At 57.8% G+C, this 230686-nt stretch carries 198 protein-coding genes, 10 tRNA genes and 1 pseudogene (1 of these 209 only partly in view); 140 read left to right on the forward strand and 69 right to left on the reverse strand.

Annotation, left to right across the window (positions count from 1 at the left end):
- Positions 1-244 precede the first annotated feature (244 nt).
- Positions 245-2260: an excinuclease ABC subunit UvrB gene (gene uvrB / locus BK659_RS14355; RefSeq protein WP_123425713.1), complete on the forward strand. Its 2016-nt coding sequence runs from the start codon at positions 245-247 to the stop codon at positions 2258-2260.
- Between the two features lie 121 nt (positions 2261-2381).
- Here the strand turns inward: uvrB and BK659_RS14360 are convergent, their stop codons facing one another.
- Positions 2382-3932 carry an MDR family MFS transporter gene (locus BK659_RS14360; RefSeq protein ID WP_123425714.1) on the reverse strand — a complete coding sequence of 517 codons (1551 nt, stop codon included), beginning with the start codon at positions 3930-3932 and terminating at the stop codon, positions 2382-2384.
- Positions 3922-4968, reverse strand: a complete 1047-nt coding sequence (locus tag BK659_RS14365; RefSeq protein WP_123425715.1) for an HlyD family secretion protein — start codon at positions 4966-4968, stop codon at positions 3922-3924. Before BK659_RS14365 ends, BK659_RS14360 begins: the two co-directional genes overlap by 11 nt.
- Before the next feature lie 231 nt (positions 4969-5199).
- Between BK659_RS14365 and gltX the strand changes: the two genes are divergently transcribed.
- The 9 genes from gltX (at position 5200) to BK659_RS14410 (ending at position 10569) form a co-directional block, all read left to right on the forward strand.
- Positions 5200-6681, forward strand: a complete 1482-nt coding sequence (gltX, locus tag BK659_RS14370) for a glutamate--tRNA ligase (RefSeq protein WP_123425716.1) — start codon at positions 5200-5202, stop codon at positions 6679-6681.
- 189 nt (positions 6682-6870) lie between these two features.
- Positions 6871-6946: transfer RNA gene (locus tag BK659_RS14375), tRNA-Ala, on the forward strand.
- A gap of 79 nt (positions 6947-7025) precedes the next feature.
- Positions 7026-7101 (forward strand) — tRNA-Glu (locus BK659_RS14380).
- Positions 7102-7154: 53 nt separating this feature from the next.
- Positions 7155-7230, forward strand: a tRNA-Ala gene (locus BK659_RS14385).
- A gap of 79 nt (positions 7231-7309) precedes the next feature.
- A tRNA-Glu gene (locus BK659_RS14390) sits at positions 7310-7385 on the forward strand.
- A 182-nt stretch (positions 7386-7567) separates the two neighbouring features.
- Positions 7568-8107, forward strand: coding sequence for a TetR/AcrR family transcriptional regulator (locus BK659_RS14395; RefSeq protein ID WP_123425717.1), 540 nt, complete (start codon positions 7568-7570; stop codon positions 8105-8107).
- A gap of 29 nt (positions 8108-8136) precedes the next feature.
- Positions 8137-8970, forward strand: a complete 834-nt coding sequence (locus BK659_RS14400) for an alpha/beta fold hydrolase (protein ID WP_123425718.1) — start codon at positions 8137-8139, stop codon at positions 8968-8970.
- 47 nt (positions 8971-9017) lie between these two features.
- Complete coding sequence (locus BK659_RS14405) at positions 9018-9446, forward strand: acyl-CoA thioesterase (RefSeq protein ID WP_123425719.1); 429 nt, start codon at positions 9018-9020, stop codon at positions 9444-9446.
- Between the two features lie 163 nt (positions 9447-9609).
- Positions 9610-10569 carry a tRNA dihydrouridine synthase gene (locus tag BK659_RS14410; protein WP_123425720.1) on the forward strand — a complete coding sequence of 320 codons (960 nt, stop codon included), beginning with the start codon at positions 9610-9612 and terminating at the stop codon, positions 10567-10569.
- Between the two features lie 257 nt (positions 10570-10826).
- Here BK659_RS14410 and BK659_RS14415 read toward each other — a convergent pair whose 3' ends face one another.
- Both BK659_RS14415 and BK659_RS14420 read right to left on the reverse strand, forming a co-directional pair.
- Positions 10827-14117 carry an EAL domain-containing protein gene (locus BK659_RS14415; RefSeq protein WP_123425721.1) on the reverse strand — a complete coding sequence of 1097 codons (3291 nt, stop codon included), beginning with the start codon at positions 14115-14117 and terminating at the stop codon, positions 10827-10829.
- A 69-nt stretch (positions 14118-14186) separates the two neighbouring features.
- Positions 14187-15077, reverse strand: a complete 891-nt coding sequence (locus tag BK659_RS14420) for a LysR family transcriptional regulator (protein WP_123425722.1) — start codon at positions 15075-15077, stop codon at positions 14187-14189.
- A 147-nt stretch (positions 15078-15224) separates the two neighbouring features.
- On the opposite strand from BK659_RS14420, the gene leuC reads away from it, so the two are divergent.
- The 7 genes from leuC (at position 15225) to BK659_RS14460 (ending at position 24686) form a co-directional block, all read left to right on the forward strand.
- On the forward strand, positions 15225-16643 hold the full coding sequence (gene leuC / locus BK659_RS14425; RefSeq protein WP_123425723.1) for a 3-isopropylmalate dehydratase large subunit: 1419 nt from the start codon (positions 15225-15227) through the stop codon (positions 16641-16643).
- An 11-nt stretch (positions 16644-16654) separates the two neighbouring features.
- The gene (gene leuD, locus BK659_RS14430) at positions 16655-17299 is read left to right on the forward strand and encodes a 3-isopropylmalate dehydratase small subunit (RefSeq protein WP_123425724.1); all 645 of its coding nucleotides are present in this window, start codon (positions 16655-16657) and stop codon (positions 17297-17299) included.
- Positions 17300-17452: 153 nt separating this feature from the next.
- Complete coding sequence (locus tag BK659_RS14435) at positions 17453-18220, forward strand: class I SAM-dependent methyltransferase (protein ID WP_123425725.1); 768 nt, start codon at positions 17453-17455, stop codon at positions 18218-18220.
- Positions 18221-18300: 80 nt separating this feature from the next.
- The gene (gene leuB, locus BK659_RS14440) at positions 18301-19383 is read left to right on the forward strand and encodes a 3-isopropylmalate dehydrogenase (RefSeq protein WP_123425726.1); all 1083 of its coding nucleotides are present in this window, start codon (positions 18301-18303) and stop codon (positions 19381-19383) included.
- Positions 19384-19450: 67 nt separating this feature from the next.
- Positions 19451-20563, forward strand: coding sequence for an aspartate-semialdehyde dehydrogenase (asd, locus tag BK659_RS14445; RefSeq protein WP_123425727.1), 1113 nt, complete (start codon positions 19451-19453; stop codon positions 20561-20563).
- A gap of 265 nt (positions 20564-20828) precedes the next feature.
- Complete coding sequence (locus tag BK659_RS14455) at positions 20829-21839, forward strand: aspartate-semialdehyde dehydrogenase (RefSeq protein ID WP_123425729.1); 1011 nt, start codon at positions 20829-20831, stop codon at positions 21837-21839.
- A 207-nt stretch (positions 21840-22046) separates the two neighbouring features.
- Entirely contained in the window at positions 22047-24686 is a 2640-nt protein-coding gene (locus tag BK659_RS14460; RefSeq protein WP_123425730.1) for a motility hub landmark protein FimV, read from the forward strand.
- 132 nt (positions 24687-24818) lie between these two features.
- Here BK659_RS14460 and BK659_RS14465 read toward each other — a convergent pair whose 3' ends face one another.
- Entirely contained in the window at positions 24819-25478 is a 660-nt protein-coding gene (locus BK659_RS14465) for a M24 family metallopeptidase (RefSeq protein WP_123425731.1), read from the reverse strand.
- Between the two features lie 212 nt (positions 25479-25690).
- Here BK659_RS14465 and truA point away from each other — a divergent pair, with 212 nt between their 5' ends.
- The 12 genes from truA (at position 25691) to BK659_RS14525 (ending at position 35051) form a co-directional block, all read left to right on the forward strand.
- Positions 25691-26515: a tRNA pseudouridine(38-40) synthase TruA gene (gene truA / locus BK659_RS14470; RefSeq protein ID WP_123425732.1), complete on the forward strand. Its 825-nt coding sequence runs from the start codon at positions 25691-25693 to the stop codon at positions 26513-26515.
- A 63-nt stretch (positions 26516-26578) separates the two neighbouring features.
- Positions 26579-27205: a phosphoribosylanthranilate isomerase gene (locus tag BK659_RS14475; protein WP_123425733.1), complete on the forward strand. Its 627-nt coding sequence runs from the start codon at positions 26579-26581 to the stop codon at positions 27203-27205.
- Between the two features lie 174 nt (positions 27206-27379).
- A complete protein-coding gene (gene accD, locus BK659_RS14480) occupies positions 27380-28300 on the forward strand; it encodes an acetyl-CoA carboxylase, carboxyltransferase subunit beta (RefSeq protein WP_123425734.1) in 921 nt (306 codons plus the stop codon).
- Positions 28297-29604: a bifunctional tetrahydrofolate synthase/dihydrofolate synthase gene (gene folC, locus BK659_RS14485; RefSeq protein ID WP_123425735.1), complete on the forward strand. Its 1308-nt coding sequence runs from the start codon at positions 28297-28299 to the stop codon at positions 29602-29604. Before accD ends, folC begins: the two co-directional genes overlap by 4 nt.
- A complete protein-coding gene (locus BK659_RS14490) occupies positions 29588-30241 on the forward strand; it encodes an SPOR domain-containing protein (RefSeq protein ID WP_123425736.1) in 654 nt (217 codons plus the stop codon). Before folC ends, BK659_RS14490 begins: the two co-directional genes overlap by 17 nt.
- Positions 30242-30339: 98 nt before the next feature.
- Positions 30340-30900 (forward strand): CvpA family protein, encoded by a 561-nt coding sequence (locus tag BK659_RS14495; protein ID WP_123425737.1) that lies wholly within the window; start codon positions 30340-30342, stop codon positions 30898-30900.
- A 41-nt stretch (positions 30901-30941) separates the two neighbouring features.
- Positions 30942-32447, forward strand: a complete 1506-nt coding sequence (purF, locus tag BK659_RS14500; protein ID WP_123425738.1) for an amidophosphoribosyltransferase — start codon at positions 30942-30944, stop codon at positions 32445-32447.
- Between the two features lie 80 nt (positions 32448-32527).
- The gene (locus BK659_RS14505) at positions 32528-33739 is read left to right on the forward strand and encodes an O-succinylhomoserine sulfhydrylase (RefSeq protein WP_123425739.1); all 1212 of its coding nucleotides are present in this window, start codon (positions 32528-32530) and stop codon (positions 33737-33739) included.
- The gene (locus BK659_RS14510) at positions 33736-34512 is read left to right on the forward strand and encodes an SDR family oxidoreductase (RefSeq protein ID WP_123425740.1); all 777 of its coding nucleotides are present in this window, start codon (positions 33736-33738) and stop codon (positions 34510-34512) included. The genes BK659_RS14505 and BK659_RS14510 overlap by 4 nt, the downstream gene beginning before the upstream one ends.
- A gap of 160 nt (positions 34513-34672) precedes the next feature.
- Positions 34673-34748: transfer RNA gene (locus BK659_RS14515), tRNA-Val, on the forward strand.
- A gap of 54 nt (positions 34749-34802) precedes the next feature.
- A tRNA-Asp gene (locus BK659_RS14520) sits at positions 34803-34879 on the forward strand.
- Positions 34880-34974: 95 nt separating this feature from the next.
- A tRNA-Asp gene (locus tag BK659_RS14525) sits at positions 34975-35051 on the forward strand.
- Positions 35052-35263: 212 nt separating this feature from the next.
- Here the strand turns inward: BK659_RS14525 and BK659_RS14530 are convergent.
- On the reverse strand, positions 35264-36547 hold the full coding sequence (locus BK659_RS14530) for an NAD(P)/FAD-dependent oxidoreductase (RefSeq protein WP_123425741.1): 1284 nt from the start codon (positions 36545-36547) through the stop codon (positions 35264-35266).
- Between the two features lie 183 nt (positions 36548-36730).
- Between BK659_RS14530 and BK659_RS14535 the strand changes: the two genes are divergently transcribed.
- The 5 genes from BK659_RS14535 to BK659_RS27660 all read left to right on the forward strand — a co-directional run bounded on the left by BK659_RS14535 (position 36731) and on the right by BK659_RS27660 (position 40245).
- A tRNA-Val gene (locus BK659_RS14535) sits at positions 36731-36807 on the forward strand.
- Positions 36808-37080: 273 nt separating this feature from the next.
- The gene (locus tag BK659_RS14540; RefSeq protein WP_123425742.1) at positions 37081-37578 is read left to right on the forward strand and encodes a hypothetical protein; all 498 of its coding nucleotides are present in this window, start codon (positions 37081-37083) and stop codon (positions 37576-37578) included.
- Positions 37579-37636: 58 nt separating this feature from the next.
- Positions 37637-38008: a Rap1a/Tai family immunity protein gene (locus BK659_RS14545; protein WP_123425743.1), complete on the forward strand. Its 372-nt coding sequence runs from the start codon at positions 37637-37639 to the stop codon at positions 38006-38008.
- 682 nt (positions 38009-38690) lie between these two features.
- The gene (locus BK659_RS14550) at positions 38691-39515 is read left to right on the forward strand and encodes a hypothetical protein (RefSeq protein ID WP_123425744.1); all 825 of its coding nucleotides are present in this window, start codon (positions 38691-38693) and stop codon (positions 39513-39515) included.
- On the forward strand, positions 39508-40245 hold the full coding sequence (locus BK659_RS27660) for a hypothetical protein (RefSeq protein ID WP_148050438.1): 738 nt from the start codon (positions 39508-39510) through the stop codon (positions 40243-40245). The genes BK659_RS14550 and BK659_RS27660 overlap by 8 nt, the downstream gene beginning before the upstream one ends.
- Positions 40246-40822: 577 nt before the next feature.
- On the opposite strand, the gene BK659_RS14560 is transcribed toward BK659_RS27660, so the two are convergent.
- Positions 40823-41437 carry a recombinase family protein gene (locus tag BK659_RS14560; protein WP_123425746.1) on the reverse strand — a complete coding sequence of 205 codons (615 nt, stop codon included), beginning with the start codon at positions 41435-41437 and terminating at the stop codon, positions 40823-40825.
- A gap of 191 nt (positions 41438-41628) precedes the next feature.
- On the opposite strand from BK659_RS14560, the gene BK659_RS14565 reads away from it, so the two are divergent.
- Positions 41629-42015: a hypothetical protein gene (locus BK659_RS14565; protein ID WP_123425747.1), complete on the forward strand. Its 387-nt coding sequence runs from the start codon at positions 41629-41631 to the stop codon at positions 42013-42015.
- Between the two features lie 291 nt (positions 42016-42306).
- Here BK659_RS14565 and BK659_RS14575 read toward each other — a convergent pair whose 3' ends face one another.
- The gene (locus BK659_RS14575) at positions 42307-42528 is read right to left on the reverse strand and encodes a helix-turn-helix domain-containing protein (protein ID WP_082149858.1); all 222 of its coding nucleotides are present in this window, start codon (positions 42526-42528) and stop codon (positions 42307-42309) included.
- A 113-nt stretch (positions 42529-42641) separates the two neighbouring features.
- On the opposite strand from BK659_RS14575, the gene BK659_RS14580 reads away from it, so the two are divergent.
- Both BK659_RS14580 and BK659_RS14585 read left to right on the forward strand, forming a co-directional pair.
- A complete protein-coding gene (locus BK659_RS14580; RefSeq protein WP_123425749.1) occupies positions 42642-42950 on the forward strand; it encodes a hypothetical protein in 309 nt (102 codons plus the stop codon).
- Between the two features lie 30 nt (positions 42951-42980).
- Positions 42981-43397 (forward strand): hypothetical protein, encoded by a 417-nt coding sequence (locus tag BK659_RS14585; RefSeq protein WP_123425750.1) that lies wholly within the window; start codon positions 42981-42983, stop codon positions 43395-43397.
- A gap of 378 nt (positions 43398-43775) precedes the next feature.
- Here the strand turns inward: BK659_RS14585 and BK659_RS14590 are convergent, their stop codons facing one another.
- Positions 43776-44300 carry a helix-turn-helix domain-containing protein gene (locus tag BK659_RS14590; protein ID WP_185015369.1) on the reverse strand — a complete coding sequence of 175 codons (525 nt, stop codon included), beginning with the start codon at positions 44298-44300 and terminating at the stop codon, positions 43776-43778.
- Positions 44301-44614: 314 nt separating this feature from the next.
- On the opposite strand from BK659_RS14590, the gene BK659_RS14600 reads away from it, so the two are divergent.
- On the forward strand, positions 44615-45532 hold the full coding sequence (locus BK659_RS14600) for a hypothetical protein (protein WP_259740263.1): 918 nt from the start codon (positions 44615-44617) through the stop codon (positions 45530-45532).
- A 289-nt stretch (positions 45533-45821) separates the two neighbouring features.
- Here the strand turns inward: BK659_RS14600 and BK659_RS14605 are convergent, their stop codons facing one another.
- Entirely contained in the window at positions 45822-46778 is a 957-nt protein-coding gene (locus BK659_RS14605) for a tyrosine-type recombinase/integrase (RefSeq protein WP_123425754.1), read from the reverse strand.
- Between the two features lie 51 nt (positions 46779-46829).
- On the opposite strand from BK659_RS14605, the gene BK659_RS14610 reads away from it, so the two are divergent.
- Positions 46830-46900: transfer RNA gene (locus BK659_RS14610), tRNA-Val, on the forward strand.
- Positions 46901-47002: 102 nt separating this feature from the next.
- Here BK659_RS14610 and BK659_RS14615 read toward each other — a convergent pair.
- The 3 genes from BK659_RS14615 to BK659_RS14625 all read right to left on the reverse strand — a co-directional run bounded on the left by BK659_RS14615 (position 47003) and on the right by BK659_RS14625 (position 48358).
- Positions 47003-47218, reverse strand: a complete 216-nt coding sequence (locus tag BK659_RS14615; protein WP_404942533.1) for a tyrosine-type recombinase/integrase — start codon at positions 47216-47218, stop codon at positions 47003-47005.
- A 247-nt stretch (positions 47219-47465) separates the two neighbouring features.
- A complete protein-coding gene (locus BK659_RS14620; protein ID WP_123425756.1) occupies positions 47466-47714 on the reverse strand; it encodes a hypothetical protein in 249 nt (82 codons plus the stop codon).
- 95 nt (positions 47715-47809) lie between these two features.
- Positions 47810-48358 (reverse strand): hypothetical protein, encoded by a 549-nt coding sequence (locus tag BK659_RS14625; RefSeq protein ID WP_123425757.1) that lies wholly within the window; start codon positions 48356-48358, stop codon positions 47810-47812.
- A gap of 767 nt (positions 48359-49125) precedes the next feature.
- On the opposite strand from BK659_RS14625, the gene BK659_RS14635 reads away from it, so the two are divergent.
- A complete protein-coding gene (locus BK659_RS14635) occupies positions 49126-49848 on the forward strand; it encodes a metallophosphoesterase (RefSeq protein ID WP_123426083.1) in 723 nt (240 codons plus the stop codon).
- Between the two features lie 16 nt (positions 49849-49864).
- Here the strand turns inward: BK659_RS14635 and BK659_RS14640 are convergent, their stop codons facing one another.
- Positions 49865-50047, reverse strand: coding sequence for a hypothetical protein (locus tag BK659_RS14640; protein ID WP_123425758.1), 183 nt, complete (start codon positions 50045-50047; stop codon positions 49865-49867).
- A 596-nt stretch (positions 50048-50643) separates the two neighbouring features.
- Here BK659_RS14640 and BK659_RS14645 point away from each other — a divergent pair.
- Positions 50644-51099 carry a DUF2214 family protein gene (locus BK659_RS14645; RefSeq protein WP_123425759.1) on the forward strand — a complete coding sequence of 152 codons (456 nt, stop codon included), beginning with the start codon at positions 50644-50646 and terminating at the stop codon, positions 51097-51099.
- Between the two features lie 252 nt (positions 51100-51351).
- On the opposite strand, the gene csrA is transcribed toward BK659_RS14645, so the two are convergent.
- On the reverse strand, positions 51352-51546 hold the full coding sequence (csrA, locus tag BK659_RS14650; protein ID WP_007920550.1) for a carbon storage regulator CsrA: 195 nt from the start codon (positions 51544-51546) through the stop codon (positions 51352-51354).
- A gap of 248 nt (positions 51547-51794) precedes the next feature.
- On the opposite strand from csrA, the gene BK659_RS14655 reads away from it, so the two are divergent.
- Complete coding sequence (locus tag BK659_RS14655; RefSeq protein WP_123425760.1) at positions 51795-52160, forward strand: SPOR domain-containing protein; 366 nt, start codon at positions 51795-51797, stop codon at positions 52158-52160.
- Positions 52161-52176: 16 nt separating this feature from the next.
- On the opposite strand, the gene BK659_RS14660 is transcribed toward BK659_RS14655, so the two are convergent.
- The 3 genes from BK659_RS14660 to BK659_RS14670 form a co-directional block, all read right to left on the reverse strand.
- Entirely contained in the window at positions 52177-52866 is a 690-nt protein-coding gene (locus BK659_RS14660; RefSeq protein ID WP_123425761.1) for an endonuclease, read from the reverse strand.
- 4 nt (positions 52867-52870) lie between these two features.
- Positions 52871-53152: a DUF1654 domain-containing protein gene (locus BK659_RS14665; protein ID WP_123425762.1), complete on the reverse strand. Its 282-nt coding sequence runs from the start codon at positions 53150-53152 to the stop codon at positions 52871-52873.
- Positions 53153-53347: 195 nt separating this feature from the next.
- The gene (locus tag BK659_RS14670) at positions 53348-54436 is read right to left on the reverse strand and encodes an asparaginase (protein ID WP_123425763.1); all 1089 of its coding nucleotides are present in this window, start codon (positions 54434-54436) and stop codon (positions 53348-53350) included.
- A 347-nt stretch (positions 54437-54783) separates the two neighbouring features.
- On the opposite strand from BK659_RS14670, the gene BK659_RS14675 reads away from it, so the two are divergent.
- From BK659_RS14675 to BK659_RS14710, 8 genes are all read left to right on the forward strand, one after another.
- Positions 54784-55239 (forward strand): hypothetical protein, encoded by a 456-nt coding sequence (locus BK659_RS14675; RefSeq protein WP_123425764.1) that lies wholly within the window; start codon positions 54784-54786, stop codon positions 55237-55239.
- Between the two features lie 234 nt (positions 55240-55473).
- The gene (locus tag BK659_RS14680) at positions 55474-56427 is read left to right on the forward strand and encodes a sugar ABC transporter substrate-binding protein (protein ID WP_123425765.1); all 954 of its coding nucleotides are present in this window, start codon (positions 55474-55476) and stop codon (positions 56425-56427) included.
- Positions 56428-56484: 57 nt separating this feature from the next.
- Positions 56485-58038, forward strand: a complete 1554-nt coding sequence (locus BK659_RS14685; protein WP_123425766.1) for a sugar ABC transporter ATP-binding protein — start codon at positions 56485-56487, stop codon at positions 58036-58038.
- The gene (locus BK659_RS14690; RefSeq protein WP_123425767.1) at positions 58035-59012 is read left to right on the forward strand and encodes an ABC transporter permease; all 978 of its coding nucleotides are present in this window, start codon (positions 58035-58037) and stop codon (positions 59010-59012) included. Before BK659_RS14685 ends, BK659_RS14690 begins: the two co-directional genes overlap by 4 nt.
- Before the next feature lie 3 nt (positions 59013-59015).
- Positions 59016-60035: a LacI family DNA-binding transcriptional regulator gene (locus BK659_RS14695; RefSeq protein ID WP_123425768.1), complete on the forward strand. Its 1020-nt coding sequence runs from the start codon at positions 59016-59018 to the stop codon at positions 60033-60035.
- Between the two features lie 23 nt (positions 60036-60058).
- Entirely contained in the window at positions 60059-60976 is a 918-nt protein-coding gene (gene rbsK / locus BK659_RS14700) for a ribokinase (protein ID WP_123425769.1), read from the forward strand.
- Complete coding sequence (gene rbsD, locus BK659_RS14705; RefSeq protein ID WP_123425770.1) at positions 60973-61377, forward strand: D-ribose pyranase; 405 nt, start codon at positions 60973-60975, stop codon at positions 61375-61377. Before rbsK ends, rbsD begins: the two co-directional genes overlap by 4 nt.
- Positions 61378-61422: 45 nt before the next feature.
- Positions 61423-62451: a nucleoside hydrolase gene (locus BK659_RS14710; protein WP_123425771.1), complete on the forward strand. Its 1029-nt coding sequence runs from the start codon at positions 61423-61425 to the stop codon at positions 62449-62451.
- A gap of 34 nt (positions 62452-62485) precedes the next feature.
- Here BK659_RS14710 and BK659_RS14715 read toward each other — a convergent pair whose 3' ends face one another.
- Complete coding sequence (locus BK659_RS14715) at positions 62486-62698, reverse strand: hypothetical protein (protein WP_123425772.1); 213 nt, start codon at positions 62696-62698, stop codon at positions 62486-62488.
- Positions 62699-62826: 128 nt separating this feature from the next.
- Between BK659_RS14715 and BK659_RS14720 the strand changes: the two genes are divergently transcribed.
- Both BK659_RS14720 and BK659_RS14725 read left to right on the forward strand, forming a co-directional pair.
- Positions 62827-63132: a hypothetical protein gene (locus BK659_RS14720; RefSeq protein ID WP_123426084.1), complete on the forward strand. Its 306-nt coding sequence runs from the start codon at positions 62827-62829 to the stop codon at positions 63130-63132.
- 164 nt (positions 63133-63296) lie between these two features.
- Positions 63297-63611: an I78 family peptidase inhibitor gene (locus BK659_RS14725; RefSeq protein WP_123425773.1), complete on the forward strand. Its 315-nt coding sequence runs from the start codon at positions 63297-63299 to the stop codon at positions 63609-63611.
- Positions 63612-63682: 71 nt separating this feature from the next.
- On the opposite strand, the gene BK659_RS14730 is transcribed toward BK659_RS14725, so the two are convergent.
- On the reverse strand, positions 63683-63895 hold the full coding sequence (locus tag BK659_RS14730; RefSeq protein ID WP_003179963.1) for a cold-shock protein: 213 nt from the start codon (positions 63893-63895) through the stop codon (positions 63683-63685).
- Between the two features lie 293 nt (positions 63896-64188).
- A complete protein-coding gene (locus BK659_RS14735; protein WP_123425774.1) occupies positions 64189-64488 on the reverse strand; it encodes a hypothetical protein in 300 nt (99 codons plus the stop codon).
- 385 nt (positions 64489-64873) lie between these two features.
- On the opposite strand from BK659_RS14735, the gene thrS reads away from it, so the two are divergent.
- The 11 genes from thrS (at position 64874) to BK659_RS14790 (ending at position 80408) form a co-directional block, all read left to right on the forward strand.
- Positions 64874-66796: a threonine--tRNA ligase gene (gene thrS, locus BK659_RS14740; RefSeq protein ID WP_123425775.1), complete on the forward strand. Its 1923-nt coding sequence runs from the start codon at positions 64874-64876 to the stop codon at positions 66794-66796.
- On the forward strand, positions 66796-67347 hold the full coding sequence (gene infC, locus BK659_RS14745) for a translation initiation factor IF-3 (RefSeq protein ID WP_173860028.1): 552 nt from the start codon (positions 66796-66798) through the stop codon (positions 67345-67347). The genes thrS and infC overlap by 1 nt, the downstream gene beginning before the upstream one ends.
- Positions 67348-67407: 60 nt before the next feature.
- Positions 67408-67602, forward strand: coding sequence for a 50S ribosomal protein L35 (gene rpmI, locus BK659_RS14750; protein ID WP_008145659.1), 195 nt, complete (start codon positions 67408-67410; stop codon positions 67600-67602).
- A 27-nt stretch (positions 67603-67629) separates the two neighbouring features.
- Positions 67630-67986, forward strand: a complete 357-nt coding sequence (gene rplT / locus BK659_RS14755; protein ID WP_007905879.1) for a 50S ribosomal protein L20 — start codon at positions 67630-67632, stop codon at positions 67984-67986.
- A 109-nt stretch (positions 67987-68095) separates the two neighbouring features.
- Entirely contained in the window at positions 68096-69112 is a 1017-nt protein-coding gene (gene pheS / locus BK659_RS14760) for a phenylalanine--tRNA ligase subunit alpha (protein ID WP_123425776.1), read from the forward strand.
- A 26-nt stretch (positions 69113-69138) separates the two neighbouring features.
- A complete protein-coding gene (gene pheT / locus BK659_RS14765; RefSeq protein ID WP_123425777.1) occupies positions 69139-71517 on the forward strand; it encodes a phenylalanine--tRNA ligase subunit beta in 2379 nt (792 codons plus the stop codon).
- A gap of 3 nt (positions 71518-71520) precedes the next feature.
- Positions 71521-71823, forward strand: a complete 303-nt coding sequence (gene ihfA / locus BK659_RS14770; protein WP_002553164.1) for an integration host factor subunit alpha — start codon at positions 71521-71523, stop codon at positions 71821-71823.
- A complete protein-coding gene (locus tag BK659_RS14775; RefSeq protein ID WP_003179985.1) occupies positions 71804-72160 on the forward strand; it encodes a MerR family transcriptional regulator in 357 nt (118 codons plus the stop codon). The genes ihfA and BK659_RS14775 overlap by 20 nt, the downstream gene beginning before the upstream one ends.
- 89 nt (positions 72161-72249) lie before the next feature.
- A tRNA-Pro gene (locus tag BK659_RS14780) sits at positions 72250-72326 on the forward strand.
- A 260-nt stretch (positions 72327-72586) separates the two neighbouring features.
- The gene (locus BK659_RS14785; RefSeq protein ID WP_123425778.1) at positions 72587-79216 is read left to right on the forward strand and encodes a DUF3320 domain-containing protein; all 6630 of its coding nucleotides are present in this window, start codon (positions 72587-72589) and stop codon (positions 79214-79216) included.
- Positions 79217-79403: 187 nt separating this feature from the next.
- The gene (locus BK659_RS14790) at positions 79404-80408 is read left to right on the forward strand and encodes a hypothetical protein (RefSeq protein WP_123425779.1); all 1005 of its coding nucleotides are present in this window, start codon (positions 79404-79406) and stop codon (positions 80406-80408) included.
- A gap of 20 nt (positions 80409-80428) precedes the next feature.
- Here BK659_RS14790 and BK659_RS14795 read toward each other — a convergent pair.
- Positions 80429-80599 (reverse strand): annotated as a pseudogene (locus BK659_RS14795) (site-specific integrase); the annotation flags it as partial.
- Between the two features lie 469 nt (positions 80600-81068).
- On the opposite strand from BK659_RS14795, the gene BK659_RS14800 reads away from it, so the two are divergent.
- From BK659_RS14800 to BK659_RS14820, 5 genes are all read left to right on the forward strand, one after another.
- Positions 81069-81890, forward strand: coding sequence for an ABC transporter substrate-binding protein (locus BK659_RS14800; RefSeq protein WP_123425780.1), 822 nt, complete (start codon positions 81069-81071; stop codon positions 81888-81890).
- Positions 81887-82732, forward strand: a complete 846-nt coding sequence (locus BK659_RS14805) for an amino acid ABC transporter permease (protein WP_123425781.1) — start codon at positions 81887-81889, stop codon at positions 82730-82732. The genes BK659_RS14800 and BK659_RS14805 overlap by 4 nt, the downstream gene beginning before the upstream one ends.
- Before the next feature lie 34 nt (positions 82733-82766).
- On the forward strand, positions 82767-84149 hold the full coding sequence (locus BK659_RS14810) for an LLM class flavin-dependent oxidoreductase (protein ID WP_123425782.1): 1383 nt from the start codon (positions 82767-82769) through the stop codon (positions 84147-84149).
- A 301-nt stretch (positions 84150-84450) separates the two neighbouring features.
- Positions 84451-85071, forward strand: coding sequence for a TetR/AcrR family transcriptional regulator (locus BK659_RS14815; protein ID WP_123425783.1), 621 nt, complete (start codon positions 84451-84453; stop codon positions 85069-85071).
- A 196-nt stretch (positions 85072-85267) separates the two neighbouring features.
- Positions 85268-86539 (forward strand): OmpP1/FadL family transporter, encoded by a 1272-nt coding sequence (locus BK659_RS14820; RefSeq protein WP_123425784.1) that lies wholly within the window; start codon positions 85268-85270, stop codon positions 86537-86539.
- Positions 86540-86649: 110 nt separating this feature from the next.
- Here BK659_RS14820 and BK659_RS14825 read toward each other — a convergent pair whose 3' ends face one another.
- Positions 86650-87435 carry an SDR family NAD(P)-dependent oxidoreductase gene (locus tag BK659_RS14825; RefSeq protein WP_123426085.1) on the reverse strand — a complete coding sequence of 262 codons (786 nt, stop codon included), beginning with the start codon at positions 87433-87435 and terminating at the stop codon, positions 86650-86652.
- A gap of 168 nt (positions 87436-87603) precedes the next feature.
- Positions 87604-89064: an efflux transporter outer membrane subunit gene (locus tag BK659_RS14830; RefSeq protein ID WP_123425785.1), complete on the reverse strand. Its 1461-nt coding sequence runs from the start codon at positions 89062-89064 to the stop codon at positions 87604-87606.
- Positions 89065-89282: 218 nt separating this feature from the next.
- On the opposite strand from BK659_RS14830, the gene BK659_RS14835 reads away from it, so the two are divergent.
- The 7 genes from BK659_RS14835 to BK659_RS14865 all read left to right on the forward strand — a co-directional run bounded on the left by BK659_RS14835 (position 89283) and on the right by BK659_RS14865 (position 99319).
- Entirely contained in the window at positions 89283-90392 is a 1110-nt protein-coding gene (locus tag BK659_RS14835) for an efflux RND transporter periplasmic adaptor subunit (protein ID WP_123425786.1), read from the forward strand.
- Positions 90389-93538: an efflux RND transporter permease subunit gene (locus BK659_RS14840; protein ID WP_123425787.1), complete on the forward strand. Its 3150-nt coding sequence runs from the start codon at positions 90389-90391 to the stop codon at positions 93536-93538. Before BK659_RS14835 ends, BK659_RS14840 begins: the two co-directional genes overlap by 4 nt.
- Before the next feature lie 46 nt (positions 93539-93584).
- On the forward strand, positions 93585-94883 hold the full coding sequence (gene fabF / locus BK659_RS14845) for a beta-ketoacyl-ACP synthase II (RefSeq protein ID WP_123425788.1): 1299 nt from the start codon (positions 93585-93587) through the stop codon (positions 94881-94883).
- Between the two features lie 155 nt (positions 94884-95038).
- Positions 95039-95890 (forward strand): SDR family oxidoreductase, encoded by an 852-nt coding sequence (locus tag BK659_RS14850; protein WP_123425789.1) that lies wholly within the window; start codon positions 95039-95041, stop codon positions 95888-95890.
- A 441-nt stretch (positions 95891-96331) separates the two neighbouring features.
- A complete protein-coding gene (fae, locus tag BK659_RS14855; protein ID WP_123425790.1) occupies positions 96332-96844 on the forward strand; it encodes a formaldehyde-activating enzyme in 513 nt (170 codons plus the stop codon).
- A gap of 10 nt (positions 96845-96854) precedes the next feature.
- Positions 96855-97889 carry an aldo/keto reductase gene (locus BK659_RS14860; protein ID WP_123425791.1) on the forward strand — a complete coding sequence of 345 codons (1035 nt, stop codon included), beginning with the start codon at positions 96855-96857 and terminating at the stop codon, positions 97887-97889.
- Positions 97886-99319: an NAD-dependent succinate-semialdehyde dehydrogenase gene (locus BK659_RS14865; protein ID WP_123425792.1), complete on the forward strand. Its 1434-nt coding sequence runs from the start codon at positions 97886-97888 to the stop codon at positions 99317-99319. The genes BK659_RS14860 and BK659_RS14865 overlap by 4 nt, the downstream gene beginning before the upstream one ends.
- 53 nt (positions 99320-99372) lie before the next feature.
- Here BK659_RS14865 and BK659_RS14870 read toward each other — a convergent pair whose 3' ends face one another.
- From BK659_RS14870 to BK659_RS14900, 6 genes are all read right to left on the reverse strand, one after another.
- Positions 99373-100248 (reverse strand): LysR substrate-binding domain-containing protein, encoded by an 876-nt coding sequence (locus tag BK659_RS14870; protein WP_123425793.1) that lies wholly within the window; start codon positions 100246-100248, stop codon positions 99373-99375.
- 245 nt (positions 100249-100493) lie between these two features.
- Entirely contained in the window at positions 100494-101600 is a 1107-nt protein-coding gene (locus tag BK659_RS14875) for a hypothetical protein (RefSeq protein ID WP_404942534.1), read from the reverse strand.
- 161 nt (positions 101601-101761) lie between these two features.
- Positions 101762-103420, reverse strand: coding sequence for a dipeptide ABC transporter ATP-binding protein (locus tag BK659_RS14880; protein ID WP_123425795.1), 1659 nt, complete (start codon positions 103418-103420; stop codon positions 101762-101764).
- Between the two features lie 2 nt (positions 103421-103422).
- On the reverse strand, positions 103423-104259 hold the full coding sequence (locus BK659_RS14885; protein ID WP_123425796.1) for an ABC transporter permease: 837 nt from the start codon (positions 104257-104259) through the stop codon (positions 103423-103425).
- Positions 104256-105209 (reverse strand): ABC transporter permease, encoded by a 954-nt coding sequence (locus BK659_RS14890; protein WP_123425797.1) that lies wholly within the window; start codon positions 105207-105209, stop codon positions 104256-104258. The genes BK659_RS14885 and BK659_RS14890 overlap by 4 nt, the downstream gene beginning before the upstream one ends.
- 75 nt (positions 105210-105284) lie before the next feature.
- Positions 105285-106928, reverse strand: a complete 1644-nt coding sequence (locus BK659_RS14900) for an ABC transporter substrate-binding protein (RefSeq protein WP_123425798.1) — start codon at positions 106926-106928, stop codon at positions 105285-105287.
- A gap of 370 nt (positions 106929-107298) precedes the next feature.
- Between BK659_RS14900 and BK659_RS14910 the strand changes: the two genes are divergently transcribed.
- From BK659_RS14910 to BK659_RS14935, 5 genes are all read left to right on the forward strand, one after another.
- Positions 107299-108231, forward strand: a complete 933-nt coding sequence (locus BK659_RS14910; RefSeq protein ID WP_123425799.1) for a LysR substrate-binding domain-containing protein — start codon at positions 107299-107301, stop codon at positions 108229-108231.
- Between the two features lie 234 nt (positions 108232-108465).
- The gene (gene aldA / locus BK659_RS14920; protein ID WP_123425800.1) at positions 108466-109890 is read left to right on the forward strand and encodes an aldehyde dehydrogenase; all 1425 of its coding nucleotides are present in this window, start codon (positions 108466-108468) and stop codon (positions 109888-109890) included.
- Positions 109891-110047: 157 nt separating this feature from the next.
- Positions 110048-111370, forward strand: a complete 1323-nt coding sequence (locus BK659_RS14925) for an MFS transporter (protein ID WP_123425801.1) — start codon at positions 110048-110050, stop codon at positions 111368-111370.
- Between the two features lie 13 nt (positions 111371-111383).
- Entirely contained in the window at positions 111384-112601 is a 1218-nt protein-coding gene (locus BK659_RS14930) for a mandelate racemase/muconate lactonizing enzyme family protein (protein WP_123425802.1), read from the forward strand.
- Positions 112602-112762: 161 nt separating this feature from the next.
- On the forward strand, positions 112763-114370 hold the full coding sequence (locus tag BK659_RS14935) for a GMC family oxidoreductase (RefSeq protein WP_123425803.1): 1608 nt from the start codon (positions 112763-112765) through the stop codon (positions 114368-114370).
- 187 nt (positions 114371-114557) lie between these two features.
- On the opposite strand, the gene BK659_RS14940 is transcribed toward BK659_RS14935, so the two are convergent.
- Positions 114558-115043: an Lrp/AsnC family transcriptional regulator gene (locus BK659_RS14940; protein ID WP_019691061.1), complete on the reverse strand. Its 486-nt coding sequence runs from the start codon at positions 115041-115043 to the stop codon at positions 114558-114560.
- A 229-nt stretch (positions 115044-115272) separates the two neighbouring features.
- Here BK659_RS14940 and BK659_RS14945 point away from each other — a divergent pair, with 229 nt between their 5' ends.
- The 8 genes from BK659_RS14945 (at position 115273) to BK659_RS14980 (ending at position 121379) form a co-directional block, all read left to right on the forward strand.
- Positions 115273-115650, forward strand: coding sequence for a Dabb family protein (locus BK659_RS14945; RefSeq protein WP_123425804.1), 378 nt, complete (start codon positions 115273-115275; stop codon positions 115648-115650).
- 17 nt (positions 115651-115667) lie between these two features.
- Positions 115668-116090 carry a DUF2000 domain-containing protein gene (locus BK659_RS14950; protein ID WP_123425805.1) on the forward strand — a complete coding sequence of 141 codons (423 nt, stop codon included), beginning with the start codon at positions 115668-115670 and terminating at the stop codon, positions 116088-116090.
- A 13-nt stretch (positions 116091-116103) separates the two neighbouring features.
- Positions 116104-117504 (forward strand): phenylacetate--CoA ligase family protein, encoded by a 1401-nt coding sequence (locus BK659_RS14955; protein WP_123425806.1) that lies wholly within the window; start codon positions 116104-116106, stop codon positions 117502-117504.
- Positions 117505-117515: 11 nt separating this feature from the next.
- The gene (locus BK659_RS14960; RefSeq protein WP_259740264.1) at positions 117516-118472 is read left to right on the forward strand and encodes a branched-chain amino acid transaminase; all 957 of its coding nucleotides are present in this window, start codon (positions 117516-117518) and stop codon (positions 118470-118472) included.
- 21 nt (positions 118473-118493) lie between these two features.
- Positions 118494-119114: a bacilysin biosynthesis protein BacA gene (locus BK659_RS14965; protein WP_123425808.1), complete on the forward strand. Its 621-nt coding sequence runs from the start codon at positions 118494-118496 to the stop codon at positions 119112-119114.
- 74 nt (positions 119115-119188) lie between these two features.
- Positions 119189-119758 carry a carboxymuconolactone decarboxylase family protein gene (locus BK659_RS14970; RefSeq protein WP_123425809.1) on the forward strand — a complete coding sequence of 190 codons (570 nt, stop codon included), beginning with the start codon at positions 119189-119191 and terminating at the stop codon, positions 119756-119758.
- A 3-nt stretch (positions 119759-119761) separates the two neighbouring features.
- Positions 119762-120715, forward strand: a complete 954-nt coding sequence (locus tag BK659_RS14975) for an ornithine cyclodeaminase family protein (protein WP_123425810.1) — start codon at positions 119762-119764, stop codon at positions 120713-120715.
- 43 nt (positions 120716-120758) lie between these two features.
- Positions 120759-121379, forward strand: coding sequence for a LysE family translocator (locus BK659_RS14980; protein ID WP_054596689.1), 621 nt, complete (start codon positions 120759-120761; stop codon positions 121377-121379).
- A 30-nt stretch (positions 121380-121409) separates the two neighbouring features.
- On the opposite strand, the gene BK659_RS14985 is transcribed toward BK659_RS14980, so the two are convergent.
- The 5 genes from BK659_RS14985 to BK659_RS15005 form a co-directional block, all read right to left on the reverse strand.
- Positions 121410-121742: a DUF2388 domain-containing protein gene (locus BK659_RS14985; protein ID WP_123425811.1), complete on the reverse strand. Its 333-nt coding sequence runs from the start codon at positions 121740-121742 to the stop codon at positions 121410-121412.
- Positions 121743-121859: 117 nt separating this feature from the next.
- Positions 121860-122489, reverse strand: coding sequence for a Vgb family protein (locus BK659_RS14990; RefSeq protein WP_123425812.1), 630 nt, complete (start codon positions 122487-122489; stop codon positions 121860-121862).
- 35 nt (positions 122490-122524) lie between these two features.
- Positions 122525-123745, reverse strand: coding sequence for a helix-turn-helix domain-containing protein (locus tag BK659_RS14995; protein ID WP_123425813.1), 1221 nt, complete (start codon positions 123743-123745; stop codon positions 122525-122527).
- Between the two features lie 128 nt (positions 123746-123873).
- Entirely contained in the window at positions 123874-124380 is a 507-nt protein-coding gene (gene rfaH / locus BK659_RS15000) for a transcription/translation regulatory transformer protein RfaH (protein ID WP_123425814.1), read from the reverse strand.
- A complete protein-coding gene (locus tag BK659_RS15005) occupies positions 124377-124808 on the reverse strand; it encodes a phosphohexomutase domain-containing protein (protein ID WP_123425815.1) in 432 nt (143 codons plus the stop codon). Before BK659_RS15005 ends, rfaH begins: the two co-directional genes overlap by 4 nt.
- A gap of 632 nt (positions 124809-125440) precedes the next feature.
- Between BK659_RS15005 and BK659_RS15010 the strand changes: the two genes are divergently transcribed.
- The 18 genes from BK659_RS15010 (at position 125441) to BK659_RS15095 (ending at position 144570) form a co-directional block, all read left to right on the forward strand.
- On the forward strand, positions 125441-125815 hold the full coding sequence (locus tag BK659_RS15010) for an arsenate reductase/protein-tyrosine-phosphatase family protein (RefSeq protein ID WP_475847826.1): 375 nt from the start codon (positions 125441-125443) through the stop codon (positions 125813-125815).
- A 45-nt stretch (positions 125816-125860) separates the two neighbouring features.
- Positions 125861-128089, forward strand: a complete 2229-nt coding sequence (locus tag BK659_RS15015; protein WP_123425817.1) for a polysaccharide biosynthesis tyrosine autokinase — start codon at positions 125861-125863, stop codon at positions 128087-128089.
- 202 nt (positions 128090-128291) lie between these two features.
- Positions 128292-129581, forward strand: coding sequence for an oligosaccharide flippase family protein (locus BK659_RS15020; protein ID WP_123425818.1), 1290 nt, complete (start codon positions 128292-128294; stop codon positions 129579-129581).
- A 60-nt stretch (positions 129582-129641) separates the two neighbouring features.
- Complete coding sequence (locus tag BK659_RS15025; RefSeq protein WP_123426086.1) at positions 129642-130625, forward strand: nitroreductase family protein; 984 nt, start codon at positions 129642-129644, stop codon at positions 130623-130625.
- Between the two features lie 33 nt (positions 130626-130658).
- Positions 130659-131792: a polysaccharide pyruvyl transferase family protein gene (locus BK659_RS15030; protein WP_123425819.1), complete on the forward strand. Its 1134-nt coding sequence runs from the start codon at positions 130659-130661 to the stop codon at positions 131790-131792.
- Positions 131792-133075, forward strand: a complete 1284-nt coding sequence (locus BK659_RS15035) for an O-antigen ligase family protein (protein WP_259740265.1) — start codon at positions 131792-131794, stop codon at positions 133073-133075. The genes BK659_RS15030 and BK659_RS15035 overlap by 1 nt, the downstream gene beginning before the upstream one ends.
- A 2-nt stretch (positions 133076-133077) precedes the next feature.
- A complete protein-coding gene (locus BK659_RS15040; protein ID WP_123425821.1) occupies positions 133078-134172 on the forward strand; it encodes a glycosyltransferase family 4 protein in 1095 nt (364 codons plus the stop codon).
- Entirely contained in the window at positions 134162-135277 is a 1116-nt protein-coding gene (locus BK659_RS15045) for a DUF1972 domain-containing protein (protein ID WP_185015371.1), read from the forward strand. Before BK659_RS15040 ends, BK659_RS15045 begins: the two co-directional genes overlap by 11 nt.
- Before the next feature lie 10 nt (positions 135278-135287).
- Entirely contained in the window at positions 135288-136358 is a 1071-nt protein-coding gene (gene rfbB / locus BK659_RS15050) for a dTDP-glucose 4,6-dehydratase (RefSeq protein WP_123425822.1), read from the forward strand.
- Between the two features lie 52 nt (positions 136359-136410).
- Entirely contained in the window at positions 136411-137289 is an 879-nt protein-coding gene (gene rfbA, locus BK659_RS15055; RefSeq protein ID WP_123425823.1) for a glucose-1-phosphate thymidylyltransferase RfbA, read from the forward strand.
- The gene (gene rfbC, locus BK659_RS15060; protein ID WP_123425824.1) at positions 137286-137825 is read left to right on the forward strand and encodes a dTDP-4-dehydrorhamnose 3,5-epimerase; all 540 of its coding nucleotides are present in this window, start codon (positions 137286-137288) and stop codon (positions 137823-137825) included. The genes rfbA and rfbC overlap by 4 nt, the downstream gene beginning before the upstream one ends.
- A 2-nt stretch (positions 137826-137827) precedes the next feature.
- Positions 137828-138721: a dTDP-4-dehydrorhamnose reductase gene (rfbD, locus tag BK659_RS15065; RefSeq protein ID WP_123425825.1), complete on the forward strand. Its 894-nt coding sequence runs from the start codon at positions 137828-137830 to the stop codon at positions 138719-138721.
- Between the two features lie 456 nt (positions 138722-139177).
- The gene (locus BK659_RS15070; protein WP_123425826.1) at positions 139178-139489 is read left to right on the forward strand and encodes a hypothetical protein; all 312 of its coding nucleotides are present in this window, start codon (positions 139178-139180) and stop codon (positions 139487-139489) included.
- A gap of 87 nt (positions 139490-139576) precedes the next feature.
- Positions 139577-140689 carry a polysaccharide biosynthesis/export family protein gene (locus tag BK659_RS15075; protein ID WP_185015372.1) on the forward strand — a complete coding sequence of 371 codons (1113 nt, stop codon included), beginning with the start codon at positions 139577-139579 and terminating at the stop codon, positions 140687-140689.
- Positions 140690-140703: 14 nt separating this feature from the next.
- Positions 140704-141363 carry a YjbF family lipoprotein gene (locus BK659_RS15080; RefSeq protein WP_311196695.1) on the forward strand — a complete coding sequence of 220 codons (660 nt, stop codon included), beginning with the start codon at positions 140704-140706 and terminating at the stop codon, positions 141361-141363.
- Positions 141360-142127, forward strand: coding sequence for a capsule biosynthesis GfcC family protein (locus BK659_RS15085; protein WP_123425828.1), 768 nt, complete (start codon positions 141360-141362; stop codon positions 142125-142127). The genes BK659_RS15080 and BK659_RS15085 overlap by 4 nt, the downstream gene beginning before the upstream one ends.
- The gene (locus BK659_RS15090; protein WP_123425829.1) at positions 142124-144214 is read left to right on the forward strand and encodes a YjbH domain-containing protein; all 2091 of its coding nucleotides are present in this window, start codon (positions 142124-142126) and stop codon (positions 144212-144214) included. Before BK659_RS15085 ends, BK659_RS15090 begins: the two co-directional genes overlap by 4 nt.
- Entirely contained in the window at positions 144211-144570 is a 360-nt protein-coding gene (locus tag BK659_RS15095; RefSeq protein WP_123425830.1) for a VanZ family protein, read from the forward strand. The genes BK659_RS15090 and BK659_RS15095 overlap by 4 nt, the downstream gene beginning before the upstream one ends.
- Before the next feature lie 60 nt (positions 144571-144630).
- Here the strand turns inward: BK659_RS15095 and BK659_RS15100 are convergent, their stop codons facing one another.
- The 6 genes from BK659_RS15100 to BK659_RS15125 all read right to left on the reverse strand — a co-directional run bounded on the left by BK659_RS15100 (position 144631) and on the right by BK659_RS15125 (position 150861).
- Positions 144631-146373: a hypothetical protein gene (locus tag BK659_RS15100; RefSeq protein WP_259740266.1), complete on the reverse strand. Its 1743-nt coding sequence runs from the start codon at positions 146371-146373 to the stop codon at positions 144631-144633.
- Positions 146374-146402: 29 nt separating this feature from the next.
- Positions 146403-146609 (reverse strand): twin-arginine translocation signal domain-containing protein, encoded by a 207-nt coding sequence (locus BK659_RS15105; protein ID WP_123425831.1) that lies wholly within the window; start codon positions 146607-146609, stop codon positions 146403-146405.
- 138 nt (positions 146610-146747) lie between these two features.
- A complete protein-coding gene (locus tag BK659_RS15110; RefSeq protein ID WP_123425832.1) occupies positions 146748-148142 on the reverse strand; it encodes an undecaprenyl-phosphate glucose phosphotransferase in 1395 nt (464 codons plus the stop codon).
- 514 nt (positions 148143-148656) lie between these two features.
- On the reverse strand, positions 148657-149325 hold the full coding sequence (locus BK659_RS15115) for a winged helix-turn-helix domain-containing protein (protein ID WP_123426090.1): 669 nt from the start codon (positions 149323-149325) through the stop codon (positions 148657-148659).
- A gap of 39 nt (positions 149326-149364) precedes the next feature.
- Complete coding sequence (locus tag BK659_RS15120) at positions 149365-150120, reverse strand: EAL domain-containing protein (RefSeq protein ID WP_123425833.1); 756 nt, start codon at positions 150118-150120, stop codon at positions 149365-149367.
- A 3-nt stretch (positions 150121-150123) separates the two neighbouring features.
- A complete protein-coding gene (locus BK659_RS15125) occupies positions 150124-150861 on the reverse strand; it encodes a winged helix-turn-helix domain-containing protein (RefSeq protein WP_123425834.1) in 738 nt (245 codons plus the stop codon).
- Between the two features lie 1134 nt (positions 150862-151995).
- On the opposite strand from BK659_RS15125, the gene BK659_RS15130 reads away from it, so the two are divergent.
- Complete coding sequence (locus BK659_RS15130; protein ID WP_148050439.1) at positions 151996-153126, forward strand: 2,5-dihydroxypyridine 5,6-dioxygenase NicX family protein; 1131 nt, start codon at positions 151996-151998, stop codon at positions 153124-153126.
- 73 nt (positions 153127-153199) lie between these two features.
- On the opposite strand, the gene BK659_RS15135 is transcribed toward BK659_RS15130, so the two are convergent.
- Positions 153200-153379, reverse strand: coding sequence for a PA1571 family protein (locus BK659_RS15135; protein WP_123425836.1), 180 nt, complete (start codon positions 153377-153379; stop codon positions 153200-153202).
- Between the two features lie 259 nt (positions 153380-153638).
- Between BK659_RS15135 and BK659_RS15140 the strand changes: the two genes are divergently transcribed.
- Positions 153639-155432, forward strand: a complete 1794-nt coding sequence (locus BK659_RS15140; RefSeq protein WP_185015376.1) for an ABC transporter transmembrane domain-containing protein — start codon at positions 153639-153641, stop codon at positions 155430-155432.
- Positions 155433-155544: 112 nt separating this feature from the next.
- Here the strand turns inward: BK659_RS15140 and BK659_RS15145 are convergent, their stop codons facing one another.
- Positions 155545-157473, reverse strand: coding sequence for a transglycosylase SLT domain-containing protein (locus tag BK659_RS15145; protein ID WP_123425837.1), 1929 nt, complete (start codon positions 157471-157473; stop codon positions 155545-155547).
- Positions 157474-157686: 213 nt separating this feature from the next.
- Here BK659_RS15145 and BK659_RS15155 point away from each other — a divergent pair, with 213 nt between their 5' ends.
- Entirely contained in the window at positions 157687-159603 is a 1917-nt protein-coding gene (locus tag BK659_RS15155; protein ID WP_123425839.1) for an ATP-binding cassette domain-containing protein, read from the forward strand.
- A 195-nt stretch (positions 159604-159798) separates the two neighbouring features.
- Here the strand turns inward: BK659_RS15155 and BK659_RS15160 are convergent, their stop codons facing one another.
- Entirely contained in the window at positions 159799-160236 is a 438-nt protein-coding gene (locus BK659_RS15160; protein WP_123425840.1) for a universal stress protein, read from the reverse strand.
- A gap of 104 nt (positions 160237-160340) precedes the next feature.
- On the opposite strand from BK659_RS15160, the gene BK659_RS15165 reads away from it, so the two are divergent.
- From BK659_RS15165 to BK659_RS15200, 7 genes are all read left to right on the forward strand, one after another.
- Positions 160341-160778: a hypothetical protein gene (locus BK659_RS15165; protein ID WP_123425841.1), complete on the forward strand. Its 438-nt coding sequence runs from the start codon at positions 160341-160343 to the stop codon at positions 160776-160778.
- 630 nt (positions 160779-161408) lie between these two features.
- Positions 161409-163556, forward strand: a complete 2148-nt coding sequence (gene fadB / locus BK659_RS15175; protein WP_123425843.1) for a fatty acid oxidation complex subunit alpha FadB — start codon at positions 161409-161411, stop codon at positions 163554-163556.
- Positions 163557-163586: 30 nt separating this feature from the next.
- A complete protein-coding gene (gene fadA / locus BK659_RS15180) occupies positions 163587-164762 on the forward strand; it encodes an acetyl-CoA C-acyltransferase FadA (RefSeq protein WP_024618393.1) in 1176 nt (391 codons plus the stop codon).
- A gap of 99 nt (positions 164763-164861) precedes the next feature.
- Positions 164862-165098, forward strand: coding sequence for a DUF1653 domain-containing protein (locus BK659_RS15185; RefSeq protein WP_019692748.1), 237 nt, complete (start codon positions 164862-164864; stop codon positions 165096-165098).
- 114 nt (positions 165099-165212) lie between these two features.
- Complete coding sequence (gene topA / locus BK659_RS15190; protein WP_123425844.1) at positions 165213-167834, forward strand: type I DNA topoisomerase; 2622 nt, start codon at positions 165213-165215, stop codon at positions 167832-167834.
- A gap of 142 nt (positions 167835-167976) precedes the next feature.
- A complete protein-coding gene (locus tag BK659_RS15195) occupies positions 167977-168498 on the forward strand; it encodes a DUF6586 family protein (protein WP_123425845.1) in 522 nt (173 codons plus the stop codon).
- Positions 168499-168649: 151 nt separating this feature from the next.
- Positions 168650-168883 carry a hypothetical protein gene (locus BK659_RS15200; RefSeq protein WP_123426092.1) on the forward strand — a complete coding sequence of 78 codons (234 nt, stop codon included), beginning with the start codon at positions 168650-168652 and terminating at the stop codon, positions 168881-168883.
- 106 nt (positions 168884-168989) lie between these two features.
- Here the strand turns inward: BK659_RS15200 and sulA are convergent, their stop codons facing one another.
- Complete coding sequence (sulA, locus tag BK659_RS15205; RefSeq protein ID WP_123425846.1) at positions 168990-169463, reverse strand: SOS-induced cell division inhibitor SulA; 474 nt, start codon at positions 169461-169463, stop codon at positions 168990-168992.
- A gap of 10 nt (positions 169464-169473) precedes the next feature.
- On the reverse strand, positions 169474-170082 hold the full coding sequence (gene lexA / locus BK659_RS15210; protein ID WP_019692743.1) for a transcriptional repressor LexA: 609 nt from the start codon (positions 170080-170082) through the stop codon (positions 169474-169476).
- 252 nt (positions 170083-170334) lie between these two features.
- Here lexA and BK659_RS15215 point away from each other — a divergent pair, with 252 nt between their 5' ends.
- From BK659_RS15215 to BK659_RS15225, 4 genes are read left to right on the forward strand one after another with little or no spacing between them, the layout of a single operon-like run.
- Positions 170335-171042, forward strand: coding sequence for a TetR/AcrR family transcriptional regulator (locus BK659_RS15215; protein WP_123425847.1), 708 nt, complete (start codon positions 170335-170337; stop codon positions 171040-171042).
- A gap of 48 nt (positions 171043-171090) precedes the next feature.
- The gene (locus BK659_RS27760; RefSeq protein ID WP_185015377.1) at positions 171091-171243 is read left to right on the forward strand and encodes a hypothetical protein; all 153 of its coding nucleotides are present in this window, start codon (positions 171091-171093) and stop codon (positions 171241-171243) included.
- Positions 171240-172250, forward strand: coding sequence for a beta-N-acetylhexosaminidase (gene nagZ, locus BK659_RS15220; RefSeq protein WP_123425848.1), 1011 nt, complete (start codon positions 171240-171242; stop codon positions 172248-172250). Before BK659_RS27760 ends, nagZ begins: the two co-directional genes overlap by 4 nt.
- Before the next feature lie 12 nt (positions 172251-172262).
- Complete coding sequence (locus BK659_RS15225; protein WP_123425849.1) at positions 172263-173000, forward strand: S-methyl-5'-thioinosine phosphorylase; 738 nt, start codon at positions 172263-172265, stop codon at positions 172998-173000.
- 137 nt (positions 173001-173137) lie between these two features.
- Here BK659_RS15225 and BK659_RS15230 read toward each other — a convergent pair whose 3' ends face one another.
- Genes BK659_RS15230 through mfd form a run of 3 tightly spaced genes read right to left on the reverse strand, consistent with a single transcriptional unit; the run spans position 173138 to position 179866 of the window.
- A complete protein-coding gene (locus BK659_RS15230; protein ID WP_123425850.1) occupies positions 173138-175828 on the reverse strand; it encodes a DEAD/DEAH box helicase in 2691 nt (896 codons plus the stop codon).
- An 11-nt stretch (positions 175829-175839) separates the two neighbouring features.
- Positions 175840-176406, reverse strand: coding sequence for a CsiV family protein (locus BK659_RS15235; RefSeq protein ID WP_123425851.1), 567 nt, complete (start codon positions 176404-176406; stop codon positions 175840-175842).
- A 10-nt stretch (positions 176407-176416) separates the two neighbouring features.
- Entirely contained in the window at positions 176417-179866 is a 3450-nt protein-coding gene (mfd, locus tag BK659_RS15240) for a transcription-repair coupling factor (RefSeq protein ID WP_123426093.1), read from the reverse strand.
- Positions 179867-180034: 168 nt separating this feature from the next.
- On the opposite strand from mfd, the gene BK659_RS15245 reads away from it, so the two are divergent.
- From BK659_RS15245 to BK659_RS15270, 6 genes are all read left to right on the forward strand, one after another.
- Positions 180035-181498: a glyceraldehyde-3-phosphate dehydrogenase gene (locus BK659_RS15245; protein WP_123425852.1), complete on the forward strand. Its 1464-nt coding sequence runs from the start codon at positions 180035-180037 to the stop codon at positions 181496-181498.
- A 169-nt stretch (positions 181499-181667) separates the two neighbouring features.
- A complete protein-coding gene (gene ampC / locus BK659_RS15250; protein WP_123425853.1) occupies positions 181668-182834 on the forward strand; it encodes a class C beta-lactamase in 1167 nt (388 codons plus the stop codon).
- 772 nt (positions 182835-183606) lie between these two features.
- Positions 183607-184818, forward strand: a complete 1212-nt coding sequence (locus BK659_RS15255) for an HlyD family secretion protein (RefSeq protein ID WP_123425854.1) — start codon at positions 183607-183609, stop codon at positions 184816-184818.
- Positions 184815-186080, forward strand: a complete 1266-nt coding sequence (locus tag BK659_RS15260) for a hypothetical protein (protein ID WP_123425855.1) — start codon at positions 184815-184817, stop codon at positions 186078-186080. Before BK659_RS15255 ends, BK659_RS15260 begins: the two co-directional genes overlap by 4 nt.
- A 1-nt stretch (position 186081) precedes the next feature.
- Positions 186082-188232, forward strand: coding sequence for a glycosyltransferase family 2 protein (locus tag BK659_RS15265; protein ID WP_123425856.1), 2151 nt, complete (start codon positions 186082-186084; stop codon positions 188230-188232).
- 9 nt (positions 188233-188241) lie between these two features.
- Positions 188242-189681: an efflux transporter outer membrane subunit gene (locus BK659_RS15270; RefSeq protein ID WP_123425857.1), complete on the forward strand. Its 1440-nt coding sequence runs from the start codon at positions 188242-188244 to the stop codon at positions 189679-189681.
- A 124-nt stretch (positions 189682-189805) separates the two neighbouring features.
- Here the strand turns inward: BK659_RS15270 and tcuC are convergent, their stop codons facing one another.
- A complete protein-coding gene (tcuC, locus tag BK659_RS15275; RefSeq protein WP_123425858.1) occupies positions 189806-191107 on the reverse strand; it encodes an MFS transporter in 1302 nt (433 codons plus the stop codon).
- Between the two features lie 408 nt (positions 191108-191515).
- On the opposite strand from tcuC, the gene BK659_RS15280 reads away from it, so the two are divergent.
- The gene (locus BK659_RS15280; RefSeq protein ID WP_259740272.1) at positions 191516-192595 is read left to right on the forward strand and encodes an FAD:protein FMN transferase; all 1080 of its coding nucleotides are present in this window, start codon (positions 191516-191518) and stop codon (positions 192593-192595) included.
- A 110-nt stretch (positions 192596-192705) separates the two neighbouring features.
- Positions 192706-194100, forward strand: a complete 1395-nt coding sequence (gene sthA, locus BK659_RS15285; protein ID WP_123425859.1) for a Si-specific NAD(P)(+) transhydrogenase — start codon at positions 192706-192708, stop codon at positions 194098-194100.
- A gap of 42 nt (positions 194101-194142) precedes the next feature.
- Here sthA and BK659_RS15290 read toward each other — a convergent pair whose 3' ends face one another.
- Together BK659_RS15290 and BK659_RS15295 are read right to left on the reverse strand one after the other, a co-directional pair.
- Entirely contained in the window at positions 194143-194865 is a 723-nt protein-coding gene (locus tag BK659_RS15290) for a glycerophosphodiester phosphodiesterase (RefSeq protein WP_123425860.1), read from the reverse strand.
- A 13-nt stretch (positions 194866-194878) separates the two neighbouring features.
- Positions 194879-195463 (reverse strand): PilZ domain-containing protein, encoded by a 585-nt coding sequence (locus BK659_RS15295; protein ID WP_123425861.1) that lies wholly within the window; start codon positions 195461-195463, stop codon positions 194879-194881.
- A gap of 94 nt (positions 195464-195557) precedes the next feature.
- Between BK659_RS15295 and BK659_RS15300 the strand changes: the two genes are divergently transcribed.
- The 3 genes from BK659_RS15300 (at position 195558) to BK659_RS15310 (ending at position 198810) form a co-directional block, all read left to right on the forward strand.
- Positions 195558-196808 carry a lipoprotein-releasing ABC transporter permease subunit gene (locus BK659_RS15300; protein ID WP_123425862.1) on the forward strand — a complete coding sequence of 417 codons (1251 nt, stop codon included), beginning with the start codon at positions 195558-195560 and terminating at the stop codon, positions 196806-196808.
- Between the two features lie 7 nt (positions 196809-196815).
- Positions 196816-197499, forward strand: coding sequence for a lipoprotein-releasing ABC transporter ATP-binding protein LolD (lolD, locus tag BK659_RS15305; protein ID WP_167368529.1), 684 nt, complete (start codon positions 196816-196818; stop codon positions 197497-197499).
- Between the two features lie 66 nt (positions 197500-197565).
- The gene (locus BK659_RS15310) at positions 197566-198810 is read left to right on the forward strand and encodes a lipoprotein-releasing ABC transporter permease subunit (protein WP_123425863.1); all 1245 of its coding nucleotides are present in this window, start codon (positions 197566-197568) and stop codon (positions 198808-198810) included.
- A gap of 62 nt (positions 198811-198872) precedes the next feature.
- On the opposite strand, the gene xthA is transcribed toward BK659_RS15310, so the two are convergent.
- Positions 198873-199685 carry an exodeoxyribonuclease III gene (gene xthA, locus BK659_RS15315; protein ID WP_123425864.1) on the reverse strand — a complete coding sequence of 271 codons (813 nt, stop codon included), beginning with the start codon at positions 199683-199685 and terminating at the stop codon, positions 198873-198875.
- Between the two features lie 324 nt (positions 199686-200009).
- Here xthA and BK659_RS15320 point away from each other — a divergent pair, with 324 nt between their 5' ends.
- The 7 genes from BK659_RS15320 to BK659_RS15350 all read left to right on the forward strand — a co-directional run bounded on the left by BK659_RS15320 (position 200010) and on the right by BK659_RS15350 (position 211126).
- Positions 200010-200660, forward strand: coding sequence for a GNAT family N-acetyltransferase (locus tag BK659_RS15320; RefSeq protein WP_123425865.1), 651 nt, complete (start codon positions 200010-200012; stop codon positions 200658-200660).
- Positions 200661-200725: 65 nt separating this feature from the next.
- Positions 200726-202453: an autotransporter assembly complex protein TamA gene (locus BK659_RS15325; protein ID WP_123425866.1), complete on the forward strand. Its 1728-nt coding sequence runs from the start codon at positions 200726-200728 to the stop codon at positions 202451-202453.
- Positions 202450-206121 (forward strand): translocation/assembly module TamB domain-containing protein, encoded by a 3672-nt coding sequence (locus tag BK659_RS15330; RefSeq protein WP_123425867.1) that lies wholly within the window; start codon positions 202450-202452, stop codon positions 206119-206121. The genes BK659_RS15325 and BK659_RS15330 overlap by 4 nt, the downstream gene beginning before the upstream one ends.
- A 247-nt stretch (positions 206122-206368) precedes the next feature.
- Entirely contained in the window at positions 206369-206842 is a 474-nt protein-coding gene (locus BK659_RS15335) for a MarR family winged helix-turn-helix transcriptional regulator (RefSeq protein WP_123425868.1), read from the forward strand.
- The gene (locus tag BK659_RS15340) at positions 206839-208314 is read left to right on the forward strand and encodes an efflux transporter outer membrane subunit (RefSeq protein WP_123425869.1); all 1476 of its coding nucleotides are present in this window, start codon (positions 206839-206841) and stop codon (positions 208312-208314) included. Before BK659_RS15335 ends, BK659_RS15340 begins: the two co-directional genes overlap by 4 nt.
- Positions 208315-208329: 15 nt before the next feature.
- On the forward strand, positions 208330-209532 hold the full coding sequence (locus BK659_RS15345; protein WP_123425870.1) for an HlyD/EmrA/EmrK family protein: 1203 nt from the start codon (positions 208330-208332) through the stop codon (positions 209530-209532).
- A gap of 64 nt (positions 209533-209596) precedes the next feature.
- Entirely contained in the window at positions 209597-211126 is a 1530-nt protein-coding gene (locus BK659_RS15350) for a DHA2 family efflux MFS transporter permease subunit (protein ID WP_123425871.1), read from the forward strand.
- A 127-nt stretch (positions 211127-211253) separates the two neighbouring features.
- On the opposite strand, the gene lpxH is transcribed toward BK659_RS15350, so the two are convergent.
- Positions 211254-212006 (reverse strand): UDP-2,3-diacylglucosamine diphosphatase, encoded by a 753-nt coding sequence (lpxH, locus tag BK659_RS15360; protein WP_123425872.1) that lies wholly within the window; start codon positions 212004-212006, stop codon positions 211254-211256.
- Positions 212003-212506: a peptidylprolyl isomerase gene (locus tag BK659_RS15365; RefSeq protein ID WP_123425873.1), complete on the reverse strand. Its 504-nt coding sequence runs from the start codon at positions 212504-212506 to the stop codon at positions 212003-212005. Before BK659_RS15365 ends, lpxH begins: the two co-directional genes overlap by 4 nt.
- Before the next feature lie 262 nt (positions 212507-212768).
- On the opposite strand from BK659_RS15365, the gene BK659_RS15370 reads away from it, so the two are divergent.
- Together BK659_RS15370 and cysS are read left to right on the forward strand one after the other, a co-directional pair.
- Positions 212769-214466 carry a glutamine--tRNA ligase/YqeY domain fusion protein gene (locus BK659_RS15370; protein ID WP_123425874.1) on the forward strand — a complete coding sequence of 566 codons (1698 nt, stop codon included), beginning with the start codon at positions 212769-212771 and terminating at the stop codon, positions 214464-214466.
- Between the two features lie 20 nt (positions 214467-214486).
- Positions 214487-215869 (forward strand): cysteine--tRNA ligase, encoded by a 1383-nt coding sequence (gene cysS, locus BK659_RS15375; RefSeq protein ID WP_123425875.1) that lies wholly within the window; start codon positions 214487-214489, stop codon positions 215867-215869.
- Between the two features lie 277 nt (positions 215870-216146).
- Here cysS and nuoN read toward each other — a convergent pair whose 3' ends face one another.
- The 13 genes from nuoN to BK659_RS15440 all read right to left on the reverse strand — a co-directional run.
- Complete coding sequence (nuoN, locus tag BK659_RS15380) at positions 216147-217610, reverse strand: NADH-quinone oxidoreductase subunit NuoN (protein ID WP_123425876.1); 1464 nt, start codon at positions 217608-217610, stop codon at positions 216147-216149.
- A gap of 7 nt (positions 217611-217617) precedes the next feature.
- On the reverse strand, positions 217618-219150 hold the full coding sequence (nuoM, locus tag BK659_RS15385; protein WP_123425877.1) for an NADH-quinone oxidoreductase subunit M: 1533 nt from the start codon (positions 219148-219150) through the stop codon (positions 217618-217620).
- A gap of 39 nt (positions 219151-219189) precedes the next feature.
- Complete coding sequence (nuoL, locus tag BK659_RS15390; RefSeq protein WP_123425878.1) at positions 219190-221043, reverse strand: NADH-quinone oxidoreductase subunit L; 1854 nt, start codon at positions 221041-221043, stop codon at positions 219190-219192.
- Entirely contained in the window at positions 221040-221348 is a 309-nt protein-coding gene (gene nuoK, locus BK659_RS15395) for an NADH-quinone oxidoreductase subunit NuoK (RefSeq protein ID WP_007905077.1), read from the reverse strand. Before nuoK ends, nuoL begins: the two co-directional genes overlap by 4 nt.
- Before the next feature lie 4 nt (positions 221349-221352).
- Positions 221353-221853 (reverse strand): NADH-quinone oxidoreductase subunit J, encoded by a 501-nt coding sequence (gene nuoJ, locus BK659_RS15400; protein WP_123425879.1) that lies wholly within the window; start codon positions 221851-221853, stop codon positions 221353-221355.
- A gap of 9 nt (positions 221854-221862) precedes the next feature.
- Complete coding sequence (gene nuoI, locus BK659_RS15405) at positions 221863-222408, reverse strand: NADH-quinone oxidoreductase subunit NuoI (protein ID WP_218192018.1); 546 nt, start codon at positions 222406-222408, stop codon at positions 221863-221865.
- A 12-nt stretch (positions 222409-222420) separates the two neighbouring features.
- Positions 222421-223428 (reverse strand): NADH-quinone oxidoreductase subunit NuoH, encoded by a 1008-nt coding sequence (nuoH, locus tag BK659_RS15410; RefSeq protein ID WP_123425880.1) that lies wholly within the window; start codon positions 223426-223428, stop codon positions 222421-222423.
- Positions 223425-226139, reverse strand: a complete 2715-nt coding sequence (gene nuoG / locus BK659_RS15415; protein WP_123425881.1) for an NADH-quinone oxidoreductase subunit NuoG — start codon at positions 226137-226139, stop codon at positions 223425-223427. The genes nuoH and nuoG overlap by 4 nt, the downstream gene beginning before the upstream one ends.
- Positions 226140-226276: 137 nt before the next feature.
- On the reverse strand, positions 226277-227635 hold the full coding sequence (gene nuoF / locus BK659_RS15420; protein WP_123425882.1) for an NADH-quinone oxidoreductase subunit NuoF: 1359 nt from the start codon (positions 227633-227635) through the stop codon (positions 226277-226279).
- Entirely contained in the window at positions 227632-228129 is a 498-nt protein-coding gene (gene nuoE / locus BK659_RS15425; protein WP_007970445.1) for an NADH-quinone oxidoreductase subunit NuoE, read from the reverse strand. Before nuoE ends, nuoF begins: the two co-directional genes overlap by 4 nt.
- Positions 228130-228131: 2 nt before the next feature.
- Positions 228132-229916: an NADH-quinone oxidoreductase subunit C/D gene (gene nuoC / locus BK659_RS15430; protein ID WP_123426094.1), complete on the reverse strand. Its 1785-nt coding sequence runs from the start codon at positions 229914-229916 to the stop codon at positions 228132-228134.
- A gap of 73 nt (positions 229917-229989) precedes the next feature.
- A complete protein-coding gene (locus BK659_RS15435; RefSeq protein ID WP_008014893.1) occupies positions 229990-230664 on the reverse strand; it encodes a NuoB/complex I 20 kDa subunit family protein in 675 nt (224 codons plus the stop codon).
- Positions 230665-230674: 10 nt separating this feature from the next.
- Positions 230675-230686: the 3' portion of an NADH-quinone oxidoreductase subunit A gene (locus BK659_RS15440; RefSeq protein WP_095079282.1), read on the reverse strand. 402 nt of this gene lie beyond the right edge of the window; only the last 12 of its 414 coding nucleotides appear in the window; the start codon falls outside the window, past its right edge; it ends in the stop codon at positions 230675-230677.

Consider the following 230686-nt stretch of genomic DNA (forward strand, 5'->3'; position numbering starts at 1 on the left):
GCCAACACCGGGCGCGGCGACAGGCGTTTCCGCTTTTCGGGCAGGTTTTTTCGGATTATTTTTCGGCCGTTCGCCTTATTGTCACGTCAATGGCATAGGGGCATGTAGGACGTTTGCCTTGAAACTAGAGGTATTCGGCACCACATCAACGGTTATCATGATTTTTCCCGGCGGCATTCGTCGTGAGCGGTCTTCATCGTTCGTGCCCGGTCAGCTCGCGCAGGAATGAACCAAGAGGTACGTTATGTCTGAATTCCAGCTAGTGACCCGCTTCGAGCCCGCCGGCGATCAGCCGGAAGCCATCCGTTTGATGGTCGAGGGCATCGAGGCCGGGCTGGCGCACCAGACGTTGCTCGGTGTGACCGGTTCGGGCAAGACCTTCAGCATCGCCAACGTGATCGCCCAGGTGCAGCGGCCGACCCTGGTGCTGGCGCCGAACAAGACCCTGGCCGCGCAGTTATATGGCGAGTTCAAGGCGTTCTTCCCGAACAACGCGGTGGAGTACTTCGTTTCCTACTACGACTACTACCAGCCCGAAGCCTACGTGCCGTCGTCCGACACGTTCATTGAGAAAGACGCCTCGATCAACGATCACATCGAGCAGATGCGTCTGTCGGCGACCAAAGCCTTGCTGGAGCGCAAGGATGCGATCATCGTCACCACGGTGTCGTGCATCTACGGTCTGGGCAGCCCGGAAACCTATCTGAAAATGGTGCTGCACGTCGATCGTGGCGACAAGCTCGATCAGCGTGCCTTGCTGCGCCGTTTGGCCGACCTGCAATACACCCGCAATGACATGGATTTCGCCCGCGCGACCTTCCGCGTGCGTGGCGATGTGATTGATATCCACCCGGCGGAATCCGATTTCGAAGCGATCCGTATTGAGCTCTTCGATGATGAAGTGGAGAGGATCTCTGCCTTCGATCCGTTGACCGGCGAAGTGATTCGCCAGCTGCCGCGTTTCACCTTCTATCCGAAAAGCCACTATGTAACACCGCGAGAAACCCTGCTGGGAGCCATCGAAGGGATCAAGGTCGAGCTGCAGGAGCGCCTGGAATACCTGCGCTCCAACAACAAACTGGTGGAAGCCCAGCGTCTCGAACAACGCACCCGTTTTGACCTGGAAATGATTCTTGAGCTGGGCTACTGCAATGGCATTGAAAACTACTCGCGCTACCTGTCGGGCCGTGAATCTGGCGAGCCGCCGCCCACCTTGTTCGACTATCTGCCTGCCGATGCCTTGCTGGTAATCGATGAATCCCACGTCAGCGTGCCGCAGGTCGGCGCGATGTATAAGGGCGACCGTTCGCGTAAAGAGACATTGGTCGAATACGGTTTCCGGCTGCCCTCGGCACTGGACAACCGGCCGATGCGTTTTGACGAGTGGGAAAGCATCAGTCCGCAAACGATTTTCGTCTCGGCGACCCCGGGCAACTACGAGGCGGAACACGCCGGTCGAGTGATCGAGCAACTGGTGCGGCCGACCGGTCTGGTCGATCCGCAAATCGAGATTCGTCCGGCGCTGACTCAGGTCGACGACTTGCTTTCGGAAATCACCAAGCGGGTTGCGCTGGAGGAACGGGTGCTGGTCACTACGTTGACCAAGCGCATGTCCGAAGACTTGACCGACTACCTTGCCGACCACGGTGTGCGGGTGCGTTATCTGCACTCGGACATTGATACCGTGGAGCGGGTCGAGATTATCCGCGATTTGCGTCTGGGCACCTTCGATGTGTTGGTGGGGATCAACCTGCTGCGTGAAGGTCTGGACATGCCGGAAGTGTCGCTGGTGGCGATTCTCGATGCGGACAAGGAGGGCTTCCTGCGCTCCGAACGCTCGCTGATTCAGACCATCGGCCGCGCGGCGCGTAACCTCAACGGTCGGGCGATTCTGTATGCCGACCGGATCACCGGCTCTATGGAGCGGGCGATTGGCGAGACCGAGCGGCGTCGCGACAAACAGATCGCGTTCAACCTGGCCAACGGCATTACTCCAAAAGGGGTGTTCAAGGACGTCGCCGATATCATGGAAGGCGCCGTCGTGCCGGGCTCGCGCAGCAAGAAGCGCAAAGGGATGGCCAAGGCTGCCGAGGAAAGTGCCCGGTACGAAAACGAACTGCGCTCGCCGAGCGAAATCGCCAAGCGCATTCGTCAGCTGGAAGAGAAAATGTACCAGCTCGCCCGCGATCTGGAGTTCGAAGCCGCCGCGCAGACACGCGACGAAATCACCAAGATGCGCGAGCGGTTGTTGACCGTCTGAGATTTGTAGTGATTGTCAGGCCGCCATCGCGAGCAAGCTCGCTCCCACAGTTGATCGCGTTGTCCGGGCGTGCGCGGTCCAATGTGGGAGCGAGCTTGCTCGCGATAAGGGCGCTGCGGTCTTAATGCGCTTCTCCAGCCTTCAATCCAGGCGGCAACGCCTTGGTCAGTAAGATCGCCAGCATGCTCACCCCCAGCGCAATCCCGACAAAGTGAAACGCATCGTTGTAAGCCATGATCAAGGCTTGCTGATGGGCAATCTCGCTGAGTTTTCCCAGGGCTGCCATTTCACTGCCGAATCGATCGGTCATGCTCGCCATGCGCTCAGCCACCTGCGGGTTGCTCGGCACGATCGACTCACGCAAATAATCGAAGTAGGTCTTGGTTCGTGCATCCAGCAACGTGGCGAGCAGGGCGATACCAATCGCGCCGCCGAGGTTACGCAGAATATTGAACAGGCTCGAAGCGGAGCCTGCATCCTGCGGCAGGATGTAGGCGGTGGCGATCAGCGAAATGGTCACCATGATCAGCGGTTGACCCAGCGCCCGGACGAGCTGGATCTGATTGAACTGCGGTCCGGCGAAATCCGGGTTGAGCGCGCCCGAAAGAATGCTCGCCAAGCCAAACAGGCCAAACCCGAGCGTGCACAGCCACTTCGGCGAAACGAATTTCATCAGTTTCGGCACCAGCGGAATCAGGAACAGCTGCGGCACGCCCATCCACATGATCACTTCACCGATCTGCAAGGCGTTGTAGTTCTGGATCTGCGCCAGATACAGCGGCAGCAGATAAATCGAGCCGTACAACCCCACACCCATGCCCAGGCTGGAAATACTCGATAAGCCAAAGTTGCGGTTGCGCAGAATGCCGAGGTTGATCAGCGGATTGGGCTTGGACACTTGCACGATCACAAAGGTGATCAGGCTCAGCAGGGCGATGCACCCCAGCGTCACGATCAGGTTCGACTCCAGCCAGTCCTTGCGATGGCCTTCCTCAAGAAACACCTGCAAGCACCCCAGGCCAACCCCCAGCGTGAGAATGCCCATGTAGTCGGTGCTTTTGAGCAATTCCCAGTGGGCTTCTTTTTTCTCAAGGCCATACATGAGGCCGGCGATCATGATCAGCCCCGGCGGGATGTTGATGTAGAAGATGTACTTCCAGCCCCAGTTTTCCGTCAGCCAGCCGCCGAGGGTCGGACCGATGGAGGGTGCGAAGGTCGCGGTCATGGCGAACATCGCCATGCCTTTGGCGCGATGGTGTTCGGGCAGTTTGATCAGCGTCAGGGTGAACGCCAGCGGGATCAGCGCACCGCCAGTGAAACCCTGCAAGGCGCGGAACACGATCATGCTCTCCAGGCTCCAGGCCATCGAGCAGAGCAGGGAGGCGGCGAGAAACCCCAGTGAAACCCAGACCGCCAGCCGTCGTGCCGAAAGCAGCTGCACCAGCCACGCGGTGAGCGGGATCATGATGATTTCCGCCACCAGGTACGAGGTGGAAATCCACGAGCCTTCTTCCAGTGTCGCTGACAGCGCGCCTTGAATGTCCTTGAGCGAGGCGTTGGTGATCTGGATGTCAAGCACCGCCATGAAGGCGCCGAGCATCACGCTCATCACCGCAATCCAGTCCCGCCGGGTCGGTTCGCCGACCGGGCGGATCAGTTGATCACCGGCCATCGACAGGGTCTTTGATGTTTACTTTGACGGTGACCGACATGCCTGGGCGGATCTTGCCGTGCAGCGGATTGTCAGCAGCAAAAGTCAGTTTCACCGGAATCCGTTGTACGACTTTGGTGAAGTTGCCGGTGGCATTGTCCGGTGGCAGCAGGCTGAACTGCGCGCCCGAGGCGGCGAACAGGCTGTCGACCCGGGCTTCGATCGGCGTGTCGCTGTAGGCATCGAAGGTCAGCTCGGCTTTCTGGCCGGGCTGCATGTGGCCAATCTGGGTTTCCTTGAAGTTGGCTTGAATCCAGATGTCCTGATCCGGGACGATCGACAGCAGGTAAGCACCGGCCTGCACGTATTGGCCATTGCGGGCGGCACGCTGGCCGATCAGGCCGCTGATCGGTGCGTGAATCTCGCTGCGGGTCAGGTTCAACCGGGCCTGCGCCAGATCGGTTTTGGCGTTGGCGATTTGCGCATCGAGGCGCTTGATCTCGGCCGTCAAGGCGTTGACCTGCTGGCGCTGGCCTTGGGCATCAGCCTGGGCCTTGGCCACTTGCGAGCGGGCGATGTGGGTATCGGCGGAGAGGGTGGTCACCCGTTCTTCCGAGACATAACCCGGTTTACGCAGGGTTTGCGCGCGGGACAGATCGATTTGCGAGCGGCCGAGGGTGGCTTGGCTGGCAGCGACCTGAGCTTCGCTGGCGGCAATCAGGCTGGCTTGTTGGGTCAGTTTGCTCTGTGCTTGCAGGCGCTCGGCTTCGCGAGTGGCGAGGGTCGCGTTAGCGCGGTCGACGGCGAGATGAAAGTCATCGCCTTCAAGTCGGATCAGCAACTGGCCTTTTTCGACGTGCTGGTTGTCCTGCACCAGTACTTCTTCAATGCGCGCGCCCAACTGGCTGGAGACACGGGTGATTTCACCCTGGACATAAGCGTTGTCGGTGCTTTCATAAAACCGTCCCTTGAAGAACCATTGAGCAAAGAAGCCCCCGGCAATCAGCAGGACGATCAGCAGGAAAATAAACAGGCGACGCTTGAGTTGGGCAGGCATGGGCAGACTGTAGTCGAGAAAGTGTAAGGAGATTTATCAGTACTCGAATCTGTCATATAGCCGATAAGCGGTAAATGCCACTTATTGATAATCAGCCATTGAACGGTGCCGGAGCCTTTTGTAGCCCCGACGTTGGCTTAAATGCCCTGCTCACTGGAGCCGGGCGGGTAACGCCTGTTACCATTCGCCCTTTGTTTCATCTCCGCTTTTTATATTCTTTCGAGACATGCCATGACCACCGTCCGCACTCGCATCGCGCCATCGCCTACCGGCGATCCCCATGTCGGCACCGCTTACATCGCTTTGTTCAACTACTGCTTTGCCAAGCAGCATGGCGGTGAGTTCATCCTGCGGATTGAAGACACCGACCAATTGCGTTCGACCCGCGAGTCCGAACAGCAGATTTTCGATGCCTTGCGCTGGTTGGGCATCAACTGGAGCGAAGGCCCGGATGTGGGCGGCCCGCACGGTCCGTATCGCCAGAGCGAACGCGGCGACATCTACCAGAAGTACTGCCAGCAATTGGTCGATCTGGGCCACGCCTTCCCGTGCTTCTGCACGAGCGAAGAACTGGACCAGATGCGCGCCGAACAAATGGCTCGCGGCGAAACCCCGCGTTACGACGGCCGTGCGCTGTTGCTCTCCAAGGAAGAAGTCGCGCGCCGTCTGGCCGCTGGCGAGCCACACGTCATCCGTATGAAAGTGCCGACCGAAGGCGTCTGCGTGGTGCCGGACATGCTCCGTGGCGACGTCGAGATCCCGTGGGATCGCATGGACATGCAAGTCCTGATGAAGACCGACGGCCTGCCGACGTACTTCCTCGCCAACGTGGTCGACGACCACTTGATGGGCATCACCCACGTATTGCGCGGTGAAGAGTGGCTGCCATCGGCACCGAAGCTGATCCTGCTTTACGAGTACTTTGGCTGGGAGCAACCAGAGCTGTGCTACATGCCGCTGCTGCGTAACCCGGACAAGAGCAAGCTGTCCAAGCGCAAGAACCCGACCTCGGTAACGTTCTACGAGCGCATGGGCTTCATGCCGGAAGCGATGCTCAACTACCTGGGACGCATGGGCTGGTCGATGCCGGACGAGCGCGAGAAGTTCTCGCTGCAGGAAATGGTCGACAACTTTGACCTGAAGCGTGTTTCCCTCGGCGGGCCGATTTTCGACATCGAGAAGCTGTCGTGGCTCAACGGCCAATGGCTGCGTGATCTGCCGGTGGAAGAGTTCGCCAGCCGCGTGCAGACCTGGGCACTGAACCCCGAGTACATGATGAAGATCGCGCCACATGTGCAAGGTCGGGTTGAAACCTTCAGCCAGATCGCACCGTTGGCCGGGTTCTTCTTCGCCGGTGGCGTGACCCCGGATGCCAAGCTGTTCGAGTCCAAGAAGCTCTCGGGCGATCAGGTTCGCCAGTTGATGCAGTTGATCCTGTGGAAGCTCGAAAGCCTGCGTCAGTGGGAGAAGGACAGCATCACTGCGACCATTCAGGCCGTGGTCGAATCCCTGGAGTTGAAGCTGCGTGACGCCATGCCGCTGATGTTCGCCGCCATCACCGGTCAGGCCAGTTCGGTCTCGGTGCTGGATGCGATGGAAATCCTCGGCCCGGACCTGACGCGTTTCCGTCTGCGCCAGGCCATCGACTTGCTCGGTGGCGTGTCGAAGAAAGAAAACAAAGAGTGGGAAAAACTCCTGGGCGCTATCGCCTGAGGTGTTTGACCCCGCGTAGGAGCTGCCGAAGGCTGCGATCTTTTGATCTTGCTCTTCGGCGCCACCCCCATTTTTCGGGGGGAGGGCGGTAAGTGATTGTTATGGCGGCAAAAAACTTTGGAAATTGTTAAAAATAAGTTTGACAGCTTTCCGAAGCGCCATTAAGATTCGCCCCGTCCTCAGCGATGAGGGGCTATAGCTCAGCTGGGAGAGCGCTTGCATGGCATGCAAGAGGTCGACGGTTCGATCCCGTCTAGCTCCACCAATTTACACTTCAAGGCCTGGCCACACCGGTCTTGAAGCGATCAACACTCAGCGTTGATCAGTTGTATAGAAGGGTTTGCGTCCCCTTCGTCTAGTGGCCTAGGACACCGCCCTTTCACGGCGGTAACAGGGGTTCGAGTCCCCTAGGGGACGCCAGTTTTACAGAAGTGATGTTGCAAAACATCGCTCCGCCGCGAGGCGAAAAATCCGGGGCTATAGCTCAGCTGGGAGAGCGCTTGCATGGCATGCAAGAGGTCGACGGTTCGATCCCGTCTAGCTCCACCAATTTTACAGTTCAAGGTCTGGCCACACCGGCCTTGAATCGATCAGTACTCAGCACTGATCAGTGTATAGAAGGGTTTGTGTCCCCTTCGTCTAGTGGCCTAGGACACCGCCCTTTCACGGCGGTAACAGGGGTTCGAGTCCCCTAGGGGACGCCACGATTACCCGCTCTGCGGGATTTATAAGGGTCATTCAATTATTGAATGGCCCTTTTGTTTGTCTGGCGTTTGACCAATCCCCGCATTCTCCCAAAACTGTTCTTCTGACCAACGGTCACATCAACGACTTGCGTAAAATTATTATGAGAATAATATTTTAATCGTAATATTCGGAGGCAACGATGAACGACAAAAAAGCTCAAACCCGTGAACGCATTCTCCAGGCCGCCAGCTCCGCGCTGATTCAGCGCGGCCCGGCAGAGCCCAGCGTGGGTGAAGTGATGGGCGCTGCCGGCCTGACCGTCGGCGGCTTCTACGCACACTTCGAAAGCAAGGACGCGATGATGCTGGAGGCCTTCACGCAATTGCTCGGCCAGCGTCGGGCGATGATTGCCGACATGGACGCCGATCTGACTGGCGAGGAGCGCCGGGCGTTGGTCGCTGCGTTTTACCTGTCGCGCAAACACCGTGATTCCACCGAGCACGCCTGTCCGATTCCGGCGTCGGTAGGGGAGTTGGGGCGTCTGCCGGACGATTTTCGTCTGGCCTTGAATGAACACGTCGAGCTGATGGTCGCGCAATTGGCCGCCAGCCCGGAAGACATCGACAAAGCGCTGGCTGACCTGGCGCTGATGGTCGGTGGTTTGGCCCTGGCGCGGGCGCTGGGTGCCGGTGAGTTGTCCGATCGATTACTGCGTGCCGCCAAGTCGGCGGTGCTATGACCTGAAGCACAAGCCTTTGGAGATGAGCGATGAGCACGTTAAGTTGGATTCGTGGCGTTAATGGCACCTTGGGCTGGGTTGCACCACAGTTGGTGGCGAGCAAGATGCGTTCGGCGTTCATGACGCCGCGCGAGCTGCCACCGCGTGATTGGGAAATGCCGCTGCTGGCGAACTCCGAGCGGATTACCTTGCGCTTCGGTCTTTCAGCGTTGCGCTGGGGGCAGGGCCCGACGGTGCTGTTGATGCACGGCTGGGAAGGTCGGCCGACGCAATTCGCCAGCTTGATCACGGCGCTGGTGGATGCCGGCTACACCGTGGTCGCGCTGGATGGTCCGGCGCACGGTCGTTCTCCTGGTCGCGAGGCCAACGTCGTGCTGTTTGCGCGTGCCATGCTCGAAGCGGCGGCGGAGCTGCCACCCTTGCAAGCGGTCATCGGTCACTCCATGGGCGGCGCCAGTGCGATGCTTGCCGTTCAATTGGGGCTGCGCACTGAAACCCTGGTCAGCATCGCCGCCCCGGCGCGGATTCTCGCTGTGCTGCGCGGCTTTGCCCGTCACGTCCGCATGCCGCCCAAGGCGCGCTCGGCGTTTATCCGCAAGGTCGAGCAGGATGTGGGCATCCAGGCGTCACGGCTCGATGTCGCGCATTACCAACTGGATATGCCAGGGCTGATCGTGCATGCCGAGGACGACTGCTTTGTCTCGGTCAAGGAGTCGCAGCTGATTCACGACGCCTGGTTCGACAGCCGCCTGTTGCGCCTGGCAGAGGGTGGTCATCAGCGAGTGCTGGCGGATCCGCGACTGATCGAAGGCGTGCTGTCGCTGCTGTCCGGTCGTAGCTTGCAGGCGCGCCAATCTGCCTGATCATCCGTTACACTGCCCCGGTCGAATAATCTGACCGGGAGTGGGGCATGGGCTGGGATCGGGCAACGCCGTTTATCATTGATCTGCAGGTGGCCGCCGAGGACATCGATGGTCTGGGGCACGCCAATAACGCGGTGTACGTCACCTGGCTTGAGCGTTGCGCGTGGCGCCATTCGCAGCGTCTCGGGCTGGACCTGACCGAATATCGGCGGCTGGACCGGGCGATGGCCGTGGTGCGTCACGAAATCGATTACCTGGCCGCCGCCTATGAGGACGATGAGTTGCAGTTGGCGACCTGGATCGTCGACTGGGATCAGCGCCTGAAGATGACCCGGCATTTCCAGCTGAAACGCCCGAGCGACAACGCCACGCTGCTGCGGGCGCAAACCACGTTTGTCTGCATCGAGCTGTCCAGCGGCAAGCCCAAGCGCATGCCGGCGGAATTCATCGAAGGCTACGGCCCGGCATTAGCTTAATGTGGGAGCGAGCTTGCTCGCGATGAACGATAACGCGGTGTACTTGATAAACCGCGCCGCCTGAATCGCGAGCAAGCTCGCTCCCACACTCGATCAGCGATGTTCTGCAGATTCCTTGTGTAAATCCAGTAAACTGCCGCACGTTTTTCGTTGAGTGTTTTCCATGCAAATTGCTTTGGCGCCCATGGAGGGGTTGGTCGACAACATCCTGCGGGACGTGTTGACCCGTGTCGGCGGTATTGATTGGTGCGTGACCGAGTTCATTCGGATCAACGATCAGCTGCTGACGCCCGCCTATTTCCACAAGTTCGGCCCTGAACTGCTGAACGGCGCCAAGACCGCTGCCGGCGTGCCGTTGCGCGTGCAGCTGTTGGGTTCCGACCCGGTGTGCCTGGCGGAAAACGCGGCGCTGGCCTGTGAGCTGGGCTCGGAGGTGATCGATCTGAATTTCGGGTGCCCGGCCAAGACCGTGAACAAATCACGCGGCGGTGCGGTGCTGCTCAAAGAGCCGGAGCTGCTCAACGAAATCGTCGAACACGTGCGTCGCGCAGTGCCAGCGCACATTCCGGTGACCGCCAAAATGCGTCTGGGCTTCGACAGCCCCGACGGCGCGTTGGTGTGCGCCACCGCGTTGGCCGAAGGCGGTGCCGCGCACATCGTCGTGCATGCACGCACCAAGACCGACGGCTACAAGCCGCCGGCGCATTGGGAGTGGATCCCGCGGGTGCAGGAAGTGGTCAAGGTTCCGGTGTTTGCCAATGGCGATATCTGGAGCGTTGAAGACTGGCGCCGTTGCCGCGAAATCAGTGGCGTGGAAGACATCATGCTCGGTCGCGGTCTGGTCTCGCGCCCTGACCTGGCGCGACAAATCGCTGCCGCACGGGCGGGTGAGGAAGTGGTCGAGATGACCTGGGCTGAGTTGCTGCCCCTGCTTCAGGACTTCTGGCTGCAAGCCAAGGCACAGATGACACCACGCCAGTCGCCGGGTCGCTTGAAGCAGTGGCTGGCGATGCTGACCCGCAATTATCCCGAAGCGGTGGAGCTGTTCACGGTCCTGCGTCGTGAAACCGAACTGAATCAGGTGTCGCGTTTGCTGGGTGTTCAGGTCACTGAAGCGGCCTGAAAATGAACAAGGACGCCACTGGCTAATGCCAGTCAGTTAAGCCAGTACGCAATCCGTAGCAGCTGCCGAAGGCTGCGTTCGGGTGCGTAGCACCCGTAAATCCTGCTTGCACGATTAACCTGAAAGACCGCGTGGCGTGATTTTACGACCGCTTCGCGGCCGGACGCAGGCTTCGCCAGCTGCTACGGGTCATGCGTTGCGCCCGGAATCTCTTAACTGACTGACATTAGCGCCACTGGCGCCCTTTTTTGTACCCGTCATTTCAGCAGTTTGAGGAAAGCCTCCAGCGGCAGTGGCTGACTGTGCAGGTAGCCTTGATACAAATGGCAGCCCAGGCCCTGCAAGAACTCAAGCTGTTCGGGGGTTTCGACGCCTTCGGCAATCACTGTCAATTCAAGGCTGCGGGCCATGGCGACAATGGCGCGGATGATTTCCGCGTCGTTCGGATCGCTGGTCGCATCGCGGATAAAGGACTGGTCGATCTTCAGCGTGTCCACCGGCAGGCGCTTGAGGTAAGTCAGCGAGGAATAGCCGGTGCCAAAATCGTCCATGGCGAAGCTGACACCAAGTTTCTTCAGGCGGCGCATCTTGCTGATGGTGTCGTCGAGGTTCTGGATCACGATGCCTTCGGTGATCTCCAGCTTGAGCAGCGAATACGGTAACCCGTGGTTGTTCAGGCTGTGTTCAATCCGCTCGACGAAGTCGTTCTGGCGGAATTGCCGTGGGCTGATGTTCACGCAGAGACTGAAGTTCTGCGGGTCGATCAGGCCTCTATCGATCAGTTGCCTGAAGGCCTGGCAGGCTTCATCGAGGACCCAGGTGCCGACTTCCAGAATCAGTCCGCTGTCCTCCAGCACCTTGATGAATTCGCTGGGCGATTGCGCGCCCAGCTGCGGGTGATGCCAGCGTAGCAGGGCTTCGGCGCCAATGATGCGATCGTCTTGCGCGTCCACCTGAGACTGGTACTGCACGTTGAATTCGCCTCGCGAAAGGGCCAGACGCAGATCGGTTTCCATCCGCAGGCGTTCGCTGGCAGCCTTTTGCATAGTGTTGTGGAACATCTGCGTGGTATTGCGCCCCGAGTCCTTGGCCCGGTATAGCGCGATGTCGGCGCGCTTGAGCAGGTCGGTCGGGGTTGAGCCGTGATCGGGAATCAAGGCTATGCCGATGCTTGGTGTGACTTGCAGGCGTTGACCGTCGAGGAACATCGGCTCGGACAGCAGCTCGCGCAAGGTGTCGGCCAGCTCGCGAACCTGTTCGCTGACCTCGCTGCGCGTACCTTCCAGACCGCTCAACAGCACCACGAACTCATCGCCACCCAGCCGCGCCACGGTGTCTTCCATGCGCACGCTGGCTTCGAGTCGTGCGGTGATGATTTTCAGCACCGTGTCGCCCACCGGGTGACCCAGCGAGTCGTTGATGTGCTTGAAGTGGTCGAGATCGAGGAACAGCAGGGCGCCGCGCAGGTTGTGGCGTTTAAGCAGGGCGATCTGCTGGCTCAGGCGATCCATCAGCAGGGCGCGGTTGGGCAGGTTGGTCAGCGGGTCGTGGTAGGCCAGGTGACGGATCTGCGCTTCGGCGTTTCTCAGCAGGCTGACGTCCCGGGCGGTCAGCAGCAGGCAGGCGGTTTCGTTCAGGGTGATGGGCTCGATCGACACCTCGACGGTGAGAATCTCGCCGCGCTTGTTACGTCCAAGCATTTCCTGGTGATGCACCCGGCCTTTGATCTTCAATTCGGCCAGCAGCGCCGAGCGTTGTTTTTCTTCGGCCCAGATACCGACCTGATACACGGTTTTGCCAATCACCTCATCGGCACGGTAGCCGGTCAAACGGCAGAAACCGTCGTTGACCTCCAGGTAACGTCCGCTGTCGCGCTCGGTGATGGTGATGGCGTCGGGGCTGGAGTGAAACGCCTTGGCGAATTTTTCTTCGCTGGCCTTGAGCGCTGCCTCGGAACGTTGCTGCTGGGTGATGTCGCGCAGGGTGGTAACGATGCATGGCTCGTTGCCGACGCTGATCTGGCGGCTGGAAATCACGCAGGTCAAGGATTGCCCGTCCTTGTGGTGAACGATGATTGCGACGTTGTTCAGCGCTTGTTCGCGAATCACCTGTTCGATGCGCTGCTGACGCTTCACCGAAGCGTCCCAGAGGCCAATCTCGTCGGCACTGCGGTCGATGACGTCGCTGGCACTCCAGCCGAAGGTCTGAGTGAAGGCGGAGTTGATCTCGATGAACTGGCCGGTGTCCTGACGCGTCACGCAGATCGGGTCCGGGCTGACCTGGAACAGGCTGGCGAATTTTTCTTCGGAGGTGATCAGGCGTTGCTCGCGCTCCACCTGGTCGGTGATGTCGAGCAGGGTGCCGGCCATGCGCAGTGGCGCGCCGGACTGATCGCGATAGAGCCGTGCACGGCTTTCCAGGTAGCGCGAACTGCCGTCGGGCAATTGCACACGGTAGGTCAGCTGATAATTGCCGGCCGGGCCTTCGCGCAAGCTGCGGTAGGCGTCGCGCATGCTGCCGCGCTCATCGTCGGGCACACCTTCGAAAAACGCATCGAAAGGTTCGTGAAAGGGCACCGGGTCAAGGCCATGCAACTGCGCGGCGCGGGCCGAGCCATAGAGCATGCCGCTGGGAATGTGCCAGTCCCAGGTGCCGAGTTGCGCCGAATCCAGGGCCAGGTCCAGGCGCTCTTGACTGTCCTTGAGCGCTTGCTCGGCGAGTTTGCGTTCGCTGGTGTCCAGGAACGTGCTGAGCAGGTAGGCCTGCCCCTCGAGTTCAACCTTTTGCGCGCTGAGAATGCCGTCGTGGATCTGGCCATTGCTGGCGCGAAACTGCACCTCCATGCTGACCAGTTCGCCCTTGGCCTTGGTTGCCTTGACCAGTTTGGCGCGTTGTTCCGGGTGCACCCAAAGGCCCAGTTCCAGCGTCGTGCGGCCGATCACGCTGTGCACGGGCCAGCCGAACAGGCTTTCGAAGTATTGATTGGCTTCGCTGATCAGGCCGTCTTCCTGGCGGGTCAGCAGTACCATGTTCGGGCATAGGTGAAATAGTGTTGCGAAACGTTTCTCCGAGCTGCTCAGGGCCTGTTCGCGCTGGCGTTGATGGGTGATCTCGCGGATCACCCCGATCATTCGTGGCCGACCTTGTTTGTCCGGTATCAGGCTGCCGTTGATCTCCAGCCAGTGCAGACTGCCGTCGGGCCAGCGGATTCGGTGATGCATCGCCTGTTCCAGCGGCGCGCCGGCCACCACGGCGTGAAAGGCCCGCAGCGCTTTCGCGCGATCCTCGACCGGCAACAAATCCAGGTATTCCAGATCGGCCGGCAGCGGCTGCCTTGGGTCAAACCCGAACAGGGCTTGAGTCCCCCGTGACCAACTGATCAGCCCGCGTTCAATATCCCAGTACCAGGCGCCCAGGCGTGCGCCGTTCAGAGCGGCGAGCAATTGTGGTGCGCTTTCCCAGCTCTGCTCCGAGGTACGCGGGTCGAGCGCCTTAATGCGCGGCATTGGGGGCGTGCGTGAGCGAGTGCGGTCAGCAGATTTGGGCATTGGCAACAGGCCTTGGGCTGAATTGGGTGTTTGGCGCAGGGATTTTCAACCTTAAAGGATTAGCACAAGTTAGCCGTGAGTCCCTGGCAAATCGATTTGTGCGTCCAGCAAGGCCATGAAAGCCCGTGCAGCATTCGACAGCGTCCGTTCGGTGTGCACGATATAGCCTAGCTGGCGAGTGAGCTGTATGCCCGGTAAAGGAATGCGCGCCACCTGATCATCGAGCATGGTGCGCGGCAATACGCTCCAGGCCAGACCGATGGAAACCATCATCTTTATAGTTTCCAGATAGTTAGTGCTCATCGCGATGTTTGGCGTCAGCCCCTGGGCTTCGAAAAGTCGTTGCACGATATGGTGGGTAAAGGTGTTGCCGCCGGGAAAAACCGCCGGATGGCGGGCAATATCGGCCAGGCTGACCGCGCCGTTGCTGATCAGCGAGTGTTCCGGAGCCGCCACGAAGTCCAGCGGGTCGTCCCATACTGGCGTGGCCTTCACCAGTGTGTGGGGTTCGGGTGCCAGGGTGATGACCGCCAGTTCGGCGCGACCGTGAAGAATTTCCTCGTAGGCGACTTCCGAATCGAGGAACTGAATATCCAGCGCGACCTCGGGATAGCGTCGGGTGAACGCCCGCAGCAAGGGCGGCAGGCGGTGCAGGCCGATGTGATGACTGGTCGCCAGCGTCAGACGGCCGCTCACTTCGCCGGTCAGGTTGGTCAGCGCCCGGCGCGTGTCATCCAGCACGTTAAGAATCTGATAGGCCCGCGGCAGCAGGGCGCGTCCGGCCTCGGTCAGGCCGACTTCCCGACCCAGTCGATCAAACAGCCGCACCTTGAGCTGCTGCTCCAGCCCGGCGATGCGTTTGCTGATGGCTGGCTGGGTCAGGTGCAGCCGTTCGCCCGCGCCGGAGAAGCTGCCGGTCTCGGCGATGGCGATAAAAGCATTGAGGTTGGCCAGGTCCATGGTCGTATTCCAGTTGGTTATCCAAAGCATAAAAAATATGAATTTGAGTTATTTAATGTAACCCCATAGGATCGACCTCACAAGCCAAGGGGTTATTGAAGCGTCCTTAACCCAGGGCATAGAAACAAGCTGATGAGGAAACGTCTGATGGCCGGCAAAACGCTCTACGACAAGCTCTGGGATTCGCATTTGGTCAAACAGCGCGACGATGGTTCGGCGCTGATCTACATCGATCGTCACATCATTCACGAGGTGACCTCGCCGCAAGCCTTCGAAGGACTGCGTCTGGCCGGGCGCAAGCCGTGGCGCATCGATGCCAACATCGCAACCCCGGACCACAACGTACCGACGACTCCTGAGCGCAAGGGCGGCATTGCTGCCATCGCTGACGAAGTCTCGCGTTTGCAGGTTCAGACCCTCGATGACAACTGTGACGAATATGGCATCGTCGAATTCAAGATGAATGACGTGCGTCAAGGCATCGTCCACGTCATCGGCCCGGAGCAGGGCGCAACCTTGCCGGGCATGACCGTGGTCTGCGGTGACTCCCACACCTCGACCCACGGCGCTTTCGGCGCGTTGGCTCACGGTATCGGCACTTCCGAGGTCGAGCACGTGCTTGCCACTCAGTGCCTGGTCGCCAAGAAAATGAAGAACATGCTGGTTTCCGTCGAAGGCACCTTGCCGTTCGGCGTGACTGCCAAAGACATCGTTCTGGCTGTCATCGGCAAGATCGGCACCGCCGGCGGTAACGGCCACGCGATCGAATTTGCCGGTAGCGCGATTCGTGAGTTGTCGGTCGAAGGCCGCATGACCATCTGCAACATGTCCATCGAAGCCGGTGCGCGAGTTGGTCTGGTTGCCGCTGACGAAAAGACTGTTGCCTACGTCAAGGGTCGTCCGTTCGCACCGAAAGGCGCGGAGTGGGACTTGGCTGTCGAAGCCTGGAAAGACCTGGTGTCCGATGCGGATGCCAAGTTCGACACCATCGTTGAACTCGATGCTGCGCAGATCAAACCGCAAGTCAGCTGGGGTACTTCCCCGGAAATGGTCCTCGCGGTCGATCAGAACGTGCCGGATCCGGCTAAAGAAATGGACCTGGTCAAACGCGATTCCATCGTCCGTGCCTTGAAATACATGGGGTTGACTGCCAATCAGGCGATCACCGACATTCAGCTGGACCGCGTGTTCATTGGCTCCTGCACCAACTCGCGAATCGAAGATTTGCGCGCTGCGGCAGTGATCGCCAAGGGCCGTAAAGTGGCTTCGACTATCAAGCAAGCCATTGTGGTGCCGGGTTCGGGTCTGGTGAAGGCGCAAGCCGAAGCTGAAGGGCTGGACAAGATTTTCCTCGAGGCCGGTTTCGAATGGCGCGAGCCAGGCTGCTCGATGTGCCTGGCGATGAACCCGGACCGTTTGGAGTCTGGTGAACATTGCGCATCGACCTCCAACCGTAACTTCGAAGGTCGTCAGGGCGCCGGTGGCCGTACGCATCTGGTGAGCCCGGCGATGGCCGCCGCCGCCGCTGTCAACGGTCGTTTCGTCGACGTCCGTGAATTGATCTAAAGGAGCGCAGCATGAAAGCTTTTACCCAGCACACTGGTCTTGTCGCGCCTTTGGATCGTGCCAACGTCGACACCGACCAAATCATTCCCAAGCAGTTCTTGAAGTCGATCAAGCGCACCGGTTTCGGTCCGAACCTGTTCGATGAATGGCGTTACCTGGATGTCGGGCAACCGTATCAGGACAACTCCAAGCGTCCATTGAACAAGGACTTCGTGCTCAACGCCGAGCGTTATCAAGGTGCCAGCGTGTTGCTCGCCCGGGAAAACTTCGGCTGCGGTTCGAGCCGCGAGCACGCGCCGTGGGCTCTGGAAGAGTACGGCTTCCGCAGCATTATCGCGCCGAGCTATGCCGACATCTTCTTCAACAACAGCTTCAAGAACGGCTTGCTGCCGATCATCCTGAGCGACGCTGAAGTCGACGAGTTGTTTGCGCAGGTGGAAGCCAATCCGGGTTACCAGTTGCAGGTCGACTTGCAGGCCCAGACCGTGACCCGTCCTGACGGCAAGGTCCTGAGCTTTGAAATCGATGCTTTCCGCAAACACTGCCTGCTCAACGGTCTGGACGATATCGGCCTGACCTTGCAGGACGCTGATGCGATTGCCACGTTCGAAGCCAAGCACCGCGCCAGCCAGCCATGGTTGTTTCGCGACGCGTGATTGATCCGGCATTTCGGTAGGTAGTATTGGCCTCATCGCGAGCAAGCTCGCTCCCACAGGGTTTGTGAACACCTCAATTCCAGTGTGGGAGCGAGCTTGCTCGCGATGACGGCAGCCCAGACAACACAAGACTCACCCCCTAAGGAAGTCGCCATGACCAGCACTGCCCAGCACAGCGAAGTGGTACAAAAGCAATTCGGTGAACAGGCTGCGGCCTACTTGAGCAGCGCAGTACACGCCCAAGGCACCGAATTCGCACTGCTACAGGCCGAACTCGCAGGTCGCGGTGATGCGCGGGTGCTGGACCTGGGCTGCGGCGCCGGTCATGTGAGTTTTCATGTGGCGTCCTTGGTGAAAGAAGTAGTGGCCTACGACCTGTCGCAGCAGATGCTCGACGTGGTGGCTGGCGCTGCGGTTGATCGCGGTCTGAGCAACGTGACCACCGTACTCGGCGCGGCGGAACGCCTGCCATTCGCCGATGGCGAGTTCGATTTCGTGTTCAGCCGTTATTCGGCGCACCATTGGAGCGATCTCGGGCAGGCATTGCGCGAAGTGCGCCGGGTACTCAAGCCGGGCGGGGTGGCAGCGTTCATTGACGTCTTGTCGCCGGGCAGTCCGTTGTTCGACACTTACCTGCAAAGCGTTGAAGTCCTGCGCGACACCAGCCACGTGCGTGATTATTCCGCCGGCGAGTGGTTGCGTCAGGTCAGCGAGGCGGGGTTGCATACCCGCAGCACCACGCGCCAACGGCTGCGTCTGGAGTACAACTCCTGGGTCGAGCGCATGCGCACACCGCAAGCGTTGCGCGTGGCGATCCGCGAGTTGCAGCAGGCAATGGGCAACGAAGTGCGCGAGTATTTCGAGATAGAGGCCGATGGTTCATTCAGTACCGATGTACTGGTGCTGATGGCTGAACGCTAAGCTCTGAACAATAGCCGCCGAGCGATAGAATTTTTCCGGGCGTGCCTAAAGGGCGCGCCGACTGATGACATGAGGAACGCATGAGCAAGCAGATTCTGATTCTCCCAGGTGACGGTATTGGTCCGGAAATCATGACCGAAGCGGTCAAGGTGCTGGAACTGGCCAACGACAGGTTCGCGCTGGATTTCGAGCTGAGCTTTGATGTAATCGGCGGCGCCGCCATCGACAAGCACGGCGTGCCGTTGGCCGACGAAACCCTGGCCCGCGCTCGCGCTGCCGATGCAGTGCTGCTGGGTGCGGTGGGCGGCCCGAAATGGGACACCATCGAACGTGACATTCGTCCAGAGCGCGGCTTGTTGAAGATTCGTGCGCAACTGGGCCTGTTCGGCAACCTGCGTCCGGCGATCCTGTACCCGCAACTGGCTGAAGCTTCGAGCCTGAAAGCGGAAATCGTCGCGGGTCTGGACATCCTGATCGTCCGTGAACTGACCGGCGGTATCTACTTCGGCGCGCCACGCGGCGTGCGCGAACTGGAAAATGGCGAGCGTCAGGCGTACGACACCCTGCCATACAGCGAAAGCGAAATCCGCCGTATCGCCCGCGTCGGTTTCGACATGGCGCGTGTACGTGGCAAGAAGCTCTGTTCGGTCGACAAGGCCAACGTTCTGGCTTCCAGCCAACTGTGGCGCGAAATCGTCGAGCAAGTGGCCAAGGATTACCCGGATGTCGAGCTGAGCCACATGTACGTCGACAACGCCGCCATGCAACTGGTGCGTGCACCGAAGCAGTTCGACGTGATCGTCACCGACAACCTGTTCGGCGATATCCTGTCCGACGAAGCTTCGATGCTCACCGGCTCCATCGGCATGTTGCCGTCGGCCTCGCTGGATGCCAACAATAAAGGCATGTACGAGCCGTGCCACGGTTCGGCGCCGGACATTGCAGGTAAAGGCATCGCCAACCCGTTGGCGACGATTCTGTCGGTGTCGATGATGCTGCGTTACAGCTTCAATCAGGTTGTGGCTGCTGACGCCATCGAAAAAGCCGTGAGCCTGGTATTGGATCAAGGGCTGCGCACAGGTGATATCTGGTCGCCGGGTTGCGCGAAAGTAGGTACGCAGGAAATGGGCGACGCAGTAGTCGCAGCGCTGCGGAATCTGTAATCTCTCTGGCCCCGCTTGTCGCTGATGCCGGCAAGCGAGCCCACTTTTTGTAAAAGGTGTAGTTGCGATGAAACGTGTAGGTCTGATCGGTTGGCGCGGTATGGTCGGTTCCGTGCTCATGCAGCGGATGCTGGAAGAGCAGGATTTCGATCTTATTGAGCCGGTGTTTTTCACCACTTCCAATGTGGGTGGCCAAGGCCCGTCCGTGGGTAAGGATATTGCTCCGCTCAAGGACGCTTACAGCATTGAAGAGCTGAAAACCCTCGACGTGATTCTGACCTGCCAGGGTGGCGACTACACCAGCGAAGTCTTCCCGAAACTGCGCGAAGCCGGCTGGCAGGGTTACTGGATCGACGCCGCTTCCAGCCTGCGCATGCAGGATGACGCGGTTATCGTTCTGGACCCGGTAAACCGCAAGGTCATCGACCAGCAGCTCGACGCGGGCACCAAGAACTACATCGGCGGCAACTGCACCGTCAGCCTGATGCTGATGGGCCTGGGCGGTCTGTTCGAAGCCGGTCTGGTGGAGTGGATGAGCGCCATGACCTATCAGGCGGCCTCCGGTGCCGGCGCGCAGAACATGCGTGAACTGATCAAGCAGATGGGCGCGACTCACGCCGCTGTCGCTGATCAACTGGCTGATCCGGCCAGTGCGATCCTCGACATCGACCGTCGTGTTGCCGAAGCCATGCGCAGCGATGCTTACCCGACCGAAAACTTCGGTGTGCCATTGGCCGGTAGCCTGATCCCGTGGATCGACAAGGAACTGCCGAACGGTCAGAGCCGTGAAGAGTGGAAGGCCCAGGCCGAGACCAACAAGATCCTCGGTCGCTTCAAGAGCCCGATTCCGGTGGACGGTATCTGCGTGCGCATCGGCGCCATGCGCTGCCACAGCCAGGCGCTGACCATCAAGCTGAACAAAGACGTGCCGATCGCCGATATCGAAGGGCTGATCAGCCAGCACAACCCGTGGGTCAAACTGGTGCCGAACCAGCGCGAGATCAGCATGCAGGAGCTGAGCCCGACCAAGGTTACCGGCACCCTGAACGTACCGGTTGGCCGTCTGCGCAAGCTGAACATGGGCTCGCAGTTCGTCGGCGCTTTCACCGTCGGCGACCAGCTGCTGTGGGGCGCAGCCGAACCGCTGCGTCGCATGCTGCGGATTCTGCTGGAGCGTTGATTCGCTGATGTAATGAAACAACCCGCATCTCGAAAGAGCTGCGGGTTTTTTTATGATTTTTTGTCTGGAGGGCTTTGGTGTCTGTTGGTCTGCCATCGCGAGCAAGCTCGCTCCCACATTGACCGTGTGAACACTGGAGATCAAATGTGGGAGCGAGCCTGCTCGCGATGGCGTCGGCTCGGACACCACATATACCCAGCAGAATTGCCTGTGCACCCACCACCCGGTAAAGTGCCGCTCCCCCCGTTTCGCCTGAGGTAGAACCATGAGCCAGTCCTTTGATATCGCCGTCGTCGGCGCCACCGGTACTGTCGGCGAAACCCTCGTCCAGATTCTTGAAGAGCGCGACTTTCCGGTTGCCAACCTGCACCTGCTGGCCAGCAGTGAGTCGGCGGGGCATTCGGTGCCGTTTCGCGGCAAGAACGTGCGGGTGCGGGAAGTCGACGAATTTGATTTCAGCAAGGTCCAACTGGTGTTCTTCGCCGCCGGCCCTGCGGTCACCCTGAGCTTTGCGCCGCGTGCTACGGCCGCCGGTTGCGCACTGATCGATTTGTCTGGCGCCTTACCGGCGGAACAAGCACCGCAGGTGGTGCCGGAAGCCAACAGCCAAGTGCTGGCCGGTTTGAAAAAGCCTTTTCAGGTGAGCAGCCCAAGTGCATCGGCTACCACCCTGGCCGTGGTGCTGGCGCCGCTGCGCGATTTGCTCGACTTGCAGCGAGTGACCGTCACCGCCAGCCTGGCGGTTTCCGCCCAAGGCCGCGAAGCGGTCACCGAGCTGGCCCGGCAAACGGCTGAACTGCTGAATGTTCGCCCGCTGGAGCCGCGTTTCTTTGATCGGCAAATGGCCTTCAACCTGCTGGCACAAGTCGGCACGCCGGACGCTCAGGGCCATACACTGCTGGAAAAACGTCTGGTTCGAGAGCTGCGCGAGGTCATGGCACAGCCTTTATTAAAGATTTCTGTCACTTGCATTCAAGCCCCGGTGTTTTTCGGCGATAGCTTTAGCGTGACCTTGCAGTCAGCCAGGGCTGTCGACCTGGCGGCAGTGAATGCTGCGCTTGAGGCGGCACCTGGTGTCGAGCTGGTCGAGGCGGGTGACTACCCGACGCCGGTTGGCGATGCGGTAGGGCAGGACGCGGTCTACGTTGGTCGGGTTCGCAGCGGAGTCGACGACCCGGCGGAACTTAATCTGTGGCTGACGTCAGATAACGTACGCAAAGGCGCGGCACTCAATGCGGTGCAAGTGGCTGAGCTGTTGATAAAAGACCTTGTGTAAAAGATACTTGGCAACAATTTTCAGAATGATTCCAGTCGAGCGATATGCTTGGCCCGAATGCTGGAGGCGAGCCACCATCAAGGGCTTCCAAGGGCATAAGTGAAAGACGCGCGCGCAGGGACTCTTCGAGACTGCGCGCAATGCCTTACGGCAGCGGTTATCAACACCTTCTCGCTTGCCGAGGAATGTTCAACAAAGGATGAGGCTATGGTTCAAGTTCGCAAACTGGTGTTAGCAATAGCGGCCGCCTCGGCGCTGTCCTCCGGTATGGCGCATGCCCTCGGGCTTGGGGAACTGACCCTGAAGTCGACCCTGAACCAGCCCCTGGTGGCAGAGATCGAGCTGCTTGACGTCAAGGACCTCACCGCTGCCGAAGTGGTGCCGAGCCTGGCTTCGGCCGACGACTTCGCCAAGGCCGGGGTTGACCGTCAGGCGTTCCTCAATGACCTGACGTTCACGCCAGTGCTCAATGCCAGTGGTAAAAGCATCCTGCGGGTGACTTCAAGTCAGCCACTTTCCGAGCCCATGGTGAAATTCCTGGTTCAGGTGATGTGGCCAAACGGTCGACTGCTGCGCGATTACAGCGTGCTGCTCGATCCGTCCAAATTCTCGCCGCAAACCGCTGACGCTGCCGCGCACCCCGCGCCGTCTCAAGCGCCAGCAGTCAACGCACCGGTGACTGGTGCGAGCAAGCCTGCGCAACACATCACCACGCCGCGCGACACCTTGTGGGAAATCGCCGCGAAGGCGCGCAATGGCGGCTCGATCCAGCAAACCATGCTGGCGATTCAGGCACTGAACCCGGACGCCTTTATCGATGGCAACATCAATCGGCTGAAAACCGGTCAGGTCCTGCGCCTGCCGGATGCCACGCAAAGCACCAGCCTGGCACAGCCTAAAGCCATTGCCGAAGTCGCCGCGCAGAACACTGCCTGGCGTCAGGGCCGTCGCTCGGTTCACCGGGCGCAGGCGCAACAGCTTGATGCAACCAAGCGCGGGCATGATGTTGTCGCGCCGCAAGGTGCCGCCAAGGACAGCCTGACTCTGGTTTCGGCCGAGTCCGGCAAGAAAGGTGGCAAGGGCAAAGCGGGTGATAGCAAAGCCATCAGCAACAAGCTGGCGGTGACCCAGGAAGGCCTCGATACGACCCGTCGCGACAATGCCGAGCTGAAAAGCCGCATGACGGACTTGCAGAGTCAGCTGGACAAACTCCAGCGCTTGATCGAGCTGAAGAATAATCAACTGGCCAAGCTGGAGGCGGAAGGCTCGGCAGGTGCTGGTGCTCAACCTTCGGCAGCGATGTCGGCCGATCTGGTCGCCCAGCCTGCTGCGGCGCCAACCCCGGAGGCGCCCGCGTCTCCTGCGGTAACGCCAGGGGCAACGCCGGCCGCAGTGCCTGCCGAGGCGCCGATTCAGGCAACCCCGGCGGCGAGTGACGAGCAAAAGTACAACGAACTGCTGACCAATCCGGTGCTTCTGGGGCTGGTGGGTGGTGGTGCTGTCGTGCTGTTGTTGCTTCTGCTGTTGCTGGCGCGTCGTCGCAAGGCCCAGCAGGAAGCCGAGAAGCACGTGCGCATGGCCAAGGCATTGGCTGAAGAGTCGGACTTGACTGAAGAGCTCGATCTGCCGGAAAGCAGCTTTGAAGGTCTTGAGGTTCCGCCGCCAGTCGTCAAGCTTGCAACGCCTCCAGCTCCAGCTCCAGCTCCAGTCGTGGCGCCGGTGGTGGTGACGCCACCGATTGCTGCGCCGTTGGTAGCGCCTGCGGCCGAGCGCTCGGACGATGTCCTGGCGCAAGCTCAGTCGCACATCAACGCCGGGCGTCTGAATCAGGCGGCCAGTCTGCTCGAAGACGGCATCAAGCAAGAGCCGCAACGTAGCGACCTGCGCTTGAAACTGATGGAAGTCTACGGCCAGCAGGGCGATCGCAGTGCGTTCGTGGCGCAAGAGCGTCAGCTGGTTGCCAATGGCAAAAATCATGCTGACGTTGAACAGCTGAAAAGCCGCTTTCCGGCGATGGTTGCTGTTGCAGCGGTTGGCGGTATTGCCGCCGCAGCGGTTGCCGCCGAGCTGGATGCGCAATACGTCAAGGACCTGCTGCACGATGAGCCTCAGGCGCCCGCTCCGGCACCTGAAGCCGCACCAGTCCCGGCACCTGCCGAGGATGACTTCGACAGCGCCTTCGACCTGAGCCTGGACGATCTGGAAGCTGCATCGCCCGCGGTAGTCGCTCCAGAGCCGGCGCTGGAGCTGGACGCGTTCCCGCTTGACGACGATCTGAGTTTCGAATCCGTTCTGCAACAGCAGACTGAAGCCAAGGACAGTCTGGATGACTTGTCGGATTTCGACCTGGATCTGGGTGGCGATGTGCCGGATTCGACCCTGGCTGATGACGAGTTCCTGCTCAACCTCGACGACGATCTGAAAGATCTGCCAGCGGCCGAGTCGCCTGCGGTCACAGAGGCGGCGCTTGACGATCTGGAGTTGCCGGCTGATTTCGACTTGTCCCTGGCGGATGAGCTCGATGCTCAAGCCAAGCCTGAGTCGGACGACTTCATGTCCGAGCTGGATGATGTCAATGCTGAGCTGGATCGTTTGTCCGGTAGCCTGGAACACCCGGCTATCGCCGAGCCAAGCTTCACCGCTGAAGATGCGGCGATCGGGATGGATGAGCCTGAGTTTGACTTCCTCGCGGGCACTGACGAGGTCGCGACCAAGCTGGACCTGGCGCAGGCTTACATCGACATGGGTGACAACGAAGGCGCGCGGGATATCCTCGATGAGGTGATCAGCGAGGGGAATGACGGTCAGAAGAGCGAAGCCAAGGAAATGCTCGCGCGTATGGCCTGATTGACCGGTAACGCATAACAAAAACGGCAGCCCATTGAGGCTGCCGTTTTTGTTTTCACAGTGAGGTGATGGCGTTTGTTGGATTGCCATCGCGAGCAGGCTCGCTCCCACATTGGATTTTCATTGGGGCTATCAGGCCAGCAAATCCTCATAAAACGCGCCGAATGGCCGGGTAGGGTGGGCTATCTGGATTTCCAGAATCCACAGCCCTACATTCGGACAGGCTTCGAAATTGCCCAGGTCGCCGGCGCGATAGATCGCGTGGGGGAAGTCGCTGACCCTGTGGCCCTTGATATCCAGGTTTAACACCCAGCCCATGGCGGACGCTTGTTCCTCGGCGTAGCGATACAGCTCCGGGCCGGCGACCCGATGGGTTCGCCAATAGTCCTGGACCTGGTCGAACAGGGTTTTTGCGGCCGCTGCACAGGCGATCATTTCCGGGTCGTTGCCGGTGGTGAAGGTGGCACCGGAGTCGCCCTCGTGGCGATCCCACACGACCCCGAGGTCGATGAAGAAAATATCGTTTTCGCCCAGCACCGGATCGCCGCTCGAGGGCTGCTTGAAAGTTTTCAAGGTGTTCTCGCCGAAGCGGATCTTGGTCGGGTGCCAGATGCGGTCCATGCCCAGTTCGGTCAGTACTTCAAGCCCCATCAGCAGGGCTTCGGACTCCAGCATGCCGGGTTTGATCCGGCGGACCATTTCATCGATGGCTTCCCAGGTCTTGCGTTTGGCGTGGAGCATTCCCTCCAGGCTGTAGGCCAATCCAACGGCTTCCTTTTGTATGGCGCTCATTTATCAGTTCTCGTCAGGTGTCCGGTCTTCGTTATGTATTTGTCTATATAGCGAAACTGCGGTGGCTCGTGCAAATGACAATTCGTCTGCCGGGGCGCGAACAAAAAACACCGTGAACATGGCGTCCCGCCCCGGCGGCCTTATAATGCCCGCCTTTGAGTACATCAGCAGGCTGTCACTCCTTGGCAAATATAGATAACCCGGCCGCCGAAATGGCGGCCGACGGCTTTTTCCGGATCGCGTTGGGCGTTGAATACAAAGGCTCGCGCTATCGCGGCTGGCAGCGTCAGGCGTCCGGTGTGGCCACCGTGCAGCAAACCCTTGAAACGGCTCTGTCGAAAGTCGCGGATTCGCCGGTGTCCTTGCACTGTGCGGGTCGCACCGACGCTGGCGTGCACGCCTGTGGTCAGGTGGTGCATTTCGATACTCAAGTCGACCGCTCGTTGAAGGCCTGGGTCATGGGCGCCAATATCAACTTGCCCCACGACATCAGTGTCAGCTGGGCCAAGGTCATGCCGGCGGATTTTCATGCGCGTTTCAAGGCGATTGCCCGTCGTTACCGTTATGTAATCTACAACGATCAGATCCGCCCGGCGCACCTCAACGAAGAGGTCACCTGGAATCACCGACCGCTGGATGTCCAGCGCATGGCCGAGGCGGCGCAGTATCTGGTCGGCACCCACGATTTCAGCGCCTTCCGCGCCGGTCAGTGTCAGGCCAAGTCGCCGATCAAGGAAATCCATCACCTGCGGGTTACCCTGCACGGCAAGATGATCGTGCTGGATATTCGCGCCAGCGCGTTCCTGCACCACATGGTGCGCAATATCGCCGGCGTGCTGATGACCATCGGTGCTGGCGAGCGTCCGGTGGAATGGGCTCGGGAAGTGCTGGAAAGCCGGATTCGCCGTACCGGCGGCGTCACGGCCCATCCATTCGGGTTGTACCTGGTGCAGGTCGAGTATCGCGATGAGTTCCCGTTGCCCGAGCGTTACATCGGTCCGCACTTCCTGACCGGCTTCTCGGAACTTGACGGCTGACGCCCTCGAATGCATTTGCTACCATCCGGGACTTCCCCGGATTTGCCCTGAGGTTCAAACGACATGTCAGCCGTTCGCAGCAAAATTTGTGGGATTACCCGCATTGAAGATGCGTTGGCAGCCGTCGATGCCGGGGCGGACGCGATTGGTTTTGTGTTCTATGCCAAAAGCCCGCGGGCGGTGACGGTGCAGCAGGCTCGGGCGATCATCGCCGCGTTGCCGCCATTCGTGACCACGGTGGGTTTGTTCGTCAACGCCAGCCGTTGCGAGCTCGGTGAGATTCTCGACGCGGTGCCGCTGGATCTGTTGCAGTTTCATGGCGACGAAACCCCGGCCGATTGCGAGGGTTACCATCGGCCGTATATCAAGGCGTTGCGGGTCAAGGCGGGCGACGACATCGCTGCCAGCTGCGATGCCTACGCTAAAGCCAGCGGCATTTTGCTCGATACCTATGTCGAAGGTGTTCCCGGCGGAACCGGCGAGGCTTTTGACTGGTCATTGATACCGCAAGGATTGAGCAAACCGATCATCCTCGCCGGTGGGCTGTCGCCGGCCAATGTGGCCGAGGCCATTGCCCGGGTTCACCCCTACGCGGTGGACGTCAGTGGTGGGGTAGAGCAGAGCAAGGGCATCAAGGATCACGCGAAGATTCGCGCATTTATCAAGGCTGTACGCAGTAGCTCGATGTGACGGCTGGCAGACTGCCGCCGTCCACAGGCATGGCTGAGGGTTTTTGGGTTGTACGAAGGTCAGTCTTGCTGACCCGGCAATCCAGATCATTGCCGCACACATGAATTTAGCTCAAGGGCATACGCGGGGCTGCGAACCAAAGCGTTCGGGCCGCCGGTACTGGAGAAAGAAAGCATGAGCAACTGGTTAGTAGACAAACTGATCCCTTCGATCATGCGTTCCGAGGTGAAGAAAAGCTCGGTGCCTGAAGGTCTGTGGCACAAGTGCCCGTCCTGCGAGGCGGTGCTGTATCGTCCGGAGCTGGAAAAGACCCTGGATGTTTGCCCCAAGTGCAACCACCACATGCGCATCGGCGCACGTGCGCGGATCGACATCTTCCTTGACGCCGAAGGCCGTGCCGAGCTGGGCGCTGACCTGGAGCCGGTTGACCGTCTGAAATTCCGTGACGGCAAGAAGTACAAGGATCGCCTGACCGCTGCGCAGAAGCAGACCGGTGAAAAAGACGCGCTGATCTCCATGAGCGGTACCCTGCTGGGCATGCCGGTTGTGGTTTCTGCCTTCGAATTCTCCTTCATGGGCGGTTCGATGGGTGCGATCGTCGGCGAGCGCTTCGTGCGTGCGGCCAACTACGCGCTGGAAAATCGTTGCCCGATGATCTGCTTCGCCGCTTCCGGCGGTGCGCGGATGCAGGAAGCGCTGATCTCGCTGATGCAAATGGCCAAGACCTCGGCGGTACTGGCGCGTCTGCGCGAAGAAGGTATTCCGTTCATCTCCGTGCTGACCGACCCGGTCTACGGCGGTGTTTCCGCCAGTCTGGCGATGCTCGGCGACGTCATCGTCGGCGAACCAAAAGCCTTGATCGGCTTCGCCGGTCCGCGTGTTATCGAGCAGACCGTGCGTGAAAAACTGCCGGAAGGCTTCCAGCGCAGCGAGTTTCTGCTGGAGCACGGCGCCATCGACATGATCATTGCGCGCCAGGAACTGCGTCCACGCCTGGGTAACCTGCTGGCGCAACTGATGGGGCTGCCGACGCCTGAGTTCGTGGCTGCGCCAGTCGAGGCCGTCGTGGTTCCGCCGGTGCCTGCAAACCTATGACCGAACGTACCCTTGGCGACTGGCTCGCCTACCTTGAGCAGTTGCATCCGTCAGCCATCGACATGGGGCTTGCGCGCTCGCAAGAGGTAGCGTCCCGGATGGGATTGGGCAAGCCGGCGCCTCGGGTGATCACGGTCACCGGCACCAACGGCAAGGGCTCTACCTGTGCGTTCGTGGCTTCATTGCTGCGGGCGCAAGGGCTCACGGTCGGTGTCTACAATTCTCCGCATCTGCTGCGTTACAACGAGCGGGTGCAGGTCAACGGCGTCGAAGCCACTGATGCGCAGCTGTGCGAAGCCTTTGCTGCAGTTGATGCCGGGCGCGGTGAAATCTCCCTGACGTATTTCGAGGTGGGCACACTGGCAGCGTTCTGGCTGTTTCAGCGTGCAGGTCTGGATGCGGTGGTGCTGGAAGTCGGCCTCGGCGGGCGTCTGGATACCGTCAATCTGGTGGATGCTGACGTCGCGCTGGTCACCAGTATTGGCGTTGACCACGCTGATTACCTCGGCAATACCCGCGAATCCGTCGCTTTCGAAAAAGCCGGCATCTTCCGTCAGGGCGCGCCTGCGCTCTGTGGTGATCTCAATCCGCCTCAACCCCTGCTGGATAAAGTGCGCGAGCTCAATTGCCCGTTCTTCCTGCGCGGTCGTGATTTTGATTTGGGCGTCACCGAGCAGAACTGGCAGTGGCGGGGCGTCGATCCCCAAGGGCGTGCGATAGAGCTGCACGACTTGCCGTTGCTCGACCTGCCAATGGAAAACGCCGCGCTGGCGTTGCAAGCCTATGCGCTGCTGGGTTTGCCATGGCAGGCCGAGCAAATCGTCGCTGCGTTGAAAGCAACATCAGTGGTCGGGCGTCTGGATCGCCGCCAGTTCAACTGGCACGGCAAGCGTCTGAACCTGATGCTGGATGTGGGGCATAACCCGCATGCGGCCGAGTACCTGGCTCAGCGACTGGCTCGCCGGCCAGTGGCGGGTCGACGTTTGGCGGTATTTGGTTTGTTGGCTGACAAGGATCTCGATGGAGTTGTCGGCGAATTGAGTGGTAGTGTCCAGCATTGGGCTGTCGCCCCGCTCGATTCTGCGCGCGCACGTCCGGTTGCGGACTTGCAGGTTGCGTTGCAGAACCTTGGGGCGTCGGTAACATCCTATGCAAGTGTCGCGGATGCCCTGGAAGGGCAGTGCGCGCTGGCGACGGCGGAAGATGAAATTCTGCTGTTCGGATCATTTTATTGTGTTGCCGAGGCCCTCGAATGGTTGGCTCGGCGCTCCACGGAGGAAGCTGCACATGGCTTTGCTGGATAACGCGTACAAGCAGCGGATGGTTGGAGCTCTGGTTCTGGTGGCATTGGCGGTGATTTTCTTGCCGATGCTGTTTTCCCGACAGGATGAGCAGCGTCAGGTGGTGGTTCAGGCCCCGACTGCACCTCAGGCCCCGGCAATGCCGCAAGTACAGATCGAGCCCGTGGTGGTTCCGGAGCCGCAAGCACTGCCGCAGGAACCGGTTCCAACCGATGAAGAGATTGCTGCGGAGCAGGCGCCGTCGAAACCGGCTGCCCCTGGCGCGCCTATCGCGCCGGCCCCGGTTGTCGCCAAGCCGGTAACGCCGCCTGCGCCAAAACCGGCAGCTGCTCCGGCGCAACCGATCGCTGCAGCGCCGAGCAAGCCTGACACCAGCCAGAGTCGTGTCGATGCCAATGGCCTGTCGGTCAGTTGGTCGGTGCAATTGGCCAGCCTGTCGAGCCGTGAAAGCGCCGAAAGCTTGCAGAAAACCCTGCGTAGCCAGGGTTACAACGCCTATATCCGTTCTGCCGATGGCAAGAATCGGGTGTTTGTCGGGCCGTTGATCGAGCGTGCAGAAGCTGATCGCCTGCGTGACCTGCTGGGTCGTCAGCAGAACCTCAAAGGCTTTGTCGTTCGCTTCCAGCCTGAGCGCGGCTGACGCTAACTGACTGATTTCAAATGCACTTGCAATCGCAGCTTACCGACAGCCATGGGCTCTGCTAAAATGCGCCGCCTTATCCGTCTGTAGGCTGCACTGTGCCATTTACCTGGGTTGATTGGGCGATCGTTGCAATCGTCGCCATCTCCGCTTTGATCAGTCTGAGCCGCGGCTTCGTCAAGGAAGCCTTATCGCTGCTGACCTGGATCATCGCAGGAGCTGTTGCCTGGATGTTCGGTGGCTCACTGTCCGAGTACCTCGCCGGATACATCGAAACACCGTCGGCTCGCGTGATCGCGGGCTGTGCCATCATGTTTGTCGCCACCTTAATGGTGGGCGCAATGATCAATTACCTTATCAGCGAACTGGTTCGCGTCACCGGCCTGTCCGGGACCGATCGTTTTCTCGGCATGGCCTTCGGCGCGGCGCGTGGCGCGCTGCTGGTGGTCACCGCCGTCGGGCTCTTGAGTCTGGGCCCGGTACAGCAGGATAAGTGGTGGCAGGAGTCAAGGCTCGTGCCACAATTTCTATTGGTTGCAGACTGGTCCAAAAACCTCATATTAGGGTGGAGCAGTCAGTGGCTGGCCAGCGGTATCAGCGTACCCGCTGACATACCGTTCAAGGAGCATCTCTTGCCGACGGCCAAAACGCCGCAGTGAGAAGTGTTCAGTTCAGTTTCATTAAGTAGGGGTTGCGTCGCATGTGTGGCATCGTCGGTATCGTCGGTAAGTCGAACGTCAATCAGGCGCTGTATGACGCGCTAACCGTCCTCCAGCACCGCGGCCAGGACGCTGCCGGTATCGTGACCAGCCATGATGGCCGGTTATTCCTGCGCAAGGACAACGGCCTGGTTCGTGACGTGTTTCATCAGCGTCACATGCAGCGCCTGGTCGGTCACATGGGTATTGGCCATGTGCGTTATCCGACGGCAGGCAGCTCGACTTCGGCCGAAGCTCAACCGTTTTACGTCAACTCGCCGTATGGCATCACCCTGGCGCATAACGGTAACCTGACCAACGTTGAACAGCTGGCCAAGGAGATTTACGAATCTGACCTGCGCCACGTCAACACCAACTCCGATTCGGAAGTGCTGCTCAACGTGTTTGCTCACGAACTGGCCCAGCGCGGCAAGTTGCAGCCAACCGAAGAAGACGTGTTTGCGGCCGTCACCGACGTGCACAACCGTTGCGTGGGTGGTTACGCGGTCGTTGCGATGGTGACCGGTTATGGCATCGTCGGTTTCCGTGACCCGCACGGCATCCGCCCGATCGTCTTCGGTCAGCGTCACACCGACGAAGGCGTCGAGTACATGATCGCCTCCGAAAGCGTTTCCCTGGACGTGCTCGGTTTCACCCTGATTCGCGACCTGGCACCGGGTGAAGCGGTCTACATCACTGAAGACGGCAAGCTGCACACCCGTCAGTGCGCGACCAACCCATCGCTGACTCCGTGCATCTTCGAACACGTCTACCTGGCGCGTCCGGATTCGATCATCGACGGTGTTTCGGTCTACAAGGCTCGCCTGCGCATGGGTGAGAAGCTGGCCGAGAAGATCCTGCGCGAGCGTCCAGAGCACGACATCGACGTGGTCATCCCGATTCCGGACACCAGCCGTACAGCGGCGCTGGAGCTGGCGAACCACTTGGGCGTGAAGTTCCGCGAAGGCTTCGTGAAGAACCGCTACATCGGCCGGACCTTCATCATGCCGGGCCAGGCTGCACGGAAAAAATCCGTACGCCAGAAGCTCAACGCCATCGAGCTGGAATTTCGCGGCAAAAACGTGATGCTGGTGGACGACTCCATCGTTCGCGGTACCACCTGCAAGCAGATCATCCAGATGGCTCGCGAAGCCGGCGCCAAAAACGTCTACTTCTGCTCGGCAGCTCCGGCTGTGCGTTACCCGAACGTCTACGGCATCGACATGCCGAGCGCTCATGAGCTGATCGCGCACAATCGTTCGACCCAGGACGTGGCTGATCTGATCGGCGCTGACTGGCTGATCTATCAGGACCTGCCTGACTTGATCGAAGCGGTCGGTGGCGGCAAGATCAAGATCGAGAACTTCGACTGCGCGGTGTTTGACGGCAAGTACGTCACCGGCGACGTCGACGAGGCTTACCTGAACAAGATCGAGCAGGCGCGCAACGATGCCTCCAAGGTCAAGACGCAGGCAGTCAGTGCGATCATCGATCTGTACAACAACTGAGTTTCTACCGGCCCTGAGGGGCCGGTTTTGTATCCATCAAAGAATTTGTATCTATCAAGAACGGGGCAAGGAGTGACAGCATGAGTCAGGATTGGGATGCCGGTCGGCTGGACAGCGACCTCGATGGCGTAGCGTTCGATACCCTGGCCGTACGCGCCGGTCAGCACCGCACGCCGGAAGGCGAGCACGGTGATCCGATGTTCTTCACTTCGAGCTACGTATTCCGTACCGCTGCCGATGCGGCGGCGCGCTTTGCTGGCGAAGTGCCGGGCAACGTTTACTCGCGCTACACCAACCCGACCGTTCGCGCGTTCGAAGAGCGCATTGCCGCTCTCGAAGGGGCTGAGCAGGCAGTGGCAACGGCCACCGGCATGGCGGCGATTCTTGCGGTGGTGATGAGCCTGTGCAGTGCTGGCGATCATGTGCTGGTGTCGCGCAGCGTGTTCGGTTCGACCATCAGCCTGTTCGAAAAGTACTTCAAGCGTTTTGGCATCGAAGTCGATTACGTGCCCCTGGCGGAGCTGTCTGGCTGGGATGCGGCGATCAAGGCCAACACTAAATTACTGTTCGTCGAGTCGCCGTCCAACCCTTTGGCCGAGCTGGTGGACATCGCTGCGTTGTCGAAAATCGCTCACGCCAAAGGCGCGATGCTGGTGGTCGACAACTGCTTCTGCACGCCTGCCTTGCAGCAGCCGCTGAAGCTCGGTGCGGACGTGGTCGTGCATTCGGCTACCAAGTTCATCGACGGCCAGGGCCGTTGCATGGGCGGTGTAGTGGCCGGTCGCAGCGAGCAGATGAAAGAAATCGTTGGCTTCCTGCGCACTGCCGGGCCGACCTTGAGCCCGTTCAACGCCTGGATTTTCCTCAAGGGCCTGGAAACGTTGAGCCTGCGGATGAAGGCGCACTGCGCCAACGCCCAGCAGTTGGCCGAGTGGCTGGAGCAGCAGGACGGCATTGAGAAAGTCCATTACGCCGGCCTCAAGAGTCATCCGCAGCATGAGCTGGCTCAGCATCAGCAGAAGGGTTTCGGTGCGGTCGTAAGTTTCGAGGTCAAGGGTGGTAAAGACGGCGCCTGGCGCTTTATCGATGCCACGCGTTTGATTTCGATCACCGCCAACCTCGGTGACAGCAAGACCACCATTACCCATCCGAGCACCACCTCTCACGGTCGCCTGGCGCCGCAAGAGCGTGAGGCAGCCGGAATCCGTGACAGCTTGATCCGCATTGCGGTCGGCCTGGAAGATGTGGCTGACCTGCAAGCGGATCTGGCGCGCGGGCTGGCTGCCTTGTGATCGAGTTGTCCACGCCTGCGAGTAGCGCTAATGGCCGGGTTGCACTGGTCACCGGTGCTGCGCGCGGCATAGGCCTGGGGATTGCTGCCTGGCTGATCAGCGAAGGCTGGCAGGTGGTGCTGACCGATCTTGATCGGGTGCGCGGCTCGAAGGTTGCCAAGGTGCTGGGTGAAAACGCCTGGTTTATCGCCATGGACGTGGCCGATGAGCGGCAAGTGGCTCAGGGCGTTGCCGAGGTGCTTGGGCAATTCGGTCGTATCGATGCGCTGGTGTGCAATGCGGCAATTGCCGATCCGCACAACATCACCCTGGAAAGTCTCGATCTGACTTACTGGAATCGTGTGTTGGCGGTGAACCTCAGCGGGCCCATGCTGCTGGCCAAGCACTGCGCGCCTTATTTGCGTGCTCACAGCGGCGCTATCGTCAATCTGGCCTCGACCCGGGCCGCGCAGTCGGAGCCGGATACCGAGGCTTACGCGGCGAGCAAGGGCGGTTTGCTGGCATTGACTCATGCTTTGGCCATCAGTCTCGGGCCGGAGATTCGGGTCAATGCGGTCAGCCCTGGCTGGATCGATACGCGTGATCCAGCGGCGCGGCGTGCCGAACCGCTGAGCGATGCAGATCATGCTCAGCATCCGGCGGGCAGGGTAGGGACGGTCGAGGATGTGGCGGCAATGGTGGCCTGGCTGCTGTCGAAGAATGCCGGCTTTGTCACGGGCCAGGAATTTGTGGTCGACGGCGGCATGACCAAGAAAATGATTTATAGCGATTAACCGAGGTGCCGGAGCCGCGGTGGATACGGCTTGAGGTTGGGGGTGTCGCTGATTGGCGCCCCGGAAGATGACATGAATTTGTCTTTTTCAGAAAAACTTCAAGCAGGCTATTGACTTAGCTTCGGTATCTGCGTAAATTTCGCGGCCTCAGAGATGCAAAGGGTGATTAGCTCAGCTGGGAGAGCGTCTGCCTTACAAGCAGAATGTCGGCGGTTCGATCCCGTCATCACCCACCACTTTGAGAGTCTTGCGAAAGCAGGAAGGAAGCTGTAAAAAGCCTCCACCGACGCGCAGCGGTAGTTCAGTCGGTTAGAATACCGGCCTGTCACGCCGGGGGTCGCGGGTTCGAGTCCCGTCCGCTGCGCCATATTTTCCAGATCGGGTTTTCCCGGTTTGAGATTGAAAAGCTTACAAGCTCTTCAGTCCGACAAAGGTTCACACAGACGCAAGTCTGAGCGATACGCAGCGGTAGTTCAGTCGGTTAGAATACCGGCCTGTCACGCCGGGGGTCGCGGGTTCGAGTCCCGTCCGCTGCGCCATATCTGCCTCAAGGCCCACTGAACGCCTTGAAGCTACGAAGAAAGCCACTGGCTACTTCGAGTCGATAGCAAAGACCCTGGTCGAAAGACCGGGGTTTTTTGTTTGTGGAATTTGGAATCCGAATTTTTGCTCCCGCCATTTCAAGGTGATGCCCAGTTTTAGCTCTACAAAAAAACCGCCTGTTCGGGCGGTTTTTTGTGAGCGCGATAAATCAGAAATCGAACTTGTCTCGCAGGCCGTAATACCAGGCGCCTAGCGCGGCGAATGGCGTACGCAGCAGTTGGCCGCCCGGGAAAGGGTAGTGCGGCAGGTCGGCAAAGGCATCAAAGCGCTCTGCCTGGCCGCGCAAGGCTTCGGCCAGGACTTTGCCTGCCAGGTGCGTGTAAGTCACGCCATGGCCGCTACAGCCCTGGGAATAATAGATGTTGTCGCCCAGGCGTCCGACCTGCGGCAAGCGCGACAAGGTCAGCAGGAAGTTGCCAGTCCAGGCGTAATCGATCTTCACATCCTTGAGCTGTGGGAAGGCCTTGAGCATCTTCGGTCGAATGATTGCTTCGATGTTTGCCGGATCCCGGGCGCCGTATACTACGCCGCCACCGAAGATCAGGCGCTTGTCGCCAGAAAGGCGATAGTAGTCGAGCAAATAATTGCAGTCCTCGACGCAGTAATCCTGCGGCAACAGGCTCTTCGCCAGTTCATCGCTCAAGGGTTCGGTGGTGATCACCTGAGTGCCGCACGGCATCGATTTGGCAGCCAGCTCCGGAACCAGATTGCCCAGGTAGGCGTTGCCGGCGACGATGATGAATTTGGCCCTGACCTTGCCTTGCGGCGTGTGTACTACCGGATTGGCGCCGCGCTCGATGCGTACGGCCGGCGACTGCTCATAAAGGGTCCCGCCCAGCGACTCGACAGCCGCAGCTTCGCCCAGGGCGAGGTTGAGCGGGTGGATATGGCCGCCACTCATGTCGAGCATGCCGCCCACGTATTGATCACAGGCGACGACTTCGCGAATGCGGCGCTTGTCCAGGAGTTCCAGCTGAGTGTGGCCGTAGCGCTCCCACAGACGCTTCTGCGACTCCAGATGGCCCATCTGCTTGCTGGTGATGGCTGCAAACACACCGCCATCCTTCAAGTCGCACTGGATCTGGTATCTGGCCACGCGGTCGCGAATGATCTTGCCGCCTTCGAACGCCATTTGCCCGAGCATTTGTGCTTGCCTGGGGCCAACGCTGCGTTCGATCACGTCGATATCGCGGCTATAACTGTTAACGATCTGACCACCATTGCGACCCGAGGCGCCGAAGCCGACTTTGGCAGCTTCCAGGACAGTCACCCGAAACCCGTTCTCCAGCAGAAACAATGCGCTGGACAGGCCGGTATAGCCCGCACCAATTACGCAGACATCAGTCTCTACGTCATCCTGTAACGACGGACGCGATGGAGCAGCGTTAGCCGACGCGGCGTAATAGGAATCCGGATAAGGGGTGTTCGCCATCCTGCAGCCTCTGTTTAATATATTTTACGAGTGCTCCGATCCTACCTGAGTTAAAAATCGACTGCCAGACACCGGAATATCTTCTTTGCAGTACCAAAATTAAATATTTTGCATATTCATAGGGTTAGGTGAAAAAAAGGTGTTGACACCCCTCCGGAATTCCGTAGAATGCCGCCTCACAGCAGGCACGTAGCTCAGTTGGTTAGAGCACCACCTTGACATGGTGGGGGTCGTTGGTTCGAGTCCAATCGCGCCTACCAAACAAAATCCGCTCTGCTGGGCGGTCTAGAAGGGTCAACCGAAAGGTTGGCCCTTTTTTGTGCTTCGGATTTCATGCAGAACGTTCACAAAATATAGGGTTCGTTCACACTGGGCAATGTGAACGCCGATAAGGGCTCTTACTTGAGTGGTTCCGTTGTCAGATGAGGGCGGGGCGAGGACGCGACTGCGAAGTCCAGGTCGAAAGTGGGAGGGTAATGGCCAAGTGCCCATGGAGCCGCTAAGCTCTGCCGATCATCTCTAAGGGTATCGACATGAAAGCAGGGATAGCAGCAGCCATTGCACTTTTTGGTATCACCATTTCATCGGCAGCTCTTGCCGATTGGAATACAACCACACAAGACGACATTTTCTCTGGCGGCAAGAAAGCGATGCTTCTCGGCTTCGTAAGCCCTGCCCAATCGGTCGCATTCGACTGCGATTCGGAGAGTCTGTCCCTCGCGCTCTTACAGAAAGAAAAATGGCCAGAGGGACGGAACAGTTCAGCTTGGAAACTTCTCATCAAGGTAGACAAGGGCGAAATCCATCGCTTCACAGCGGAGAGCGCCAAACGCAATAACGATTACGCTCAGTACGTTACTTTCGAGAAAGATGAAATCTTGAAGGTCTTAGCTGACCTTCGTGAAGCGAAGTCGGTGGTTCAACTTGGACTCCAGTCGGATGAGTTCGACTCTAAGTGGTCTGGAACCGTATCCGTAGGCGGGTCTACACGAGAAACGGACAAATTCATACAGGCATGCAAGTTGAAGTGAGTGGGCAAGTGCTGCTGTGCGATCCTCGGCAGCTTGTCAGAATATCTAGAGAATGATCATGAAGGCATGGATTGGAGCGGTTGCACTGGCTGGAATGGCTAGCGGTAATGCCATGGCCGTAGACGGAAACCAATTACTCGGATGGTGCAAGGCAGCTCTAAGGACGACGGATGGGATGGATAAAGGAACTCCAACCTTTGGCACAGGTTACTGCATGGCTACCGTCAGTTCAGTCATGGATATCGTGTATGGCATAGGTGATGAGTTACCTCAGAAATACAGGGCGTGCCCGCCATCAGTTGGCATCTCCTATGCTCAAGGCATCAGAATCGTCGTCAAGTATCTCGAAGACAACCCGAAGACTCTGCAACTCGAAAGCACCGTATTAACCATGGCGGCACTCCGGGCGGCATATCCCTGCACCAAGTGACCAAGGCCGCTTTCCACAGAATCTCCCAGTCGCCCCAATTTTTATTGGGGCTTTTAGGAAGACAAGGGGCGTTCTGAAATCGCTCGGCGTGGCCTAGGTGCTAAGAACGGCGCGAGTAGGCCAAACGGCAACTCGACCAATATGAAAATAAGTTGGGAGGCTTCGAGGTTCTGTTGGTCTTGTAACGAGATGATGAATACGGGGATGAGGCAGGTTGCAGCCGCGGCGGTGAAATTGTGTACCGGGGTGTGGCTGGTGGGGTTGCCACCTATCTCTAAGTCATTGATTTTTCAAAGATTTCTCAGTAAATAATCTCGAAGTGTGACAGCGTTTTGGTACACCTAAGTGGTGCACGGTGCGTCAGATAATACCTCCCTCATTTTTCATCGCCAACAACGCCGTTCAGTGCTTCGCCATGTTTTTTTTGCTTCTAGTGTCGGCTCCAGTCTGGGTATGAAGCATTAAGTGGTTGGTATGCCAATGTGCTCGGGCCTCGCTACGGCCCGAAATTAGGTGCGAAATTAGGTGCGAAATTAGGTGCGAAATCTTAGTCTCTCGGGTATAAAAAGAGTAATGGCTATGAGCTATCCCAATCTAGTTTGACGGCATCTGTTGGAGATGAAAGCTTTATGGGTTGGGGAATTAATATTTTGGGGATGCAGTTTCCCCGCTAAGGAGCTTTATGCCAATCAATTTGGACATCGTTATCGATACAGCGGAATATGAAGTAGATATGAAGTCTGGCTTAGATACGATGCAAGGAATCTCTGACGCCACACGAATTATTGGTGAAACACTGTTGCTCGGAAAGGTTCCTGAGAGAATCACTGCAAAGAGTAGTGTGAGAACTACATTGAAGAAAACATTCAAGGGGTCGTACGGGCTGACGTTTAGGCTGGATGTGTTAGATGAAGAGCCTAGAAAAGAATTAAAGAGAATAGGAAACTCTACATTTACAGAGCTTATGGCTTATTTTATGAAGGAGGCACTTTATATTGAAACGCCAGACCCTTCGGAAAAGGCCCAAAAAATCTTAGATAAGCTAGATGATCATGCAGAAAATTTGATTAAACAGCTACGGCTTTCCGTAATGAAGAATGTTCATGAGGTTGCAGTAAAGTTTGATTATGATATTTCGGTTCAGTATAGGAAGAGTTTTGAAGAAAGAATTACTCTTGCGAAGTTTACGAAAGATACCGTTCATGCCGTTCAAGCTACCAAAACTGATGAAAGACTCGTTCTTATGGCAAGTATAAGGCGCTTTAATACAAATACTGGGAACGGAAGGCTTCAGCTAGAAGGGGAGGATGATACGGTTGCATTCGGGTTTCGAGTCAACTATAGGGATGTTGACTTTGCGATGAAGAAGAAATTCTCTAAAAACTTAGACAAAAATAACGGAGTCGAAGTAGAGAGGTGGGAGTACTTAGAGCTTATTGCAAATCCTATTCGCTTGTTGGATAAGCGCGTAGTCAAATACCTAGTGGTTGGTTTTGTAGATGTTTAATCGCTACGTAATTATATCCGCAGCACTGGCTTTTCTAGTGCTGTTTTCGTATTTTGCACAATTCTATTTGAATCTTCACTATGTTATTTCAACTGATCCAGAAAGATGGAATCAGCTTGGAGGCTATATAGGGGGTACATTAAGTCCTTTACTAAGTTTTGTATCAATCGTCTTGCTCATACGGTCTCTATCTCTTCAGATAGAAGCAAATAAAGAATTGAAATTGGAAGTGGAAGCTGGAAGGAAGACGGAAAGGCTTCGCTCGTTCGAAATGCAGCTTTTCAATATGCTGGACTCACAAAAAACATATTTCGACTCCTTTCGAATTGACGTAAATGTACATGGAGTAATGGTGAGGTTGTCAGGAGGGGAGGCTGTTATAAAAATTGAAGATGATGTTGAAGAGCTTCGAAATTCTGAATCTGAAACTGTGTCCGTGATTGACTACCTAGAGAGAGTTGATTCAACTGATCAAATATATGGTCTCACTCGAATTTTCTATAATATGGTGAGGATCGTTGAAGAGAAGTTGAGTGACTCAAATGGTTTTTCGGAGGAGGACAGAAGGTCTCACTACTTAACCGTAATTAACTTCACTGATTTTTCATTGTTGCGACTGATAATGCTTAGTGCTCAGTTTATGGAGTACCCGTCAACTAGCTACTTGAAATCTAATAGTGGGTTTATTATGGTTTTGGATAGCGTTGGCCTTCGGTACGATTTGTATTGATTTATTTAAGCTGTCGTGCACGGAAGTTGTCTCGTTATTAGAGCTGTTAGGTAAAGAACACGCGACCAAACAAAAAGGCATTAACGGCCCCGAAGCTTTCGGTGGTTAAGGGGGCGTGTTTGCACACGCTTCATTCTTCGTCGATCGGCAATTCGACTTGAAGGTTTGAATTTGTTGAGTAGATCGCTAATTGTTGTTTCCTGTGGCCATTTCTATCCCCCGCGCCGCGAGCTTCGTGCGCTTGCTGACCGGCTTTAGTTTTTAGCTGGGAAAATAATGTCTGGGAGAGGAGGGTTTGCTAGAGCTATCAAGTGGCGAGCAGCGGCCTCGGTTAGATCGCTCCAAAGGGAACCAAAAATAAGTCAGACACCCTACGCGCGGCTTGCCTGCTATGAAGCTGCTGGAGAGGTGAATGGTGCTGTGTGTTGGTTTGTGTCAATGAAAAACGGCTGGAAGCCTTGACATACGTTAGCTAGAGGCGAATCCATTCCAGTAGAATGTCTACTACTATCGGGGAATCAACTTTCCTCAAGCTTGGGCTTGGGCCAGGTTTAACTAGTGACTAACCGCGCCTGAATCAATCTGCTTTCGCGACACGCTGAACAGTGGACGTAGCACAGCCAACGGTCTTGGCGGTCTTACGCAATGACATACCAGAGTCGAGACAAGCCTTGATCCGGTCGTGCAAAGCTTCATCGGTCTTGCGGCCTGTGTAGACACCATTCGCCTGAGCTTTCTCGATTCCATCCTTCTGACGGCGGCGACGGTCTTCATAGTCCTTGCGGGCTACCGCTGCCAGCATGTCCAGCAACATGTCATTGATGGCGGTGAGCATACGCCCCGTGAAGTCATCACCCTTTCGGGCTGGCTGCATCGACTGGTGAGAGGTCGGCAGGTCGAGTGCTACGACCAATACGCCCTTGGCTTTGAGTTCTGCACGTAGCTTCTGCCAATCAGCCTCATTCAAGCGTGACAGGCGGTCTACCTGTTCAATCAGGAGGAGGTCCCCCGCTTCGCAGTCACCCAAGAGGCGGAACAGCTCAGGACGTTGCAGCGTGCTACCACTCTCATTCTCGACATACCACGAAGCCACACGCTGACCGCTCTCAGCGGCGAATGCCTTCAACTGATCTTTTGCACGGTTAGCGTCTTGTTCAGTGGTGGATGCACGAAGGTAGCCGCGAATGTACATTTCAAAGTCTCTCTGAACCGTTTTGGATGTACCGATTATAAGTGTACTCGTTAGGGTGGTTGAAGCAGTTTATTCGGTACAGTTGGAATAGGCGACGGACGGTACTCGCTGGGGTATACCCAATTGAATACGGATAGTTTCTGAGTACCTGAACCGTTTACCATGAACGTTCGTCAATCAGGGAGCTGACCATGAGCAAGATTCATTCGCTGACCATAAACGTTGAAGGGAAATCTGCTGAACACCTGAAGAAGCTGCTCGAACTTGCGCTTTTCGAGCTTCAAGAACTCCAGCAACAGTCAGGGCGAAAACGCGATGGCGATTCTCTGCCCCTGCAAATGAGCGGAGACATGGGTAGCTACACGCTGGAATACAAGTTGGGTTCACACGCACTCGTTGCTGCACAAGCAGACCTGATCGCACAGGGCTATCGAAAAACTGACGTTACCGAGTGGAGGACTGACAACTACAGCGTGTTTGAGCATGACGACAAGCCTCCCGTACGACTTTACTTGGAATCAGTCAGAGTCGAAGAGCACGACGTTGAAGAACACGAAAAGAACAACTTTTCCTTTTAACGACGCCATTTCTCAGGTCTTCGATTTTCTTGGTCGTGACTATCGTCGGAGCTTGAGAATTCCAGCGGTGATGGCTGATGCGTTCGCATCAAGGGTCTGCAATGCGGTGACGGCGCTCTCATGACTATCGGTAGCCCCACTCGCTTTAGCCCACAGGGACAATTCTTCAATTGCAGCAGCGATGGCGTGCTGGTTGTGCAACAGGAGGGTCAGCACGTCCGCTGTGGCTATGTGGGCGCCTGTATTGCCTGTCACAGCTCCCATTTTCCTTGAGTTTGCGTTTGTAGGCCGCTAGAGCCCTTGTAGGAGCTCTGACAGCGTCATTCCCAGCCCATCAGCAAGCACCTTGGCCGCGTCTAGGCTGGGGTTGGCTGTGCCCGTCTCAATTCGTGACATGTACGTCCGTACGAACCCACACCTATCAGCGAAAGCCTCCTGACTGAAGCCCTGACTGGTGCGTAGCTCTCGGATTCGTTGGCCGAAGCCCTTTCTCAAGTTCTGGTTTGGTTGCATCTCCGCATGATGGTCGGATGCACTCCAATCGTGAACACACCAACTGGTGACACACCAAATGATACATTGGTATCCTCGTCGCTTGACTAGCGAGCACCTGACAGGGATGACCCATGAACGAAAAACTGTTTGTACTCACCAACCAGAAGAAGACAACGAACCACATCCTGCACGTGATTATGACGGTGCTGACTGGAGGTCTTTGGTTGATCGTGTGGGGCATAACCATGCGGAGCAATGACGCCCACAACAAAAGAATCGATAAGCAAATCAATCAGATTATGCTGTACAAAACGCAAGGGCTGAGTGATACCGATACGTACAAGCAGATCAAGAAAGACGAACTGGACTACGATGTACTTCAAGGCCGAGTGATATTCGTAATCATGGTTGTCGTGTTCCTCTACTTCTACCTCCGGTAGGCCATCAACTTCAAGAAGACACATAGCTCAATGAACAAGCAAATTCTTGCAGCAACCCTACTTGCACTCAGCTCCTCCAGCCTTGCAGGGGGGCTATCCGAAGAAGAAAACGACATATCGAAATGCGTTGGCTTCCTTGCCTCACAAAAGTACATAAACGCAAAGATGATGGATAGTTCTAGCGATATCGCTGGAGTCAAGATGAAAGCAGTTGCTGCGAAGAACAAGTATCCATCAACCACGCTGAGGGTAATGACAGACACCTCAAGCAATACCGCCAGCATAATAGTCAACTACTTCGCGACAGCCGTTAAGAGCAATGACAAAGAGAAAATCAATGACATTTATCGGCGAGGCATTGCCACCTGCAAGAAGTCGGGACTAACCATAAACCAAGTAAACGACAAATTCACTGTTACAGTGGACGATATAGATGATGCACTATAACCAACACCAAATAGAACATTCACATCTCATCCGGTAGTGGCCTAACCCAAGCGGAGCTTGGAAGATTACTACCTCTTGGCTCCGCCAGTGTTTTCGCACCGAAAGCATGAGCTTTCAACAACTCTCCGCACATGTGAATCGACCTATGACCTACCGGTCAAGCAACACAACAAAACACTACAATCAAATCAAGCTCTTGCCTTTGGTCTTGACTCTATTTGTAGGTGCAAGGTTCTTGTTAATCGTTTTTGCTATTCGTTCTTGTTAAATATCGTTCTTACTACAAGCTCATCCTGACCTACCCCACGAGGTTCAGTGTGAACTACCGCAGGTGTCAGAATGAGCCATGACAGGTATCAGGGCGAACTACGGCAGGTGTCAACCTGAGCTTCGGACTTCCCACTGCGGCTCATCATCCGAATAGACTTGTACGCTCGGATGGAAGCTCACCGGTTCAGGAGGCACAACCACTGGCTTGGTGTATGTCACCGCCACAGGGAATATGATTGGTGCATATTCTGAACGCTCTTCCTGCACCAATGGCAGTGGCGAAGGCGTAACCTTTCCAGCAGGCGCCAGCACCAGCTCTTGAATAATGGTGTAACTGTTCGAGTGGGCACAGCCATGCATTCGACGCTGAGTCTTTTTCATGTAGCCGTGCTTGTTCAAGAGACCGATGAATCGCTTCACCGTGCTGACACTACAACCAGTGTACTTGGCGATTTCATCTTGGTTATCAAACCAGTCTTTGTGTTGGGCGGTGAAGAAGTCATATCGGTCTTTCATCCACACCCAAAGAATTTTGTCTTGTCCACTGAGTGCCAGGTGCTCGCCAGTTGTTAAGCTAACCCACTGCGTGGCAGCCATAAGGGGGCGTGGCATTTTGCAGAATGATTCGGTCATGCGATTGTTCTCCTTGTTCAAGTTCATTTCAGTAGGCAAGCCCTCGGGTTGTGCCAGGTGGTTATTCGACGCCCACAAAAAAGCCCCATCTAAAACGCTGCATGAACAGTGTTCGCGTGAGGCTTTTCGAGTTGTCGGTCTGTCCGTCGAGACAGGCGAGCATAATGCCCTTTTACACGGTCTGTGTCAAGGTTTGGTTGACGCCGACCTACTTTTATGAGTCGATAGGGTGGCAGGGTGGCTTCTTGCTACTATTTCGGTAGCGTTTACACGTAGCTTTGGACGATCAATATCCCGCTCAAGCAAAGGAATGTATGTCACAGGTCTCGATCCCCCATGTTGCCTTTCTACTCCTTGATCCTCAGCCAACAGCTGTGGCGCCAGCACTCCTCGTTGACGCTCCTAGGGTTCTCCCGGAGCTTTATCTCGACGATGAACACCACGGGCTGATCTACTGCCCTGAATGCGGTGTCAAGTGCGGTAGACGTCCTCGCAAGACTCCAAAACGAAAAGATGGGGTCCCTGCGTTCTACTTCCATATGCCCGGATTCGAAACGGTCGAATGCCCCCACAGGAAGAAAGCCAGTGCAGGAGGAGGGGACGGAGATAGCGGCAAAGAGAAGAGAGCTATCAACCTCGTCACATTCGCAGGTTGGAAGACCTTGGCGGAAAATGAAGAGGATGACGACGAAGACGATCAGGACCAAAACCCGCGTAAGAGGAAAGAGGTGCAGGGCGGTTCATCGGTGAATGGTCGTGGGTTTGAAAACTTTTTCGATGCCGATGGGAATTTGCTCAACCCGGGGCACTTTCATACTGTAGGTAGGTTGGTGCGATTAGCTCAGATAAACCTTGATATTGCTATTCAGTTTGAAGGTGAAGATGCTATCAGGTTGCGTGATCTTATAGTATCTATCGAGAAGGCTCAGCGTAATATAAGTCAGTACTTAGGGAAAAGTTTCCTATTTTTCGGTCAGCCTACCTCCATCATAAAAGGTAGGTTTAATCGAGTCTTCTTTAATTTCCAATCACCCCAGCATGAGCTCAGCGGTCATTGTGAGTTGGATATCTTCGAAAGTCGGGGCTGGCAAACTTTTGAGCGAGATCGTTATTATCTCTTCTATGGTCGTGTCGAGGGTAATGAAACTCATTCTATTGTTAAGGTGCTGGAGTCGGGTCAGATAGATCGAGTCCCATCCACAGCCCGTGACCTATTCAATGGTCTGCGTTAATGCGTCCGGATATAGAAGCTTTATCGGTTTTCTCGGATTGGAAACTTTTGTTGGGCTATAAGTAACAAATGAAAGTAATGCAGCTCAAAAACTTTTATTTGTGTAGAGGAACGCCCCTTGCTTAGCCCAGACGGTCAGTTCACCTCGTAAACACTGGGCGGAATGGAGGTGGGTGATTGGAGCATGACGAATTCAGTGCAGGTTATGCTTGGGTTTATCGATGGTTTTTGACGAGTTTTCGAGGCCGCCACCCCTTCAGTTAATCGAGGCTGGCAGCCCATTCGGTTGGTCAATCAATAAGGTGCAGCACATCTCTGACGTTCAAGTGAGAGTAACGCGCTACGGATCGAGTATCTCTGTGTCCTGAGACGATCATGATCTGGGCGTTGTTGAATCCTTTCTTCGCCACATTGGTGATTCTGGTGTGCCTGAGCTGGTGCAACCTGACGCTGCTATCAAGTCCAGCCTTTACGCGTGCCAGACGCACAGCCTGAGAGACGGCGTGGGGTGTGACAGTGAAGATCAAGCCATATGGATGGCGTTCTACGGTGGCCCAGAGTTCGGCGAGCTGAAGAATTTCAACAGCACGATGGGTGAGGGGGACAGACCTCGTTCCGTTCTTCCCGTCGATCACGTCGGCAATACGCTCATTGAGGTGCAGGCAGTCTTTCGTCAGCTTCAGGATTTCAGAGCGCCTCATCGCTGTTTCATAAGCAAGCTCAACAATGAGCTTCATGGTGGGAGATAACTTCGCCAGCAGTCGCTCAAGCTCGCTTGCACGGATTACCTTGTCAGAAGACCGGTCAGGCTTTGGGAGTGCGATATCGCTTATAGGGTTGTGAATGTCGATCAGCAAGCCGCGTTTTGCGAATCGGTAGAACCGCGACATGAATGCGAGCTGCGTCCTGCACGTGGATGGCTTCACCTTCTTCAGTCGCATGATCTTGAAGTCATTGATCATCTGCGGCGTGATTTCGTGAATAGGCTGAGTGAAGTGCCTGCCTAGATGTTCCACGATCTTCAGTGCATGGTCGTAGCTGCCTTTTCCCTTGAGCATCGTTTCGCAGTAAGTCATGCCCAGCGTATAAATGGTGTGGTGCTTGCGATCCATCGTCACGGCTTCGAGCTGGTTCGCCCATGACTCTGCTTCAGCTTTGCTGCTGAAGGTTTTCGACTGGGGAGGTTTGCCCTTTATCCGTACCTGAGCGTTCCAGTTGCCGGACGGAAGTAAGCGGAAATTGGCCATTTTTAACGCCTCATAATGTGAATGGGCGTTCTGTGAAACCCTTGAGCACCAAGGCTTGCAGCTTGCTCAAGCAGACCTTGACATGGTGGGGGTCGTTGGTTCGAGTCCAATCGCGCCTACCAAACAAAATCCGCTCTGCTGGGCGGTCTAGAAGGGGTTCACCGAAAGGTGAGCCCCTTTTTGTTTGGGCTTTGGAAATACCTTGGAAAAACGAACCACCGCGTTCAGATTCTCAGGTCTGCATTGACCGCCTGGTATTCGATAGATTTTTCGCCGTGCCCCTCCTGATAGTGTTTCGTCTTCTTCACGTCCGCATGCCCCATCAAGCCCTGGATATACTCCTGCTCGAAACCTTGCTGTTCGTAAAGCCAGGCACCGAGTGCGCGGATCTCGTGGAAGGTTGGTCGCTCGCCGGCCGCCACGTTTTCGCTTATCTGCACTTTGTGGCGCGGACTTTGGACTGCCTGGTATGACAGGGTACCGCAGACCAAACTGTGGCTACGCGAGCGCGAATGGGAGCTTGAGTTCGAAGCCTTTCAGCGCGTTGACAGCTGGTGGGAGTGCGCGTTGTCGGAGTGGTAATTCGCGACAACGCGCGACCCGAAACAGGCGAGTCAACACTGGCTCATCACTGGCAGGTCATATTGACCAAGGACTCGCAGTGCGGGCGCATTTACGCTTCTGGGTTTAAGCCTTTCCAGTAATGCCTGTAATCAGGTTGTCGACGTAGCTGTCATACAACCCTTTGTCGATGTTGGCGTAGGAGCGGGATTTCAGTTCAGACAAGTCAGCAGCAATCACGTTTGCTATGGCTGGATTCCCCTCGGAAACTCTTCGCCCCAGTGTGGAGATGGCATTCGTGTTGAAGATGATCAGGGTTTTCACGACAGTTTCAAGATCGCTCAAGCGCTGATCGGCTGTACGGGTATCACTCATTTTCACTTTCCTTGCGTTATTCGCGCCGAAATTGGCGCAATCCCAGTCCTTGGGCTTGCAGGCAAAGGACTGGGGAAATCCTTTAAGGGGAAATACTATGCAGACTTTGGCCCGAGGACACTGGTCAGGAAGTCTAGAGCCTTTGCGGCTTGGCTTTTCACATCCGCCTCATGAGCAGAGCGGGACTCATGCCACACATCAACCGACCAGCCTGTCAGGTTCTCTTCTTTCAGGTGGATCCTGTGGATTTCAATGGCGAACGGACGCGCCTGATCTGGGAATGTGTCGCTATCCGCCACAAAACCGAGAATCTCACCGGCAACCATGAGTTGGGCGCCGTAATCCTGGAACGCACGACGATCTCGGTAGATAAAGCCAACGCCAAAGACTGAACAGAAGACGCCATCTACGCCTTCTATTTGTGATGCGCAGCTGAAGGTCTCGAATCTCAGACCGGAGTTGTTGATAGCGGTAACCAAGGCTTTCAGCTTGGGGTCTCGCTGTAGTTCGGGTATTTCCTCAATGCGGCCAGGCTCCTTGCTCAGCCATATCATTGGGTGGATATCGTCTTCCGGTTCGGCCCGATAAGGGAGATTTCGTAAGTCTGTGCATATCCTGAGATCGATCGCTGCCCACTTGCCCATTTATGTCTCCAGGTTCATCCATGTGGAGGCTGGAGGCTACTATCCGAGGGCGGCAGGGTGTTACTGGCGATTCGTACAGGCGAATGCGTCGGTGATAAGGTCTCGCCATATCTCAATGAAGGAACGACATGAAATTGTTCGTAGGAACTTTGGCCTTGGCGCTCAGAAGATCGAAATTGATCAGAGGTAGACTGCTCCTGTAGCAGGATCGGCTGAGAGCCGCGGCACCCCAAGATTCCGGAGGTGACGAACGACAGGCACGGACCGGCTGGCATTGCCGTCGGCGAGCCTTTGGTCGCGGCCAGGACCAAGCTCGTCAAACAAGGATGGAAGCCGACGCGAATGCATGCCACCGATGGATATGAATACAGTGGAGCGGAGCTGGAGCTGACTGCACGCAAGTTCTTTGAGGTCGACTCATGCTCCTGGGACAGCTCGCGTTGCATCTTGTTCTACGCGAAGAACGGCGCTTGTCTGCGCATCGACACTATCGGGGAGCAACTGAAGACATGACTGTCACGCGATGGGCCGATGAGTGCCCTGACGCGCCTCCAAAGCCAAGCAGGGGTGTGTCCCGTCCTGAATAAGGCTTTTACATCTTCATGTCGACATTTACCCTCGCAAATGGCTGAGTTCGAAGCCTTCAAGGGGGTAGCATAAGAGCTGCAAGCGAGGCAATTCACCGACCGCGATTTGATCCGCGCACTGGCCGAAACCCAAGTGCACTGGATTGAAAGGGCCTTATGAAGGTGTCGGGGGGTGGCAGCATGACCCAGGTTCAGCGTTTCACAATCAACACCGTTGGCCGTGACTTTGCCGTGGGTGATATTCACGGCCATTTCACCAAGCTTCAGGTTGCGCTTGATGCTGTCGGCTTCAGCCCCGCAACCGATCGCCTGTTCAGTGTTGGCGATTTGGTTGATCGCGGCCCCGAATCTACTGATGTCGACGCGTGGCTGGCCAAGCCGTGGTTCTTTGCCGTGCAGGGCAATCATGAGCAGATGGCGATCGATGCCCATCGGTTCAGCCATAAAGGCCAGGCCAGTTACATGCACATAATCAACGGTGGCGCCTGGTTGTACGGTCGGCCCACCGCCGAGCAGGCCTTCTATGTCGATCTGTTCGCCGAACTGCCTATCGCTATTGAGGTGATGACGCCAATGGGGCTGGTGGGGATCGTGCATGCCGATTGCCCGTTCGATGATTGGGCGCAAATGACTAGGGCCCTTGAGCTCGAGCAAAGCGCGATGCAGCGTAGTGTCCAAACGATCTGCCAGTGGTCGCGTACGCGCATTACCAACGAAAACGACACTGGCGTCAGTGGTATCAGGGCGGTGATCGTCGGCCATACGGTGGTCTATCAGCCGGCGGTGCTGGGCAACGTCTACCACATCGACACTGGCGGCGGGATGGGCGGGCACTTCACGCTGATTGATCTGGCCACTCTCGAGTGTTTCCCGCCGATCGATCAAAATCTGTTCAGCAGGTGAGTGAATGACGGGTAGATCAGGAGTTTGTGTACTCGAGATACAGCCTTTCGAGAGCCTCTTGGTACTTGTCTCCCGTTAAAGACTTTTTCAGGGTTTCCACGGCTTCGAGTGCTGAAGCTGCAGCCAGGACCTCGTTATCTCCCCGGCTTGCGGCGCGCAGTCTTGCTGCTGCAATGATCGCATCTTCAGTCGTTTGCATGGTGTTGCCCTCGAAGGACTCAGTCTCACTGATGCCGGCAATCCACCACTAATTCTACCCCCGAGATATGCCGTGACAACCAGACCGCCTGACTGGGAGGCAATCGAGCGTGCCTGCCGACCGGGATTGCCATCACGCTGAAGATGGCTTTTGCTTGCGTATGCGACAATTCACCCGTCCACCAAGTCATGGAGCGTTCTCAATCAGGCCAGTCAAATGCAGGCTGAAACGAGGCTCGAACATCGCCTGATGATTCCTGGCTAATCACTCGTATCGGGTCGCAATCCGGCGGAACTGCTTCAGCTTCAGGAGGAGGAATCCAGCAAATCACGGACGAAAAAAAACCCGTATCTGAACGGGCTTTTTATCGATAGGGGCGCTGATCCTTCAGCTCGTTGGAGTGTGCTCCGTGGCTCAAACCCAATCAACCAAATGGCGACGAAACGCCAGAAAAAAAGCAGTTGTGTGCCGGATTGATCGCGGCTAGCCGAAGGCGAGAGGGGCGGGGTGGTTGCTTGGCTTGTGAGCGAAGCCAGACGTTTTGGGCTACTACTGACAGGCCGATATTTTTTTCGTCTTGAATGGGGAGCAAATCGATGCTGGTTCACTGGTTTCTTGCCGCGGTCCATCTCTTGGCCTATGGCCTGGCACTTTGGGGAGTGCTTACGCGTGGTATGGCGTTCCGTCGGGTTGCCCTGGATGGCGCGGGGGCTCGTAGTGTCTTGCTGGCAGATAACTTTTGGGGAATCTCTGCGGCGATTCTTCTGATTACCGGTGGGATTCGTGCCTTTGGCGGGTACGAAAAGGGTTCGGACTATTACCTGCATCAGCCACTGTTCCATCTGAAAATGACCTTGTTCGTCATCATCCTGTTGCTCGAGATTGCGCCGATGGTGGCCTTGATCAAATGGCGGATCGCTTTGAGTCGAGGTACGCCGATTGATGTCGGGAGGTCCAGGCTCTTTGCGCGCATCAGTCATATCGAGGCGCTGTTGATTATCTTGATGGTTGTGGCGGCGACAGGCATGGCGCGAGGCGTGACGTTCGGATAGTTGGCTATCGTTGCGCAATGGACTGGAGCGTCCACGCCGATTGTGAGGTTTTCGCCGGGCTGAATCCGAATTGTCTGACAGCAAGGCTCATGGTGATGTCGTTAATATCGGCTTCACCTTTTCAGCGACAGTCTGAGGCCGATTGGGCGTGCGTGGTTGCCATGGAGAAAGGAGTGCGGAGCGGTAGTGCGCAGAATCTTTAGCCAGCCGTTGCTGTAAGAGAAAGGGCTGGCTACTGATTGCTGGCGGGGTTCAGGGGGTTTCGCGCTTGTCCGGCGCAGTAAGACCGGCCTGAATACGCTGGTAGATTTCTTCTCGATGCACCGCAACGTCTTTCGGGGCATTGATGCCGATTCTGACCTGCTGGCCGCTAACGCCCAGAATGGTGATTGTAATGTCATCACCGATGTTTATGCTTTCACCGACTTTGCGGGTGAGTATCAGCATGATCTTCTCCTTGATAGCTTTGTAGGGCACCTGACTCAAACAATGCAGATGTCGGTAGTACCTATAGATTAGTGCGAAGTGTCACGGTTTGGGTGCCTCTTTCTGACGCGCAGACGCTGCATTAATTCCCAAGGTGCGACTATACAGAGGCGAGAAACATCATTCTCGTTGTTTTGACGCCTGTTTACTGGGTCGTGAGGCATTTTTGGGTGATAAAATCCTGGCTTTGGCATTCCGAGGGAAAAGTTGTGCGCAAAATGGCGTTGGTGGTCGCGGTATTGGTATTGACGGGATGTGGCCAGGAACAGACCGGGGAGTCGAAAAAACCTCAGGTGCCGGTTGTCTCTGCATCCGCAGCGGCGGCTGCGCCACAATGGGATGTTCTGGTTCAGGGCGAGACCGTGCAGGCGATCAGTGATCTCACCGGCTGGCTGATCGAGCACAGTTTTGTTTCCTACGTGGTAACGCAAGACGGCAAACAGCGTGTGCTGGTCGGGCCGTTCAACTCAAAAGCCGAAGCCGAGGCAAGGCAGGTCGAGCTGATCGCAGCCCTGGCCAAGGCGAAGAAGATGAATATCGAATCAATGGTCGTTGAGCACAGCGCGGCTCAATAACTGATTCTGGTGCCTGTTATCCGCAGGCCTTCATGTCGACGGGGCCGACGAACTCATTGCCGCGCCCCATCACGCACGCCACGCTCTGATTGCGTTGGCGCTCCCAGCTTTGCACCGGGTAAGTCTTGTTCCAGGCTTCGAAGAGTTGCCGATCCTGCCTGGACAGACGCAACCCGTATTGCTTGCTCATGTAGAAATAGGTGCGAGCGATCATTCCGCGAATAGATGGACGAGGCATGACCTTCTTTGCCTTGAAGTCGACTTGGGTCAGGCACGAACCGTATTGACCGGATTGCACGGGAAGCCAGCCGAAACTGAAGTTGCTGCGGTCCCCGTTCACCTCGCCGATGCTTGGCACGAGGTTGTGCAGATCGGCCTCGGCGCGTTGATAGGTCGGGTCGTGACGTGTGCAGTTCTGGCGACCACCCTGTTGCCAGCACTGGCGTTGGTGACCGATTTGCCATGCGGGAACGATGTGCTCCCATTCGATACGTGCAGCGCGGTTGGCGTTTTTTCGTGGTACGTAACCGCAGGCCTTTAGATCGACCCGGTTGCCTGTGTATTTGCAGCCGCAATAGAACTCGGTGGACTGTGGGGCGTAGAGTTTCCAGGCGGCTTTTTTCGCCTCATTGAAGGTCCGTGGCGCATCCGCCTGAGCCGCGGCGGCAACGAGGAGCAACAGCAAAACAATACAACGAACAATCATTGACTCAGTCTTCCTTCGGCACAACCCAGAAAATCTGCACGCCGCCATCGTCGCGGTAAGCGAGGGTGACGTTGTCGTTCTCGGCGATTTCCTCAAGCAAGCGTTCCCATTCATCTACCGGCTCGTCAGGGAGGCGAAAGATCAAGGCTGCCTTGGCTTTTTGGGCGGTCGGGGAGTTGATGATTTTTTGAACGCGCAAACCGAGTCGTTCATAAGAGCCTGGAGGGTTGGTCGCTGCTGAAGAGGTCGTGGCCACTGAGTAATCCTTATTAAGCTGTACGTGCATACAGTATTTAACTGTGGGCAATTTCGCAACTGCTTAAAACTCAAGAAGATCGTCTGACAGCGAGTTTTTCCGTTTGGTGTAAACCGGTTGGAAATTCTTCCGAAGAAATGGCGGGGGGCGGGAGGGCAGGTCACTCGCCCAAGCGGGCGAGTGGGTGTGGCAAGCGTCCGACCGGATCAGGCCGGACGCAATCAATCAGTATTCCCAGAACATCCGTTGCAGTTCTTTGCTGTCCGAAGTCTTGGTCAGTGCAACCATCGTCAGGATGCGAGCTTTCTGCGGGTTCAGGTCATGCGCAACGACCCAGTCATACTTGTCGTCAGGCTGTTCGGCGTTGCGCAGGACAAAGCCGCCAGCATTGACGTGAGACGAGCGAATGATCTGCACGCCATCCTTGCGCAGTGCTTGCAAGGTTGGAACGACGCGCGAAGACACCGAGCCATTGCCGGTGCCGGCATGGATGATGGCTTTGGCGCCAGATTGAGCCAGGGCCTTGTAAGCAGTGCCGTCGACATTGCCATAGGAATAGGCGATTTCGACGTCAGGCAGGCTCTTGATGGTTTTGATGTCGAATTCCGAATCCATGGTGTGACGCTTGGCTGGCAAGCGGAACCAATAGGATTTGCCTTCGACCACCATGCCCAATGGGCCCCAGGCGCTTTTGAACGCTTCGGTCTTGATGTTGATCATTTTGCTGACATCACGACCCGACTGAATCTCGTCGTTCATGGTTACCAGCACACCTTTGCCACGGGCGTCTTTGCTGCTCGCTACGGCAACGGCGTTGTACAGGTTGAGCATGCCATCAGCCGACATCGCGGTGCCTGGGCGCATCGAGCCAACAACGATGATCGGCTTGTCGGTTTTTTCCACCAGGTTCAGGAAGTAGGCGGTCTCTTCCAGGGTATCGGTGCCGTGAGTGATAACGATGCCATCGACGTCTTTGCTGTCGGCCAATTCGGCTACGCGGCGCCCCAGTTGCAGCAGGTTTTCGTTGGTGATGCTCTCGGAGGCGATTTGCATCACTTGCTCGCCGCGAACGTTGGCCAATTGGCTCAGTTCAGGGACGCCGGCGATCAATTGCTCGATCCCGACTTTTGCAGCCTGGTACGTAGCGCTGTTGGCTGAACTGGCGCCAGCACCGGCAATCGTGCCGCCGGTAGCGAGGATTACCACGTTTGCCAGTTTCTGTTTGGCTTCGACTTCTTTTGCTTGCAGTGCTGTCGGGAGGAGCAGCAGGAGGGCCAAAGCGCCCGGAATAAAGGTATTGAAGGCAGATTTCATTGTTTTCTCTCTAATAGTGATGACGGTGCTGATGCAGGTTCATCTAGAAACACCCCAAGCAGATCTGTATGCCGGGGTACCCAGTAAGAGCAGGATCTGTACCAGTCATACTTTGGATTGAAAATTCTTTTAACATTATGATTTATATCAACTTATTGCTTATTGGCGATTGAGCTCGAGGCTTCCGTCGTCCGGTTTTCCGAATATGTGCCAGGTGAGTGTTCGGATGCCCGAAAACTCCTACAGAAATAGTCGTGAATTCCCGCATTTTTGACAGGGAATTAGCGCTAAAGAAAACCGGCCAAAGGTCGATGACCCTTCAAGGATCATTTTTTTAAGGAGTTCACATGTCCATTGTTGTCGGTTTTCCAAACGCTGGCGGCATCACCATCGGCGGCAAGTCGCTCGCTACCGTCAACGCATTGAGCGACGCCACGGCAGACGCCGCGACGCAACTGGTGGGTAGCAAGGAGGGTGACAGCAAGCAAGTCAGGACGGGTCCGGTAGGGCAAAGCCAGGGCACGGAGACCAAAGAGGATGACGGTGGGAGCGTCAGCATCACGGTGAAATTACTGCTCCAACGCATGAAGGAACTGCAAGAGCAACTGCGTCAGCAACAACAGCAACTGGCAGCGGCCCAGGCCGCGTCATATCCGACGCCGGAAGCCAAGACCACCGCGGTCATGGCGATTCAGGGGCAGATCGCTAACACCAACGGTGCGCTAATGGAGGTGACCGCCAACCTGGTCAAGGAACTGGCCAAGGGTGCCAATAGCGGATCGATGGTCAACACGACGGCGTGATGCGCATTGCCGGCTTTTGCCAACCGTCCCACAAAACGGCTTTTTCTGACCGTTGACAAATGTCAGCAGGGTTCGCATAGTTCGGTCTACGCAAACGTTTGCGCGGCCCTGTCGACGGTTTGACTCCGTTGGCACGGCGATCCTCGTTCCCGCGAATCTGAGCGCTGGTGAACGGATTTGAAGCGTATGCAGTGCAAGCGTTGCTCACAATAATCATAAGATCGGAGTGAACTCATGAAGCTGCCATTCGCTGGACGTCTTCTCGCTGTCGCTATGCTGGCTGCCGCATCCGCTGCTTTGCCCCTCTCTTCGGCCTTCGCCGACACTGAAAAACCTAAAGTCGCGCTGGTCATGAAGTCCCTGGCCAACGAATTCTTCCTGACCATGGAAGATGGCGCCAAGGCTTACCAGAAAGAACATCCCGGCGATTTCGAGCTGATCTCCAACGGGATCAAGGACGAAACCGACACCGCCAATCAGATCCGCATTGTCGAGCAGATGATCGTCTCCAAGGTCAATGCGCTGGTGATCGCCCCCGCTGATTCGAAAGCGATGGTGCCGGTGATCAAGAAAGCCGTCGACGCGGGTATCACCGTCATCAACATTGATAACCAGCTCGACCCGGCAGTACTCAAAAGCAAAAACCTCAGTGTGCCCTTCGTAGGTCCGGACAACCGCAAAGGCGCGCGTCTGGTCGGCGAGTACCTCGCCAGGCAACTGAAGGCCGGTGACGAAGTCGGCATCATCGAAGGCGTTTCCACCACCTCCAACGCCCAGGCACGCACCGCTGGCTTCAAGGATGCGATGGAAGCGGCGCAGGTCAAGGTCGTGTCCCTGCAATCCGGCGACTGGGAAATCAACAAGGGCAACCAGGTTGCCTCGTCGATGCTGAGCGAATACCCGCAAATCAAGGCGCTGCTGGCGGGTAACGACAGCATGGCCGTCGGTGCCGTTTCTGCGGTGCGCGCAGCAGGCAAGGCGGGCAAGGTGCAAGTGGTCGGTTACGACAACATCAATGCCATCAAGCCGATGCTCAAGGACGGCCGCGTATTGGCGACTGCCGATCAGTTTGCCGCCAAACAAGCAGTGTTCGGCATTGAAACCGCGCTGAAAATGCTCAAGGGTGAAAAGGTCGACAGCGGCACCAACGGCGTAATCGAAACTCCGGTTGAGCTGGTTACCAAATAGTCATTCTGGCGACACAACGGCGCCTGCTCGCAAGGGCGAGCGCATGGAGAGCTTTTTATGTCAGTTTGTGCCCCGAACGCAGTCCTTTCGGTCAGCGGTATCGGCAAGACGTACGCGCAACCGGTGTTGACCGGCATTGACCTGACGCTGATGCGTGGTGAAGTGCTGGCGTTGACCGGCGAGAACGGTGCAGGCAAAAGTACGCTGTCGAAAATCATTGGCGGGCTGGTCGCTCCGACCACCGGCCAGATGCAGTTCCAGGGGCGCGATTACCGTCCCGGCAGCCGAACCCAGGCTGAAGAGCTGGGCATTCGCATGGTCATGCAAGAACTCAATCTGCTGCCGACCTTGTCCGTCGCCGAAAACCTGTTTCTCGATAATCTGCCCAGCAATGGCGGATGGATCAGCCGCAAGCAACTGCGCAAAGCGGCAATCGCGGCAATGGCTCAGGTCGGGCTCGATGCGATCGATCCGGACACGCTGGTCGGTGAGTTGGGGATCGGTCATCAGCAAATGGTCGAGATCGCTCGCAACCTGATCGGCGACTGCCATGTACTGATACTCGATGAGCCGACCGCGATGCTGACGGCTCGTGAGGTCGAGATGCTCTTTGAGCAAATCACCCGTCTGCAAGCCCGCGGCGTGGCGATCATTTACATTTCCCATCGTCTGGAAGAACTGGCGAGGGTTGCTCAGCGGATTGCCGTGTTGCGTGACGGCAATCTGGTCTGCGTCGAACCCATGGCCAACTATAACAGCGAGCAACTGGTCAATCTGATGGTTGGCCGCGAGTTGGGTGAGCACATCGACCTCGGCCCACGGCAAATCGGTGCTCCGGCCCTGACCGTCAAAGGGCTGAGCCGTTCGGACAAGGTTCGTGATGTGTCTTTCGAGGTGCGCAGCGGCGAAATTTTCGGGATTTCCGGATTGATCGGGGCAGGGCGCACAGAACTGCTGCGCCTGATCTTCGGCGCCGATGCGGCAGACAGTGGCACGGTCGCTCTCGGTTCTCCGGCGCAAGTGGTGAGCATCCGTTCGCCCGCCGATGCGGTCGGTCACGGGATTGCCCTGATCACCGAAGATCGCAAAGGCGAAGGCCTGCTGCTGACTCAGTCGATCAGCGCCAATATTGCCCTGGGCAATATGCCGGTGATCTCCAGTGGCGGCTTCGTCAATCCGGGTGACGAGATGGCGCTGGCGCAACGTCAGATCGACGCTATGCGCATTCGCAGCTCCAGCCCTGCGCAACTGGTTTCAGAATTGTCGGGCGGCAATCAGCAGAAGGTCGTGATCGGTCGCTGGCTTGAGCGCGAGTGTTCGGTGCTGTTGTTCGATGAGCCGACTCGCGGCATCGATGTCGGTGCCAAGTTTGATATTTACGCATTGCTCGGCGAGCTGACGCGTCAGGGCAAGGCGCTGGTGGTGGTGTCCAGTGATCTGCGCGAATTGATGTTGATCTGCGACCGCATCGGCGTGTTGTCTGCCGGTCGTTTGATCGACACCTTCGAGCGCGACAGCTGGACTCAGGATGATTTGCTTGCCGCCGCTTTTGCCGGCTACCAAAAACGTGATGCGTTGCTCAATGAAGCAGCGCCTAGGGATCTCCCATGACAACCGCACTGTCTGCTGGCAAACGTAGTGGCAATTTTTACGGCCTCGGTACCTATCTGGGCCTGGCCGGTGCCTTGCTGGCGATGATTATGCTGTTCTCGGTCTTGAGCAGCCATTTCCTCTCTTACGAAACCTTCAGCACGCTGGCCAACCAGATCCCGGACTTGATGGTGCTGGCGGTCGGCATGACGTTTGTGTTGATCATCGGCGGCATCGACCTCTCGGTAGGCTCGGTGTTGGCCTTGGCGGCGTCGACCGTCAGTGTGGCGATACTCGGCTGGGGCTGGAGTGTCTTGTCGGCGGCGCTGTTGGGTATGGCCGCTGCCGCATTGGCCGGGACCATCACCGGTTCGATCACCGTGGCCTGGCGCATTCCGTCGTTCATCGTTTCGCTGGGTGTGCTGGAAATGGCTCGCGGCGTTGCCTATCAGATGACCGGCTCGCGCACGGCCTACATTGGTGATGCCTTTGCCTGGCTGTCCAATCCGATTGCCTTTGGTATTTCGCCGTCGTTCATCATTGCGTTGCTGGTCATCTTCATCGCTCAGGCGGTGTTGACCCGCACCGTGTTCGGTCGCTACCTGATCGGCATCGGCACCAACGAAGAAGCCGTGCGTCTGGCGGGTATCAACCCAAAACCCTACAAGATTCTGGTGTTCAGTCTGATGGGGTTGCTGGCAGGTGTGGCCGCGCTGTTCCAGATCTCGCGTCTGGAAGCGGCGGACCCGAATGCCGGTTCCGGCCTGGAGCTGCAAGTCATCGCTGCCGTGGTGATCGGTGGCACCAGCCTGATGGGTGGTCGCGGCTCGGTCATCAGCACGTTCTTTGGTGTTTTGATTATTTCTGTACTGGCTGCCGGGCTGGCACAGATCGGTGCGACCGAGCCAACCAAGCGCATCATCACCGGTGCGGTGATCGTAGTCGCGGTGGTGCTGGATACCTACCGTAGCCAACGTGCAAGTCGACGGAGCTGAATCATGGCAACGATCAAGGATGTGGCAGCGCTCGCGGGGATTTCCTACACCACGGTTTCCCATGTGGTGAACAAGACCCGGCCGGTCAGTGAAGAGGTTCGGTTGAAGGTCGAGGCCGCGATCAAAAGCCTGGACTACGTGCCCAGCGCCGTCGCGCGCTCGCTGAAAGCGAAGACCACTGCGACCATCGGCCTGCTGGTACCCAACAGTCTCAACCCGTACTTCGCGGAGTTGGCCCGTGGCATCGAGGATTACTGTGAGCGTAATGGCTATTGCGTGATCCTCTGCAACTCCGACGACAACCCGGACAAGCAGCGCAGTTACCTGCGCGTGCTGCTGGAAAAACGCATCGACGGGCTGATTGTCGCGTCCGCAGGTGGTGATAGCGGGCTGGCACAAGGGCTGGCCGGCGTGCGTACGCCGATGGTGATCGTCGACCGTGGGTTGGAGGGGCTTGATGCGGACCTGGTGCGCATCGATCACGAATACGGTGCTTATCTTGCGACCCGGCATTTGCTCGAGCTGGGCCATCGTGACATCGCCACTATCGGCGGGCCGGCGCATACCAGTGTGGCGCAGATGCGTCTGGCAGGTTATTGCCGCGCCTTGAAAGAGGCGGGCGTCGAAGTGCCGAGAGAGCGGATGCTCGAAAGCGACTTCACCAGCACCGGCGGTTACAACGCAGCCGCAATCTTGCTGGAAAAGAACCCGCCCAGCGCGATCTTTGCCGGTAACGACATGATCGGTATCGGCGTACTGCGGGCGGCTGCCGAGCGCAATATCCGGGTGCCGAGCGAGCTGTCGGTCATTGGTTTCGACGATATTCAGATGAGCCGTTATGTCTATCCGGCGCTGACCACCGTAGGCCAGTCGATCCTGCAGCTTGGCGAAATGGCTGCGGAGGTACTGTTGCGGCGGATCGCGATACCTGAACTGGCTATCGATCAACGAATCGTGACGCCCAGTATTGTCATGCGAGAGTCGACCGCGCCGCTGGCCGGCGTATTCGACCAATACCGCTGAAGCGAATTGATGAGTAGTGATGTATGCCGGCAAAAGTAGTGGTTGTAGGCAGTCTGAACATGGACCTGGTGACCCGCGCCCAGCGGCTGCCGCGTGCTGGAGAAACGCTGCATGGCAAGTCGTTTGCCACCGTGTCGGGCGGCAAGGGCGCTAATCAGGCGGTCGCGTCTGCCCGGCTCGGTGCGCAGGTGTCGATGATCGGCTGCGTGGGTAACGATGCTTATGGCGGGCAATTGCGCGCTGCGCTGCTCGCAGAACAGATCGATTGCCGGGCGCTGACATCGGTCGAGGGTTCCAGCGGCGTGGCACTGATCGTGGTCGATGACAGCAGCCAGAATGCGATTGTCATCGTTGCGGGCGCCAACAGTCTGCTGACACCTGGCGTGGTTGCCGGGTTCGATGCGGTGCTTGCGGCAGCCGACGTGATCATTTGTCAGCTTGAAGTGCCGATGCAGACTGTCGGCTATGTCCTCAAGCGCGGTCGTGAGCTAGGCAAAACGGTGATCCTCAATCCGGCGCCGGCTACCGGTCCATTGCCAGCCGATTGGTATTCGTCAATCGATTACCTGATCCCCAATGAAGGCGAAGCGTCGGCCCTGAGCGGTTTGCCGGTGGACTCACTGGAGAGCGCCGAACTGGCCGCGAACCAATTGATCGCTGCGGGTGCCGGCAAGGTCATCATCACATTGGGGGCCCAGGGTTCATTGTTCGCCAATGGGCAAAGTGTTGAGCATTTTCCGGCGCCCAAGGTCAAGGCCGTCGACACCACGGCGGCCGGTGACACCTTTGTCGGCGGGTTTGCAGCGGCGTTGGCCTCTGGCAAAAGCGAAGCCTGGGCCATTCGTTTTGGTCAGGTTGCGGCAGCCTTGTCGGTGACGCGGGCCGGTGCGCAACCCTCGATTCCTTCCTTGTCAGACGTACAGGCTTTTAAAGCACCATGAAAAAAACACCTTTGCTCAATATCGCGTTGTCGCGGCTGATTGCTTCTCTGGGTCATGGCGACATGCTGGTGATTGGCGATGCCGGTCTGCCCGTGCCGCCCAGGGTTGAGTTGATCGACCTGGCGTTGACCCAAGGCATTCCGGACTTTGTCAGTACCTTGAACGTCGTGCTCAGTGAAATGCAGGTGGAAAGCCATGTGCTGGCCGAAGAAATCCTGCTCAAGCAGCCGCCGGCGCTGCAGGCGATCGACGAGCTGACGGCCAAGGCTGCGATGGGCCAGCGGCGGTTGCTGAGTCATGACGAGTTCAAGCTTCTTAGCCGACAGGCGCGGGCGATTGTTCGTACGGGCGAATGTCAGCCGTACTGCAATATCGTGCTGGTCGCCGGCGTAACGTTCTAATCCGCTATATCCCGATTTGATTTATCCACGCACAAGGAGTGCGCCATGCACCGCTATGCTCAAAGACTGCATCACCTGATCCGGAGTCTGCTGCTTTTGTCCTTGCTCACCGCTACAGGCGCCCACGCGGCGGAAAAGATTGAGCTGATCATCGACACCGATCCGGGTGCCGACGACGTGGTGGCGCTGTTGTTTGCCCTGGCGTCGCCCGAAGAACTGAACATCCGCGCACTCACCACCGTTGCCGGTAACGTGCGGCTGGACAAAACCTCGCGTAACGCGCGCTTGGCCCGCGAGTGGGCAGGGCGTGAAGAGGTGCCGGTCTATGCGGGGGCACCGAAACCGCTGATGCGCACGCCGATCTATGCCGAGAATATTCACGGCAAGGAAGGCCTGTCGGGTGTCACTGTGCATGAGCCGAAGAAAGGGTTGGCCAAAGGTGATGCGGTCAGTTACCTGGTCGAGACCTTGCGCGCGGCTAAACCTCACAGCATCACCATTGCGATGCTCGGGCCGCAGACCAACCTGGCGTTGGCGCTGATTCAGGATCCGGAAATCACCCAGGGCATCAAGGAAGTGGTGATCATGGGGGGCGCGCACTTCAACGGCGGCAACATCACCCCGGTCGCTGAATTCAACCTGTTCGCCGATCCGCAGGCAGCTGAAGTTGTCCTCAAGAGCGGCGTCAAGCTGACCTATCTGCCGCTGGACGTCACCCACAAGATTCTGACCAGTGACGCCCGCCTGAAGCAGATTGCCGCGCTGAACAACAACGCCAGCAAACTGGTGGGCGATATTCTCAACGAATACGTCAAAGGCGACATGGAACACTACGGTATTCCTGGTGGGCCGGTGCATGACGCCACGGTGATCGCTTACCTGCTCAAGCCTGAACTGTTTACCGGTCGTGCGGTGAATGTGGTCGTCGACAGTCGCGAAGGGCCGACCTTTGGCCAGACCATCGTTGACTGGTACGACGGTCTGAAAGCCCCGAAAAATGCATTCTGGGTCGCGAACGGCGATGCTCAGGGCTTCTTCGATTTGCTGACGACGCGTCTCGCTCGTCTCAAGTAAGCCATACCCCCGCAGGTGCCAGTCTGCGGGGGTTTTACTCCCTTTCCGTGTGGGGTGCGCCCATGTCGTCGATGGGGTACTTCTCGAATACCTGCTCGATGAACTGTTGAGCAGCTTTCGTGCCCAGGTCCTTGACCAGCAGGTCTATGCCAATAATCGCCAACTCTTCCGGGCTGCTGGGGCTGTAAGAACTGTGGCCCTGGGGCCAGCTGACTTTGATATCGGCGTCGATGGTCACGGTGGTCATGATGGTCTCGCGAGGTCGGGAAGTCTGTGTGTTGAGTTAACCACCTTGCGCAGCTTTTGGCACTCTGACTTAGGCATGAACGGAGCGCTATGCGACACTTGGGCTTCGTAGATTTCAAGGAAAGTGCTGTGCAGATCGATTTGAATACCCCGGACGGCTTGACGCTTGAGGCTGTGCGCCAGTTGCTGGCGTCTGCCAGCGACGATACGCACACCCAGTTGCGGGTTACCAAGTCAGGTATTGCCTATATTTCGTCGGGTGTCGTCGGCGGAACGGATATCGACGGGCTGCTGTTTCGCCTTGAGACGTGGGCCAAGGGCTCCGGGTATGTAGGCCTGGTTGCCGCCAGCGATGAGGTCTGGGTCATGCAGATATTCAACGCGTTGAAGCAGAACTGGCCGAAACCACCCTTCGATTACATCGACATCTACTGAGCTTGTTCATATTCAGTCACGATTGCGCGCTGAACAGCGCGTGATAGCTCAGGCAGACTTGCGCGCTTGACGGTTTTGAAGGCAGGGTGATGGCAGCGACCTTGAAACCAAACGCCAAAATGGCTGTCGCACACATTCAGCTCAACTATAGAAAAGGAGGCGTCATGCCTTGGAAGCTCGCGTCATTGGGTACTTTGCTGGCCGCTGTCATGTTGACGGGTTGCAGCAGTACCTCCGAGTCGGCAAAAGACCCTGTGGTAGCCGAGGCTGGCCACGGCCGCTGTGAGGCAAAGGCTGCCGAATTCGCCATTGGCAAGAAGGCTTCGCCAGAGCTGTTGGAACAGGCCCGCACGCGCTCCGGATCGCAGACTGCACGAGTCCTCAGGCCAAACGACATGATCACTCTGGAATACCGTTCAGATCGCTTGAACCTCAATACCGACGCCAACCTGGTAATTACCCGCGTTAACTGCGGCTGATTGCATCGGGCTTTTGTTGCGGCCATAAAAAACCCCGTCACATGGACGGGGTTTTTTAGTGCGCCTGGAAATTACTCTGGGCGAACTTGAGCAGCTTGCATACCCTTTTGGCCTTTCTCAGCCACGAAGGAAACGGTTTGGCCTTCTTTCAGGCTTTTGAAACCGTCGCTTTCGATAGCTTTGAAGTGTACGAACAGGTCGTCACCGCCACCTTGAGGAGTGATGAAGCCGAAGCCTTTTTCATCGTTGAACCATTTAACGGTGCCGGTTTGGCGATTAGACATGGTGTATCTCCAAGAAACATATATTTTCAGTAGTACTGTGCTGCTCAGGCCAACTGGGCACACCGGGGTATCATAGTCGAAATGTTCGATTTGGGAGCCCCCCGGACGTGTTGTTTGCCTTCATATCGTGCGTTCTTTGTCGCGGATTATGGCTGGAAGCCCCGGTTTCAGGGGGGTGTAGCCAAATAAGCATCCTGTAAAAAAAGCTGTAAAAGCTGTGTATTTTGTCTGAAATAATGGTTTTTCAGCTGTTCTCTGCTCGCCAGGACCGGTGTTTTTAGCCCCGCAGCGGCTTATTTCTTGACTCTGCATTCCTGAATGGCGTCCAGCGCCTTGGTTCGCAGCTCGGCACTCGGCTGTTTCGTCTTGCTCATCAGCTCGGTGATCTCTGCGGTCGTGAACTTCTCGTTCAGCTTGTCTGCGCCACAGGCGCAATGCATTTCGGCGGTTTTCTGGTCGACGCTCTGACTGGCGGCGGAAACGCAATCCTTCATATAGCTTTCGCGAACCCCGGCAGGCCAGGCAGCTTGCGCGCTCAGCGGGAGCAGCATTACCAGTGGGGAGGCGAGGGCGATAAGGCGGATAAGACGCATGACTGGAACTCCTTGGGGTCAATAATGTGTGGCGATTCTCAGCCTATTTGAGGTGGGTCGTACATCTCAAGTTCACTTTTTGATGCAAAAGCCCTGAATTCGGCGGTGCGCAAACAAGGTCGCGGCGATGACCGTTCATCTGTGCTAGGATCCAGCGCTTGGGTATTTTCAGGCTCTGGACGATCTGTTCTCCAGTGGCGGCAAGTACCCGAATAACCCTGATTTGATCTCCAGTCACTCTGGTTCGGTTTCCGGTTGGCCGCAAGGCTCCTGCCGCTGTAAGGCAGGCGTTCATTATTGAATGGCCTGGACTGAATCGCGTACTGGCTGCTCATCCCAACCCACGTGACCTTTGGTAGGGGTCACCACTAGGAGAGGAGGCGCCATGCCCACTATTACTCTTCCCGACGGCAGTCAACGTTCTTTCGATCATCCGGTTTCCGTAGCCGAGGTCGCTGCATCCATTGGTGCCGGTCTGGCCAAGGCCACCGTGGCCGGCAAGGTCAACGGCAAACTGGTTGACGCCAGCGATGTCATCGGCAGCGATGCAACCCTGCAAATCATCACGCCAAAGGATGAAGAGGGGCTGGAGATCATTCGCCACTCTTGCGCCCACCTGATTGGCCACGCGGTCAAGCAGCTGTACCCGACGGCGAAAATGGTGATCGGTCCGGTCATCGATGAAGGCTTCTATTACGACATCGCCTACGAGCGTCCTTTCACTCCGGACGACCTGGCGGCTATCGAACAGCGTATGCACCTGCTGATCGAAAAAGATTACGACGTCATCAAAAAAGTCACTCCGCGCGCCGAAGTGATCGACGTATTCACCAGCCGTGGCGAAGACTACAAGCTGCGCCTGGTCGAAGACATGCCGAACGAGCAGGCCATGGGCCTGTACTATCACGAAGAATACGTCGACATGTGCCGCGGTCCGCACGTGCCGAACACCCGCTTCCTGAAGTCTTTCAAACTGACCAAGCTGTCGGGCGCCTACTGGCGTGGCGATGCCAAAAACGAGCAATTGCAGCGTGTTTACGGCACAGCCTGGGCTGACAAGAAGCAACTGGCCGCTTACATCCAGCGTATCGAAGAAGCTGAAAAGCGCGACCATCGCAAGATCGGCAAGCGTCTCGGCCTGTTCCATACCCAGGAAGAAGCGCCGGGCATGGTGTTCTGGCATCCGAACGGCTGGACCCTGTACCAGGTGCTCGAGCAGTACATGCGCCAGGTTCAGCGTGAAAACGGCTATCTGGAGATCAAGACTCCGCAAGTCGTCGACCGTAGCCTGTGGGAGAAATCCGGGCACTGGGCCAACTACGCCGAGAACATGTTCACCACGCAGTCGGAAAGCCGCGACTACGCCATCAAGCCAATGAACTGCCCTTGCCACGTGCAAGTGTTCAATCAAGGCTTGAAAAGCTACCGTGAACTGCCGATGCGTCTGGCCGAGTTCGGTGCCTGCCACCGTAACGAGCCGTCCGGTGCGTTGCACGGCATCATGCGCGTGCGTGCGTTCACCCAGGACGATGCTCACATCTTCTGTACTGAAGAGCAGATGCAGGCCGAATCCGCCGCGTTCATCAAGCTGACCATGGATGTCTACGCCGATTTCGGCTTTACCGACGTCGAAATGAAGCTGTCCACTCGTCCGGAAAAACGTGTCGGCTCCGATGAGTTGTGGGATCGCGCAGAATCCGCGCTGGCCGCAGCCCTTGATAGTGCGGGCCTGCCGTACGATTTGCAGCCGGGCGAGGGTGCTTTCTACGGTCCGAAAATCGAGTTCTCGCTAAAAGATTGCCTCGGTCGTGTCTGGCAATGTGGTACCTTGCAGCTCGATTTTAACCTGCCGATCCGTCTGGGAGCCGAATACGTCTCCGAAGACAACAGTCGCAAGCACCCGGTAATGTTGCACCGGGCGATCCTTGGATCCTTCGAGCGTTTCGTCGGGATTCTGATCGAGCATTACGAGGGCGCGTTCCCTGCGTGGCTGGCTCCGACTCAGGCAGTGATCATGAATATCACTGATAAACAGGCAGATTTTGCCGCTGAAGTTGAAAAAACTCTCAATCAAAGCGGTTTTCGTGCCAAGTCTGACTTGAGAAATGAAAAGATCGGCTTTAAAATCCGCGAGCATACTTTGCTCAAGGTTCCCTATCTCTTGGTTATTGGAGATCGGGAAGTCGAGATGCAGACTGTCGCTGTGCGTACTCGTGAAGGTGCTGACCTGGGCTCGATGCCCGTCGCCCAGTTCGCTGAGTTCCTCGCGCAAGCGGTTTCCCGGCGTGGTCGCCCAGATTCGGAGTAATTATTATTAAGCGTGAAATGAGACAAGATAAACGAGCTGCACCGAAAGCCCCGATCAACGAGAATATCTCGGCACGCGAGGTTCGGTTAATTGGCGCTGACGGCGAGCAGATTGGCATCGTCTCGATTGATGAAGCGCTTCGTATTGCTGAAGAAGCCAAACTGGATCTGGTGGAAATTTCCGCCGACGCAATCCCACCGGTTTGCCGTGTGATGGATTACGGCAAATCGATCTTCGAAAAGAAGAAGCAGATTGCTGCAGCGAAAAAGAACCAGAAGCAGATTCAGGTTAAAGAAATCAAGTTTCGTCCAGGGACGGAGGAAGGGGATTACCAGGTAAAACTGCGCAACCTGGTACGTTTCCTGAGTGATGGGGACAGGGCCAAGGTATCCTTGCGATTCCGCGGCCGTGAGATGGCCCACCAGGAGCTGGGGATGGAACTCCTCAAGCGAGTTGAAGGTGACTTGCTCGAGTACGGTTCGGTCGAACAGCATCCTAAGATGGAAGGACGCCAGCTGATCATGGTCATCGCCCCGAAAAAGAAGAAGTAATCAACAGGGCACGGCAGGCCTTCTGATTATGTTTATCAACTGAATGCGGAGTATCCGAACATGCCAAAAATGAAAACTAAAAGTGGTGCTGCTAAGCGGTTTCTGAAAACTGCTAACGGTATCAAGCACAAGCACGCTTTCAAGAGCCACATCCTGACTAAAATGTCGACCAAGCGTAAGCGTCAACTGCGCGGTAGCAGCTTGCTGGCACCGTGTGACGTGGCAAAAGTCGAGCGCATGCTGCGCCTTCGTTAATTTAGTCAAGAATAGAGGAAGTAACTCATGGCTCGTGTAAAGCGTGGCGTCATTGCCCGTAAACGTCACAAAAAAATTCTGAAACTTGCTAAAGGCTACTACGGCGCTCGCTCGCGCGTATTCCGTGTTGCCAAGCAAGCGGTAATCAAGGCAGGCCAATACGCCTACCGTGACCGTCGTCAGAAAAAACGTCAGTTCCGCGCTCTGTGGATCGCTCGTATCAACGCTGGTGCTCGTATCAACGGTCTGTCCTACAGCCGTTTCATCGCCGGCCTGAAAAAAGCGTCCATCGAGATCGACCGTAAGGTTCTGGCTGATCTGGCAGTGAACGAAAAAGCGGCGTTTGCTGCGATTGTCGAGAAAGCTAAAGCCACCTTGGCTTAAGTACCCCCGACAGTCACCCGGGTTCACCTCTGTGGGCCCAGGTGTTAAACGTCATAAATAGGGGAAGAGCCTTCAAGCTCTTCCCCTATTTTGTATCTGGAGTCTGTACATGGAAAACCTGGATGCGCTGGTCTCTCAAGCACTAGAGGCTGTGCAAAGCGCTGAAGATATCAATGCCCTGGAGCAAATCCGGGTTCACTACCTTGGCAAAAAGGGTGAATTGACTCAGGTGATGAAGACCCTGGGGAATTTGCCGGCAGAGGAGCGCCCGCAGGTCGGTGCTCTGATCAACGTTGCCAAGGAGCGTGTCACAGAGGTTCTCAATGCGCGCAGGGCGTTGTTTGAAGAGGCTGATCTAGCCGCCAAACTGTCCGCCGAGTCCATTGACGTGACCCTGCCTGGCCGCGGTCAGACCTCCGGTGGTCTGCATCCGGTTACCCGCACTCTGGAACGTATCGAACAGTTCTTCACCCACATCGGCTACGGCATCGCCGAAGGCCCTGAGGTCGAAGACGACTACCACAACTTTGAAGCGCTCAACATCCCAGGCCATCACCCGGCCCGGTCGATGCATGACACCTTCTATTTCAATGCCAACATGTTGTTGCGCACCCATACCTCGCCGGTACAGGTCCGCACCATGGAATCGAAACAACCGCCGATCCGCATCGTCTGCCCAGGCCGTGTGTACCGTAGCGACTCCGATATCACCCACTCGCCGATGTTCCACCAGGTCGAAGGCCTGCTGGTTGATCGCGACATCAATTTCGCCGACCTGAAAGGCACCATCGAAGAATTCCTGCGCGTGTTTTTCGAAAAAGAACTGGCCGTGCGTTTCCGCCCTTCGTACTTCCCGTTCACCGAACCATCCGCCGAAGTCGACATGGAATGCGTGATGTGCAGCGGTAAAGGCTGCCGTGTCTGTAAGCAGACTGGCTGGCTGGAAGTCATGGGCTGCGGCATGGTTCACCCGAACGTGCTGCGTATGTCCGGGATCGATCCGGAAGAGTTCTCGGGCTTTGCCTTCGGCATGGGCGTTGAGCGTCTGGCCATGCTGCGTTACGGCGTGAACGACTTGCGTCTGTTCTTCGACAACGACTTGCGGTTCCTCGCGCAATTTCGCTAGTCGTAACGAATTCTTAGGAGAGCAGGATGAAATTCAGTGAACAATGGCTGCGCGGCTGGGTAAGCCCGCAGGTAAGTCGCGACGAGCTGGTTGCTCGTCTGTCGATGGCCGGTCTTGAGGTCGATAGCGTTACGCCGGCCGCCGGTGAATTCAGTGGCGTGGTCGTGGGCGAGGTGCTGAGCACCGAGCAGCACCCGGACGCCGACAAGCTGCGCGTTTGCCAGGTCAGCAACGGCTCGGAGACCTTCCAGGTAGTTTGCGGTGCGCCAAACGTGCGCCCGGGTCTGAAGATTCCGTTTGCCATGATCGGTGCCGAGCTGCCAGGCGACTTCAAGATCAAGAAGGCCAAGCTGCGCGGCGTTGAATCCAACGGCATGCTGTGCTCGCAAGCCGAACTGCAAATCGGTGAAGGCAACGACGGCTTGATGGAATTGTCGGCTGATGCGCCGGTCGGTCAGGACATTCGTGAATACCTGAGCCTGGACGACGCCAGCATCGAGGTCGACCTGACCCCGAACCGTGGCGACTGCCTGTCCCTGGCCGGTCTGGCCCGTGAAGTCGGTGCGCTCTACGCTGCCGAAGTCACCCGCCCGGTCGTTGCGATCGTGCCAGCCGCACACGATGAAGTGCGTTCGGTTGAGGTTCTGGCACCCGCCGCTTGCCCGCGTTACCTGGGTCGCGTGATCCGTAACGTCGATCTGTCCAAGCCTACGCCGCTGTGGATGGTCGAGCGTCTGCGTCGCGCTGACGTGCGCAGCATCGACGCTGCTGTCGACATCACCAACTACGTGATGCTGGAACTGGGTCAACCGCTGCACGCTTTCGATCTCGCCGAAATCAATGGCGGCATCCGCGTGCGTATGGCCGAAGAAGGCGAGAAGCTGGTTCTGCTCGATGGTCAGGAAGTCAGCCTGCGTAGCGATACGCTGGTGATTGCCGACCACTCCCGTGCCTTGGCGATTGCCGGCGTGATGGGGGGCGAGCACAGCGGTGTATCCGCAACCACTCGTGATGTATTCCTGGAAAGCGCGTTCTTTGACCAGATCGCCGTTGCTGGCAAGGCGCGTTCTTACGGTCTGCACACCGACGCCTCGCACCGCTACGAGCGTGGAGTGGACTGGCAACTGGCCCGTGAAGCCATGGAACGCGCCACTGGCCTGTTGCTGGAAATCACCGGCGGCGAAGCGGGCCCGATCATCGAAACCGTCAGCGAGCAGCACCTGCCGTCGATTGCTCCGGTCACTCTGCGTGCTCAGCGCATCACCCAGATGTTGGGCATGGAAATGGATTCGGTCGAAGTCGAGCGACTGCTCAGTGCTTTGGGTCTGAAGATTTCCGCGGACGGGGCAGGGCAGTGGCGCGTAGAAGTGCCAAGCCATCGCTTCGATATCAGCCTGGAAGTCGACCTGATTGAAGAGCTGGCTCGTCTGTACGGTTACAACCGTCTGCCGGTTCGCTACCCGCAAGCCCGTCTGGCGCCGCAAGCCAAGGCTGAAGCGCGTAGCGATCTGCCTGAGCTGCGCCGCCTGCTGGTGGCTCGTGGTTATCAGGAAGCGATCACTTACAGCTTCATCGATCCGAAGCAGTTCGAGTTGTTCAGCCCAGGCGTCGAGCCTTTGTTGCTGGCCAACCCGATTTCGAACGACATGGCCGCCATGCGCTCGTCCCTGTGGCCGGGTCTGGTCAAGGCGCTTCAGCACAACCTGAACCGTCAACAGGATCGCGTCCGCCTGTTCGAAAGCGGCCTGCGCTTTGTCGGTCAGCTGGAAGGCCTGAAGCAAGAGCCGATGCTGGCCGGTGTGGTCTGCGGCGGCCGTCTGCCGGAAGGCTGGGCCCAAGGTCGCGATACCGTGGACTTCTTCGACGTCAAAGCCGACGTGGAAGCAGTACTGGGCTTTGCTGGTGCACTGGATTCGTTCACATTTGTACCAGGCAGCCACCCTGCGTTGCACCCGGGTCAAACCGCGCGCATCGAGCGTGAGGGGCGTGTAGTCGGTTACATTGGTGCTATCCACCCTGAATTGTCGAAAACCCTCGGTCTCGACCGTCCGGTCTTCGTTTTCGAGCTGGTTCTGGCCGAAGTGGCATTGGGCAAAATGCCAAAATTCAGCGAGTTGTCGCGCTTTCCTGAAGTGCGTCGTGACCTTGCGCTGCTGGCAGACAAAGACGTTGCAGCCAGTGCCGTACTGGACGTAATCCGTGAAAATGCAGGCGAATGGCTGACGGACCTCAGGCTATTTGACGTGTATCAGGGTAAAGGTATTGATCCGCATAGAAAAAGCCTTGCAGTTGGCTTGACCTGGCAGCATCCATCGCGCACTCTTAATGACGATGAGGTGAATACCACGACGCAAAACATCCTCACCTCGCTCGAACAAAGGTTGAACGCCACGTTAAGGAAGTGACGTATGGGGGCTTTGACGAAAGCTGAGATGGCGGAACGTCTGTATGAAGAGCTGGGCCTGAATAAGCGGGAGGCCAAGGAATTGGTCGAACTGTTTTTCGAAGAAATCAGGCACGCTCTTGAAGACAACGAACAGGTGAAGTTGTCCGGTTTCGGCAACTTCGACCTTCGGGACAAACGCCAGCGGCCTGGCCGCAATCCGAAAACGGGAGAAGAAATCCCGATCACGGCTCGCCGTGTGGTCACCTTTCGTCCAGGGCAGAAGTTGAAGGCCCGAGTTGAGGCTTATGCTGGAACCAAGTCATAACGACGAGCTCCCCGTCATCCCAGGCAAACGCTACTTCACCATCGGTGAAGTCAGCGAGCTTTGTGCGGTAAAACCGCACGTGCTGCGCTACTGGGAGCAGGAGTTTCCTCAACTCAACCCCGTCAAGCGCCGCGGAAACCGCCGGTACTATCAGCGCCAGGATGTGCTGATGATCCGGCAGATCCGCGCGTTGCTGTACGACCAGGGGTTCACCATCGGCGGAGCGCGCCTGCGCCTTTCCGGCGATGAAGCCAAAGACGACACCACCCAATACAAGCAAATGATCCGCCAGATGATCGCCGAACTCGAAGATGTTCTGGTGGTACTCAAGAAATAAATTCCTGCTTTTAAATACTTCCAGTTTTCAAAAGCTTGCGATATATTCTTGAGCGTTCCTCGAGATGAGGAACAGGTTTCACGCCTAGTCGGGGCGTAGCGCAGTCCGGTAGCGCACTAGCATGGGGTGCTAGGGGTCGAGTGTTCGAATCACTCCGTCCCGACCATATAATTCAAGGGGTTGCGAGATTTTATCTCGCGACCCCTTTTTATTTTTGGTCGTTTTTACCCCTACAAATTGGCTTGATAACCGAGTTGCTCTGGTCTCAGTAGGCTGACATTCGATGAGGGATGAGAAATCAGCGACGACCAAAGGCACATTACGGCTCTCACTATAAGAGATATCATCCCGCCATCAGCTCAAGAGGGTCCCCCTGGCCGGCCAATTCCGGCACTCCCTTGGGCATAACGACAAGGATCGTTGCGCATGGACGACATCGTTCAGCCCCTCACGCCCCAAGAAGAAGTTCAGCCTAAAGAATTAAAAATCCTTGCCACTTTGGTGGCGAAGCTGAACCTTGCGGATTTCCAGAACGCAATCCCGGTTATTCGCGAGCTTCGTATCTCGAACGAGACGAATGATCGCTTCGTCAATGCCACTCTTACCCTTACCTCGGCTCCCGAGGTATTTAAGTCCAAAATATGGCGGATCGACGAGATCGCTGCGGACAGCTTCCGGGTCATACCCGGGCTTGATCTTGTCTTGGACGGTCCGTTGCTGAGTCGCCTGACAGAAGCTGAGATGTCGACTTTCACCTTCGCCCTTGAAGTCGATGACAAGGAAGCGGATAGCGGTCGCAAGGACGTTGCTCGGTTCGAGCAGGTCGTAGACCTTTTGCCCAGAAATCAGTGGGGGGGGCTGCGACACATACCAGATATGACTGCAGCATTTGTTCAGCCGAATGATGCGGCGGTTGAGCGGTTGTTGAAACAGGCGGCTGAGTTGCTTCGTCTTAGCGATAAGCCATCCGCACTAGATGGATATGAGGGTGGCCCCAAAAGAGCTTGGCAGTTGGCGTCGGCAGTGTGGGGTGCAGTGGCGCGCATGAAGCTCGACTACGCGTTGCCGCCGGCAAGCTTCGAACAATCCGGACAGAAGATTCGTAGCCCCAGTCAGATTGCAGACTCCGGGTTGGCTACCTGTCTCGACCTGACTCTGCTTTTCTGCGCGGCATTGGAGCAGATCGGTCTTAACCCGGTGATCGTATTCACCCATGGCCATGCTTTTGCTGGTTTGTGGCTTAAGCCCGAAGAGTTTACGACTGCCCTGGTGGATGATGTCACTGCAGTACGTAAGCGGGTGAAGCTTCAGGAACTCGTGCTGTTCGAGACCACCCTCATTACCCACAACTCAATACCGCCATTCTCTTATGCGGTAGAGATGGGCACGAAACAGGTAGCCGAAGACGCTGAAAGTGTTTTCGAGATGCTGCTGGATATCCGTCGTGCCCGTCTGCAACGTATCAAGCCACTAGCCAGCTCGGAGGCTCAGATCGCACGTGTTGCCGTTGCTGAATCTGATGAGAGCCCATCGCTTCTGGTTGAGGAGGCGATCGGCATTGCCGATGACAACATTGAGGTGCAGGTTGAGGATCTGTCGAAGCTAGACCCAGCAGATCGCCTCGGCCGTTGGCAGCGTAAGCTTCTGGATCTGTCGCTTCGAAATAACTTGCTCAATTTCAAAATGGGTAAGCGAGCGCTGAAGCTTGAGTCTCCTGATCCAGGTGCGCTCGAGGACATTCTTGCAGGTGGACAGGCGCTGAAGCTGCTGACCAGGCCTGACCTGATGGATGGTGCAGATCCGCGGGAGCGAGCACTCTTTGAGCAGCGCGAGCGAGAAGATGTTCGTCGTCGTCATGCTGAAGATGCTCTCAAGCGTAGGGAAGTATTCGTTGCGCTGACATCCACCGAAATGGACGGCCGGCTTACCGAGTTGTATCGAAGCGCGCGTACTGCCTTGCAAGAGGGTGGCTCTAACACTCTATTCCTGGCCATCGGTTTCCTTAGCTGGACCCGTGAGGATAGGGCCGGGCAGAAGTATAAAGCGCCGCTGGTACTTGTTCCGGTCACTTTGGAGCGTAAGAGCGCTCGCTCCGGATTTACCATAGTGCTGCACGACGATGAGCCTCGTTTTAACCCGACGTTGATCGAGATGCTGCGTCAAGATTTTGAGCTAAGCCTGGGCTCACTGGAGCAGGAGCTGCCACGGGACGACTCTGGTCTGGATATCGCGGGCATTTGGAACAAAGTTGGTCATGCGATCAAGGATATCGCTGGTTGGGAGCTGAGCGAGGATGTAGTGCTTTCGATGTTCTCGTTTGCTAAGTATCTCATGTGGAAGGATCTTGCCGAGAATGCAGAGCACCTTCGCCAGAGTCCTGTAGTCCAGCACCTTCTGGACACACCACGCGATTCTTTCATCTCAGATATCCCGTTTCCGGAGGCCGAGTCGCTGGATCGTGATTACGGCCCAACTGATGTGTTCTGCCCACTGCCAGCTGATTCGTCTCAGCTTGCGGCTGTGATGGCCGCAGCCAAGGGCAAAGACTTCGTTCTCATCGGCCCACCTGGTACGGGTAAAAGCCAAACGATTTCCAACATGATCGCCCAGTCGATCGCTCAAGGGCGCCGGGTGCTGTTCGTGTCCGAGAAAATTGCTGCCCTGGATGTCGTATACCGGCGCTTGCGTGAAATCGGTCTGGGTGAGTTCTGCCTTGAACTTCACTCCAGCAAAGCTCGAAAAACGGATGTCCTTGCTCAGTTGCAATCGGCTTGGGAAGCGAAAGGGCAGGTAGACGCTGCCGCATGGGAGGTGGAAGCGCAGCGGCTCGCTTCCCTGCGTGACAGCCTCAATATTTATGTCGAGCGTCTGCATCGCCGGCACCGCAACGGCTACACCATCTACGATGCCATCGGGACGGTGACATCAGGTGTTGATGAGGCAGTGGCTCCACTTGGTTGGCCATCTCCGGACACGCATGATCAGAAGGCCGTGCTTGAGCTTCGAGAGCTGGGCGACCGCCTTGAAGTGAACGCCCAGGCTGTGGGTTACAGTCAGTTGGCAGGCAACCCTTTGTCCGCGGTAGGCCAAGCAGAGTGGTCGCCTCATTGGCAGCAGCAATTCGTGCAGGCTGCTCGTGACGTGCTTCCCTCTGTGATTGAGGTCCAGCGAGCTGCTGATCGCTTTGTTGAGCTGTCTGGGCTTCCTGTTACGGAGTACACCCCAACAGCGCTTGAGGGTCTATCGATCCTTTCTCGAGCACTTCCTTCTGCCGCTGGGCAGGATTGGCGTTTCGCACTGCGACCCGATGCTCGCTCGATTTCTCAGCGTCTGAGTGACGGTTGTACTTGGGTCGATGAGCACCGGGATACTAACTCCAGGCTCTCAGCTCTCTGGTCCTCTCGTATTATTGCTGAAGCTAAACAAGGCATTGATCTGCTGCAGCAACGTCGCGCTATTTTCGTTGATCTAGGCCCGGCCTGGCCACAAAGTGTCACTGACGTTATTGGGCAAGCTGTCACATTGCTGGGTCAGATAGACGACCTCAAGCACCAGCTAACGGCGTCCTACGGTGATGCCATTGAAGTACTTGATACCGAGCTCCTGCTGCGCGAGTGGAAAGACGCGGAGGAGTCTTTCTGGCCTAAGTCTTGGTTCGGAAAACGCCGAATCGCTGGGCTATTGGCTCCGACACAGACGTCAACAGGTGAAGTCGACAATGGCAAGGATCTCGCTACTTGGGTAGAGATTCGATCGGTGTGTCGAGCAATCGATGAGCTGGAGCCAGGTCACGAGTGTGTTGCTGTTTGGCAAGGTGCCAAATCCGAAGCAACGCATCTTGCGACAGCGATCAAGCTGCAAGAGGCCATTAGGCTTCAGAAAAATAATTCTGCCTGGATCGATGACGGCTTGCAGTTGGTTGAGCAGGGCCAGCTTGGTGATGAGTTGAAGGAGGAACTCTGCCGGCTGCGTGCGCTGACTCGTCTCGATGCTGGGTTAGATGAGCTGGTTGATCTCAGCTCAGCAACTAGCTCTCTCTGGAGCGGTTTGATCACTGATATTGACGTGCTGACCGCAGCACTGCGCTTCCAGGCTGAACGACGTGACATCGAAGAACGTGGTCGGCTTGTTGACGACCATCCTCATGTAGAGGAAGGGCGTTGTGGCTCGTCGTTCAAAGCTGATTTTGATCTGCTCAAGAAAAGAGCAGCAGTTGAACGAGAGTTGGTGGATCTGGCTGATCTGCGAGAAATCGTTCCTGTCTGGAATGACTTGAAAACGAAAGTTGACGTCGCACGTAGGGCGGTAGCGTTCCAGGGGGAGATGGCTACCGCGGTGGCGAAGCTAGCACTCAATCCTGAGCAGGTCGCGGCCTACAAAGCACCGCTTCAAACTTTGCTGGGTGATGGTAACGCACTGCTTGAGCCGGAGGCTGCTATAGCCATTGCCGGCGTTACCCTTCGCGAAAAGCTTGAGCTGCTCCAGGAGCGAGCAGCGCACCTGACTGCCGTCGGTCATTTCACCGAGATGGGTGTCATCGAAATTGCCCACTTGGCACTAAGTGATATCAAGAAAAACTGCGAAACGGTCGTCTCGTCTGAATCGCGCCTCAAGGCATGGTGCGCTTGGCGGAAGGTTCGCGATGAGGCCTACGCTGTCGGCCTGGCTCCGATTGTTCAAGCGATGGAAACAGGGGCCATCACCTCTGGAAAAGTCCGTCGTGTATTGGAAGTAAATTATGCCCGCTGGTGGCTGAACACGACGGTGGACAACGAGGAGGTGATCCGGACGTTCGTCAGCGTGGAGCATGAACAACGCATTCGTGATTTCCGGGCTTTGGATGACAAGTTCACCGAGTTGACCAAGGACTGGCTCCGAGCTCGGCTGTGTTCCGACCTACCAAGCCAAGACAGCGTAAGTCGCTCTTCAGAATGGGGAGTCCTGCGCCATGAGATGGGCAAGAAGACGAAGCACATTCCATTGCGGGAGCTGATGAGTCGTGCGTCAGAAGCGCTAACCAAGCTGACTCCATGCTTGCTCATGAGCCCTCTCTCCATTGCTCAGTATCTGCCGCCGGCCTCAACACCGTTCGATCTCGTTATCTTCGATGAGGCATCTCAAATACCTGTCTGGGATGCCATCGGCGCCATGGCTCGAGGGAAGCGGGTGGTGATGGTTGGCGACCCTAAACAGCTTCCTCCAACGTCGTTCTTTAACCGAGCTGAGTCGACCGCTGAAGATGAGGATATAGAGGCTGATCTCGAGAGTATTCTGGACGAGTGCATCAGTGCCAACCTGCCGATGCGTAACCTGAACTGGCACTACCGTAGCCGTCATGAGAGTTTGATTGCTTTTTCTAACCAGCGTTACTACCAGTCGAAGCTGGTGACCTTCCCATCACCGTTTACATCCGACAAAGCAGTACGGCTGTGCCCTGTCCCAGGTGTATATGACAAGGGTGGGGCGCGAACCAACTTAATTGAAGCAAGATGTTTAGTTGCTGATTTGGTTGCTCGCCTACAGTCTCCAGCCTTCCGCGAAAGCAGGCGAACCGTGGGGGTCGTAACGTTTAACGGTGAGCAGCAGAAGCTCATCATGGACATGTTGGATGAGGCTTGCCGTAAAGACCCAGCACTCGACTCGTATTTCGCTGAGTCCGAACTGGAGCCTGTGTTCGTCAAGAACCTTGAGAGTGTTCAAGGCGATGAGCGAGACATCATCTATTTCTCGACGACCTACGGGAAAGACGCCGCTGGTGTACTGTCCATGAACTTCGGTCCGATGAACCGCCCTGGTGGTGAACGTCGACTGAACGTGGCAATAACCCGTGCTCGCCAGGAGCTTGTGGTGTTCTCGACCTTGCGACCGGAGCACATTGATTTGGCTCGTACGCAATCGATTGGGGTGCGAGATCTCAAACACTTCTTGGAGTTTGCAGAGCGTGGCCCACGGGCTCTCGCAGAGGCTGACTTTGGTAGCGTGGGTGGTTTCGACAGCCCATTCGAAGAAGCGGTTGCAGCGGCCTTGGCTAAAAAGGGATGGCAGATATTTACCCAGATTGGCGTTTCCTCCTTTCGAATAGACCTTGGGGTTGTTCACCCTGATGCTCCTGGGCGGTACCTTGCCGGGATTGAATGCGACGGTGCTACCTATCACCGCAGTGCGACCGCTCGCGATCGTGACAAGCTCCGTGAATTTGTACTGCGGGGACTTGGCTGGGAGATTGTTAGGATATGGTCGACGGACTGGTGGGTTGATGCAGTTGGAACTGCCGAGAAGGTACATCTACGTCTGAGCGAGATCCTTGCTGAGTCCCGAGCCAAGCAGGCTGTCATCGATGCAGCTCAAGAGGCAGATCGACTGAAAATCGATTCGGCTATGGCTGAGGTCATTGAAGTATTGGATCAGGTGGCTGTGGTCGCCGCTGTGGATGGTGCCGCCGAAGCCAATGATCCCTCAGGCGCTTTGCCTGAGTTGAAGTACGCCAAGGCGGTATCTATCACTCCAGTTGAGGATGTTCCAGCTTTTGTTCGTCCCCTTGAACATTTGGTTTATAAGGAAGCCGATCCTCGTCAAGCGGTAGGGTTGGTCGACCCAGATCAGTTCTTTGAGCCGAGTTACACAGAAACATTGGAGCAGATGATTGCTCATGTGGTAGCGGAAGAGGGGCCTGTTCTGGACACAGCGCTCGCAAGGCGCATTGCCCGGGCTCATGGCTGGGTGCGAACAGGCTCACGGATACGTGATCGCGTTGACCAAATTGCCCGGGCACGATTCCGTTCACATGAAGAGGAGCAGACAGGAGTCTTCTTCTGGCCTGCTCATATCGAGTCGGACACCAGTGTCGTCTTCCGTAAGCCCGGCGACGAAGATTCCACGAGGGGGCTTTCTGAAATCTGCCTGCCAGAACTGCGTGCTTTGGTTGATGAGATGGTGCAGCAGGGCCACGAAGGTGAGTCCTTGATATACGCGGTTGCGAAGGAAGCTGGTGTAAGTAAGCTTGCTCATGCGGGACGTCAGCGAATTGAGAAGGCCATACGTCAAACGGGGGAGTAGCAAGAAGCAAGGGGTGCCGTGAAGGTACCCCTTATTTGTTGATAATTAGCCTTGCCCTCGCTTTGTGATGCGTGGAGTACAAATGCGCTCCTTCTGGGTTACCTGGTATTTCCAGGTTCTCAGGTGATTCAGGCAAAGCTACGAGCTATGCTAATGTGCCATCACATGAACGGTATGGAGAGTCGTGATGGGTTGGAAAGGGACTGTACGTTCGCTGCAAGCGTCTGCGCGGCGATCAGAGCGCAACGCTCATCGCCGGCAGCGTGAGCTTGAAAAGCGACAGAAAGAGTTCGCGAAAATGGAAGCGCTGGAGCAGGCAGCGCATGAAGTCGAGGTGTACGAAAATCACATCGATATCCTCCTTTCGATGCACAAGGAATGTGCCGAGCCTGTGAAATGGAAGCGGCTTCTCTCCAATCCAGAACCGAGACAGCCACTCAAGAGCGGTACTCTTGAGCAAGAAGCTACGCATGTGGCCGCTACATATCACCCCAATTTCTGGGCTCGGCTCTTCAAGCTAGGGGCTCGTCAACGCCTAGCCCTGATAGGCAAGATTGGCGCTGCACAGGCGGAAGACGAAAGGCAATATCAGGCTCAGTTTGATGAATGGAAAACTGCCCATACCGAGTGGGCAGAGGAGAGGGACATTGCGATCCGTATCCTTGATGGTGACCGTCAGGCCAAGCTAGATGCCATCGAAGCTTTCGAGTCGTTTGCAGAAATCTCACACCTCGGCTCAGCGATTCAGATGATTGTTCATGAAGGTGGTGTCCTAGAAGCCAAGGTCGCTATCCATGGCTCCGAAGTGATTCCGACCGAAATCAAATCTCTACTCAAAAGCGGCAAGCTGTCGACCAAAGCTATGCCTGCTGGGCGGTTCAACGAGCTTCACCAGGACTACGTATGCAGCTGCGCTCTGCGAGTAGGTCGAGAGTTGTTGGCAATCCTGCTGGATGACTTGGTCATCGTCACCGCTCTGGACAATGTGCTCAATAGCTCGACAGGTCATATGGAGGAGCAGCCAATTCTGAGTGTTGCGTTCTCTAGGCCAACTGTTGACGGACTTAACCTCGAAACCATAGACCCGTCTGATGCGATGAAGAATTTCGTCCACAACATGAGTTTCAAGAAGGGCACCGGATTCTCGGCCGTTGCTGCCCTTGATGCTCAGCGCTTCGCCGTAACCGTATAACCGAACGGTAAGTAGGGGTAACAGGAGTACTCTTTTTTCTGGTCGCCCCACCGATAACGGTAGAAAAAGCTGACCGACACACCGCCCTTGCAGACTGAAATTTGACCGGCCAGATTGCCATCCTCCCTGAGGATCTGGCCGGCATCGTTGGCGGTCAGCGACTGGAGTTCTTTGATGGTGATTTTAGCCATAAAATAGGTTTCCCCTACTTTTCCCCCCACAAAAACGGCGGCTCTTGATGGACGTTCCTGGACTCTCGTAGAACCGAACACCGCTGGAGCTCAAGTAAATACACGCTTGGAAAAATCCAGAGTAAAACTTTCGAAGCTTTCAAGAAGTATGAAAAAGAAGATGGGGTGCTAGGGGGCGAATGTTCGAATCACTCTGTCCCGACCATATTATTCAAAGGGGTCGCGAGATTTTATCTCGCGACCCCTTTTTATTTTATAACGTTTTTACCCCTACAAAACGACTGGCTCTCGGTGGAATCCTCACCTCTTTCGGAGGGGATGGACCTCGTTGACGGCTCGTAAGTAGCGTCTGAATCGCTAGATCCAATATAGCTTGAATGCAGTCTTATATTCCATAAATGTAGTACAAACTATTTTTATAGTGCGTTTTAATCTATTCAGTATTTTGAATCGATTGGAGCACTTGTCTGTGAAAACTAAGGCGCTTTTACCTTTTGGCTTGGCATTATTGGCTACATGCTCGACGGCGTTCGCGGGCTCCACTCTGGATCGCGTAACCAGCAGCGGGGAGCTGACCGGCGTCCTGATGGAAAGCTATCCACCATTCTCCTTTCTCAATGAACAGAACCAACTGGACGGGTTTGACGTCGATGTCGCCAAGGCCGTTGCGCAACGGCTAGGGGTGAAACTGAAGCTGCAAACACCGTCTTGGGATGTCATCGCTGCCGGACGCTGGAACGGACGATATGACATCTGCGTCTGCTCGATGAGCCCGAGCAAGGCACGGGCCGAAGTGTTCGACTTCCCGGTCGAGTATTACCAGTCACCGGCCGTGATCGTGGTGAATGCCAAAGACAAGAACATTGTCACGGGAAAGGATCTGTCAGGTAAAAAAGTCGGTGTGATCAGTGCGTCGACCTATGAAGCCTATTTGAACAAAGAGCTGGTGATTGAAGGTGCCGAGGACAAGCCATTGAGTTATCCATTCGAAAGCGTCCAGATCGCGCCATACGACAACGAAACGGTAGCCTTCCAGGATCTGGCTTTGGGCACGGGCGTGCGCCTGGATGCCATGGTCACCAACCTCATCACTGCTCGCGAACGCATCGCTCAGGATCCTCGCTTTAAAATTGCTGGCGACACACTGTATGCAGAGCCCAACGTGGTAGCGATCGAAAAGGGCGACCCTCAATGGAATGACAAAGTCACTGAGGTCATCACTCAACTCAAGGCTGACGGCACGTTGAGCAAGATTTCGCAAAAGTGGATCGGTGCCGACATCAGCCAATGACAGCCCTCAATCCACACCCTGCAAAGGCGACTGTTGCACCCGAGCCCGTACCGCACCGTTTTAGCCAGCTATTCGGTTTTCGTACTCGCCTGTATTTGACCTGGGCGGCGCTGTTCGGCTTGTGCGTCATGTTTTTCATGAGCTTCGATCTGAAGTTCTCGATCATTCTGGAGAAGTTGCCCAATCTGGTCGGTCTGCATTTGGGGCCAAACGGTTTCTTGCAAGGCGCCGCACTGACGCTGTTTTTGTGCTTCTGTTCGATCTGGTTTTCGTTGCTCCTTGGTTTCGTGACGGCGCTTGCGCGCCTGTCTCGCAGTGCAGTGGCTTTCGGCATTGCCAGTTTCTATGCGTCTTTTTTTCGCGGTACTCCGCTGCTGATTCAAATTCTGCTGATCTATCTGGGTCTACCGCAGTTGGGTGTTGTTCCTGGCGCAATCAGTGCGGGGATCATTGCGCTCTCGCTCAATTATGGTGCCTACCTCAGCGAGATTTTTCGTGCTGGCATCATGGCTGTAGCACCCGGACAGCGCGAAGCGGCGATGGCTCTGGGGCTGAGGCCGGCGGCGACGTTCCTGCACATCGTCCTGCCGCAAGCCATGCGCACGATCATTCCCCCGACAACCAGTCAGTTCATTTCAATGCTCAAGGACTCCTCGTTGATATCGGTGATGGGCGTCTGGGAAGTGATGTTCCTGGCGCAGTCGTACGGTCGCTCGTCCTACCGCTACATCGAAATGCTCACCACCGCAGCCGTTATCTATTGGCTCCTGTCCATTGGGCTGGAGTTGATTCAGAACCGTCTTGAACGCCACTACGGCAAAGGTTTCAAGCATCAGCGCTGACCCGCGCGTTTAATGACTTTTTACAGGTACTACGATGTCCGATCCAAAACCTCTGTTGTTTGCGTTATACGAGCAAGCCAGTGTTGGCTGTGGCGGCGCGCCGAGCCTCTGGACGCATCCGGCTGACGAGCGACTGACCTTCAACTCGCTGGGCTACTGGTCCAACCTGGCACGCATCGCCGACCAGGCTCATCTCGACATGCTGTTTTTTGGTGATGTGCTGGGCTTCTACGATGTGTTTGGTGGCAATGCCGATGCGGCCATGAAGTGGGCGGTGGAAGCACCGGCCAACGATCCGTTGATGATCATCCCGGCATTAGCTGCCGTGACGGAAAACCTGGCCTTCGGCGTCACTGTCACCACCAGTTACGAGCATCCTTTCACCCATGCCCGGCGCTTCAGCACGCTGGATCACCTGACCAATGGCCGGGTCGGCTGGAACATCGTCACTTCCTATCTGACCAGTGCCGCTCGCAACTTCGGCCTGGAGCAGATGATCAAGCACGATGATCGCTATGAACGCGCAGATGAATTTCTCGATGTGGTTTACAAGCTCTGGGAAGGCAGCTGGGCAAACGATGCCGTGGTGGCTGACAAGTCTCGTCAGATCTATGCCAAGGGCGATCGCGTGCGACCAATCAACCATGTTGGCGAGCACTACCGGGTGGCCGGGCCGCATTTGACTTCTCCATCACCACAACGCACACCCTTGCTGATTCAGGCCGGTTGGTCAGGCCGTGGTCGAGAGTTTGCGGCCAAGCACGCCGAACTGATTTTCATCGCCAAATCCAACCCGCTGGAGATTCGCCAGGGCTTGGAAGATATATGGGCGCAGGCCAGGGCACGGGGGCGTCAGGCGGAGGATGTTAAATCTCTGACGGTCCTGCGCATCGTTACGGCCAGGACCGAGATCGAAGCCCAACGCAAATATGACGAACTGCAAAGCAACTATCACTTGCAGGCGCAACTGGTGAGTTATGCCGGTGATACCGGTATCGACATCAGCCGCTACGCGGACAGCGATGCGTTATCCACTCACACCGAAGGCATGACTTCCTATGTGATGCGGCCTGATGGCAGTGGCAAGCCCTTGACTGCTGGCGATGTCAAACAGCGCTTTGCCAACGTCACTCGGGGCAGTGATCTGATTCTGGTGGGAACGCCGCAACAAGTGGCCGATCGGATCGAGGAGCACGCCCGAATTTCCGGCACCAGTGGCTACATGCTCAACCCGCTGATCAGCCCAGGCAGCCTCGAAGACTTTGTTGAGCTGGTCATTCCTGAACTGCAAAAGCGTGGCTTGTATCGTACTGAACCACAGAGCGGTACTTTCCGTTCGCGGTTACGGAACGATGGCGCTAACCATTTACCGGACTCTGCCTACGGCGCCTCGTTCCGCTTCGATGAAGGTTTTTAGGATGGAGGTGCCTGTACAGGTGCTGTGCAGCGGTCAGTAACTGGTCTTTGCAGATGCCGTCTGTGAAACCCTGCCCTTATAGACTGGGCTGAGCTTCGTCATCAGCACGAGGCAAAGGGGATAAAGCTGTCTAGCGTTAGCGACAATGAGCTGTTGGAACGCTAATGCGCCATGTTGGACTACTCAAAACGTCAGCTCGTTTCAAATCAGATCAACTGTGGTTTCCAAACGTTAGATTTGTGACTATATATTTGTTTGGTCACAATTTGTAAGTCCTCGATAGGGTGAGTAAGCTATTCCCATGAATCAGCCATCAATATCTTCGCCCAGCCCCCGTGGCCCAGCCGATCACGACATTCGAGACCAGATTGTCGCGGCGGCCAACGAACACTTCAGTCAATACGGCTACGGCAAAACCACGGTTTCCGACCTGGCCAAGGCCATCGGGTTTTCCAAGGCCTACATCTACAAATTTTTTGATTCCAAGCAGGCGATCGGTGAAGCAATCTGCGCAAATTGTCTGGCAGAAATCGTCGCGGCTGTGGAGCAGGCTATCAATGTAGAAGACCTGTCGCCGACGGAGCGCTTTCGACGTTTGGTCAAAACGGTGATCGCCACAGGTGTGAATCTGTTTTTTAACGACCGAAAACTCTATGATATTGCAGCGTTCGCGGCGTCGGAAAGCTGGCCCAGTTCGCAGGCTTATGACGCACAGATCAAACGCTTCGTGTTGCAAATCGTGCGAGAGGGGCGAGAGATTGGCGAATTTGAACGCAAGACTCCGCTGGACGAGACAGTAGAAGCGATACATCTCGCGCTGCGGCCATTCGTCAACCCTTTGCTGCTGCAGTACAACCTCGATTTCGTCGAGGAGGCGCCCACGCTTACCTCCAATCTCATCTTGCGTAGCCTCATGCCTTGACCTTTGGCTAAAGGTTTATCGCATACGGCGGTACGCGTCAGATCCCAAACGGCTTTTCACTTTGCCCTTCTTCCATCCGTCGAAGGGCATTTTATTTATCTGTTGTGTGACCATTGACTGATATGGTCATATGAATAAATATGGTGGTCCATCGCTTCTAATGCTTCATCTCAGTGATACCCATAGAGTCCAAACAATGAAAAAAATAGTGCTCAAGTCCCCATTTGGCCTTGCTGTCGTGCTCGCATCCTCAAACGTTTTTGCAAGCGGCTTCGCTCTCAATGAACAAAGCATCAGTGGGATGGGGGCCGGGTTTGCCGGTCGTTCTTCCGCCGCTGAAGATGCGAGTACGGTCTTCGGTAACCCTGCGGGCATGTTTCGCTTGAAAAGAGAACAGGTCAGCGTGGGGGCGGCGACTCTTTTCGCCAAGTCCGACATAAGCCACACCCGCAGTACATTCGGCGGCCAGGAAGACGGCGACATGGTGCCAACCACCACCGTGCCTATGGGTTACTACGTCAAACCGATCGATGAGCATTGGGCGTTCGGTGTAGGTTTTTATGTGCCTTTCGGTCTGATGACTGACTATGGCAGCGGTTTCGCCGGGCGTTACTACGCCAACAAAAGCGAAGTCACGACCCTTACGTTCCAGCCCACTGTCAGCTATGCCTTCAACGACAAAGTTTCGATCGGGCTCGGTCCGACCATCAACCGTATCGGTGGTGAAATTTCCGGTATGGTGCCCAATCCGCTTAGCCCTGGTCGCAATGACGGAAAACTCAAAAGCACGGGTGACGACACTGCCCTCGGTTTTAACGCCGGTATCTTGGTGCAGGCTACAGACCGAACCCGTTTGGGCATGACCTACCATTCCAAAGTCAGTTATCAATTGGATGCCAAAACCAAGGTCACTGACGGCATCTTTAGCGTGTTGGGGGTCAGCGGCCGCAGTTATGACGCTTCGCTGGATGTGGATACCCCGGAGTCAGTGGATTTCTCGGTGACTCATCAGCTTAATAACGACTGGACCTTATACGTGGGGAGCACCTGGACTCGCTGGAGTCGCTTCAAAGCGTTAACCATCGAGAACACAGGTTTACCCCCTGCGTTGAGCGGTGCGCTGGGCACCATTACCGAAGAACAGAATTGGCACGATACGTGGGCTCATGCTATCGGTGCGGCATATCAACTGAACAACCAATGGGTACTTCGCGCAGGCTTTTCGGTCGATCAGTCACCGACCAATAACACCAATCGTGGACCGCGCATTCCTACGGGCGACCGGAAGGTTGTCAGCTTCGGTGCTGGCTGGACGCCGGCGGATAATGTCACGATCGATGTTGCTTACTCTTACCTGTGGGAAGAGAGCGTGCAGGTCAACGACACCTCGCCGACCAGAGGTGCATACAGTGCCAAATACAAGAACAGTGCGAGCGGGCTCGGTACGTCTGTTAGTTACCGCTTCTAATTGAGTGCTGTTACACGATAAATGTCCTGTCGGGAGCACGCGTTGCCTCCCGACCTTTAAGAACACATCTCGGGCCTTTCCCCTGAGGTAAAAGGCCTCTTTGTCGCCCCTCAGACTCCCATCACCTGTGCCATAAGGCTCTGATGAAACCGACGAGGCGTGGCCCAAGTCAAGACAGTAATGGCCTTGTTGCCAAAACCCGGCACCACACTCATACGTCCGGCTTGCAGTGCACGGATTCCTGCACGCACGACGGGTTGAGGCTGCATCATTACCCTCTTTAAGGCCGGTGTGATCCGTTGTTTGGCGCTTTCTGCAAATCCGGTATCTGACATCCCAGGGCAAAGTGCGGTAACGACGACGCCGTCATTTTTCAGTTCACGATGAAGCGCATCAGAGAAGCGAAGAACATAGGCTTTCGCGGCAGAGTAAACGGCGAAATTCTTCACGCCCTGGAAGGACAGCAAGCTTGCGACCATCAGGATGTGCCCACGTTTGCGGGCTCGCATGTCGGCCGCGAAAAGGCGTGTCAGGGCTGTCAGGCTGGCAATATCCAGATCAATCATGGTCAGTGAGTGGTCCAGAGGCTGATCCAGGAAAGGCCCCTGCAATCCATGACCCGCATTGTTGATGAGCACATCGATCACTATATTGCGTTCGCTGAGTCGCTCATGCAGTTCGATGATCGCCGGGATCGAGGAAAGGTCTACTTGTTCGACGATCACATCAACACCGAAACGTTCGCGCAACTGCGCCGATAGCGCTTCGAGCTTACTCAGCCTTCTTGCTACCAGGACTAGCGATTTTCCCTGCGCTGCGTATTGCCGGGCAAACTCCTCGCCAAATCCGCTTGATGCGCCTGTGATGAGCACCCAGGAATTCTCGTTCGATTTCATTTCGCTGTTCTCCGGTTGGTTTCTATTGAGCAATTGGCTGCTGACCGCATAGCAACAGAACGGCCTGAGACCAATGGTCGTCAGTCGGTGAGCGAAGCCCGCTCTCGGGTTGGGTAATAGCTGAAAGAGGAGGGGGGCGTGCATTAAGTGCCGCGTCATCTGGTTAAGTCATCGGGTCGCTACAGGCTGGGCTTCAGGAGGTTGCCAGCCACCACCAAGCGCTTTGAATGCCGCGACCGCCGCCCGTGCCGATTCCGTTCGTGCTTGCGCTCGGGCATCGGAAGCCTGCAGCATCGTCTCGTCGGCATGAAGGACATCGATCAGGCTGGCCGTACCTTTCTGATAGGCAATGAACGACGATTGGCGAGCTTGCGTCAGAGACGCCTCTCCCTCGGTGAGGGTGGTTGCTTGAGCTTCCCGATTTACCAGTGAGGAGAACGCGTTCTCGACATCCTCGGTGGCGCGCAGCACAGACTGACGGTAAGCGGCCAGGGTTTCGGCTTCCTGTCCCTTGGCCTGGTCGATTTGGGCGTTTATGCGACCGAAATCGAAGAGTCTCCAGCGTAGCCCCAATACGCCCGCCGACTGGCTGGCACCGCCGGTAAAAAGGTTGCCTGCGGATACAGCCGTGGCACTGCCCAGCAATGCGCTAAGGGAGAATTTCGGGTAGTACTCAGCAATCGCCTCCCCGATGCGTGCGTTTGAGGCTGCGAGATGGCGCTCAGCAACAATGAGATCTGGCCTGCGGCGCAGCAGATCGGCCGGCGTTCCCGTGGCCTTTATCTGCGGCGCTAGAGGAATGTTCCCCATATTTGCCAATTGCGTGCGGTGAGTGCCTGGCGGCGTGCCGAGCATGACATCCAGTGCATTCATGGCAGCATCCAGGCCGGTCTGCAGGGCCGGTACTGTCGCTTGGACCTGCGATAGTGCCCCCTCAGTCTGACGAACCTGATAGTTGGCGGCGAGGCCCTTGCTGTAGAGCAATTGGACTTTCTCTAGTAGCTCCTGCTGCGTTTTGACTTGTCGGTTCGCAATGTCCAACCGGGTCTGCAATCCACGGATGGTGATGTAGATATCAGCGGTCTGCGCGGCGATGGCCAGTCGTGTGGCAGCGACACCCGCCTCGCAAGCCTGGTACTCGGCCAGTGCAGCCTCGCGTCCGCGTCGCAGTCCGCCAAAGACGTCCACCTCCCAGCTAGCATCGAGGTTGACCTCGTAGGAACTTCCGTACCGATCATAGCCAGGCGTTGAGTTCAACACCTGGCCGAGTGGGGTCTCGATTGACTGGTAGGAGCGCGCGGCTTGGCCGCTGATGTTTCCCGAGGGTAATAAAGCGGCATTTGCGGCGCCTAGTCCTGCCCGTGCCTGTGTGACTCGCGCCGACGCCTGTGCCAGGTCGAGGTTCTGCTCAAGCGCCTTGGAGATGAAGTCGGTTAGTACTGGATCACCAAAGCCTTCCCACCACGCTACAAGGCTGGTCGGCTTCGCTCCAGGTCGCTGTTCGACAGAAGGCTGACCCAAGTAATGATCCGAAAGCGGAGCGTCGGGACGATGGTAGTTCGGACCGACCGCGCAACCTGCAAATAAGCCGGCAATGACCAAAAGAGCAATTGGACGGAGGGGAGGCATTGAGATTCCTTCAATCGAGGATATTTGTGACCATATTACTCAATAGTCACATCCTGTCAATTGAGGTGATTTGAGCGGATTTTTGGTTTTATCCTTTGGTGGTGGCGGTTCCTGTGTTGAGCTTGAGAAGCTGGATGTTGCATGGATGGTGACTATTGACACAAGTGGTCACTAGGCTGAGAATCTGGTGCTCGTCCTATTTTTAAGTAAGGGAACCTATGCGCCGGCTTCGACCTTTCCCCATTGCCGTTTGCTTGTTGCCTCTCGTCCTGACGGCATGTGGCGACTCATCCAACGTTGACGATCCGCGCACGCACGCTCCTCTGGTAAGGCCTGGAACGGTTCAGGGTTCCTCCGACACCTCACGTTCTTTCACGGGCGTGGTGGCTGCCCGTGTGCAGGGCGACCTGGGCTTTCGGGTGTCAGGCAAGATACTTGAGCGCTTGGTCGACACCGGTCAGACCGTTAAACGTGGTCAGCCACTCATGCGCCTCGACCCAATCGACCTGGGGTTGCAGGCGCGAGCACAGCAAGAGTCGGTCATAGCCGCTCGGGCCCGAGCCAAGCAGACAGCAGATGACGAGGCGCGATACCGCGACCTGGTCGCCGCAGGTGCTATTTCCGCATCGGCCTATGACCAGATCAAAGCCGCAGCGGATACCGCAAAGGCGCAGCTTAGCGCCGCTGAAGCGCAGGCTGACGTTGCCCGTAACGCTTCTGGTTATGCGGTGCTGCTCGCGGATTCCGACGGCGTGGTGGTGGAGACGCTCGCCGAGCCCGGACAAGTTGTCAGCCCGGGACAGCCCGTGGTTCGACTGGCGCGGGCAGGACAGCGCGAAGCCATCGTGCACCTGCCCGAGACGTTGCGCCCCGCAGCAGGATCCACTGCGCAGGCGACGCTTTATGGCAATACCACGGATGTTGTTACAGCGAAGCTGAGGCTGCTGTCTGACTCGGCCGACCGCATGACACGCACCTTCGAAGCGCGGTATGTGCTTGAGGGCGCGCTGGCCAATGCACCGATAGGCTCGACCGTCACGCTTCGGATCGCTGAAGGCGTCACGCAAGGGCAGGGGCTGCAAGTACCGATCGCTTCCGTTTATGACCCAGGCCAAGGCACTGGCGTGTGGGTCATCACCGGTATACCGGCGAAGGTGGCCTGGCGACCTGTACAAGTCCTGGGTTTGAGCGACGACACAGTGCGAGTCGCGGGCGACCTCAAAGTCGGCGAGCAGATCGTAGCGTTAGGCGCACATCTGTTGCGCGAAGGTGAAGAGGTGAGATTGCCTCAACAGGATGACGAAAAAGTTGCCGGGGGGCGTCCATGAGCGAGGGTCGCTTCAATCTTTCCGCGATCGCCGTTCGTGAGCGATCTATTACGGTGTTTCTGATCTTCCTGATTGCCGTTGCAGGCACCCTGGCGTTCTTCCAGCTGGGGCGTGCGGAAGATCCTCCGTTTACGGTCAAGCAGTTGACGGTCATTACCGCGTGGCCGGGCGCCACGGCGCAGGAGATGCAGGATCAGGTAGCAGAGCCACTTGAAAAACGCCTGCAAGAATTGAAATGGTACGACCGCACGGAAACCTATACGCGGCCCGGTCTCGCTTTCACCATGGTGTCGTTGTTGGACCGAACGCCACCCTCACAGGTGCAGGAAGAGTTTTATCAGGCGCGTAAAAAGCTCGACGACGAAGCCACCAAGCTACCGGCGGGTGTGATCGGGCCATTGGTCAACGACGAGTATTCGGACGTGACGTTTGCGCTGTTCGCCTTGAAAGCCAAAGGCGAGCCGCAGCGACTGTTGGTGCGTGATGCTGAGTCGTTGCGCCAACAACTGTTGCATGTGCCGGGCGTGAAGAAGGTCAACATCATCGGTGAGCAAGCCGAGCGCATTTTTGTGTCCTTCTCCCATGACCGACTGGCCACCTTGGGCGTTTCTCCCCAGGACATCTTCGCCGCGCTGAATAGCCAGAACGTGCTCACACCCGCCGGTTCCATCGAAACCAACGGGCCGCAGGTTTTCCTGCGGGTGGATGGTGCTTTCGATAAATTGGAGAAAATTCGTGACACGCCCCTGGCGATTCAGGGGCGCACGTTGAAGCTCTCGGACGTGGCGACGGTTGAACGAGGCTACGAAGACCCTGCCACCTTCCTGGTGCGCAATAACGGCGAAGAGGCCTTGTTGCTGGGGGTCATAATGCGCGAGGGCTGGAATGGCCTGGACCTGGGCAAGGCGCTGGACGCCGAGACGACGAAGATAAATGAAGGCATGCCGCTGGGCATGACGCTGACCAAGGTCACTGATCAAGCCGTGAACATTGACTCGGCCGTTGGCGAGTTCATGGTCAAATTTTTTGTCGCGCTGCTTGTGGTGATGCTTGTTTGCTTTCTCAGCATGGGCTGGCGGGTAGGCCTCGTGGTCGCCGCGGCGGTACCGTTGACGCTGGCGATAGTGTTTGTGGTGATGGCGGCCACCGGAAAGAACTTTGACCGTATTACCCTCGGCTCGTTGATTCTGGCGCTGGGACTGCTGGTGGACGACGCGATCATTGCTATCGAAATGATGGTGGTGAAAATGGAAGAGGGCTACGACCGAATCAAAGCCTCCGCGTATGCCTGGAGTCATACGGCCGCGCCAATGCTCTCCGGTACACTGGTAACGGCGATTGGCTTCATGCCCAACGGTTTCGCCCAGTCCACTGCCGGCGAGTACACCAGCAACATGTTCTGGATCGTCGGCATTGCTCTGATCGCTTCCTGGGTCGTCGCGGTGGCTTTCACCCCTTACCTGGGAGTGAAGTTGTTGCCAGACATCAAGAAGGTCGAGGGTGGGCATGCGGCTATCTACAACACCCCCCGTTACAACCGCTTCCGCCGGGTTCTGACACGCGTCATCGCCCGCAAATGGCTGGTGGCTGGCACGGTTATCACGCTGTTTTTCGTGGCAGTTCTGGGCATGAGCCTGGTGAAGAAGCAGTTCTTCCCGACCTCGGACCGTCCCGAGGTGATGGTCGAGGTGCAAATGCCCTACGGAACCTCCATCGAGCAGACCAGTGCCACTGCTGCAAAGGTCGAGGCCTGGCTGCAACAGCAGGAAGAGGCAAAAATCGTCACGGCCTATATTGGGCAGGGCGCGCCGCGTTTCTTCCTGGCGATGGCGCCAGAACTGCCCGATCCATCGTTCGCCAAAATCGTGGTGCTGACGGACAGTCAGGAGGCACGAGAAACCCTCAAGTTCCGTCTTCGCGAAGCGGTCGCTGCAGGCCTCGCCCCAGAGGCCCGAGTCAGGGCATCTCAAATTGTGTTTGGTCCGTATTCGCCATTCCCGGTGGCCTACCGGGTGATGGGGCCTGACCCGACGAAGCTTCGCGAGATCGCGGGTCGTGTACAAGATGTCATGCAAGCCAGCCCGATGATGAGGACGGTCAACAGCGACTGGGGCCCTCTGACGCCGACGCTGCATTTCAACTTGGATCAGGATCGCTTGCAGGCGGTTGGACTGACATCCAGTGCAGTCGCCCAGCAGTTGCAATTCCTGCTGGCCGGAGTGCCGATCACGGCGGTTCGTGAAGACATTCGTTCAGTGCAGGTGGTTGGTCGCGCCGCGGGGAATATCCGGCTCGATCCCGCTCGGATTGAAGGCTTCACATTGGTCGGCGCGGCGGGTCAGCGTATCCCTCTGTCCCAGGTCGGAGAGGTGGATGTGCGTATGGAGGATCCGATCCTCAGGCGCCGTGACCGCACGCCGACTATCACCGTGCGCGGCGACATTGCCGAAGGCTTGCAGCCACCGGACGTCTCGAACGTGATCATGAAGGAGCTGCAGCCGATCGTAGACAAGCTGCCTGGCGGGTACCGGATTGAGCAGGCGGGTGCGATCGAGGAATCGGGGAAGGCCGGTAAAGCGATTTTGCCGTTGTTTCCGATCATGATTGCCCTGACGCTGCTGATCATCATTGTCCAGGTGCGTTCTATCTCGGCAATGATCATGGTGTTCTTCACCTCGCCGTTGGGATTGATTGGCGTGGTGCCAACGCTGCTGATCTTCCAGCAGCCGTTTGGTATCAACGCCCTGGTCGGTCTGATCGCGCTGTCGGGCATTTTGATGCGCAATACGCTGATTCTGATCGGGCAGATCCATCACAACGCCCAAGAAGGCCTGGACCCGTTTCACGCAGTGGTCGAAGCCACGGTACAGCGTGCCCGCCCGGTACTGCTGACAGCACTCGCGGCAATCCTGGCGTTCATCCCGCTGACCCATTCCGTCTTCTGGGGGACGCTGGCCTACACGCTGATCGGAGGCACGTTCGTCGGCACCATCATGACGCTGGTGTTCCTGCCGGCGATGTACGCCATCTGGTTCAAGATCCGTCCTGACAATACGGGTCAAACCGAAACAGCGAATAAGCAAGCAAGCCTAATGGATAGGACACCATCCCGTCCTCTCGCCGTTCACCTCACCACAAAGCTTTAGCCATAGGCCATAGCGTGGGCGTCGACTGAAAAATGAAGAGGGTTCAATGATTAATCTCGAAGGTCAAAAGCGAATCGTGGTCACGGGCGTCGGAATTGTCGGGCCTCTGGGGTGCGGAGTAGAAGAAGTCTGGAAGAGACTGCTGGCTGGGCGTTCTGGCATCCGTAACCTGCCCGACGATATTACTGAGGGTACGGGCGTTGCAGTAGGCGGCCAGGTGCCGTCTCTAGAAGATGATGCCATCGCGGGTTACGACCCGGAGCGCATCATCTCGGCCAAGGATCGCAAGAAGATGGATCGCTTCATCGAGTTCGCATTGGTGGCAGCGCACGAAGCTCTGGAGCAGGCAGGCTGGCATCCGACCGATGTCACAGACCAGGAGCGGACCGCCACGATCATTTCATCGGGCGTGGGGGGCTTTGGTGCGATTGCCGACGCTGTCCGCACCACCGATGCGCGTGGTCCTCGCCGATTGTCGCCGTTCACTGCGCCGTCTTTTCTCGCCAACATGGCGGCCGGGCACGTATCCATTCGGCACGGTTTCAAAGGGCCGCTCGGCGCTCCGGTAACGGCCTGTGCTGCTGGGGTACAAGCCATCGGCGATGCGGCCAGAATCATCAGAAGTGGTGAGGCGGATATCGCCATATGCGGCGGTACCGAAGCAGCGATAGACCGTGTGACCCTGGGTTGTTTTGCGGCGGCCCGCGCGCTATCAACTGGCTTTGCCGAGTACCCACAGCAGGCTTCACGTCCCTTTGATCGCGACCGTGACGGCTTCGTCATGTCCGAAGGTGCCGGGTTACTGGTGATCGAGTCATTGGAGCATGCGTTGGCTCGTGGAGCCAAGCCACTGGCGGAACTGGTCGGTTACGGCACCAGTGCCGATGCCTATCACTTGACGGCGGGTCCGGAGGACGGCAGCGGCGCACGCCGCGCCATGGAACAGGCACTGCGCCAGGCGGCTGTGAGTCCTGCCGAGGTGCAGCATATCAATGCACATGCGACCTCCACGCAGGTCGGTGACAAAGGCGAACTGGCAGCGATTCGCTCGGTATTCGGGAGCGACTCTAGCGTCGCGATCAGCTCGACCAAGTCCGCCACCGGGCATCTGCTTGGAGCGGCTGGAGGCATTGAAGCTGTGTTCACCGTACTAGCGCTTCGCGACCAGGTGGTGCCGCCCACGCTGAATCTCGATCATCCCGATGAGGCGGCCGGCGGCCTTGATCTGGTCGCACTCAACTCTCGGCAGTTGTCGATCACGCATGCGCTCTCAAATGGGTTCGGTTTCGGCGGTGTTAACGCCAGCGTGCTGTTTCGCCGTTGGGAGTCTGAATCTGAAGTGTGATGCTCAAATGACGGACTAGATCCATCAAACCTGGCGCTACCAGGAGGCAATCGATGAGTAGCGGCCAGAGGCCTAAGTTGCCCGCAACGCACCCTGAATCCTACAGTCGATTATGGCTATTTCTTCAACCCTTCCGTTCACCAAGGAGTGACCTCATGAGCATTGCCGTTACTGGAGCCACCGGCCAACTGGGCCGCATCGTCATCGAGAACCTCAAGCAGCGAACCGCGACGAGCAGCATTCTTGCCCTGGTGCGCAAGCCGGAACAGGCAGAAGCGCTGGGCGTTGCGGCAAGGGCGTTCGACTATTCCAAGACCGAGACGCTGGATGCGGCGTTGTCCGGAGTGGAAACCTTGCTGTTGATCTCCTCCAGCGAAATCGGTCAGCGCGCCGTGCAGCACGCCAACGTCATTGCGGCGGCGAAGAGGGCCGGCGTCAAGCGCATTGTCTATACCAGCGTGTTGCACGCTGACTCGTCCGTGCTGCCACTTGCCGACGAACACCGCGCAACCGAGGCTACCCTCAAGGCGTCCGGACTTTCCTACACGCTGTTGCGCAATGGTTGGTACACAGAAAACTACACAGGTTTCGCTGGTGTGGCGCTGGCTAATGGCGCGCTGTTTGGTAGTGCAGGCGAAGGCCGGATTTCGTCAGCGACACGCGAGGATCTGGCCGAAGCCGCCGCAGTGGTGTTGACTGCTGACGGCCATGCAAACACTACCTACGAACTGGTTGGCGATACCTCTTGGACGCTGGCTGATCTGGCGGCGGAAATCTCGAAGCAGACCGGCAAGAACATCCCTTACCGCAACCTCCCGGAAGCCGACTACGCCGCCGCGCTCGAAGGTGTTGGCTTGCCGAAGGGTCTTGCCGCAGCATTGGCTTCCTATGACGTCAGCGCCTCCCTGGGGGCTCTCTACGGGAACGAGCGCGCCTTGGCTGAACTTATCGGGAGGCCAACCACGCCGCTTGCTATCAGCGTCGAACGTGCGCTAAAGGCGCTCTGACGCTGCATCATGGTCGCGCCCGTACGGCGCTATAATTCAAGGGGTCGCGAGATTTTATCTCGCGACCCCTTTTTATTTGTCTGCGTTTTTACCCCTACAAGTCGGCTGGCTCTGGGTGGAACCGGATCGTATAGCTGTTGGGGACTAGACTGCGCAGGTCGTAACCCATCATGAACACCGCCCTTGAGTTCGCTGGGTATGACCAGAACTCATGCCCCCATGACTTTTAATGGTTACAACCTCCCGAATCCCCGGTGTTAAAAAATCGCAAACACAGCTCATCAACAACAAAAAAGAGCGTTTGCAACCATGACTGATCCTCACTGCCGCGTCCTCGCCAGCCCTGTGCTGCGCTCTTCGAACCCCGATATTTGCCCCGCGATCTTCACGATCCGCGTGCACTTCTGATCACCCCAAAAAATCCAAAAAGAGTAATGCCCCATGAAAGAACTCGACCTGTACATCGGTGAAGGTTTCGAAGGCCCTGGCGTGAACGCCGCGCACATCAACATTCTGATCGGCCCGCGCAACGGTCCGGTGGGGCAGGCGTTTGCCAACAGCCTGGCATCGCCGAGCCAGGGGCATTGCCCGTTCATGGTGATCGCCCAGCCGAACATCCCGGTCAAGCCGATGACCCTTTATGTCAACAAAGCCGCGATCAGCAGCGACCTGCACGGTAACGCCACCTGGGGCGCGTCTCAGGCCGGGATTGCCAAGGCTGTGCTCGAAGCGTTGCTCGACGGCACCTTGCCACCGGAAGCCGAAGACGAATGGGCCATCGTGACGGCCAACTGGGTCAACCCGGCCTGCGATGACCTCGATGCGGTGTACCTGAACAACTACAACGCCTGCCGCACAGCGATCCGCGCCGCCCTGACCGGCAAGCCGGAAACAGCGCAACTGGCGGATGTGGTCGATCACATCAGCAACCCTTTCTACACCCCAAAAGCCTGAGGTTCGCGCCATGCAATACATTCGTTTGGGCAATTCCGGCCTGCAAGTCTCCCGCCTGTGCCTGGGCACCATGAACATGGGCACCCCGGACTGGAAACCGTGGATTTTCGATGAGAAGCAAAGCGAGCCGATCGTCGCTCACGCCTTGGACAACGGGGTGAATTTCATCGACCTGGCGGACTTCTATTCCGCTGGCGTCGGCGAGGAAGTGGTAGGGCGCATCGTCAAGCGCCTGGCCCGTCGCGAAGACCTGGTGATCACCACCAAGGTCGGCTACGGCACCCGCAACGGCATCAATGCCAGCGGCCATTCACGCAAGCACATCATGGACGGCATCGATGCGTCGCTGAAGCGTCTGGACATGGATTACGTCGATGTGTTCATGCTGCATTACTTCGACGTGAACACCCCGGTTGAAGAAACCATGAGCGCTATGAACGACATCGTACGTTCCGGTAAGGCCCGTTATATCGGCGTGTCGACCATGCTCACCGGGCAACTGGCAAAGATCCTCATGGCTTGCGAACGCAATGGTTGGGTCAAGCCGATCAACATGCAGCTGCAACTGAACTGCGCCTACCGCGAAGAAGAACGCGAGATGATCCCGTTCTGCCGCGATCAAGGCCTCGGCGTCTCGGTGTTCAGTCCGCTGGCCCGTGGGCTGCTGACCGGCGACGTGCAATCGACCCGCAACCAGACCGACTTTTTTACCCAGCAGATGTACAGCGACGAAGCCTCATTCGAGATTGCTCATTCGGTGCAACGCGTGGCCCGTGCCCGTGGTGTGTCGAACGCGCAGATCGCCCAGGCCTGGGTTGCCAACCATCCGGGTGTCGATTGCATGCTGGTGGGCGCCGACACCACCGCGCAGTTCGACAGTGCCCTGGCGGCGCTGGAGACCAGGCTCGATGCTGAAGAACTGCATGAGCTGGAGCGCAACTACACCCCATGCGACGTAATCAACGATTACACCGCAGGCTGTCGCATCCTGCGCTCGGCCCGTCCGGGTCTGGAGCGCTTCAATCTGACCGAGGCTGTGGCATGAGCGCGCTGATCCGTAACGGCAATTTCATCGATGGCCAATGGTCCAGCGGTGGCGCGACTTATCAGGTGCTCAACCCGGCCAACGGCGAACTCATCGTCGAGGTGCAAAAGGCCGGTGCAAAAGAAACCAACCTCGCCATCGCAGCCGCCAATCGTGCCTTGCCGGCCTGGCGCAAACTGACCGCCAAGGAACGCAGCCAACGGCTCAAGCGCTGGAGCGAGCTGATGCTGAGCAACCAGAAGGACCTGGCCACCTTGCTCAGCCGCGAACAGGGCAAACCGTTGGCCGAAGCCATGGGCGAAGTGGTCTACGCCGCAAGCTTCCTGGAGTGGTTCGCCGAAGAAGCCAAGCGCGCTTATGGTGATGTGATTCCGAGCCACAAGGCCGACGCACGAATCATCGTGGTCAAGGAAGCCATCGGCGTGGTCGCGGCGATCACCCCGTGGAACTTCCCGTTGGCGATGGTCACCCGCAAGGTCGGTCCGGCGCTGGCGGCGGGTTGCACAATGATCCTCAAACCGTCTGAAGAAACCCCGCTGTCAGCCTTCGCCCTCGCGGTGCTGGCCGAGCAGGCGGGCATTCCGGCCGGCGTGTTCAACATCGTCTCGGGAGACGCGGTGGCGATTGGCGGGGCGCTGCAAGCCTCCAGCATCGTGCGCAAACTGTCGTTCACCGGCTCAACTCGCACCGGCAAACTGCTGATGCGCCAGGCCGCCGACACCTTGAAAAAGGTCTCGCTGGAACTGGGCGGCAACGCGCCGTTCATTGTCTTCGACGACGCCGATCTGGACGCCGCCGTCAGAGGCGCCATGGCCTCGAAATTCCGTAACACCGGGCAGACCTGCGTCTGTGTAAACCGTTTCTTCATTCAGGACGGCGTGTACGAAGCCTTTACCAGCAAACTCGCTGAAGCGGTCGCGGCGATGCGTGTCGGCAGTGCGCTGGACGGTGAAACCGAGCAAGGTCCGCTGATCAACATAGCGGCATTGGCCAAGGTTGAACTGCATGTCGGTGACGCTCTGGAGAAGGGCGCCAAGCTGTTGTGCGGTGGTCGTCGGCATGCGCTCGGTGGCACGTTCTTCGAACCGACCATCCTCACCGAAGCCAACAGCGACATGCTGATCGCCCAGGACGAAACCTTCGGCCCGGTGGCCGCATGCTTCCGCTTCAAGGACGAAGCCGAAGTGCTGCAACGGGCCAACGACACGCCGTATGGGCTGTCGGCGTACTTCTACAGCCGCGATATCGGCCGCGTGTGGCGCATGGCCGAAGGTCTGGAAGCGGGCATGGTCGGGATCAACGAAGGAATCATTTCCACAGAAGTTGCACCGTTCGGTGGCATCAAGGAATCGGGCCTCGGTCGCGAGGGTTCGAAGTACGGTCTGGAGGACTACCTGGAAATCAAATACCTGTTGATGGGCGGCCTCTAAGGCACAGCCATAAACCCCTGTAGGAGCGAGCTCCCGCAGGGGGCATTGGTGTCCTAAGGATTACTCACCAACCCCAACCACTCCGTAAACAACCGCACCTTCGATAACCCTTGTTTGTCGTTTGCCACATCCAGCCAATAACCATACGGTCCAACCACCTCCACCGGGGTGATCGGCAGCAGGCTGCCATTGGCCAGTTCCTTTTCGATCATCTGCCGGTCGATCACCGCCAAACCACCACCCGCCAGGGCGGTGTGGATCACCTGATCCAGGGTGCTGAATTCCAGCCCCTGCGCAGCATCGATATCGTCACGGCCCATTGCCGCCAACCAATTCTCCCAAACCTTCAAGCGCTTGCCGTCGTGCAGGATGTGCAGCAGTGGAAACTGCCGCAAGTCAGGCGGCTGGCCGTCGACGAACAACTCCGGACTGGCCACTGCCATGTGCCGCTCCATCACCAGCAACTGGCTACTGCAATGGCTGGCGGCTTCGAGGCCGAAGCGGATGTGGCAGTCGATTTCCGCGAGGTTGTCGTGGCCGGTTTGGTGGGTCACGCTCAGGCTGATGTCCGGGTAGCGTTGGCAGAAGGTGCGCAAGTGTGCCGACAACCAGCGTGTGGCCCAGGTCGGTGGCGCAACGATGCGCAGACGCTGGCGCAGGTTAGGTACACGCACCGCTTGCAGGGCGCGTTCGATGTGGTCGAAGGCGTTGCTCAAATGGGGGGAAAGGGCGGTGCCGGTTTCGGTCAGCGACAGGCCCTGAGGCGTGCGAATGAACAGGGCTACACCGAGATAGTCTTCGAGTTGCTTGATCTGACGGCTGACCGCGCCTTGGGTGACGTTCAGACCCAGCGCCGCCTGGCTGAAACTGCGATGCCGCGCGACTTCTTCAAAGACTCGCAGCATGTTGAGCGAGGGCAGTTGACGCATGAAAGGCTGACTCCGCACCTGACGCCGATGTGGGACAGGTTTATTGTTTTTGGCGAATGTTTTGTAGGGCGTATCTGACTCCTCTGGCATGGACTGATGCAAGTGTTGTTTGGGCTGACGCCATCGCGAGCAAGCTCGCTCCCACAGTGGTCTTCGGTGTGCCGACAATTTTCAACACACCACAGACCCCATGTGGGAGCGAGCTTGCTCGCGAAGGCGCCTTCAAGGGCGCCAAAAAATCCGGATCAGAAGTAATACCCAATGTTCATGTACAACTGGTTTTCCCACTGATTACTACCGCCGGCCCCCAGGCTCTGGGTGTAGCTGCTGCCACCGATGTACGGGTCGTTCTTGCCGTACAGCCATTCAGTGGCGATCCACAGTTTGCTGACGGAGAACGAGGTGCCGAGGATCATCCGTTGCGAGGTCTTGAAGTCGTCGGCGGATTTGTCGAAGGCGCTGTAGTTGGCATACAGCTTCACCCCACTGATCTGATCGAACAGGTACTTGCCGCCGACGTCGTAGCTCACGTCCGCCACGTACAGGTTGCCGCGACTGGCGACGTTGAAGGTGCCGTCGTAACCGCCGAGGGTCACCAGTTCATCGGTGCCTGGGTTGCGCGGGGACATCTGTTGACGCGCCGCTTGCAGTTGCACGCCCCACGGGCCGTTCTTGCCGATGTAGTGCACGGCCACGGCGTTACGGCGGCCGTTGTTGTTGGTGTCTCTGTTTTCCAGGGTCGAGGTCAGGCCGGAGATCCCGACTTCGGATTTCCACGGCCCAAGGTCCATCGCCTTGGCCACTCGCAGCACCACGGTGTTGCGTTCCTGGTTGTTGCTGCCGTCGGTGACGTAACTGTCGGCTTTGGACACAACGCTGGAGTAGGTATCGCCATTGCTGGTGCCTTTGCCTTGCCACGCCGGGCGCAGGTAGTAACCGGCCTGGATGTTCCAGTCGCCGCTTTGCTGAATGAACTTGGCGCCGATTTGCTCCACGTCTTCCAGGCCCACGACGTTGCCCAGGGTTTCGTAGAAGGTGCTGCCGAAGTACGGCTGCAAACCGAACGGTACCTGGTTCAGGCCAACCTGGATCTGCTGGTCGGGGTTGAACTTGTAGCCGACCCACGCCGATTCGGCGAACTGGATGTCACCGACATTGTTGGTGTACTTGTAAGGGTAGGACCGACCGTAGAATCGGTACTTGGCCGCGCCGATCCAGGTGTCGGAGTTGTACTTGGCGGTGAGGAATGCGGTGTCGAAGTTGAACGTCTGGATGTCGCGGTCCGGGTCATAGTCCCAGCGCGCACGAACGGCGCCGCCGAGGTCGAGGTTGTCAGTCACCTGAACCGCCATGGCAGGCGCCGCGAAAGCTCCGAGCACAGGAATTAGAGCAATGAAACGGATAGCGCGAGGGTGGTGTGTGCGCACTGTGATACTCCCGATTTTCTGATTATTGTTGGCAACAGCAGCCCATGCCGCAGCGAACGCCGCGGCCTGGGGAAAGGGTTATTGACTCAGTTGGCCTGAGGTCGGATCAGCCTCAACGGGGGGGTAATAGCGGGAACAACCGGTATCGCCGAAGCGCCGGGTGCCGCCGCCAGCAAGGTCTGGGTGTAGGTGTTTTGCGGGCGCAAGAGCACCTGTTCCGCCGTGCCGTATTCCACCACTTCGCCTTGGCGCATCACCGCGATGTAGTCACTGATCTGCGCCGCCACCCGCAAGTCGTGGGTGATGAACAAAATGCTCAGGTTCAGTCGTTGCTGCAGTTCGGCGAGCAACTCCAGCACCTGCTTTTGCACCGAGACATCCAGCGCCGAGACGCTTTCATCGGCGATCAGCACTTCCGGGCGCATCGCCAGGGCCCGGGCGATGCCGATGCGCTGGCGCTGGCCGCCGGAGAACTGCCGTGGCTTGCGCTTGAGGGCGTCACGTTTGAGCCCGACCTGTTCCAGCAAGTCGCCGGCCTCGGTCCATGCATCCCTGGCCGATAACCCGCGCAGTTGCGCAGCGCGGGCGATAATGTCGCCGACCCGATGGCGCGGGTTGAGCGAGCCGTAAGGGTCCTGGAAAATCATCTGGATGCGCCGCCGATTGGCCGCCAGGGCCGAACCGCGCAAGGCCAGGAAATCCGTGTCACCGACCCAGACGTGGCCGCTGTCGCTTTCCACCAGCCGAATCGCCGCTTTCACCAGCGTGCTCTTGCCCGAGCCGGATTCGCCGACAATCGCCAGGGTCTTGCCCCGTGGCAGTTGCAGCGAGACGTCCTTGAGCGCCGGCACCAAACGGCCGCCGACGTTGTAGGTTTTGGTCAGATGCTCGATACGCAGCGCCAACTCACCATCGGCAGACGGCGCATGCAACTCGGGGTGCAACGCCGGCACGGCCGCGATCAACTTGCGGGTGTACGGGTGCTTCGGTGCGTTCAGCACCTGATCGCGCTCACCGATTTCCACCAGTACGCCGCCTTCCATCACGGCAATGCGGTCGGCGATTTCCGCCACTACGCCGAAGTCGTGGGTGATGAACAGAATGCCGTGCTGACCACGACCACGCAGGTCACGCACCAGTTTCAGCACCTGGGCCTGAGTGGTCACGTCCAGCGCTGTGGTCGGTTCGTCGGCGATCAGCAAGTCCGGGTTCATCGCCAACGCCATGGCAATCACCACCCGTTGGCATTGGCCGCCGGAGAGTTGATGGGGAAAGCTGTTGGCGATCCGTGGCGGGTCGGGCAATTGGGTGGAGTCGAGCAGGGCGAGCATGCGTTCGCGGCGCTCGGTGGCAGGCATCTGCGGAGCGTGAATGTCGAAGATCTCTTCGACCTGCTGACCGATGCGAATTGCCGGGTTCAGCGCCGCCATCGGCTCCTGGAAAATCATCGCGATGCGGTTACCGCGCAACCGGCGCAACGAGTGTTCGTCCATGCAGCAGATGTCGTCACCGAGAAAGTCGATCAGCCCTTCGCTGTGGCGCAGGCCCTTGGCGTAGTCGCCCATGATCGCTGCCGAGAGCACCGATTTGCCGGAGCCGGACTCGCCGATCACACAGAGGATTTCGCCCTTGCGCACGTCCAGGCTGATGCCCTTGACGGCGTGGCTGCGGTCGGCGCCGGCGGGCAGTTCGATGGAGAGGTTCTCCACGCGCAGCACTTGTTGCAGGTTCTGTTGTTGGCTCATGCTCAACTCCTTGTGCCTTTCTGGGCGTGTTCGTCCAGACCGTCCGCCAACAGGCTCAGGCCCAGCATCAGGGTGGAGATGGCAATGCACGGGAAGATCACCAAGTGCGGGAAGGCGATGGCCATGCTGCGGCCTTCGTTGATCATGCCGCCCCAGTCCGGCGTGGGAGGTGGCAGGCCGAGGCCGAGGAAACCGAGGGCGCCAATCATGATCGCGGTGTAGCCGATGCGCAGGCAGAAATCGACAATCAACGGGCCGCCGCAGTTGGGGAGGATTTCCACCAGCATGATCCGCAGCGAACTTTCACCCTGGGTGATGGCGCTGAGCACGTAGTCCCGGGAGCGGATGTCGATGGTCAGTGCGCGCATGATCCGGAAGATCGCCGGGGCGCTGGTGAAGGTCACCGCAATCAGGATGTTCAGCGCCGAGGCGCCGAGGGCGATGATGATCACGATGTACAACACCAGCACCGGGAACGACAGTACGGTGTCCGCGACATACGACAGTAGCGCATCGACCCAGCCATTGAAGTAACCGGCGCACAGGCCCATGGCGATGCCCACGGCGAATGCGGTCAGCGTCGCCAGGATCGACCAGAACAACACGGTGCGCGTGCCCCAGATCAGCCGCGAAAGAATGTCCCGGCCGATCATGTCAGTGCCCAGCAGGAAGCTCATGCCGTTGCCATCCGGGGTCATCGGCGTCAGCAGCGGGGTGAAGCTTTCCAGTGGATCGTGGGGCGCCAGCCACGGCGCGAACAGCGCCATCAGTACCCAGCCGCCGACCAGCAGCAAACCGAGCAACGCCAAGGGATGTTTGAACGAGTTGAGAAAGTTCATTGGCCACCTCCGCCAAGACTGCGCAAGGTGATGCGCGGGTTGAGCCAGGTGTAGGCGAGGTCCGAGAAGATTTTGGTCGCGCCGACCACGATGCCGCTGATCATCGCGCAGGCTTCGATCAGGTAGACGTCATGGTTCAGCGACGCGGTGTAGAGCAGCGAACCGAAGCCTTTGTAGGCGAAGAACACCTCGACCACGATCACGTTCGACAGCAGCCACGGGATGTACAACATGATCACCGTGATCGGCGCGATCAGTACATTGCGCAGGGCATGGCGCAGCACGATGCGTGAGGTGGACGCGCCTTTGAGGCGGGCGGTGCGGATGTAAGGCGCCTGCATCACTTCGACCATCGAGGCCCGGGTGATCCGTGCCAGATAGCCGATGCCGAACAGGCACAGCACCATCAGCGGTAGCGCCAGTTCCACGGCGTTGAAACCGTCGCTCATGCTGCTCACGCCCGGCAGCCAGTTGAGCCAGAACACGAAGATCGCCGAGACGAACACCGCGCTGGCAAAGTCTGGAATCGAAGTGGTGACGATCGACAGAAACGACACCAGCCGATCCACCGCCGAACCCTGTCGAATGCCTGCCAGAATGCCGAGTGTCAGGGCCACCGGCACCATCACCAGCAAGGCCAGCCCGGCGAGGATCAGGGTTTGTCCCAGGTTGGGCAGCAGCAGGTCAATCACAGGCTCACGAAAGTGCACCGAGGTGCCCCAGTCACCGCTGACAAAATCCTTCAACCACACCAGATAACGCCAGACGAAGGGTTGGTTGTAGCCATGCTCCACCAGCCACGCAGCGCGCTGGTCGGCGGCGGAATAGGGGCCGAGGACGTTGATCGCAACGTCCTCGATGTTCAGTTCCAGGGCCAGGAACACGATCACCGACACCGACAACAGGGTTGCCGCCAGTGCCAATAACTTGCGCAATAGAAATTCAGCCATGCTCGCACGCTCCGGCTAATCAAGGGATGTCGGCCCGCCGCACCGCAGTGGACGAGCTCGTTCGGGGCGCTTGAATCAGGCGCTCAACCAGACTTCATCCATTGGGTAGAAGTCCGAAGGATGAACCTTGAACCCCTGGACCTTCTTGCTCGCGGCAGTGAACTTGTCACCCCAGAACGGCTGCACCGTGACGCACGCGTCCTGCAGGATCTTCTCGACGCTTTCCATCGCCAGGGCCCGTTGTTTCGGGTCGATGATGCCCATGGCCTTGTCCAGCGCGGCGTCGAAGGCCGGGTCGCTGTAGTGGCTTTCGTTCCAGGCCGCGCCACTGCGGTAGGCCAGTTCCAGGGACATCACACCCAATGGGCGGTGAGCCCAGTAGGTGAGGCTGAAGGCGGCCTTGTTCCAGATTGGCCAGTACTGAGTGGCCGGGATCACTTTGAGGTTGATGCGGATGCCAGCCTCGGCGCAGTTCTGTTGCAGAATTTGCGCGCAGTCCTGTTCGTAGCGGCCCTGGGTGTTGCCGACGATCAGGTCAATGTCGATACCGTTCGGATGACCGGCTTCGGCAAGGAGTTTCTTCGCGCCAGCGACGTCCCGGGTACGTTTGGGCAACGGGAAGTATTCAGGGTGGGACGGGGCGACGTGATGGTCTTCACCCAGGGTGCCCATGCCGCGATAGGCGATTTTCAGCATCTGTGCGTTGTCGGCGCAGAGCACAACCGCTTTGCGAATCCGCAGGTCATCGAACGGCTTCTGATCGCAAGCCATGCGCATAACGACGGTTTGCGCCGATTTGCAGGTCAGCAATTGCGCGCCCGGCAAGCGTTTGGCCAGGTCCAGTTCGGCCACGGTCACTCGGTACAGCACATCTACTTGCCCGGCCTGCAACGCCGCGAGATGGGTGGAGATGTCAGTGCCCATGTCGACGTAACGCAACTCGTCGAGGTTGGCCGGTTTGCGCCAGTAATCGGCACGCTTGGCGAAGGTCGCTTGCTTGTTGACCGCGAACGAAACCAGTTTGAACGGCCCGGTGCCGAGCGGGTTTTTCGCCCAGTCATCACCGGCCTTGAAGCTGCGGTGGACGATGGCGCAGGTGAAGGCGTTGAGCATTTCGGGGATTGCCAGCATCGGCCTCTTCAGCACCAGGCGGAACTGGAAGTCACCGAGTTTTTCGAAGGCGCTGATGTCCTGGAACGCCGTGCGGTTGACCGACTTGGAGTCGGCGGCAATCCAGCGTTCGATGTTGTGCTGCACATCCTCGACGTTGAAGGTGTCGCCGTTGCTCCACTTCACGTCCTGACGCAGGTTGAAGGTCCAGGTCTTGAGGTCGTTCGACGGGCTCCAGCTCTCGGCCAGGTACGGGTGGGTGATGTTGTCGGCGTCGACCCAGGTCAGGTATTCCAGCGAGTTGCGCAACAGGTTCGAGGCTTCGATCCAGGTGATCAGCATTGGGTCCTGGATTTCCTGGATGGCGCAAGCAAACCGCAGGCTGCCGCCCTGGCGTGGCAGGATGGCATCGGCGGCGTGGGCCGAATTACCGAGCAGGGCGGAACCGAGGAAGGTGCTGGCGCTGGCGGCGGTGATGCCCAGCAGCGCGGCGGTGCGCAGGAATTGTCGGCGGTTGATCTCGCCGCTTTTGACTTGGGTGCACAGGTCGTTTACCGCTGGATGCGGCAGGGCGCCGTCCAGAGTTGTTAGCTCGTCGAGATGGGGCATGGGGCAGCTCTCATGTTGTTTTTATTTGAGATGGCCGCAGTTTTGTCATCGGCGCAAAGATCGACAAACGATAAATTCAACGATCAAACGTTCGATAAATGCATGTTACTGAGTGCGGGTGTCGCGGGTGCTTGAAGTAGACGGTCCGATGGCCCCCTGTGGGAGCGAGCTTGCTCGCGATAGCGGTGTGTGAGGCGAAGCAATATTGACTGATGAACCGCTATCGCGAGCAAGCTCGCTCCCACCCAAAGCGGAATCGGGCAAGACAGTAGAAATCGTCCTACACAACACAAAAATGCATGTTACTCAGGAAATTTCCCACAAGCCGTGGGATGCTTGGCGCTCGTCAGCCCTTGCGCGAGTAACCTTCATGAAACGCAAAATGCCCGCGCTCAATGCGCTCAAAGCCTTCGAAGTGGCCGGCAGCACCGGCAGCTTTACCCGGGCGGCGGAGTTGCTCAATGTTACCCAGAGTGCGGTCAGCCGGCAGGTGCGTCAGTTGGAAGAACAGCTGGGCGAGAACCTGCTGGAGCGCCGGCATCATCACCTCGAACTGACCAGTGCCGGCCGGGTGTTGCTGCGGGCGCTGCATCAATCCTTCGACAAGATCGAGCTGACGGTGCGCAGTATTCAGCAGAAATCCCACGCCAATCGCCTGCACATCAACGCGCCGCCGACCTTCACCAGTCGTTGGTTGATGCCACGCTTGGGACGGCTGCGGGAGAAGCATCCGGAACTGGAGTTGAGTATCACCACCCGCTTGCAAGACAGCCTGGCGGAAACCAGCACCCTGGACTGCGCGATCCGTTTTGGCGATGGCGAATGGGATGGTCTGGACAGCTCGCTGCTGATCCAGGAACGGCACATCGCGGTGTGCGCGCCATCCTTGTATGCGCGGGAGTGGAGCGAGGGCGGCATCGACCTCAATCGCCTGACATTGCTGCATGTGCTGGCCCGCGAAGACCAGCGCTACCTGACCTGGAAACACTGGCTGGACGCGGCGAAAATCACCGGTGTCGACACTCAGGGCGGTTATGAATTCGACCTGCTGGACCTGGCCATCCGCGCCGCCACCGACGGCCTGGGCATCACCATCGCCGACTGGCACATGGTCGCTCCGGAGCTGGCCAGCGGGCAGTTGACCCAGGTGCTTAACGTGCACGTGGAAGGGCATCAATCCTATTGGCTGGTGACCCGGCCGGAGCAGACCTCGATGCCGCAATTGCAGGTGTTCAGTCAGTGGTTGCAGGAAGAGATCTGGTTGGCGCAGCGGCAACTGGAGCCCTCCACCGCCGCCAGCTAAACCCCGCAAAACCCCTGTGGGAGCGAGCTTGCTCGCGATGAGGCCGTGTCAGTCGACATTGATGTTGCCTGACACTCCGCCATCGCGAGCAAGCTCGCTCCCACAGGGGGAATTCGTCGACTGAGGGGTAACCTGCCTTTTTCGAATGTTCCCCCGCTCAATAAATCGTTTGTTCAACCCGTTCAGGATGCCAAGACTGCGGGAACTGGATAAAAACAACGATGGGCGATTCACATGCGACTCGAGCGAAACTTTGTAAACGGCCACTTTATCGAGCCTGCCAGCGACGCGCTGATTGCAGTCTACAACCCGGCGACCGAAGCCTTGGTCGGGCAGGTCTCGGCGGCCACCACTGCTGAAGCTACGGCCGCCGTAGACGCCGCAGCCGCTGCCCAGAAGGTCTGGGGCAAGCTCACCAGCATCGAGCGCGCCGAACACCTGCGCTCTTTCGCCGATGCTTTGGATGCCTGCGCTGAAAGCATCGGTGCGGCCCTGGCCGCCGAGTCCGGTAAAAGCGTCAGCGATGCCAGCAACGAAGCGCGTTACGCCGCACAGATCACCCGTTACCACGCCGAGTGGGCGCGCCGGATCGAAGGCGAGATCATTCCCAGCGACACCCCGAACGAAAACCTGTTCCTGCACCGCGAGCCGATCGGCGTGGTCGCCTGCCTGATTCCGTTCAACTACCCGGTCTATACCTTGCTGCGCAAAATCGCCCCGGCGCTGATTGCCGGTAACACCGTGGTGGTGCGCCCGAGCAACAACACCCCGACCTCGGCGTTTGAAATTGCCAAGGCTGTGCAGCAATCCGGCTTGCCGGCTGGCGTCGTGAATATCCTGACCATGGACCACGCCACCGCCGCCAGCGTCTGCACCCACAAGGCTGTCGGTTTGATCACCCTGACCGGCAGCGTCAATGCCGGGCGCATCGTGCTCGATTACTGCAAGACCAACATCGCCAAGCCATCGCTTGAGCTTGGCGGTAAAACCCCGGCGATCATCGAAGCCGACGCCGATCTGGAAAAAGCCGCCAGCGACATCATCGCCTCCAAGACCACCCATTGCGGCCAGTTGTGCACGGCAGTGGAACGGGTTTATGTGCAGGAAAGCGTCTACGACCGATTCCTCGCGCTGCTCAAAGCCAAAATCAGCGCGGTGAAGTTCGGCGACCGCGCCACCGACGCCAGCCTGATGGGCCCGCTGGTCAACGCCAGTTCGCAACAGAACATCCACGCCATGGTCGAGCGCGCCATCGCCGACGGTGCTGTACTGGAAACAGGCGGTTTTATCCCGCAGGGCAACGGTCACTTCTACCCGCCGACCCTGCTCAGCGGCTGCCGTCAGGATATGGAAATCATCCAGGAAGAAATCTTCGGCCCGGTTCTGCCGGTGCTCAAGTACCGCGACATCGACGAAGCGCTGGCCATGGCCAACGACCACCAGTTCGGTTTGTCGTCGGTGCTGTACACCGAGAACTACCGCACCACCATGAAAGTCGCCAACGCCATCGAGGCCGGCGAGTTGTACGTCAATCGGACCCCGGCCGACCCGTATCAGGGCTTTCACGCCGGCTGGAAACGCTCAGGCCTGGGCGGCGATGACGGCAAGCACGGCATGCTCGAATTCACCCAGACCCGTCTGGTGGTGATGAAGTACTAGAACAGCAGCTACGAGCTTCAAGCTTCAAGCTGCAAGTTAAAGCGAACGGTGACTGGCTCTGGCTTGCCGCTTAAAGCTTGCCGCTTGCAGCCGCTTCACACCTATAAAAACAATTATTTGGGGCTCCCGGACCACCGGGCTGCCCGAGGTCACACAGATGTCCAAGCCTGCAACCACTGTTGCCGCTGTTCAGGGGTCGAACGCGGATTCAAAAAGCCACAGTGACAAGGGAAGTCGCTATTTCCAGCTGATGCTGCTGGTGCTTGCCGCCGGGGCGATCTACCCGATCCTGTACCTGCGTCAGGTCTACCAGACCACCATGCTCGAGGTGTTTCAAATCAACCACAGCGAGCTGGGTTATCTGTACTCGATGCTCGGGACGATTTTCCTGCTCAGCTACTTGCCGAGCGGCTGGCTGGCGGACCGTATTGCTCCACGTTTTCTGATTTTCTTTTCGCTGGTGGCCACCGGAGCCCTGGGGCTTTGGTACTCCACAGCGCCGTCGATGACCGGTTTGATGATCATCTTCGGTTGCTGGGGCCTGACCACCGGCCTGACCTTCTGGGCCTCGGTGCTCAAGCGGGTGAAGATGATTGCCCATCACACTGAACAAGGCCGGTTCTTCGGCATCCTCGATGGTGGTCGTGGTCTGGTGGAAGCCTTGCTGGCGACGGTTGCTTTGGGGTTGTTTGCCTTCGCCACCGAAACCCGTGGCGAGTCGGCAGCCGAAGGTTTCAAGCACGTGGTCTACCTGTATGCCTTCACCTGTATCGCCATCGGCTGTGTGCTGGTGCTGATCAAGGACCCGAAGTCGATGGAAGACACGGCGGCGGTAGAGAAGGGCAAGTTCAACCTGCTCAGTGACCTGGTCACGTTGGTGAAAATCCCTGAACTGTGGCTGGTGACCGCCATTGTGTTCTGCGGATATCACATCTTCTGGGCCACCTACAGCTTCTCCGATTATCTGCAGGGTGGCGGCATGACAGCGGTCATGGCCGGCACCATCACCACCATCAAGTTGTGGATGCGGCCTATCGGCGGCGTGGGCGGCGGTTGGCTCGGTGATAAGTTCTCGAATATTTCGGTGCTGATCGTTGCACTGTTTCTTGCGACGCTGGCGATGGTCGGCCTGATCGTATTCCCGGCCCTCAATAGCATGGGCTTGCTGATCGGCACGGTGATTTTCATCGGTTTGATGACCTACGCGATTCGCGGCCTGTATTGGGCGATCCTCGACACTTGCAACATTCCGCTGCGTATCACCGGCCTGGCCATCGGCATTGTCTCGGTGGTCGGTTATCTGCCGGACGCCTTTATTCCCTTGATCAACGGCTACCTCACCGAGCATTTCCCCGGTGCCTTTGGCTACAAGCTGTATTTCGGCTACATCGCCTTCGTCGGCCTGCTCGGGACCCTCGCGGCCCTGACCTTGCGCGCACGTATCAATCGCAAAACCTTGAACCAGACTTCTTTGAATTAAACAGGTGCCTGTGATGAAAATCGTCGCCTTAGAAACCCATATCGTTGCCGTCCCGCCACCGCACATCGGCGGCATGTACTGGCTGTTCGTCAAGCTAAAGACTGATTGCGGCATTGAAGGCGTGGGCGAAATCTACGCCGCGACCTTCGGCCCCAAAGCCATGCTGCCGATCATCGAAGACGTGTTTGAACGCTACCTGCTCAACCATGACCCGCACCACATCGAGCGCTTTTTCCGTCAGGCTTATTCCAGCGGTTTCACCCAGCGTCCGGACCTGACCATGATGGGTGTGGTCAGCGGCCTGGAGATGGCTTGCTGGGACATCATCGGCAAAGCGGCGAGCAAACCTGTTTATGAGTTGTTGGGCGGCAAAGTCAACGAACGCCTGCGTTCCTACACCTACCTGTACCCGGTCAACAGCCGTGGCGAATACGACTACGACGACCCGGACCTGGCCGCCGAATGCGCCATCGAGAACATGAACAAAGGCTTCACTGCCGTGAAGTTCGACCCGGCGGGACCGTACACGGCGTACTCCGGGCACCAGATCTCGCTGGAAGTGCTGGAGCGCTGCGAAACCTTCTGCCGCAAGATCCGCGAAGCGGTGGGCAACAAGTGCGACCTGCTGTTCGGCACTCACGGGCAGATGGTGCCGTCCTCGGCGATTCGCCTGGCCAAGCGCCTGGAGAAGTATGACCCGCTGTGGTTCGAAGAGCCGGTGCCGCCGGGTCAGGAAGAGGCCATGGCGCAAGTCGCGGCGAAGACCAGCATCCCGATTGCCACCGGCGAGCGGCTGACCACCAAGTACGAATTTTTCAAGCTGTTGCAGGCTGGCGGTGCGTCGATCCTGCAGATGAACGTCGCGCGCTGCGGCGGTCTGCTGGAAGCCAAGAAAATCGCGAGCATGGCCGAGGCCTATTACGCGCAAATCGCCCCGCACCTCTACAACGGGCCGATCGGCGCGGCGGCGAGTTTCCAGTTGGCGACCTGCTCGCCGAACTTCCTGATCCAGGAAAGCATCATGACCTGGGGCGGTTTCCATGCCGAAGTCCTGACCAAGCCGCTGCAATGGGAGGACGGCTACATCATTCCGTCCACCGAGCCCGGCCTTGGGGTGGAACTGAACATGGACGTAGTGCGCAAGCATTCGCCGTACACCGGCGAGCGCCTGCACCTGCAAATGGCGCCGACCCCGGCTGACGTCAAAGACACATCGCCGGCCAGGGGCTGACGGACGATCTGTCAGCAAGCACAGTCCATGTGGGAGCGAGCTTGCTCGCGATGAGGGCGTCACATTCGGCATTGATATTGACTGACCGGACGCCATCGCGAGCAAGCTCGCTCCCACAGGGGATGGTTTTTTTTGGATAACGACTTACGCGGTAACCGTGCATGACATACGACTACATCATCGCTGGCGCAGGCGCTGCCGGCTGCATCCTCGCCAATCGGCTCTCGGCCTCGGGGAAATACACGGTGTTGCTGCTGGAGGCGGGCGGCAAGGACAGTTCCCTGTGGTTCAAGATCCCGGTCGGCTTCGCCAAAATGTATTACAACCCGACCTTCAACTGGATGTACTACAGTCAGCCGCAAAAGCAGCTGAACAACCGGGAAATCTATGCCCCGCGCGGCAAAGTGCAGGGCGGCTCGGGTTCGATCAACGCGATGATCTACGTCCGTGGACAAGCCCATGACTTCGACGACTGGGCAGCCAACGGCAATGACGGCTGGGGTTTCAAGGACGTGCTGCCGTACTTTCGCAAACTGGAAAACCATCCGCTGGGCGACAGCGAATATCACGGCGGTAGCGGCCCGATCAGCATCACCCCGATGAAGGGCCAGACCCATCCGATCTGTGATGTGTTCCTCAAGGGTTGTGACGAACTGGGTTACCCGCACAGTGATGACTTCAACGGGCCGAAATTCGAAGGTTCGGGCATCTACGACGTCAACACCAAGGATGGCCAGCGCTGCTCCAGCAGCTTCGCGCACTTGCACCCGGCCCTGAGTCGGCCGAACCTGACGGTGGAGCATTACGCCCTGGTGGATCGGGTGCTGTTCGATAACGACCGAGCGACCGGCATTTCCGTGACCCAGCATGGCGTGGTCCGCACCTTCACCGCGCGCAAGGAAGTGATCCTCTGCGCCGGTGCCGTGGACACGCCGAAAATTCTGCAATTGTCCGGTGTGGCGGATCAGGCGTTGTTGGCCAAACACCAGATCCCGCTGGTCAAACACCTGCCGGCGGTGGGGCAGAACCTGCAGGATCACTTGTGCGCCAGCTACTACTACAAGGCCAACATCCCGACCCTCAACGATCAGCTCAGCTCGCTGTTCGGTCAGTTCAAGCTGGGCCTCAAATACCTGCTGACCCGCAAGGGCGCCCTGGCCATGAGCGTCAACCAGGCGGGCGGGTTCTTCCGGGGAAATGACGCGCAGGCCAATCCGAACCTGCAGTTGTACTTCAACCCGTTGTCGTACCAGATCCCGAAAAACAACAAAGCCAGCCTCAAGCCCGAGCCGTATTCAGGCTTCCTGCTGTGCTTCAACCCGTGCCGGCCCACCAGTCGTGGGCATATCGAGATTGCCTCGAAAAATCCACGGGACGCTGCATTAATCGATCCCAACTACCTGAGCACACAAAAGGACATCGACGAGGTGATCCAGGGCAGTCGGCTGATGCGCAAGATCATGCAGGCGCCAGCGCTCAAGGGCATCACTGTTGCAGAGGTGTTGCCTGGGCCGTTGGTCGAAAGCGATGAACAGATGCTGCAGTACTTTCGCGAGAACAGCGGTTCGATTTATCACCTGTGCGGCTCATGTGCCATGGGCGCGGACGAGCAGAAATCGGTGGTGGACAAGCGGCTGAAGGTCCACGGTCTCGACGGTTTGCGCATCGTCGATGCGTCGATTTTTCCGAACGTCACCAGCGGTAATACCCACGCGGCGGTACTGATGGTGGCGGAGAAGGGCGCCGATCTGATCCTGCAGGACGTCTGATTTCGTTGCCATACTCTTTCGAAGAGCGTTTGGATCGGCCGCTATATAGCCGATTTCTGCCAGTCACGACGGGCCGGAATCGACCCGAAGCAAGCGCTCAGCGATATCTACGAGACCATGAGGGATTCCATTGTGAGGGCAGCAGGGATCCAGTGGCGATCACTGACTGACGTCTTGAAAGGTCTTCTCAGGCTTCTTGGGAACGCTTGACCGGGAACGACACGAAAGGCTTGATCTCCTTGAGCACGAACATGCTCTGCATCTCCTTGATGCCAGGCAATTGCCGGATCACTGACATCGCAAAGTCGGCGAACGAGTCGAGATCGCGCGCCACTACCTGCAACAGGAAGTCAGCGTCGCCACCGATGCTGTAGCACGCCACCACATCCTCCAGCTGCATCACTTCCTGCTCGAACTTCCTGGCCTCGGCTGCGCTGTGATGGTCGATGCTGACTCGTATGAACACCATAACCCCCAACCCGATCCTGCGTCGGTCCAGCACCGCTCTGTAACCCTGAATATAGCGATGCTCTTCCAGCTGCCGAACCCTGCGCCAGCAAGGCGAGGCAGACATGCCGATATGGTCGGCCAAGGTCTGGTTGGTGATCCTGCCGTCCTGTTGCAAGGCTGTAAGGATTTTGACATCTGTCAGATTTAGCGTCTGATCGGTCATAAATTCCGCGTCCCTGTGGTAAAGAGGTAGATCCTACCAGAACTCATCCGGCCAGCAATTAAAATAGAAAATTTTTCCCCTGCTAAAGGGGATAAGATTTTTTCAACTTCTGATGTTGGAGTTACCACGCTTTAGCCTCTACGCACAAACCGATGCCGGACGCGTCGTTGAATAAATAAACCAAAGTTGATCGCTTCCTTTTCCGGAGGGCGCGATCCCAGGGTGATAAATGATTCTTCATCTGGTTTTTTTCAAGTTTGATGAACCCTTTCAATGGTGCGACGACGAAGTCATCGATGCAGAAGCATCGACACGTCAGCACCCACTTCACATCAACGAAATAGTCGGTTGGGCCTGCGGCAGGAATATAAGTCCGCGCAAACAGGCCATGGACTTTGTGGTGATGGGGCTGTTTGAAACTCAAGAGGCACTCTCTGCGTTTCTCGTTCATCCCAACCATCAGCAGGGTGTGATGAAGTGGCAAAAAATTGCCAGTTGGCAGGTAGTGGATATTGATATCGGTAGTGACACTACAAAGTTCGTTGGGCTGCTCAATGGTTGGGCTGACTTCGGTGTGACAACACTCGAAAAACTGAAGACTTATTGATAGTCATGGAGGATTCAATGAATTTCGATGCTGCCGTTCACAAATGCGTAATTGTAGTCGACAAGGCACTGGGGCTGGGACACGCGGCGAATGCCGTCAGTGTCATCGGCGTCAGCCTGGGGCGTTCGGTAGAAGGTCTGGTCGGACCTGACATGCAAAGCCGCGACAACGTCAATTACCCTGGAGTCATCTACGCACCGTTGCCGATTCTGCTTGCCACCAATGAGTATCTGCGGGAACTTCAAGAGAAAGCGCTGGCGGATGACGAAATCCACACCATGCCATTCAGCGCCTTGGCGCAATCCTGCAAGACGTATCAGGAATATGAGTCGCGTATCTCCGAGGCCGATAGTTCAGCCATAGAATTGGTTGCCATTGGCTTGATTGGGCCACAGAAAAAAATCAGTAAGTTGACCGGTAATCTTTCGCTGTTCAAATGACAAGGAGGTTGTAGTGTACGCTTTATTCAAGCCTGAGCTTCTGGAGTTGGCACGTACGGTTCATCAGCAACATGCAGTATTTGAGAGTGATGGTATCTCCGTCGGGGAGTTGAATGATATTCAGCTTGGGCGTATTAAAAATATACTCCGTCATGTCAAAGCGTATTCGCCTTTTTACCGGGACAGATTGTCTGTGTTACCTGACAGTGCCATAGATAAACTTGACTGGAATGCGTTCCGAAAGTTGCCGTTCACCACCAAGAACGATTTGCGCGAGGCGGGCCATGGCATGGCGTCGGCGCCATTGAAGAAAGCCTGGATCTACTACGAAACCACGGGGACTACCGGAGCGTCGACACCCTGTCCGCGCAACGAGCATGATTCGATATTCAATAACACGCCCCTGATCCTTCGTTACAGTGAGCTGTTTCGTGCCCACGGTCAGCAACATATTGTCGGTGTGATGGGGCCTACGGAGTTGCACTCTACCGGCGATACGTTTGAAGACGTCTGCCGCAGCCTTGGCCACACGGTCGTGAAAATGTGGCCGCGATCGCCTGTCGTCGGGCTGGATCGTGCGGTCACGTTGATCAGGGAGCTGAAGATCACAGCCTTGGTCTGTACACCGGCAGTTGCCATCAGCCTGGCCCGGCATCTGATCAAAAAGGGCCAGCGCCCCTCGGATCTGGGCGTAAAGCTGATTTTTACCTTGGGTGAACTGACCACCCCTGCGTTGCTGCGCAACATCGGCGATGTTTGGGGCAGTGCGGTGTACAACTGCATGTATGCCTCGCAAGAGTCGTCGATCCTGGCCGCCTGCGACAAGGATGGCAATCTCTGCACGGTTCCCTTGAACGTCGTCTATGAAGTGGTCAACCCCCTGACGGGGCAAGTGCTGGAGCCTGTGAATGCGAGAATGACCGGCGAATTGGTCATCACCCATCTTTATCAGGGGCAAAAACCGCTGATTCGCTATCGCACCGGGGATATGGTCAGGGCTCAGGTGATGGACAAGGGTAAATGGCAAATCATTCCTATCGGTCGGGTCAGGGATACTTTGGTCATCAATGGCCACAATCACTGCGCCTACGACGTCGAGGCTGCACTATTCGAGCATCTCACAGGCTGCCTGGATTATCACATCCAGGTGGAAACCGTGGGCGGTGTCGATCAGTTGAGCGTCACCCTGGAGTTGGAGCAGAACACCGGGTTCCACAACGACCTGGAGGCCGTTGCCAGCTCCATGGCGGCCAGACTTGGCGCCCGTGTCCACATCGCCGTTGGCCCCACAGATGCCGTTACCGGCACTGCGGCGATGGTCAGCTGGAAGGCCGCCAGGCTCCACGACAAGCGCAGCGGTAGCGACAACAACGAGCGCGAAACGGCATTGAACATTGCCGCGCGGAGGGCTTGATCATGACTGACATGCCCGGCAATACCCAGGTGTCCCAGCGCAAGCCGCATCCTTGGGTGTACTTCGATGGTCAGGTTGTAGCCGCAGCAGAAGCGTTGATACCGGTAACGACCCAGGCATTCAATTACGGCACAGCGGTCTTCGAGGGCATTCGCGCCTATGTCGCCAGTAGCGGCGAGTTAAATGTCTTCAGGTTGGATGATCACCTGAAACGGCTGGAGAATTCGGCCAGGCTGCTGCAGTTGGAAAACCTGCCGCGTCGCGCTGAGATGAAGGCAATCATCCTCGATTTACTGCGGCGTAACGAGGCATCGACCGAGAGCTATATCAGGCCCCTGGCCTACAAGAAGGCGCTGATGCCTGGCGTTGGCTTTGGCGTGAAGCTTTCCGGGGTCAGCACTGGCCTGGTGATCAATACCCTGGCCATGGGCGCCTATATGCCCGCCGGCGGTATTCGCTGTGCCATCTCGAGTTGGCGGCGCATTCCGGATGTTTCGCTTCCCGCGCGGGCCAAAATCACAGGTAGTTATGCCAATTCGGCGTTGGCCATGGAGTCGGCGCAACGCAACGGGTTTGACGATGCGTTGATGTTGAATGTGCACGGCAATCTTGCCGAGTCGACGACCTCCAATGTCTTCGTCGTGAAAGACGGTTGTCTCATCACGCCGCCTTTGAGTGCCCATATTCTTGAGGGCATTACCCGTGATTCGGTGATTACCCTGGCCAGAGAAGAGTTGGGGTTGAAAGTCGTCGAGCGAGATATCTCGTTTTCCGAGCTGTTTTCAGTCGATGAGTGTTTCCTGGCCGGTACCGGCGTCGAGATCGTACCCGTGACGCAAATCGATCACTACGTGCTGCAAGAGAGCGGGGTGGGTGAAATAAGCGCTGCGATCAGGCGCCTCTACCTGGAGACGGTAAGAGGTCTGAATAGTAAATACACCCATTGGTTGAGCCCGGTATCCAATTGATCGCTCTGGAGAGTCATGACTATGGACAGTAAATTCTTGAATTTGGGTGTTGGCGATTGGCGCGATGTGATGATTCACACCTTGGGGCCCAGCGGGACCAGCAGTGAAGCGGCCGCCGGCTTTTTCAGTGAATGGTTAGGGCGTCGATATCCAGGCTCACGCGTACAGGTCAACCTCAGCGACTCTTACGAGCATGCGCGCTCCAGCATGGACGAGCACGTTCCAAGAGTGATGATCGTGGCCAATGCCTACCCGCAGATTCATAACTTCTATATGGACCCGCGGTTAAGCCTGGTAGCGACCTTCGTGTTCGACACGCCGTTGTATGGATTGGCGAGCAAGGGGCCGCTAACGACCGCAAAGCTGACGGTCGCCAGCCATCCCGCGCCGATTCTCCTGATCAAGGAACTCTTGCCTCAGGGGCTCGAGGTCGACTCGGTAATCCTCGCACTTTCCACCAGCGCCGCCGCGGCAGCAGCGGCCAGGGGCGAGGTCGATGTGGCGCTGACCACGGAAGTGGCGGCCAACATCCACGGTTTGCATTTTATCTCGAGTACCCGTCCGATCCGGATGCTCTGGTCGGTCTTCGCGCTTGCCCGCTCGAGCGCACTGCCGACTGAAGCCAGTTTGTACTGCAGTTGATTGCTACACCCTGCCTGACCCCGTTCGGAGGCAGGGTGACCCTTGGACTATTTCGAATACACGTTGAGGTCATGATGCCTGTCTTGAAGCTTCACACAATCGATTCGACCCCGGAAAAAAGCAAAGAGCTACTTCAGAGCTCCATCGACAACTTTGGCTGGATCCCCAATCAGAGTGCCTACATGTCTGAGTCACCTTCGTTACTGGGCGCCTACCAGCGAGCGCATGATCTGTTTATCGACAGTTCGTTGAACGAAGAAGAAAAGGCCGTGGTGTGGATGACCACCGGTGTGGAAAACCGCTGTGACTATACAGTCCAGGCCCACGCCTTCATTGCCTTGGCCAAGGGCGTGGATGAGTACGTGGTCGACGCCATCGCTCATGAGCCAACCCGCCTCAATGCGCGACTGATGGCGTTGCGCAGTTTTACCCTGGAAGTGATTCATTGTCGCGGCTGCCTGAGCAAGCCAGCCATTGATGCTGTCTTGCGGGCGGGCTTCAGCAAACAAAACATGCTGGATGTGATTCTCGGCGTTTCGCAGAAAAACATGTCGACAATTTTGAACGGTATTGCCGGCACCGAAATCGATGAGCGTTTCAAATGGGCTGCCTTTCAAGGGTTCAAGCAGACGGCCGAGGCTTGAACGATGCTTCATCTGGACAGCGATTCGGTCAAAGGACTGTTGAATTTCAAGCTGTGCCTGCGGCTCAGCGAGGAAGCTTTCAGATTGCACTCTTCAGGCCAGGTGGAGCAGCCGTTGCGCACCATCGTCAAGGGCGGCGAGAACGAGTTGATGGGGGTCATGCCGGCTTACATCAAGTCCGGGCCCTATCAGGGGTTCGGCTTGAAGTCGGTGGTGGTCAGGTTGGGTGCTGAAGTCCGCGGTCCCTCTCATATGGGGAGCGTGTTGATCTATGACGAGGCTGGAGTATCCCCGGTCGTCGCGGTAGATGCCGGGGCGATCACTGAAATCCGCACGGCCGCGGCTTCGGCACACGCGACCCGCATTCTTGCGGCGCCCAACGCCAGCCGTGTGGCCATTCTGGGAACTGGCTTGCAAGCCCGGGCTCATCTGCTGGCAATGCGGGCCGTCAGGCCGGTCAAGCAAGTCTCTGTATGGGGGCGAAGCGAGGCTGCGTGTCGTGAGTTTGCGTCCTGGAGCGAGCGCTACTGTGATTTACCAGTCTCGATTTGCGCCACGGCTGCCGAGGCGGTGCACGACAGCGACATCATCTGTACCACCACGGCCGCTCGCGCGCCCATTCTGTCCCGGGCTGATCTACCGGAGCGCTGCCATATCAACGCAATCGGCTCCTCTGCTCCGGGTTTTCAGGAGTTACATGAAGACGTGTACCAGGGCAGTGCTTTGTTCACGGATTGCAACCGATCGGTTTTTGCCGCGTCCGAGTGCGTGATCAAGGCTGTTCTCAAAGGCCTGTTGCCGGGCCAGGAGGTGGGCACCGAGATCGGCTCTCTCTGCGCCAGTGACGTGTTGGTCCATGAGCAGGGCGTGACAATTTTCAAGTCGGTTGGATTGGCGGTGCAGGACCTGGTGTTTTCCCGGGAAGTCGTCAGGCAGTGGGTTGCTTCATCCCGTTGAAACCGTTGAGCAAGACAATAATAAATAACCTGAGGAGCACGACATGCTCGATTTGACACAAGTACTTACCTATTCGGCAGCGTTGGGCATCGCGGCCGCCATCCCCGGCCCCGGCATGGCGGCGCTGGTGGCACGGAGCGTCAGCGGTGGCGCGTTGTCAGGCTTTTGTCTGCTGTTCGGGTTGATCCTCGGCGATCTGACCTACCTGTCATTTGCCGTCTTTGGCCTGGCAATGATCGCTGAGCACTTCAATGCGTTGTTCCAGTTGGTGCGCTGGGCGGCGGCGCTGTACCTGTGCTATCTGGCCTGGCAATTCTGGTTCGCCAACCATCAGGCTATTGAAGTCGGCAAGCCGGTGAAGAAGAAGGAGCTGCTGTCGGCGGCGATATCCGGGCTGACCATTACCTTGGGCAACCCGAAGACCATCGCCTTCTATCTGGCATTGTTGCCGCTGGTGATCAACCTTGAGACGGTCTCGTTGCAGACCTGGGGGCTGATGCTGGTGCCACTGACCATTCTGGTTCTGCTAGGCGTTGGCGCGCTGTTCATTGTCGGCGCGGTGCGCATCCGGCACCTGCTGTCGAGCTTGCGAGCGCAACAGCGGCTGTTCCGCGGCGCGGCGGCGATCATGGTGGCGGCTGCCGCGGCGATGCTGATTCGTTGAGACGCTCAGCGGCCGTGGCTGATGACACCTCTAGCGACCTGCAGGCAGCTCATCTTGAGTGAGTAGCATATAGGCCAGATCTTCGTCACTGGCCTTGAGGTCTGGATGATCGTGCCGGATCTGCTTCAACGTCGACTCCAGATAAGCGCCGCGAATTGCGCCTCCACTTGCAATGAAGCTGGAGGCGTCATCGCGGGCGGGAGTCACGATTTTGTAGTCCTTGAAGGTCGAGTACAGCGACACGGAAATCCCTGCCGAAGTAGCAACGTCGCGCGCATCAATATCGGGACCATGGCGCCGGGCCATGGCCGAACCAAAGGGCAGACAAAGCAATAGCAATGGGATGAGGAATATGCGGCGCATAAAGTGTCCTCCAAAAGCATGAAACCTGAATGACCTGCCACATCTTTTTTGATGCATGGCGCCATCCAAGAGTTCCATGCCTCTGGGGATCCCGGAGCGACTGCCGACCGCGAAACCTTATCCAGGTCGGCGAACAACTCTCAGCTTGCCGCTGTTTCCGCCTCCGCAGAAGAACTGATCGGTGCCATCCGATTCGAGCCCAGATACGCCGACGCCAGATGGCATCTTCAGGCTCTCGAGGACCTCTCCCGTTCGCGGGTCGACTTGCCTCAATTCGCTTTCGTCCCCTTCCCAGGTACCGTGCCAGAGTTCTCCGTCGACCCATGTAACCCCGGTGACGAAACGATTGGACTCGATGGTGCGCAGAATCGCCCCGGTCTGGGGATCGATCTGATGAATCTTGCGGTCCCGATACTCGCCCACCCAGAGCGTCCCTTCGGCCCACGTGAGCCCTGAGTCACTGCCGCCGGGCGCCGGGATGGTGGCGAGCACACGACCGGTTTTCGGGTCGATTTTCTGGATGCGATCCTCGGCGATCTGAAACAGGTGCTGGCCATCGAAAGCCGTTCCTGCATGCGCGGCGACATCAATCGAGCGCAGCGTTTTTCCGCTCGCCGGGTCGAGCGCGTTCAGCTTGTCTCCAGAAGCAAACCAGACTTGCTGGCCGTCGTAGGTGACCCCATGCACATGGTCGATACCCGGAAAGGGGCCATATTCACGGATGATTTCGGCTGTTGAGTGTTTCATGTCTTCCACCCTGGTGGTTTGGTCGTGGAGTGATCCTAGTCACTTGGAAGTGGAGCGGGGAGTAACAAAGTCGTCGCGAAACCCGGCACCGGCGGCGTCATCCAGCGACGCGCTCGCCCGTGACCAAACCACTGCACCTTGCCGGATGCCGCCAGTGAGTCGAGTGCCCGTTGCGCGGTGCGCTGGCTGGCCCCAAGCGCAAGCGCCAGGGCCGAGCTCGACCACGACTCACCATCAGCGAGGAAGGCGAGCAACGCCGCCTGCTTCTCTTCGACGGGCCGCGCCAGCACGACGACCTCCGGTGCGCCGTACGGCACCAGCACAAACCCGCGCTTCGTCGCAGTCACGCCGGCCAATGTTCGAAGTGCTGCCCGAAGCCGCCCGACTTCGACGCGTAACCGCGCACGATGCGACTCATCAGTGACTTTTAATCGGAAGGCTCGGGCGATGAGCGTTTCCCTCGGCACGTCGGCGGGCCACGCTTCGCCCAACACCCGCGCAAGCTCGAACAACACCGGGCGTCTTGCGAGCGAGACCAGTGTGCGTGCATCACGCACGACATGACAGCAGGCATCGACGACGAGCGCCTCCGACGCCAGTAACGCTTCAACTTCCTCGAGCAGCAGGAGTCGTTCCTCGCCACGTTGAATCAGGCGCGCCGCTGGTGTGTTGAGGGTGAGAGATACGCTTTCGACCTCGGCTGTCAGCGCCGGGATGCCCGCGTAGCGTGCGGCATGCTCGGCCCTGGCGAGCGCCGCGCGTGCGGTCTTCGACTGAAGGCGGCGCATCGCGATCCCCGCAACGACCAACTCGTGGACGGTCCTCGATGCAGGCGGTAAAGGCGTGGGGTCAAGCTCGGCGAGCGTATGTTCGGCCTCGTCGAGGTGCCCGATCAGGAGCAAGCGCCGGATTTCGAGATACCGCGCATGTGCGGCGTTCACCCGGTCGCCGTGCTCCTCAAGCGTCGCCCGCGCGGCCTCGAGCACCTTCGCAGGCCAGCTCAGGTCGCGCGAGGCGAGTGCGACCTCGGCCTCGGCGACGACACACCGCGCGCGGGCCAAGGCTTCTTTCGGACCGAAGGCACGTGCCGCTCTTCGCAATAGAGCCTTCGCTCGAACCAGCTCGCCGAGCTGCGCCATCGCGATCCCTCGAAGCGCGAGCGCAGGCGCATCGTCGCGCAAGGCGACCCGGTTCAGTGCGCCGAGGGGATCACCCGCAGCGAGCGCACGCGCCGCGGCCGTAATCAGCGAGTCCATCAGTATCGCGCCACACTTGTCACTCCCACCGTCCGCTGCCCGCTGATTAGTCTATCTCACGACCACCAAACAGCCTGTCGTATCGAGAGGGAGCAACGATGATGAACAAACACATGATCGGCAGACATTCAGAGCTTGCTGACGCCTGCCAGAGGCAGGCTGATTCGCTGTTCACGCTGCAGGAAATTCATCAGCAGCAACACTCGTTCCTCGCCATCCATGGCGAGGAACACCGCTTCGAGATCGGTGAATGGACCTTCAGTGATGCGTACCGTCTCACCCTGTTTTAACAGGGTGCTCACGATGGCCTGGCTGTTGTGTTCTTGAAGCTCGTCGATCAACGCATTACGGATCGGCAGAGGCTGGCCGCCGAATCCGACGACTCGCGACACGCCTCGGGTCGAACGCAGCGGCCCCCAACTGTCCTGAAGGCTCAGTTGAATAAACAGATAGCCTGGAAACAGCGACTCGCTGATCACCCGTCGCTGCCCCCGTAAAATGCGCTCACGACTGTACTTGGAGCGAAAACAGGCATAGCCCTGGCGCTGCAGGTGTTCTTCGGCGCGCTCATCCTGTTTGGGTTTGCACTGGATCAGATACCAGGCTTTGGCGGCGTGTTCTGTACTCGCGTTCATTCGAGATCCTTCCCTGCGTCGATCTGCTCCAGCAGCTCGGCGGTTTTGCGCTGCATTAACGAGATGTCGCCGCGGCTTTCGACATTCAACCAAGTCACGCAGTCATCGCCCGAGAGGCGCAAGCTGAAGCGCCAGTCGGCAAAGACCAGGCTCAGTCCGTCGCTTTCATTGATGTCCAGGGCCTCGGCGGCGTAGCGGTTCTTGATGCTTGCCAGCAGGGCGGTGCCATCCTTGATTTGACGGCGGATCTCCCCGGAAGACGGAAAGGCACCGATGCGTTCCACCAGCAGCACGGGCGCCTTCTGCTTGCGGGGGAATATCAGTTCCGACGCATAGGCGCGGACGACGAGGTACGCGAGGTTGTTTGTAAGTTCCGAGCCATACGGATGGCGACTGTCATCTGCCTTGAAACCGCTCAACGTAGTCATAGAGGCTTCGTCCATAGGGTAAAGAGGACCGTGAGGCCGTTTCGATGAAGTGCACTCTGGTCCGGGTTCAGAGCCGTCACAGGTTGTTTTGATGCAGGTGCTCGAAACAGAAGTTTGTGGCCTTGGTGGCGGGCAGAAATCGGGGCTCATAACCTGCAGCGGGGAACAGACATTTACGAATCATGAAGCGTCCTTACAATTAATAACCCGACATCTGATAACGATCCGGCACTGTATTGGCGGAACGGCTATACATTAGCCATTCGCTACGAGTGGTGTAATCTAAATTGATCGGTCGCGGGAAAATCGCAACGGTTAGAAATTGTCTGAATAAATTCGCGAGCTGTTATTTTTAACGTGCCGAGAAGTGAAGTGTTATTTTTTGTCTGAAGAAAAAATTGAGTGCTGTTCAAGTGTCGTGGTAATAAATACACACTTGATGTTTCAATGTTGATGCTGCCGTTGCCGGACATTATGAATGCCCAGGTTCATCCGTGATTTAAAACTCTTATGTTCGGTAAGTGCTATGTCACCGCCGATAGGTTGACAAGACGGGGAAGGTTATCTTGCTTAAAAGAGTTTTGATTGTTTGTGTCGGCAATATTTGCCGCAGCCCTACCGCGGAAAATCTGCTGCGTGGGGCGCTCGGTCATTCCAATATCGAGGTCAGCTCAGCCGGTCTTGCTGCCTTGGTAGGCAAGCCGATCGAGCCGATGGCGCGCGCGGTGCTCGAGGAGCATGGGCGCCAGCTAGATGAGCACCAGGCGGTTCAGCTCACGCCTCAGGCTGTTAGCGAGGCCGACCTGATTCTGGTGATGGAGCGGCGGCATGTCAGCGGCGTGCTCGAACTGGCCCCTGAAGCGCGAGGCAAGGTGTTGATGCTGGGTAAATGGCAAGACGACCGTGAAATCAGCGACCCCTACCGTCAAGGCAAACCTGCTTTTGTGCACGCTTATGCGTTGATCGAAGACGCCGTACACGCATGGGCACAGCGTCTAGCACGCTGATGGCCTCTACTCATTGAATCGTAATAAAGGCAAAGAATCCGACTTATGCAGCAAGCGCCAGTAGTCAATGTGCGGGAAGACGACAATGACGAGATTGATCTTCTCGGTATGTTTGGAACACTGATCGACCATAAATGGCTGATTGCGGCGATTACCGGTGCCTGCATGGTGGCAGGGGGGGCGTATGCGGTGCTGGCGACGCCGGTATTTCAGGCGAACGCGCTACTGCAGGTTGAAGCGAAAAAGAACGATTTGCTGGGCTTCTCGGATATCGGCAGCATGCTGGGCAAGGAGTCTCCTTCGGCCACCGAGATCGAGTTGATTCAGTCCCGCTCGGTGATTGGCAAAACCGTCGACAACTTGAAACTTGATATTGTCATACAGCCGATGTACTTCCCTGTTATTGGCGAGTTCCTGGCGCGCCGATTCAAGAATAAAAACCCCGGTGAAATAGCCGATGCCTGGTTGGGGTTGGACAGTTTTGCCTGGGGAGGGGAGTCGCTGAAGATATTCAAGCTGGATCTTCCCGATTCGCAACTGGGCAAGAAGTTGACCCTGACGGTGGGTGAACAGGGTCATTACACCCTGGTGGATGAAGATGACAAACTGCTGGCGGTCAGCCAGGCAGGGCAATTGTTCGAGCAAAATGGCGTCAGGTTTGAAATAGAGGAACTGCACGCCAATCCTGGAACCCGTTTCAGAGTTATTCGTAATTCCCGTCTGACCAGTATCCTCGACTATCAAGAAGCACTGGATGTCTCCGAACGCGGAAAAGAGTCGGGCATGATTGGTCTCGCATTGGAAAGCACCCATCCGGATCAGGCGATCAACATACTCAATGAAATTGCCGATATCTATGTACGGAAAAACGTAGAGCGCACGTCGGCAGAGGCAGCGCAGAGTCTGGCGTTTCTAAAAGAGCAACTTCCGTTGGTCAAAAAGGATCTGGAAAAAGCTGGGAACGCCCTGAATCAATACCAAACTCGTAGCAAGTCCGTGGATATCACGCTCGAGACCAAGGCCATTCTTGATCAGATTGTCGGCCTGGATACCAGTATCTCTGAGTTGAAGTTGCAGCAAGCCGAGATGGACAGGAAGTTCACCCGCCAGCATCCCGCTTATCGCGCCTTGTTGACCCAGATCGGTGAGTTGAGCAGCAAGCAGAAAAGCCTGGCGACAAAGGTGGAAAGTCTTCCCTCCACCCAGCAGGAATTGCTCAGCCTTACCCGGGATGTAGAGGTGGGTACGGCCATTTATACCCAGTTGCTGAACAAATCCCAGGAGCTGGATGTGATGCGGGCGGGGACCGTCGGTAATGTGCGCGTGATTGACACCGCGGACGTCAATTTCCTCAAGCCGGTCAAACCTAAAAAAGCCTTGATTGTATTGATTGCGACGATTCTTGGTGGATTCCTGGCGATAACCCTGGTGTTGGTGCGCAAGGCGCTGAACCGTGGTCTGGAAAGCCCGGAAGCCATCGAGCAACTTGGCTTGCCGGTGTACGCATCGATTCCCTACAGCCTCCTGCAGAAGGATGAAGAAGACAAAATCTTGCGCGGACGTGGACGTTCCGGCGCAGGTTCTTCATTGCTGGCGATCAGTCACCCCACCGATCTGGCGGTCGAGGCGTTGCGTAGCCTGCGTACCAGCCTGCACTTTGCCATGCACGAGGCGGACAATAACCGGTTGATGATTTCCGGCCCCAGCCCTCAGGTGGGCAAAACATTCGTGTCAGTCAACCTGGCGGTGGTGATCGCGCAAACCGGGCTGCGGGTATTGCTGGTCGATGTCGATATGCGCAAGGGCTATTTGCACAAAGTCTTGGGCGTTCCTTCGGACAACGGGCTCTCCGATGTCCTGGCCCGGCGCTGCGATTTGGCCACCGCAATCCGTAAGACTGAAATCGAAAGCTTTGATTTTGTCGGGCGAGGCCAGATCCCGCCTAATCCCTCCGAGTTACTGATGCACGCCAATTTCAGTGCGCTATTGGAGCAGGCGAGTGAGTTATACGATCTAGTGATTCTTGATACGCCACCGCTGCTGGCTGTGACGGATGCAGCGATCGTCGGGCGTCTGGCCGGGACCAATCTGATTGTCGCGCGGTATGGCCTGAACCCGGCGAAGGAAATCGCGTTGACGGTCCGCAGATTCTCCCAGAACGGCATTGCGATTAAAGGTGCGATCTTTAATGGAGTGGAGAAAAAGGCCTCCAATAAATACGGTTACAGTGATGATGGTTATTACCACTATGCCTATGCTTCCGACAAAAGCTGATGGGCAGTGCGCGGCCGTCTCTTAAGCTCAGGGTTTGACAGCGCTACCGTTGCTATTGAAGTTTACGTTTTTATTGTTATTGCCGCGCCGGATCAATAGCCCTACAGGCATGATCAAACCAACATTTCATAGAAACACCACGTCCTGAGGAATATGACGAAAAATCCTGGGGCGGTAGCGTGATTGCGAATGACATAGGTCAATGAATAAAACCACAGCGTTGAAGGCTATATCGCTCCTTTGGATAGGATCTCTGGCGGGCGCCGGGTTTGCCTTTCTGACTCAGGTGTTGCTGGCCAGGAAGTTGGGCAGTAATGACTTCGGTGCTTTTTCGTCAGCCCTCACGACCATCACTCTACTCGCGCCCCTGGCGGGCTTCGGGATATCTCACTATTGGCTCAAGGCTTTCGGTCAGGAGGGCTGGACGGCGAAACGCTGGTTGAAACCTTCGTTCCAGTTCATCATCTTAAGTACCCTGTTGCTTATGTGTTCCATCGCGGCGTGGGCGCTGTATTCCAGCAATGAACGTTTAACGCAAAACCTGCTGTTGATTCTCTCCCTGTGCATACTCGGGCAGCTATCAGTAGAACTGGTGAGCAGCAAGCTGCAACTTGAAGAAAAATATCTGCACTTGGCGCTTTGGCAAATTTTACCGAATTTTCTTCGGTGCTCAATGGTCTTCATCACGGTGGTCATGAGCTCCATGCCTTTAGCCAGGGAGTACTACGCGGTATTTTATTCGGTCATTGCAGTCGTGTTTTTTTTACTGGGCATCCCCCAGTTGCTGCACATGATAAATGGGAAGTTGGCCCTGAAGGGACACGAACTGACCGCCGAGCTTACGGTTCCGTCCGTGAGACCGAGCCTGTTAAGTGTGGCCGGCGCCAGTTGGCCATTCGGTGTCGCGGTGTTCTCGCAGCTGATTTACTTCCAAAGCAACATCATCTTGCTGAAACACCTCTCAAGTAATAGTGCAGCAGGTATATACAGCGTCGCTTTTACCATCATGACGGCAGTGTATTTGCTGCCGGGTGTGATGTATCAAAGGTTCCTGCTGCCCAAGATGCACCGCTGGGCCAACCATGACCCAGAGATGTTTTATCAGGTATACCGAAAGGGTAACTGGCTGATGGTGCTGCTCGGTACTTTGGCCATGCTGGTGATTCTGGTCTGCTCTGACTGGGCAGTCCCTTTGCTGTTTGGTGAAGCCTATCGAGAGGCGTCCTCGGTATTGAAGATTCTTTCCCTGTCGGCGCCAGTTATTTTTCTGGCCTTCAGTCCGGGTGCCACGTTGGTGACCCAGGAACACATGAAGGTGAAAGTTAAATACATGGCGCTGGTGGCGATCATCAATGTGTTCCTTAATCTCTTATTAATTCCCCGGTTTGACCTGCATGGCGCTGCGGCAGCGACCGTTGTCAGTAATCTATTGCTGTTGTCATTGTATTTTTATGGTGCCCAACGGCTGGTGTTCAAGAACAGGTCTCGATAGCAGGTAAAACGCCCATGCCTAATTTATTTATCACTACCGACAATCGGGAGATGAATGCTCATGATTAATACCGTAAAAATCTATGCCCGGACAGTAATGGCAGGATTTGGCTTTCTATATGACTTGAGTCGGTATGCCAGGTATTCGGGATGGCGATCGTCACTGCGCTCGGTCGAAGCCCGAAATTATTACATGGTCAAGGTGTATCACACCCTTGAAAAGAGCCTGAGTTTTACCAACAGAAAGCCGGGATCTGGATGGGCGGGCGCCAATGCGCTTATCAACGCGTTGGAGCAGTCATTCATGCTCAATGTCACGGGCTATCATGATCTGGTGGCGATCACTGTATTAAAGAAGTTTGCTGAAGCTGAAAAAGCTCACCAACCGGAAAAAACCGCCGAGCTTATAAAACGCCTCGTCAAAGTCGAGAGCCTCAGCAAGCAAGCCATTCCGTTCCATGACAACAGCGGGGCGCTCAATTACGCCAGGGCGGAGTTCAATAAAGGGCGATTGATCGCCCCAGAAGATTTCTTCCTGTCCAGGTACTCGCTTCGAGAGTTCTCCGACGCAGAAATACGCGCGGAAGAATTAAGCAGAGCGCTGGAGATGGCCATGAAGTCACCTTCTGCGTGCAACATGCAGTCTTGGCATGTCTATCATCTGGAGGGTGAACTGGCACAACAAGCGCTGGCTTTTCAAGATGGTAACCGTGGCTTCGGGCACAAAATAAAAGACTTGCTGATTATCACCACAGACTTGCGTGCCTTCGTTTCCGCTCGAGAACGTTACCAGCACTGGATTGATGGCGGGATGTTTTCCATGTCGTTGATCCTGGCCCTGCATTCAATAGGTATTGCGTCGTGCTGTTTGAATTGGAGCAAGTCGGGGAAAGCGGATATCAACTTTCGTAAAGTGATCAAAATAAGTCCGCAACATTCGGTGATTATGATGTTGGCGATAGGTTATCCGAATGAGCAGAACACGGTGTGTGCTTCTTCGCGTCGGCCCATAACAGAAGTGTATACCAAGCTGTCCAGTCAGTAAGTACTCATCCCAGGTCGCAAAGGACTCAGTACCTTGAAAATTGCATTGATAACGATACACCACGCCAATAGTTATGGTGGAACTCTCCAAGCGCTCGCCAGCCAGAAAGTGTTGTCGAAGTATGGCGACGTCAAGATTATTGATTATAAAAGTAAAGAGCTGGAAAACACCTTGAAGCTGATTCGAGTGGACAACAGCCCGCGCAGCTTTCTTAGAGCGGGCAAGGATTTTTTTCGAATCATTCCCCGCAAGAGGTTGATAGCGAAGTTCAGGGAATTTATGCGGGTCCATTATAAGTTGACCCCCGCATGCCCGGACTTGCAATCGCTTCAAACCCTGTCGAGTGACTTCGATTGTGTGGTCTGTGGCAGCGACCAGATATGGAACCCGAATATTACGGGGTGTCTGGATCTTAACTATATGCTGGCGTTTTCGCGGGCGAAAAAGAAGGTCTCGTTTTCCTCAAGCGCGGGCTCCTATCACTATTCGGATGAGGAGGTGATCAAGGTCAGAAAGGCATTGTCGACATTTGACAGCATTTCCGTCCGGGAAGAGGACACTGCGCGAAAGCTGCGTAGCATGCTCGGCAATCAGCAGGTTGATCACACCCTGGACCCTACCTTGATGCTGAACAAGCAGGAATGGATGCAGAGCCTGCAGCTTTCCGGGAGAGCAGCGGGAAACAATGATGAATACATTCTTGTTTATACCCTGAAGAAAGACGCGCTGGTCAGAGCAACGATAAACAGAATAAAAGCGGTATTAGGGATGCGAGTTGTGGCAATCGATCAGGACCCTTTCCTTGGCTACAAGAGCGACAGGCATATAATGGATGCCAGTCCTGTTGATTATATTTCGCTGTTCGCCAATGCCTCTTTTGTGATCACTAATTCGTTCCATGGCACCGCATTCGCTCTGAACTTCGGTATTCCCTTTATTACGGCGCTGCCTGAAACCGGGTTGAATAGAATCAAAGGCCTTTTAGATAAAGTTGATTTGGCCGATCGCCTGGTGAGCAGCGTGAGTGACGTCGACTCGGTAGTCGGTAAAACAATCAACTTCACAATCAGCCATGAAAAGCTGGACGCACTCAGGTTGATGACCTGGCGTTATCTTGATGAGGCGCTTACAACCAAAACTGCAAAAAAGCCAATTAAAATTTCATGATGAGCCACGGTTCCGTTAGCTCGAACTCCTCGAGTATCAGTCCGCGTTATGTACTGGCTGTCATCATCGGCATAACAGTGGTTTTTAACAATATTGAATGGTCGTTGGGCGGTAACAACCTGACCTTGGAAAGGGTGCTGGCCGCCCCTATTTTTTTTATCGTCGTATTGCTGTTGGTCGGCTCGAATATTCCCCTGCGCCTGCCCAGGACAGGGATCATCCTGACCCTGTGGATTGTGCTGGCCTTCTACTCATCAGCCTCCGGTCCGGTGGCGGCCTGGTCCTTGAAAATGTATGCCGGCTTACTCCTGGCGGCTTCATTTTATTACGTGGTGATCTGGTTAAAGGCCAATCCCTTTACGGTATTCAAATCCAGGACCTATCTGCTTTTGGCATGGTTTTCAGGTCCGTTTTTATCGTTGATTTATGTGCTTTCACTGTTGAAGTTTCCTCTTCCCGATCTGGCCATTCACTGGCTGCAAGAGGGGAGCGGGGGGACGCGTATCCGTGGCGCAATTTATGAGGCGAATCTGTTCGGGGTGTTTGTATCGCTTATTACCCTGACGGTGCTGGCGTTGGGTTATCGCCGAAAATTATGGTGGTGGATCCTGGTGATTGGTTTGCACACTTCGCTGCTTTTTTCATTCTCAAGAGCACCGTGGGTTTCCTACATTATTTCCGTCTGGCTTTATCACGGGCTGAGCTACCCGAGGAAGTACAAGAACAGGGACCTGGTGAAGTACCTGTTGGGGGCAACCCTTTTGGTGGCGGTGATGTCGCTCCTGTCGTATTTCATTGCCTCTTCTTTTGGCGATTATGAACTGGTCAGTAGAACCCACTCGGTCAAGACGCGTTTTGTCATGTGGGCATTGGCGGCGAATTCCATTCTGGAAAATCCCATGTTCGGAAGTGGTATCTATAGTTTCAGCGAAATGTATTCCTTTGCACCGGAGCTGGTCGGTTCGGAGAATCATCGCAGTGCCTGGATATCCAATATGCCCCTGGCAATACTTAACGACACAGGCGTCCTCGGCTTCATCGTCTTCTTCTCGTTCATCATTCTGGTGATTAAACGTGGCTTGACCGCGGTCAGGAGGATGGCGATTGATCAAAGTGTCGACCGCTATCAAGTAAGAGTGGGGGCAGCGCTGGTCGCGTTCTTTATCGCCATGGCCTTCTCAAGTCAGACCATTCCCGCGCATTCGATCGCCATTTTTTGGGTGTGCATGGCCCTTACCGAGCGGTTTTCAACACTCAGTCGTTCCCTCATCAAAAGAACATAAACATGAATTCAAAGAAGCTGGTTTTCATTCATCTATTCAATGACAGAAGTGGAAGCCCCAAGGTGTTGTCTCAAGTGATCAAGGTGGCGGCTAATAACAATATAGCCACCGAGGTGATCACCAGCGCCCATGGTGACGGTTTTTTGTCGGATGTGGCCGATGTGCAGAGCAGGCTTTTTTATAAAAGGTCGGAGAATAAGTTACTGACCCTTGTCTATTATGTAATCTCTCAAGGGTTATTATTTATTCAATGCTTGAAATACAAGAGGCAGGGCGTGGTGTTTTATGTCAATACCATGATGCCTTTTGGTGCGGCATTGGCGGGAAAATTGTTGAGGATACCGGTTTATTATCATGTGCATGAAACCTCGATAAAGCCCAATATTCTGAAACGCTTTCTCAGGTTTGTCATTGAAAAGACCAGTAAAAAGGTTGTGTTTGTTTCGAGCTATCTGATGCAGGTGGAGTGTTTCGCCAAGCTTCCCCAAGTGGTTATTCATAATGCCCTGGATACAAAGGTTGAGCACACATGTCGACTCAAGGAAGAGGCGGGTTTTACCTCTTTGATGGTCTGCTCCTTGAAGACTTACAAGGGCATCATGGAGTTTCTGGCGCTTGCACGGCGTAGTCAGGGTGACAAGCACCTGAATTTCACCCTGGTACTGAATGCCGATCGAAGTGAAATCGATAGTTATTTTTTCGGTATCGACATTCCGGATAATTTGGCGATTTATTCTCGCCAAACGGATATGTCAGGTTTTTATTCGCGAGCCGATTTGCTTTTAAGCCTTACCCGACCGGATGACTGTATAGAAGCATTCGGTTTGACCATTCTCGAGGGCATGTCCTATGGCTTGCCGGTGATCGTTCCTCCTGTGGGTGGTCCCGCCGAATTGGTACGCAATGATATCGAAGGCTATTTAATCTCTTCATACGATATTGAGGAACTTTACAGCGCGGTATGCAAGATGTCGCTGGATCCGGAAAAATACAAGATGTTATCCGATAGTGCGTTGGCCCGTACGCGGGAGTTTAATCAGGACGTGTTCGAGCGTAAGTTCTCAACCTTATTCAACGAGATGCAGCATGATACCTAAAAAGATTTATATCCTGGGCATAAGAGGTGTTCCGGCTCAACATGGTGGCTTCGAAACCTTCGCCGAAAAATTATCTCTTTATTTAACGGCGTACGGCTGGCAGGTGTATGTCTACTGCCAGGAAGAGGGCTGTGGAGGAATTACTGAGAGTATCTGGAATGGGGTCAACAGGATTCATATCCCGGTTACCCAGGAAGGGACGCTGGGCACGGTTTTTTTTGATTGGAAAGCCACGCGTCATGCGACATCGCAAAAGGGTTTGTTTCTGACTCTGGGTTACAACACCGCCATCTTCAGTTTGCTGCAAAGGATTAAAGGGCAGACCAATATCATCAATATGGATGGTATTGAATGGCGGCGTGACAAGTGGGGAGCCATTGCCAAGACCTGGTTCTGGCTCAATGAACGTGTCGGTTGCTGGATGGGTAATCACCTTGTTGCAGATCACCCCAAGATAAAACAGCACCTTGCGACACGGGTTTCCGAATCCAGGATCACCATGATTCCCTATGGAGGCGATAGGGTCCTGAGTGCTGACGCGAGTTTATTGGCCACTTATGCGATAGAGCCCGGCAAGTTTTCGGTGGTCATCGCCCGACCAGAACCCGAAAACTCGTTCCTCGAGATGGTTCGCGCCTTCAGTTCCACCCCTCGCAATCACCGGCTTGTCGTTCTGGGCAACTTTCAACCCAATAATAATCCATACCATAAACAGGTTATGGACGTGGCCAGCGCAGAGGTCATCTTTCCCGGAGCGATCTACGAGGCTGCAGTCGTACAGTCACTGCGCTTTTATTGTCGGTTTTACCTGCACGGGCATCGTGTCGGTGGAACCAACCCATCGTTGGTCGAGGCGCTTGGTGCGGGGTGTGCAGTTATTGCCCATGACAACCCATTCAATCGCTGGGTGACGGAAAGCGGTGCCGCGTACTTCAAGGATGAAGCCTCTTGTGCTGCCTTGTTTGAGCAACTACTTACGGACGATTCAACGCTTGCGCAGATGAAAGCGGCCAGTCTTACGCGTTTTCATGAGCGCTTCACGTGGAATCAAATCTTGCATCAGTATGGAAAATTATTTACTGACTGGTATCCCGTCAGTCGGTAGAGAGACGATTATGACTATCCGTATTCTCCTGACGGGCGGAGCCGGCTTTATTGGCTCTGCCGTCGTTCGGCACCTGATCGAAAACACTCGATACGAAGTGGCCAATCTCGATAAATTAACTTATGCCGGCAATCTGGAGTCCTTGGCCAGCGTCGCTGAGTCGCCGCGATATCACTTCTTTAACGTCGATATTTGTGACGCTCAGGCACTGGATCAAGTATTCAGTGCGTTTCAACCGGATGCGGTGATGCACCTCGCCGCGGAGTCGCACGTCGATCGTTCTATCGACGGTCCCGCCGACTTTATCCAGACCAACATTGTCGGGACCTATACCTTGCTCGAAGCGACCCGGCGTTACTGGAACGGGTTGTCGGCGCAGGTAAAACCAACGTTTCGCTTCCACCATATCTCCACGGACGAGGTCTACGGCGACCTGGAAGGCACCGATAGCCTGTTCAGTGAAACGACGCCTTATGCGCCCAGTTCACCCTATTCGGCGTCCAAGGCCAGTTCGGACCACCTGGTTCGGGCCTGGCAACGTACGTATGGTCTGCCGGTATTGGTCACCAATTGCTCGAATAACTACGGTCCCTATCATTTCCCCGAGAAGTTGATTCCCCATGTGATTCTGAACGCCATCCACGGCAGGCCTCTGCCGGTATATGGCGACGGTTTGCAGATCCGCGACTGGTTGTTTGTAGAAGATCACGCGCGCGCGCTCTGCGAGGTGGTGTGCCGAGGCAAGGTTGGTGAAACCTACAACATCGGTGGCCACAATGAAAAAACCAATATTGAAGTCGTGGAAGCCCTGTGCGATCTGCTCGAAGAGTTCGCTCCCGACAAGCCCGCCGGCGTCGAGCGCTATCGCGAGCTGATTACCTTCGTCGGGGACCGACCGGGTCACGATCTTCGTTATGCCATCGACGCGGACAAGATCGAGCGTGAACTCGGTTGGCGGCCACAGGAAACCTTTGAAAGCGGCCTACGCAAAACGGTTCAGTGGTACTTGCACAATCAAGCATGGTGGCAACGGGTACTTAACGGACAGTACCGGCCGGAGCGTCTTGGCCAAACCGCCTGAAACAGACAAGTACTGCCTCTATTCTTACCAGGCTTTGAAGGGAATCCCCCATATGAAAGGCATCATTCTCGCGGGAGGCTCCGGCACCCGCTTGCATCCCATTACCCGCGGTGTATCCAAACAACTGCTTCCGGTCTACGACAAACCGATGATTTATTATCCGTTGTCGGTATTAATGCTCGCGGGCATTTACGAGATATTGATTATTTCCACCCCGCAGGACTTGCCCAACTTCCAGAGCTTGTTGGGTGACGGATCCGCTTTCGGTATTGAACTCAGCTATGCCGAACAGCCTTCCCCCGATGGCTTGGCGCAAGCCTTTCTGATCGGCGAGAGCTTTATCGGCGACAGCAATGTGGCGCTGATTCTCGGCGACAACATCTTCTACGGTTACGGTTTCAGCGCCGCGTTGCGCGAAGCGTCAGAACGACAGACCGGCGCCACCGTGTTTGGTTATCGAGTCAACGACCCCGAGCGTTTTGGTGTTGTCGAGTTCGACGGCGAGGGTAAGGCGGTTTCGATCGAGGAGAAGCCTAAACGTCCGAAGTCCAACTATGCAGTCACGGGTTTGTATTTCTACGATAACGACGTGGTGAACATCGCCAAACACGTCAAGCCCTCGATTCGCGGCGAGCTTGAAATCACTGACGTGAACAACGCTTATCTGCAACGCGGGGACCTGCACGTCAGCGTGCTGGGGCGTGGTTTTGCCTGGCTGGACACCGGGACTCATGATTCATTGTTGGAGGCCGGGCATTTCGTCCAGACCATTGAAGCGCGCCAGGGACTGAAAGTGGCGTGTCTTGAGGAAGTGGCCTACCACCAGGGGTGGTTGTCGGCCGAGCAACTGGATAAACAAGCTACTGCGTTATACAAAACCGGTTACGGCCAATATCTGGCGCAGGTACTGGCCACGGAGCCTGGGAAATGAATGTCATCAAAACCCGGTTGCCTGGCGTACTGATTATCGAGCCCAAGGTGTTCGGCGATGCTCGTGGGTTCTTTCTCGAGAGTTATCACCAGCAGCGTTATCGCGACATCGGAATCGAATTGCCTTTCGTGCAGGACAATCATTCGCGCTCCCAGTATGGCGTACTGCGTGGTCTGCATTTTCAGCAGACCCGGCCTCAGGGCAAGTTGGTTCGGGTAACCCGTGGCGCGGTTTACGACGTGGTAGTGGACATCAACCCAGAGTCTGCCACGTGCGGTGAGCACGTGGGGATCGAGCTGACCGCCGATGATCATCTTCAGTTGTGGGTCCCGCCGGGTTATGTCCATGGTTTCTGTGTACTCAGCGATACGGCCGATTTTCAATATAAATGCACTGACCTGTATTACCCCGAAGATGAGGGCGGCCTTCTCTGGAATGATCCGGACCTGAACATTGCCTGGCCCTTGAAGTCGCCTCAACTCTCGGAAAAAGACCAGCGCCATCCGCGCTTGCGCACACTGTTGAGCGGGGAGTGACCATGCGAGTTCTAGTGACCGGAGCGCAAGGGCAGGTCGGGCGCGAGTTGCTGCAAAGAGTACCGCACGGGTTCAGCGTGATTGGCTGCGGCTCGGGCGATCTGGATATCAGCGACCGGGCTCAGGTCCAGGAGGTTTTGGCGCGAATCAAGCCACAGTTGGTGATCAACGCGGCGGCCTATACCGCGGTGGACAAGGCTGAGAGCGAGGTCGAGCGGGCCTACGGGGTGAACCGGGACGGCGTTGCGCACCTGGCGTTGGCGGCCGAAGAGCTGGGTATTCCGCTGCTGCATATTTCCACCGACTATGTGTTCAGTGGCGACAGCGACAGTGCCTACAAACCCGGCGATGTCACTGCTCCCTCAGGTGTGTATGGGGTGAGCAAGCTGGCCGGCGAGCAGGTGTTGCAGCAACACTGTTCGCGCCATGTGATTCTGCGAACCAGTTGGGTTTTTGGTGCCCATGGCAACAACTTCGTCAAAACCATGCTGCGCCTTGGGCGCGATCGGGATGAGCTGGCGGTGGTGGCGGATCAACGTGGCTGTCCGACTTCCGCTGGCAGTATTGCCGATACCTTGTGGGCCCTCGCAGCGATTTTTCAACGCGACGGTGCACTCAAGTGGGGCCTGTATCACTACAGCGGCGCTTCCGCCTGCACTTGGTACGACTTCGCCGATGAGATTTTCAACCAGGCTCAGGCACTGGGTTTACTGGAAAAACGCCCGACCTTGAAGGCGATCACCACCGCCGAGTATCCGACTCCGGCCAAACGACCCGCCTGGTCCGTGCTGGATTGCCAAGCCCTTGAGCACGCTCATGGATTGGCCCCTCAAAGCTGGGCGCGCGAGCTGCAACAGGTGCTGCAGCAACTGGGAAAAACAGCCTCCGAGGCCTGAACATTCGCGTTGCCGCTATTTGGGCGGACATTCAGTTTATGGTTATTAACAGTCTATATTTAACAGTGAATGTTATTAATGGGCGCTGTTTTACCTGGAACTTCCCATCGCGATAAAACCCTCAAGGTCAATGCGCTGGGAGAATCCTGACTAATAATAACAATAGGCCTGAGGAGCGAATGGCTGTTGCTCGCCAGTTTGCGCTGAAAATGCCTCGTAAAGTGCTAAATGTCTTAGAAGGTCGTCAATAGTACCTGTTCTGCGCAGACGCTTGGCTCAGGGGCTGTCGATTGTCGGTCTATAGCGTGCAACACCTGTAAATGACATGCTCCAAAGGAGGCAATGTGCATGAACTGCCCCGTTCAATCCAGGGGAACAGTTTATATACCGGCTGTTCCATTCCTGGCCACTTAGTATCAAATCTTATGAAGAGTTGATGTCGAGAAGGAGTTTGATATGAAGAAACTACTTGCTGTTGGCTTGCTGGCGGTCATGAGCACCGCAGCATTGGCGGCAGAACCCCAGACCTTGACTGCCCCGGTGGCTGCGACTCCAGCGGCGGCAGTCCCGGAAGCGGCTGCGGTGGAAGCACCCCTCGCGTTGAGTACCCCATTGATCGGCGGTGTCACCGTCGGGGGAGGCGTGCTGGTCGGCGCCGCCGTGGCCGCCGCTGCCGTGGCCGCTGCAAACTCGGGTGGCAGTTCCAATGGCGGAACGCCCGGAACTACCGGCACCACGGGTACTACCGGAACGACTGGCACCCATTGATACCCTCTGAAGTGTGTTGCTCAAGATCACTCAGAACTTTCTGGGTGATCTTGTTTCAGACTTGCCCTCGACTAGCGTAGTGCCATTATGATCCGTAGGTTTTCTGTTGTAATGCTGGCAAGTATTAGCTTGCACGGTTGTATGTTTTCGCCTGGCCAACATATGGATACCCGGCCATTGGTTCGTGACGGTTCTGCGGAGAGTAGCCGGGTGGAACTTATTCCCATCACGCCTAAATTGATTGCCATGGATACCGCCGCACGTGTTCGCGAGTCGGTGCCTTCGGAGTTGTTGTCCTATACGCCGGACGGTTATCGCGTGGGTGCCAATGACTTATTGTTTATCACGGTCTGGGATCACCCTGAGTTGACGGCACCGTCGGGGCCGCAACAGCAAATCGATGCCAACGGTCGACTGGTGCGTCCAGACGGCACGTTGTTCTATCCCTACATTGGTAATGTCCCGGCTGCCGGTAAAACCATCGAAGAGCTGCGAGCCTTTATCGCCGAGCGCCTGTCGCAATTTGTCGAAAGCCCCCAGGTCGACGTCAGCGTATTGCGTTTCGCCAGCCAGACGGTGGTGATTTCCGGCGCTGTGGCAAGGGCCGGTCAACAGCCGATCACCACTAACCCACTGAGCGTGGTAGAGGCCATTGGCGTTGCCGGGGTGGATCCGCTGAACGCAGACCTGTCGGGCCTGACGCTGACCCGCAACGGGCGTGAGTACCGGCTTGATCTGGACACCCTCAATCGTCAGGACTCGCAGCTGCACAGTGTCTACCTCAAGGGGGGCGACCAGCTGTATCTGCCTTATAACGATCTCAAGCGGATCTATGTCATGGGCGAGGTCAATCAGCCCCGCGCGCTGAGTTTCAAGAGCAAATCGATGAACCTCACCGACGCCCTGGGCACTGTGGGCGGCTTGAACCAGACCACCTCCAATGGCAATGCGGTGTATGTGATTCGCGGCGCGGACAATCTGGAAACCGAGCCGGCCAAGGTCTTCCAGCTCGATGCTGAATCACCGTCTGCTCTGGTGTTGGCCACCCGATTCGACTTGCAGCCGCAAGACATCGTTTATGTTGGCCCGGCCGGTGTGACGCGCTGGAACCGTCTGATCAGCCAACTTCTGCCTACGGCCAGTGTCCTCGGGACCGGCGCCAGCTCCGTCAACAACCTCAGCGAAGCTAAAAGCAGATAAGGCTCAATCAAGCAGTGAACATTTTGCCTATCAGCGCCTATCTGACGATGGCGCTACTGCTGTGCGGGTGCAACCCTTTGATGCAGGCCTCCTGGGACACGCTCAAAGCGTCTGCCATGGGGCCTGCCTCCATCGAGTTGACCCGCGCTCAGGTCGATGCCGTGCCTTATCCGCAAATCCTGGTCACCACCGCCACCAGCGAGGGGGTGATGGCCATGGCTCGTCAACGTGGCGACCTGGAGTTCTGGGTCGCTTCCGGTAAACAAGTGCTGATGCTGCGCAACGGTTTGGTGGTGCGCACTGTCGGGCTGGGCGTTTCCCTGGACGGCACTCGCTTCAGCGGTGAATCGCCGTTCAAACGCGGCCTTCAGCACTTGCCCGACGGCTACGCCAGCACTCGCTGGATCGATATCTACGACGGTTCCCGTGTTGGCATCCCGATCAACAGCCGCTTCAGCACCCATGACATCGAGAGCATCAGAATTCTCGACAAGGATTACGCCTTGCTGCGGATCGATGAGCAGGTGGATGCGCCCACCCTGGATTTCCACGCCACCAACCGCTACTGGGTCGACCCTCAGGACGGTTTCATCATGCGCAGCGAGCAGCATCTGACGCCGCAACTGTCCCTGAAAATTGTGCAGTTGCGCCCTGATCGGGGAGCTGTCCGGTGAAGTGTTCGAACCTTTTGTTACTTGGCTTGTTATTGATCGGTTCGGGCGTGGGCCAGGCGGCCGTTACCGTCAGCGGTGATGTCCGCAGCTCCGGCCAGTTTGAAGTCAAACCCGGTGCCCGTTTGCTGGACGTCATTAGCGCATCTCAACCCAACGCCGAAAGCTACTGGCTGGGCGCGGCATGGCTGCACCGCTCGTTGGTGGACAAGCAGACCCGGTTGAAGGCCGGGGTATTGTTCGATCTGAAACTGCTGCAGCGGGTTGCCTTGCTCGATGAGAGGAGCACGCGAGCGACCTTGAGCGCGCGCCTGTATGAGCAGATCGAACGGTTGCCGGTCACCGGGCGCGAGGTCGCGGTACTCGATCCGATCGCCCTGGAGGTGGGGTTCGCCCGTAACGCTCTGCTGGATGATGGCGACCAGCTGATTTATCCCGCGCGGCCGTCCACCGTGGAAGTCTGGGGGGCAGTCGCGCAGCCCTGTCATGTGCCTTACAGCGCCATGCAGGAAGCCCGCGACTATGTCCGGCACTGCGCCATCCTCAGCGATGCCGAGAGCGATTATCTGTGGCTGATCCAGCCCGATGGTCAGGTGCGGCGCATCGGCGCGGCGGGGTGGAATCGTGAGGAGGGCGTCGTGCTGGCCCCCGGCAGCAGGATCCTGGTGCCGATCAAGAACGACAATCCCGATTCGCCGACCCCTGAGCTCAATCAACAACTGGCCGAGTTTCTCGCCACTCAACCCCTGGCTGAGGTGGCCCCTTGAAGTTACGTTTTGCTGCTGTATTGCTCTTGCCCTGCGGATTGGTTCATGGCGAACCGCGTTACACCCAGAACGATTTCGGTGGTGTCGGTCTGTTACAGACACCCACCGCGCGCATGGCCCCCGCCGGGGAGTTGAGTGCCACTGCCAGTCGTACCGACCCTTACTCGCGCTATAGCTTTTCCCTGCAACCGTTCGATTGGCTGGAAAGTTCGTTTCGCTACACCGCGATCACCAACCGCAAGTACGGCCCTGAGGCGTTTAGTGGCAATCAGAGCTTCAAAGACAAGGCCATCGACGTCAAGGCACGGCTTTGGGAAGAAAGTCACTGGGCACCGCAGATCGCAATCGGGGCCCGGGATATCGGTGGTACCGGGTTGTTTTCCAGCGAGTATTTCGTCGCCAACAAGCGTTATGACAATCTGGACTTCAGCCTCGGCATTGCCTGGGGCAATCTGGGTAATCGGGGGGATTTCAGCAACCCGCTGGCGGTGCTTGGCAGCAAGTTCAATGATCGGCCGCAGAGCGATGCAGCCGTCGCCAGGGCAGGTGGGGTGAACTCCAATGCTTATTTCAAGGGACGCCCATCGTTGTTTGGCGGGATTGCCTATCAAACACCGTGGGAACCGCTGAGCCTGAAAGTCGAGTATGAGGGCAACGACTACCGGAACGAGCCATTGAACAACCCGATCAAGCAAGATCTGCCGATCAATATCGGCGTGGTCTACAAGCTCGCCGATAGCGTCGATCTGAGTGCCGGTTGGGAGCGTGGCAACACTGCGATGTTCGGCATCACCCTGCACACCAATTTTGTCGGCCGCAAGGCGCCGGCCAAGACCTACGACCCTCCCGCCGAGCCGCTGCCGGCACGGGAGCCGTCGACCCCGGCCGATCAGGTCAACTGGGCCAATGTCTCCAGCCGGCTGCAGCAAAATGCCGGCTACAAGGTAAAGCGCATCACCCAGCGCGGTTCGGAGCTGATGGTGTATGGCGAGCAGTCCCGCTACTTTTACCCGGCCAAAGCCGTGGGGCGGGCCAGCCGGATTCTCGACAACAGTGTCAATCAGGATATTGACTGGTTCACCTTGGTGAACCAGCGTTATGACATGTCGATAGAGGAAACCAGCCTGCCCCGGGAAACGTTCCGTGCGGTAGTGAACAACGAGCAGCCGCTGAAAGATCTGCACCGCTCAACCGAAGTCAATCCGGCGGTTGCGCACCGGGAAACCACGCTCTATACCCAGGCCCTGGATCCGTTCAGCTACGGCTTCGGCCTGGGCTACAAACAGAACATCGGCGGCCCCGACGGATTGCTCTATCAGTTCACCGCCGATGCCGACGCGGAGTACCGTTTTACCCGCAATACCTGGTGGAACGGCTTGCTCAGCGCCAACCTGTTGAACAACTACGACAAGTTCACTTACGACGCGCCGAGCGGGCTGCCCCGGGTGCGGACCGATCTGCGCAAATACCTGACCACCTCCGATGTGACGATGCCGACGTTCCAGCTCAACCATGCAGTGCAGCTGGACAAGGATTTGTATGGGATGGTCTACGGCGGCTACCTGGAATCCATGTTTGCCGGGGTCGGCAGCGAAGTGCTGTATCGACCCATGGGACAACGCTGGTCGGTGGGCGCGGATCTGAACTTCGTGCGTCAGCGTGATTTTGATCAGGGCTTCGGTCTGCGTGATTACCGGACCGTGACGGGCCATGTTACCGGCTATACCGAGCTGCCCAATGACTTGCAAGCGGCGGTCAGTGTCGGGCGTTATCTGGCGCGGGACTGGGGTACCACCGTCGACTTGTCGCGGGAGTTCAATAACGGAGTGAAATTTGGTGCCTGGGTCACCCTGACCACCGCCTCGAAAGAACAATATGGTGAGGGCAGCTTCGACAAGGGGATCTATATTTCCATCCCGTTCGACGAGTTGATGAGTACTTCGACCATGCGCCGGGCCAATATCGTCTGGGCTCCGCTGACCCGGGACGGCGGCGCGCGCCTGGGCCGTGCCTACTCGCTACAGACCATGACCGACGGGCGTGACAGCGACCGGTTCTACAACAACTTCGAGAAAATTACCGAATGATGGCGAGACTAACGCGTTTGACCGAGATGCCATTCTGGCTACGGGGCCTGGTCTTTGTGGGGGTGACCGCGATTCTGCTGACCGCGGGCTTGCGCTCTCAGCCGATCCCGGAGCTGTTTGCCCAAGAGGATAAGCTTCATCACTGGCTCGGCTTCCTGGTCTTTGCCTGCAGTTGCCGGCTGGCCTTTCCCCGAGTGAAGTTGCTCTGGATAGCCCTGGGCTGTTTGCTCACTGGTTTGCTCATCGAGGGTGCGCAAGGTTTGATGCCGCTGCGCACGGCTTCGCCCTACGACATGCTGGCAAACAGTTTTGGCGTGCTGACGGGCTTGCTGATCGCCTGGCGCTGGTTGCGTTGAACAGGTGTTGAGGCGCTTGGCGGTCTGCTGGTATGGGGCGGGCGGGGCGAAGTTGCTACCTCATACCAGCCCTATGCATTGCCAGGGAGCGACGCCGGGTGCGTCTGTTCGAATGAAGGTAATGGTGCTGCCCGGGGCAAGCACTTTATAAGGCCCCAGGCTGCCCAGGGCGAGGTTTCCCCCGGTAGCGAATCTCACCGGGTTGGAACTGACCAGCAGGGTCAAGGTTTCTCCCGGCATGTGATAACCGTCGATCGTTTCTATTGTCAGCCCCGGGCCAAACTCGACGTTGACCAAGGCATGGGCCTTGACCTCAAGGCGGCGTCCGGCATTGAACGACACAGTGGAATGAACACCGCTGCTCCCGACGCCAGCCTTGGACGGTGAATCGAGCCTGACGCCGGCATGGTTGCTGCCGACCACCAGATTCGACATGCTCCCCGCGACGATGGGGGAGCGGATCGATGCCTGGCAGTTCTTGCCGCAATCCAGGCCGGTGACGACATTGGCGAAGCGTGGCGCGATCAGCTCCAGCCCGGTCGATGAATTCTTTTGCTCGATCGCGGTTTTCACCGTTTCAAACCAGGGTGCAATCATCACGATGTTTTCGCAGCGATCGATTTCGATGCCGACGTCGGCGTGCTGAAAGCTCGGGTTGGTGAAGGTTATGTTGTTGGGTCTGATGTCATAGGCGGGATCGAACCTGCCGATATAGGAACCCAGGCCCACAGGCCCCAGGCCAGACGCGCCATCGAATCGACACTCGTCGAATTCGATATGTTCGCACTGCCCCATCAGCACCAGGCTCCGTGCTGTCGCCACGGATCGCTGAACGAGCACATGAGCGACATGGCCGAACTGCATGGGGGCCTGATAATTCTTATAACCCCCCACCAGCCGTAGACCGTCCCCGGCAAAATCTTTGATGAACAGGCGACGCAGCTCGAAATCCCACAAGCCGCCGTCGCGGCCCGAAACCACTGCCTCCAGGCTGATGCCGTCCTGCAAGGGGTTATGCACGTAGTCTCCAGCCAGGGTAAAGCCTTCCAGCAACACCCCCCTGATCTTGCCCGCGGGCATCCGGATGAATTTCCGTTCTGCGGAGGGCAGAGATCTGATTACCGTGCCGTTCCAGCTTTCGGTACCCAGACGACCGGCGATATGCCCCTTGCCGATGGCACGAGTGCCGTCCACCAGATCGATGTACTCGGCATTGAGCACCCCGTCCGGCAGCTCGATTTCATACCCCGAGGCAAAGGCTCGATTGATTGCTGCCGTGTGGTTGAGCCGCGAGGCCCCGGAGGTCACATCGTCTCGCTCTGCTTTTGTCATGAAGTCGAACAGGCTGTGACGTTCCCTGAGCTTATCGCCGACGGTGCGAGATTGCGTGCCCGTCCCCGATTGCAGAAAACCCACCATGTTCGGACCCGTATCCGGGTCGGCGGCGTTGGCCAGGTTCCTCTGGATCATCTGCCCATCGGCATTCGGGACGTACCACGCCGTACCGTTATAGACCTTCTTGAGCGCATCCTGGGTGTTGAAGTATTCATCGCCGCTCTGCAAGGGGCTGCCATCCGCCCGAGTGGTGGGGTCAGAGGTCTCTCGGCGAGAATTCGAGTCGGCCATCGCCTTTACCTGGGCAAACACCTGATCGGTATCGGCTTTCCATTTGCTCAGCGTCGGCAGCGGGCCGGACTCGGTGGGAATGCTTTCATCAGCCCCGCCATGGACGAAGCGGTGCTGTATCCGGGAGGCGGCATCCGAGCGCTGGGCAGCCTGGGCTATCAGCGTGGTATTGGCCATGAGTGTTTCCAGGGTGGGATCGGTCGACATTAGAGGTTCGCCAGGCTCAGGGGAGCCACAATGTGCATGCTGTTGAACAGTTGCTCGCACGCTGCGTTGACCCGTTCAAGCGGGGCCAGATCGTGCTCGTGCGGCGCCGGTTCTTTCGGTTGCAGCAGCGCCAACTGTCCAATCGTCAGGCCTGCAGCCCCGCAGGCTGTGGCGGCGAGTAGTTGGCGTCGGGTGATAGGGCGCATGAGTCAACCTGAAATGGGATGGGCCAGGATGGGCGGGGCGCTCCGGCGCAGTCAGTGATCTGACTGCGGGGATCGCAACCCCGTTCGCAACAGGCTGAAGAATAGACAGACTATGGGCGGGCGCGAGCGTCGCAGCAGCTAGTAGATATCCTTGGAAAAGAGCGTGAAGGGCGTCTTGATCAGGATCTTTATATCGAGCCACAACGACCAGTTGTTGATGTAGTTGAGATCGATCTCCACGCGTTTCTGCATCTTGTCGAGGGTTTCGGTTTCGCCACGGCAGCCACTGATCTGGGCCAGCCCGGTAATGCCCGGTTTGATCCGATGGCGGGCCATGTAGGCGCGGATCTTGCCAGTGTAGTAGTCGTTATGGGCGGTCGCATGTGGCCGAGGCCCGACCAGTGCCATATGGCCTTGCAGCACATTGAAAAACTGCGGCAGTTCATCGATGGAAGTGCGTCGGATAAAACGTCCGATCGGGGTAATGCGCGGGTCTTGACGGCCGGCCTGCTGGACCTGGTGGTCGTCGTGCAGGCGCATGGAGCGGAATTTCCAGACCTTGATGATCTTGCCGTTCCAGCCATGCCGCTCCTGTTTGAAGATAATCGGGCCCGGGGAAGAGATTTTCACCGCGACGGCAATCACCAACAGCAGTGGGCTGAAGCCGATCAGCGCCAGGGCGGCCAGGCTTCTGTCGAGCAGGGTCTTGCTCAGCGCCGCCGTAGGGTAGCTGGTTAGCGGGCTTTCATTGAGGTGGATGGCGGGCAGGCCGTCGAGCTCGCTGACGGAGTGATTGAGCAAGGTCATGCTGCCCAGGTCGGGAACCCAGACCACATCCACATTCGAGTCGAGAAGATCGATGTAAAGCGCTTCGACCTGTTTGGCTTCGCTCAAGGACAGCGCGATGTACAGCCGTCGGATATCGTGAACCCGAATCAGCTCGCGCAGCTCCTGCAACTGGCCCACGATCCTGTGAGTACTGACGTTGGTCGACAGCTCGTTGGGTTTGGAGCTGATCAGACCGACCAGCGGCGGATATTCGGTTTTCGCCAGTTTGTCTGCCAGTTTCACCGCCAGTTGGTCGGTGCCGATGATCAGGGTGTTGTATTGGCTGTGCAATTGCCGATGGTAGTGCCTGGAAAAACCATGCAGTGGCAGGTACAGCAAGGCCTGCAGGCAATAACCGGTCACGGCCCAGATCAGGATTATTTCCCGGGAGAACAATTCGCTGGTCTTGCTCAGAAAACCGATACTGGTCAGTCCGGTCAGCGTCAGCAGCCAACCCAGCAGCAGGCGTCCAAGGCCTGTGAGGTAACCGTGCCGCTTGTGATAGACCTGCAGCAGGGAGTAGGAAGGGACCGAACCCAGAAACGTAAGAACCGCCAGCACACGATAATGGGCGTCGATTTCTCCGGTTTGGTACAGCGCCAGAGTAAATAACAATGCACTGACCGACGTTATGGCAATTGCCCATTGGCCCCAGAAGGTAAGTCCTTTGGTTATGCTGTTCCGATTAATACGATTATGTACCATAGCGGTATCCCTCGGGCGTGCGCCACGTTATGTATCAGTTGACGGTTGATAAATGGCAGTCACGGGAAAAGGCTTGGCCGGCACGATTCCATACGAAGTTGTTTTTGTTATTAGTGTTCGGGAGCGGTGGGCTGGTGACTGACCATTTGAGGTTGTTTTTTATATAGAGGTGTCAGCTGATACGGTTGTCTCAGTGTCCGGTTTTTATACTAGTACCTTAATCTTTGTGGGTGTCTGACGAATTATAACGGTCGCACTGTCATGGGGTTTGTTATAAAAGGTCGTGTTCTTTGGTTTGGAGTACATAGCAAAGTCGTCTATATAATTACGGCGTTCCGGCAGGTACTTGCCGGGGAGGCGAGGGGAGGATGCTGGACAGGAACTATGGCGTGGATGATGTACGAAAGGTGGGAGGCAGGAGCAGCCGCGCGAGGAGGGGAGGCTGTTAAGTGATGTCTGTGTATCTGATGGGGTCTGGGAGTCGCATTTATTGTTATTGTTTTTGCGAACTCGCTCAATAAGCGACTCTTATCCTTTGGGCCAGGCAGTAACCGCGGTTTCTCACCGAACGAACAAGACGCTCTCCGTTGGCGGCGTCCTTGAATTTTTTCTGCAGTCTGCTCAAACACATCTCAAGACCGCTGTAGCGTTCCGGATCCTTATCAATACCTAGAATCAGATCTGTCTTGCTGAGTACCCGTCGATCGCTGATAACCAGTTGTGTGAGCATCAACGATTCGGTACCCGTCAATGGGATCGTTATATTTTCTTTGACCAAGGTTCGCTCTTCCGCGCTAAACCACCAGATCTCAGGATTGGCGTGTGGCTCTTTAACCCGGCTTACTGCCGAGATGAACTCCTCGTCGGCCACCGGCTTCTTGAGAAAGCCATCGATCCCGAAGTGCGAGAAGTGATGGAGTTCCGAAGGCTCCGCGTTGGGCGTTATGAGTATGATTTCCGCATCTTTTTGATTCTTGCGGATAAAGCTGACATCACTCAGCGATATGTCCGCCTGATCGAGCAGGATGTGCGTGAAGCGATTCTTTCTGATTCGCTCGCTGCTGAGTTTGCCGGACTCGATTTCAAAAGATAAACACAGACGTTGTGCAAGAAGCGACTCTATTGCTTGTCGTGCCAGTTGGTCTCGGGTGAAGATTAAGAAGTTGTTATTTGGCGTATTCATCATTAGGTTCCTTCCTGGAATAGTGAAGCTTTTGAGAGCTTAAATAACCTCGGTCGGTGAGTAGTATCGCCCCTGGAAAAAGTCGAAAGGCATGCTGCGGGCCAGCGTGTGTAGCGCTTTGTGCTCGACTCGGTCCGCGATGAACTTGATCTTGCTGTCATGGATCATACGGCTCAGGCAGTCGTAGGACCTGTTGAAAAAGTCCTGACTGTTTTCGACCATGATGTCAAAGTTGGAGCGGGTCAGATCCACTTTTATATAATCAAACAATGCCAGGCTGATCAGCTTTTCGGCGCTGTTATCGCTTAAGTCATAACCATCAAAAGCGATCTCGATCCCATTGTCTTTTAATAAATGGATGTGATTGATAATGGTTCTTTTTTCCTTTAAATTGAGCGAGTTAAACGAGCTGCTGTTGATGCTGGGGATCAGCTGTTTCTCATGCTCTTTGAGTGTCGCTTGAGCGTTGTGCATTTCCTTGATAAGTGCCTTGTCCAATAAAGAGGACTGATTCATGGTCACGAACAGCTTGTTTGGAGTATTGACGGAAGGGCATGGCATGGCCTCGATTTGTGAAATGGTATTCAGCTGGATCCGTGTCAGTATTTCGCGATAGATCGTCAGTGGATGATCGGGATGCAATGGCTGATACCCCTGGGTCAGGGGAATATCCTGTTGTGTCGCCTTGGCATATATTTCACTGCCGAACAGTTCATCGTTTCGTTTGAGAATCGATTGTCTGAAGAAAATCAACGCGAAGCTTTCTTGTGCTATGTGCTGCCTGCTTGACGCCATGACTCAGTCCCTTAAAGAGTGAAAATTTGTTTGTTTTACAGATACGACCCCTCGAAGTAGTCGGTAGCCATAACCGCGAACACTGTGAATTATGTTAATGCCGAAGTTCTTTTTTATTTTGTTTCGAAGCCGGCTTATGGATTTTTCCAGAACCCGTGAATCGTAGAGCTTTATATTCAATCCCATGGAGTCGGCCAAGCAATCATGGTGCAAGATATTACCGGCTGCGTTGATCAATGCATCCAGAGCTTTCATTTCCTGGTAGGTGAGATCCAGTTTGTGTTCGTCGTCATATAAGTGTAGGCACGTTTTATCCAGCGTCAACTTGGCCGTGGGCTGCCATTCAGGGCTTCTGAGCAATGTTGAAATTAGTTTTGTCTTTTCATTCTGGTCGTTAGGTACATTGATGCAGTGATCGGCGCCAGCCAGGTAACATTCAACTTTTGTGTGCGGAGAGCGATAATTGATGGCGACAACAATGGCCGGCTTTACATGTTCTATACGTAATTTTTTAATCAGTTTCAGGCTGTCATTGAGCGTCGATGGACTTTCAATTTCTATCAATATTGCATCGAGAGTTTGAGTGTCGATATCAAGTGACAGGGTGGGCGGATGGTCCAGTGTGTAAATATGTGTAAAGTTTGGCACAAACAGCTGTTTTAGTTTCTCTGTCGAACGCCAGGTGCGCCCAATAGCGAGAATACCCCTCTGATTGTTTTTGATCGTGCTCTCGGTGTTCATCGTGAAATTACCTATATGTGCTGGCGTTGCAATCTTAATACACAAAATTCTGATGTTATCTGACGTTTTATAACATTTCCCGGTCGTGAACAGACGCCCAAGCGGACCACTCCATCGCTAGTGGCTTCAGTTAATTCAATGGCATAGGCAACTGCTGGGGCGCCATTCCAGTTGTTTTTGTCATATCAGACTTAGTTGATGTGCCGCTTTCACTCGGATTAGGCTCTTCGGTTGACATTTCCCAATGTCGCACTAGCTGGGCAATAGGGCGGTGTGACTGATCTCTCGGATCAGGCTACAGAGAGAGGCACTACTGAAAAGTTTGCGTATAAATTGAGAAGGGGTACACGTTTCTGAGTGTTGGAGTTGACTTATAAGGATGTTCCACGGAGCTCTATGGCCGATGCTGGTGCACGCTCGGAGGCGTTCAATGCAAGTCTCGCCTCTTTTTAGAGCGAGTGGATGGGGGGCTATATTAATTGACTGCTATTATGTTTGTAACATTTTATGTCAAAAGCCAAGTCTGTGAACTTGCAGTTGTTCTGTCTGGTTGTGGAATAAAATCACTAAGAGTTGATATTAAAGAGCCACTAGTTTCGTTGGGCTTATTGTTTGAGCTGCTGCCACAAGCAACGCCTGCGAAAGAGCGATATTTTGCTTGAGACCGCTGGATTTCCCTGCTCACCAAGGAGGAGCTCTCCCGCACAGGGATGTGTGTCCGGTACCTGTCAGGCTTTGGGTGCCCCCGGTAGGGCCGGTTGATATTTCCTACGCAAAACACACTGATTGCCTTCGCGATGTAGGGCCGCATCCTATGCGCACTATTTTCTCCTGTACCTACAGTCAAATTGTCTGCATTCAGCAGGCACGGATAATCACAGGAGAACGAGATGCTTGAGCTCACTGAGGCTGTGCAACAGTTGTTGGATCGGACTACCGCTCAGGTAAGGCAGGAGTCCAGTCGCCAGGTAACAAGTGTGCTGCGTTACACGAATCGAGAGGACGGACCGCCCTGGGAAATTACCTGGGCTACGAGGAGTAAAGATCAAAACCAATGAAGCTCAGTGTGGCCCGGCTCTATTGGGGGGGCGGGTCATGCGCTGTTCATGGGCACACGCATTCTGGAGGTGATAGATGAACACTGAGGCTTGGCGGGGTGTGCAGAGGTTGTTGGATGACTACGTAAAAGTAAGACCCGATGACCGGGTGATGGTGATTTACGCCAGCGATAGTGAAGAACAGGCGGCTTGGATAAGTGTCGCGTTGGAATGCCGGCAAATCGCTTTTTGTCGGGTCTGGATGCAGCCTCTGCACGACATGGGCTTCCAGAAGCGGCTCTTGAGTGCAATGCCATCACCGAGTTCATTCCGCGGGCGTATCGTCGTGATTACATTGGAGCGGGACACGTTGTCCCATCATGAAAAGCTGCGCATCGCATTGGCCCCTTACGAGCGTTCGCGTCGCTTGGTGTTTCGGATCATCAATGCATGCGAGGCACTTTTCTCGACTGCATTGCAGGTGGGTCCCGAAACACTGTCAGCACGCAACACCGCGATCCTGGAGCGTGCGCTGGTGTCGAACCGAATGAGGATCACATCGCCTGGTGGAACAGATTTGCGGATCGTGCTGGATAACAATCAGTATCGCTGGGTCAGTAATCGCGGCAGCGCTCGTCCAGGAGGTACCGTGGTGCTGCCAGCGGGCGAAGTGGCCACTTTTCCCGCTTCCGTTGACGGTGTTCTCGTCGCTGACTTCGCGTTCAACGTCAATGCTCTCACTTCTCAAGATGCCCGGTTGCAGGATCACCCGGTGACGGTGGAGATAAATGAACGACGCGCGGTACATTGGGCATGCCAGAACCAGTCGGTTCAGCGCTTTCTGGATGAGTGCTTCAGTCAATTGTGCGTTCGGAATGTGGGCGAATTGGGACTCGGTACCAACATTGGCATCACGGCCAGCCTGAAGCTGAATTCACACATCAATGAACGCTGCCCTGGTGTTCACATCGGGTTTGGTCAGCACAATCAGGATCCCGAACGGGTGGGCTATGACTGCCGCCTGCATCTGGATCTGATCGCCCGTGGTGGGTCGGTCTGGTTCGACGATGACCCGGTTCCGCTCGATCTGGCAAATCTGCTGCCCTCCATCAATCCCCACCCCGTCAGCCCTAGGGACGAAGATGCCTTTCAGCCGGATGACGATGAAATCCTGGAGGACTGCTGCGGCGTGATGACATGTGACGGTTTGAGGCTGACCAGCGCCTGACGTTATGAGGCGGCGTATAGCTAGCATAAAAAAACCGGCCAGGCGGCCGGTTCGGCAGACGTAAGGCTATGCATCAGTCTTGCTTGGCAGGCTTGACCAACCGTTGTTCCAGTTCGCGGCACGCACTCTGGATCATATCTTCAGTGATCGGTACTTCGCGCCCTTGGGCGTCAATAATGGCGCAGCCCAGAGACTGGTGGGGCTGGGTGCGGATCACTTGAATCTTGTCGTCGCTGCTATGTTGCAAGGACATGGCCTGTCTCCTCATCAGGTTGTGCGCTTACTCTAAAACCACCAAATGACCAAGCTGTGACAGCTCCCTACAGGGTGACAAGGCGGCCATACCAGTCCACCAGAAATAGCCTTGGACTTCTAGCCGGACTTTAGACCAATAACATCTAGGCTCTATTGTCGGTGGTCATATTTAACCTGACTCATTGTGATTTACAGGGTTGCTGCGGATCGACCGGTGTAGGCTTGACCGGATTGATCCCTTCAGTTTTCGCTTTCGGATGATCCTCATGCTTTCTGCTCGTCACCGCCGTGCGATTCGCCTGGCCAGTCGTTTTGTCGCGCCGTACCGTTGGCAGGCGCTCGGTGCCTTGCTGGCGCTGATCGTCACTGCCGGCATCACCTTGTCCATGGGGCAGGGCATTCGCCTGTTGGTGGATCAGGGCTTCATGACCCAGTCACCGCAGTTGCTCAATCAGTCCATTGGCGTGTTCATGTTGCTGGTGTTCGGTCTGGCGATCGGCACCTTTATGCGTTTTTATCTGGTGTCGTGGATCGGTGAGCGCTGCGTGGCGGACATCCGTCAGCAGGTGTTCAATCACTTGATTTACCTGCACCCAGGGTTCTATGAGAACAATCGCAGCTCGGAGATCCAGTCGCGCCTGACCGCCGACACCACGCTGCTGCAATCGGTGATCGGTTCGTCGCTGTCGCTGTTTTTGCGCAACTTGCTGATGGTGATCGGCGGGATCGTGTTGCTGTTTATCACTAATCCCAAGCTCACCAGCATTGTGGTGGTGGCGCTACCGTTGGTGATCGCGCCGATTCTGATCTTCGGTCGCCGGGTGCGCCGCCTGTCGCGTTTGAGTCAGGATCGTATCGCCGACATCGGCAGCTATGTGTCGGAGTCCCTCGGTCAGATCAAAACCGTGCAGGCCTACAACCATCAGGTGCAGGACGAACAGCGCTTCGCAGTCACCGTGGAAGAGGCTTTCGATACCGCGCGAAAACGTATCGTCCAGCGCGCCTGGTTGATTACCCTGGTGATCATGCTGGTGCTGGGGGCGGTCGCGGTGATGCTCTGGGTCGGCGGCATGGACGTGATGGCCGGGCGTATTTCCGCGGGCGAACTGGCGGCGTTCGTGTTCTACAGCCTGATCGTCGGCAGCGCTTTTGGCACCTTGAGCGAAGTCATTGGTGAGCTGCAACGGGCGGCCGGTGCGGCTGAGCGGATTGCCGAGTTGCTGCGTTCGGAAAACATCATCCAGCCTCCGGTCGCAGGATTGGTGACTTTGCCTGAGCGAGTGCGCGGCGATTTGCTGCTTGAAGATCTGCGTTTTTCCTACCCGTCACGGCCTGAAAGTTACGCTATCGATGGTTTGAGTCTCGCGGTCAAGGCGGGCGAAACCCTCGCGCTGGTCGGGCCTTCGGGGGCTGGCAAGTCGACGGTTTATGATCTGTTGCTGCGTTTCTACGATCCGATAGCCGGCCGCATCCTGCTGGATGGCGTGCCGCTGACTCAACTTGATCCTATGGATTTGCGTCGTTGCTTCGCACTGGTCTCGCAAAATCCGGCGCTGTTCTTTGGCAGCATCGAAGAGAACATCCGCTATGGCAAACCCTCGGCGACCCTGGCCCAGGTCCAGGAAGCGGCGAAGATTGCCTATGCTCACGATTTCATCGAAAAAATGCCCGATGGCTACCAGACTCATCTTGGTGACGGCGGCCTTGGCCTTTCCGGCGGTCAGCGCCAGCGCCTGGCCATTGCCCGAGCGTTGTTGGTGGATGCGCCGATCCTGCTGTTGGACGAAGCCACCAGTGCCCTTGACGCGCAGAGCGAACACTTGATCCAGCAGGCGCTGCCCAGCCTGATGAAAAACCGCACCACGCTGGTCATCGCCCATCGCCTGGCCACAGTAAAGAACGCTGATCGGATCGCGGTGATGGATCAGGGAAAACTGGTCGCGATTGGCACGCACCACGAGCTGATCGCCAGCAATGCGCTGTATGCGCGGCTGGCGGCGTTGCAGTTTGTAGGCACTGCCGAAGGCGGCGATTTTTTCGGGGCAGAATGACCACTGTAGGAGCTGCCGAAGGCTGCGATCTTTTTGTTGAGGCCTCAAAGCAAGATCAAAAGATCGCAGCCTTCGGCAGCTCCTACATAACCGGCATAACCGGCATTACCGGTTACAGATCGTCGAAATACCGCTCATGCCAATCCACCAGCGGCTGCGGCGAGTTGAGCTTCTGGCCGTAGATCACCGAGTAGGACAGCACGTTCTGTACGTATTGGCGGGTTTCGTCGAACGGGATACTTTCCACCCAGACATCGAAACTCAGGTGGTTGGCACCGCTTAGCCACTGGCGAACACGGCTGGGGCCAGCGTTGTAGGCGGCGGTAGCGAGGACCCGGTTACCGCTGAACTGGCTGTGGACCTGACTCAGGTAGGCCGCACCGAGCTCGATGTTTTTGTCCGGGTCCAGCACTTGCTGCGGCGAGGCCAGCGGAATGCTGAACTTGCGCGCGGTTTCCTTGGCGGTGCCAGGCATCAGTTGCATCAAGCCGCTGGCACCGACGCCGGAGCGGGCGTCGTCCATGAACGCGCTTTCCTGACGGGTAATGGCGAACACCCAGCTCGAATGCAGGCCACGGACCTTGGCTTCACGTACCAGGGTTTCGCGGTGAGCCATCGGGAAGCGAATGTCCAGGTCGTCCCAATATTGCGCCTGGCTGATGGTGCGGATCGCCGGGAAATACCACTTCAGGTCATAGGCCAGTTTCGCCTGGGCAACCATTTCGTCACGGCTGAAATGGCGGCTGACGTAGTACCACTCGCGGCGCCCGTCGACGATCTGCCCGCGAGCATGGAGCTCCAGCGCCCGACGTACGCCCGGCGTGTTGCGAACCTTGTTGATCAGTGCCTGACTCAACACCAGTGGTTTGTTGACCAGCGAATAAGGCGATTGCGAGCGGTCAGCGGCAAGGAATCCATAGAAGTCACGCTCACGCGCGAGGCTCTTGTACAGGGTTTGCGCTTCCGGGTTCTGTGGCTGGGCCAGTTCCAGGCTGCGGGCCTGCCAGTAGCGCCAGCGGTTGGTGGTGGCCAGATCCTGCGGCAAGCGGCGGGTCAACTGATACGCGTCGTCCCAACGCGCCAGGCGCAGCAGCAAGCGCAAGCGCCACTCGGAAACGGTGTTATCGCGCAGCTCCGGGTCGTACTTGGTCATTACATCGAGGGCGCGGCTGTCGAAGCGACGGGCCAGAGTCAGGCCAATTTCACGGGCGATAGCGACTTTTTCATCGCGGGAAAAATGCATGCTGCTGGCGTAACTGTCGAGCAGGGCCATCGCCCGGTCCGGGTCCTGGCGCGCGAAGCGGCGCAGGCCAAGGCTGACAATGTCGGACATGGCTTCATCGGCCGGGGTGAAGCGCGAAGGCTGGTCGAGCATTTCAGGTCGTTGCGCGACCTCAACCAATAAGCGCCCGCGGGGTGCCAGGGTGGTCATGTTGTTGATCAGGCTGTTGGCCAACGCATAGTTACGTGCGTGAGCGGCCAGTTTGACGCGCTCCCAGCGTTTCTGTTCGGTCAGCTGACCTTCGGCGGCCCATTGCGCAAACAATGAATCGCAGGTTTCAGGCTGGGATTTGCCCGTCAGCCAGAGCTTTTCAGCGTTGGCGTAACCTTCGGACTTGAGGTTGTGACCGATCTGATATTGCGCGTTGAGGCAGTCCAGTTCAGTGAAATTGAGCTTGGGGTCGTAGTACTTGACGAAGGTCGACCAGTCGCCGCGATCAGCCAGCCAGCGCAACCAGCGCAACTTCATCCAGTTGGCTTGCGGCAGGTCGCCGTGCTCGGCGAGGAATCTTTCGATTTCGTCGTTGCTCGCGGTTTTCAGGCGGGCGGTCAATTCGTCGTAGGCGAGGTAAGGCTCCAGCGGATAGTCGCTAAGGGCCTGGCTGTAGCGAAAATACGGGCCCGTATCACCCTTGGCCAAGGCGCGCTTGGCCTCATCGTAATACTGGCGCTGGGTGAACAGGTCCACCGCCTGGGCGGATTGGACGGCAGTGGCAGAAAGAAGCAAACAGGATAACAAGCTGAAAATGCGACTGCGCATGAGACATCCGGGCAGAGAAATCATGACAAGTGCCAGCAGGTGCCGGCACTGATTGCCTGTAGCTTAGCCTTTTGCCAGCAACCGGTGAAAGCTTTGCCGGCTCGTTGGCACAAGTTCGCAACAATTGTTGTGCAGAGTGCTTCGACATTGAAAATGCCGGCCTTCTGTCGCCTCAAGTCAGGTAGAATGCGCGCCCGGTTTTTGGAGAAGCTCATGACCCTGCTCAAATTCAGCGATGTGTCCCTTGCTTTCGGCGCTATGCCGTTGTTGGACAAGGTGTCCTGGCAGATCGCCCGTGGTGAGCGGGTGTGCATCATCGGCCGCAACGGCACTGGCAAATCCAGCATGATGAAGCTGGTCAAGGGCGATCAGAAGCCTGATGACGGCTCTGTCTGGCGCGCACCTGGCCTCAAGATTGGCGAATTGCCGCAAGAATTGCCGGTGGCCGACGAGCGGACGGTGTTCGATGTGGTTGCCGAAGGCCTGGACGGTGTGGGTGAATTGCTCGCGCAGTATCACCACCTGAGCCAGAACTGCGTTACCGACGCCGATCTGGACAAGCTGATGCACGTCCAGCACGACCTCGAAGCCCGCGATGGCTGGCGTTTGCAGCAATTGGTCGACAGTACTTTGAGCCGCTTGCAGTTGCCGGCGGACAAAACCCTCGCCGAATTGTCCGGCGGCTGGCGTCGTCGCGTTCTGCTGGCCCAGGCTCTGGTTTCCGAACCGGATCTGCTGCTGCTCGACGAACCGACCAACCACCTGGACATCGGTGCGATTGCCTGGCTCGAAGAGGCCTTGAAGGATTTTCAGGGCGCTGTGCTGTTCATTACGCACGACCGTTCTTTCCTGCAAAACCTGGCAACCCGCATCCTGGAACTGGATCGCGGTGGCCTGATCGACTGGAACGGCGACTACGCCAGTTTCCTCGTTCACAAGGAAGCCACGCTGGCAGCCGAAGAAACCGCTAACGCGCTGTTCGACAAGCGTCTGGCCCAGGAAGAAGTCTGGATCCGTCAGGGCATCAAGGCCCGCCGCACCCGTAACGAAGGCCGCGTGCGTGCCCTGAAAGCCCTGCGCGTCGAGCGTAGCGAGCGTCGTGAGCGTACCGGCAAGGCCAACATTCAGCTGGAAACGGCCGACAAGTCCGGCAAGCAGGTGATGGTTCTCGATAACGTCAGCTTCGCTCACCCGGACGGCCCGTTCCTGATCAAGGATTTCTCCATGGTCCTGCAGCGCGGCGACCGTATCGGTCTGCTGGGCGCCAACGGTACTGGCAAAACCACGTTGCTGAAGCTGATGCTCAGTGGCTTGCAGCCAACCAGCGGTAAAGTCGAGGAGGGCACTCGAATTGACGTGGCCTATTTCGATCAGCTGCGCCATCAGCTGGATCTGGAAAAAACCGTGATCGACAACGTCGCCGAAGGTCGCGACTTCATCGATATCGATGGTCAGAGCCGTCACGTACTGAGCTACCTCGGTGACTTCCTGTTCAGCCCACAGCGTGCCCGCACGCCGGTCAAGGCGTTGTCCGGTGGTGAGCGTGCGCGTCTGTTGCTGGCCAAGTTGTTCAGCAAACCGGCTAACCTGCTGGTACTCGACGAACCGACCAACGACCTCGACGTGGAAACTCTCGAGCTGCTGGAAGAGGTCTTGCTGACCTTCAACGGCACCGTGCTGATGGTCAGCCACGACCGGGCATTCCTCGACAACGTGGTCACCAGCACCCTGGTCTTCGAAGGTGAAGGCAAGGTTCGCGAATACGTCGGTGGTTATCAGGACTGGCTGCGTCAAGGCGGTTCGCCGCGTCTGTTGGGCGTGACCGAGAGCAAGTCCGGCAAGGCCGACCTGAACTCAGCGGTCGTCACCGCGGCGCCTGCGCCAGTGGCTGCTCAAGAAGCGCCAGTGGCGAAGAAAAAGCTCAGCTACAAACTGCAGCGTGAACTGGAAGCGCTGCCGGGCGATATCGACGCCAAGGAACAGCAGATCGCCGCGGTGCAAACCGAAATGGCCGATGCCGGTTTCTATCAGCGTCCGGCTGCCGAAACCGCCAAGGTCATCGCACAGCTTGAGCAACTGCAAGCAGAACTCGACGTATTGGTCGAGCGCTGGGCCGAGCTGGATGCCTGATTGATCCAATGCTGATGTAAAAAAGCCCGACGTTCATCACTGAGCGTCGGGCTTTTCGTATGGAGTAGGGTCTGCAGACCGAAATAAATTCATTGTGGGAGCGAGCTTGCTCGCGATGAGGCCCTGTCGGTCGAAATCAATGTTGACTGACAAGCCGCCATCGCGAGCAAGCTCGCTCCCACAGGGGCACGGGGTTTAGCTTTTGATCAGGCGCACTGCCAGTACATCGCAAGGCGCACCATGCAGCACGTCATTGGCGGTGGAACCCAGCAGCAGTGCGAGGCCGTGGCGGCCATGGCTACCGACGACGATCAGGTCGCACTCCTGTTCCTTGGCCATATGATGGATTTCCTGGCGTGGTTGGCCATAGGTCAGGTGGCTGTACTCTTTGGAGAGTTCAGAATACTTGTTGATCAGGCGCTCGAGGCGCTCCTTGGCTTGATCGAATTGCTGTTGCTGCAACTGCGACAGATCCATCGGCACGTCACCACCAAAGGCCATGGCCATCGGTTCGACAATGTGAACCAGGGACAATTTGGCACCGTTGCTGACCGATAACTCGCGAGCACGGTGAATCACAGGATCGCACTCTTCGGTTAGATCTACGGCGACCAGAATATGGTGGTAGGGCATGAGGTGCTCCTCCTGAGGATTGCGATAACGGTAAGTATGGCTGGTTTCAAGCGGATTGGTTCCGGCATGGATCAATCTGCCCATCAAGAATCGGGAGTACAGATATGACGGTCTGGATAGTGGTGTCAATCCTCGCAGTGGTGCTGAGCCCGCTGGCGTGGCTGCGGCCTTCGCGTAAACAGGGCGGGCAAATGGCCTTGCGCATGGAGGCACGACGTATCGGCCTGGCTATGCAGCTGGCGCCGCAGGAGTGGCCGCATTGGCTGGAGCCGGAGCCGCCCAGCCCGTGTGCGCAATACCATCGGCCGCGACGGGGTAGTCAGCCGGCGTGCTGGATCTATTGGCAAAGTGCGCCGGGCGTGTGGGTTAATCAATGGCGGGAAGTTTGTCAGGATGAGTCGTTGCTGATTCATTTCCGGAAGTTGCCGGCCAACGTCTACAAGGTTGAGGCCGACAAGCAAATGATCACCTTGTATTGGGGTGAGAGGGGCGAGGCCAGTGTTTTGAATGAAATCGATGCAGTGCTGAAGGCATTAGCCTGAAACGCAATCCCCCCGTAGGAGCTGCCGAAGGCTTCGATCTTTTGATCTTCAAGACTGCCAGGATCAAAAGATCGCAGCCTTCGGCAGCTCCTACATGCACACATAAACTCAGGCAATAAAAAGCCCGACATCTTCATCGGGCTGGAGTTGGCCAGGCAGGCCGGAAATTCGCTGAATCGTCACGCTATCCGAGGCGTGGCGCTGATCTTGCGCTTGGCGTTCGCCATAAGCGCCTCTGTTTTCCGTTTATCGTCCCCGCCAGCGTAGCTGTGTATTTCCAGTTGCGCAGCTAATTAGGGCGACGTTTCTAAATATTGATTCTATGAATGGCTGCACATGCATCCGTGTGTTGCAGGTCTTCGTGGTACGGATATGACCGCAAAGTCGAGTTACAACCCGCATTTTGGGCGATTGACAATTGTCGGAAATTCCGTGAAGGTGGCGTACCCAAATCAAACGGGCGTATGAATTGAGCGTTTGTATTACAGACAGCTCCTACAGAATCCCGACTATCGCGTTGGCGGGTGTGCCTGGTGGAATGGCGTTAGCATCGACGGTAACGTCCATGCCGAGCCAGAACGTCAGCGTCCGACGTGTACTGTTCAGCTTCCATATCGTGGAGATCAGTTGATGATTTACGAAGGTAAAGCCATCACGGTTAAGGCTCTTGAAAGTGGCATCGTCGAATTGAAATTCGACCTCAAGGGTGAGTCCGTCAACAAGTTCAACCGTCTAACCCTGAACGAACTGCGTTCGGCCGTAGACGCCATCAAGGCAGATGCGTCGGTCAAGGGTGTGATCGTCAGCAGTGGCAAGGACGTGTTCATCGTCGGCGCCGACATCACCGAATTCGTCGACAACTTCAAGCTGCCGGATGCAGAGCTTGTTGCTGGCAACCTCGAAGCCAACAAGATTTTCAGCGATTTCGAAGACCTCAATGTCCCAACCGTAGCTGCGATCAACGGCATTGCTTTGGGCGGCGGTCTGGAAATGTGCCTGGCGGCGGATTACCGCGTCATGTCCACCAACGCCAAGATCGGTCTGCCGGAAGTCAAACTGGGCATCTACCCGGGCTTCGGCGGTACTGTTCGCCTGCCGCGCATTATTGGTGCCGACAACGCCATCGAGTGGATTGCCGCTGGTAAGGAAAACCGTCCGGAAGACGCGCTGAAAGTCGGCGCAGTCGATGCGGTTGTGGCTCCAGAGAAGCTGCAGGAAGCGGCCCTGGAACTGATCAAGCGAGCGATCTCCGGCGAGTTCGATTACAAGGCCAAGCGTCAGCCGAAGCTGGAAAAGCTCAAGCTGAACGCCATCGAACAAATGATGGCTTTCGAAACCGCCAAAGGTTTCGTGGCCGGTCAAGCTGGTCCGAACTACCCGGCACCGGTCGAAGCGATCAAGACTATCCAGAAAGCCGCGAACTTCGGTCGCGACAAGGCTCTGGAAGTTGAAGCCACTGGTTTCGTCAAACTGGCCAAGACCTCTGCCGCGCAGAGCTTGATCGGTCTGTTCCTGAACGATCAGGAGCTGAAGAAAAAGGCCAAGGCCTACGATGAAATCGCCAAAGACGTGAAACAGGCTGCCGTACTCGGCGCCGGTATCATGGGGGGCGGTATTGCTTATCAGTCGGCGTCCAAAGGCACGCCGATCCTGATGAAGGACATCAACGAGCACGGTATCGAGCAGGGCCTGGCTGAAGCCGCGAAACTGCTGGTTGGCCGCGTTGATAAAGGTCGCATGACCGCTGCCAAAATGGCCGAAGTGCTCAATGGCATTCGTCCAACCCTGTCCTACGGTGATTTCGGCCACGTCGACCTGGTCGTCGAAGCGGTTGTCGAGAACCCTAAGGTCAAGCAAGCGGTATTGGCCGAAGTCGAAGACAAGGTCAAAGAGGACACCATCCTCGCTTCGAACACCTCGACCATTTCCATCAGCCTGTTGGCCAAAGCCCTCAAGCGTCCGGAAAACTTCGTCGGCATGCACTTCTTCAACCCGGTGCACATGATGCCGCTGGTTGAAGTCATCCGTGGCGAGAAGTCCAGCGAGCTGGCCGTTGCCACCACCGTTGCCTACGCCAAGAAAATGGGCAAGAACCCGATCGTCGTCAACGACTGCCCGGGCTTTTTGGTCAATCGTGTACTGTTCCCGTACTTCGGTGGTTTCGCCAAATTGGTCAGCGCCGGTGTGGACTTCGTCCGTATCGACAAGATCATGGAAAAATTCGGCTGGCCAATGGGCCCGGCATACCTGATGGACGTGGTCGGTATCGACACCGGCCACCACGGTCGTGACGTGATGGCTGAAGGTTTCCCGGATCGCATGAAAGACGACCGTCGTTCGGCCGTTGACGTGCTCTACGAAGCCAAGCGCCTGGGCCAGAAGAACGGCAAGGGCTTCTACGCCTACGAGACCGACAAGCGCGGCAAGCAGAAGAAAGTAGCCGATCCGTCGGTACTTGAAGTGCTCAAGCCAATCGTCTTCGAACAGCGTGAAGTGACCGACGAAGACATCATCAACTGGATGATGATCCCGCTGTGCCTGGAAACCGCGCGTTGCCTGGAAGACGGCATCGTCGAAACCGCTGCCGAAGCCGACATGGGTCTGGTCTACGGTATTGGTTTCCCTCCATTCCGTGGCGGTGCACTGCGCTACATCGACTCGATCGGTGTTGCAGAGTTCGTTGCCCTGGCTGACCAGTACGCTGATTTGGGCGCGCTGTACCACCCGACCGCGAAGCTGCGCGAGATGGCCAAAAATGGCCAGAGCTTCTTCGGTTAAGCGCCCACACTAGAGCGAGAGTGAAATTATATGAGCTTGAATCCTAGAGACGTCGTGATTGTCGACTTCGGTCGTACTCCGATGGGCCGCTCCAAGGGCGGCATGCACCGCAATACCCGTGCTGAAGACATGTCGGCGCACCTGATCAGCAAATTGCTGGAACGTAACGTCAAGGTCGACCCGAACGAAGTCGAGGACGTGATCTGGGGCTGTGTGAACCAGACCCTGGAGCAGGGCTGGAACATCGCCCGCATGGCGTCCCTGATGACTCAGATCCCGCACACGGCTGCCGGCCAGACCGTTAGCCGTCTGTGTGGGTCCTCGATGAGTGCACTGCACACCGCAGCGCAAGCGATCATGACCGGTAACGGTGACGTATTCGTGGTTGGCGGCGTCGAGCATATGGGGCACGTCAGCATGATGCACGGTGTCGATCCGAACCCGCACATGTCGCTGTACGCGGCGAAAGCCTCGGGCATGATGGGTTTGACTGCGGAAATGCTCGGCAAGATGCACGGCATTACCCGTGAGCAGCAGGATGCCTTCGGCGTGCGCTCCCACCAACTCGCCCATAAAGCGACGGTGGAAGGCAAGTTCAAAGACGAAATCATCCCGATGCAGGGTTACGACGAGAACGGTTTCCTGAAACTGTTCGACTACGACGAAACCATCCGTCCGGAAACCACCCTGGAAAGCCTGGCGGCATTGAAGCCGGCGTTCAATCCAAAGGGCGGCACCGTGACAGCCGGTACTTCGTCGCAGATCACCGATGGTGCTTCGTGCATGATCGTGATGTCGGCACAGCGTGCACAGGACCTGGGCATTCAGCCAATGGCGGTGATCCGTTCGATGGCAGTGGCAGGTGTGGACCCAGCGATCATGGGCTATGGTCCAGTACCGGCGACACAGAAAGCACTGAAGCGCGCAGGTCTGGGAATTGCCGATATCGACTTCTTCGAACTCAACGAAGCTTTCGCTGCACAGGCTCTGCCAGTGCTGAAAGATTTGAAAGTGCTCGACAAGATGAACGAGAAGGTTAACCTGCACGGCGGCGCGATCGCCCTGGGCCACCCATTCGGTTGCTCCGGTGCACGTATCTCCGGCACCCTGCTCAATGTAATGAAGCAGAATGGCGGCACTTTCGGTGTATCGACCATGTGCATTGGCCTCGGCCAGGGCATTGCCACCGTCTTCGAACGCGTTTAAGCGATTCGTCGACGGAAGCCGGGGCCATGTGCCCCGGTTTTTGTTTTTCTGAAGGTTTTTTTATTTTTTATTTCAAGAGATTTGAGTGAGGGCCAGACCATGCCGATACAACCAGGGCTCTACCAGCATTACAAAGGTCCGCAGTACCGCGTATTCAGTGTTGCGCGGCACTCCGAGACCGAAGAGGAAGTGGTCTTCTACCAAGCCCTGTATGGCGATTACGGCTTTTGGGTGCGTCCCTTGAGCATGTTCCTGGAGTCGGTCGAAGTTGACGGCGAACAGGTCCCGCGCTTTGCTTTGGTGCAAGCCGAACCGAGCCTTTTTTCAAGGCCATAAGCTGAGAGCGCGCAGAACCCTGCGCTTGACCTCACCTTGTTGCCACTATATATAGCGGTGCCGCGTCAGGCGCCAACCGCCTTTCACTTCTAGAATTCAGGAATTTTCTGATCCATGGGCAAATCGCTGGTCATTGTGGAATCCCCGGCTAAGGCCAAGACCATCAACAAGTATCTGGGTAACCAATACGTGGTGAAGTCGAGTATCGGCCATATCCGAGACCTGCCCACCAGCGGTTCGGCTAGCGCCAGCAAAGAGCCTGCCGCCAAGCGTGGCAAGGCTGCTGCTGGTGAAGCGCCGGTGCTGTCGCCAAAAGAAAAGGCGCGCAAGCAGCTGGTCTCGCGCATGGGTGTCGATCCCGATCATGGCTGGAAAGCCAAGTACGAGATCCTCCCAGGCAAGGAAAAGGTCATCGAAGAGCTGCGCCGGCTCGCCAAGGATGCTGACACCATCTATCTCGCAACCGACTTGGATCGCGAGGGGGAAGCCATTGCCTGGCACCTGCGCGAAGCCATCGGTGGTGACGACAGCCGCTACAAGCGCGTGGTGTTCAACGAAATCACCAAGAAGGCGATTCAGGAAGCCTTCTCTCAGCCAGGCGAGCTGGACATCGATCGGGTCAACGCTCAGCAGGCGCGTCGCTTCCTCGACCGCGTGGTGGGTTACATGGTTTCGCCGCTGCTGTGGTCCAAGATCGCTCGCGGTCTGTCTGCCGGCCGTGTGCAATCGGTAGCTGTGAAGCTGGTGGTGGAGCGTGAGCGCGAGATTCGCGCGTTCAACCCGGAAGAGTACTGGGAAGTCCACGCTGACCTCGGCACTGCCAAGGGCGCCAATGTGCGTTTTGAAGTGGCCCGTGAAAACGGCGAAGCCTTCAAGCCGCTCAACGAAGCCCAGGCCATGGCCGCGCTGGAGAAGCTCAAGTCTTCCAGCTACACCATCGCCAAACGCGAAGACAAACCGACCAGCAGCAAGCCGTCGGCGCCGTTCATCACCTCCACGCTGCAACAGGCTGCCAGCAATCGCCTGGGCTTTGGCGTGAAGAAAACCATGATGATGGCCCAGCGTTTGTACGAAGCTGGCTACATCACTTATATGCGTACCGACTCGACCAACCTCTCGGCCGATGCCGTGGCGATGGCGCGTACTTATATTGAAGGCGAGTTCGGCAGCAAGTATCTGCCGGAAACACCGAACGTCTACAGCAGCAAGGAAGGCGCGCAAGAGGCTCACGAAGCGATTCGTCCTTCTGACGTGAATACCGATCCAAGCAAGCTGTCTGGCATGGAACGTGACGCTGAGCGTCTCTACGAGCTGATCTGGCGCCAATTCGTCGCTTGCCAGATGCTGCCGGCGAAATACCTGTCGACCACCGTCAGCGTCGCAGCTAGCGGCTTCGAACTGCGTGCCAAGGGCCGCATCCTGAAGTTCGACGGTTACACCCGCGTCATGCCGCAAATGGCCAAGCCTGGCGATGACGATGTGCTGCCGGACATGGCGCAGGGCGATGTGCTGAAGCTGATCAAGCTTGATCCGAGCCAGCACTTCACCAAGCCGCCTGCGCGTTACTCGGAAGCGAGCCTGGTTAAAGAAATGGAAAAACGCGGTATCGGTCGTCCTTCGACCTACGCGGCGATCATTTCGACCATCCAGGACCGCGGCTATGTCGCGCTGCACAACCGTCGTTTCTACTCGGAAAAGATGGGTGACATCGTCACCGAGCGCCTGTCCGAAAGCTTCTCGAACCTGATGGACTACGGCTTCACCGCCGGCATGGAAGAGAACCTCGATGACGTCGCCCAAGGCGAACGTGACTGGAAAAACGTGCTCGACGAGTTCTACGGCGACTTCAAGAAGAAACTCGAAGTAGCCGAGAGCGCAGAAAACGGCATGCGCGCCAACCAGCCGGTCATGACCGACATCCCGTGCCTCACGTGCGGTCGTCCGATGCAAATTCGTACTGCCTCGACCGGTGTGTTCCTCGGTTGCTCGGGTTACAGCCTGCCGCCAAAAGAACGCTGCAAGGCCACCGTCAACCTGGTGCCGGGCGATGAAATCGCTGCGGACGACGAGGGTGAGTCGGAGTCTTTGGTGTTGCGTGGCAAGCATCGTTGCCCGATCTGCAGCACCGCGATGGACGCTTACCTGCTGGATGAGAAGCGCAAGCTGCACATCTGCGGTAACAACCCGGATTGCTCCGGCTACGAGATCGAAGAAGGCAGCTATCGCATCAAGGGCTACGAAGGTCCGAGCCTGGAATGCGACAAGTGCGGCAGCGAAATGCAGTTGAAGACTGGCCGTTTCGGCAAGTTCTTCGGGTGCACCAACGCGACCTGCAAGAACACCCGCAAACTGCTCAAAAGCGGTGACGCGGCGCCGCCGAAGATGGATCCGGTGAAGATGCCCGAACTCAAGTGCGAGAAGGTCAACGACACCTACATTCTGCGTGACGGTGCTTCCGGTTTGTTCCTGGCGGCGAGCCAGTTCCCGAAAAACCGCGAGACCCGTGCTCCGCTGGTGATCGAGATCGTGCCGCACAAGGATGAGATCGATCCGAAGTACCACTTCCTGTGCGAAGCGCCGAAGAAAGATCCGGATGGTCTCCCAGCGGTGATCCGTTACAGCCGCAAGACCAAGGAGCAGTACGTGCAGACCGAAGTCGAAGGCAAGCCTACCGGTTGGAAGGCGTTCTATGACGGTGGCAAGTGGGTGGTTGAAGACAAGCGCGTAGCCAAGTAACCGGGCAATGCGATGCAAAAGGCCGCATGCGAACCCTCGGGTTTTCATGCGGCCTTTGTTTTGGGCTTGCAGTGGGCTCGTCTGATCCTTGACACTGTCAGACCTGCATCACGCGTCTTATTTCGTTGTGGAGACTGCCGTCATGGCCTTTGAGCTCTATACCCGTACCAATCAGAAAATTTACTTCGCCGGTCTGTCGCTTGAGGCACTGGCCCGGGCGGAAGAGGGGCGGGCGATGAACTCCCTGGCGCTGATTCAGGCAGGGCGCGAGTCAGCGTTGTTTCATTTGTACGGCGCGCTGCTGGGCCTGTGTCATGAGATTGCCGGTTTCTACCGCTTGCCTCAGGCCAATGCGCCGCGAGCAGAATTGCTGCTGACCCGTGAAGTGCTCGAAACCATCGCTATTCCGGAGATGGCGGAAATGGTCGAGTTGGCGCATAACCCTGAAACCTGGCTGGCAAAGCTTCTGGCTGCCCATGCCGCGCTGTTTCAGCCGCCACGTGTGCCGCACAAGCCAAAGGGTGATGTGACACAGCCGCTGATCGTTGCGGTGAGTCTTGATGATGAGCCCGAGGCTGAACTGAGCAGAGAGGAGCTTGAGAGCTGGCGTCAGAACCTTAAAAGCCTGGCCATTCGGTTTCGTGAAGGCCTGAGCGAGTGTTGAGTCTCGCTCTGAACGCTGCGTGTTCATGGGTGCCGATGGATCAGGGATGATCTCGAGCAATCGAATCCGGTGGTGTGCAGCCGGTCAAGATCCCGAGCGAAGCTGCGCTGATGACTATATAATCCCCGCCTTTCGTGGAGAACAGACCTTTATGCCAACGTCCTTTCTAGAAATTGTCGAGCTGCCAGACGGCCGTATTGAGCTGCGCAGAGCTGAGGACGAGGGTTCTCTGGTGACTTTGGACTTCTCTGAAGACGCCAAGGCGTTCCTGCAAGGCCAGCATGTTGAAGTCGCCAAGGCGATGTTGAGCGTGGGTGTGCAGATGGCTGGGCGCTTGGTTGAAGGCGAATTCGACAAAGAAGAAGGGCCGCGGATTCTTCATTGATTCCGTTTGTCGGCTTTTCGTAGGGCATCATTTCATATCAAAGTTACAGATTGGCTTCTCTGTCCTGGAGAAGCCCTGCGCTTTTCAAGCGCACAGTGGATGTCACTTAACCCAGTCGAATATTCAGGCTTTGAGCATCCCCGGTACGGGCCGCGCTGATCAACTGTTGCCGTGCGCTGGTGTTCAACGGGTTCAGCCAGCTCACAACGGTATGGCTACGACCCAGGCGCAAGGCTTCGCAAGTCAGTTGCTGAGCACTTTGAGTCCCTCGCGGTTGCAACAGCAGAATGCGTTCGCGGTTCAGGCCGGCATCTCGTAGCCAGGCTTGAGTCAGGCTGGCGGGGGGTGCAATCAACGTCAGCCAGCGAGCGTCCTGATCCTGGCTCAGTTCCCTGAGGATAGGGGCGAGAAGGTTCAGGCAGTTCCCGGTCGCACCACGCAATGACAGCTCACTGAACGCTTCAGGTTCGGCGCTCCAGGGCGACTCGACCACGTCTTTGAGAATCGGCGCCAGCGGCTGAGCCATGAACGCTTCGAACAGCGGAAGTTGTGCGTGCTGTGGTGTGTGAGGGAACTGCATAACGCCTCCTTTAGCGGCGAATGACGCCGACACTCAAGCCTTCAATCACCAGGTCCTGATCTTTCAGGTTCACTTCGATCGGGGCAAACTCGGGGTTTTCGGCAATCAACCAGACCTTGCTGCCGTCGCGCTTGAAGCGTTTGACGGTCACTTCGTCGCCGATCCGTGCAACCACGATCTGGCCGTTACGGGCTTCACGGGTGGTGTGCACGGCGAGCAGGTCGCCGTCGAAAATCCCCACGTCCTTCATGCTCATGCCGTGAACGCGCAACAAATAGTCGGCGCGTGGATGGAAGAAGGAAGGATTGATGTTGCAGGATTCTTCGATGTGCTGTTGAGCAAGAATCGGAGCGCCAGCAGCAACCCGGCCAATGATCGGCAGAGTGGATTCATCGGCTTTGGCTTCAAAGCCCGGGATGCGAATGCCGCGCGAAGCGCCGGGCGTCATTTCGATTGCGCCTTTGCGCGCCAGTGCCTTGAGGTGTTCTTCAGCCGCGTTAGGCGACTTGAAGCCAAGCTCCAGGGCGATTTCTGCGCGGGTTGGCGGATAGCCGTTGTCTTCGAGGCAACGTTTGATAAAAGCCAGAATCTCAGCTTGGCGTGGCGTCAGTTTTAGCATGTCGATCGCTCTGTCTTTTTATACAGTGACTGGGATTATATACAGTGAAGTGATCTTGGCAATCCTCCTTTTTTACCCGGCCGCTGGACGGTCGGTTTACAGATCGTCAGCTCGCTGTCTGTAGGACTGGCTACAGCTCCCGACTTGTATGGTTAAATAGCTGACCGACCGTTCGCAAAACGAACTGGCAGGCTTGACAATGCACAGGCTGAAACGTATGTTTCAAACAAGTGTTTGTCAGGCGGAGTAGCCATGGCCCAGTCGGAAACCGTTGAACGCATTCTCGATGCTGCCGAGCAGTTGTTCGCGGAAAAAGGTTTTGCCGAAACTTCATTGCGGCTGATCACCAGCAAGGCTGGGGTCAATCTGGCGGCGGTGAACTATCATTTCGGCTCAAAGAAGGCGTTGATTCAAGCGGTCTTCTCGCGTTTTCTCGGGCCTTTCTGCAGCAGCCTCGATCGCGAGCTGGAGCGCCGTCAGGCCAAGCCGGACAACAGGCCGAGCCTCGAAGAGCTGCTGGAAATTCTCGTCGAACAAGCCCTCGTGGTGCAGCCACGCAGCGGCAATGACCTGTCTATCTTCATGCGCCTGCTGGGATTGGCGTTCAGCCAGAGCCAGGGGCACTTGCGTCGTTACCTGGAAGACATGTATGGCAAGGTGTTCCGTCGTTACATGATGCTGGTCAATGATGCCGCGCCGCGTATTCCGCCTATCGAGCTGTTCTGGCGTGTGCACTTCATGCTCGGTGCCGCGGCGTTCAGCATGTCGGGGATCAAGGCCTTGCGTGCAATCGCCGAGACCGATTTCGGGGTGAACACCTCGATCGAGCAGGTGATGCGTCTGATGGTGCCGTTCCTGGCAGCTGGCATGCGCGCCGAAACCGGCGTCACCGACGATGCCATGGCGAGCGCCCAGTTGCGTCCTCGCAGCAAATCGGCACCCGTGGCCGCCAAGGTTTAACCGCACACGGGTGGGCGCGGCAGCTTACATCCGCTAAGCTAGCCGCCCATGCCGACTCTCGTTTCAGACCCGCTCGATTTCTCTTTTACCGACCACGTTCCGCCGGGCATCGCCCTTGGCGGCGAAGTCGTGTGCCTGTATCGGGCCGGGCTCTTCAAAGATGCGCTGCGCGCGCTTTTCGTTATCAAGGAATTTCTATGACTGCTGGCCTGCAAGGCTCGTTGATGGTGGACGTCGCCGGTACCTGGCTGACGGCTGAAGATCGCCAACTGTTGCGTCAGCCCGAAGTGGGCGGCCTGATTATTTTTGCGCGCAATATCGAGCATCCTCGTCAGGTTCGCGAGTTGAGTGCGTCGATCCGCGCGGTGCGTCCCGACCTGCTGTTGGCGGTGGACCAGGAAGGCGGCCGGGTGCAGCGCCTGCGACAGGGCTTCGTGCGTCTGCCAGCGATGCGGGCGATTGCTGACAACCCGAACGCCGAATACCTGGCCGAGCAGTGTGGCTGGATCATGGCGACCGAAGTGCTGGCCGTCGGCCTCGACCTGAGCTTCGCTCCGGTACTGGATCTCGATTATCAGCGCAGCGCCGTGGTCGGTACCCGTTCGTTCGAAGGCGATCCGGAGCGTGCAGCCTTGCTGGCAGGGGCGTTCATTCGCGGCATGAACAGCGCAGGCATGGCGGCTACCGGCAAGCACTTTCCCGGCCACGGCTGGGCGGAGGCAGATTCTCACGTCGCGATTCCGAATGACGAGCGCAGTCTCGATGAAATCCGCGCCAAGGACCTCGTACCGTTCGCGCGCTTGAGCAAGCAGTTGGCGGCCGTGATGCCCGCCCATGTGATCTATCCGCAAGTTGACTCGCAGCCGGCCGGCTTTTCGCGCCGCTGGTTGCAGGACATCCTGCGCGGCGAGTTGCAGTTTGACGGGGTGATCTTCAGCGACGATCTGTCGATGGCCGGTGCCCATGTGGTCGGCGACGCTGCCAGCCGGATCGAAGCGGCACTTTCTGCCGGTTGCGACATGGGCCTGGTGTGCAATGATCGTGCGGCCGCCGAACTGGCCCTGAGCGCGGCTCAGCGCTTGAAGGTCAAACCGTCTGCACGCATCGCGCGGATGCGTAGCCAGGCGTTTGCCAGCACTGATTATCGACAGGATCCGCGTTGGCTTACCGCCCTTGGCGCGCTCAAAGATGCCCAACTGATTGATTAAGGACTTTTTGCAATGACGGTTTACGCGATTATCGGTGGTACCGGTCTGACCCAGCTCGAAGGTCTGAGCATTCGCCAGTCACTGGCCCTGGACACGCCGTATGGTACGCCGTCGGCCGAAATCCAGATCGGTGAGTACGCCGGGCGTGAAGTGCTGTTTCTCGCCCGTCACGGCCATCCGCACCGTTTTCCGCCGCATCAGGTGAATTACCGGGCCAACCTGTGGGCGCTGAAGCAGGCGGGCGCGCAGGCTATTCTGGCGGTCAACGCGGTCGGTGGGATTCATGCCGCCATGGGCACCGGACATTTCTGTGTGCCCCATCAGTTGATCGACTACACCAGCGGTCGCCAGCACACTTATTTTGCCGATGACCTGGAGCAGGTCACCCACATCGATTTCAGCTACCCCTACAGCGAACCGTTGCGCGAGCAGTTGATTGCTGCGTTGGCGGCTGAAGGCTGTGCTTACAGCAGTCATGGTGTGTATGCCTGCACGCAGGGGCCGCGTCTGGAAACGGTTGCCGAGATCGCCCGTCTGGAACGTGATGGTTGCGATATCGTCGGCATGACCGGCATGCCGGAAGCCGCATTGGCCCGTGAGCTGGAACTGGATTACGCGTGTCTGGCGTTGGTGGTGAACCCGGCTGCGGGCAAATCGACGGCAGTGATTACCATGGCCGAGATCGAACAGGCGCTGCATGACGGGATGGGCAAGGTGAAGTCGACGCTGGCGCGGGTGTTGAAGGGCTGAGCATCCGTTACACCGAGTTGACCCCATCGCGAGCAGGCTCGCTCCCACATTAGATCAGTGTATGCCGAGAGTCTTGCGTCAGAACTCGGTCCAGTGTGGGAGCGAGCTTGCTCGCGATGGCGATCTTGCAGTCGCTGCTAAATCTTCGACTTATCCGGCAACGGCGCAAACAACGCCTCGATATCGTCGTTCTGCAGCTTCCAGTCCCCGGTCGTACGCCCGTCCAGTACGCCGGCCGCCAGGTCGGATTTTTCCTTCTGCAAATGCTGGATTTTCTCCTCGACGGTGCCACGAGCAATCATCTTGTAGACGAACACCGGCTTCTCCTGGCCGATCCGGTAAGCCCGGTCGGTGGCCTGGTTTTCCGTCGCCGGGTTCCACCACGGATCGTAGTGAATCACCGTATCGGCTTCTGTCAGGTTCAGGCCAACGCCACCGGCTTTCAGGCTGATCAGAAAAATCTGCCGTTTTCCGCTCTGGAAATCTTTCACGGGCGCACGTCGATCGCGGGTTTGCCCGGTCAGCAGCGCGTAAGCGATGCCGCGTTTATCCAGCTCGGCTTCGATCAGCGACAGCATCGAGGTGAACTGTGAAAACAGCAGGATTTTACGGCCTTCTTCGAACAGCTCTTCAAGCATTTCCATCAGGCTGTCGAGCTTGCCCGAGGTGCTGCCGCGTGTGGGCAGGGCAGCCTCATTGACCAGGCGCAGATCGCAGCACACCTGACGCAGTTTGAGCAGCGCTTCAAGAATAATGATCTGGCTGCGAGCCACGCCTTTGCGGGTGATCTCGTCGCGGACTTTTTTGTCCATGGCCAGGCGCATGGTTTCGTAAACGTCGCGCTGCGCCTCGTTGAGCTCGACCCAATGGATGATCTCGGTTTTCGGCGGCAGTTCAGTGGCGACCTGTTCCTTGGTTCGGCGCAACAGAAATGGTTTGATCCGACCGTTCAGGTGTTGCAGTCGTACGTCGCTGGCGCGTTTCTCGATCGGCACGCGGTAATCGCGATTAAAGCTTTTCACGTCGCCCAGCCAGCCGGGCAGCAGGAAGTGAAACAGCGACCACAGCTCACCCAGGTGATTTTCCAGCGGTGTGCCGCTCAGGCACAGGCGCTGGCGGGCGTTGAGCTCTCGCGCCGCATGAGCGGCCTTGCTGTTGGGGTTCTTGATGTATTGCGCTTCGTCGAGCACCAGTACGTGCAATGGCTGCGCTGCCAGACGTTCGACATCCTTGGGCAGCAGCGCATAGGTGGTGAGGATCAGATCGTATTTGGCCAGATGCTCGAAGTGTTTTTTACGGCCGGCGCCATACAGCGCCAGTACGTTGAGCTGTGGAGCAAAGTGCGCCGCTTCATCGAGCCAGTTGGGAATCAGGCTGGTGGGCATCACCACCATGCACGGCCGGTCGAGGCGTCCGGCGTTTTTCTCGGTCAGCACATGCGCCAGGGTCTGTAGGGTTTTGCCCAAGCCCATGTCGTCCGCAAGGATGCCGCCGACTTCCAGTTGTCGCAGCGACTGCATCCAGCTCAAGCCTTCAAGCTGATAAGGCCGCAACGTGGCATTCAGGCCTTCGGGCGCCTCGGTGGTGTAGTCCTTGATGTCGCGCAGGCGCTGGGCGAAGGTGCGAATGTGCTCGCCACCTTCCCAGAGCAAGGGCATATCTTCCAGCGGATTCAGGCGGGTGGCGTCGGCGCTGCTCAGGCGCAATCGGGTTTCGCCGGGCTCTTGCAAGTAGAACTCGCCGAGGGTCGCCAGCACCGGCTTCAAACGACCGAACGGCAGCGCGACCTGTAACGGGCCGTATTCGGAGTTCGGACGGTGCGGGATGTTCACCAGGATCAACTCGTCGTCGCGGCGTCTGGCCAGGCGTTCCGGGTTGAGAATCTCGGTGTGCGAGCGCATCAGGTTCAGCAGGATCGGCAGCAGGCTGAGGCGCTCGCCATTGACGATAATCCCCAGTTCCAGATCAAACCAGTCGCGTTCCGGCGCCTCTTCGACCGTGGCGTACCAGTCATCGACCGCTGTCAGGTCAAAGCCGAAGTCTTCGTCAATCTGCAGTTCCCAGCCTTGGGTGCGCAACTTGGGCAGTTCATTGAGGGTAAAGGTCAGCCACGCGCTGTCGTTGACCATCTCATAGAGTTCGCCGGCACTTTCCGGCAAGGCTTTGCTTTGCCTTGTCGCGACTTTGAAGCCGAGGATTCGCAGCTGTTCGCGGTAGGCTTTTTCGACGTCCGGCTGGCGTTTGATCCGTAAAGTTTGCTGTTCCTGTCGGATCAGGATGTCGGCATTTTTCTGCCCGCTGACGTATTCATCCAGATAGCTGAAGGACAACGCGGCACGGTGCTGGATGTAGCGCTGCATTTTGCCGTTGCGCGGTTCGAAGGCGCTGAACTCGATGCTCGCCAGCCACAGGCGCGGCACCGGTTGCACGTTGTCCACCAGCTGTTGCGGCAGCGGGGCGGGCGTGCGATTTTCCAGCACCGCCTGAAGCTTTTCCAGTAGCTCGGCATCTTTGGTAGCGGCCGGGTACTCAAGGGTTTCCTGGACTTTCAGCAGCACCGCGGCGCAATGCTTGCAGTTAACGCGCACCGGGCAACTGCACGTTGCATCGACCAACAACAGAGTGCCTTTGGCGGATTCGCGCAGCGTAATGGTCTGACGGTAAACATTGCCGCCAGAGCCTTCGCAACTGGCGGTGATGGTGCTGTCGCCGGCCTCGACGATCCTTGCGCGGTTTTCCAGTGCGTAGCGGCGGCCACGTTCCAGGCTTTGTTCCTTGAATCGACTGACCCAGGAAGGGGCCAGGGGTTTGCTCAGGCTCGGGGGCATAGGGACTTCAATCAGTCCGGGAGAACGTCAGGGACTGGCGGACGCGCAGGTGCAGTCAGCGAAGTGATTTTGATCAGCAGGGCCAGGTGGCCGTTGTCGAGGTAGTTGAGCTGGCCGTTTTTAGTGTGGCTTTGCTGCTTCAGGCGTTCGCTGGTGGTGACCAGGCCATTGGCGTTGAATTGGTTGACCCAGAAGTTCGCGTCGACGTCGGTGAAGCGGCCGAGTTTCAGGTTCAGCGTGCCTTCGATCGGGAACTGGCCGAACTGTTCCTTACCGTCGCTGATCGAGACTTTGCTCTCGGTCTCACCGAGATTCTGTTGCCAGGCCTTGTGCAGCAGCACCGTGTAATCGCTACTTGCGCGCAGCTTCTGCGCCTCGGCGTTAAGGCTTGGAGTACGCAGGCTGTCGGGGTTTACCGGCCGCGCGCCGGCAGCCCAATCCTCGGGCGCGGCGCGGCTGACATTGGCGGGTACGGCGTTCTGGCGGACCAGGATCATTTCAACCTGATACAGGCTGTCGGCAAACGCTGTCGGGGCGACGAGGGTCAACAACAGGGTCAATGAGCGAAACAGGCGCATGCGGCGTCCTTCAAGCAGTTTTTGGAGTGAGGCGCTCAAACAGTGCCTCCAATGTATTGAAGCGCTCTTCCGGGCGTTCCATCGGCACCATGAATTTGAACATCGTGGCGCCTTCGAATTTGTAGCGGTTGGGTTGCCCCTGAATCAGCTTGATCAGCACCAGCGGATCGACCGGCGTTTGCGCGCCGAACTCGATACGACCGCCTTGCGGTCCGCCATCGACTTTCTTGATCCCCAGTTGCTCGGCCTGCAGTTTCAGCAAGGTCATGCGCACCAGGTTCTTGGTCGGTTCCGGCAGCAGGCCGAAGCGGTCGATCATCTCTACTTGCAGGTCTTTGAGGCCATCCTCGTCGGTCGCCGAAGCGATGCGTTTGTAGAGGATCAGTCGTGCATGGACGTCCGGCAGGTAGTCTTCCGGGATCAGCGCCGGCAAGCGCAGGTTGATCTCCGGACCGCCACCCAGCGGTTGATCGAGGTTTGGCTGCTCGCCCTTGCGGATGGATTTCACCGCGCGCTCGAGCATTTCCATGTACAGGGTGAAACCGACGGCCTGGATCTGCCCGCTCTGACCGTCGCCCAGCAATTCGCCGGCGCCGCGGATTTCCAGGTCGTTGGTGGCAAGCACGAAGCCTGCGCCGAGGTCCTGGGTGTTGGCGATCGCTTCCAGACGTTTTTCCGCGTCTGGCGTGATCTGTTGGCGCGGCGGTGTCAGCAGGTAGGCGTAAGCCTGGTGGTGACTGCGACCGACGCGGCCACGCAGCTGGTGCAACTGCGCCAGGCCGAACTTGTCGGCACGCTCGATGATGATGGTGTTCGCGCTTGGCACGTCGATGCCGGTCTCGATGATGGTCGAGGCGATCAGCACGTTGAAGCGCTTGTGGTAGAAGTCGCTCATCACCTGTTCGAGCTCGCGCTCGCGCATCTGCCCGTGACCGATACCGATCCGTGCTTCCGGCACCAGTTCAGCGAGATCGGCGGCGCATTTCTCGATGGTTTTCACATCGTTGTGCAGGTAATAGACCTGACCGCCACGCAACAACTCACGGAGCAGGGCCTCTTTGACCGTGCTCTTGTTCTGTTCCATGACGAAGGTGCGCACCGACAAGCGTCGCGCCGGCGGCGTGGCGATGATCGACAGATCGCGCATGCCCGACACCGCCATGTTCAGCGTGCGCGGAATCGGCGTGGCAGTCAGCGTCAGGATGTCGACTTCGCTGCGCAGAGCCTTGAGCTGTTCCTTCTGACGAACACCAAAACGGTGTTCTTCGTCGATGATCACCAGCCCGAGGTTTTTGATCTTGACGTCATCTTGCAGCAGCTTGTGCGTGCCGATGACGATGTCGATCTTGCCTTCGGCGAGGTCGGCGACCGCGGCATTCACTTCCTTGGTCGACTTGAAGCGGCTCATCACTTCCACGGTCACTGGCCAGTCGGCGAAGCGGTCGCGGAAGCTGTTGTAGTGCTGCTGGGCGAGCAGGGTGGTTGGCACCAGGATCGCCACCTGACGTCCACCGTGCACGGCAATGAATGCCGCGCGCATCGCCACTTCGGTCTTGCCGAAGCCGACGTCGCCGCAGACCAGTCGATCCATCGGTCTTGGCGCGAGCATGTCTTCGCGTACCGCGTCGATGGTGGTTTGCTGGTCCGGGGTTTCTTCGAACGGGAAGCCGGCGCTGAAGGTTGCGTAATCGGCTTTCGGGTCAGCGAAGGCATAACCTTCACGGGCCGCGCGGCGAGCATAGATGTCGAGCAGTTCGACGGCGACGTCGCGTACCTGTTCGGCAGCTTTGCGTTTGGCTTTCTGCCAGGTCTCGGAACCGAGGCGGTGCAACGGCGCCAGTGCATCGTCGCTGCCGGTGTAGCGGGCGATCAAATGCAGGTTGGCCACCGGCACATAAAGCTTGGCGCCTTCGGCGTATTCGAGGGTCAGGAACTCGGCGGCCTGGTTTTCGATCTCCAGAGTCGCGAGGCCCAAATAACGGCCAACGCCGTGATCGATATGCACCACGGGTGCGCCTTCGCGCAGTTCGGTGAGGTTTTTGATCACCGCATCGTTATTGGCGTCGGCGCGTTTCTCGCGACGACGACGCTGCATCACACGCTGGCCGAACAGCGGACTTTCGGCGATCAGTGCCAGCACCGGATCGTCCAGCAGCAGGCCTTCGTCCAACGGTGCGATGGTGATCGCCAGGCGTTCTTTACTGGCGACGAAATCCGGCCAGCTGTCGACGGTTTTCGGCCGCAGCTTCAGGCGTTCGAGCAGTTCCAGCAGCACTTCACGGCGACCGGCCGACTCGGCGGTAAACAGCACGCGACCGGGAAACCCGTCGAGGAAGTTCGACAGTGCTTCCAGCGGCTGGTTGGCCTTGGCTTCGATGGCCAGGTTCGGCAACGGTGTAGCCGGGAAGCGTTCGCGGCCGACACCGGTTTCGACGTCTTGCTGGCTGGCAACCACCCGTGGCCAGCTCTTGAGGCGTGCAAAGCAGTCTTCCACCGGCAGGAACAGTTCGGCCGGCGGCAACAATGGCCGGGATGGATCGACGCGGCGCTCTTCGTAGCGGTTGCGCACGTCGTTCCAGAAATTCTCCGCCGCCTGTTCGATGCCCGGCAGGGAAAACACCTGGGTGTCCTGCGGCAGGTAGTCGAACAGCGTCGAGGTTTCATCGAAGAACAGCGGCAGGTAGTACTCGATACCGGCCGGTGTAATCCCGCTGCTCAGGTCCTGGAAGATCGGGCAGCGACGGAAATCGACATCGAAGCGCTCACGAAAGCGTGCCTTGAAGCGGGTCACGGCCTCTTTTTGCAGCGGGAATTCTTTAGCGGGCAGCAGCCGGACCGATTCGACCTTGTCGATGGAGCGCTGGTTTTCCGGGTCGAAGGTGCGCAGGGTCTCGATTTCGTCATCGAACAGGTCGATGCGGTAGGGCAGTTTGCTGCCCATCGGGAACAGGTCGATCAGCGCACCGCGCACCGCAAATTCGCCGTGCTCATACACCGTGTCGACGCAGCGGTAGCCGCTGGCCTCCAGCCGCGTGCGCATTTGCTCGACATCGAGTTTCTGGCCGATGTCCAGCACCAGGCTGCTGCCGAGCAGGAATTTGGTCGGTGCCAGGCGATGTAGGGCGGTGGTGATCGGCACTACCAAAACGCCATGGCTCAGCTCAGGCAGGCGATACAGGCTGGCGATGCGCTGCGATATAATGTCCTGGTGCGGCGAGAACAGGTCGTAAGGCAGGGTTTCCCAGTCCGGGAAATGCAGCACCGGCAAATCGGGGGCGAAGAAACTCAGCTCCTGTTCCAGCCGTTCGGCACTTTGGCTGTCGGCGGTCAGTAGCAGGGTAAAGCGCTTGGCAGCGCTGGCAGCCTCGGCGATGGCCAGGCTCAGGGCTGCACCGGGCAGGTTGCCCCAGTGCTGTTTACCTGCCGCGGCAGGGAGAAGCGGTAGACGCAGAACGGGCACGGAAGGTTGAGCTCCAGCGTTGCGACAAAGTCGGTAATTGTAGCGGGCGAAGGTGCCGGCTGTCAGTTGCAGACTACCGCCGACGAAAGGAAAACCATGTTGCGATAGGCGTGCATTGCTCCGCAGACGACTCGGCGGCATAATGTAGCCCCTTTTTTCAGCCCCTACATGTGGAAGGTTCCCGTGACTCAGAAGCCCGACCAGTGTCTTGGTGAATGGATCGACCGTGAAGCACTCGCAGAAGCGATGATTCCGCTTATCGGTCAGCTTTACCGCAATAACAACGTGGTGAGCTCGATCTATGGCCGCAGCCTGATCAACCAGTCTGTCATCGCGATTCTCAAAGCTCACCGCTTTGCTCGCCATCGTCAGTCCGATGACGCCGAACTGTCCGTTCACGAAACATTCCCGCTGCTCAAAGCGATGAGCGAGCTCAAGCTCGGCGCTGCTTCGGTAGACCTGGGCAAGCTGGCGGTCAAATTCAAGGCCGAAGGCAAAGGTCGCACTGCCGAGCAGTTCGTCCGTGAAGAACTGGCCGATGTTGTAGGCCAGCAGAACGCTTCCGCACGCAAAGGCACTGACGTTGTACTGTACGGCTTCGGTCGTATCGGCCGTCTGCTGGCGCGCATCCTGATTGAAAAAACCGGCGGTGGCGACGGCCTGCGTCTGCGCGCCATCGTTGTGCGCAAAGGCGCTGAAAACGACCTGGTCAAACGCGCCAGCCTGCTGCGTCGCGATTCGGTTCATGGTCCGTTCAACGGCACCATCACCATCGACGAAGCCAACAACACCATCACCGCCAACGGCAACCTGATCCAGGTTATCTACGCGAAGAACCCGACTGAAGTGGACTACACCCAGTACGGCATTAAAGACGCTCTGTTGGTGGACAACACCGGTGTATGGCGTGACGCCGACGGCCTGGGCCAGCACCTGGCCTGCCCGGGTATCGACCGCGTTGTTCTGACCGCACCTGGCAAAGGCAAGCTGAAGAACATCGTTCACGGTATCAACCACGGCGAAATCACCGCTGACGACAAGATCGTTTCCGCCGCCTCTTGCACCACCAACGCCATCGTGCCGGTGCTCAAGGCTGTTAACGACAAGTTCGGCATCGTCAACGGTCACGTTGAAACGGTTCACTCGTACACCAACGACCAGAACCTGATCGACAACTTCCACAAGGGCGATCGCCGTGGTCGTAGCGCCGCGTTGAACATGGTAATCACCGAGACCGGCGCTGCTACCGCTGCTGCCAAGGCTCTGCCTGAGCTGGCCGGCAAGCTGACCGGTAACGCGATCCGCGTTCCGACGCCAAACGTGTCGATGGCCATTCTCAACCTGAACCTTGAGAAAGCCGCTACCCGTGAAGAGATGAACGAGTACCTGCGCTACATGGCGCTGCACTCCGATCTGCATAAGCAAATCGACTTCGTCAACTCGCAGGAAGTGGTTTCCACCGACTTCGTTGGCTCGCGCCACGCCGGTGTTGTGGACGCTGAAGCAACCATCTGCCAAGACAACCGCGTTGTTCTGTACGTTTGGTACGACAACGAATTCGGTTACAGCTGCCAGGTGGTTCGTGTGATGGAAGACATGGCCGGTGTAAACCCGCCAGCATTCCCGCGCTAAGCCTTAGCTGCACCTGAAAACGCCCCGACTTGTCGGGGCGTTTTTGTTTGTACGGTTTGTCTGGCCGGCCTGCGGAGTCGGCGAAATGTTCTGTGATACATCGCCTCTGGAGCCTTTGTATCAAGATGATAAATTTGTCCGCGAATACAAAGACTTGAGGACGATTTGAATGCGCTTTATCGCAAAGCCTTGCGCAACATTGCTATTGCTGGCGGCCACCGTCTCTTTCGGCAACCTCGCCATGGCGAATGCCCAGCGGTCGGATATCGACAGCGTCGTGCAAGATGCTGCCCAGGCAGTCATGCAGCAGTACAACATTCCCGGCCTGGCCATTGCGGTGACCGCGAATGGCAAGCAGCAGTTCTACAATTTCGGCGTGGCCTCAAAGGAAACACAGCAGAAGGTCACGAGCGACACACTGTTTGAAATCGGCTCGATCAGTAAAACCTTCACGGTCACCCTGGCGACCTACGCCGAGGTCAACGGTCAGCTTTCACTCACTGACCACCCCGGCAAGTACCTGCCCGAGCTTGCGGGTAGCGCGTTCGATAAAGCGACGCTGATCAACCTGGCGACCCATACCGCAGGCGGCTTCCCCTTGCAGGTACCTGATCAGGTACAGAACAACCAACAGCTGATGGACTACTTCAAGGCATGGCAGCCGACGTATGCGCCGGGCGCTCAAAGAACCTATGCCAATCCCAGCATCGGGGCGTTGGGCATGATTACCGCAATCAGCATGAAGATGCCGTTCGCGGTGGCGCTGGAACAGCGACTCTTCCCGGCACTCGGAATGCCCAACAGCTTCATCAACGTCCCGGCGAGCAAGCTGTCGCTCTATGCTCAGGGTTACAACAAGCAGGATGTCCCGGTCAGGTTGAATCCAGGTGTGCTGGGTGACGAGGCCTACTCGGTAAAAACCAGCTCCACGGACCTGATTCGCTTTGTCGAGGCCAATCTGGGCGTCGCGAAGGTCGAAGCAAAACTCGGTCGCGCGCTGATGGAGACGCACAAGGGCTATTTCCAGGTAGGTCCGATGACTCAAGACCTGATCTGGGAGCAGTACGGCTATCCGGTGCAACTGAGTGCACTGCTTGAAGGCAACGCCGACAAGATGATTTACGACAGTCATGTCGTCACGGCATTAAACCCGCCCCTGGCGCCACAGGAGGCAGTCTGGGTCAACAAGACGGGGGCGACCGGCGGGTTCTCTGCTTATGTGGCCTTCGTCCCCGAGAAGAAGTTTGGCATTGTGGTGCTGGCCAACAAGAGCTACCCCAACGAACCCCGGGTGCGCCTGGCGCATCGAATCCTGAGTGAACTGGCAGAGAACTGAGTGGCGGCCGGTGTGACCCCGCCAGCGTTGCTGCGCTAAGCCCTGGCTGCACATGAAAGCGCCCTGACTTGTCGGGGCGTTTTCATGTGCAGCGGTTCATTATAAGGAGCCATTAGACATCATCTATTAAATTGGAAGTGTTCATGTGTCATCTGCTATGTCCGGTCGGTGCGATGTAGTTATATCGTTTTGTTCTTGATGTGTGCCAAATCAGAACACTGTAAATCCCGACAGGTCACGGCTATAAAAATTCAATAATAAAAAAATCCTCAAATAAAATAAGCAGTTGCAATGGGGGAGTGTTGTTACTTGCTTTATATGGATCCAATACAGGGTGCGTTCAATAATTGACGCCATTTTATTGAATGGGTCGATGCTTGACAGCGACTAGTGCTGAAATTAGTGTCTCCCCCTGACAGTTCCGGCACCGACCGGGGCTGGGTGACAGCAAATGGCCTGTATTGTCGGGCAAGTACTCACGGTAATTTTCAAAACTTTGGCACAACTTTGGCAGTGCTATTTTAAAGATGGTGGCGTTTTAATGTGCGTCATGATGGCAACTAATACTCCAAAAAGACAGGGAACTTATTCCTGCTCACATCACACTGAATCTAAATAAGCCGTGCGGGCTTTATTGCTGTTCGGGGAGTTGATGATCCGCTTTCGTTGATCCTGCTTAATGTGTTTTGCGGTTACGTTCTAATCGGGCATGACGGCTGCGCAGTGCTGACATATAGCCGTGTGTATTCATGGCTTATTGGGAGAATTAAACATGGCAGAAGAACGCTCAAGGTTTTTTTCATGGTCCCTGTTGCCGCGTCTGGTGGGCTTGGGTGTCCTGGTATTTATCATCTGGCTGTTGCTCTCGACGTTGCTGATGCCGCTGGTGTCGACATCGGCGACACGGGCAATTTTGAATGCGCCGGTCATTCTGCTGACGACACCCATCGAGGGGGTGGTGAATTCGCTTGAGGTTAAACCCGGTTCGACCTTTGCCCAGGGCCAGAAGATTGCGGTGGTTGAAAACCCGCGGGCTAACCAGGAGACATTGTTGACCCTGCAAACCCGGCGTTTGACCCTGGAGCAGGAGCTATCATCATCGGCCAGCCAGGCCGAGCACGACCAGCAGTATTACGACGAGTTGGAGAAAACCAGTCAGCGCTATCAATCGGCGTTTCATACTCGTCAGCTCTATGCGCAACGTGCGCTGAAGGCCGAGAGCAGTGCCGCCAGCGCCCGATTGACGGACGCGCAGGAAACCGTCGACCGCAACCTTGAGTTGTTCGTTCAAGGGGCGGTCAGTGGCGCGGTGGTCGCCTCCTCGAAAGCCAAGTTGGCCTCGTTACAAGGCGCGGCAGAGTCTGTCCGTTCACAGCTGCAAATCAATGACGGTGATGTCAATGCCGCCAATAAGCAGGTCTACCTTGACCCCGATCAGTTGCGCATGTTCGACCTCAGCGCGCAGATGACCACCCTGAAACTGAGCCTGGAAAATCAGGCCCGCAACCGCGAGACCTATCAACGCGAACTCGACAATCTCAACCACCTGATCGAAACCGAACAGAATCGGGTCAAGTTGACGGCTGGCTATGAGGTCACGGCGTATTCGTCCGGTACGGTTCAAGAGCTGTTGGCGCCCCAAGGGACGGTGGTGCAAGCCGGGTCGACCTTGCTGCGCGCCACCAACTGCCAAGAAAGCTATGTCGTCGCAGTGTTTCCCGAACGGATGGCCAGCAAGATTGATCACGACAGTGTCCTGACGGTGAGAATCCATGGCCTGGACGAACCACTCAAGGCCAATGTCGTGCAGTTGTTATCCAGCACTAAGGATATTCGCCCTAACAGCTACAGCGTTCCTTTCCCGTATGCCGAGCAGAACTCGGTGTACGTCGTCGGTACTTTTGCCGCTGACCTCACCGACAGCCAGCGCGCCATGACCTGCAATCCAGGGCTGTGGGCCAGCGCCGAGGTGTCTCACTCATGAGTCCGCGCAACGTTGCGCAATGGCCGTGGCTGCCGGGCCTGATCGGGGTGATGCTGATGAGCAGCGGGGGATCTGCGCTGGCGACGCCGGCCAAGCCGCAATTGGCGGCGATGACGTGTGCAGCGCTGGATCATGCGGTGCAATCGCAAGCGGCGGGGCCGGTGTTGCTGGCCAGCTACCCGCCGCTGGATGGTCAGCCGGCGCCAATCCAGGCGTTACGCGGGGTTGCGTTCACCTACGACAACGCCTTGGCCAGCATCGCCTTGTTTGCCTGCGGCAAAGCCGAGTCGGCGCGACGGATTGCCGACGCGCTGGCCTTCGCTACGACCCACGACCCGGAATATCAGGATGGACGCTTGCGCAATGCCTACGCGGCAGGCCCGGTGGGTTCGTCGTCGATGCGCCTGCCAGGTTATTGGAGCATCGAGCGCAATGCCTGGAATCAGGACGCCTATCAGGTCAGCAGTGCCACCGGTAATCAGGCCTGGGCCGCGTTGGCGTTATTGGAGGCGTTGCGCCAGAGCGGTGATTCCTCTTATCTGGAGGCCGCTCGCAGAGTGTTGCAGTGGTCCGGGAAAAACACTTATGACGGACAGGCTCCGGCGGGTTTCAGCGGCGGTTACTACGGGTATTTCCCCAAGCAGATCCAGCAGACCTGGAAGTCCACCGAACACAACGTCGACCTGGCGGCGGCCTGGGCTGCACTCAACACGGTTGCACCCGACCCGGGCTCGGCGCATCAGGCGCAGATTGCCCGGCAATTCGTGTCGAGTCAGTGGGACGCGGGGGAGGGGCGCTTTCTGATCGGTACCGGGCAGGATGGTCGAACCTCGGATCGCCAGCGTTCGGGACTGGATGCACAGATCTGGCCCCTGATCGCCTTGAGTGATCCTCCGGCGGACTGGCGGCGCGTCTTCACGTTTATCGATCAGGCGCACCGCTCGGGTGCCGGGTATGGCTTCAACCGCGACCCGGACGGTTTATGGACCGAAGGCACCGCGCAAACCGCCGCCGTGGCGGGCTTGAGCGGTATGAAGGAAAAGGCGCAGCCGCTGTGGAATGTGTTGCTGGCCCAACAGGCCGGCAATGGCTGGCTGTTTGCAACACCCGCCCCGCGTATCAGTACCGGGTTGGCCATCGGCCCGGACTCAACAACCAACGACTTTTTCTATTACCACCTGCCTCACTTGGGCGCTACAGCTTGGGCTGCGATCGCTGCCACCGGCATCAACCCCTTTACCGGTTTTCAAGAGGCTGACTGACATGCAGGCACTGGACACGCTGCAACTTGTGCAAATCAATTTCTGGACCGTGGTCGCGGTGATTCTGTTCGCCAGCCTGACACACCGTGATCAATGGGCGGCACGTGCCGGTTTCGGAGCCTTGACCGCGCTGTTGTTGATCAATTACGTGGCCTGGCGGATTCGCGACACCTTGCCTGATGGGCACTCCGGGTTTGCCACGGTCTGGGCTTACACGTTCCTGTTCTTCGAAATGCTGGCGATCGGCTACACGCTATTTTCGATCATCGTCCTGCTCTGTCGCTCGGATCACCACGCCAGTGCCGATGCCGGGGAGCAACGCTTGCGCGCTCTGGGCCACTCGGTGCCGGCGGTGGATGTGTTCATTGCCACCTACAACGAAGGCCTCGAGATCCTGGAAAAAACCATCATCGCCGCCCAGGCGATCGACTACCCCAACGTGACCATCTGGGTGCTGGACGACACTCGCCGCGACTGGTTGCGCGACTACTGCGCCGAGGTCGGCGTGCAGTATGCTCGACGTCCCGACAATTCCCACGCCAAGGCCGGTAACCTGAACAACGGCCTGCGTCTGTCGGCGGCCAGCAGCAATGCGCCGTACATACTGGTGCTCGACGCCGACTTCGCCCCGCAGCAGCCGATCCTGATGCGCACCCTGGGATTGTTCGAAGATCCCAAGGTCGGCCTGGTGCAGACGCCGCAGTTCTACTACAACCCCGATCCGATTCAGCACAACCTCGGTTCATCCAACTGCTGGGTCGATGAGCAGCGAGTGTTCTTCGACGTCTACCAGCCGGCCAAGGATGGTTGGGATACCGCGTTTTGCGTGGGCACTTCGTTTGTCGTGCGGCGTGATCTGATCACTGAAATGGGTGGCTTTCCGACGGGTTCGGTCTGCGAAGACATCTACACCAGCCTCCGTCTGCAGCAAAAAGGCTACGTCACCCGCTGGTTGAATGAGCGACTGTCGATCGGTTTGTCCGCCGAGGGGTTGACCGAGTACATCAATCAGCGTGGGCGCTGGTGCCTGGGGACGATCCAGGTCGCGCTGCTCAAAGAGGGCCCCTTGCGCGGTCGTGGCTACTCACTCAATGAACGGCTGCACTTCGTGCATGGCTTGATGCACTGGTTCTCCAAGCCATTCATCCTGATGATGCTGGTGTCGCCGGTGTTGTATTGGTATTTCGGTATTGCCGGGTTCTACGCCCATCCGGCGGATTTCATGGCCTTCGGCATGCCGGCGTTGATTGCATTCTGGGGCTACGGGACGTGGGTCACTGATCGGCGAACCTTGCCGATTTTTACCGAGGTCACCCAAATCGTCGCCTCACTGGCGGTGACAGCGACGATCATCAGCGCCATGGTCCGGCCGTTCGGGCGACCCTTCAAGGTCACGGCAAAGGGCCTGGATCGTTCACGCACAACGGTCCACTGGAAACTGTTCGGATTCTTTTTTGCGCTGACACTGTTCTCGCAAATAGGCGCTTACATCACCATCAGCAACGCGGCTGCGTTCGACGGCAATATGCTGTTCAACCTGTGCTGGACGGTGGTCGCGCTGATCTACAACCTGGCCACCCTGGTGGCGTGTGTTGACCGGCCGCGCTTGCACGGCGAAGAGCGCTTTCCTTTCGATAAACCCAGTGGATTGCGCTTCGCCGGCAAAACCCTGGCGTGCCAACTGGTGGATATTTCGCTGAGTGGCGCCTCCATTTCCTGTGCCGTTGCGTCATTGATCAAGCCCGGGCTGCGGGGTCAGGTGTGGATCAATAAACTTGGCTGGCTGGATGTCGAGGTCATGCGTCATCACGGCGAGGACCGTTTGGGCTTGAGGTTCGTCGACCTTGACGAAACGCTTCGGCGCCGGCTGATCGCGCGGCTGTTCAGTGACGCGCCGGTCAACGTGGTCGGCAAGGCTGAACCAGGCCTGGCTTTCGGCACCTTGTTGCGGCGTTCGTTGCTCGGCGAGAAGCGCACGGCGCCGCCTTCGTGGCGGCCGGTCAAGGCGCCGTCCTACAGCTCACTGCCTGGTTTACGCCCGATCAGCCTCCGTTCGCGTCAGCAACCACTGCCGCAAATCAGCACTACCCGCTCAGGTCTTTGGGCTTTCCTTCTCACTCCGTTACGAGCCTTGCTCGGCCAACGTTTGTAGGTGCGCCTCATGAACAGACGCTTATCCACCTCATGTTTCATGTCGCTGTTATTGCTCGGCGGTTGTTCTCTGGAACCCAAATACGAGAAACCGGAGGCGCCGATCGATCAGCAATGGCCAGCCAGTTCGGCCAGCGACTGTTGCAGCGCCAAACAGGCGTTCGACAAGGATTGGCACGGCTTCGTGCTCGATGACCGACTGCGCCAGTTGATCGACCTGGCGTTGAAGAACAATCGCAGCCTGCGTCAGTTCGAGGCGGGCGTCGAGGAGGCGAGGGCAGGGTACGCCGGTGCCGAATCCGGGCTGTTTCCCTCCATCGGACTCAACACCTACGCCGGCCGCAGCAAGTTTCCGTCACAGGTCAGGACGCAGGGAGGCGGCGTCAGTTCAGGCAGCACGTCCAACACCTTTCAGGCCAGCGGTGGCTTCACGTCTTACGAGTTGGACCTGTTCGGGCGCATCCGCAGTCAGCGAAACGCCGCAGGCGCACGCTTCGAGGCGACCGAGGCGGACTATCAGACGGCTCGCCTGGCGTTGATCGGTGAAGTGGCCAGCACCTGGCTTAGCCTCAAGGCCAATCAGAATCTGCTCGACCTCGCACAAAATACCTACAAGTCCCAGGACCACTACGGTGAGTTGTTGCGCAAGAGCTACAACCTGGGCTCCAGTGCTCAAATCGATGTTCACCAGGCGGATGCGCAGACCAACACGGCGGCGGTTCAGATCAACACGTACCGCATGCAGGTGGCGCAGAACATGAATGCGCTGCAGGTGTTGGTCGGGCAGCCGGTGCCGGTTGGGTTGTTGCCCACTGGCGTGCTGGGTGAGCAGTTGGCAACCGCCGATGTGCCCGCCGGGTTGCCATCGTCACTGATTGCGCGGCGGCCCGACATCATGGCGGCCGAAGCCTTGTTGCGAGCGGCCAACGCGGACATTGGCGCAGCTCGTAGCGCTTACTTCCCGACCTTTTCGCTGACCTCGGCGGTAGGCGGTCTGACCGGTGATTTTTCGCGATTGTTGAGTGCGCCGGCCGAGTTCTGGTCGGTGGCTCTGGCGGGGTCGTTGACCCTGATCGACGGCGGTGCGCGAAAGGCGCAGGTGGACGCCAGCCATGCGCGGTTCAACGGGCAGACGGCGGCGTATGAAGCCACGGTGCAGAACGCTTTCCGCGAAGCTGCCAATGCCCTCAACGCCCGTCAGGAAATGCTCACCCAGGTCGACTATCAGAAGCGTCTGGTGGGGGATTATCAAGCAGCCTACCGACAATCCCGATTGCGCTTCGAGGCGGGGATGGACAGCTATTTTTCGACGATGGATGCACAGCGTTCGTTATTCGACGCGCAGCAGAAGCTCGCGCAATTGGAGCTGGCGCGGGAGATCAATCAGGTGGACTTGTACAAGGCGCTGGGCGGGGGGTGGAGTCAGTCTGTGAAAATGGCGAACCGATGATTTGTGGTGTTCTGGCGGGCCTCTTCGCGAGCAAGCTCGCTCCCACATTGGAGTTGCAGTGTAATCACGATTGTGTGAACGCCGCTGAACCTGTGGGAGCGAGCTTGCTCGCGATTTCGATCTATCAGGCGCCGCCGCCGACTACTGCAGCCTGCGCAGTCCGCAACTCATGCCGGTTGCCACGGAACAGTACCAACGTTGCGATCAGGCCAAGCACCGCAGCGCCGCTCAACCAGATGCCCGGTGCAGCCTTGTTGTCCAGCACGTGGATCAGGTAGGTACAGGCCGCCGGGGTGAAGCCGCCGAAGGTCGCGGTCGCCAGGCTGTAGGCCAGGGAGAAACCGGTGGTGCGGACTTCAATCGGCATGATTTCGGTCAGGGCCACGACCATTGCGCCGTTGTACGAGCCATACAGGAACGACAGCCACAACTCGACGATCAGCAGATGGCTGAAGCTCGGGTTGGCTACCAGCCAGGACAGCGCCGGGTAGGCGGTCAGGATCGCCAGAATGGTCGCCGCCAGCAGCAGCGGTTTACGACCGATCTTGTCGGACAGCGCACCCATTACCGGCAACCAGAAGAAGTTCGACAGACCGATGCACACTGTCACCAGCAACGCGTCGAAGTCCGACAGATGCAGTTCGGCTTTACCGAAAGTCGGGGTGTACGCGGTGATCAGGTAGAACGACACAGTGGTCATCACCACCAGCGCCATGCCGGCCAGCACGATACCGAAATTCTGACCAATCGAACGGACGATTTCCTGCAGGGAAGGGCGATGTTTACGCGCCTGGAACTCAGGGGTTTCTTCCAGGGAACGACGAATGATGAAAATCGCCGGAACGATCATGCAGCCGACCAGGAACGGTACGCGCCAGCCCCAGTCACCCATTTGCTCAGGGCTCAGCCAGTGGTTGAGGCCTACGCCCAGCAAACCGGCAAACACCACCGCTGCTTGTTGGCTGGCGGACTGCCAACTGACGAAAAAGCCCTTGCGGCCAGGCGTCGAGATTTCTGCCAGGTATACCGACACACCGCCCAGTTCCACGCCGGCCGAGAAGCCTTGCAGCAAGCGGCCGAACAGTACGATCAGCGGCGCAGCGACGCCAAGGGTCGCATAACCCGGCACACAGGCAATCAGCACTGTACCGGCGGCCATCAGCGCGAGGGTGATGATCAGGCCTTTGCGACGGCCGTGACGGTCGATGTAGGCACCGAGAAAAATCGCCCCCAGTGGACGCATCAGGAAGCCGGCACCGAAGGTCGCCAGCGACAACATCAAGGAAGCGAAAGCGCTGTCGGCGGGGAAGAAGGTTTTGGCGATGGCCGTGGCATAGAAGCCGTAGACCATGAAGTCGAACATCTCTAGGAAGTTGCCGCTGACAACGCGAAATATCGCTTTGCCTTTGCCCGTAGTCGAGGCCATTTGATCTTACTCACTTTGGCTGTCTTGTTAGAAATCCCTGGTCTTGAAACATCCTCACTGCCGGGTATGGTCTGTGCCGGTGCCGCGAACAGTTTTGTAACGATATGTGTAACAAGAACGGTAGGCAACCAATAGTTAGCGTGCTGCTTAAACGTTATAGCCATTAGCCGGTGTGATTCACGGACTTGAACGAATTAAAACGATGAGGCGGGCAACGCCGATCATGTGGGAGCGAGCTTGCTCGCGAAGGGGGTGCTGCGGTTTATCAGGTAAACCGCGTTATCGTTCTTCGCGAGCAAGCTCGCTCCCACACTTCTATCGCATAATGGACAGCCTTGGCGTTCTGTCAGGGGGCATTGGGGGAGCGTGAATGTGTTGAGCGGGCGGCTGGCTGGTCTGGTGGTATTGATGGGGATTCTGTCGGGGTGCGGCAATGGCGACTCGATGGAAAGCTTTGGCGGCCCGACCATGGGCAGCACTTATTCGATCAAATACATCCGCCATCCGGGTACCCCCGGGCCGGTCGAGGTGCAGAAGCAGGTCGAGTTGATTCTGGCCGAGATCGACCGGCAGATGTCCACCTACCGCAGTGACTCCGACATTGAGCGCTTCAACGGTTTGCCGGCCAATAGCTGTCAGCCAATGCCGGCGCCGGTCTTGCAGTTGGTTAAGGTTGGCGAGCAGCTGTCAGAGGCGAGCGATGGTTCCTACGACCTGACGGTAGAACCGCTGCTGAACCTTTGGGGGTTTGGCCCACAATCGCGCGATGAAAAAGTCCCGAGCGCCGAGGCCTTGGCTCTGGCCCGACAACGCGTCGGCTATGCTCATCTGCGGATTGAAGGCGATCAATTGTGCAAAGACGCGCCGGTCGAGGTTGACTTCGGCAGCATTGGCGCCGGCTACGCCATCGACAGGATCGCTGCGAAGTTGCAGGAAATGGGCATCGACAGCTTCATCGCCGATGCCACGGGCGAGCTCAAGGCCGTTGGCAAGAAACTCGACGGTACGCCCTGGAAGATTGCGCTGGAGGAGCCGCGCGATGACCAGCAGGTTGTCGAGCGGGTGATTGTGCTGAACGGCAACGGTGTTTCGACCTCAGGCGACTACCGCAATTATTTCATGCAGGATGGCCGGCGCTATTCCCACACGTTCGATGCCCTAACCGGTGCACCGATCACCCATACCCTGGCGTCCGTCACGGTGATTCATCCTTCGACGCTGATGGCCGATGGCTTATCGTCGCTGTTGCTGATTCTCGGCCCCGAGCGTGGTTGGGATTACGCCGAGAAACATGACATCGGTGCATTTTTTGTGATTCGAACCGATACAGGCTTTGTCACGCGAACCAGTCAGGCTTTTGATCGTCTGAACGCCGAAAAACCAAGTGAATACGGCGTCATTGGCATCAATTGCTGGTGCTGTAGTGCAGGCAAAACTAGCCTACGACGCGACCAAGGGTTAATGTGCGCGGCGTTGACGCTTCTATAGACTGTGTCCGGGTTCTCGACTGACCCCAAATTGTTCCTTCATGCCGCAAGGCCGGCATGATTTAGCCGCAGGTGCCAACGGGGCGCCGCGGCCTGTTCTGAGGAGTACGCATGGCTGTCTACAACTACGACGTGGTGGTGTTGGGTTCCGGCCCGGCGGGAGAAGGCGCGGCAATGAACGCCGCCAAAGCAGGACGCAAAGTGGCGATGGTCGATAGTCGTCGCCAGGTCGGCGGCAACTGCACCCACCTGGGCACCATCCCGTCCAAGGCCTTGCGTCACTCGGTCCGGCAGATCATGCAGTTCAACACCAACCCGATGTTCCGGGCCATTGGTGAGCCGCGCTGGTTCTCGTTCCCGGACGTGCTGAAAAGCGCAGAGAAAGTCATTTCCAAGCAAGTTGCCTCGCGCACCGGTTACTACGCGCGCAATCGGGTCGACGTGTTCTTCGGCACTGGCAGCTTCGCTGACGAGCAAACCATCGAAGTGGTCTGCGCCAACGGCGTGGTCGAAAAACTGGTGGCCAAGCACATCATCATCGCCACCGGTTCGCGTCCGTATCGCCCGGCCGACATCGATTTCCACCACCCGCGTATCTACGATAGCGACACTATCCTCAGCCTCGGCCACACCCCGCGCAAACTCATCGTTTACGGCGCCGGCGTGATTGGTTGCGAATACGCCTCGATCTTCAGTGGTCTGGGCGTGCTGGTCGAGCTGGTGGACAACCGCGGTCAACTGCTGAGCTTCCTCGACTCGGAAATCTCCCAGGCGTTGAGCTACCACTTCAGCAACAACAACATCACCGTGCGCCACAACGAAGATTACGATCGCGTTGAAGGCGTGGACAACGGGGTGATCCTGCACCTCAAGTCCGGCAAGAAGATCAAGGCCGATGCCTTGCTCTGGTGCAACGGTCGTACCGGTAACACCGATGCGTTGGGTCTTGAGAACATCGGCGTGAAGGTCAACAGCCGTGGCCAGATCGAAGTCGACGAGAACTATCGCACCTGCATACAGAACATCTACGGTGCAGGCGACGTGATCGGCTGGCCGAGCCTGGCCAGTGCCGCTCACGACCAGGGGCGTTCGGCGGCTGGCAGCATTGTCGACAATGGCAGCTGGCGCTTCGTCAATGACGTACCGACCGGGATCTACACCATTCCGGAGATCAGCTCGATCGGCAAGAACGAGCAAGAGCTGACCCAGGCCAAAGTGCCGTACGAAGTCGGCAAGGCGTTCTTCAAGAGCATGGCGCGTGCGCAGATCGCCGGTGAGCCGCAAGGCATGCTGAAGATCCTGTTCCATCGCGAAACGCTGGAAGTGCTCGGCGTTCACTGCTTCGGTTATCAGGCGTCGGAGATCGTTCACATCGGTCAGGCGATCATGAACCAGCCGGGCGAACTGAACACGTTGAAGTACTTCGTCAACACCACGTTCAACTACCCGACCATGGCCGAAGCCTATCGGGTAGCGGCCTACGACGGCCTCAACCGGCTTTTTTGAGCGGCTCCGGCCGGTGGCCTGAGCCGGCCGGGGAGACCGATTTCAGCAATTCTCGAGCGTGGCGCTGGCCAAACCGGGAAAGTCTGTAATCAGGCTGTCAACGCCGAAATCAGCGAGCCTGCGCATCAGCGCAGGTTCGTTGACTGTCCATACCGACACATGCAGCCCTTGACGCTGCGCCTTCTGCAGGCGTTCCGGCGTACACAGGGTCCAGTTCAGCGCCAGGATCTCACAGCCATAACCCTGCGCGACCTTCAGCGGGTCGAGCCAGGCGTATTCGGCGACCAGTCCACGGGACACATCCGGCACCAGATCCACTGCGGCTTTCAGCACTTCGCGCGAGCTCGAGGTGATGGTGACCTTGTCCAGCAAGCCGAAACGTTGCGCCATTTCGCGAATCGCCAGCACGGTGGTCGCGGCGCGGGTGCGTGAAGCGCTTTTGACTTCGAGTTGCCAGTGCTCGAAATCGCATTTTTCGAACAATTCTTCCAGCGTCGGAATCGGGCAGGGCTTGATCCAGCCCGGGCCGCCCTTGCGTGCGTCATAGGTCGCAAGCTCCGCCGCCGAATGCTCGACCACCTTGCCGCGCCGCTCGGTGGTGCGCTTGAGTGTCGGGTCGTGGATGACCATCAACTCGCCGTCCATGGACAGGTGCAGGTCCAGTTCGCAGCGGCGTACGCCGTGCTTGAGGCATTGCTGGAAACTGGTCAGGGTGTTTTCCGGTGCTTCGCCTTTGGCGCCGCGGTGGCCGTAGATTAGGGTCACGGTTCTTCCTTAATTAATTGCCTGATTCGTTTTGCTCGCGTGCAAGACGTCGATCATGGGCCTGTCTCTGCAAGATATAGCGGGCCAACAGCTGTCGTTGCGCATCGGTCAGGGCTTCGAACTCGGTGCCGATTGCAAAGGTGCCGAAGCTTTCCGGTTCACAGTGAGTGATCTTGGCTCGCAACAGCAGGCCCAGCGCTTGCGGCATCAGCAACAGCTTGATCGCCACATGGCTACCGGCCGGGTAGGCGACGTGGTGCTCGAACTCGATACCGCCTTCCGACAGCACCACGTGCTGCGGTTCACCGAACTTGCCGAGCACGGTTTGTGCCACGACCTGGCTCAGCAGGTCGATGCGCTTGTTCATTACCTTCAGATAGTTGGCGGTGTTTCGATCCCGCTCACTGATCTGGCGCAGCAAGTGCTGCGACTCGAATTCGCTCAGGTGCAGTTCGCTGAGCAGGTTGAACAGCGGGGAAGCATCCTGCAACACTTCCTGGCCTGCGGCTTCGGGGGCAGACAGGGGCCGAATTTCCAGTGCGATCGTGTCCTCGATACGGTAGTATTCGCGGCGATCTTCTTCATCTAATGTCGACATGGCGAACCCATGGTAGCGGCGGTGGTCTGAGTGTAAAGCTGGTTATCGACCCCCGCCACAAGGACGTTCCTTTTCCCTCCGAACAAGCCCCGACATGTTCAGACCTCTCTTCGTATTTATCGGCACGCGTTATACCCGTGCAAAGCGTCGCAATCATTTTGTGTCGTTCATTTCCCTGACCTCGATGATCGGGCTCGCCCTTGGCGTGGTCGTGATGATCGTGGTGCTATCGGTGATGAACGGCTTCGATCATGAGATGCGCACCCGCGTGCTGGGCATGGTGCCCCACGCGACCATCGAGTCCGGTGAGCCCATCAGCGACTGGCAAAGCCTGGCCGCCAAGGTCCAGCAGAACCCGCAGGTGGTGGCGGTTGCGCCGTTCACCCAGATGCAGGGTTTGCTGACCAACAACGGTCAGGTGCAGAAAGTCCTGCTTAATGCCGTCGACCCGGCTCAGGAGCGCAAAGTCTCGATCATCGACAACTTCATGACGCTGGGCAAACTCGACGACTTGTCGCCGGGCAGCTTCGGCATCGTGATCGGTGACAAGGCCGCGACCAAACTCGGCGTCGGGCTCGGTGACAAGCTGACTTTCGTCGCCCCGGAGGTCACTGTGACCCCGGCCGGGATGTTCCCGCGGATGAAGCGCTTCACCGTGGTCGGCATCTTCCATGTCGGCGCCGGTGAGCTGGACGGCTATCTGGGCCTGACCAATCTTGATGACCTGGCACGTCTGCATCGCTGGAAGCCGGACCAGGTCCAGGGCTTGCGGTTGAAGTTCGACGATTTGTTCCAGGCGCCGCGTACCGCATGGAATATTGCTCAGGATCTGGGTGAGAACCATTACTACGCCCGCGACTGGACCCGCACCCACGGCAATCTGTATCAGGCGATCCGTATGGAAAAAGCCATGATCGGCCTGCTGTTGCTGCTGATCGTTGCAGTCGCTGCGTTCAACATCATTTCCACGCTGGTGATGGTGGTGAACGACAAGAAGGGCGACATCGCGATCCTGCGGACCCTCGGTTCCACGCCGGGTCAGATCATGGCGATCTTCATGGTCCAGGGCACGGTGATCGGCGTGGTCGGCACGGCAATCGGTGCGGTGGTCGGGATGTTCGCCGCGCTGAATGTCAGCGCCGCGATTTCCGTCCTCGAAGGCCTGATCGGGCACAAATTCCTTAACGCCGATGTGTACTTCATCGACTACCTGCCGTCGCAACTGATGGCTGAAGACGTGTTGATGGTCTGCGGCGCGGCGTTGGTCCTGAGTTTCCTCGCCACCCTGTATCCAGCCTGGCGTGCTGCGCGCACCCAGCCTGCGGAGGCGCTACGTTATGAGTGATTTGGGTATGAGTACTAAAGCAGTCTTGAGTTGCCGCGATCTGGGTAAATCCTATGAGGAAGGCCCGGAGTCGGTGGTGGTGTTGTCCGGTTTGCAGCTGGAGCTGCATCCGGGTGAGCGCGTGGCGATTGTCGGTACCTCCGGTTCCGGCAAGAGTACCTTGCTCAACCTGCTCGGCGGCCTCGATACGCCGACCAAGGGCAGCGTCTGGCTGGCCGGTGAAGAGCTGTCGGCGCTCAATGAAAAGGCCCGGGGCTTGTTGCGTAACCGCTCGCTGGGCTTCGTTTATCAGTTCCACCACTTGTTGCCCGAGTTCACCGCGCTGGAAAACGTCTGCATGCCGCTGTTGATCGGCCGCACCGCGATCCCGGAAGCCCGTCAGCGCGCCACGGCCTTGCTGGAGCGGGTAGGGCTGGGCCATCGTCTGGAACACAAACCAGCCGAACTGTCCGGTGGCGAACGTCAGCGCGTGGCCATCGCCCGGGCGCTGGTGAACAAGCCAGGGCTGGTGATGCTCGATGAGCCGACCGGCAACCTCGACTCCCACACCGCCCAGGGCATTCAGGATTTGATGCTGGAACTCAGCACCTCGATGCGCACCGCGTTCCTGGTGGTGACTCACGACATGAACCTGGCTCGCCAGATGGATCGCGTCCTGCACCTGCAGGAAGGTCGCCTGACGCCCATCTGATTGGCCGAAACCCGGTACGACTGAAAAACGTGTCGGGTCTTTTATTTTTATACGGTGCCCCAGCGAATGTTCAGACCGTTATCGATCTTTATCGGCACGCGCTATACCCGCGCCAAGCGCCGCAATCGCTTTGTTTCGTTTATCTCGATGACCTCGATGATCGGCCTCGCCCTGGGCGTGCTGGCGATGATCGTGGTGCTGTCGGTGATGAACGGCTTCCAGCGCGAAATGAGCTCGCGCATCCTCGGCATGGTGCCCCACGCGACCATCGTTGGCGTCAAGCCGATCGACGATTGGCAACCCGTTGCGGCCGCCGCCATGAAGAACCCTGAAGTGGCAGCCGCCGTGCCGTTCACCGAGATGGAAGGCATGCTGTCGTACAAGGGCTCGATGCAGCCGATCCAGATCAGCGGCGTTGATCCGGCGCAGGAAGGCAAGGTGTCCATCGTCGCCCAGCACATTGTGCAGGGGCGTCTGGAGGACCTGAAGCCGGGCGAGTTCGGGGTGGTGGTCGGTGAAATCACTGCACGGCGTTTTCGCTTGAACGTCGGCGACAAAATTACCCTGATCGTGCCGGAAGTCAGCACGGCGCCGGGCGGCATCACGCCGCGCATGCAGCGGCTGAACGTGGTCGGCGTGTTCAAGGTTGGTGCCGAACTCGACGGCTCGATGGCGCTGATTCATGTCGCCGATGCGGCGCAAATGCAGCATTGGGAACCGAATCAGGTGCAAAGCGTGCGCCTGGCGGTGAAAGACCTGTACGCCGCACCCAAGGTCTCGTCAGACATCGCTGGTGGCCTGGGCGCCGACTTCAAGGCCGACGACTGGACCCACACTCAGGGCAGTCTGTTCAGCGCCATGAAAATGGAAAAAACCATGATCGGCCTGTTGCTGCTGATGATCGTGGCGGTCGCTGCGTTCAACATCATCGCCACCCTGATCATGGTGGTGAACGACAAGGGCGCCGACATCGCGATCCTGCGGACCATCGGTGCCACGCCTCGGCAGATCATGGCGATCTTCATGGTTCAGGGTACGGTGATCGGTATCGTCGGCACGCTGATTGGCGGCGTCCTCGGGGTGATCGCCGCGTTGAACGTGAGTGAGCTGGTGGGCTGGCTGGAGCGGGTGACCGGGCAGCATATCTTCAGTTCCGACGTGTACTTCGTCAGCAACCTGCCATCGGAGCTGCAGGGCGGTGATGTGCTGCTGATCTGCTCGGCGGGCTTCATTATGAGCTTCCTGGCCACGGTATACCCAGCCTGGCGCGCAGCGAAGATCGAGCCGGCGACCGCGTTGCGCTATTCGTAATCGTCAACGCGCCCTGTGCGCAGACGCGGGTTTGCCCGCGTCTGCACCGGGATCTACATCTCTCAGCTCAGTTCAAGCCAGATCGGCGCATGGTCCGAGGGTTTTTCCATGCCGCGCAGTTCGTAGTCGACCCCGGCCGCCTTGACCCGTGGCAATAACCCTTGGGACGCCATGATCAAGTCGATGCGCAGGCCGCGCTTGGGCTCGTCTTCAAAACCGCGACTGCGGTAGTCGAACCAGCTGAAGCGATCCGTTACGTCCGGGTTCAGGTGCCGGAAACTGTCCACCAGGCCCCAGTTCTTCAAGCGGGCCATCCATTCGCGCTCTTCCGGCAAGAAGCTGCATTTGCCGGTTTTCAGCCAGCGCTTCATGTTGTCCGGGCCGATGCCGATGTCGCAATCTTCCGGGGAAATGTTCACATCGCCCATTACCACCAGCGGCTGGTCATTGCGAAATTGGCTTTCGAGCAGCGTCTGCAAGTCGTTGTAGAAGCGCTCCTTGGCCGGGAACTTGGTCGGATGGTCGCGGTTTTCACCTTGTGGGAAATAGCCGTTCATGATGGTCACCGGCACGCCGTTGGCATCGGCGAATGTGCCCCAGATGAAGCGGCGCTGGGCGTCTTCTTCATCGCTGGCAAAACCTTTGTGCAGCGCGAGCGGCTCCTGACGTGACAGCAGGGCGACGCCGTAATGACCTTTTTGGCCGTGGTAATACACGTGATAGCCCAGCGCCTGAACCTCGGCGAGCGGAAACTGGTCGTCGTGCACCTTGGTTTCCTGCAAACCGATGACGTCCGGCTGGTGCTTCTCGATCAGTGCCGCCAGTTGATGGGGGCGGGCGCGCAGGCCATTGATGTTGAACGAGACGATCTTCATGGTCGACAGTCCTGGCAAAACTGCGATGCTAGCTGACATGCAGGACGGGGGCCAGCGTGGCGGTAGGTCAGATGCACTGCTAATGTCCTTTAGTGTGGGAACGATCACCGCTGTAGCGGGTTCGTACTAGCCCTTGTAGCAGCTGCCGAGCCTGCGAGGCTGCGTTCGGGGACGAAGTCCTCGCAAATCCTGAATTCACGTTTTACCTGGAAAAACACGCTGCCCGATTCAACGACTGCTTCGCAGCCGAACGCAGCCTCACAGGCTCGGCAGCTGCTACATGAGCAGTCCTGTACCGCATTTTAATGGGGGAGATAGACCGTCATGCCTGAAACCTCTAACGCGATTGCCGACGTTCATAGTCTCGACAGTGGCTATTCGCACGAAGCACGCTCCTTGCTGTACCACGCCTATCGACACGAGCCGACTTTCAAGTTTCTGTTCGAGGCCGAGCGCCCTGGCTACGAGCACCGGATCCGGGCCACGGTACGCGAACTGGTCGAACAGCATTTTGTGCAGGAGTTGCCGGCGATCGGTCTGCTGGTCAATGACCGGCTGATCGGCATTGCGCTGATCGCGCCGCCGCAACGTCGCCTGGGCATCACCGAGAGTTGGGCATGGCGCTTGCGGATGGTGCTCAGCACCGGATTGCGTTGCACCCGACGTTATCTTGAGTATCACGCGGCGGTGGCGGCCTGCCTGCCATCGGACTCGGTGCATGTTCTGCCGTTGCTGGGGATTCATCCGGAATTTCAGGGCCAGCACTTTGGCGAGCAGTTGCTCGAAGCCGTGCATAACTGGTGCGCGGTCGATGAGCATTCCCAAGGGGTAGTACTCGACACCGGAAATCCGCGTTATCTGGAGTTCTATAAACGTCAGGGTTATGAGGAGATTGGTGAGGTGGCTGTAGGACCGGTTCTCGAACACGTGTTTTTCCACGCCAATCCTCAGGTGTTACATAGCGCAACAGGTTGAGGTCGAACTATTGTTCAGATTGTTCGCTCTATCACGCTCCCACGCTCGTGATAGCATCCGCGCCTATGAAGTTTCCAGGAAGATTTACCAGCGGTTTGCTCGTGCTGTTCAGCAGCGTAGCGGCCCTGGCGCAAAGTGAATTGGACGTCAGGATCAAACCGTCCAACGATGAACTGAAGGCCAATATAGAGGGCTATATCGGCAGCCTCGGCGATCGCGATGAAGAAGCCCTGTTGCGCTTTCGTCGTGGCGTCGAAGAGCAGGCACGCAAGGCCGCCCAGGCCTTGGGTTATTACCAGCCCCATATAGAAAGCGAAGTCAAAAACGGCAAGTCTCCACGGTTGGTGTTGAACATCGATCCCGGCGAGCCGGTGCGTTTGCGCAACGTGACCATTCGTGTCGATGGTCCGGCTGCCGCCCTCAAATCCTTTCGTGTGCCCAAGAGCGATCTGCTCAAATCCGGGGCCGTGCTCAATCACGGCCATTACGAAGACGCCAAGCGGCTGATCCAGAATCAGGCTTCGCGCTTCGGCTTTTTCAGTGGGCGCTTTACCCGCCAGAAGTTGTTGGTCGACCCGCGTGCCGGTGTCGCGGACATCGAGCTGATTTACGACAGCGGCCCGCGTTATGCCTTGGGCAAGGTCAGTTTTACTGGCGATACCCCATTCGACGAAGACCTGCTGCAACGCATGGTGCCGTTCAAGAGCGGCGCCCCGTATGATTCCGAACTGATCGCCGAACTCAATCAGGCGTTGCAAACGAGCGGTTATTTCGACGCGGTGCGGGTGGATGCGGCACCGACTGCTGCGGCCAACGAGGTGATTCCGGTGGCGGTCAAACTCGACACGCGCAAGCCGCGCACCATGGGCCTGGGCTTGGGGTTTTCCACCGACGTCGGGCCACGGGCCAAGGCCAACTGGACCCGGCACTGGGTCAATGCGCAAGGCCACAGTTATGGCTGGGAAGCGGAAGTCTCGGCGCCACGGCAGAACGTCGGCCTCTGGTACGACGTGCCATTGGATCCGCCGCTGACCGACAAACTGCGCTTTGCCGGTGGTTATCAATATGAAGAGCTGGCCAATACCGACAGCTTGAGCAAGTTGCTGACCCTGGGCCCTGAATGGCACAGCAAGTTGCCCAGCGGCTGGCAGCGGGTGATTTCGTTGAAATGGCAGCGTGAGGAATACCGCCTCGGCGACGATTCGGGCCTGAGTACCTTGCTGATGCCCGGCATCAGTTATTCCTATCTGCGCAGCGACAACCGCATCGACCCGCACAACGGTTATCGCCTGCAATTCGAGAGCAAGGTGGCCAAGGAAGGGTTGGGTTCGGACACCAACGTGGTGTATGGCACCGCGTTGATCAAAGGCATCACCACGGTGTGGGACAACCATCGGTTCCTCGCTCGCGCGCAGTTCGGTGGCAGTGCCACCAATGGCTATCGAACCATTCCACCGTCATTGCGCTTCTTCGCCGGTGGCGATCAGAGCGTGCGCGGTTACGACTATCAGAGCCTGTCCCCGGTAAACTCCGCCGGCGACCGCGTGGGTGGGCGTTACATGGTGGCTGGCAGTGTCGAGTATCAATATTCCATCGCCGAAAAATGGCGGATCGCAACCTTCGTCGATCAGGGCAACTCGTTTAACACGCTGGAGCTGCCGAGCCTTAAGACCGGGGTCGGTATCGGCGTGCGTTGGGTTTCGCCGGTCGGGCCGATTCGCCTCGACCTGGCCCATGCGCTGGATGAACCCGGTGGTATTCGTTTGCACTTTTCCATGGGGCCTGAGCTGTGAAGCGTGGTTTGAAAATGGCGCTGCTGGCGATGCTCTCGCTGGTGGTGTTGCTGGTACTGACAGTCGGTGCCTTGCTCGGAACGCAAACCGGCAGCCGCTGGGCGCTGGGCCAGGTGCCGGGTTTGACCGTGGAGAATTTCCAGGGGCGCCTGGGCGGCCAGTGGAGTGCCGATCATCTGCTCTGGCAGCAAACGGGCAGTCGGGTTGAACTGAATAAACCAGTGTTCGCCTGGTCGCCATTGTGTCTGCTGCGCATGACCCTGTGCATCGAGCAATTAAAGGCTGAGCAGGTGATTCTGCAGTTTGCCCCGAGCAGCGAAGCCAGCAGCGGCCCGATCAAGCTGCCTGAGTTGAAATTGCCGGTGGCAATCCAGTTGGGCGAGGTGCAGATCGGCAGCCTGTTGCTCAACGGCAGCGAGCAGCTCAAAGACTTGCAACTGGCCGCGCACTGGACTGCCAAGGGTTTGCAGATCGACTCCGTACACCTGCAACGCGATGACCTCAGCCTGGATTTGTCTGGGCTGTTGCAACCGACCGGCAACTGGCCGCTCAGTGCCGAAGGCCAGCTGACGCTGCCGGCGCCGGGTAAAACACCCTGGGCGCTGGCACTGAAGATCGACGGCGACTTGCTGAAAACCCTGAACCTCAAGGCTGACAGCAGCGGCTATCTGCAAGGCCAACTGACGGGTGAGCTGCAACCGCTGGTGGAGAACCTGCCGGCCAAGGTGCGGATTACCGCCGATGGCTTCAAGGCCAGCGCCGACTTGCCGGACACCTTGCAGCTCAATCAGTTGGAACTGACCGGCAACGGTGATCTGAAAAACGGTTACCAGTTGCTCGGCAAGGCGACATTGCCTGCCGAGCAAGGCCCGGTCGCATTGCTGTTGCAAGGCAAGGTCGACGCCAAGGGCGCGCAGATCGCCGGGCTTGATCTGAGCGCCAGCGACACGCAAAACCTGAAACTGAGCGGGCAACTCGATTGGTCCGAGGGCTTGAGTGCCGAGGCGAAAATCGATTGGCTGGACTTCCCGTGGCATCGGCTGTACCCGTTGATCGACGAACCTCAGGTGGCGCTGCGCAGCTTCAATGGTGAAGTGTCCTACCGTGACGGCAACTATCTGGGCAACTTCAAGGCGGCGCTGGATGGCCCGGCCGGAGCGTTCAGCTTGAGCAGCCCGTTCAGCGGCGACCTGACGAAAATCTTCCTGCCAGAATTCAAACTGGCTGCCGGGCAGGGCAAGGCCGAAGGGCATTTGAACCTGCAGTTCGCCGATGGCGTCGCCTGGGACACCGCGCTGGACCTGTCGGCGATCAACCCGGCGTATTGGCTGGCGGAGCTGCCGGGAACCCTGGCCGGTCCTTTGCGCAGCAAGGGTGAGATGAAAAACCAACAACTGAGCCTCAACGCTGACCTCGACCTCAAGGGCAAACTGCGCGGTCAGCCGGCGGTCCTGCAAGCCAAGGCCGACGGCGCGGGTGAGCGCTGGAACCTGAGCGCGCTGCACATCCGTCTCGGCGACAACCGCGTTGACGGTAGCGGCAGCCTGCAACAGAAACTCGCCGGCCAGATCGACATCAAGGCACCACGTCTTGGCCAGCTCTGGCCGCAGTTGCGCGGTCAGCTCAACGGTCGGGTCGACGTTGCCGGCAGCCTCAAGGCACCGCAAGGCAAACTCAGCCTGCAAGGCATGCAGTTGGCGTTCGATGATAATCGCCTGCAAAGCCTGAATCTCGACGCCAACCTCGACAGCGCGCAGCGAGCAAAGATCGACCTCAAGGGCAGCGGCATTCAGGCCGGCGACACTCAACTGGGCACGCTGACTGCCAGCGGTCAGGGCGACATCAAAAGCCAGAAGCTGCAACTGGATCTGCAAGGTCCGTTGCTGAAACTGGCGCTGGGTCTCGACGGTAATCTGGATAAAGGCAATTGGCGCGGACGCTTGGCCAGTGGCGACATACAGGCCGGCGGTCAGGACTGGAAGCTGCAAAGTCCGGCAAAAATCGAACGCCTGGCCGATGGCAAGCTGACCTTCGGCGCCCATTGCTGGATGTCCGGGCCGGCCAGCCTGTGCGGTGAAGACCAACGGCTGATGCCCGAGCCGAAACTGCGTTACCACCTCAAGCAGTTCCCGATCGACAGTCTCGCGCAATGGTTGCCGAAAGACTTCGCCTGGCACGGCAAGCTCAATGCCGATGTGCAACTCGACCTGCCGGCCAGCGGCCCGAAAGGCCAGATCATGGTCGATGCCAGTGGCGGCACGTTGCGGATGAAGGAGAAGGATCAGTGGCTGGACTTCCCTTATCAGACGCTGAAACTGACCAGCACCCTGAACCCGAAACGCATCGACACGCAGCTCGACTTCGTCGGTGGCAAGTTGGGCGAACTGATGGTTCAGGCGCAGATCAATCCATTACCCAAGAGCAAACCGCTGAACGGCTCGTTCCGTCTGAGCGGTCTGGACCTGTCGGTGGCGCGACCGTTCGTGCCGATGGTCGAGAAACTGACCGGACGCTTGAATGGCAGCGGCAGTTTGTCTGGCGGGCTGCTGGCGCCGCAGGTCAATGGCAACCTGACCCTCAGCGACGGTGAAATCTCCGGGCCACAACTGCCAACGCGTTTCGAGGCGTTGCAGCTTCAGGCGCAGATTGCCGGCGAAAGCGTGCAGCTCAACGGCGGCTGGAAAAGTGGCAAGGCCGGGCAGGGTAGCTTGAGTGGGCATGTTGCCTGGGGCCAGGCGTTGGTGGTGGATCTGAGTCTTAAAGGCACTCAACTGCCGGTCACGGTCGAGCCGTACGCTGCGCTGGAAGTAGCGCCGGACCTGAAAATCTCGATCAACAACGACAAACTGGCGATTGTCGGCAAGGTGCATGTGCCCAAGGGCGAGATCACCGTGCGTGAGTTGCCGCCGTCGACGGTCAAGGTCTCCGATGACACGGTGATCGTCGGCCACCAGACTGAAGAGGGCAAACCGCCGATGGCCATGGCGATGGACATCGATGTGGTGGTGGGCGAGGACAAGCTCAGCTTTGCTGGGTTCGGCCTGACCGCCAACCTGCAAGGTCAGGTACACATCGGCGACAACATGGACACCCGTGGTGAACTCTGGCTCAACGATGGCCGTTATCGCGCCTATGGCCAGCGCCTGACGGTACGGCGTGCGCGGCTGTTGTTTGCCGGGCCTGTCGATCAGCCCTATCTGGACATTGAAGCAGTGCGCCAGACGGACGACGTGATCGCCGGTATTCGCCTGAGCGGCAGCGCCGAGCAGCCGACCACGCAGATCTTCTCGGAGCCGGCGATGAGCCAGGAGCAGGCACTGTCCTATCTGGTGCTCGGACGTCCGCTGAGCAGCAATGGCGAAGACAACAACATGCTCGCTCAAGCTGCGCTGGGGCTGGGCTTGATGGGCAGTTCCGATCTGACCGGCAGTTTGGCCAAGGATTTGGGCATTCAGGACTTCCAGCTCGACACTCACGGCAGCGGCACCACCACCAGTGTGGTGGCCAGCGGCAATATCTCCGAGAAACTCAGCTTGCGCTATGGCGTCGGCGTATTCGAACCGGCCAACACCATCGCGCTGCGCTACAAACTGAGCAAAATGGTCTACCTGGAAGCCGCCAGCGGCGTCGCCAGTTCGCTGGATATCTTCTACAAGCGGGATTTCTAAGCCTCGCTCCTTCAGACACTCCGAGTCGCTTCCAATCGCGAGCAAGCTCGCTCCCACAGGTTCCGCGTGATCCCTGTGGGAGCGAGCTTGCTCGCGATGGCCGCGCCGTGGTCGTCGATCCGAAGCAACTTCCCCTCACCATTTATCAGCTGATTACAAAGCCACCTAACTATTACGTTGACATTCGCTGCCTAGGCAGTAACATCTGGACATACATTCCCTGCCTAGGCAGCTAACGGGTGGTCAGATGAAACATTTCACTCCAGACGAATTCCAGAATTGCCACCTCGGTCTTTTGCTCGGGCGCGCCGCGCTGCTCAAGGACCGGATCATCGACACGCACATGGAACCTCACGGCATCACTGCCGCGCAGTTCAAGGTGCTGATCATCATGGCCCAGTTCGGCGTCGACACGCCGGCCGAGCTATGTCGGCATCTGTCGCTGGACAGCGGTTCGATGACTCGCATGCTCGATCGTCTGGAACAGAAGGGGTTTCTCGTCCGCCAACGCTCCGAAGGCGACCGACGTCAGGTGCAACTGGTGCTGACCGAGGAGGGCCAGACGCTGGCCGACCGTCTGCCGCATATCGGTGCCGAGGCGATGAATGAACTGGCAGGCGCCATCACTCCGGAAGAGTTGAAAACCCTGGAGCAGATCCTGAAGAAAATTTTGCTGGCGGCCGGTGACTCGATCACTTTGCTGCGGGTAGGTGACAAATGAGCAGTCAAACCTTGCGTACCGGCCTCAGCCTGATGCTGGTGGCCATGAGCCTGGCCGGATGTGCCAGCTACAGCGGCCTGAACACCCAGGGCGTGAGCCTTGATGCGAAAACCCTCAAGGCCGGGCAATCCCTCAACGGCGTCACCCTGTCGCCGGCGGCCTGGCCGAAGAGCGACTGGTGGAAAAGCCTTGGCGACCCGCAGCTCGACGGTCTGATCCGCGAAGCCCTGCACGACAGCCCGGACATGCAGATCGCCGACGCTCGCGCCCACCAGGCCAGCGCCGCCGCCTATGCGGCCGACGCCGCGCGGATGCCGACGCTCGATGCCAGCGCCAGCGTCAGCCGCTCGCGGTTGGCTCGCGACAAGGATCCGACCGGAGTGGGTGGCACTTACTCCACGGTGCGCAGTATCGGCGCCAGCTTCAATTACACCTTCGACCTCTGGGGCGGCCAGCGTGCCACCTGGGAAGCGGCGCTGGGCCAGGCCCGAGCTGCCGAAGTCGATCAGCAAGCCGCGCAACTGACCTTGTCGGCCGATGTTGCCCGCGCCTACAGCAACCTGGGCCAGGCTCATATCGTCAATGACCTGGCTAATGATGACCTCAAGCGCACTCGGCAAATGCTCGATCTGAGCAAGCGTCGGCTGAGCTCCGGCATCGACAGCCAATACCAGTATCAGCAAACCGAAAGCCTGGAAGCCAGTTCCGAAGCCACGTTGATCGACGCCGAAAAGACCCTTCAGAGCGCGAAAATCGCTCTGGCCGTGTTGCTTGGAAAAGGCCCGGATCGCGGCAATGAAATTTCCCGGCCGAAAGTCCTTCAGGCCAGCGCCGTGGCGTTGCCATCGACGCTGCCGGCCGAGTTGCTCGGTCGTCGCCCGGACCTGATCGCTGCGCGCTGGCGGGTCGAGGCGGCGAGCAAAAACATCGACGCCGGTAAAACAAAGTTCTACCCGAATCTCAACCTGAGCGCGGCCGCCGGTACCGAGTCGTTGTTGGGGGACGCGATGTTTGGCTCGGCGAGCCGCTTTTTCAACATTATGCCCACCGTGTCGTTACCGATCTTCGATGGCGGCCGCTTGCGTGCCAACCTCGATGCACGGGACGCCGACTATGACCTCGCTGTCGCGCAGTACAACAAGACGCTGGTGAAAGCGTTGGGGGATGTCAGCGACACGATTTCCCAGTTGCGTGACATTGGGCGGCAGATCGGCGCGCAGCAACACGCTACCGACATTGCCCAGGATTCTTACAACACGGTGGTCCAGCGTTACGGATCCGGAATCGGTAACTACCTGGATGTGCTCAGCATCGAGCAGCAATTGCTCCAGGCCCAGCGTCAGTTGGCGAACCTGAATGCCGAGCAGATCGATCTGTCGATTCAATTGATGCAGGCACTGGGCGGCGGGTTTCAAGCCGACACCCTGGCCGCGGCCACTCCATCCCCAGCGCCTGCCACGCTGAATCAATAATTCAAGGTACTTGTCATGGCCACTGTCGAAACCAACTCAACCCCTGAAAGCGCCGAAGACACGGGCAATCCAGGCAAACGTAAATTCATGCTGCTGGTGCTGACGATCCTGGTGATTCTTGGCGGCCTCGGTGTCTGGGGCTGGCACGAGCTCTACGGACGTTGGAGCGAAAGCACCGACGATGCCTACGTCAACGGCAACGTGGTGGAAATCACGCCGCTGGTCACCGGCACCGTTGTCAGTATCGGTGCCGATGACGGCGATCTGGTTCACGAAGGCCAGGTGCTGGTCAACTTCGACCCGAACGACGCGCAAGTCGGTCTGCAAAGTGCCCAGGCCAATCTGGCCCGCACCGTGCGTCAGGTGCGCGGCCTGTACAGCAACGTCGACGGCATGAAAGCCCAGGTCAACGCGCAGAAAGCCGAAGTGCAAAAGGCTCAGGACAACTTCAATCGCCGGAAGAATCTGGCGGCCGGCGGGGCGATCTCGCAGGAAGAACTGTCCCACGCTCGGGATGACCTGACCTCGGCGCAAAACGCCCTGGCCAACGCCCAGCAGCAACTTAACACCACCAATGCACTGGTCGATGACACCGTGGTGTCGTCCCACCCGGATGTGCAGGCTGCCGCCGCGCAAGTGCGCCAGGCTTACCTGACCAACGCCCGCAGCACGCTGATTGCACCGGTCACCGGTTATGTTGCCAAGCGCACTGTGCAGCTTGGCCAACGGGTTCAGCCGGGCACTGCGCTGATGGCGGTGATCCCTTTGGATCAACTGTGGATCGACGCCAACTTCAAGGAAACCCAACTGCGTGACATGCGTATCGGTCAGCCGGTGGACATCGAAGCCGATCTCTACGGCGGCGCAGTGAAATACAGCGGCACCATCGACAGCCTCGGTGCCGGGACCGGCAGCGCGTTTGCCTTGCTGCCTGCGCAAAACGCCACGGGTAACTGGATCAAGATCGTTCAGCGGGTGCCGGTGCGGATTCACATCAACGCCGAGCAACTGGCCGAGCACCCATTGCGGGTTGGCCTGTCGACGATGGTCGACGTCAACCTGCGCGACCAGAGCGGTCCGGTGCTGGCGCAACAGCCGCCGCAAAAGGCCTCGTTCAGCACCAATGTCTATGACCGTCAGTTGGCTGATGCCGACGCGATGATCACCCGCCTGATCCACGACAACAGTTCAGTGGCGAGCAAAACCGCTCAACGCTGATTCGCCAATCCGTCAGCTGCGGCCGTAACGGTCGCAGCGACTGTCTCGTTTCAAAGGATTCGCGATGAGCAATAATGCGTCTTTCAAGCCGCCCAGCCTGGTGCTCAGCACCATTGGCCTGTCGCTGGCGACCTTCATGCAAGTGCTCGACACCACCATCGCCAACGTGGCCTTGCCGACTATTTCCGGCAACCTGGGCGTGAGTTCGGAGCAGGGCACCTGGGTCATCACTTCGTTCGCCGTGAGCAACGCCATCGCACTGCCGTTGACTGGTTGGCTGAGCCGGCGCTTCGGCGAGGTGAAGCTGTTTCTCTGGGCCACGATTTTGTTCGTGCTGGCGTCGTTTCTTTGCGGTATCTCCACCTCGATGCCGGAGTTGATCGGCTTTCGCGTGCTTCAAGGGCTGGTGGCAGGTCCCTTGTATCCGATGACCCAGACCTTGCTGATCGCGGTCTATCCGCCGGCCAGGCGCGGCATGGCCTTGGCGTTGCTGGCGATGGTCACGGTGGTGGCGCCGATAGCCGGTCCCATTCTCGGCGGCTGGATTACCGACAGTTATAGCTGGCCGTGGATCTTCTTTATCAACGTGCCCATCGGGATTTTCGCGGTAATGGTCGTGCGCCAGCAACTCAAGGCGCGGCCGGTGGTGACGAGTTACCAACCTATGGATTACGTCGGCCTGATCACATTGATCATTGGTGTCGGCGCGTTGCAGATCATCCTCGACAAGGGCAATGACCTGGACTGGTTCGAGTCGAATTTCATCATCATTGGTGCGGCTATATCAGCGATCGCGCTGGCCGTTTTCGTGATCTGGGAAATGACCGACAAGCACCCGGTGGTCAACCTGCGGCTGTTCGCCCATCGCAATTTCCGCATCGGCACCATCGTGTTGGTCCTGGGTTACGCCGGGTTCTTTGGCATCAACCTGATTCTGCCGCAGTGGCTGCAGACCCAGATGGGCTACACCGCAACCTGGGCCGGGCTGGCGGTGGCGCCGATCGGTATTCTGCCGGTGCTGATGTCGCCGTTTGTCGGCAAGTACGCGCACAAGTTCGACCTGCGGCTGCTGGCCGGGCTGGCGTTCCTGGCGATTGGCTTGAGCTGCTTCATGCGCGCCGGGTTCACCAATGAGGTGGACTTCCAGCACGTGGCACTGGTGCAGCTGTTTATGGGGATTGGTGTGGCGCTGTTCTTCATGCCGACCCTGAGCATTCTGATGTCGGACCTGCCACCGCATCAAATCGCCGATGGAGCAGGCCTGGCGACGTTCCTGCGGACCTTGGGCGGCAGCTTCGCGGCATCGCTGACCACCTGGATCTGGATCCGTCGCGCCGATCAGCATCACGCTTACCTGAGCGAAAGCCTCAGCACCTTCGACCCGGCAACCCGCGACACGCTGAATACTCTGGGCGGGGCGGGGAATCCGGCGTATGCGCAACTCGATCACGTGCTGACCAGTCAGGCGTACATGCTGTCCACCGTGGATTACTTCACGCTGTTGGGCTGGGGCTTCATGGGCTTGATTCTGCTGGTGTGGCTGGCCAAGCCGCCGTTTGCGGCGAAGGCGGGGCCGGAGGCGGCCGGACATTGATGTAGCGAAACGCGGCCAATGTGGGAGCGAGCTTGCTCGCGATGGCGGTGGATCAGTCAACAAAGATGTTGAATATGAATCCGCTATCGCGAGCAAGCTCGCTCCCACAGGGTTTTGTGTTTTGCTGTCAGTTAGCGGGCGCTGCCAGCTGCGGTGGCGGGGCAAAATCAAATGGAGCAAGCGCAAACCCCTGCTCATCCACCTGCAACGCCCAACCCTGACGATCCCAATCCCCCAGCACAATGCGTTTGGCCGCCTGCTCGCCAATCTGCAATTTGTGGATGGCGGGGCGGTGGGTGTGGCCGTGGACCAGGGTTTTCACCCCGTACCGCTGCATGATCCGCGGGATTTCCTCGGGGGTCACATCGACGATGTCATTGGCTTTCATCCGGACTTGCGCGTGGCTTTCGCTGCGCAGTTTGCGCGCCAGTTTTTGGCGGGTGCGCAATGGCAGATGGCGCAGCACGAACAAGCTGATGGGATTGCGCAGGTAGCGGCGCAGTTTCATGTAGCCCACGTCGCGGGTACATAGACTGTCGCCGTGCATCAACAGCACCGGCTCACCATGGATCTGCACGACACTCGGGTCCTTGAGCAGGGTACAGCCGGCTGCTTTGCAGAAGGCCTTGCCGAGCAGGAAGTCGCGATTGCCGTGCATCAGAAATATCGCCGTGCCGCTGTCGCTAAGTTCGCGCAGGGCCTGGCAGATGGAGCGTTGGAAGGGGGTCATGGCGTCGTCGCCAATCCACACCTCGAAAAAGTCGCCGAGAATGTATAACGCTTGCGCTGCGCGGGCGCGGGTGGCGAGCAAATCCAGAAACGCCCGGGTAATGTCCGGGCGCTCCTCTTCCAGATGTAAATCTGAAATCAGCAATATCACTCAATGATCTCGGCTTTCTCGATGATCACGTCTTCTGCTGGTACGTCCTGGTGGCCGGACTTCATGGTGGTCGAAACACCTTTGATCTTGTCGACGACGTCGGTGCCGGCGGTCACTTTACCGAACACGGCATAACCCCAGCCCTGAACGTTCTTGCCGCTGTGGTTGAGGAAGCTGTTGTCGGCGACGTTGATGAAGAACTGCGCGGAAGCCGAATGCGGCTCCATGGTGCGCGCCATGGCGACGGTGTACTTGTCGTTGGAAAGACCGTTGTCAGCTTCGTTCTGGATGCTTGGACGCTTGTCTTTCTTTTCCTTCATGCCTGGCTCGAAACCGCCGCCCTGGATCATGAAGTTGCCGATGACACGGTGGAAAACGGTGTTTTCGTAGTGACCGGCTTTAACGTACTCGATGAAGTTGGCCACGGTGATCGGGGCTTTCTCGGCGTTCAGTTCCAGGACGATGTCGCCGTGGTTGGTGGTCAGTTTGACTTGAGTCATGATGGGTACTCTATTCAAGGAATTCGTGGCTTTCGGGGCGCTGCAAGACGCGTGCGAGCCCGTACCTGTTTGGCAAAAAAACGCCAAGGTGCGCAGTTTAGCGTGATGGCTGCGAATTTCGAGGCTGTTTTTCATATCCGGTGGATTAAAAGCAGCAGTTTTGGGGCCTGCTCTGTCAGGCGCTTGACCGCATCGGCTATGATAGCGGCTTTGTTTTGTCAGGCCTTTGTTCCGGCCACGCACTTGTACGTTCAAGGATCCTATGAGCAAGCCCACTGTCGACCCTACCTCGAATTCCAAGACTGGCCCTGCCGTGCCGGTCAATTTCCTGCGCCCGATCATCCAGGCGGACCTGGACTCGGGTAAGCACACGCAGATCGTCACCCGTTTCCCGCCTGAGCCCAACGGCTACCTGCACATCGGTCACGCCAAGTCGATCTGTGTGAACTTCGGGCTGGCCCAGGAGTTCGGTGGCGTGACGCACCTGCGTTTCGACGACACCAACCCGGCCAAGGAAGACCAGGAATACATCGACGCTATCGAAAGCGACGTCAAGTGGCTGGGTTTCGAATGGTCCGGTGAAGTGCGCTATGCCTCACAGTATTTCGACCAGTTGCACGAGTGGGCGGTCGAGCTGATCAAGGCGGGCAAGGCCTACGTTTGCGACCTGACGCCTGAACAAGCCAAGGCATACCGTGGCAGCCTGACCGAGCCGGGCAAGAACAGCCCGTTCCGCGATCGTAGCGTCGAAGAGAACCTGGATCTGTTCGCCCGCATGAAGGCCGGCGAGTTCAAGGATGGCGAGCGCGTGCTGCGCGCCAAGATCGACATGGCGTCGCCGAACATGAACCTGCGCGACCCGATCCTGTATCGCATCCGTCACGCCCACCACCACCAGACCGGTGACAAGTGGTGCATCTACCCGAACTACGACTTCACCCACGGTCAGTCGGACGCCATCGAAGGCATCACCCACTCGATCTGCACCCTGGAATTCGAAGGCCATCGTCCGCTGTACGACTGGTTCCTCGACAACCTGCCAGTGCCGGCGCACCCGCGTCAGTACGAGTTCTCTCGTCTGAACCTGAACTACACCATCACCAGCAAGCGCAAGCTCAAGCAACTGGTCGATGAAAAGCACGTCAATGGCTGGGACGATCCGCGCATGTCCACGCTGTCGGGCTTCCGCCGCCGTGGCTACACGCCGAAATCGATCCGCAACTTCTGCGAAATGATCGGCACCAACCGTTCCGACGGCGTCGTCGACTTCGGCATGCTCGAATTCAGCATCCGTGACGACCTCGACCATAGCGCCCCACGTGCCATGTGCGTACTGCGTCCGCTGAAAGTCGTGATCACCAACTACCCGGAAGGTCAGGTCGAGAACCTCGAACTGCCATGCCACCCGAAAGAAGACATGGGCGTGCGGGTTCTGCCATTCGCCCGTGAGATCTACATCGACCGTGAAGACTTCATGGAAGAGCCGCCAAAGGGCTACAAGCGCCTGGAGCCGGCCGGTGAAGTGCGTCTGCGTGGCAGCTACGTGATCCGTGCCGACGAAGCGATCAAGGACGCCGATGGCAACATCGTCGAACTGCGTTGCTCGTATGACCCGGACACCCTCGGCAAGAACCCTGAAGGCCGCAAGGTCAAAGGCGTGGTTCACTGGGTGCCGGCGGCGGCCAGCGTCGAGTGTGAAGTGCGTCTGTACGATCGCCTGTTCCGTTCGCCGAACCCTGAGAAGGCTGAAGACAGCGCCGGTTTCCTGGACAACATCAACCCTGATTCGCTGCAGGTGCTTACCGGTTGTCGTGCCGAGCCTTCGTTGGGCAATGCACAGCCGGAAGACCGTTTCCAGTTCGAGCGCGAAGGTTACTTCGTCGCGGATATCAAGGACTCGAAACCCGGTCACCCGGTATTCAACCGCACCGTGACCCTGCGTGATTCGTGGGGCCAGTGATTTAGAGCCAAGGAACAATCGTGCTTACGATCTACAACACGCTCACCAAGAGCAAAGAAGTCTTCAAGCCGCTGGATGGCAACAAGGTGCGCATGTACGTCTGCGGGATGACCGTGTACGACTACTGCCACCTGGGCCACGGCCGCAGCATGGTCGCGTTCGACCTGGTGACCCGCTGGTTGCGGTTCAGCGGTTATGACCTGACCTACGTGCGCAATATCACCGACATCGACGACAAGATCATCAATCGCGCCCGTGAAAACGGCGAGTCGTTCGAAGCGTTGACCGAGCGCATGATCGCGGCGATGCACGAAGACGAGTCGCGCCTGAATATCCTCAAGCCGGACATGGAACCGCGCGCCACCGGCCACATCGCCGGCATGCACGCGATGATCCAGACCCTGATCGACAAGGGCTACGCCTACGCACCGGGTAACGGCGACGTGTACTACCGCGTCGCGAAGTTCATGGGTTACGGCAAGCTGTCGCGCAAGAAAATCGAAGACCTGCGCATCGGCGCCCGGATCGAAGTCGACGAGTCGAAACAGGACCCGCTGGACTTCGTGCTGTGGAAAGCCGCCAAACCGGGCGAGCCGAGCTGGGAATCGCCATGGGGCGCCGGGCGCCCGGGCTGGCACATCGAGTGCTCGGTGATGTCGACCTGCTGCCTCGGTGAGACCTTCGATATTCATGGCGGCGGCAGCGACCTCGAGTTCCCGCACCATGAAAACGAAATCGCCCAGAGCGAAGCGGCCACCGGCAAGACCTACGCCAACGCGTGGATGCACTGCGGGATGATTCGCATCAATGGCGAGAAGATGTCCAAGTCCTTGAACAACTTCTTCACCATTCGCGATGTGCTCGACAAGTACCACCCGGAAGTCGTGCGTTACCTGCTGGTGTCGAGCCATTACCGCAGCGCGATCAACTACTCGGAAGATAACCTCAAGGACGCCAAAGGCGCTCTGGAGCGTTTCTACCACGCATTGAAAGGCCTGCCGACGGTTCCGGCCGCCGGTGGCGAAGCCTTTGTCGAGCGTTTCACCCAGGTGATGAACGACGACTTCGGCACGCCGGAAGCTTGCGCGGTGTTGTTCGAAATGGTGCGCGAGATCAACCGCCTGCGTGAGAGCGATCTTAATGCGGCGGCAGGTCTGGCGGCACGTCTGAAAGAACTGGCCAGCGTGCTCGGCGTGTTGCAGCTCGAAGCCGATGACTTCCTGCAAGCCGGCGCTGAAGGCCGGGTCGATGCGGCAGAAGTCGATGCGCTGATTCAGGCTCGCCTGACAGCCCGTGCCAACAAGGACTGGGCCGAATCGGACCGCATCCGCGACCAGCTCACCGCCATGGGCGTGGTGCTGGAAGACGGCAAGGGCGGCACGACGTGGCGTCTGGCTGACTAAAGCCAGCGTCTGCTCATAAACAAAAACCCGCCTTGTGCGGGTTTTTGTTTATGAGCAGGACGCAAGTGCAGCAGCGTCCGGGCTGACGCCATCGCGAGCAAGCTCGCTCCCACAGGGGATCTACTGTCAGCACACTATTTGTGCATGCCTGTGATTAACTGTGGGAGCGAGCTTGCTCGCGATGGGGCCATCCCAGATACCAGATTTCTCCAGCCCAAACGCAAAAACGGCACCCGAAGGTGCCGTTTGTGTTTTCTGCTGCGTGTTGCTTAAGCGATCAACCCGCCAGGCCAGTCTGCTGAACCAGTGTCAGCAGCGGCTGTGGGTACAGGCCGAGGAAGAACGCCAGTACTGCGATGGCCAGCAGCATCACGCCGCCTGCCTTTTGTTCCCAGTGCAGCTGGGCGTCGACGCGACGCAGGTTTGGCTCGATCAGGTACAGGGTGACCATGACGCGCAGGTAGTAGAAGACGCCGATGGCGCTGCCCAGTACCAGGGAAGCGACCAGCCACCATTGGTGAGATTCGACGCCGGTCGCGATGATGTAGAACTTGCCGATAAAGCCTGCGGTCAGCGGGATGCCGGCCAGCGACAACATCATCACGGTCAGTACAGCGGTCAGGTACGGACGACGCCAGAACAGGCCGCGGTACTCGTACAGCGCATCTGCGTCACGACCTTTGTACGGCGAGGACATCAGGGTGATCACGCCGAAAGCGCCGAGGCTGGTGATCACGTAGGTGACCAGGTACACACCGATGGCTTCCATCGCCAGACCCTTGCTCGCCACCAGGGCGATCAACAGGTAACCGAAGTGCGCGATGGACGAGTAACCCAGCAGACGCTTGAGGTTGCTCTGGGTCAGCGCCAACAGGTTACCGAACAGGATCGAGGCAATCGCGATCACGGTCAGCACGGTGCTCAACACACCGCTGTTGGCCACTGGCGAGATCTGGAACAGACGCACCATCACCGCGAACACGGCGACTTTCGAGGCGGTCGCCAGGAACGCTGCAACCGGTGCCGGAGCACCTTCGTAGACGTCCGGCGTCCAGAGGTGGAACGGTACCAGCGACAGTTTGAATGCCAGGCCGATCAGCATCATGCCCAGACCCATTTGCGCCAGCGGGCTTGGCAGACCGGTGGCCGTAAGGGCCTGACCGATGCCGCTGAAGCTCAGGGTGCCGGCTTCGGCGTAGAGCAGGGCCATGCCGAACAACAGGAACGCGGAACCGGCTGCCGACAGCACCATGTACTTGATGCCGGCTTCCAGTGAGCGCTTGTTGAAGAAGGCATAGGCCACCAGACCGTAGACCGGCACCGAGAGCAGTTCCAGACCGACGAACAACCCGGCCAGGTGCTGCGCGCTGACCAGAACCAGGCCACCGGCGGCGGCCATCAGGATCAGCAGGTACAGTTCTTCACGGTTGCCCGGGTAACCCGTGCCGCCATCGCCGAGGTAGGCGTGGGCGAGGGTGACGCAAGCGAGGGTGGCGACCAGGATCAGCGCCATGTACAGACAGGCAAAGCTGTCGATCTGCAGCAATGGCGTCACGGCCAGAGGCGCGACTTTCAGGGCTGGCAGGATCGACAGCAAGGCCAGGTTCAGACCCGCCACCGACAGCAGGAAGGTCTGTGAGTGGTTGCGACGCCAGGCGATCGCCAGCATCACCACGATGATCGTGGCGCTGGTGATCAACAATGGCGCAAGCGCGATAAAGTGTTGAATCGTAAAGTCCATAGCGCTCTTACCGGGCCGAAGCGAGTTGAGTGAAGGCGGTACCGAACCATTGCTGCACGCCATGCATCGTCGCGGCAGAGGTATCGAGGAACGGTTGCGGGTAGACGCCGATGTAAATCAGCAGTGCCGCCAGTCCAACCACCATGATCAGTTCGCGAGTATCCATGCCGTGCAGCACGGCGTCCGATTTGGACGGGCCGAAGTAGGCACGGTGAATCATGATCAGCGAGTAGACCGAACCGAACACCAGGCCTGCGGTCGCGATCACGGTGACCCATGGCGCGCTGGCGAAGGTGCCGATCAGAATCAGGAACTCACCGACGAAGTTACCGGTCACCGGCAAGCCCAGCGAGGCCGCAGCGAAGAACAGGCTGACGGCTGGCAGGTAGGCGATCTTCGACCACAGGCCACCCATTTCACGCATGTCGCGAGTGTGGGTGCGCTCGTAGAGCTGGCCGCAGAGGATAAAGAGTGCCGCTGCCGACAAGCCGTGCGCGAGCATCTGGATCACGGCGCCTTGCAGCGCCAACTGGCTGCCGGAGTAGATACCGATCAGCACGAAGCCCATGTGCGAAACGCTGGAGTAGGCGACCAGACGCTTGATGTCGGTCTGGGCGAACGCCAGGAACGCACCGTAGAAGATCCCGACCAGGCCCAGGGCCATGGCGAACGGCGCGAACTCGGCCGACGCGTTCGGGAACAACGGCAGGGCGAAACGCAGCAGACCGTACGCAGCGGTCTTCAGCAGAATACCGGCCAGGTCAACGGAACCCGCGGTCGGTGCCTGTGCGTGAGCATCCGGCAACCAGGAGTGGAACGGCACTACCGGCAGCTTCACCGCGAAGGCGATGAAGAAGCCAAGCATCAGGACGTACTCGGTGGTCAGCGACATCTTGGTTTTCAACAGGTCGGCGTAGTTGAAGGTAATCACGCCCGTGCTGTTGAAGTTGACCAGTACCAGACCCAGGATCGCCACCAACATGATCAGGCCGCTGGCCTGAGTGAAGATGAAGAACTTGGTCGCTGCGTAGATCCGGGTTTTCTTGCCGTCCGAAGAACTGTGACCCCAGAGCGCGATGAGGAAGTACATCGGCACCAGCATCATTTCCCAGAAGAAGAAGAACATGAACAGGTCGAGGGCCAGGAACACGCCGACGACACCGCCCAGGATCCACATCAGGTTCAGGTGGAAGAAGCCAACGTGACGCTGGATTTCTTTCCATGAGCAGAGTACCGAGAGGACACCCAGCAGACCGGTCAGCATGATCATCAACAGCGACAGGCCGTCGAGGGCCAAGTGCACGTTGATGCCGAAGCGTTCGATCCAGACATGCTTGAACTCAAGCGCCCAGGTCGGGTCGGCGCCAGGCGCCGGTGCAAATGAATAGTTACCGTGGGCCCACAGCCAGAGGCCGAGAGCGAGTTCCAGGGTCATGGTCAACAGCGCAATCCAGCGGGGGAGGGTAGCGCCGAAGCGCTCACCCATCCAGCACAGCAGGCCGCCGATGAAGGGGATCAGGATTAGCCATGGCAGAATCATGACGGGCTCGTTTCCTTTCGCAAGTTCGCAAGGTTCATATCAGACCGCTACCAGCACGACAGCGCCGATAACCAGTACGGCACCAGCAGCCATCGAGGCGGCGTACCAACGCAGTTGACCTGTTTCGGTACGGCTCAGGGAGTTGTGACCCCCTTTGGCCATACGCGGGATCAAACCGATGGTTTGGTCGAACGGGTCTTTGCGCAGCATGTGGCTCATCGCCAGGTACGGCTTGACGAACAGTTTGTCGTAGATCCAGTCGAAGCCCCAGGCGGCGAACCACCAGGCAGTCAGCAGACGACCGATGCCGCTGTTGGCAATGGCGGTGACGAAACGACGCTTGCCGAGGAACAGCAGCGCGGCCAGCAGGATACCCGACAGGGCGATAGCGCCCGAGGCGAGTTCCAGGCTGTGCTTGGCTTCGCCGCCGGCATGGCCAACGCTTTCCGGCAGCACACCGTGCAGTGGCGGAACGATCATCGCGCCAATGGCGGTCGACAGCACGATCAGCACCGACAGTGGCAACCAGTGAGCAATGCCGTGGCCGGCGTGGGCTTCGGTCTTCACTTCACCATGGAACGCGATGAAGATCAGGCGGAAGGTGTACAGCGACGTCATGAAGGCACCGACCAGACCTGCGTACAGCAGACCGTGGTTACCGCTGGCGAAGGCTTCCCAGAGGATTTCGTCTTTCGAGTAGAAACCCGCGGTCACCAGTGGCAGGGCCGCGAGGGCCGCACCGCCGACGATGAAGCTGGCGTAGGCCAGTGGCAGTTTCTTCCACAGGCCGCCCATCTTGAAGATGTTCTGTTCGTGGTGGCAGGCAACGATCACCGAGCCGGAAGCAAGGAACAGCAGGGCCTTGAAGAAGGCGTGAGTCATCAGGTGGAAGATCGCGCCTTCCCAGGCACCCACGCCCAGCGCCAGGAACATGTAGCCGATCTGGCTCATGGTCGAGTAGGCGAGGATACGTTTGATGTCGGTTTGGACCAGGGCGGCGAAACCGGCGAGCACCAGGGTCACACCGCCGACGATGCCGACCAGGTGCAGGATGTCTGGCGCCAAGGCAAACAGACCGTGCGTACGGGCGATCAGGTAGACGCCAGCGGTCACCATGGTTGCGGCGTGGATCAGTGCCGAAACCGGGGTAGGGCCGGCCATCGCATCCGCCAGCCAGGTTTGCAGCGGCAGTTGCGCGGATTTACCGACAGCGCCGCCCAGCAACATCAGGGTCGCCATGACGATCCAGAAGTCGCCGGCCTTGAAGTGCTCGGGTGCTTTGACCAGCAGTTCCTGGATGTTCAGCGTGCCCAGCTGTTGGAACAGGATGAACAGGCCGATGGCCATGAACACGTCGCCGACACGGGTAACGATGAAGGCTTTGAGCGCGGCGTTACCGTTGTTGCGGTTGCTGTAGTAGAAACCGATCAACAGGTAGCTGCACAGGCCCACGCCTTCCCAGCCGAAGTACAGGAACAACAGGTTATCGCCCAGCACCAGGAACAGCATGCTGGCGATAAACAGGTTGGTGTAGGCGAAGAAGCGCGAGTAACCGTCTTCACCGCGCATGTACCAGGACGCGAACAGGTGGATCAAGAAGCCCACGCCGACGACCACGCCGAGCATGGTCACGGACAGGCCGTCCAGGTACAGGGCGAAGTTCGGCTTGAAATCGCCTACCGACATCCACTGCCACAACACCTGGGTGACGTGACCGCCTTCAGGCGGCGCGACGTTGAACTGCCAGATCACGTAAGTGGCGACAATGGCCGAGAGGCCAATGGAACCGACGCCGATCAAGGCGGAGAGGTTTTCCGAGAGGCGGCCGCGTGAGAACGACAGCAGCAGGAAACCGATCAGGGGGAATACGAAAGTCAGATAGAGAAGGTTCATCCGCGCATCTCGCTGGCAGCGTCGATATCGAGAGTGTGGAAGCGGCGATACAGCTGCAACAGAATCGCCAGGCCAATACTGGCCTCGGCGGCTGCCAGGCTGATCACCAGGATGAACATGATCTGTCCATCCGGCTGGCCCCAACGGCTACCGGCAACGATGAAAGCCAGTGCGGAGGCATTCATCATGACCTCCAGGCTCATCAGCACGAAAAGAATGTTGCGGCGGACCATCAGGCCAACCAGACCGAGGCAGAACAGGATGCCGGCAACCGCCAGGCCATGCTCAAGAGGGATAGCAGGCATAAAATTACTCCTTCGCCTCGTTGCGGCCCAAGTGGAACGCCGTGACGGCTGCGGCGAGCAGCAGCATCGAGGCGAGTTCGACCACCAGCAGATAAGGACCGAACAGGCTGATGCCCACGGCCTTGGCGTCTACGGTGGTGTGGCCGAGGCCGGTGCCGCTGGAATGGCTGAACAGCACATACAGCAGTTCAGCCAGCAGCAACGCAGCCAGTACCACCGGACCCGCCCAGATACCGGGCTTCAGCCAGACGCGCTCTTGCTGAATCGAGGCGGGCCCCAGATTCAGCATCATCACCACGAACACGAACAGCACCATGATGGCGCCGGCGTAGGCGATCACTTCCAGAACACCGGCAAAGGGTGCACCGAGGCTGAAAAAGGTCATCGCCACGGCGAGCAGCGAAATAATCAGGTAGAGCAGGGCGTGCACTGGGTTGGTGTTGGTGATCACGCGAAGCGTGGACACAACGGCAACTCCGGACGCGAAATAGAAAGCGAATTCCATCTTTCTTCCTTAAGGCAGCAAGCTCTTCACGTTGATCGGTTCGGCTTCATTTTGCGCAGCGCCTTTCGGCTTACCGGCAATCGCCATACCTGCAACACGATAGAAGTTGTAGTCAGGGTTTTTGCCGGGGCCGGAGATCAACAGATCTTCTTTCTCGTAAACCAGGTCCTGACGCTTGAACTCGGCCATTTCGAAATCCGGTGTCAGCTGGATCGCGGTGGTCGGGCAGGCTTCCTCGCAGAGGCCGCAGAAAATGCAGCGCGAGAAGTTGATACGGAAAAATTCCGGGTACCAGCGGCCGTCTTCGGTTTCAGCTTTCTGCAGCGAGATGCAACCGACCGGGCACGCCACGGCGCACAGGTTACAGGCTACACAACGCTCTTCACCGTCGGGGTCGCGGGTCAGGACGATACGCCCACGAAAGCGCGGCGGCAGGTACACCGCCTCTTCCGGATATTGCAGCGTGTCGCGCTTGCGAAAGGCATGGCCGAAGATCATCACCAGGCTGCGAAGCTGGGTGAAGAAGCCATGCACGATGTCAAAAATATACTTCATGATTCTCTATCCTCACTGAGCCGCGACGGCGGGCGTGTTGAGCAACACGATCGCAGCGGTCACCAGCATGTTGACGAGGGTCAGCGGCAGGCAGAACTTCCAGCTGAAGTCCATCACTTGGTCATACCGTGGGCGTGGAATCGAGGCGCGCAGCAGGATGAAGAACATGATGAAGAACGCGGTTTTCAGTGCGAACCAGATGAACGGGATCTGCGGCAGAATGCCGAACGGACCGTGCCAGCCACCGAAGAACAAGGTCACCAGCAGCGCCGAAATCAACACGATGCCGATGTACTCACCGACGAAGAACATGCCCCATTTCATGCCGGCGTATTCAATGTGGTAACCGTCGGCCAGTTCCTGCTCCGCTTCCGGCTGGTCGAACGGGTGACGGTGAGTCACGGCGACGCCAGCAATGAAGAAGGTCAGGAAACCGAAGATCTGCGGAATGATGAACCACAGGTGCTGGGCTTGATAATCGACGATGTCGCGCATGTTGAACGAGCCGACCTGGATCACGATGCCCATCAACGACAGGCCCATGAACACTTCGTACGACACGGTTTGTGCCGAGGCCCGCAAGCTGCCCAGCAGGGCGAACTTGTTGTTACTCGACCAGCCGGCGAACAACACCGCGTAGACCGACAGACCGGCCATGGCGAAGAAGAACAGGATGCCGATGTTCAGGTCCGCCACGCCCCAGGTCGGGGTGATCGGGATGATTGCGAAGGCAATCAGCAAGGCGCTCATGGCCACGACCGGCGCCAGGGTGAAGATCACCTTGTCGGCGAACGGCGGCGTCCAGTCTTCCTTGAAGAACATCTTGATCATGTCGGCGGCGATCTGGAACGCGCCGAACGGGCCGACGCGGTTCGGACCGTAACGGTCCTGCCAGAGGGCGAGCAAACGACGCTCGACCCAGCTCAACAGCGCGCCGCACACCACCACGGCGAGCAGGATCACGATGGCCTTGAGGACCGCGATGATGATGTCGATCACTTCAGGAGTGAACAAGGTCATTGAGCTGCCTCCTGCAGACCGTCAACGGATTTGCCAAAGATTGCCGGTGGAATGCCGGCGATACCCGCAGGCAACGCCACCAGACCAGCACCCAGCTCTTCATTGATGCGCAGCGGCAGACGCAAGGTCTGGCCGGCAACGTTCAAGCTCAGCATGGCACCGTCATTGACGCCCAGGCGATCGGCTTCGGACTTGGCCAGCGATACGTAAGCGGCTGGAATGCGTTCCTGGACCGGAGCGGCTTTCGAAGAATTCTCTTCGCTGCCGAACAGGTGGAAGAACGGCACAACCTGCCAGGTGCCTTGAGCCGGGTTGAATGCACGCGGAACACTGGCGAACCAGTTCAGCGAATCACCCTGGCTTTCGATCAGGCGAGCACCCGGATCACCGGCACGCAGGTGACCACCGACTTCATCCTGGAACTTGTTCCAGGCTTGCGGCGAGTTCCAGCCCGGCGACCAGGCAAATGGCACTTGCTGACGTGGTTCGACGGAGCCCGAGTAACCTTCCATGGAGAACGAGAACGCAGTGTCGTTGTCCTGGGATGTGCGCGGTTCGTGCACGCTGATGTCGGCGCGCATGGCGGTCCGGCCGCTGTAACGCAGCGGTTCGCGGGCCAGTTTCAGGCCTTTGATCCGGAACGAAGCAGACGGCGCAGCGTTGACGATAGCGGCCAGTTGCGGAGTGCTCGAAGCGCAGGCAGCCGTGACGTGGTCCAGTTGGGTCCAGTCGATCGGCTGGTTCAGCAGGGTAGCGCGCAGGGCATGCAACCAGCGCCAGCCTTCGTGAACCAGGATGCTTGCATCGAGGTAAGTCGGGTCGAAGACCTGGAAGAAGCGCTGGGCACGACCTTCCTGGCTGACCAGCGTACCGTCGCCTTCAGCGAAGCTGGCGGCTGGCAGAACCAGATGCGCGCGATCGCTGGTAGCGGTTTTTTGATGGTCGGCAACGATCACCACTTTAGCGGCGGTCAGGGCGGCATCGACCTTGGCTTTGTCGGTACGGGTGTACAGATCGTTTTCCAGCACGACGATGGCGTCGGCGCGACCAGAGATCACTGCTTGCAGGGCTGCGTCGACCGATTCGCCACCGAGCATGGCCAGGCCGAGGCTGTTGGCCTCTGGCACGATCAGGCTGATGGAACCGTTCTTCTCGCGCAGTTTCAGGGCTTTGGCGATGTTCGCGGCAGCTTCGATCAAGGCTTTGGAGCCCAGCGAAGTACCGGCGATGATCAGCGGACGCTTGGCCGCCAGCAGGGCGTTGGCGATCCGCTGAGCCAGTTCGAGGGCTTCGCTGTCCAGGCCTTCAACGGCTGGAGCGCTGGCGTCGAGGGCGTGAGCCACGGCGAAACCGATACGTGCCAGGTCGTCCGGAGCGGCGTGAACGCATTCTTCAGCCACGTCGTCGAGCTTGGTTTCAGCCAGGCTGGCGATAAACAGCGGGTTCAGCGCGTGCTGACCGATGTTTTTCACCGCGGCGTCGAGCCAAGGCTGAACGCGCATCGCGTCGGCCATGTCTTCGGCTTTGCCTTTGACCGATTGACGCAGGGCCAGGGCCATGCGCGCAGCTGTCTGCGTCAGGTCTTCGCCGAGGACGAAAATCGCATCGTGGTCTTCGACGTCGCGCATGTTCGGAATCGGCAGCGGGCTGTCTTTCAGCACCTGCATGACCAGACGAATACGCTCAAGCTCGGAAGCTTCGATACCCGAATAGAAGTGCTCGGCACCGACCAGTTCGCGCAGCGCGTAGTTGCTTTCAAGGCTGGCACGCGGCGAACCGATACCGACGATGTTGCGACCGCGTAGCAGATCAGCGGCTTTATCCAGCGCTTCGTCCAGGCTCAGCTTCGCGCCGTTGGCCAGCAATGGCTGACGTGGGCGATCTTCGCGGTTGACGTAGCCATAGCCGAAACGGCCACGGTCGCACAGGAAGTACTGGTTTACCGAACCGTTGAAACGGTTTTCGATGCGACGCAGTTCGCCGTAACGCTCACCCGGGCTGATGTTGCAACCGCTGGAGCAGCCATGGCAGATGCTCGGCGAGAACTGCATGTCCCACTTACGGTTGTAGCGCTCGGAGTGAGTCTTGTCGGTGAACACACCGGTCGGGCAGACCTCGGTGAGGTTGCCGGAGAACTCGCTTTCGAGGGTGCCGTCTTCTACGCGACCGAAGTACACGTTGTCGTGGGCGCCGAATACACCGAGGTCGGTACCGCCGGCGTAGTCTTTATAGAAACGTACGCAGCGATAGCAGGCGATGCAGCGGTTCATTTCGTGGGAAATGAACGGGCCCAGTTGCTGGTTCTGGTGGGTACGCTTGGTGAAGCGGTAACGGCGCTCGTTGTGGCCGGTCATTACCGTCATGTCTTGCAGGTGGCAGTGACCGCCTTCCTCGCACACGGGGCAGTCGTGCGGGTGGTTGGTCATCAGCCATTCGACGACGCTTGCGCGAAACACTTTGGCTTCTTCGTCATCGATGGAGATCCAGCTGCCGTCGGTCGCAGGGGTCATGCAGGACATGACGATACGACCACGCTTGTCGTTCTCGTCGGTGTACTGCTTGACGGCGCACTGGCGGCAAGCGCCAACGCTGCCGAGGGCGGGGTGCCAGCAGAAATAAGGGATATCGAGGCCTAGCGACAGACATGCCTGTAACAGGTTGTCTGCCCCATCGACTTCGAGCTCTTTGCCGTCTACGTGGATAGTGGCCATGGTTCAAAGTTCTTCGTTGGCCCGGTGTCAGCGGGCGTGGCTAATGGAATCTTGTTATCCGTCCAAATCCAAACAGCCTGAAAAGGCGTCATCGGACGAAAGGCGAACGGCACGGACCGTTCGCCTTTTTTTAAGCGTTAAGCGCCGACCAGGATCGGCTTTGCCAGAGGCGGGACGGCAACGCTGCTGATAGGCGCGATGCCGGCTTCGAACTCTGGACGGAAGTATTTGATTGCGCTGCCCAATGGCTCCACGGCGCCCGGTGCGTGAGCACAGAAGGTCTTGCCTGGGCCGAGGAAGCCGACCAGACCCAGCAGGGTCTCGATGTCACCGGCTTGCCCTTCACCGTTTTCGATGGCACGCAGGAGCTTGACGCTCCACGGCAAACCGTCACGGCACGGGGTGCAGAAACCGCACGATTCACGGGAGAAGAACTCTTCCATGTTGCGCAGCAGGGACACCATGTTGACGCTGTCATCCACCGCCATGGCCAGGCCGGTACCCATACGGGTGCCCACTTTGGCGATGCCGCCGGCGTACATTTGTGCGTCCAGGTGTTCCGGCAGCAGGAAGCCGGTACCGGCGCCGCCTGGCTGCCAGCACTTGAGCGTGTAACCGTCGCGCATGCCACCGGCGTAGTCTTCAAACAGCTCGCGACCGGTGACGCCGAATGGCAATTCCCACAGGCCCGGGTTCTTGACCTTGCCAGAGAAGCCCATGAGCTTGGTGCCCATGTCTTCACTGCCTTCGCGCGCCAACGATTTGTACCAGTCCACGCCGTCGGCAATGATCGCCGGCACGTTGCACAGGGTTTCTACGTTGTTCACGCAGGTCGGCTTGCCCCAGACGCCTACGGCGGCAGGGAAGGGCGGCTTGGAGCGCGGGTTGGCGCGGCGGCCTTCCAGGGAGTTGATCAGTGCGGTTTCTTCACCGCAGATATAACGCCCGGCGCCAGTGTGGACGAACAGCTCGAAATCGAAGCCGCTGCCCAGGATGTTCTTGCCCAACAGGCCGGCGGCCTTGGCTTCTTCCACGGCACGGTTCAGGTGCTTGGCGGCGGTGGTGTATTCGCCACGCAGGAAGATGTAGCCACGGTAGGTTTTCAGCGCGCGAGCACTGATCAGCATGCCTTCGATCAGCAGATGGGGCAGTTGCTCCATCAGCATGCGGTCTTTCCAGGTGTTGGGTTCCATTTCATCCGCATTGCACAGCAGGTAGCGGATGTTGATGGATTCGTCTTTGGGCATCAGGCCCCACTTCACGCCCGTGGGGAAACCTGCGCCGCCGCGACCCTTGAGACCGGAGTCCTTGACGGTCTGGACGATATCGTCCTGGGCCATGTCGGCGAAGGCTTTGCGCGCTGCCGCGTAGCCGTTCTTGGCCTGGTACTCGTCGAGCCAGACTGCCTCGCCATCGTCACGCAGGCGCCAGGTCAGCGGATGGGTCTCTGCGCTGCGCTTGATGCGGTTGGCAGGGCCGAAGGAAGTCAGGGTCATACGTAGCCCTCGAGCAATTTGGCAACGCCAGCAGGCTGCACGTCGCCGAATGTGTCGTCGTCGATCATCAACGCCGGCGCCTTGTCGCAGTTGCCGAGGCAGCAGACCGGCAGCAGGGTGAAACGACCGTCGGCGGTGGTTTGACCCAGGCCGATGCCCAGCTTGCTCTGGATTTCGCTGACCACCGACTCGTGGCCACCGATGTAGCAGACCATGCTGTCGCAGACGCGAATAATGTGACGGCCGACTGGCTGACGGAAGATCTGGCTATAGAACGTCGCCACGCCTTCAACGTCGCTGGCCGGGATGCCAAGGATCTCGCCGATGGCGTAGAGCGCGCCGTCAGGCACCCAGCCACGTTCCTTCTGGACGATCTTCAAGGCTTCGATCGACGCCGCGCGCGGGTCTTCGTAGTGATGCAGCTCGTGCTCGATGGCCGAGCGCTCGGTTTCGCTCAAGGCGAAACGGTCTGTCTGGATAAGCGTGCTGTTCATGCTTAGCGGTCCACGTCGGCCATAACGAAATCGATACTACCCAGGTACGCGATCAAGTCCGCGACCATGCTGCCTTTGATCACCGAAGGGATCTGTTGCAGATGCGGGAAGCTTGGGGTGCGAATCCGGGTGCGGTAGCTCATGGTGCCGCCATCGCTCGTCAGGTAATAACTGTTGATGCCCTTGGTCGCTTCGATCATCTGGAAGGATTCGTTGGCCGGCATGACCGGGCCCCACGAAACTTGCAGGAAGTGCGTGATCAAGGTCTCGATGTGCTGCAGCGTGCGCTCTTTGGGCGGCGGCGTGGTTAGCGGGTGATCCGCCTTGTACGGGCCTTCCGGCATGTTGCGCAGGCACTGGTCGATGATCTTGATGCTCTGGCGCATTTCTTCAACGCGCACGATGCAACGATCGTAGGCATCGCCATTGGCGGCCAGCGGCACTTCGAATTCGAAGTTCTCGTAGCCGGAGTATGGACGGGCTTTACGCAGGTCGAAATCGCAACCGGTCGAACGCAAGCCTGCACCGGTGACGCCCCATTCCAGGGCCTCTTTGGTGTTGTAGGCGGCGACGCCGATGGTCCGGCCACGCAGGATGCTGTTGTCCAGTGCGGCTTTCTGGTATTCGTCCAGACGCTTTGGCATCCACTCGACGAAGTCTTTGACCAGTTTTTGCCAGCCGCGTGGCAGGTCGTGAGCGACGCCACCGATGCGGTACCAGGCCGGGTGCAGACGGAAACCGGTGATGGCTTCGATCACCGTGTACGCTTTCTGGCGGTCGGTGAAGGTGAAGAACACCGGAGTCATGGCGCCGACGTCCTGGATGTACGTCCCCAGGAACAGCAGGTGGCTGGTGATCCGGAAGAACTCGGCCATCATGATGCGGATGACGTCGACCTTCTCTGGCACCTTGATGCCGGCCAGCTTCTCGACCGAGAGTACGTACGGCAGGTTGTTCATCACGCCGCCGAGGTAGTCGATACGGTCGGTGTACGGGATGAAGCTGTGCCAGGATTGACGCTCGGCCATCTTCTCGGCACCACGGTGGTGGTAACCGACGTCCGGCACGCAGTCGACGATCTCTTCGCCGTCCAGTTGCAGGATGATGCGGAACGCACCGTGAGCCGAAGGGTGGTTCGGGCCCAGGTTGAGGAACATGTAGTCCTCGTTCGGACCGGAACGCTTCATGCCCCAGTCTTCAGGTTTGAAGCGTGCGGCTTCTTCCTCAAGCTGTTGCTTGGCCAGGGTCAGGCTGAACGGGTCGAACTCGGTGGCACGGGCCGGGAAGTCCTTGCGCAGCGGGTGACCTTCCCAGGTCGGTGGCATCATGATGCGGGTCAGGTGCGGGTGACCGGCAAAGTTGATGCCGTACATGTCCCACACTTCACGCTCGTACCAGTTGGCGTTTGGCCAGATACCGGTCACGGTCGGCAAGCTGAGGTCGCTTTCGGACAAGGCGACTTTGATCATTACGTCACTATTACGTTCGATCGACATCAAGTGATAGAACACAGTGAAATCGGCACCGCTCGGCAAACCCTGGCGCTTGGTGCGCAGACGCTCGTCCACGCCATGCAGGTCATAGAGCATGACGTACGGCTTGGGCAGGTTGCGCAGGAAGGTCAGGACTTCGACGAGTTTGGCACGGGCAACCCAAAGCACCGGCATGCCGGTGCGGGTGGCCTGGGCGCTGAACGCCTCAGGGCCAAAACGGTTGTTCAATTCGACGACCACATCCTGGTCGTCTGCCTTGTAAGGCGGGATGTACAGAGCACTGCCTGTAGTCATGGTTTTTTTATCGCTTTCGGTCAACGTAAAGAATGAAGCCAGTTTCTCGTTTCTTTGCAGGAACAGAGCTGGATCAGACTTCGTCGGGGCTGCGCAGGTTGGTTACCTGAATACGCTGTTCGCGGCGCTGTTCCTTTTGCGATGGCATCTCGGCGCGATAAACGCCTTGATCACCAACGACCCAGGAAAGTGGGCGACGCTCCTGGCCAATCGACTCCTGCAACAGCATCAAGCCTTGCAGAAAAGCTTCAGGGCGGGGCGGGCAGCCAGGCACGTAGACGTCCACGGGCAGGAACTTGTCCACCCCTTGAACGACGGAGTAGATGTCGTACATGCCACCGGAGTTGGCGCACGAACCCATGGAGATAACCCACTTCGGCTCGAGCATTTGCTCGTAGAGACGCTGAATGATCGGCGCCATCTTGATGAAGCAGGTTCCGGCAATAACCATGAAATCCGCCTGGCGCGGCGATGCCCGGATAACCTCGGCGCCAAAGCGCGCGATGTCGTGGGGCGCCGTGAAGGCGGTGGTCATTTCCACGTAGCAGCACGAAAGACCGAAGTTATACGGCCACAGGGAGTTCTTGCGCCCCCAGTTGATCGTGCCGTTAAGCACGTCTTCGAGCTTGCCCATGAAAATGTTTTTGTGGACTTGATCTTCTAACGGATCGGAAACGGTTTCCCGCTTGCCGATCGGGTACTGCTCGTTAGGAGCATCCGGGTCGATCCTGGTGAGATTGTATTGCATTGCCAAAGCCTCATTGTTTCAG

Source organism: Pseudomonas brassicacearum (genome assembly GCF_003732225.1).
Classification (GTDB): Bacteria; Pseudomonadota; Gammaproteobacteria; order Pseudomonadales; family Pseudomonadaceae; genus Aquipseudomonas; species Aquipseudomonas brassicacearum_E.

Coding starts and splice junctions, on each gene's coding strand:
- BK659_RS14735 (WP_123425774.1), bottom strand. CDS start 64,488: ATGCGTCTTATCCGCCTTATCGCCCTCGCCTCCCCACTGGTAATGCTG.
- BK659_RS14805 (WP_123425781.1), top strand. CDS start 81,887: ATGACAGCCCTCAATCCACACCCTGCAAAGGCGACTGTTGCACCCGAG.
- BK659_RS15265 (WP_123425856.1), top strand. CDS start 186,082: ATGCAGGCACTGGACACGCTGCAACTTGTGCAAATCAATTTCTGGACC.
- BK659_RS14870 (WP_123425793.1), bottom strand. CDS start 100,248: ATGCGTCAACTGCCCTCGCTCAACATGCTGCGAGTCTTTGAAGAAGTC.
- BK659_RS15350 (WP_123425871.1), top strand. CDS start 209,597: ATGAGCAATAATGCGTCTTTCAAGCCGCCCAGCCTGGTGCTCAGCACC.
- xthA (WP_123425864.1), bottom strand. CDS start 199,685: ATGAAGATCGTCTCGTTCAACATCAATGGCCTGCGCGCCCGCCCCCAT.
- BK659_RS14465 (WP_123425731.1), bottom strand. CDS start 25,478: ATGAGCGCCATACAAAAGGAAGCCGTTGGATTGGCCTACAGCCTGGAG.
- BK659_RS14725 (WP_123425773.1), top strand. CDS start 63,297: ATGCCTTGGAAGCTCGCGTCATTGGGTACTTTGCTGGCCGCTGTCATG.
- nuoI (WP_218192018.1), bottom strand. CDS start 222,408: ATGAAGTATATTTTTGACATCGTGCATGGCTTCTTCACCCAGCTTCGC.
- BK659_RS15225 (WP_123425849.1), top strand. CDS start 172,263: ATGACGGTTTACGCGATTATCGGTGGTACCGGTCTGACCCAGCTCGAA.
- BK659_RS15165 (WP_123425841.1), top strand. CDS start 160,341: ATGACGGTCTGGATAGTGGTGTCAATCCTCGCAGTGGTGCTGAGCCCG.
- BK659_RS15160 (WP_123425840.1), bottom strand. CDS start 160,236: ATGCCCTACCACCATATTCTGGTCGCCGTAGATCTAACCGAAGAGTGC.
- nuoJ (WP_123425879.1), bottom strand. CDS start 221,853: ATGGAATTCGCTTTCTATTTCGCGTCCGGAGTTGCCGTTGTGTCCACG.
- BK659_RS14590 (WP_185015369.1), bottom strand. CDS start 44,300: ATGACCGAATCATTCTGCAAAATGCCACGCCCCCTTATGGCTGCCACG.
- BK659_RS15045 (WP_185015371.1), top strand. CDS start 134,162: ATGATACCTAAAAAGATTTATATCCTGGGCATAAGAGGTGTTCCGGCT.
- nuoK (WP_007905077.1), bottom strand. CDS start 221,348: ATGCCTGCTATCCCTCTTGAGCATGGCCTGGCGGTTGCCGGCATCCTG.
- BK659_RS15235 (WP_123425851.1), bottom strand. CDS start 176,406: ATGCGCCTGTTTCGCTCATTGACCCTGTTGTTGACCCTCGTCGCCCCG.
- leuB (WP_123425726.1), top strand. CDS start 18,301: ATGAGCAAGCAGATTCTGATTCTCCCAGGTGACGGTATTGGTCCGGAA.
- gltX (WP_123425716.1), top strand. CDS start 5,200: ATGACCACCGTCCGCACTCGCATCGCGCCATCGCCTACCGGCGATCCC.
- BK659_RS15105 (WP_123425831.1), bottom strand. CDS start 146,609: ATGCGCCCTATCACCCGACGCCAACTACTCGCCGCCACAGCCTGCGGG.
- BK659_RS14835 (WP_123425786.1), top strand. CDS start 89,283: ATGCGCCGGCTTCGACCTTTCCCCATTGCCGTTTGCTTGTTGCCTCTC.
- BK659_RS15200 (WP_123426092.1), top strand. CDS start 168,650: ATGCCAACGTCCTTTCTAGAAATTGTCGAGCTGCCAGACGGCCGTATT.
- BK659_RS14575 (WP_082149858.1), bottom strand. CDS start 42,528: ATGCAACCAAACCAGAACTTGAGAAAGGGCTTCGGCCAACGAATCCGA.
- BK659_RS14455 (WP_123425729.1), top strand. CDS start 20,829: ATGAGCCAGTCCTTTGATATCGCCGTCGTCGGCGCCACCGGTACTGTC.
- BK659_RS27760 (WP_185015377.1), top strand. CDS start 171,091: ATGCCGACTCTCGTTTCAGACCCGCTCGATTTCTCTTTTACCGACCAC.
- BK659_RS14550 (WP_123425744.1), top strand. CDS start 38,691: ATGCCAATCAATTTGGACATCGTTATCGATACAGCGGAATATGAAGTA.
- BK659_RS14635 (WP_123426083.1), top strand. CDS start 49,126: ATGACCCAGGTTCAGCGTTTCACAATCAACACCGTTGGCCGTGACTTT.
- BK659_RS14400 (WP_123425718.1), top strand. CDS start 8,137: ATGAGCACGTTAAGTTGGATTCGTGGCGTTAATGGCACCTTGGGCTGG.
- BK659_RS15025 (WP_123426086.1), top strand. CDS start 129,642: ATGATTAATACCGTAAAAATCTATGCCCGGACAGTAATGGCAGGATTT.
- asd (WP_123425727.1), top strand. CDS start 19,451: ATGAAACGTGTAGGTCTGATCGGTTGGCGCGGTATGGTCGGTTCCGTG.
- BK659_RS14585 (WP_123425750.1), top strand. CDS start 42,981: ATGAACAAGCAAATTCTTGCAGCAACCCTACTTGCACTCAGCTCCTCC.
- BK659_RS14690 (WP_123425767.1), top strand. CDS start 58,035: ATGACAACCGCACTGTCTGCTGGCAAACGTAGTGGCAATTTTTACGGC.
- nuoN (WP_123425876.1), bottom strand. CDS start 217,610: ATGGACTTTACGATTCAACACTTTATCGCGCTTGCGCCATTGTTGATC.
- BK659_RS14850 (WP_123425789.1), top strand. CDS start 95,039: ATGAGCATTGCCGTTACTGGAGCCACCGGCCAACTGGGCCGCATCGTC.
- BK659_RS15005 (WP_123425815.1), bottom strand. CDS start 124,808: ATGACTACGTTGAGCGGTTTCAAGGCAGATGACAGTCGCCATCCGTAT.
- BK659_RS15110 (WP_123425832.1), bottom strand. CDS start 148,142: ATGGTACATAATCGTATTAATCGGAACAGCATAACCAAAGGACTTACC.
- rplT (WP_007905879.1), top strand. CDS start 67,630: ATGGCTCGTGTAAAGCGTGGCGTCATTGCCCGTAAACGTCACAAAAAA.
- fae (WP_123425790.1), top strand. CDS start 96,332: ATGAAAGAACTCGACCTGTACATCGGTGAAGGTTTCGAAGGCCCTGGC.
- BK659_RS14950 (WP_123425805.1), top strand. CDS start 115,668: ATGAATTTCGATGCTGCCGTTCACAAATGCGTAATTGTAGTCGACAAG.
- BK659_RS15115 (WP_123426090.1), bottom strand. CDS start 149,325: ATGAATACGCCAAATAACAACTTCTTAATCTTCACCCGAGACCAACTG.
- BK659_RS14490 (WP_123425736.1), top strand. CDS start 29,588: ATGGCTTTGCTGGATAACGCGTACAAGCAGCGGATGGTTGGAGCTCTG.
- BK659_RS15125 (WP_123425834.1), bottom strand. CDS start 150,861: ATGAACACCGAGAGCACGATCAAAAACAATCAGAGGGGTATTCTCGCT.
- BK659_RS14730 (WP_003179963.1), bottom strand. CDS start 63,895: ATGTCTAATCGCCAAACCGGCACCGTTAAATGGTTCAACGATGAAAAA.
- BK659_RS15140 (WP_185015376.1), top strand. CDS start 153,639: ATGATCCTCATGCTTTCTGCTCGTCACCGCCGTGCGATTCGCCTGGCC.
- BK659_RS14715 (WP_123425772.1), bottom strand. CDS start 62,698: ATGACCACCGTGACCATCGACGCCGATATCAAAGTCAGCTGGCCCCAG.
- BK659_RS14960 (WP_259740264.1), top strand. CDS start 117,516: ATGCCCGGCAATACCCAGGTGTCCCAGCGCAAGCCGCATCCTTGGGTG.
- BK659_RS15195 (WP_123425845.1), top strand. CDS start 167,977: ATGGCCTTTGAGCTCTATACCCGTACCAATCAGAAAATTTACTTCGCC.
- nuoL (WP_123425878.1), bottom strand. CDS start 221,043: ATGAACCTTCTCTATCTGACTTTCGTATTCCCCCTGATCGGTTTCCTG.
- BK659_RS14505 (WP_123425739.1), top strand. CDS start 32,528: ATGAGTCAGGATTGGGATGCCGGTCGGCTGGACAGCGACCTCGATGGC.
- BK659_RS15145 (WP_123425837.1), bottom strand. CDS start 157,473: ATGCGCAGTCGCATTTTCAGCTTGTTATCCTGTTTGCTTCTTTCTGCC.
- BK659_RS14930 (WP_123425802.1), top strand. CDS start 111,384: ATGAAAATCGTCGCCTTAGAAACCCATATCGTTGCCGTCCCGCCACCG.
- ihfA (WP_002553164.1), top strand. CDS start 71,521: ATGGGGGCTTTGACGAAAGCTGAGATGGCGGAACGTCTGTATGAAGAG.
- BK659_RS15230 (WP_123425850.1), bottom strand. CDS start 175,828: ATGCCCCCGAGCCTGAGCAAACCCCTGGCCCCTTCCTGGGTCAGTCGA.
- BK659_RS14640 (WP_123425758.1), bottom strand. CDS start 50,047: ATGCAAACGACTGAAGATGCGATCATTGCAGCAGCAAGACTGCGCGCC.
- BK659_RS15260 (WP_123425855.1), top strand. CDS start 184,815: ATGAGTCCGCGCAACGTTGCGCAATGGCCGTGGCTGCCGGGCCTGATC.
- BK659_RS14545 (WP_123425743.1), top strand. CDS start 37,637: ATGAAGGCATGGATTGGAGCGGTTGCACTGGCTGGAATGGCTAGCGGT.
- csrA (WP_007920550.1), bottom strand. CDS start 51,546: ATGCTGATACTCACCCGCAAAGTCGGTGAAAGCATAAACATCGGTGAT.
- BK659_RS14565 (WP_123425747.1), top strand. CDS start 41,629: ATGAGCAAGATTCATTCGCTGACCATAAACGTTGAAGGGAAATCTGCT.
- BK659_RS15340 (WP_123425869.1), top strand. CDS start 206,839: ATGAGCAGTCAAACCTTGCGTACCGGCCTCAGCCTGATGCTGGTGGCC.
- lolD (WP_167368529.1), top strand. CDS start 196,816: ATGAGTACTAAAGCAGTCTTGAGTTGCCGCGATCTGGGTAAATCCTAT.
- sthA (WP_123425859.1), top strand. CDS start 192,706: ATGGCTGTCTACAACTACGACGTGGTGGTGTTGGGTTCCGGCCCGGCG.
- BK659_RS14410 (WP_123425720.1), top strand. CDS start 9,610: ATGCAAATTGCTTTGGCGCCCATGGAGGGGTTGGTCGACAACATCCTG.
- BK659_RS27660 (WP_148050438.1), top strand. CDS start 39,508: ATGTTTAATCGCTACGTAATTATATCCGCAGCACTGGCTTTTCTAGTG.
- BK659_RS14600 (WP_259740263.1), top strand. CDS start 44,615: ATGTCACAGGTCTCGATCCCCCATGTTGCCTTTCTACTCCTTGATCCT.
- BK659_RS15345 (WP_123425870.1), top strand. CDS start 208,330: ATGGCCACTGTCGAAACCAACTCAACCCCTGAAAGCGCCGAAGACACG.
- BK659_RS15075 (WP_185015372.1), top strand. CDS start 139,577: ATGATCCGTAGGTTTTCTGTTGTAATGCTGGCAAGTATTAGCTTGCAC.
- BK659_RS14890 (WP_123425797.1), bottom strand. CDS start 105,209: ATGGCTGAATTTCTATTGCGCAAGTTATTGGCACTGGCGGCAACCCTG.
- BK659_RS14415 (WP_123425721.1), bottom strand. CDS start 14,117: ATGCCCAAATCTGCTGACCGCACTCGCTCACGCACGCCCCCAATGCCG.
- topA (WP_123425844.1), top strand. CDS start 165,213: ATGGGCAAATCGCTGGTCATTGTGGAATCCCCGGCTAAGGCCAAGACC.
- BK659_RS14530 (WP_123425741.1), bottom strand. CDS start 36,547: ATGGCGAACACCCCTTATCCGGATTCCTATTACGCCGCGTCGGCTAAC.
- BK659_RS15100 (WP_259740266.1), bottom strand. CDS start 146,373: ATGGCCAATACCACGCTGATAGCCCAGGCTGCCCAGCGCTCGGATGCC.
- nagZ (WP_123425848.1), top strand. CDS start 171,240: ATGACTGCTGGCCTGCAAGGCTCGTTGATGGTGGACGTCGCCGGTACC.
- BK659_RS14995 (WP_123425813.1), bottom strand. CDS start 123,745: ATGGACTCGCTGATTACGGCCGCGGCGCGTGCGCTCGCTGCGGGTGAT.
- purF (WP_123425738.1), top strand. CDS start 30,942: ATGTGTGGCATCGTCGGTATCGTCGGTAAGTCGAACGTCAATCAGGCG.
- BK659_RS14605 (WP_123425754.1), bottom strand. CDS start 46,778: ATGGCCAATTTCCGCTTACTTCCGTCCGGCAACTGGAACGCTCAGGTA.
- BK659_RS14875 (WP_404942534.1), bottom strand. CDS start 101,600: ATGGCGGTTCAGGTGACTGACAACCTCGACCTCGGCGGCGCCGTTCGT.
- sulA (WP_123425846.1), bottom strand. CDS start 169,463: ATGCAGTTCCCTCACACACCACAGCACGCACAACTTCCGCTGTTCGAA.
- BK659_RS14980 (WP_054596689.1), top strand. CDS start 120,759: ATGCTCGATTTGACACAAGTACTTACCTATTCGGCAGCGTTGGGCATC.
- BK659_RS14710 (WP_123425771.1), top strand. CDS start 61,423: ATGCACCGCTATGCTCAAAGACTGCATCACCTGATCCGGAGTCTGCTG.
- folC (WP_123425735.1), top strand. CDS start 28,297: ATGACCGAACGTACCCTTGGCGACTGGCTCGCCTACCTTGAGCAGTTG.
- rpmI (WP_008145659.1), top strand. CDS start 67,408: ATGCCAAAAATGAAAACTAAAAGTGGTGCTGCTAAGCGGTTTCTGAAA.
- pheS (WP_123425776.1), top strand. CDS start 68,096: ATGGAAAACCTGGATGCGCTGGTCTCTCAAGCACTAGAGGCTGTGCAA.
- BK659_RS15280 (WP_259740272.1), top strand. CDS start 191,516: ATGGGGATTCTGTCGGGGTGCGGCAATGGCGACTCGATGGAAAGCTTT.
- BK659_RS15135 (WP_123425836.1), bottom strand. CDS start 153,379: ATGTCCTTGCAACATAGCAGCGACGACAAGATTCAAGTGATCCGCACC.
- BK659_RS15335 (WP_123425868.1), top strand. CDS start 206,369: ATGAAACATTTCACTCCAGACGAATTCCAGAATTGCCACCTCGGTCTT.
- BK659_RS15365 (WP_123425873.1), bottom strand. CDS start 212,506: ATGACTCAAGTCAAACTGACCACCAACCACGGCGACATCGTCCTGGAA.
- BK659_RS15320 (WP_123425865.1), top strand. CDS start 200,010: ATGCCTGAAACCTCTAACGCGATTGCCGACGTTCATAGTCTCGACAGT.
- uvrB (WP_123425713.1), top strand. CDS start 245: ATGTCTGAATTCCAGCTAGTGACCCGCTTCGAGCCCGCCGGCGATCAG.
- BK659_RS14985 (WP_123425811.1), bottom strand. CDS start 121,742: ATGCGCCGCATATTCCTCATCCCATTGCTATTGCTTTGTCTGCCCTTT.
- BK659_RS15095 (WP_123425830.1), top strand. CDS start 144,211: ATGATGGCGAGACTAACGCGTTTGACCGAGATGCCATTCTGGCTACGG.
- BK659_RS14945 (WP_123425804.1), top strand. CDS start 115,273: ATGATTCTTCATCTGGTTTTTTTCAAGTTTGATGAACCCTTTCAATGG.
- BK659_RS15310 (WP_123425863.1), top strand. CDS start 197,566: ATGTTCAGACCGTTATCGATCTTTATCGGCACGCGCTATACCCGCGCC.
- fabF (WP_123425788.1), top strand. CDS start 93,585: ATGATTAATCTCGAAGGTCAAAAGCGAATCGTGGTCACGGGCGTCGGA.
- BK659_RS14395 (WP_123425717.1), top strand. CDS start 7,568: ATGAACGACAAAAAAGCTCAAACCCGTGAACGCATTCTCCAGGCCGCC.
- BK659_RS14460 (WP_123425730.1), top strand. CDS start 22,047: ATGGTTCAAGTTCGCAAACTGGTGTTAGCAATAGCGGCCGCCTCGGCG.
- BK659_RS15270 (WP_123425857.1), top strand. CDS start 188,242: ATGAACAGACGCTTATCCACCTCATGTTTCATGTCGCTGTTATTGCTC.
- BK659_RS15325 (WP_123425866.1), top strand. CDS start 200,726: ATGAAGTTTCCAGGAAGATTTACCAGCGGTTTGCTCGTGCTGTTCAGC.
- BK659_RS14825 (WP_123426085.1), bottom strand. CDS start 87,435: ATGAAATCGAACGAGAATTCCTGGGTGCTCATCACAGGCGCATCAAGC.
- BK659_RS14695 (WP_123425768.1), top strand. CDS start 59,016: ATGGCAACGATCAAGGATGTGGCAGCGCTCGCGGGGATTTCCTACACC.
- truA (WP_123425732.1), top strand. CDS start 25,691: ATGGCGGCCGACGGCTTTTTCCGGATCGCGTTGGGCGTTGAATACAAA.
- nuoF (WP_123425882.1), bottom strand. CDS start 227,635: ATGACCCTGACTTCCTTCGGCCCTGCCAACCGCATCAAGCGCAGCGCA.
- rfbA (WP_123425823.1), top strand. CDS start 136,411: ATGAAAGGCATCATTCTCGCGGGAGGCTCCGGCACCCGCTTGCATCCC.
- BK659_RS14785 (WP_123425778.1), top strand. CDS start 72,587: ATGGACGACATCGTTCAGCCCCTCACGCCCCAAGAAGAAGTTCAGCCT.
- BK659_RS14365 (WP_123425715.1), bottom strand. CDS start 4,968: ATGCCTGCCCAACTCAAGCGTCGCCTGTTTATTTTCCTGCTGATCGTC.
- rfbB (WP_123425822.1), top strand. CDS start 135,288: ATGACTATCCGTATTCTCCTGACGGGCGGAGCCGGCTTTATTGGCTCT.
- BK659_RS15370 (WP_123425874.1), top strand. CDS start 212,769: ATGAGCAAGCCCACTGTCGACCCTACCTCGAATTCCAAGACTGGCCCT.
- rbsD (WP_123425770.1), top strand. CDS start 60,973: ATGAAAAAAACACCTTTGCTCAATATCGCGTTGTCGCGGCTGATTGCT.
- nuoE (WP_007970445.1), bottom strand. CDS start 228,129: ATGAACAGCACGCTTATCCAGACAGACCGTTTCGCCTTGAGCGAAACC.
- BK659_RS14840 (WP_123425787.1), top strand. CDS start 90,389: ATGAGCGAGGGTCGCTTCAATCTTTCCGCGATCGCCGTTCGTGAGCGA.
- BK659_RS14810 (WP_123425782.1), top strand. CDS start 82,767: ATGTCCGATCCAAAACCTCTGTTGTTTGCGTTATACGAGCAAGCCAGT.
- BK659_RS15255 (WP_123425854.1), top strand. CDS start 183,607: ATGGCAGAAGAACGCTCAAGGTTTTTTTCATGGTCCCTGTTGCCGCGT.
- accD (WP_123425734.1), top strand. CDS start 27,380: ATGAGCAACTGGTTAGTAGACAAACTGATCCCTTCGATCATGCGTTCC.
- nuoM (WP_123425877.1), bottom strand. CDS start 219,150: ATGATTCTGCCATGGCTAATCCTGATCCCCTTCATCGGCGGCCTGCTG.
- BK659_RS15435 (WP_008014893.1), bottom strand. CDS start 230,664: ATGCAATACAATCTCACCAGGATCGACCCGGATGCTCCTAACGAGCAG.
- BK659_RS14820 (WP_123425784.1), top strand. CDS start 85,268: ATGAAAAAAATAGTGCTCAAGTCCCCATTTGGCCTTGCTGTCGTGCTC.
- BK659_RS14865 (WP_123425792.1), top strand. CDS start 97,886: ATGAGCGCGCTGATCCGTAACGGCAATTTCATCGATGGCCAATGGTCC.
- BK659_RS14970 (WP_123425809.1), top strand. CDS start 119,189: ATGCCTGTCTTGAAGCTTCACACAATCGATTCGACCCCGGAAAAAAGC.
- BK659_RS15040 (WP_123425821.1), top strand. CDS start 133,078: ATGAATTCAAAGAAGCTGGTTTTCATTCATCTATTCAATGACAGAAGT.
- BK659_RS15020 (WP_123425818.1), top strand. CDS start 128,292: ATGAATAAAACCACAGCGTTGAAGGCTATATCGCTCCTTTGGATAGGA.
- BK659_RS14860 (WP_123425791.1), top strand. CDS start 96,855: ATGCAATACATTCGTTTGGGCAATTCCGGCCTGCAAGTCTCCCGCCTG.
- BK659_RS14580 (WP_123425749.1), top strand. CDS start 42,642: ATGAACGAAAAACTGTTTGTACTCACCAACCAGAAGAAGACAACGAAC.
- BK659_RS14815 (WP_123425783.1), top strand. CDS start 84,451: ATGAATCAGCCATCAATATCTTCGCCCAGCCCCCGTGGCCCAGCCGAT.
- rfbC (WP_123425824.1), top strand. CDS start 137,286: ATGAATGTCATCAAAACCCGGTTGCCTGGCGTACTGATTATCGAGCCC.
- BK659_RS14965 (WP_123425808.1), top strand. CDS start 118,494: ATGGACAGTAAATTCTTGAATTTGGGTGTTGGCGATTGGCGCGATGTG.
- BK659_RS14540 (WP_123425742.1), top strand. CDS start 37,081: ATGAAAGCAGGGATAGCAGCAGCCATTGCACTTTTTGGTATCACCATT.
- BK659_RS14775 (WP_003179985.1), top strand. CDS start 71,804: ATGCTGGAACCAAGTCATAACGACGAGCTCCCCGTCATCCCAGGCAAA.
- BK659_RS14685 (WP_123425766.1), top strand. CDS start 56,485: ATGTCAGTTTGTGCCCCGAACGCAGTCCTTTCGGTCAGCGGTATCGGC.
- rfbD (WP_123425825.1), top strand. CDS start 137,828: ATGCGAGTTCTAGTGACCGGAGCGCAAGGGCAGGTCGGGCGCGAGTTG.
- BK659_RS15300 (WP_123425862.1), top strand. CDS start 195,558: ATGTTCAGACCTCTCTTCGTATTTATCGGCACGCGTTATACCCGTGCA.
- BK659_RS14935 (WP_123425803.1), top strand. CDS start 112,763: ATGACATACGACTACATCATCGCTGGCGCAGGCGCTGCCGGCTGCATC.
- rfaH (WP_123425814.1), bottom strand. CDS start 124,380: ATGAACGCGAGTACAGAACACGCCGCCAAAGCCTGGTATCTGATCCAG.
- BK659_RS14645 (WP_123425759.1), top strand. CDS start 50,644: ATGCTGGTTCACTGGTTTCTTGCCGCGGTCCATCTCTTGGCCTATGGC.
- BK659_RS15035 (WP_259740265.1), top strand. CDS start 131,792: ATGAGCCACGGTTCCGTTAGCTCGAACTCCTCGAGTATCAGTCCGCGT.
- BK659_RS15015 (WP_123425817.1), top strand. CDS start 125,861: ATGCAGCAAGCGCCAGTAGTCAATGTGCGGGAAGACGACAATGACGAG.
- BK659_RS14990 (WP_123425812.1), bottom strand. CDS start 122,489: ATGAAACACTCAACAGCCGAAATCATCCGTGAATATGGCCCCTTTCCG.
- BK659_RS14660 (WP_123425761.1), bottom strand. CDS start 52,866: ATGATTGTTCGTTGTATTGTTTTGCTGTTGCTCCTCGTTGCCGCCGCG.
- BK659_RS14910 (WP_123425799.1), top strand. CDS start 107,299: ATGAAACGCAAAATGCCCGCGCTCAATGCGCTCAAAGCCTTCGAAGTG.
- BK659_RS14625 (WP_123425757.1), bottom strand. CDS start 48,358: ATGGGCAAGTGGGCAGCGATCGATCTCAGGATATGCACAGACTTACGA.
- BK659_RS14975 (WP_123425810.1), top strand. CDS start 119,762: ATGCTTCATCTGGACAGCGATTCGGTCAAAGGACTGTTGAATTTCAAG.
- BK659_RS14675 (WP_123425764.1), top strand. CDS start 54,784: ATGTCCATTGTTGTCGGTTTTCCAAACGCTGGCGGCATCACCATCGGC.
- BK659_RS14790 (WP_123425779.1), top strand. CDS start 79,404: ATGGGTTGGAAAGGGACTGTACGTTCGCTGCAAGCGTCTGCGCGGCGA.
- fadB (WP_123425843.1), top strand. CDS start 161,409: ATGATTTACGAAGGTAAAGCCATCACGGTTAAGGCTCTTGAAAGTGGC.
- BK659_RS15120 (WP_123425833.1), bottom strand. CDS start 150,120: ATGGCGTCAAGCAGGCAGCACATAGCACAAGAAAGCTTCGCGTTGATT.
- BK659_RS15155 (WP_123425839.1), top strand. CDS start 157,687: ATGACCCTGCTCAAATTCAGCGATGTGTCCCTTGCTTTCGGCGCTATG.
- BK659_RS14360 (WP_123425714.1), bottom strand. CDS start 3,932: ATGGCCGGTGATCAACTGATCCGCCCGGTCGGCGAACCGACCCGGCGG.
- BK659_RS14885 (WP_123425796.1), bottom strand. CDS start 104,259: ATGAACTTTCTCAACTCGTTCAAACATCCCTTGGCGTTGCTCGGTTTG.
- leuC (WP_123425723.1), top strand. CDS start 15,225: ATGGCCGGCAAAACGCTCTACGACAAGCTCTGGGATTCGCATTTGGTC.
- thrS (WP_123425775.1), top strand. CDS start 64,874: ATGCCCACTATTACTCTTCCCGACGGCAGTCAACGTTCTTTCGATCAT.
- BK659_RS14620 (WP_123425756.1), bottom strand. CDS start 47,714: ATGAGTGATACCCGTACAGCCGATCAGCGCTTGAGCGATCTTGAAACT.
- BK659_RS14435 (WP_123425725.1), top strand. CDS start 17,453: ATGACCAGCACTGCCCAGCACAGCGAAGTGGTACAAAAGCAATTCGGT.
- ampC (WP_123425853.1), top strand. CDS start 181,668: ATGCGCTTTATCGCAAAGCCTTGCGCAACATTGCTATTGCTGGCGGCC.
- BK659_RS14405 (WP_123425719.1), top strand. CDS start 9,018: ATGGGCTGGGATCGGGCAACGCCGTTTATCATTGATCTGCAGGTGGCC.
- BK659_RS14475 (WP_123425733.1), top strand. CDS start 26,579: ATGTCAGCCGTTCGCAGCAAAATTTGTGGGATTACCCGCATTGAAGAT.
- BK659_RS14830 (WP_123425785.1), bottom strand. CDS start 89,064: ATGCCTCCCCTCCGTCCAATTGCTCTTTTGGTCATTGCCGGCTTATTT.
- leuD (WP_123425724.1), top strand. CDS start 16,655: ATGAAAGCTTTTACCCAGCACACTGGTCTTGTCGCGCCTTTGGATCGT.
- BK659_RS15295 (WP_123425861.1), bottom strand. CDS start 195,463: ATGTCGACATTAGATGAAGAAGATCGCCGCGAATACTACCGTATCGAG.
- tcuC (WP_123425858.1), bottom strand. CDS start 191,107: ATGGCCTCGACTACGGGCAAAGGCAAAGCGATATTTCGCGTTGTCAGC.
- BK659_RS14665 (WP_123425762.1), bottom strand. CDS start 53,152: ATGCACGTACAGCTTAATAAGGATTACTCAGTGGCCACGACCTCTTCA.
- BK659_RS14670 (WP_123425763.1), bottom strand. CDS start 54,436: ATGAAATCTGCCTTCAATACCTTTATTCCGGGCGCTTTGGCCCTCCTG.
- BK659_RS14925 (WP_123425801.1), top strand. CDS start 110,048: ATGTCCAAGCCTGCAACCACTGTTGCCGCTGTTCAGGGGTCGAACGCG.
- fadA (WP_024618393.1), top strand. CDS start 163,587: ATGAGCTTGAATCCTAGAGACGTCGTGATTGTCGACTTCGGTCGTACT.
- aldA (WP_123425800.1), top strand. CDS start 108,466: ATGCGACTCGAGCGAAACTTTGTAAACGGCCACTTTATCGAGCCTGCC.
- BK659_RS15245 (WP_123425852.1), top strand. CDS start 180,035: ATGTGGAAGGTTCCCGTGACTCAGAAGCCCGACCAGTGTCTTGGTGAA.
- BK659_RS15130 (WP_148050439.1), top strand. CDS start 151,996: ATGAACACTGAGGCTTGGCGGGGTGTGCAGAGGTTGTTGGATGACTAC.
- BK659_RS14680 (WP_123425765.1), top strand. CDS start 55,474: ATGAAGCTGCCATTCGCTGGACGTCTTCTCGCTGTCGCTATGCTGGCT.
- nuoH (WP_123425880.1), bottom strand. CDS start 223,428: ATGACCTTGTTCACTCCTGAAGTGATCGACATCATCATCGCGGTCCTC.
- BK659_RS14900 (WP_123425798.1), bottom strand. CDS start 106,928: ATGCCCCATCTCGACGAGCTAACAACTCTGGACGGCGCCCTGCCGCAT.
- BK659_RS14940 (WP_019691061.1), bottom strand. CDS start 115,043: ATGACCGATCAGACGCTAAATCTGACAGATGTCAAAATCCTTACAGCC.
- BK659_RS15070 (WP_123425826.1), top strand. CDS start 139,178: ATGAAGAAACTACTTGCTGTTGGCTTGCTGGCGGTCATGAGCACCGCA.
- pheT (WP_123425777.1), top strand. CDS start 69,139: ATGAAATTCAGTGAACAATGGCTGCGCGGCTGGGTAAGCCCGCAGGTA.
- BK659_RS14880 (WP_123425795.1), bottom strand. CDS start 103,420: ATGAGCCAACAACAGAACCTGCAACAAGTGCTGCGCGTGGAGAACCTC.
- BK659_RS15215 (WP_123425847.1), top strand. CDS start 170,335: ATGGCCCAGTCGGAAACCGTTGAACGCATTCTCGATGCTGCCGAGCAG.
- nuoC (WP_123426094.1), bottom strand. CDS start 229,916: ATGACTACAGGCAGTGCTCTGTACATCCCGCCTTACAAGGCAGACGAC.
- rbsK (WP_123425769.1), top strand. CDS start 60,059: ATGCCGGCAAAAGTAGTGGTTGTAGGCAGTCTGAACATGGACCTGGTG.
- lexA (WP_019692743.1), bottom strand. CDS start 170,082: ATGCTAAAACTGACGCCACGCCAAGCTGAGATTCTGGCTTTTATCAAA.
- BK659_RS14560 (WP_123425746.1), bottom strand. CDS start 41,437: ATGTACATTCGCGGCTACCTTCGTGCATCCACCACTGAACAAGACGCT.
- BK659_RS14420 (WP_123425722.1), bottom strand. CDS start 15,077: ATGGACCTGGCCAACCTCAATGCTTTTATCGCCATCGCCGAGACCGGC.
- BK659_RS15185 (WP_019692748.1), top strand. CDS start 164,862: ATGCCGATACAACCAGGGCTCTACCAGCATTACAAAGGTCCGCAGTAC.
- nuoG (WP_123425881.1), bottom strand. CDS start 226,139: ATGGCCACTATCCACGTAGACGGCAAAGAGCTCGAAGTCGATGGGGCA.